The 222,111-nt window shown below is 63.2% G+C and carries 227 protein-coding genes, 2 tRNA genes and 1 pseudogene (1 of these 230 only partly in view); 126 read left to right on the plus strand and 104 right to left on the minus strand.

The annotated features are described in order from the left end of the window. Positions 1–98 precede the first annotated feature (98 nt). From rimM to IM737_RS12845, 4 genes are all read left to right on the plus strand, one after another. A complete protein-coding gene (gene rimM / locus IM737_RS12830) occupies positions 99–635 on the plus strand; it encodes a ribosome maturation factor RimM (RefSeq protein WP_236894327.1) in 537 nt (178 codons plus the stop codon). Continuing rightward, positions 632–1,315, plus strand: a complete 684-nt coding sequence (gene trmD / locus IM737_RS12835) for a tRNA (guanosine(37)-N1)-methyltransferase TrmD (RefSeq protein WP_236894328.1) — start codon at positions 632–634, stop codon at positions 1,313–1,315. Before rimM ends, trmD begins: the two co-directional genes overlap by 4 nt. A 312-nt stretch (positions 1,316–1,627) precedes the next feature. After that, entirely contained in the window at positions 1,628–2,188 is a 561-nt protein-coding gene (gene rplS / locus IM737_RS12840; RefSeq protein ID WP_236894329.1) for a 50S ribosomal protein L19, read from the plus strand. A gap of 209 nt (positions 2,189–2,397) precedes the next feature. Further along, a complete protein-coding gene (locus tag IM737_RS12845; protein WP_236894330.1) occupies positions 2,398–3,210 on the plus strand; it encodes an exodeoxyribonuclease III in 813 nt (270 codons plus the stop codon). A 151-nt stretch (positions 3,211–3,361) separates the two neighbouring features. Here IM737_RS12845 and IM737_RS12850 read toward each other — a convergent pair whose 3' ends face one another. From IM737_RS12850 to IM737_RS12860, 3 genes are all read right to left on the minus strand, one after another. Next, complete coding sequence (locus IM737_RS12850; protein ID WP_236894331.1) at positions 3,362–3,814, minus strand: Crp/Fnr family transcriptional regulator; 453 nt, start codon at positions 3,812–3,814, stop codon at positions 3,362–3,364. Between the two features lie 109 nt (positions 3,815–3,923). Further along, positions 3,924–4,607 carry a response regulator transcription factor gene (locus IM737_RS12855; RefSeq protein ID WP_236894332.1) on the minus strand — a complete coding sequence of 228 codons (684 nt, stop codon included), beginning with the start codon at positions 4,605–4,607 and terminating at the stop codon, positions 3,924–3,926. Between the two features lie 164 nt (positions 4,608–4,771). Then, positions 4,772–5,449, minus strand: a complete 678-nt coding sequence (locus tag IM737_RS12860) for a YggS family pyridoxal phosphate-dependent enzyme (RefSeq protein ID WP_236894333.1) — start codon at positions 5,447–5,449, stop codon at positions 4,772–4,774. Positions 5,450–5,579: 130 nt separating this feature from the next. Here IM737_RS12860 and leuS point away from each other — a divergent pair, with 130 nt between their 5' ends. Genes leuS through holA form a run of 3 tightly spaced genes read left to right on the plus strand, consistent with a single transcriptional unit; the run spans position 5,580 to position 9,713 of the window. After that, entirely contained in the window at positions 5,580–8,198 is a 2,619-nt protein-coding gene (leuS, locus tag IM737_RS12865) for a leucine--tRNA ligase (RefSeq protein ID WP_236894334.1), read from the plus strand. Further along, a complete protein-coding gene (locus IM737_RS12870; protein WP_236894335.1) occupies positions 8,185–8,691 on the plus strand; it encodes a hypothetical protein in 507 nt (168 codons plus the stop codon). Before leuS ends, IM737_RS12870 begins: the two co-directional genes overlap by 14 nt. Then, entirely contained in the window at positions 8,691–9,713 is a 1,023-nt protein-coding gene (holA, locus tag IM737_RS12875) for a DNA polymerase III subunit delta (protein ID WP_236894336.1), read from the plus strand. The genes IM737_RS12870 and holA overlap by 1 nt, the downstream gene beginning before the upstream one ends. Positions 9,714–9,741: 28 nt before the next feature. Here the strand turns inward: holA and IM737_RS12880 are convergent, their stop codons facing one another. From IM737_RS12880 to hemE, 8 genes are all read right to left on the minus strand, one after another. After that, a complete protein-coding gene (locus IM737_RS12880; protein ID WP_236894337.1) occupies positions 9,742–10,617 on the minus strand; it encodes a ParB/RepB/Spo0J family partition protein in 876 nt (291 codons plus the stop codon). A gap of 100 nt (positions 10,618–10,717) precedes the next feature. Beyond that, positions 10,718–11,518 carry a ParA family protein gene (locus IM737_RS12885; RefSeq protein WP_236894338.1) on the minus strand — a complete coding sequence of 267 codons (801 nt, stop codon included), beginning with the start codon at positions 11,516–11,518 and terminating at the stop codon, positions 10,718–10,720. Between the two features lie 24 nt (positions 11,519–11,542). Then, positions 11,543–12,190: a 16S rRNA (guanine(527)-N(7))-methyltransferase RsmG gene (gene rsmG / locus IM737_RS12890; RefSeq protein ID WP_236894339.1), complete on the minus strand. Its 648-nt coding sequence runs from the start codon at positions 12,188–12,190 to the stop codon at positions 11,543–11,545. Further along, positions 12,190–14,052, minus strand: a complete 1,863-nt coding sequence (gene mnmG, locus IM737_RS12895; protein ID WP_236894340.1) for a tRNA uridine-5-carboxymethylaminomethyl(34) synthesis enzyme MnmG — start codon at positions 14,050–14,052, stop codon at positions 12,190–12,192. Before mnmG ends, rsmG begins: the two co-directional genes overlap by 1 nt. A gap of 157 nt (positions 14,053–14,209) precedes the next feature. Further along, the gene (mnmE, locus tag IM737_RS12900) at positions 14,210–15,481 is read right to left on the minus strand and encodes a tRNA uridine-5-carboxymethylaminomethyl(34) synthesis GTPase MnmE (protein ID WP_442874128.1); all 1,272 of its coding nucleotides are present in this window, start codon (positions 15,479–15,481) and stop codon (positions 14,210–14,212) included. Between the two features lie 28 nt (positions 15,482–15,509). Beyond that, positions 15,510–16,775 carry a transcription termination factor Rho gene (rho, locus tag IM737_RS12905; RefSeq protein WP_236894343.1) on the minus strand — a complete coding sequence of 422 codons (1,266 nt, stop codon included), beginning with the start codon at positions 16,773–16,775 and terminating at the stop codon, positions 15,510–15,512. 191 nt (positions 16,776–16,966) lie between these two features. Further along, on the minus strand, positions 16,967–17,395 hold the full coding sequence (hemJ, locus tag IM737_RS12910; RefSeq protein WP_236894344.1) for a protoporphyrinogen oxidase HemJ: 429 nt from the start codon (positions 17,393–17,395) through the stop codon (positions 16,967–16,969). Between the two features lie 29 nt (positions 17,396–17,424). Then, positions 17,425–18,450: a uroporphyrinogen decarboxylase gene (gene hemE, locus IM737_RS12915; protein WP_236894346.1), complete on the minus strand. Its 1,026-nt coding sequence runs from the start codon at positions 18,448–18,450 to the stop codon at positions 17,425–17,427. Positions 18,451–18,882: 432 nt separating this feature from the next. On the opposite strand from hemE, the gene IM737_RS12920 reads away from it, so the two are divergent. From IM737_RS12920 to dnaQ, 4 genes are read left to right on the plus strand one after another with little or no spacing between them, the layout of a single operon-like run. Beyond that, positions 18,883–19,485: a Maf family protein gene (locus IM737_RS12920; RefSeq protein ID WP_236899917.1), complete on the plus strand. Its 603-nt coding sequence runs from the start codon at positions 18,883–18,885 to the stop codon at positions 19,483–19,485. Next, positions 19,482–20,312, plus strand: a complete 831-nt coding sequence (locus tag IM737_RS12925; protein WP_236894347.1) for a shikimate dehydrogenase — start codon at positions 19,482–19,484, stop codon at positions 20,310–20,312. The genes IM737_RS12920 and IM737_RS12925 overlap by 4 nt, the downstream gene beginning before the upstream one ends. A 2-nt stretch (positions 20,313–20,314) precedes the next feature. Then, complete coding sequence (gene coaE / locus IM737_RS12930; RefSeq protein ID WP_236894350.1) at positions 20,315–20,911, plus strand: dephospho-CoA kinase; 597 nt, start codon at positions 20,315–20,317, stop codon at positions 20,909–20,911. Between the two features lie 47 nt (positions 20,912–20,958). Next, on the plus strand, positions 20,959–21,636 hold the full coding sequence (dnaQ, locus tag IM737_RS12935) for a DNA polymerase III subunit epsilon (protein WP_236899918.1): 678 nt from the start codon (positions 20,959–20,961) through the stop codon (positions 21,634–21,636). A 48-nt stretch (positions 21,637–21,684) separates the two neighbouring features. Here dnaQ and secB read toward each other — a convergent pair whose 3' ends face one another. Further along, a complete protein-coding gene (secB, locus tag IM737_RS12940; protein WP_236894351.1) occupies positions 21,685–22,206 on the minus strand; it encodes a protein-export chaperone SecB in 522 nt (173 codons plus the stop codon). Between the two features lie 82 nt (positions 22,207–22,288). Further along, entirely contained in the window at positions 22,289–22,744 is a 456-nt protein-coding gene (locus IM737_RS12945; RefSeq protein WP_236894358.1) for an FxsA family protein, read from the minus strand. A 162-nt stretch (positions 22,745–22,906) separates the two neighbouring features. Here IM737_RS12945 and IM737_RS12950 point away from each other — a divergent pair, with 162 nt between their 5' ends. The 3 genes from IM737_RS12950 to IM737_RS12960 are packed head-to-tail and all read left to right on the plus strand — an operon-like array spanning position 22,907 to position 24,606. Next, entirely contained in the window at positions 22,907–23,620 is a 714-nt protein-coding gene (locus tag IM737_RS12950; protein ID WP_236894359.1) for a Tim44/TimA family putative adaptor protein, read from the plus strand. A 30-nt stretch (positions 23,621–23,650) separates the two neighbouring features. Continuing rightward, on the plus strand, positions 23,651–24,238 hold the full coding sequence (locus IM737_RS12955; protein ID WP_236894361.1) for a Smr/MutS family protein: 588 nt from the start codon (positions 23,651–23,653) through the stop codon (positions 24,236–24,238). Continuing rightward, entirely contained in the window at positions 24,235–24,606 is a 372-nt protein-coding gene (locus IM737_RS12960; protein WP_236894362.1) for a helix-turn-helix domain-containing protein, read from the plus strand. The genes IM737_RS12955 and IM737_RS12960 overlap by 4 nt, the downstream gene beginning before the upstream one ends. A 180-nt stretch (positions 24,607–24,786) precedes the next feature. On the opposite strand, the gene hslU is transcribed toward IM737_RS12960, so the two are convergent. Genes hslU through hslV form a run of 3 tightly spaced genes read right to left on the minus strand, consistent with a single transcriptional unit; the run spans position 24,787 to position 27,172 of the window. Continuing rightward, the gene (gene hslU / locus IM737_RS12965) at positions 24,787–26,097 is read right to left on the minus strand and encodes an ATP-dependent protease ATPase subunit HslU (RefSeq protein ID WP_236894364.1); all 1,311 of its coding nucleotides are present in this window, start codon (positions 26,095–26,097) and stop codon (positions 24,787–24,789) included. Continuing rightward, the gene (locus IM737_RS12970; protein ID WP_236894365.1) at positions 26,094–26,615 is read right to left on the minus strand and encodes a GNAT family N-acetyltransferase; all 522 of its coding nucleotides are present in this window, start codon (positions 26,613–26,615) and stop codon (positions 26,094–26,096) included. Before IM737_RS12970 ends, hslU begins: the two co-directional genes overlap by 4 nt. Next, positions 26,612–27,172: an ATP-dependent protease subunit HslV gene (hslV, locus tag IM737_RS12975; protein ID WP_236894367.1), complete on the minus strand. Its 561-nt coding sequence runs from the start codon at positions 27,170–27,172 to the stop codon at positions 26,612–26,614. Before hslV ends, IM737_RS12970 begins: the two co-directional genes overlap by 4 nt. A gap of 445 nt (positions 27,173–27,617) precedes the next feature. On the opposite strand from hslV, the gene hisB reads away from it, so the two are divergent. From hisB to coaA, 8 genes and pseudogenes are all read left to right on the plus strand, one after another. After that, positions 27,618–28,205 (plus strand): imidazoleglycerol-phosphate dehydratase HisB, encoded by a 588-nt coding sequence (gene hisB, locus IM737_RS12980; RefSeq protein WP_236894368.1) that lies wholly within the window; start codon positions 27,618–27,620, stop codon positions 28,203–28,205. Between the two features lie 208 nt (positions 28,206–28,413). Further along, on the plus strand, positions 28,414–28,761 hold the full coding sequence (locus IM737_RS12985) for a DUF2628 domain-containing protein (protein ID WP_236894370.1): 348 nt from the start codon (positions 28,414–28,416) through the stop codon (positions 28,759–28,761). Then, a pseudogene (hisH, locus tag IM737_RS12990) lies at positions 28,758–29,407 on the plus strand (imidazole glycerol phosphate synthase subunit HisH). The gene IM737_RS12985 and the pseudogene hisH overlap by 4 nt, the downstream one beginning before the upstream one ends. Then, positions 29,404–30,135, plus strand: a complete 732-nt coding sequence (gene hisA, locus IM737_RS12995; RefSeq protein ID WP_236894371.1) for a 1-(5-phosphoribosyl)-5-[(5-phosphoribosylamino)methylideneamino]imidazole-4-carboxamide isomerase — start codon at positions 29,404–29,406, stop codon at positions 30,133–30,135. The pseudogene hisH and the gene hisA overlap by 4 nt, the downstream one beginning before the upstream one ends. Next, complete coding sequence (locus IM737_RS13000; RefSeq protein WP_236894373.1) at positions 30,135–30,365, plus strand: hypothetical protein; 231 nt, start codon at positions 30,135–30,137, stop codon at positions 30,363–30,365. The genes hisA and IM737_RS13000 overlap by 1 nt, the downstream gene beginning before the upstream one ends. Next, on the plus strand, positions 30,362–31,159 hold the full coding sequence (hisF, locus tag IM737_RS13005; protein ID WP_236894375.1) for an imidazole glycerol phosphate synthase subunit HisF: 798 nt from the start codon (positions 30,362–30,364) through the stop codon (positions 31,157–31,159). The genes IM737_RS13000 and hisF overlap by 4 nt, the downstream gene beginning before the upstream one ends. A 99-nt stretch (positions 31,160–31,258) precedes the next feature. Beyond that, positions 31,259–31,576: a phosphoribosyl-ATP diphosphatase gene (locus IM737_RS13010; protein ID WP_236894376.1), complete on the plus strand. Its 318-nt coding sequence runs from the start codon at positions 31,259–31,261 to the stop codon at positions 31,574–31,576. Then, positions 31,576–32,526, plus strand: coding sequence for a type I pantothenate kinase (gene coaA / locus IM737_RS13015; RefSeq protein ID WP_236894378.1), 951 nt, complete (start codon positions 31,576–31,578; stop codon positions 32,524–32,526). The genes IM737_RS13010 and coaA overlap by 1 nt, the downstream gene beginning before the upstream one ends. Positions 32,527–32,663: 137 nt before the next feature. Here coaA and IM737_RS13020 read toward each other — a convergent pair whose 3' ends face one another. Further along, positions 32,664–33,014 carry a VOC family protein gene (locus IM737_RS13020; RefSeq protein WP_236894380.1) on the minus strand — a complete coding sequence of 117 codons (351 nt, stop codon included), beginning with the start codon at positions 33,012–33,014 and terminating at the stop codon, positions 32,664–32,666. 119 nt (positions 33,015–33,133) lie between these two features. Between IM737_RS13020 and dapB the strand changes: the two genes are divergently transcribed. Further along, positions 33,134–33,979, plus strand: coding sequence for a 4-hydroxy-tetrahydrodipicolinate reductase (gene dapB, locus IM737_RS13025; protein ID WP_236894381.1), 846 nt, complete (start codon positions 33,134–33,136; stop codon positions 33,977–33,979). Positions 33,980–33,987: 8 nt separating this feature from the next. Continuing rightward, positions 33,988–34,605, plus strand: a complete 618-nt coding sequence (locus tag IM737_RS13030; RefSeq protein WP_442874129.1) for a 2,3-bisphosphoglycerate-dependent phosphoglycerate mutase — start codon at positions 33,988–33,990, stop codon at positions 34,603–34,605. A 155-nt stretch (positions 34,606–34,760) separates the two neighbouring features. Here IM737_RS13030 and IM737_RS13035 read toward each other — a convergent pair whose 3' ends face one another. Then, positions 34,761–35,630 carry a bifunctional helix-turn-helix domain-containing protein/methylated-DNA--[protein]-cysteine S-methyltransferase gene (locus tag IM737_RS13035; RefSeq protein ID WP_236894385.1) on the minus strand — a complete coding sequence of 290 codons (870 nt, stop codon included), beginning with the start codon at positions 35,628–35,630 and terminating at the stop codon, positions 34,761–34,763. Between the two features lie 76 nt (positions 35,631–35,706). Next, the gene (locus tag IM737_RS13040) at positions 35,707–36,195 is read right to left on the minus strand and encodes a DUF2244 domain-containing protein (RefSeq protein WP_236894387.1); all 489 of its coding nucleotides are present in this window, start codon (positions 36,193–36,195) and stop codon (positions 35,707–35,709) included. Between the two features lie 48 nt (positions 36,196–36,243). Between IM737_RS13040 and nth the strand changes: the two genes are divergently transcribed. Then, complete coding sequence (gene nth, locus IM737_RS13045; RefSeq protein ID WP_236894388.1) at positions 36,244–36,918, plus strand: endonuclease III; 675 nt, start codon at positions 36,244–36,246, stop codon at positions 36,916–36,918. On the opposite strand, the gene IM737_RS13050 is transcribed toward nth, so the two are convergent. Next, positions 36,915–37,367, minus strand: a complete 453-nt coding sequence (locus tag IM737_RS13050) for a DUF2214 family protein (RefSeq protein ID WP_236894390.1) — start codon at positions 37,365–37,367, stop codon at positions 36,915–36,917. The two genes, nth and IM737_RS13050, sit on opposite strands and share 4 nt — an antisense overlap. Positions 37,368–37,426: 59 nt before the next feature. Here IM737_RS13050 and IM737_RS13055 point away from each other — a divergent pair, with 59 nt between their 5' ends. Further along, on the plus strand, positions 37,427–37,987 hold the full coding sequence (locus IM737_RS13055) for a TetR/AcrR family transcriptional regulator (protein WP_236894392.1): 561 nt from the start codon (positions 37,427–37,429) through the stop codon (positions 37,985–37,987). Here the strand turns inward: IM737_RS13055 and IM737_RS13060 are convergent. The 8 genes from IM737_RS13060 to dnaK form a co-directional block, all read right to left on the minus strand. Then, a complete protein-coding gene (locus IM737_RS13060; RefSeq protein ID WP_236894394.1) occupies positions 37,984–38,751 on the minus strand; it encodes a TIM barrel protein in 768 nt (255 codons plus the stop codon). The genes IM737_RS13055 and IM737_RS13060 overlap by 4 nt on opposite strands. After that, positions 38,748–39,446, minus strand: a complete 699-nt coding sequence (pyrF, locus tag IM737_RS13065; RefSeq protein WP_236894396.1) for an orotidine-5'-phosphate decarboxylase — start codon at positions 39,444–39,446, stop codon at positions 38,748–38,750. The genes IM737_RS13060 and pyrF overlap by 4 nt, the downstream gene beginning before the upstream one ends. 62 nt (positions 39,447–39,508) lie before the next feature. After that, positions 39,509–40,114 carry a histidine phosphatase family protein gene (locus IM737_RS13070; RefSeq protein WP_236894397.1) on the minus strand — a complete coding sequence of 202 codons (606 nt, stop codon included), beginning with the start codon at positions 40,112–40,114 and terminating at the stop codon, positions 39,509–39,511. A 5-nt stretch (positions 40,115–40,119) separates the two neighbouring features. Continuing rightward, the gene (locus IM737_RS13075) at positions 40,120–40,665 is read right to left on the minus strand and encodes an NADPH-dependent FMN reductase (protein WP_236894399.1); all 546 of its coding nucleotides are present in this window, start codon (positions 40,663–40,665) and stop codon (positions 40,120–40,122) included. A 275-nt stretch (positions 40,666–40,940) separates the two neighbouring features. Then, positions 40,941–42,074 (minus strand): molecular chaperone DnaJ, encoded by a 1,134-nt coding sequence (gene dnaJ, locus IM737_RS13080; RefSeq protein WP_236894400.1) that lies wholly within the window; start codon positions 42,072–42,074, stop codon positions 40,941–40,943. A gap of 172 nt (positions 42,075–42,246) precedes the next feature. Further along, the gene (locus tag IM737_RS13085) at positions 42,247–43,302 is read right to left on the minus strand and encodes an alpha/beta hydrolase (protein WP_236894401.1); all 1,056 of its coding nucleotides are present in this window, start codon (positions 43,300–43,302) and stop codon (positions 42,247–42,249) included. A gap of 247 nt (positions 43,303–43,549) precedes the next feature. Beyond that, complete coding sequence (locus tag IM737_RS13090) at positions 43,550–44,023, minus strand: hypothetical protein (protein ID WP_236894402.1); 474 nt, start codon at positions 44,021–44,023, stop codon at positions 43,550–43,552. Between the two features lie 249 nt (positions 44,024–44,272). Further along, positions 44,273–46,186 carry a molecular chaperone DnaK gene (gene dnaK, locus IM737_RS13095; protein ID WP_236894403.1) on the minus strand — a complete coding sequence of 638 codons (1,914 nt, stop codon included), beginning with the start codon at positions 46,184–46,186 and terminating at the stop codon, positions 44,273–44,275. Between the two features lie 306 nt (positions 46,187–46,492). Here dnaK and IM737_RS13100 point away from each other — a divergent pair, with 306 nt between their 5' ends. Continuing rightward, the gene (locus IM737_RS13100) at positions 46,493–47,188 is read left to right on the plus strand and encodes a TIGR02117 family protein (RefSeq protein WP_236894404.1); all 696 of its coding nucleotides are present in this window, start codon (positions 46,493–46,495) and stop codon (positions 47,186–47,188) included. A 23-nt stretch (positions 47,189–47,211) separates the two neighbouring features. Here IM737_RS13100 and IM737_RS13105 read toward each other — a convergent pair whose 3' ends face one another. Both IM737_RS13105 and IM737_RS13110 read right to left on the minus strand, forming a co-directional pair. Further along, a complete protein-coding gene (locus IM737_RS13105; RefSeq protein ID WP_236894405.1) occupies positions 47,212–47,544 on the minus strand; it encodes a hypothetical protein in 333 nt (110 codons plus the stop codon). 123 nt (positions 47,545–47,667) lie between these two features. Continuing rightward, positions 47,668–48,000 carry a hypothetical protein gene (locus tag IM737_RS13110; protein ID WP_236894406.1) on the minus strand — a complete coding sequence of 111 codons (333 nt, stop codon included), beginning with the start codon at positions 47,998–48,000 and terminating at the stop codon, positions 47,668–47,670. Positions 48,001–48,122: 122 nt separating this feature from the next. Here IM737_RS13110 and pabB point away from each other — a divergent pair, with 122 nt between their 5' ends. Together pabB and IM737_RS13120 are read left to right on the plus strand one after the other, a co-directional pair. Then, on the plus strand, positions 48,123–49,913 hold the full coding sequence (gene pabB, locus IM737_RS13115) for an aminodeoxychorismate synthase component I (RefSeq protein ID WP_236894407.1): 1,791 nt from the start codon (positions 48,123–48,125) through the stop codon (positions 49,911–49,913). Continuing rightward, the gene (locus IM737_RS13120; protein WP_236894408.1) at positions 49,910–50,545 is read left to right on the plus strand and encodes a nicotinamidase; all 636 of its coding nucleotides are present in this window, start codon (positions 49,910–49,912) and stop codon (positions 50,543–50,545) included. Before pabB ends, IM737_RS13120 begins: the two co-directional genes overlap by 4 nt. 174 nt (positions 50,546–50,719) lie before the next feature. Here the strand turns inward: IM737_RS13120 and IM737_RS13125 are convergent, their stop codons facing one another. The 3 genes from IM737_RS13125 to hrcA all read right to left on the minus strand — a co-directional run bounded on the left by IM737_RS13125 (position 50,720) and on the right by hrcA (position 53,248). After that, complete coding sequence (locus IM737_RS13125) at positions 50,720–51,466, minus strand: class I SAM-dependent methyltransferase (RefSeq protein ID WP_236894409.1); 747 nt, start codon at positions 51,464–51,466, stop codon at positions 50,720–50,722. 63 nt (positions 51,467–51,529) lie between these two features. Further along, on the minus strand, positions 51,530–52,111 hold the full coding sequence (grpE, locus tag IM737_RS13130) for a nucleotide exchange factor GrpE (RefSeq protein ID WP_442874130.1): 582 nt from the start codon (positions 52,109–52,111) through the stop codon (positions 51,530–51,532). Positions 52,112–52,174: 63 nt separating this feature from the next. Continuing rightward, complete coding sequence (gene hrcA / locus IM737_RS13135) at positions 52,175–53,248, minus strand: heat-inducible transcriptional repressor HrcA (protein ID WP_236894411.1); 1,074 nt, start codon at positions 53,246–53,248, stop codon at positions 52,175–52,177. A gap of 139 nt (positions 53,249–53,387) precedes the next feature. Here hrcA and rph point away from each other — a divergent pair, with 139 nt between their 5' ends. Genes rph through hemW form a run of 4 tightly spaced genes read left to right on the plus strand, consistent with a single transcriptional unit; the run spans position 53,388 to position 56,026 of the window. Further along, positions 53,388–54,104 carry a ribonuclease PH gene (gene rph, locus IM737_RS13140; protein ID WP_236894412.1) on the plus strand — a complete coding sequence of 239 codons (717 nt, stop codon included), beginning with the start codon at positions 53,388–53,390 and terminating at the stop codon, positions 54,102–54,104. Then, a complete protein-coding gene (locus IM737_RS13145; RefSeq protein WP_236894413.1) occupies positions 54,101–54,241 on the plus strand; it encodes a hypothetical protein in 141 nt (46 codons plus the stop codon). Before rph ends, IM737_RS13145 begins: the two co-directional genes overlap by 4 nt. After that, positions 54,238–54,879 (plus strand): non-canonical purine NTP pyrophosphatase, encoded by a 642-nt coding sequence (locus IM737_RS13150; protein ID WP_236894414.1) that lies wholly within the window; start codon positions 54,238–54,240, stop codon positions 54,877–54,879. The genes IM737_RS13145 and IM737_RS13150 overlap by 4 nt, the downstream gene beginning before the upstream one ends. Further along, entirely contained in the window at positions 54,869–56,026 is a 1,158-nt protein-coding gene (gene hemW, locus IM737_RS13155; RefSeq protein ID WP_442874131.1) for a radical SAM family heme chaperone HemW, read from the plus strand. The genes IM737_RS13150 and hemW overlap by 11 nt, the downstream gene beginning before the upstream one ends. Positions 56,027–56,035: 9 nt before the next feature. Here the strand turns inward: hemW and IM737_RS13160 are convergent, their stop codons facing one another. Next, positions 56,036–57,211: a penicillin-binding protein activator gene (locus tag IM737_RS13160; protein ID WP_236899920.1), complete on the minus strand. Its 1,176-nt coding sequence runs from the start codon at positions 57,209–57,211 to the stop codon at positions 56,036–56,038. Positions 57,212–57,344: 133 nt separating this feature from the next. On the opposite strand from IM737_RS13160, the gene rsmI reads away from it, so the two are divergent. Genes rsmI through IM737_RS13180 form a run of 4 tightly spaced genes read left to right on the plus strand, consistent with a single transcriptional unit; the run spans position 57,345 to position 59,917 of the window. Next, positions 57,345–58,232: a 16S rRNA (cytidine(1402)-2'-O)-methyltransferase gene (gene rsmI, locus IM737_RS13165; protein WP_236894415.1), complete on the plus strand. Its 888-nt coding sequence runs from the start codon at positions 57,345–57,347 to the stop codon at positions 58,230–58,232. Beyond that, positions 58,201–58,584 carry a YraN family protein gene (locus tag IM737_RS13170; protein WP_442874132.1) on the plus strand — a complete coding sequence of 128 codons (384 nt, stop codon included), beginning with the start codon at positions 58,201–58,203 and terminating at the stop codon, positions 58,582–58,584. Before rsmI ends, IM737_RS13170 begins: the two co-directional genes overlap by 32 nt. 8 nt (positions 58,585–58,592) lie before the next feature. Then, positions 58,593–59,537, plus strand: coding sequence for a glutathione synthase (gene gshB / locus IM737_RS13175; protein ID WP_236894417.1), 945 nt, complete (start codon positions 58,593–58,595; stop codon positions 59,535–59,537). Further along, on the plus strand, positions 59,537–59,917 hold the full coding sequence (locus IM737_RS13180; RefSeq protein WP_236894418.1) for an alkaline shock response membrane anchor protein AmaP: 381 nt from the start codon (positions 59,537–59,539) through the stop codon (positions 59,915–59,917). Before gshB ends, IM737_RS13180 begins: the two co-directional genes overlap by 1 nt. A 210-nt stretch (positions 59,918–60,127) precedes the next feature. Here the strand turns inward: IM737_RS13180 and IM737_RS13185 are convergent, their stop codons facing one another. Continuing rightward, complete coding sequence (locus IM737_RS13185) at positions 60,128–60,844, minus strand: HAD family hydrolase (protein ID WP_236894419.1); 717 nt, start codon at positions 60,842–60,844, stop codon at positions 60,128–60,130. Positions 60,845–60,955: 111 nt separating this feature from the next. Here IM737_RS13185 and IM737_RS13190 point away from each other — a divergent pair, with 111 nt between their 5' ends. Continuing rightward, complete coding sequence (locus tag IM737_RS13190) at positions 60,956–61,594, plus strand: MarC family protein (protein WP_236894420.1); 639 nt, start codon at positions 60,956–60,958, stop codon at positions 61,592–61,594. Positions 61,595–62,014: 420 nt separating this feature from the next. On the opposite strand, the gene IM737_RS20960 is transcribed toward IM737_RS13190, so the two are convergent. Together IM737_RS20960 and IM737_RS13195 are read right to left on the minus strand one after the other, a co-directional pair. Next, entirely contained in the window at positions 62,015–62,137 is a 123-nt protein-coding gene (locus IM737_RS20960) for a hypothetical protein (RefSeq protein WP_272906530.1), read from the minus strand. 104 nt (positions 62,138–62,241) lie between these two features. Beyond that, on the minus strand, positions 62,242–63,081 hold the full coding sequence (locus IM737_RS13195) for a glycoside hydrolase family 25 protein (RefSeq protein ID WP_236894421.1): 840 nt from the start codon (positions 63,079–63,081) through the stop codon (positions 62,242–62,244). Between the two features lie 170 nt (positions 63,082–63,251). Here IM737_RS13195 and IM737_RS13200 point away from each other — a divergent pair, with 170 nt between their 5' ends. Then, positions 63,252–64,775: a YifB family Mg chelatase-like AAA ATPase gene (locus tag IM737_RS13200; RefSeq protein ID WP_236894422.1), complete on the plus strand. Its 1,524-nt coding sequence runs from the start codon at positions 63,252–63,254 to the stop codon at positions 64,773–64,775. Here the strand turns inward: IM737_RS13200 and IM737_RS13205 are convergent. Next, entirely contained in the window at positions 64,772–65,641 is an 870-nt protein-coding gene (locus IM737_RS13205; RefSeq protein ID WP_236894423.1) for a class I SAM-dependent methyltransferase, read from the minus strand. The genes IM737_RS13200 and IM737_RS13205 overlap by 4 nt on opposite strands. Before the next feature lie 42 nt (positions 65,642–65,683). On the opposite strand from IM737_RS13205, the gene IM737_RS13210 reads away from it, so the two are divergent. Both IM737_RS13210 and IM737_RS13215 read left to right on the plus strand, forming a co-directional pair. Continuing rightward, the gene (locus tag IM737_RS13210; protein ID WP_236894424.1) at positions 65,684–66,136 is read left to right on the plus strand and encodes an NUDIX domain-containing protein; all 453 of its coding nucleotides are present in this window, start codon (positions 65,684–65,686) and stop codon (positions 66,134–66,136) included. Between the two features lie 210 nt (positions 66,137–66,346). Continuing rightward, positions 66,347–66,982 carry a DUF1294 domain-containing protein gene (locus tag IM737_RS13215; protein ID WP_236899921.1) on the plus strand — a complete coding sequence of 212 codons (636 nt, stop codon included), beginning with the start codon at positions 66,347–66,349 and terminating at the stop codon, positions 66,980–66,982. Here IM737_RS13215 and aceA read toward each other — a convergent pair. Next, a complete protein-coding gene (aceA, locus tag IM737_RS13220) occupies positions 66,979–68,262 on the minus strand; it encodes an isocitrate lyase (protein WP_236894425.1) in 1,284 nt (427 codons plus the stop codon). The genes IM737_RS13215 and aceA overlap by 4 nt on opposite strands. Before the next feature lie 255 nt (positions 68,263–68,517). Continuing rightward, on the minus strand, positions 68,518–68,745 hold the full coding sequence (locus IM737_RS13225; protein ID WP_236894426.1) for a hypothetical protein: 228 nt from the start codon (positions 68,743–68,745) through the stop codon (positions 68,518–68,520). Between the two features lie 153 nt (positions 68,746–68,898). Between IM737_RS13225 and IM737_RS13230 the strand changes: the two genes are divergently transcribed. Next, complete coding sequence (locus IM737_RS13230) at positions 68,899–70,308, plus strand: helix-turn-helix domain-containing protein (protein WP_236894427.1); 1,410 nt, start codon at positions 68,899–68,901, stop codon at positions 70,306–70,308. A 132-nt stretch (positions 70,309–70,440) separates the two neighbouring features. Here IM737_RS13230 and IM737_RS13235 read toward each other — a convergent pair whose 3' ends face one another. From IM737_RS13235 to IM737_RS13245, 3 genes are all read right to left on the minus strand, one after another. Then, positions 70,441–71,160 carry a helix-turn-helix transcriptional regulator gene (locus IM737_RS13235; RefSeq protein WP_236894428.1) on the minus strand — a complete coding sequence of 240 codons (720 nt, stop codon included), beginning with the start codon at positions 71,158–71,160 and terminating at the stop codon, positions 70,441–70,443. A gap of 63 nt (positions 71,161–71,223) precedes the next feature. After that, on the minus strand, positions 71,224–72,342 hold the full coding sequence (locus tag IM737_RS13240) for an epoxide hydrolase family protein (RefSeq protein WP_236894429.1): 1,119 nt from the start codon (positions 72,340–72,342) through the stop codon (positions 71,224–71,226). A gap of 319 nt (positions 72,343–72,661) precedes the next feature. Further along, positions 72,662–73,675, minus strand: coding sequence for an aldose epimerase family protein (locus tag IM737_RS13245; protein WP_236894430.1), 1,014 nt, complete (start codon positions 73,673–73,675; stop codon positions 72,662–72,664). Positions 73,676–73,809: 134 nt separating this feature from the next. Here IM737_RS13245 and IM737_RS13250 point away from each other — a divergent pair, with 134 nt between their 5' ends. The 11 genes from IM737_RS13250 (at position 73,810) to IM737_RS13300 (ending at position 90,320) form a co-directional block, all read left to right on the plus strand. Next, the gene (locus IM737_RS13250) at positions 73,810–74,838 is read left to right on the plus strand and encodes a LacI family DNA-binding transcriptional regulator (RefSeq protein WP_236894431.1); all 1,029 of its coding nucleotides are present in this window, start codon (positions 73,810–73,812) and stop codon (positions 74,836–74,838) included. Positions 74,839–74,931: 93 nt separating this feature from the next. Then, positions 74,932–76,395 (plus strand): xylulokinase, encoded by a 1,464-nt coding sequence (xylB, locus tag IM737_RS13255; protein WP_236894432.1) that lies wholly within the window; start codon positions 74,932–74,934, stop codon positions 76,393–76,395. Further along, a complete protein-coding gene (gene xylA / locus IM737_RS13260) occupies positions 76,392–77,699 on the plus strand; it encodes a xylose isomerase (RefSeq protein ID WP_236894433.1) in 1,308 nt (435 codons plus the stop codon). The genes xylB and xylA overlap by 4 nt, the downstream gene beginning before the upstream one ends. 171 nt (positions 77,700–77,870) lie before the next feature. Beyond that, positions 77,871–79,481, plus strand: a complete 1,611-nt coding sequence (locus IM737_RS13265; protein ID WP_236894434.1) for a glycoside hydrolase family 43 protein — start codon at positions 77,871–77,873, stop codon at positions 79,479–79,481. Positions 79,482–79,627: 146 nt separating this feature from the next. Then, complete coding sequence (locus IM737_RS13270; protein ID WP_236894435.1) at positions 79,628–80,443, plus strand: DUF2189 domain-containing protein; 816 nt, start codon at positions 79,628–79,630, stop codon at positions 80,441–80,443. Between the two features lie 219 nt (positions 80,444–80,662). Then, the gene (gene mutS, locus IM737_RS13275) at positions 80,663–83,356 is read left to right on the plus strand and encodes a DNA mismatch repair protein MutS (RefSeq protein ID WP_236894436.1); all 2,694 of its coding nucleotides are present in this window, start codon (positions 80,663–80,665) and stop codon (positions 83,354–83,356) included. After that, the gene (locus tag IM737_RS13280; RefSeq protein WP_236894437.1) at positions 83,337–86,126 is read left to right on the plus strand and encodes a [protein-PII] uridylyltransferase; all 2,790 of its coding nucleotides are present in this window, start codon (positions 83,337–83,339) and stop codon (positions 86,124–86,126) included. Before mutS ends, IM737_RS13280 begins: the two co-directional genes overlap by 20 nt. Before the next feature lie 141 nt (positions 86,127–86,267). Then, entirely contained in the window at positions 86,268–87,830 is a 1,563-nt protein-coding gene (gene murJ / locus IM737_RS13285; RefSeq protein ID WP_236894438.1) for a murein biosynthesis integral membrane protein MurJ, read from the plus strand. A 164-nt stretch (positions 87,831–87,994) separates the two neighbouring features. Beyond that, positions 87,995–89,026: a tryptophan--tRNA ligase gene (gene trpS, locus IM737_RS13290; RefSeq protein ID WP_236894439.1), complete on the plus strand. Its 1,032-nt coding sequence runs from the start codon at positions 87,995–87,997 to the stop codon at positions 89,024–89,026. Positions 89,027–89,039: 13 nt separating this feature from the next. Next, positions 89,040–89,510: a universal stress protein gene (locus IM737_RS13295; protein WP_236894440.1), complete on the plus strand. Its 471-nt coding sequence runs from the start codon at positions 89,040–89,042 to the stop codon at positions 89,508–89,510. 243 nt (positions 89,511–89,753) lie between these two features. After that, entirely contained in the window at positions 89,754–90,320 is a 567-nt protein-coding gene (locus IM737_RS13300) for a NifU family protein (protein ID WP_236894441.1), read from the plus strand. A gap of 359 nt (positions 90,321–90,679) precedes the next feature. On the opposite strand, the gene IM737_RS13305 is transcribed toward IM737_RS13300, so the two are convergent. Continuing rightward, positions 90,680–91,309 (minus strand): L,D-transpeptidase, encoded by a 630-nt coding sequence (locus IM737_RS13305; RefSeq protein WP_236899922.1) that lies wholly within the window; start codon positions 91,307–91,309, stop codon positions 90,680–90,682. A 290-nt stretch (positions 91,310–91,599) separates the two neighbouring features. On the opposite strand from IM737_RS13305, the gene IM737_RS13310 reads away from it, so the two are divergent. Beyond that, entirely contained in the window at positions 91,600–92,166 is a 567-nt protein-coding gene (locus tag IM737_RS13310; protein ID WP_236894442.1) for a hypothetical protein, read from the plus strand. Positions 92,167–92,458: 292 nt separating this feature from the next. On the opposite strand, the gene pnp is transcribed toward IM737_RS13310, so the two are convergent. The 4 genes from pnp to IM737_RS13330 form a co-directional block, all read right to left on the minus strand. Further along, the gene (gene pnp / locus IM737_RS13315) at positions 92,459–94,603 is read right to left on the minus strand and encodes a polyribonucleotide nucleotidyltransferase (RefSeq protein ID WP_236894443.1); all 2,145 of its coding nucleotides are present in this window, start codon (positions 94,601–94,603) and stop codon (positions 92,459–92,461) included. Positions 94,604–94,976: 373 nt separating this feature from the next. Further along, complete coding sequence (gene rpsO, locus IM737_RS13320) at positions 94,977–95,246, minus strand: 30S ribosomal protein S15 (protein ID WP_236894444.1); 270 nt, start codon at positions 95,244–95,246, stop codon at positions 94,977–94,979. Positions 95,247–95,378: 132 nt separating this feature from the next. Continuing rightward, a complete protein-coding gene (locus tag IM737_RS13325; protein ID WP_236894445.1) occupies positions 95,379–97,106 on the minus strand; it encodes a sensor histidine kinase in 1,728 nt (575 codons plus the stop codon). A gap of 135 nt (positions 97,107–97,241) precedes the next feature. Continuing rightward, a complete protein-coding gene (locus tag IM737_RS13330) occupies positions 97,242–97,439 on the minus strand; it encodes a hypothetical protein (protein WP_236894446.1) in 198 nt (65 codons plus the stop codon). Positions 97,440–97,612: 173 nt separating this feature from the next. On the opposite strand from IM737_RS13330, the gene miaB reads away from it, so the two are divergent. From miaB to IM737_RS13360, 6 genes are all read left to right on the plus strand, one after another. Continuing rightward, positions 97,613–99,010, plus strand: a complete 1,398-nt coding sequence (gene miaB / locus IM737_RS13335) for a tRNA (N6-isopentenyl adenosine(37)-C2)-methylthiotransferase MiaB (RefSeq protein ID WP_236894447.1) — start codon at positions 97,613–97,615, stop codon at positions 99,008–99,010. Between the two features lie 99 nt (positions 99,011–99,109). Beyond that, entirely contained in the window at positions 99,110–99,742 is a 633-nt protein-coding gene (locus IM737_RS13340) for a LysE family translocator (RefSeq protein ID WP_236894448.1), read from the plus strand. A gap of 259 nt (positions 99,743–100,001) precedes the next feature. Further along, the gene (locus IM737_RS13345) at positions 100,002–101,060 is read left to right on the plus strand and encodes a PhoH family protein (protein ID WP_236894449.1); all 1,059 of its coding nucleotides are present in this window, start codon (positions 100,002–100,004) and stop codon (positions 101,058–101,060) included. Between the two features lie 162 nt (positions 101,061–101,222). Next, positions 101,223–101,696: an rRNA maturation RNase YbeY gene (gene ybeY, locus IM737_RS13350; protein WP_236894450.1), complete on the plus strand. Its 474-nt coding sequence runs from the start codon at positions 101,223–101,225 to the stop codon at positions 101,694–101,696. Positions 101,697–101,771: 75 nt separating this feature from the next. Then, on the plus strand, positions 101,772–102,797 hold the full coding sequence (locus tag IM737_RS13355) for a hemolysin family protein (RefSeq protein WP_236894451.1): 1,026 nt from the start codon (positions 101,772–101,774) through the stop codon (positions 102,795–102,797). 11 nt (positions 102,798–102,808) lie between these two features. Next, positions 102,809–103,720, plus strand: a complete 912-nt coding sequence (locus tag IM737_RS13360) for an acetamidase/formamidase family protein (RefSeq protein ID WP_236894452.1) — start codon at positions 102,809–102,811, stop codon at positions 103,718–103,720. A gap of 131 nt (positions 103,721–103,851) precedes the next feature. On the opposite strand, the gene infB is transcribed toward IM737_RS13360, so the two are convergent. The 4 genes from infB to rimP are packed head-to-tail and all read right to left on the minus strand — an operon-like array spanning position 103,852 to position 109,668. Then, a complete protein-coding gene (infB, locus tag IM737_RS13365) occupies positions 103,852–106,734 on the minus strand; it encodes a translation initiation factor IF-2 (RefSeq protein ID WP_236894453.1) in 2,883 nt (960 codons plus the stop codon). Further along, positions 106,727–107,428 carry an RNA-binding protein gene (locus tag IM737_RS13370; RefSeq protein WP_336886204.1) on the minus strand — a complete coding sequence of 234 codons (702 nt, stop codon included), beginning with the start codon at positions 107,426–107,428 and terminating at the stop codon, positions 106,727–106,729. Before IM737_RS13370 ends, infB begins: the two co-directional genes overlap by 8 nt. A 23-nt stretch (positions 107,429–107,451) precedes the next feature. Further along, complete coding sequence (nusA, locus tag IM737_RS13375; RefSeq protein ID WP_236894454.1) at positions 107,452–109,053, minus strand: transcription termination factor NusA; 1,602 nt, start codon at positions 109,051–109,053, stop codon at positions 107,452–107,454. Further along, a complete protein-coding gene (gene rimP, locus IM737_RS13380; RefSeq protein ID WP_236894455.1) occupies positions 109,054–109,668 on the minus strand; it encodes a ribosome maturation factor RimP in 615 nt (204 codons plus the stop codon). Positions 109,669–110,188: 520 nt separating this feature from the next. On the opposite strand from rimP, the gene IM737_RS13385 reads away from it, so the two are divergent. Next, positions 110,189–110,473, plus strand: a complete 285-nt coding sequence (locus IM737_RS13385) for a hypothetical protein (protein WP_236894456.1) — start codon at positions 110,189–110,191, stop codon at positions 110,471–110,473. A 46-nt stretch (positions 110,474–110,519) separates the two neighbouring features. Here the strand turns inward: IM737_RS13385 and IM737_RS13390 are convergent, their stop codons facing one another. The 3 genes from IM737_RS13390 to metK all read right to left on the minus strand — a co-directional run bounded on the left by IM737_RS13390 (position 110,520) and on the right by metK (position 112,981). Beyond that, complete coding sequence (locus IM737_RS13390; protein ID WP_236894457.1) at positions 110,520–110,909, minus strand: winged helix-turn-helix transcriptional regulator; 390 nt, start codon at positions 110,907–110,909, stop codon at positions 110,520–110,522. 108 nt (positions 110,910–111,017) lie between these two features. Then, positions 111,018–111,719 carry a tRNA (guanosine(46)-N7)-methyltransferase TrmB gene (gene trmB, locus IM737_RS13395; RefSeq protein ID WP_236894458.1) on the minus strand — a complete coding sequence of 234 codons (702 nt, stop codon included), beginning with the start codon at positions 111,717–111,719 and terminating at the stop codon, positions 111,018–111,020. A 5-nt stretch (positions 111,720–111,724) separates the two neighbouring features. Beyond that, positions 111,725–112,981 (minus strand): methionine adenosyltransferase, encoded by a 1,257-nt coding sequence (gene metK, locus IM737_RS13400; RefSeq protein ID WP_236894459.1) that lies wholly within the window; start codon positions 112,979–112,981, stop codon positions 111,725–111,727. A gap of 298 nt (positions 112,982–113,279) precedes the next feature. Here metK and IM737_RS13405 point away from each other — a divergent pair, with 298 nt between their 5' ends. Further along, the gene (locus IM737_RS13405) at positions 113,280–114,338 is read left to right on the plus strand and encodes a sensor histidine kinase (protein WP_236894460.1); all 1,059 of its coding nucleotides are present in this window, start codon (positions 113,280–113,282) and stop codon (positions 114,336–114,338) included. Positions 114,339–114,413: 75 nt separating this feature from the next. On the opposite strand, the gene IM737_RS13410 is transcribed toward IM737_RS13405, so the two are convergent. Then, a tRNA-Leu gene (locus IM737_RS13410) sits at positions 114,414–114,498 on the minus strand. An 87-nt stretch (positions 114,499–114,585) separates the two neighbouring features. After that, on the minus strand, positions 114,586–114,948 hold the full coding sequence (locus IM737_RS13415) for a GFA family protein (protein WP_236894461.1): 363 nt from the start codon (positions 114,946–114,948) through the stop codon (positions 114,586–114,588). 143 nt (positions 114,949–115,091) lie between these two features. Between IM737_RS13415 and IM737_RS13420 the strand changes: the two genes are divergently transcribed. The 3 genes from IM737_RS13420 (at position 115,092) to IM737_RS13430 (ending at position 119,366) form a co-directional block, all read left to right on the plus strand. Beyond that, a complete protein-coding gene (locus tag IM737_RS13420; RefSeq protein WP_236894462.1) occupies positions 115,092–116,084 on the plus strand; it encodes a complex I NDUFA9 subunit family protein in 993 nt (330 codons plus the stop codon). A 324-nt stretch (positions 116,085–116,408) separates the two neighbouring features. Then, the gene (locus tag IM737_RS13425; RefSeq protein WP_236894463.1) at positions 116,409–117,155 is read left to right on the plus strand and encodes a PadR family transcriptional regulator; all 747 of its coding nucleotides are present in this window, start codon (positions 116,409–116,411) and stop codon (positions 117,153–117,155) included. 240 nt (positions 117,156–117,395) lie between these two features. Next, positions 117,396–119,366 (plus strand): NAD(P)-binding protein, encoded by a 1,971-nt coding sequence (locus IM737_RS13430; protein ID WP_236894464.1) that lies wholly within the window; start codon positions 117,396–117,398, stop codon positions 119,364–119,366. On the opposite strand, the gene IM737_RS13435 is transcribed toward IM737_RS13430, so the two are convergent. Beyond that, positions 119,363–119,764, minus strand: coding sequence for a DUF1761 domain-containing protein (locus tag IM737_RS13435; protein ID WP_236894465.1), 402 nt, complete (start codon positions 119,762–119,764; stop codon positions 119,363–119,365). The genes IM737_RS13430 and IM737_RS13435 overlap by 4 nt on opposite strands. A gap of 52 nt (positions 119,765–119,816) precedes the next feature. Continuing rightward, positions 119,817–120,743 (minus strand): DUF6597 domain-containing transcriptional factor, encoded by a 927-nt coding sequence (locus tag IM737_RS13440; protein ID WP_236894466.1) that lies wholly within the window; start codon positions 120,741–120,743, stop codon positions 119,817–119,819. Between IM737_RS13440 and IM737_RS13445 the strand changes: the two genes are divergently transcribed. From IM737_RS13445 to IM737_RS13460, 4 genes are all read left to right on the plus strand, one after another. Beyond that, a complete protein-coding gene (locus tag IM737_RS13445; RefSeq protein ID WP_236894467.1) occupies positions 120,735–123,659 on the plus strand; it encodes an FAD-binding and (Fe-S)-binding domain-containing protein in 2,925 nt (974 codons plus the stop codon). The two genes, IM737_RS13440 and IM737_RS13445, sit on opposite strands and share 9 nt — an antisense overlap. Positions 123,660–123,705: 46 nt before the next feature. After that, entirely contained in the window at positions 123,706–124,224 is a 519-nt protein-coding gene (locus IM737_RS13450; RefSeq protein ID WP_236894468.1) for a DUF4189 domain-containing protein, read from the plus strand. A 212-nt stretch (positions 124,225–124,436) separates the two neighbouring features. Next, positions 124,437–125,630: a class I SAM-dependent RNA methyltransferase gene (locus IM737_RS13455; RefSeq protein ID WP_236894469.1), complete on the plus strand. Its 1,194-nt coding sequence runs from the start codon at positions 124,437–124,439 to the stop codon at positions 125,628–125,630. A gap of 112 nt (positions 125,631–125,742) precedes the next feature. Then, positions 125,743–126,144, plus strand: a complete 402-nt coding sequence (locus tag IM737_RS13460; protein WP_236894470.1) for a hypothetical protein — start codon at positions 125,743–125,745, stop codon at positions 126,142–126,144. A 52-nt stretch (positions 126,145–126,196) separates the two neighbouring features. Here the strand turns inward: IM737_RS13460 and IM737_RS13465 are convergent, their stop codons facing one another. From IM737_RS13465 to IM737_RS13475, 3 genes are all read right to left on the minus strand, one after another. Continuing rightward, the gene (locus IM737_RS13465; protein ID WP_236894471.1) at positions 126,197–127,024 is read right to left on the minus strand and encodes a sugar phosphate isomerase/epimerase family protein; all 828 of its coding nucleotides are present in this window, start codon (positions 127,022–127,024) and stop codon (positions 126,197–126,199) included. Next, a complete protein-coding gene (locus tag IM737_RS13470; protein WP_236894472.1) occupies positions 127,021–128,190 on the minus strand; it encodes a dihydrodipicolinate synthase family protein in 1,170 nt (389 codons plus the stop codon). The genes IM737_RS13465 and IM737_RS13470 overlap by 4 nt, the downstream gene beginning before the upstream one ends. A gap of 155 nt (positions 128,191–128,345) precedes the next feature. Beyond that, entirely contained in the window at positions 128,346–129,497 is a 1,152-nt protein-coding gene (locus IM737_RS13475; RefSeq protein ID WP_236894473.1) for a Gfo/Idh/MocA family protein, read from the minus strand. A 194-nt stretch (positions 129,498–129,691) separates the two neighbouring features. On the opposite strand from IM737_RS13475, the gene IM737_RS13480 reads away from it, so the two are divergent. After that, on the plus strand, positions 129,692–130,354 hold the full coding sequence (locus IM737_RS13480) for a TetR/AcrR family transcriptional regulator (RefSeq protein ID WP_236894474.1): 663 nt from the start codon (positions 129,692–129,694) through the stop codon (positions 130,352–130,354). Between the two features lie 135 nt (positions 130,355–130,489). Here IM737_RS13480 and IM737_RS13485 read toward each other — a convergent pair whose 3' ends face one another. Then, a complete protein-coding gene (locus IM737_RS13485) occupies positions 130,490–131,413 on the minus strand; it encodes a LysR family transcriptional regulator (protein WP_236894475.1) in 924 nt (307 codons plus the stop codon). Positions 131,414–131,865: 452 nt separating this feature from the next. Here IM737_RS13485 and IM737_RS13490 point away from each other — a divergent pair, with 452 nt between their 5' ends. The 8 genes from IM737_RS13490 to IM737_RS13525 all read left to right on the plus strand — a co-directional run bounded on the left by IM737_RS13490 (position 131,866) and on the right by IM737_RS13525 (position 141,150). After that, positions 131,866–133,155: an ABC transporter substrate-binding protein gene (locus tag IM737_RS13490; RefSeq protein ID WP_236894476.1), complete on the plus strand. Its 1,290-nt coding sequence runs from the start codon at positions 131,866–131,868 to the stop codon at positions 133,153–133,155. Between the two features lie 4 nt (positions 133,156–133,159). Further along, on the plus strand, positions 133,160–134,107 hold the full coding sequence (locus IM737_RS13495) for a carbohydrate ABC transporter permease (RefSeq protein ID WP_236894477.1): 948 nt from the start codon (positions 133,160–133,162) through the stop codon (positions 134,105–134,107). A 106-nt stretch (positions 134,108–134,213) separates the two neighbouring features. Next, positions 134,214–134,987: a carbohydrate ABC transporter permease gene (locus tag IM737_RS13500; protein WP_236899924.1), complete on the plus strand. Its 774-nt coding sequence runs from the start codon at positions 134,214–134,216 to the stop codon at positions 134,985–134,987. A 4-nt stretch (positions 134,988–134,991) separates the two neighbouring features. Next, entirely contained in the window at positions 134,992–136,011 is a 1,020-nt protein-coding gene (locus tag IM737_RS13505) for a Gfo/Idh/MocA family protein (protein WP_236894478.1), read from the plus strand. Beyond that, positions 136,008–137,093 carry a Gfo/Idh/MocA family protein gene (locus tag IM737_RS13510; protein WP_236894479.1) on the plus strand — a complete coding sequence of 362 codons (1,086 nt, stop codon included), beginning with the start codon at positions 136,008–136,010 and terminating at the stop codon, positions 137,091–137,093. Before IM737_RS13505 ends, IM737_RS13510 begins: the two co-directional genes overlap by 4 nt. 9 nt (positions 137,094–137,102) lie before the next feature. Then, positions 137,103–138,155: an ABC transporter ATP-binding protein gene (locus IM737_RS13515; RefSeq protein WP_236894480.1), complete on the plus strand. Its 1,053-nt coding sequence runs from the start codon at positions 137,103–137,105 to the stop codon at positions 138,153–138,155. A 74-nt stretch (positions 138,156–138,229) separates the two neighbouring features. Next, positions 138,230–138,661, plus strand: coding sequence for an iron chaperone (locus IM737_RS13520; RefSeq protein WP_236894481.1), 432 nt, complete (start codon positions 138,230–138,232; stop codon positions 138,659–138,661). Between the two features lie 233 nt (positions 138,662–138,894). After that, positions 138,895–141,150 (plus strand): ATP-binding cassette domain-containing protein, encoded by a 2,256-nt coding sequence (locus tag IM737_RS13525; RefSeq protein WP_236894482.1) that lies wholly within the window; start codon positions 138,895–138,897, stop codon positions 141,148–141,150. Positions 141,151–141,208: 58 nt separating this feature from the next. Here IM737_RS13525 and IM737_RS13530 read toward each other — a convergent pair whose 3' ends face one another. Next, positions 141,209–141,460 (minus strand): DUF2188 domain-containing protein, encoded by a 252-nt coding sequence (locus IM737_RS13530; protein ID WP_236894483.1) that lies wholly within the window; start codon positions 141,458–141,460, stop codon positions 141,209–141,211. Positions 141,461–141,556: 96 nt separating this feature from the next. On the opposite strand from IM737_RS13530, the gene IM737_RS13535 reads away from it, so the two are divergent. Further along, a complete protein-coding gene (locus IM737_RS13535) occupies positions 141,557–142,669 on the plus strand; it encodes an NAD(P)-binding domain-containing protein (RefSeq protein ID WP_236894484.1) in 1,113 nt (370 codons plus the stop codon). Between the two features lie 65 nt (positions 142,670–142,734). Here the strand turns inward: IM737_RS13535 and IM737_RS13540 are convergent. Continuing rightward, positions 142,735–142,809 (minus strand) — tRNA-Gly (locus IM737_RS13540). Between the two features lie 203 nt (positions 142,810–143,012). On the opposite strand from IM737_RS13540, the gene IM737_RS13545 reads away from it, so the two are divergent. Genes IM737_RS13545 through IM737_RS13555 form a run of 3 tightly spaced genes read left to right on the plus strand, consistent with a single transcriptional unit; the run spans position 143,013 to position 144,874 of the window. After that, positions 143,013–143,963 (plus strand): thioredoxin family protein, encoded by a 951-nt coding sequence (locus IM737_RS13545; RefSeq protein WP_236894485.1) that lies wholly within the window; start codon positions 143,013–143,015, stop codon positions 143,961–143,963. A gap of 9 nt (positions 143,964–143,972) precedes the next feature. Next, on the plus strand, positions 143,973–144,638 hold the full coding sequence (locus IM737_RS13550; RefSeq protein ID WP_236894486.1) for an LON peptidase substrate-binding domain-containing protein: 666 nt from the start codon (positions 143,973–143,975) through the stop codon (positions 144,636–144,638). Continuing rightward, positions 144,638–144,874: a Trm112 family protein gene (locus tag IM737_RS13555; RefSeq protein WP_236894487.1), complete on the plus strand. Its 237-nt coding sequence runs from the start codon at positions 144,638–144,640 to the stop codon at positions 144,872–144,874. Before IM737_RS13550 ends, IM737_RS13555 begins: the two co-directional genes overlap by 1 nt. Here IM737_RS13555 and IM737_RS13560 read toward each other — a convergent pair. Further along, entirely contained in the window at positions 144,864–145,076 is a 213-nt protein-coding gene (locus IM737_RS13560) for a KTSC domain-containing protein (protein ID WP_236894488.1), read from the minus strand. The two genes, IM737_RS13555 and IM737_RS13560, sit on opposite strands and share 11 nt — an antisense overlap. 2 nt (positions 145,077–145,078) lie before the next feature. Continuing rightward, entirely contained in the window at positions 145,079–146,299 is a 1,221-nt protein-coding gene (locus IM737_RS13565) for an FAD-dependent monooxygenase (RefSeq protein ID WP_236894489.1), read from the minus strand. Between the two features lie 265 nt (positions 146,300–146,564). Between IM737_RS13565 and IM737_RS13570 the strand changes: the two genes are divergently transcribed. The 3 genes from IM737_RS13570 to IM737_RS13580 all read left to right on the plus strand — a co-directional run bounded on the left by IM737_RS13570 (position 146,565) and on the right by IM737_RS13580 (position 151,463). Then, positions 146,565–146,903 carry a P-II family nitrogen regulator gene (locus IM737_RS13570; RefSeq protein WP_046134535.1) on the plus strand — a complete coding sequence of 113 codons (339 nt, stop codon included), beginning with the start codon at positions 146,565–146,567 and terminating at the stop codon, positions 146,901–146,903. A 21-nt stretch (positions 146,904–146,924) separates the two neighbouring features. Beyond that, positions 146,925–148,295, plus strand: a complete 1,371-nt coding sequence (locus IM737_RS13575) for an ammonium transporter (protein ID WP_236894490.1) — start codon at positions 146,925–146,927, stop codon at positions 148,293–148,295. Positions 148,296–148,721: 426 nt separating this feature from the next. Next, positions 148,722–151,463, plus strand: coding sequence for a DNA translocase FtsK (locus tag IM737_RS13580; protein ID WP_236894491.1), 2,742 nt, complete (start codon positions 148,722–148,724; stop codon positions 151,461–151,463). Positions 151,464–151,528: 65 nt separating this feature from the next. Here IM737_RS13580 and IM737_RS13585 read toward each other — a convergent pair whose 3' ends face one another. After that, a complete protein-coding gene (locus IM737_RS13585; protein ID WP_236894492.1) occupies positions 151,529–151,810 on the minus strand; it encodes a hypothetical protein in 282 nt (93 codons plus the stop codon). Between the two features lie 156 nt (positions 151,811–151,966). Next, positions 151,967–152,425, minus strand: a complete 459-nt coding sequence (locus tag IM737_RS13590) for a hypothetical protein (RefSeq protein WP_236894493.1) — start codon at positions 152,423–152,425, stop codon at positions 151,967–151,969. A 347-nt stretch (positions 152,426–152,772) separates the two neighbouring features. On the opposite strand from IM737_RS13590, the gene IM737_RS13595 reads away from it, so the two are divergent. Further along, positions 152,773–153,399: a LolA family protein gene (locus IM737_RS13595; RefSeq protein WP_236894494.1), complete on the plus strand. Its 627-nt coding sequence runs from the start codon at positions 152,773–152,775 to the stop codon at positions 153,397–153,399. Here the strand turns inward: IM737_RS13595 and IM737_RS13600 are convergent, their stop codons facing one another. Further along, positions 153,400–154,212: an undecaprenyl-diphosphate phosphatase gene (locus IM737_RS13600; protein ID WP_236894495.1), complete on the minus strand. Its 813-nt coding sequence runs from the start codon at positions 154,210–154,212 to the stop codon at positions 153,400–153,402. Positions 154,213–154,325: 113 nt separating this feature from the next. On the opposite strand from IM737_RS13600, the gene IM737_RS13605 reads away from it, so the two are divergent. The 7 genes from IM737_RS13605 (at position 154,326) to IM737_RS13635 (ending at position 158,775) form a co-directional block, all read left to right on the plus strand. After that, entirely contained in the window at positions 154,326–155,003 is a 678-nt protein-coding gene (locus IM737_RS13605) for a glutathione S-transferase family protein (RefSeq protein WP_236894496.1), read from the plus strand. A gap of 35 nt (positions 155,004–155,038) precedes the next feature. Further along, on the plus strand, positions 155,039–155,323 hold the full coding sequence (locus IM737_RS13610) for a BrnT family toxin (RefSeq protein ID WP_236894497.1): 285 nt from the start codon (positions 155,039–155,041) through the stop codon (positions 155,321–155,323). Continuing rightward, positions 155,313–155,564 (plus strand): CopG family antitoxin, encoded by a 252-nt coding sequence (locus IM737_RS13615; protein ID WP_236894498.1) that lies wholly within the window; start codon positions 155,313–155,315, stop codon positions 155,562–155,564. Before IM737_RS13610 ends, IM737_RS13615 begins: the two co-directional genes overlap by 11 nt. Further along, on the plus strand, positions 155,561–156,700 hold the full coding sequence (gene queG, locus IM737_RS13620) for a tRNA epoxyqueuosine(34) reductase QueG (RefSeq protein ID WP_442874133.1): 1,140 nt from the start codon (positions 155,561–155,563) through the stop codon (positions 156,698–156,700). The genes IM737_RS13615 and queG overlap by 4 nt, the downstream gene beginning before the upstream one ends. Then, positions 156,697–157,569, plus strand: coding sequence for an NAD-dependent epimerase/dehydratase family protein (locus IM737_RS13625; protein WP_236894499.1), 873 nt, complete (start codon positions 156,697–156,699; stop codon positions 157,567–157,569). Before queG ends, IM737_RS13625 begins: the two co-directional genes overlap by 4 nt. Further along, the gene (locus tag IM737_RS13630) at positions 157,566–158,231 is read left to right on the plus strand and encodes a GNAT family N-acetyltransferase (RefSeq protein WP_236894500.1); all 666 of its coding nucleotides are present in this window, start codon (positions 157,566–157,568) and stop codon (positions 158,229–158,231) included. The genes IM737_RS13625 and IM737_RS13630 overlap by 4 nt, the downstream gene beginning before the upstream one ends. A gap of 112 nt (positions 158,232–158,343) precedes the next feature. Beyond that, positions 158,344–158,775, plus strand: coding sequence for a DUF6455 family protein (locus IM737_RS13635; protein WP_236894501.1), 432 nt, complete (start codon positions 158,344–158,346; stop codon positions 158,773–158,775). Positions 158,776–158,791: 16 nt separating this feature from the next. Here the strand turns inward: IM737_RS13635 and IM737_RS13640 are convergent, their stop codons facing one another. Next, a complete protein-coding gene (locus tag IM737_RS13640) occupies positions 158,792–159,565 on the minus strand; it encodes an alpha/beta hydrolase (RefSeq protein WP_236894502.1) in 774 nt (257 codons plus the stop codon). A 171-nt stretch (positions 159,566–159,736) separates the two neighbouring features. On the opposite strand from IM737_RS13640, the gene infC reads away from it, so the two are divergent. Then, positions 159,737–160,273, plus strand: a complete 537-nt coding sequence (gene infC / locus IM737_RS13645; RefSeq protein ID WP_236899926.1) for a translation initiation factor IF-3 — start codon at positions 159,737–159,739, stop codon at positions 160,271–160,273. 216 nt (positions 160,274–160,489) lie between these two features. Continuing rightward, positions 160,490–161,227: a M48 family metallopeptidase gene (locus tag IM737_RS13650; protein WP_236894503.1), complete on the plus strand. Its 738-nt coding sequence runs from the start codon at positions 160,490–160,492 to the stop codon at positions 161,225–161,227. Positions 161,228–161,360: 133 nt separating this feature from the next. Here IM737_RS13650 and IM737_RS13655 read toward each other — a convergent pair whose 3' ends face one another. Together IM737_RS13655 and IM737_RS13660 are read right to left on the minus strand one after the other, a co-directional pair. Further along, entirely contained in the window at positions 161,361–164,108 is a 2,748-nt protein-coding gene (locus tag IM737_RS13655) for a transglycosylase domain-containing protein (RefSeq protein WP_236894504.1), read from the minus strand. A 225-nt stretch (positions 164,109–164,333) separates the two neighbouring features. Further along, the gene (locus tag IM737_RS13660; RefSeq protein WP_236894505.1) at positions 164,334–164,654 is read right to left on the minus strand and encodes a hypothetical protein; all 321 of its coding nucleotides are present in this window, start codon (positions 164,652–164,654) and stop codon (positions 164,334–164,336) included. A gap of 63 nt (positions 164,655–164,717) precedes the next feature. Here IM737_RS13660 and IM737_RS13665 point away from each other — a divergent pair, with 63 nt between their 5' ends. Beyond that, on the plus strand, positions 164,718–165,263 hold the full coding sequence (locus tag IM737_RS13665; protein WP_236894506.1) for a hypothetical protein: 546 nt from the start codon (positions 164,718–164,720) through the stop codon (positions 165,261–165,263). 142 nt (positions 165,264–165,405) lie between these two features. Here the strand turns inward: IM737_RS13665 and IM737_RS13670 are convergent, their stop codons facing one another. The 6 genes from IM737_RS13670 to dnaN all read right to left on the minus strand — a co-directional run bounded on the left by IM737_RS13670 (position 165,406) and on the right by dnaN (position 172,129). Then, positions 165,406–166,428 (minus strand): LLM class flavin-dependent oxidoreductase, encoded by a 1,023-nt coding sequence (locus IM737_RS13670; RefSeq protein WP_236894507.1) that lies wholly within the window; start codon positions 166,426–166,428, stop codon positions 165,406–165,408. 125 nt (positions 166,429–166,553) lie between these two features. Next, positions 166,554–166,862: a type II toxin-antitoxin system RelE/ParE family toxin gene (locus tag IM737_RS13675; protein ID WP_236894508.1), complete on the minus strand. Its 309-nt coding sequence runs from the start codon at positions 166,860–166,862 to the stop codon at positions 166,554–166,556. Beyond that, a complete protein-coding gene (locus IM737_RS13680) occupies positions 166,862–167,122 on the minus strand; it encodes a CopG family ribbon-helix-helix protein (protein WP_236894509.1) in 261 nt (86 codons plus the stop codon). Before IM737_RS13680 ends, IM737_RS13675 begins: the two co-directional genes overlap by 1 nt. A gap of 68 nt (positions 167,123–167,190) precedes the next feature. After that, positions 167,191–169,644, minus strand: coding sequence for a DNA topoisomerase (ATP-hydrolyzing) subunit B (gene gyrB, locus IM737_RS13685; protein WP_236894510.1), 2,454 nt, complete (start codon positions 169,642–169,644; stop codon positions 167,191–167,193). Between the two features lie 103 nt (positions 169,645–169,747). After that, a complete protein-coding gene (recF, locus tag IM737_RS13690) occupies positions 169,748–170,860 on the minus strand; it encodes a DNA replication/repair protein RecF (RefSeq protein ID WP_236894511.1) in 1,113 nt (370 codons plus the stop codon). A 147-nt stretch (positions 170,861–171,007) separates the two neighbouring features. Further along, positions 171,008–172,129 (minus strand): DNA polymerase III subunit beta, encoded by a 1,122-nt coding sequence (gene dnaN / locus IM737_RS13695; protein ID WP_236894512.1) that lies wholly within the window; start codon positions 172,127–172,129, stop codon positions 171,008–171,010. Positions 172,130–172,330: 201 nt separating this feature from the next. Here dnaN and IM737_RS13700 point away from each other — a divergent pair, with 201 nt between their 5' ends. Continuing rightward, a complete protein-coding gene (locus IM737_RS13700) occupies positions 172,331–173,179 on the plus strand; it encodes an SDR family NAD(P)-dependent oxidoreductase (protein ID WP_236894513.1) in 849 nt (282 codons plus the stop codon). Positions 173,180–173,316: 137 nt separating this feature from the next. On the opposite strand, the gene dnaA is transcribed toward IM737_RS13700, so the two are convergent. The 3 genes from dnaA to mutM form a co-directional block, all read right to left on the minus strand. Further along, positions 173,317–174,768, minus strand: a complete 1,452-nt coding sequence (gene dnaA / locus IM737_RS13705; RefSeq protein ID WP_236894514.1) for a chromosomal replication initiator protein DnaA — start codon at positions 174,766–174,768, stop codon at positions 173,317–173,319. Positions 174,769–175,667: 899 nt separating this feature from the next. Next, complete coding sequence (rpsT, locus tag IM737_RS13710) at positions 175,668–175,934, minus strand: 30S ribosomal protein S20 (RefSeq protein WP_137150333.1); 267 nt, start codon at positions 175,932–175,934, stop codon at positions 175,668–175,670. A gap of 311 nt (positions 175,935–176,245) precedes the next feature. Beyond that, entirely contained in the window at positions 176,246–177,133 is an 888-nt protein-coding gene (mutM, locus tag IM737_RS13715; protein WP_236894515.1) for a bifunctional DNA-formamidopyrimidine glycosylase/DNA-(apurinic or apyrimidinic site) lyase, read from the minus strand. Positions 177,134–177,228: 95 nt separating this feature from the next. Here mutM and ubiE point away from each other — a divergent pair, with 95 nt between their 5' ends. The 6 genes from ubiE to IM737_RS13745 all read left to right on the plus strand — a co-directional run bounded on the left by ubiE (position 177,229) and on the right by IM737_RS13745 (position 182,088). Then, positions 177,229–177,993: a bifunctional demethylmenaquinone methyltransferase/2-methoxy-6-polyprenyl-1,4-benzoquinol methylase UbiE gene (ubiE, locus tag IM737_RS13720; protein WP_236894516.1), complete on the plus strand. Its 765-nt coding sequence runs from the start codon at positions 177,229–177,231 to the stop codon at positions 177,991–177,993. A gap of 4 nt (positions 177,994–177,997) precedes the next feature. Beyond that, on the plus strand, positions 177,998–179,548 hold the full coding sequence (ubiB, locus tag IM737_RS13725; RefSeq protein WP_236894517.1) for a 2-polyprenylphenol 6-hydroxylase: 1,551 nt from the start codon (positions 177,998–178,000) through the stop codon (positions 179,546–179,548). A gap of 61 nt (positions 179,549–179,609) precedes the next feature. After that, on the plus strand, positions 179,610–180,218 hold the full coding sequence (locus IM737_RS13730) for a hypothetical protein (RefSeq protein WP_236894518.1): 609 nt from the start codon (positions 179,610–179,612) through the stop codon (positions 180,216–180,218). Further along, complete coding sequence (gene dut, locus IM737_RS13735; protein ID WP_236894519.1) at positions 180,218–180,679, plus strand: dUTP diphosphatase; 462 nt, start codon at positions 180,218–180,220, stop codon at positions 180,677–180,679. The genes IM737_RS13730 and dut overlap by 1 nt, the downstream gene beginning before the upstream one ends. Further along, complete coding sequence (locus IM737_RS13740) at positions 180,660–181,376, plus strand: DUF2259 domain-containing protein (RefSeq protein ID WP_236894520.1); 717 nt, start codon at positions 180,660–180,662, stop codon at positions 181,374–181,376. Before dut ends, IM737_RS13740 begins: the two co-directional genes overlap by 20 nt. Continuing rightward, positions 181,366–182,088 (plus strand): HesA/MoeB/ThiF family protein, encoded by a 723-nt coding sequence (locus tag IM737_RS13745; protein WP_236894521.1) that lies wholly within the window; start codon positions 181,366–181,368, stop codon positions 182,086–182,088. The genes IM737_RS13740 and IM737_RS13745 overlap by 11 nt, the downstream gene beginning before the upstream one ends. Positions 182,089–182,225: 137 nt before the next feature. Here IM737_RS13745 and fabB read toward each other — a convergent pair whose 3' ends face one another. Both fabB and fabA read right to left on the minus strand, forming a co-directional pair. Beyond that, positions 182,226–183,452, minus strand: a complete 1,227-nt coding sequence (fabB, locus tag IM737_RS13750; RefSeq protein ID WP_236894522.1) for a beta-ketoacyl-ACP synthase I — start codon at positions 183,450–183,452, stop codon at positions 182,226–182,228. Positions 183,453–183,538: 86 nt separating this feature from the next. Next, a complete protein-coding gene (fabA, locus tag IM737_RS13755) occupies positions 183,539–184,069 on the minus strand; it encodes a 3-hydroxyacyl-[acyl-carrier-protein] dehydratase FabA (RefSeq protein WP_236894523.1) in 531 nt (176 codons plus the stop codon). Positions 184,070–184,324: 255 nt separating this feature from the next. On the opposite strand from fabA, the gene irrA reads away from it, so the two are divergent. Both irrA and IM737_RS13765 read left to right on the plus strand, forming a co-directional pair. Then, positions 184,325–184,702 (plus strand): iron response transcriptional regulator IrrA, encoded by a 378-nt coding sequence (gene irrA, locus IM737_RS13760; RefSeq protein ID WP_236899927.1) that lies wholly within the window; start codon positions 184,325–184,327, stop codon positions 184,700–184,702. Positions 184,703–184,797: 95 nt separating this feature from the next. Further along, complete coding sequence (locus IM737_RS13765) at positions 184,798–185,475, plus strand: methyltransferase (RefSeq protein ID WP_236894524.1); 678 nt, start codon at positions 184,798–184,800, stop codon at positions 185,473–185,475. Positions 185,476–185,480: 5 nt separating this feature from the next. Here IM737_RS13765 and IM737_RS13770 read toward each other — a convergent pair whose 3' ends face one another. Continuing rightward, entirely contained in the window at positions 185,481–185,996 is a 516-nt protein-coding gene (locus IM737_RS13770) for a hypothetical protein (RefSeq protein ID WP_236894525.1), read from the minus strand. Positions 185,997–186,096: 100 nt separating this feature from the next. Between IM737_RS13770 and IM737_RS13775 the strand changes: the two genes are divergently transcribed. From IM737_RS13775 to IM737_RS13790, 4 genes are read left to right on the plus strand one after another with little or no spacing between them, the layout of a single operon-like run. Continuing rightward, positions 186,097–186,936: an arylamine N-acetyltransferase family protein gene (locus IM737_RS13775; RefSeq protein ID WP_236894526.1), complete on the plus strand. Its 840-nt coding sequence runs from the start codon at positions 186,097–186,099 to the stop codon at positions 186,934–186,936. Between the two features lie 3 nt (positions 186,937–186,939). Further along, on the plus strand, positions 186,940–187,536 hold the full coding sequence (locus tag IM737_RS13780; RefSeq protein WP_236894527.1) for a YdeI/OmpD-associated family protein: 597 nt from the start codon (positions 186,940–186,942) through the stop codon (positions 187,534–187,536). After that, positions 187,536–188,075, plus strand: coding sequence for a DUF1697 domain-containing protein (locus IM737_RS13785; RefSeq protein WP_236894528.1), 540 nt, complete (start codon positions 187,536–187,538; stop codon positions 188,073–188,075). Before IM737_RS13780 ends, IM737_RS13785 begins: the two co-directional genes overlap by 1 nt. Then, on the plus strand, positions 188,072–188,965 hold the full coding sequence (locus IM737_RS13790; protein WP_236894529.1) for a ribokinase: 894 nt from the start codon (positions 188,072–188,074) through the stop codon (positions 188,963–188,965). Before IM737_RS13785 ends, IM737_RS13790 begins: the two co-directional genes overlap by 4 nt. A gap of 49 nt (positions 188,966–189,014) precedes the next feature. On the opposite strand, the gene IM737_RS13795 is transcribed toward IM737_RS13790, so the two are convergent. Both IM737_RS13795 and IM737_RS13800 read right to left on the minus strand, forming a co-directional pair. Further along, entirely contained in the window at positions 189,015–189,875 is an 861-nt protein-coding gene (locus tag IM737_RS13795; RefSeq protein WP_236894530.1) for a DUF2927 domain-containing protein, read from the minus strand. A gap of 174 nt (positions 189,876–190,049) precedes the next feature. Next, on the minus strand, positions 190,050–190,541 hold the full coding sequence (locus IM737_RS13800; protein ID WP_236894531.1) for a DUF2852 domain-containing protein: 492 nt from the start codon (positions 190,539–190,541) through the stop codon (positions 190,050–190,052). Positions 190,542–190,687: 146 nt separating this feature from the next. On the opposite strand from IM737_RS13800, the gene IM737_RS13805 reads away from it, so the two are divergent. Continuing rightward, positions 190,688–192,007 (plus strand): ActS/PrrB/RegB family redox-sensitive histidine kinase, encoded by a 1,320-nt coding sequence (locus IM737_RS13805; RefSeq protein WP_236894533.1) that lies wholly within the window; start codon positions 190,688–190,690, stop codon positions 192,005–192,007. 42 nt (positions 192,008–192,049) lie between these two features. Further along, a complete protein-coding gene (locus tag IM737_RS13810; protein ID WP_236894535.1) occupies positions 192,050–192,601 on the plus strand; it encodes an ActR/PrrA/RegA family redox response regulator transcription factor in 552 nt (183 codons plus the stop codon). Here the strand turns inward: IM737_RS13810 and IM737_RS13815 are convergent. Continuing rightward, the gene (locus IM737_RS13815; RefSeq protein WP_236894537.1) at positions 192,598–192,945 is read right to left on the minus strand and encodes a DUF1428 domain-containing protein; all 348 of its coding nucleotides are present in this window, start codon (positions 192,943–192,945) and stop codon (positions 192,598–192,600) included. The genes IM737_RS13810 and IM737_RS13815 overlap by 4 nt on opposite strands. Before the next feature lie 118 nt (positions 192,946–193,063). On the opposite strand from IM737_RS13815, the gene IM737_RS13820 reads away from it, so the two are divergent. After that, entirely contained in the window at positions 193,064–194,716 is a 1,653-nt protein-coding gene (locus IM737_RS13820; protein WP_236894540.1) for an MBL fold metallo-hydrolase RNA specificity domain-containing protein, read from the plus strand. 53 nt (positions 194,717–194,769) lie between these two features. Here the strand turns inward: IM737_RS13820 and IM737_RS13825 are convergent, their stop codons facing one another. The 7 genes from IM737_RS13825 to IM737_RS13855 form a co-directional block, all read right to left on the minus strand. Then, positions 194,770–195,915 carry an MFS transporter gene (locus IM737_RS13825; RefSeq protein WP_236894548.1) on the minus strand — a complete coding sequence of 382 codons (1,146 nt, stop codon included), beginning with the start codon at positions 195,913–195,915 and terminating at the stop codon, positions 194,770–194,772. A gap of 5 nt (positions 195,916–195,920) precedes the next feature. Continuing rightward, positions 195,921–196,382, minus strand: a complete 462-nt coding sequence (locus tag IM737_RS13830; protein WP_236894550.1) for an MmcB family DNA repair protein — start codon at positions 196,380–196,382, stop codon at positions 195,921–195,923. Next, positions 196,375–197,529, minus strand: a complete 1,155-nt coding sequence (locus IM737_RS13835; RefSeq protein WP_236894551.1) for an MFS transporter — start codon at positions 197,527–197,529, stop codon at positions 196,375–196,377. Before IM737_RS13835 ends, IM737_RS13830 begins: the two co-directional genes overlap by 8 nt. 68 nt (positions 197,530–197,597) lie before the next feature. Beyond that, entirely contained in the window at positions 197,598–198,788 is a 1,191-nt protein-coding gene (locus tag IM737_RS13840) for an MFS transporter (protein WP_236894553.1), read from the minus strand. Beyond that, the gene (locus IM737_RS13845; protein ID WP_236894561.1) at positions 198,785–199,960 is read right to left on the minus strand and encodes an MFS transporter; all 1,176 of its coding nucleotides are present in this window, start codon (positions 199,958–199,960) and stop codon (positions 198,785–198,787) included. Before IM737_RS13845 ends, IM737_RS13840 begins: the two co-directional genes overlap by 4 nt. Positions 199,961–200,127: 167 nt before the next feature. After that, positions 200,128–200,637 carry a hypothetical protein gene (locus tag IM737_RS13850; RefSeq protein ID WP_236894563.1) on the minus strand — a complete coding sequence of 170 codons (510 nt, stop codon included), beginning with the start codon at positions 200,635–200,637 and terminating at the stop codon, positions 200,128–200,130. A 156-nt stretch (positions 200,638–200,793) separates the two neighbouring features. Further along, on the minus strand, positions 200,794–201,663 hold the full coding sequence (locus IM737_RS13855) for a LysR family transcriptional regulator (RefSeq protein WP_236894565.1): 870 nt from the start codon (positions 201,661–201,663) through the stop codon (positions 200,794–200,796). Positions 201,664–201,838: 175 nt separating this feature from the next. Here IM737_RS13855 and IM737_RS13860 point away from each other — a divergent pair, with 175 nt between their 5' ends. Further along, positions 201,839–201,988 carry a DUF1127 domain-containing protein gene (locus IM737_RS13860; protein ID WP_236894567.1) on the plus strand — a complete coding sequence of 50 codons (150 nt, stop codon included), beginning with the start codon at positions 201,839–201,841 and terminating at the stop codon, positions 201,986–201,988. A gap of 10 nt (positions 201,989–201,998) precedes the next feature. After that, positions 201,999–202,997 (plus strand): aldo/keto reductase, encoded by a 999-nt coding sequence (locus tag IM737_RS13865; RefSeq protein WP_236894569.1) that lies wholly within the window; start codon positions 201,999–202,001, stop codon positions 202,995–202,997. A 52-nt stretch (positions 202,998–203,049) separates the two neighbouring features. Here the strand turns inward: IM737_RS13865 and IM737_RS13870 are convergent, their stop codons facing one another. Next, the gene (locus IM737_RS13870) at positions 203,050–203,403 is read right to left on the minus strand and encodes a septal ring lytic transglycosylase RlpA family protein (protein ID WP_236894571.1); all 354 of its coding nucleotides are present in this window, start codon (positions 203,401–203,403) and stop codon (positions 203,050–203,052) included. A 421-nt stretch (positions 203,404–203,824) separates the two neighbouring features. Between IM737_RS13870 and IM737_RS13875 the strand changes: the two genes are divergently transcribed. The 3 genes from IM737_RS13875 to IM737_RS13885 all read left to right on the plus strand — a co-directional run bounded on the left by IM737_RS13875 (position 203,825) and on the right by IM737_RS13885 (position 205,842). Next, on the plus strand, positions 203,825–204,196 hold the full coding sequence (locus IM737_RS13875; protein ID WP_236894573.1) for a DoxX family protein: 372 nt from the start codon (positions 203,825–203,827) through the stop codon (positions 204,194–204,196). A 67-nt stretch (positions 204,197–204,263) separates the two neighbouring features. Further along, positions 204,264–205,334 (plus strand): GGDEF domain-containing protein, encoded by a 1,071-nt coding sequence (locus IM737_RS13880; protein WP_236894576.1) that lies wholly within the window; start codon positions 204,264–204,266, stop codon positions 205,332–205,334. 97 nt (positions 205,335–205,431) lie between these two features. Continuing rightward, on the plus strand, positions 205,432–205,842 hold the full coding sequence (locus IM737_RS13885) for a DUF4260 family protein (protein WP_236894578.1): 411 nt from the start codon (positions 205,432–205,434) through the stop codon (positions 205,840–205,842). Between the two features lie 14 nt (positions 205,843–205,856). On the opposite strand, the gene IM737_RS13890 is transcribed toward IM737_RS13885, so the two are convergent. The 3 genes from IM737_RS13890 to IM737_RS13900 all read right to left on the minus strand — a co-directional run bounded on the left by IM737_RS13890 (position 205,857) and on the right by IM737_RS13900 (position 207,911). Then, positions 205,857–206,459 carry a dihydrofolate reductase family protein gene (locus IM737_RS13890; protein WP_236894580.1) on the minus strand — a complete coding sequence of 201 codons (603 nt, stop codon included), beginning with the start codon at positions 206,457–206,459 and terminating at the stop codon, positions 205,857–205,859. Between the two features lie 78 nt (positions 206,460–206,537). Then, positions 206,538–207,257, minus strand: coding sequence for a TetR family transcriptional regulator C-terminal domain-containing protein (locus tag IM737_RS13895; RefSeq protein ID WP_236894582.1), 720 nt, complete (start codon positions 207,255–207,257; stop codon positions 206,538–206,540). Between the two features lie 90 nt (positions 207,258–207,347). After that, positions 207,348–207,911 carry a cupin domain-containing protein gene (locus IM737_RS13900; RefSeq protein WP_236894591.1) on the minus strand — a complete coding sequence of 188 codons (564 nt, stop codon included), beginning with the start codon at positions 207,909–207,911 and terminating at the stop codon, positions 207,348–207,350. A gap of 116 nt (positions 207,912–208,027) precedes the next feature. Here IM737_RS13900 and IM737_RS13905 point away from each other — a divergent pair, with 116 nt between their 5' ends. From IM737_RS13905 to IM737_RS13940, 8 genes are all read left to right on the plus strand, one after another. After that, positions 208,028–209,350 (plus strand): aspartate aminotransferase family protein, encoded by a 1,323-nt coding sequence (locus IM737_RS13905; RefSeq protein WP_236894593.1) that lies wholly within the window; start codon positions 208,028–208,030, stop codon positions 209,348–209,350. Continuing rightward, positions 209,351–210,844, plus strand: a complete 1,494-nt coding sequence (locus tag IM737_RS13910) for a CoA-acylating methylmalonate-semialdehyde dehydrogenase (RefSeq protein WP_236894595.1) — start codon at positions 209,351–209,353, stop codon at positions 210,842–210,844. Positions 210,845–210,857: 13 nt separating this feature from the next. Further along, on the plus strand, positions 210,858–212,108 hold the full coding sequence (locus tag IM737_RS13915; RefSeq protein WP_236894597.1) for a Zn-dependent hydrolase: 1,251 nt from the start codon (positions 210,858–210,860) through the stop codon (positions 212,106–212,108). Positions 212,109–212,118: 10 nt separating this feature from the next. After that, on the plus strand, positions 212,119–213,573 hold the full coding sequence (gene hydA, locus IM737_RS13920; RefSeq protein WP_236894599.1) for a dihydropyrimidinase: 1,455 nt from the start codon (positions 212,119–212,121) through the stop codon (positions 213,571–213,573). Continuing rightward, positions 213,573–214,358, plus strand: coding sequence for an ABC transporter ATP-binding protein (locus tag IM737_RS13925; RefSeq protein ID WP_236894601.1), 786 nt, complete (start codon positions 213,573–213,575; stop codon positions 214,356–214,358). Before hydA ends, IM737_RS13925 begins: the two co-directional genes overlap by 1 nt. Continuing rightward, positions 214,358–215,254: an ABC transporter permease gene (locus IM737_RS13930; protein ID WP_236894603.1), complete on the plus strand. Its 897-nt coding sequence runs from the start codon at positions 214,358–214,360 to the stop codon at positions 215,252–215,254. Before IM737_RS13925 ends, IM737_RS13930 begins: the two co-directional genes overlap by 1 nt. Positions 215,255–215,499: 245 nt before the next feature. Then, positions 215,500–216,345, plus strand: a complete 846-nt coding sequence (locus IM737_RS13935; RefSeq protein ID WP_236899928.1) for an ABC transporter permease — start codon at positions 215,500–215,502, stop codon at positions 216,343–216,345. Positions 216,346–216,372: 27 nt separating this feature from the next. After that, positions 216,373–217,365 carry an ABC transporter substrate-binding protein gene (locus IM737_RS13940; protein WP_236894606.1) on the plus strand — a complete coding sequence of 331 codons (993 nt, stop codon included), beginning with the start codon at positions 216,373–216,375 and terminating at the stop codon, positions 217,363–217,365. Between the two features lie 47 nt (positions 217,366–217,412). On the opposite strand, the gene IM737_RS13945 is transcribed toward IM737_RS13940, so the two are convergent. Then, positions 217,413–218,015 (minus strand): hypothetical protein, encoded by a 603-nt coding sequence (locus IM737_RS13945; protein WP_236894608.1) that lies wholly within the window; start codon positions 218,013–218,015, stop codon positions 217,413–217,415. Between the two features lie 7 nt (positions 218,016–218,022). After that, a complete protein-coding gene (locus tag IM737_RS13950) occupies positions 218,023–219,177 on the minus strand; it encodes a hypothetical protein (protein WP_236894610.1) in 1,155 nt (384 codons plus the stop codon). Positions 219,178–219,465: 288 nt separating this feature from the next. Between IM737_RS13950 and IM737_RS13955 the strand changes: the two genes are divergently transcribed. Continuing rightward, a complete protein-coding gene (locus IM737_RS13955) occupies positions 219,466–220,359 on the plus strand; it encodes a hypothetical protein (RefSeq protein ID WP_236894613.1) in 894 nt (297 codons plus the stop codon). Positions 220,360–220,498: 139 nt separating this feature from the next. Here the strand turns inward: IM737_RS13955 and truB are convergent, their stop codons facing one another. The 3 genes in view from truB to IM737_RS13970 are tightly spaced (at most 31 nt apart) and all read right to left on the minus strand, a layout consistent with a single transcriptional unit that may run on beyond the window. Beyond that, complete coding sequence (gene truB / locus IM737_RS13960; protein ID WP_236894614.1) at positions 220,499–221,401, minus strand: tRNA pseudouridine(55) synthase TruB; 903 nt, start codon at positions 221,399–221,401, stop codon at positions 220,499–220,501. Then, the gene (rbfA, locus tag IM737_RS13965; RefSeq protein ID WP_236894617.1) at positions 221,398–221,808 is read right to left on the minus strand and encodes a 30S ribosome-binding factor RbfA; all 411 of its coding nucleotides are present in this window, start codon (positions 221,806–221,808) and stop codon (positions 221,398–221,400) included. The genes truB and rbfA overlap by 4 nt, the downstream gene beginning before the upstream one ends. A gap of 31 nt (positions 221,809–221,839) precedes the next feature. Further along, a protein-coding gene (locus IM737_RS13970) for a hypothetical protein (protein WP_236894619.1) crosses the window boundary here: on the minus strand, positions 221,840–222,111 show its 3' end. The gene runs 409 nt beyond the window's last position; only the last 272 of its 681 coding nucleotides appear in the window; its start codon lies beyond the right edge, outside the window; its stop codon occupies positions 221,840–221,842.

Consider the following 222,111-nt stretch of genomic DNA (forward strand, 5'->3'; position numbering starts at 1 on the left):
AATAGCACAGCTCATGGTTGGTTCCGCTCCAATTCCCAAGCCGCGCCGGGCCTGCTAAGAGCACCGGACCAGCGCCGGAGCCGCCAGGACAATTAGAGATGACCGCCAAGACCAACCGCATCCTGCTCGGCCAGATCGGGGCCGCCCATGGCATCAAGGGCGAGGTGCGCATCGCCACCCACACCCAGGATCCGCTGGCGATCGGCCGCTATGGTCCGCTCGATACCGACACACCCGGCGTGACCATCACGCTATCCAAGATGCGCGTTCAGAAGAATGTGGTCGTTGCTCACATCAAGGGCGTGACCGATCGCACCGCCGCCGAAAAGCTCAACGGCACCAACCTCTATCTCGATCGCAGCAAGCTGCCCGAAACCGACGACGAGGATGATTTCTACCACGCCGACCTGCTCGGGCTGGAGGCGCGGCTGGAATCCGGCGTTGTTCTTGGCACGGTCTCGGCGATTCCCAATTTCGGCGCCGGCGACCTGATCGAGATACGCGATCCGCAAAGCGGCGATACCTATCTCTATCCGTTCACCAAGGCCGTCGTGCCGCATGTGCATATCGCCGACGGCTTCCTGACCATCGTCGTGCCGCTCGATGTGGAAGAAGGGGACGAAGAGCCCAATTGAGCTTTTCCGCTGATATCATAACCCTCTTTCCCGAACTGTTCCCCGGCCCGCTGGGTGCATCCGTGCTGGGCCGCGGCATGGCCGATGGCCTGTGGTCGCTTGAGGCGACGCAGCTGCGCGACTTCGCCAGCGACCGCCATCGGACCGTCGATGATACGCCCTCGGGCGGCGGCGCCGGCATGGTGCTCAAGCCCGACATTCTGGCCAAGGCCATCGACGCTATCTCGCCCGTTGGTGATCCGCGCCCGCGTATCCTGATGTCACCGCGGGGCAGGCCGCTGACACAACAACGGGCCCATGAACTGGCCGAAGGCCCAGGTGCCGTAATCGTCTGCGGCCGCTTCGAAGGCATCGACCAGCGCGTCATAGACGCGCGCCAGCTTGAAGAGATTTCCATCGGCGACTATGTGCTGGCCGGCGGCGAAGTCGCCGCCATGGTGCTGCTGGAGGCGGTGGTGCGGCTCATCCCAGGCGTGCTGGGCAAGGCCGAAAGTCATGCCGATGAGAGCTTCGAGAACGGCCTGCTCGAATACCCGCAATATACCCGCCCGCAGACCTTTGAGGGCGTCGATATTCCAGCGGTACTGACTTCGGGTGACCACGGCAAGATCGCCAAGTGGCGGACTGAACAGAGCCAGACACTGACGGCGGCAAGGCGGCCGGATTTGCTGGGGAAGTAGCTGCCACGCCTCGTGGTTCGAGGGTCGCTACGCTCCCACCTCTCCATGAGGCTACTTGGACCTCGATACACGAACAGTCCTCATGGTGAGGTGCGAGCCCTTCGCGAGCCTCGAACCACGAGGGCGTGGCATAAACCCTAGACTCCCGGCCCGTTTTCCCCTATAGCCGCGCCACTACTCGCGTGGCCGGGCTAATCGGACCCGTCTCGCACCAATAAAAAGACGACAAACCTCCGTTACCAACCAAGACCGGGCGAAACGAGCCGAGAGGCCCGCCAACGCTCCTTTGAAAAGATTCAGAACGGAATCGACATGACCAATATCATCGAACAGATCGAGGCCGAGCAGGTTGCTGCTCTCGCCGCCAAGCGCGAACTTCCCGAATTCACCCATGGCGATACCATCAAGGTGTGGGTCAAGATCCGCGAAGGCGACAAGGAACGCCTGCAGGCCTATGAGGGCGTCGTGATCGCCGTCACCGGCGGTGGCATCACCTCTTCCTTCACCGTCCGCAAGATTTCCTACGGCGAAGGCGTGGAACGCGTGTTCCCGCTCTACTCCCCGAACGTGGCGTCCATCGAAGTCCTCAAGCGCGGCAAGGTCCGTCGCGCCAAGCTGTACTACCTGCGCGATCGTCGCGGTAAATCGGCCCGTATTTTCGAATCGACCAACTCGCGCACCAAGAAGATCGAAGCCGGCGAGCGCACTGCCGCCCAGGCTGCTCGCGAAGCCCGCGAAGCCGAGAAGATCGCCGCTGCCGAGGCCTTTGCCGCCGAACAGGCCGCCAAGGATGCTGAAGCCGCAGCTGCCGCAAAGGCGGCTGAGCTGGCTGCCGCCGCTGCTGCAAGCGAAGAAGCACCCAAGGCTGAGTAAGCCCTGGCGCACCGCTGAATTAAGAAACCCGGTCGCAAGGCCGGGTTTTTTGTTGCGCCGATTTACGTGAAACAGCGCACATTCCATTCGATGGAACGCCGCATATCGCGGCAATTGGCTGACATCTTGTTAGCGTGGCAGCGCCATTTCCGGCTTGTCCGACTCCCCGCCCTTGGCGATAAGAAGTGCCCTTCAGCCAAAGGCCAAAAATGCCCGTCTCGATTGTCACCTGGAACATCAATTCGATCCGCCTGCGCCTGCCGATGGTGCTCGATTTCATCGCGAACCATGCGCCCGACGTGATCATGTTCCAGGAGATCAAGTGCCTGGACGACCAGTTCCCGCGCAATGCCTTCCGCGATGCCGGCTATCCGCACATGGCTGTGCATGGGCAAAAGGGCTATCACGGCGTCGCCATTGTCTCGAAGTTCCCGCTGACCGACGTGTCGAGCCGCATGTTCTGCGAGATCCCCGAATCGCGGCACATCTCGGCCCTCACCGATTTCGGCCACGGCCCGGTGACGTTGCACGATTTCTACATTCCGGCCGGCGGCGACGAACCCGACCCCGAGATCAATCCCAAGTTCAAGCACAAGCTGGGCTTCCTCTCCGAACTCACCACCTGGTTCACCGATCCAATCTTCCAGCGCGGCCATCTGATTGCCGGCGATTTCAACATTGCGCCGCATGAAAACGACGTGTGGAGCCACAAGCAGCTGCTCAAGATCGTCAGCCATACCCCGGTCGAGACCGAGGCGCTCAACGCCATCCTCAATGGCGGCCATGGCTGGACGGACCTCGTGCGCAAGCATGTGCCGCACGACCAGAAGCTCTATTCCTGGTGGAGCTATCGCAGCGCCAACTGGGAGCTGGCCAACAAGGGCCGCCGCCTCGACCACATCTGGGCAACGTCAGATATAGCCGAACATTGCATCGGCACCGAAATCGCCAAAGCCTATCGCGGCTACGCCACCCAGCCGAGCGACCACGTACCGGTCATCGCCCGGTTCGCGGGGGTTTGAGCCTCGTGCCACGCCCTCGTGGTTCGAGGCGCTGAAAAAGCGCACCTCACCATGAGGGCTGTTGGTGCATCGCGTTCACAGTAGCCTCATGGTGAGGCGGGAGCGCAGCGACCCTCGAACCACGAGGCGTGGCGGGATGCGCAACTATCAACTAATCCGCCTTCATCTTGCGGCGCGCCGGCTCCAGCGCCCCGAGATAATTGCCCAGGTCACGCTCGACCTGCGCCACAGCACGCTGCGCCAGTTCGGGTGATTGCTGCACCAGTTTCATGAAAGCATGCCGCGGCACGAACAGCGCTTCGCAATCGGTAACAGCGGTGACGGTCAGCGGGCGCGGCTTGGCCAGGATCAGCGCCATGGCGGAGACGATGCTGCCGAGTTCGGAAATCGCATAGGGCTTGCCGTGCCCGTCGGGCTTGGCCTTGAGCGTGCCCGAGATCAGCACGAACGCCCCCTGGGGCACGTCGCCGGACTGGTAGAGCACGGCATCGGCATCAAAACGGCGGCGGTCGCTGGCAAAGGCAAGCATGCGCCTTTGCTCGTCGTCACAGATATCGAAGAATTCGGCCTGCGATAGCGCGTAAGCCGCATCGTCCCTGATCATATGCCCCAATCCGGATGCGCGTGCTGCCCCGCCGAAGCGGGGCCGCTCATCCTATAGGGCATTTTGCCTGCCTTTGTACCGGATTTTGTGCCGGTCCACCGCCTTTGCCCTATGGCACCAGGCGATAGCCGCCTTCTTCGGTGACAAGCAGCCGCGCATTGGACGGATCACGCTCGATCTTCTGGCGCAGGCGGTAGATATGCGTCTCCAGCGTATGGGTGGTGACGCGGTTGTTGTAGCCCCAGACTTCCTTGAGCAGCACGTCGCGCGTGATGGTCTTGGGGCCCTGCCGATAAAGATACTTCAGAATGGAAGTTTCCTTGTCGGTCAGCCGCACCTTGTTGCCGTCATTGGCTTCGAGAATCTTTGCCGACGGCTGGAAGCTGTACTGGCCGATGGTGAAGACCACGTCCTCGCTCTGGTCGTGCTGGCGCAGGGCCGCATTGATGCGGGCCAGCAGCACCGGGAAGCGGAAGGGCTTGGTCAGATAGTCATTAGCACCCGAATCGAGGCCACGGATCTGGTCTGCATCGGTATCGTGCCCGGTCAGCATCAGGATGGGGCTCTTGTAACCCTCGGCGCGCAGGACTTTGACCGCCTCGCGACCATCCATGTCTGGCAGGCCGACATCGAGAATCATCAAGTCGATATTGTTCTGCCGCGTCGCCTTGAGTGCGTCATTGGCCGTACCGGCCTGCAGAATATCGAAGTCTTTCTCGGTTTCGAGCTGCTCGACCAGCGTCTGCCGCAGATCCGCATCGTCGTCCACCAGCAGGATGCGTCGCTTGTTCATTGTTTTCTCCGGTCTTTTTTGCGTCGGCCCGCCCAAGGGTCACATTATTGCGACCGGTTTTGGACCAGCCAATCACAACGGCGTTATTGACAAGAGCAACGAAGAAGAACGGAGCAAAGTTGCAGTTTCCATCGATGCAGCCGGCGAATTCCTGTCATGTCGTTCTAGATGAGCGGCGGACGATGCCCGAAAAGCGCCGACCCCACCCGGACATGGGTGGCGCCCATGGCGATGCCGATCTCGAAATCGCCACTCATGCCCATGGAAAGACTGCCGACACCGGCGTCCCGCCCCAACGTCGCCAGATGGGCAAAATAGGGCCCGGGAGGCACGCCATCGGGCGGTATGCACATCAGGCCAACAATATTGAGCCCATGCACCGAGCGGCAGCGCTGAACGAATTCGACAGCTTCGGCAGGAGCAATCCCTGCCTTCTGGTCCTCAAGCCCGATATTGACCTGCACGAAGCACGGAAGCGTGCGACCGGCCCGCGCCATTTCGGCAGCAAGCACTCCAGCAAGCTTGTCGCGATCGACCGTTTCGATGACATCGAACAGCGCCACCGCCTCGCGCGCCTTGTTGGTCTGCAGCGGCCCTATCAGATGCAGCGTCACGTCAGGGTAGAGCTCACGGAACGCTGGCCACTTGTCCTTGGCCTCCTGCACCCGGTTCTCACCGAATACCCGCTGTCCGGCGGCCAGAAACGGCTCTATCGCCTCCGCGTCGAAGGTCTTGGACACGGCCACAAGTTCGACACGTTCGGGCGGCGCACCGAAGCGCGCATGCGCCCTGGCGATGCGCTCATTGATGGCGGCGAGATTGCTGGCGGCATCGGCGTCCATGCTTTCGCCCTGTTCCTGTTGACCTTGGTGGGGATTTCTGGTGATGGTCCGGTAGCCAAAATCCCCCATAAACGCAAGCTGGCCCGGTGATTTGCGCCGCTTGCCGATATTACTCCGAAGGACGAGATAAGTGAGCGGCGAACGCTACAATCCGCGCGAGATGGAACCGAAGTGGCAGAAGGTCTGGGACGATGCCCAGAGCTTTGTCGCCTCCAATGACGACACGCGCGAGCCCTACTACGTCCTCGAGATGTTCCCCTACCCGTCTGGCCGCATCCACATGGGCCACGTGCGCAACTATTCCATGGGCGACGTGGTGGCCCGCTACCACCGCGCCAAGGGCAAGAATGTGCTCCATCCCATGGGTTGGGACGCCTTCGGCCTGCCCGCCGAGAACGCGGCCATCGAGCGCGGCCTCAATCCGGGCACCTGGACCCGCCAGAACATCGCCTCGATGAAGGCCCAGCTCAAATCCATGGGCCTGGCCATCGACTGGACCCGCGAAATCGCCACCTGCGAGCCAGAATATTACCAGCATCAGCAGTCGATGTTCATCGACATGCTGGCGGCCGGCCTCATCACGCGCAAGAAGTCCAAGGTTAACTGGGACCCGGTCGACATGACCGTCTTGGCCAACGAACAGGTGATCGACGGCAAGGGCTGGCGCTCGGGCGCCGTCGTCGAGCAGCGCGAGCTGACGCAGTGGTTCTTCAAGATCTCCGACATGGCCGAGGAGCTGCTGCAGGGACTGGACGGACTGACCGACTGGCCGGAAAAAGTCCGCGTCATGCAGCGCAACTGGATCGGCAAGTCTGAAGGCCTGCGCCTGCGGTTCGAGCTGGTTCCGAGCGATGCCACCGCAGCGACCAGCGTGGAAGTGTTCACGACGCGGCCGGATACCATCTTTGGCGCGTCGTTCCTGGCGCTGTCGGCAGACCACCCGCTGATATCAGAACTGGCCGCGAACAACCCGGAACTGGCCGAATTCGTCGCCGAAAGCCGCCGCATCGGCACGTCGACCGAAGCCATCGAGACCGCGGAAAAGCGTGGCTATCGCACGGCGTTGACCGTGAAGCATCCCGCCATCGACAGTGCGGTGCTGCCGGTCTATGTCGCCAACTTCGTGCTGATGGACTACGGCACCGGCGCCATCTTCGGTTGCCCGGCGCATGATCAGCGCGACCTCGACTTCGCGCGCAAATATGACCTGCCGGTCAAGCCCGTCGTGTTGCCCACTGGCGGCGACGCCGCCAGCTTTGCCGTGGATGATGTTGCCTATACCGACGCTGGTTCGATCTACAATTCCGGCTTCCTTGATGGCCTCTCCATCGACGACGCCAAGAAGGCGGCCGCTGCCCATTTCGCCGCGCGGACGGTTGATGGCCAACCGCAGGGCAAGGTCGAGGTGAACTATCGCCTGCGCGATTGGGGCCTGTCCCGCCAGCGCTATTGGGGCGCGCCCATCCCGATCATCCACTGCGAGGTCTGCGGCACCATTCCAGTGCCCAAGAAGGACCTGCCGGTGGTGCTGCCCGACGATGTGAGCTTCGACAAACCCGGCAATGCGCTCGACCACCACCCGACCTGGAAGCATGTGAACTGCCCGCAATGCGGCGCTTCGGCGCGACGCGAGACGGACACCATGGACACCTTCGTCGATTCGTCGTGGTACTTCGCTCGCTTCACCGCACCCCATGCCGATACGCCGACCGTGCCCGAGATCGCCAATCGCTGGCTGCCGGTCGATCAGTATATCGGCGGCGTCGAGCACGCGATCCTGCATCTGCTCTATTCGCGCTACTTCACCCGCGCCATGAAGGCGACCGGCCATGTCGGGATGGATGAGCCCTTCAAGGGCCTGTTCACCCAGGGCATGGTGACCCACGAGACCTACAAGTCGCCCACTGGCGAATGGGTCGCGCCGGTCGACATCGTGGTCGAGACCTTCGGGGAAGGCCGCCGCGCCAAGCATCTGAAGTCGGGCGAACCTATAACAATTGGCTCGATCGAGAAGATGAGCAAGTCCAAGCGGAACGTGGTCGATCCCGACGAGATCGTCGCCACCTATGGCGCCGATACCGCGCGCTGGTTCATGCTGTCGGACTCGCCGCCGGAACGCGACGTGCAGTGGACCGAAGCCGGCGTTGAGGGCGCCAGCCGCTTCCAGCAGCGCGTTTGGCGCCTGGTTGGCGAAACGATCGATATTGTAAAACAATCTTCTGAGACTGTTCGAACTTCGGACGACGACGAAGCTCTGGGCCTGCGCAAGATCGCCCATCGAGCGGTCCACAATGTCGCCGGCGATATCGAGGGCCTGCGCTTCAATCGCGCTGTGGCGCAGATTTATGAGCTGACCAATGCGCTGGTGCGTTCGGCCGGTCTGGTTGCCGCCGCTCCGGCGGCGCGGATCGATGCGCTGGAGCAGGGCGTGAGCCACCTGATCCAGTTGATCGCCCCGATGATGCCGCATCTGGCCGAAACCTGCTGGGAAGCCATGGGCAAGACCGGGCTGGTGGCCGACGCGCCCTGGCCCGACGTCGATCCAGCGCTGCTGGTCGACGACACTGTGACCCTGCCGATCCAGGTCAACGGCAAGCGTCGCGGCGAAATAACGGTGGCCAAGGGGCTGCCCGCAGCGGAAGTGGAGAGCAAAGTCTTGTCTCTGGACGAGATTGTCCGCATTCTGGACGGCAAGGCACCCAAGAAGATCGTCATCGTCCCGGACAGGATCGTCAATGTCGTGGTCTAAGCCACTCCGCAGTATGGTGTTCGCCGGGCTCGCTCTGGGCCTGGCGACGTCGCTGGGCGCCTGCAGCTTCGCGCCGGTCTATACTGGTCCGCTGGCCAGCCAGCCGATGCTCAATCTGGCCTATGCCAAGCCCAATAGCCGCCTCGAACAGGTAGTCTACCAGGAACTCGCGCTTCGCTTCGGGTCTTCGGACGCGGCAACGGCGCCGCTGGCCACGGTCAGCGTATCGTCTTCGGCTGCCGATACCATGTTGTCGGCCACCGCCAACCCGTCGAAGGCTATCGAGGTAACCGTGACGGCCACGCTGACCATTACGGCACGTGATGGCAGCACGGCGCCGGCACAGAGCTTCACGCGCATGGCCACCGCCAGCTATACGCGCAATGGACAAGTGCTCGCTGACAATGCAGCCGCAACCGAGGCGGCCGAGCGCGCTGCCAAGGCGGCCGCCGAATCGCTCCGCCTGGCAGTCTTGGCTGGCCTCAGCCGCTGATGACGGCGCTCAAGGCCCATGAAGTGGCCCGTTTCCTGGCACGCCCGGACATTTCCGAGGGAATTTTCCTCGCTTATGGCCCCGATACAGGCCTCGTGCGCGAAACCGCCCAACGCCTGATTCGTGAGTTGAGCGGCGACGATCCGGAGGCAGCCAGCATTGTGACGCTGGATGGTGCTGAAGTCGACGCCGACCCATCGATCCTCGCGGTCGAGGCCAAGACCATGTCGCTGTTTGGCGGCAAGCGCATCGTGCGGGTGCGCGGCGCCGGCAAGAGCCTGGTGATGACGCTGACCGAGTTGCGCGACGACCCCGGCGGCGCGGCGATCGTGCTTGAGGCCGGCAACCTGCCACCCAAGGACGCCTTGCGCGCGCTGGTCGAGGCCGCTCGTAACGGCCGCGCCCTGCCCTGCTACCCTGATAGCGACGAGGCACTGCAGGCGCTGATTCGCGAGACGTTCAACCAACAAGGCATTCGCGTCGATGCCGACGTCATCACCACCTTGCGCGAAATCCTCGGCAATGACCGCGAAATTACGCGTCGGGAACTGGAAAAGCTCTGCCTCTACGCGGCCGCGAGCAAGGTTTTGACGCGCGACGACGTGCTGCTGCTGTGTGCCGACAATGGCATGCTGGTGATTGACGCCATTTTGGATGCGGCTGGCGGCGGCCACGCCGAGAAGCTGGAGCTTGCGCTCAATCGGGCGCTGTCATCGGCAGTCGACCCACAACGCCTGCTCGCAATGACCACCATTCATTTCGCCAACCTGCGCCGCTGGCGCAGCGAGGTCGATACGGGCAAGTCGCCCCGCCTGGTGCTGGAGAATCTACGTCCCAAGCCGCACTTCTCGCGGGTTTCCGCACTGGAGCAGCAGTTGCGCCTGTGGTCAGACACTGCCCTCAGCACGGCCAGCGAGCGCATCCTGCAGGCGACGTCTGACACCCGCCGCCGGCCGGGCATGGCCGAACCGACGCTGCGGCGCACTCTATTGGCCATCTGCATGATGGCCGCCGCCCACTAGCAACGCCGACGTTTCACGTGAAACGCTTCTAGTTGCGGTGGCCGGTCAGTTTGAGGCAGAGGCTGTCGAGCTGCTCCAGCGTCTTGTAGCGAATCTCGAGCTTGCCCCCACGCTCGCCATGCGCCAGCGACACCGACAGGCCCAGTGCGTCCGACAGGCGGCGTTCCAGCGCGACGGTGTCAGGATCCCGGTCGCCTGAGGCCTCGCTCGGCTTCTTCTTGCCTGATATCTCGCGCTGCTGGCTCAGGGCCTCGGCGTCACGCACCGAAAGTCCGCCGCTGACGATCTGCCGCGCCAGGGTGGCTGGATCTTCGGCAGTGATCAGCGTCCGCGCGTGACCAGCCGTCAATGTTCCGCTGGCCACCATTTCCCGCACATCTTCCGGCAGGCGCAGGAGGCGCAATGTATTGGCGACATGCGAGCGGCTCTTGCCGATCACCTGCGCCAGGTCTTGCTGGGTGTACTCGAACTGCTCGATTAGCTGGCCATAACCCATTGCTTCTTCAAGCGGATTAAGATCGGCACGCTGCACATTTTCGATGATGGCGAGTTCGAGCGCTTCCTTGTCGTTGACGTCGCGCACGATGACCGGGACGTCATGCAGGCCCGCCTTCTGCGCAGCGCGCCAGCGGCGCTCGCCGGCAATGATCTCGAAGACGTTCGGATCATCGCTGGGACGGACCAGCAGCGGCTGCATCACACCCTTTTCGCGAATCGAATTGGTCAGCTCTTCGAGCTGATCGCTGTTGAAGGTGCGGCGGGGATTGGCCCGGTTGGCAATGATGAACTCGACCGGCAGGCGCTTGACGCCACCCGACTCGGTGACGCGGACGCCCTCGACCGTGGCCATATCGCCGATCAGCGCCGCGAGGCCGCGACCAAGACGAGTGGGTTTGTCGTTCATATCGGGCTCTCCTGGAGTGTTTTCAGCAAAAGTGGACTCCACTTTTGCGGTTCGAAAACACGACAATGTAAAAACGCATAGATCACCTCCGCTTGGTGATCTATGCCGCGTTGAGCTGCCGCTCGCGGCGGATCACTTCGGTGGCCAACCGCAGATAGGCCTGGCTGCCGGCGCTCTTGAGATCATAGAGCAGCGCCGGCTTGCCGTAGGACGGCGCTTCCGCAAGCCGCACATTGCGCGGAATGACCGTGTCATAGACCAGGTCACCCATTTCGCTGCGCACATCCTGCAACACCTGTTCGCTTAGGCTGTTGCGCTTGTCGAACATGGTGATGACCACGCCCTGGATGGAAAGGCGCGGATTGAGCGTCGATCGAATTTGTTCAATAGTTTGAAGCAGTTGGCTGAGTCCTTCCAGTGCGAAGAACTCGCACTGCATCGGCACGAGCACCGCATCGGCGGCCACCAGCGCGTTAATGGTCAACAGGTTCAGCGACGGCGGGCAGTCGATCAGAATGTAGCTGACCGGCTTCTCGTTGATACTGAGCTCGCCCAGCCGCTTGAACGCATTGCGCAGCTTGAAGGCGCGGTCGGCCTGGCCAGCAATAGTCAGCTCGACGCCGAGCAGGTCCATCGTGGACGGCACGATCGCCACATTGGGCACTGACGTCATGATGGCCGACTGGGCCACGGTCGCCTCGCCCACCAGCAGGTCATAGGACGAGACCTCACGGTTGGTGCGCGTGATGCCGAGGCCGGTCGAGGCATTGCCCTGCGGGTCGAGGTCGACGATCAGCACACGCTCGCCAATCGCGGCCAGAGCCGTGGCAAGATTGATGGCAGTCGTGGTTTTACCCACGCCACCCTTTTGGTTGGCCAGTGTCAGGATACGGGGCGCCACAACAGGCCTCCAACTCGTTCGTCGCTAACTAACTGATTTCACGCTCAAATTCGTGAGTGTGAGCAGGACACCGCTTCGATCAGTATCGCTCTCAGTTATTACCACGTCATAGTGCCAACGCGTAACCGTTTCCGCCAGTTCATCAACATGTTCCCGCCCTTTATGCAGGATCGCCCGGGTTTGCGGCTTGAAAAACGGTGCCATCCAGCTGCACAGCTGCGGTAATGAGGCCAGAGCCCGCGACGTGATGACATCAGGCGTCGGTGTTTCACGTGAATCAATCTGGTCACTGCGCCGGCCCTCGACTGTGACGAGAAGCCCGAGTTCCCGGGCGACAGTGCGCAAGAAACTGACCTTGCGGCCATTGGGCTCAACCAGGGTGAAATGCCGATTGGACCCCTTGAGCGCAATAGCCAGTGGCAGCGCTGGCAATCCGCCGCCGCTACCAAGGTCAAGAAAGCTTTGATCCGTGGGCCTCAGTAGCGGAAGAACCTGCAGGCTGTCGGCAAAATGCCGTGTCCAAACCTCATCCAGTGTTTCACGTGAAACAAGATTCTGCACCGCCTGCCACTTGCGCAGCAATTGAGCATAGGATTCCAGGTCACTCGCCACCTGGTCGAGTGGCCGAACGAAATGCGGGGCGTAGGGCGAAATGACCGATGTATCGGTCATCAACTGGCCTTGCGCAGATCATGGCGACGGATAACGGCCAGGAGGAGGGTGATCGCTGCCGGCGTCATGCCATCCATGGCTTGGGCTTGGGCAATCGTCTGCGGGCGCACCAGTTGAAGCTTCTGTCGGATCTCAGCAGAAAGACCGGAAAGCCCCGCATAATCAAGGCTATCGGGGATGGCGCGCTGTTCGTCGCGGCGCACCGCGTCGATGTCGTTCCGCTGCCGGTCGAGATAGACCGCATATTGCGCATCGACCACAAGCTGCTCCACAACCGGCGCCGCAATGCTGGCGATTTCCGGCCAGAGCCGGATCACGTCAACAGGCGTCACATCGGGATAGGACAGAAGCTCGAAGGCCGAGCGTATCTTGCCGTCTTCATTCACGGCGATGCCGGCGCGACGGGCAACCGTGGGCGATGCAGTCAGCGTGTTCAGCAGATCACGCCCACGACCCATGGCGTCGGCCTTGCGGCTGTAGATCTCGCGGCGTTGCTCCCCAACGAGCCCCGTCTCCATCCCAAGCGGCGTCAAGCGCTGGTCGGCGTTATCGGCACGCAGGTGCAGCCGGAACTCCGCACGGGACGTAAACATGCGATAGGGCTCGCTGACGCCGCGCGTCACCAGGTCGTCGACCATGACACCCAGATAGCTCTCGGTACGCGACAGCACCATGGGTGCGCGCCCCGACGCGGCGAGCGCCGCATTGGCACCGGCCAGCAAGCCCTGTGCGCCGGCCTCCTCATAACCGGTCGTGCCGTTGATCTGGCCAGCGAGATAGAGGCCTGGCTGGCGCTTGACTTCCAGCGTCAGCCGCAGCTCGCGCGGATCGACATAGTCATATTCGATGGCATAGCCGGGACGGACGATGCGGACATTTTCGAGTCCGGGCATGGAGCGCAGGAATGCCTCCTGCACATCCGCCGGCAACGATGTCGACAATCCGTTTGGATAGATGGTTGGGTCGTCAAGTCCTTCCGGCTCAAGGAAAATCTGGTGGCTGTCGCGATCGGCGAAGCGGACCACCTTGTCTTCGATGGAGGGACAATAGCGCGGGCCGCGGCTCTGGATGCGGCCGGAATACATGGCTGAGCGATGCAGGTTGTCCGAGATAATCCGGTGCGTCTCTGTGGTGGTACGAGTGATATGGCAGCTGACCTGCGGCGTGGTGATTTCTGCGGTCAGCGCCGAGAAGGCCTCTGGCGGCGTGTCACCCGGCTGCTCTTCCAGCACGGAGAAGTCGATGCTGGTCGCGTCCAGACGAGCTGGTGTCCCGGTCTTGAGACGGCCGAGCTGCAGGCCAAGGGCTTCAAGGCGCGTTGATAGACCCAGGACAGGCTTTTCGCCAACACGACCGGCGGGCGTGGTTTCTTCGCCGCGATGGATGAGCCCGCGTAGGAAGGTCCCAGTGGTCAGCACGACCGCCTTGGTGCCGACACGACGTCCGTCCAGCAGCACGACGCCGCTCACCATGCCATTGGTGACTTCGATATCGTCGACTTCACCCTCGATAACATCGAGCTGGGGTTGGGCGCTGATGGAGGCCTGCATAGCCTGGCGGTAGAGCTTCCGATCGGCCTGGGCGCGCGGTCCGCGCACCGCGGGGCCCTTGCGGCGATTGAGCACGCGGAACTGGATGCCGGCCTGGTCGGCGACACGACCCATCAATCCATCCAGCGCATCGATCTCGCGCACCAGGTGTCCCTTGCCGAGGCCGCCGATAGCGGGATTGCAGCTCATTTCGCCGATGGTGGCGAAGCGATGCGTTACCAGGGCTGTGGGAACACCAAGCCGTGCCGAAGCGGCAGCGGCTTCACAGCCGGCGTGACCACCTCCAACGATGATGACGGCATAGTCGCTCATGGAAATTTCTCCGAAGCGCCTCAATAGGCCAATGTTTCACGTGAATCAATTCACGCCGGATCTGCTGCCATTCGAGCATAGCTCTCATGGCCTTCTCGCCTCAAATCCCTCCACTGGAGCGATTTGCCTTCTAGGACGGCTCGAAGTTTCACGTGAATCATTTCCCGATGCAGAAACTCGCAAAGAGGCGATCCAGCACGCGCTCCGCGTCGAGCCGTCCAAGCATTCGCTCCAGCGCCTGCGAGGCCAATCGAAGGCTCTCCGCGGCGAGTTCAGGCACCTCCAGCTGCCGACGGGACATGGTGAGAGCATCGACAGCTGATGCCAGGGCCAGGCGGTCGCGCTCATGGCTGAGGAGGGACGGCTCACCCCCGACAAGCTGCTGACCGAGCCTCTCGATTGCGGCCAACAATTCGACAAGGCCCTGCCCTGTTGCGGCTGATACGGCAATATCGACGTCACATGCAGTGGCAAGGTCGCTCTTGGTTCCAACTCGGATGTCGGCGGCGGAGCGCTGGGTGGGGTCTACGTCCGCTATCTCAGGGGCGCTCAGCCACAATACAATGTCCGCCTGCTCGATAGCCAAACGGGCGCGACGAACGCCCTCGGCCTCGGCCTTACTGTCTGTTGCCCTTAACCCGGCCAGGTCGAGCAAGATGTAGAGCTGGCCGTTAATGTCGAGCGGTACTTCCCGAACATCGCGGGTGGTTCCGGCCTCATCGGTGACGATGGCGATATCGGACCTGGCCAAGGCATTGAGCAGGCTAGATTTTCCGGCATTTGGCGCACCGGCAAGTGCAACGCGGATGCCCTCGCGAACGATGCGACCATGCTCAACCGAGGCCAGTGCAGCGGCAATATCGGCGCTCAAGTCAGCGAGCTGCGTACCAAAGCTCGCCGGCAAAGCATCGGCGACGTCGCCTTCGTCTGAAAAGTCGAGCCGCGCTTCAATTTCGGCGCGCAGATCGAGAAGTTGATCGCGCCAGGCGTCGATGCGTTGGCTGACGCCGCCCTCGAATCGGGCAAGGGCCTGGCGTCGTTGGTTTTCGGTTTCGGCCTCGAGCAGATCGCCAAGACCTTCGATCTCGACCAGATCCAGTTTGCCGTTCTCAAAGGCCCGGCGGGTGAATTCACCTGCTTCGGCCAGCCGGGCGCCTTTGCCGGTGATGAGCTTGAGAATGGCACGGACCCCGGCTGGCGAGCCATGAACCTGCAGTTCGGCGCAGTCCTCACCGGTAAAGCTATGTGGTGCCGGAAACCAGGCGACCAAGCCGCGATCGAGCACGGATTCGCGCCCGATGGGTCGCAGCGTCAGTCGCCGCGGCTCGGGTATGGTTCCTGCAATATCGTTGAGGATGGCCGCTGTGTCAGGTCCAGAGAGGCGAATGACCGCCACGCCGGATGGCGGTGCCCCGGAGGACAGCGCCACGATTGTATCGCCCGACCGCATGAGCGGCTTAGGTGTTCATCGAGTCGAAGAAGTCGGAATTGGTCTTGGTCTGGCGGACCTTGTCGACCAGGAATTCCATGGCGTCGATTGTGCCCATCGGATTGAGGATGCGGCGCAGGACATACATCTTCTTGAGGATGTCGGCCTCGACTAGCAGTTCTTCCTTGCGGGTGCCGGACTTGGTGATATCCAGCGCTGGGAAGATGCGCTTGTCGGCGACCTTGCGGTCAAGGATGATTTCCGAGTTACCGGTGCCCTTAAACTCTTCGAAGATCACTTCGTCCATGCGCGAACCGGTATCGATCAGTGCAGTGGAGATGATGGTGAGCGAGCCGCCATCCTCGATATTGCGGGCGGCGCCGAAGAAGCGCTTCGGGCGCTGCAGGGCATTGGCGTCCACACCACCGGTCAGCACCTTGCCAGAGCTCGGAACGACGGTGTTGTAGGCACGGCCGAGGCGGGTGATCGAATCGAGCAGGATCACCACGTCGCGCTTGTGTTCGACCAGGCGCTTGGCCTTCTCGATCACCATCTCGGCGACCTGGACGTGGCGCGAGGCCGGCTCGTCGAAGGTCGAGGAGATGACCTCGCCGCGCACCGAGCGCTGCATATCGGTCACTTCTTCGGGCCGCTCGTCGATCAGCAGCACGATCAGATAGCATTCGGGGTGGTTGGTGGCGATCGACTGTGCAATATTCTGCAACAATACGGTCTTACCAGTACGCGGCGGCGCAACAATCAATGCGCGCTGGCCCTTGCCGAGTGGCGCCACCAGATCGAGCAGGCGCGCCGAGCGATCCTTGACGGTAGGATCGGGCAGCTCCATGCGGAGCCGTTCTTCGGGGTAGAGCGGGGTGAGATTGTCGAAGTTGACCTTGTGGCGAACCGCCTCGGGATCTTCGAAATTGATGGTGTTGACCTTGAGCAGCGCAAAATAGCGCTCGCCATCCTTGGGAGACCGGATCTGGCCTTCGACCGTGTCGCCGGTGCGGAGACCGAAGCGGCGAATCTGGGATGGGCTGACATAGATGTCGTCAGGGCCCGGAAGATAGTTTGCGTCCGGGGAGCGCAGGAAACCAAAACCGTCAGGCAGGACTTCAACGACGCCTTCGCCGGTAATGTCCACTTCCTGGGCGGCCAGTTCCTTGAGGATGGCAAACATCAATTCCTGTTTGCGCATGGTCGAGGCGTTCTCGACCTCGTGTTCTTCAGCGAACACCAGGAGTTCGGCCGGTGATTTGGCCTTGAGCTCGCTGAGCTTCATATTCTGCATGTAGCGGGAGACCCTATTGGGAAACTGTAATCGTCGTCTGAGGCGATATATTTGGGAGGGGTAGGCACCGCGCAGCGACCGGGGAGGTCAGCTCTAGATTGGGATGCGTTACGAGGCATGTAGCGCGAACCGGCGTTAGTTTCAAGGACGAAACCACCGCCGACTGCGCAGATTCACGTGAAACAGCCCCGTCAGAACGGTTTCACGATCACCGCTATGACGATGATGATGGCGATCACAAACGGTATCTCGTTGATGGCACGATAAAAAGTGTGTGGCCTGGTATTCTGGTCGTTCTGGAATTTGCGCATCAGCCCGCCATACCAGCCGTGGACGCCTGATAGTGCCAGCACCATCGCCGCCTTGAGCCACATCCAGCCCATCGAGAAATCAACGATGCCGAAGCCGAAGGCCAGCCACAGGCCGAAGATCCAGGTCGCGACCATCGCTGGCGTGATGATGCCGCGATAGAGCTTGCGCTCCATCACCTTGAAGGTCTCGGACTTGTCCGACCCCAGCTCGGATTGGGCGTGATAGACGAAGAGACGCGGCAGATACATCATCCCGGCCATCCAGGCGATGACCGAGATGACATGCAGCGCCTTGACCCATTCATACACGTCTCGAACTCCTCAACAGTCCGTCGGCACTAGCCGTTCTTCACCCGGTTGACCAGGCGGGCAACATGCTCGATCGGGGTTTCTGGCACGATGCCATGGCCCAGATTGAAGATGTGGGGCCGGTCGGCAAAGCTGGCAATGATCGCGTCTATTCGCGCATCCATCTGTGCGCCACCGGCCACTAGACGTAACGGATCGAGATTACCTTGCACCGGCAGATGCGGGGACAAGGTCCGGGCGAAGTCGAGCGGCGTGGCATAATCGAGGCCCAGCGCGTTGACGCCAGTCTCGGCAGCATAGCGCGCCAGATTGCCGGCCGCGCCGCGGGGAAAGCCGATGATCGGCGCATCGGGAATGCGCGCCCGCACACCTTCGACAATCCGGCGATTGGGTTCGATGACGTGGCTGGTAAAGGCGTCGTCGTCGAGATTGAGCGCCCAGCTTTCGAACAGCTGCACCACATCGGCGCCAGCTTCAAGCTGCGCCACCAGATAGTTGACGCTGGTTTGGACCAGCACATCGATCAGCGCCGTAAAGGCTTCCTGGTGGCGCAGGGCAAACAACCGCGCCGCCGCCTGATCCGTCGAGCCCCGACCGCCGATCATATAGGTCGCCACGGTCCAGGGAGAGCCACAGAAGCCGATCAGCGTCTGTGCCGGGGCGATGGCCGCCCGCAATCGCCGTACGGTCTCCAGGACCGGCGCGAGATGCTCCAGCGGATCCTTCTCCTTCCCCAGCCCGGAGATGCTTGCAACGCTCACCGGATCAAGGATGGGCCCCTCGCCGGTTTCGAAGCGAACCGATTGGCCCAGGGCATCGGGAATGACCAGGATGTCGGAGAACAGGATAGCTGCATCCAGATCGAAACGGCGCAGCGGCTGCAGCGAGACTTCGACGGCGAGATCTGGCGTGTAGCAGAGCTCGAGGAAGTTCTTCGCCTTGGTGCGGGTCTCGCGATATTCAGGCAGATAGCGACCCGCCTGGCGCATGATCCAGATCGGCGGTCGCTCCTGACGTTCGCCGAGCACCGTCGCGAGCAGAGGCTTGTGGGTCACGTTACCCTTCCCTTCCAAACCCCAAAAGAGTCTTTCTGACTTGGTATTTGTATTATCATGGCGGTGTTTTGAGCCAATTCACGGCCGTCCACAATCGCCCTCATGGCGGCACAACGGCGCAGGCATATGGTAAATGGAGCGTTAACGGCAGTGGGGACAGTCTCCGCCACTGGGTCAATCTGAATGGTTAACGAAGCCTTAACGAGGCGACTCCGGAGTCAACGATTCGGACTCGGCTGTGCAAAACCGCTTGGCGATGTCGTTATCGTCGCGAATGGTTTTCCCCAGACCTATCCATCGCCTGCCGCCTCTCTCCCGGCGAGTCCGACTGTTAATGATTTGGTAACCAAGTCGAACAAGTTTGGCATTCGGCAAAAGTCATGAGTCATTGTCACAGCTTGGGCTTGAGCTGTGGATGACAGTGTGGAAAACATCTCAGTCATGCTGATCCTCGCATCCAAGAGCAACACCCGTAAAGCCTTGCTGCAGCAGGCCGGACTGGCCTTTACCGCCGAGCCGGCCAGCATAGACGAGCGCGCGCTGGAAATCGCCGCGATCGACGCCGGTGGCGATGGGCGCGACGTTGCCCTGCTGCTGGCACAACGGAAGGCTGCAGCCGTCGCCTTCGCATATCCTGGCGCAATCATTATCGGTGCCGACCAGACTTTGAGTCTGGGTACCGAGCTTTTGCACAAGCCGGCAGATCGGGCGGCAGCTGTGGTGCAGCTCGATCGCCTGCGCGGCAAGACCCATAGGCTCCATGCCGCGGTGACGCTGGTGCGGGACGATCTGATGCTGTGGTCCGATGTCCAGACTGCCGAGCTGACGATGCGCGACTTTTCCGATGCCGAGCGCGACGAGGTGCTGGCGCGCGAGGGCGATGCTATCCTCGAAGCTGTTGGCGGCTATAGGCTCGAAGGCCCGTCCATCCGTCTGTTCGAGACCGTCATCGGCGACTATTTCACTATTCTGGGCCTGCCGCTGTTGCCGCTCCTGGCGGCTTTGCGCGACATCGCCCCCGAGACGCTCACGTGACCACCAAAGCCTTCGTTATTGGCCACCCCATCAACCATTCCCGCTCGCCGCTGATCCACGGCACCTGGCTGGCCGAACACGGCATTGATGGCAGCTACGAAGCGATCGACGTGACGCCTGACGAGCTACCGGCCTTCTTTGCGCGGCTACGGACGGGCGAGTTTGCCGGTGGCAACGTGACCATTCCCCATAAGGAAGCCGTGTTCGCGCTCTGCGACGAGGTCGATCCGCTGGCCCGGACCATCGGTGCGGTCAACACGCTGGTGGTGCGCGACGGCCAGGTGCTGGGCACCAACACTGACTATCTCGGGTTTCTGGGCAACCTCGATGCCGGTGCGCCCGGTTGGTCCGATGGCCCCAACGATGCCTTGATCATCGGCGCCGGCGGTGCGGCGCGGGCCGTGCTGGTGGCGCTGCGGCGGCGCGACGGCGGCAAGGTGCATGTGCTCAACCGCACGCTCGCCAACGCCCAGGCGCTGGTCGACGATATCGATGGTCCATTCGAAGCGCATGGTTTTGATGCCTTCCCCGAACTGGCGCCGCGCATTGGCCTTGTGGTCAATACCAGCTCGATCGGCATGCATGGCAGCCGATTCGACTGGCTTGACCTGTCGCTATTGGACAAGGGAACACTGGTCACCGACATCGTCTATGCGCCGCTCGAAACGCCACTCTTGGCCGACGCCAAGGCCGCCGGCCTGCGCACGGTCGACGGCTTGGGTATGTTGCTGCATCAGGCTGTGCCGGGCTTTGAGGCCTGGTTCGGCGTAAGGCCAACCGTCACGGCGCAATTGCGGGCCTGCGTCGAAGCCACGCTGGGGCATTGAGCATGTGGCGCATCGGCATGACGGGCTCGATCGCGACAGGCAAGACCACCGTGCTCAAGGCCTTTGCCGACCTAGGGGTCCCGATCTTCTCGGCCGATGCGGCGGTGGCTGAACTCTATGCTGGCGAGGCCGTCGCGCCGGTCGAGGCCCTGTTTCCGGGCGTGGCCAGTGGCGGCGTCATCGACAAGGCGCTGCTGTCGCAGAAGCTCGCTGCCGACCCTGCCGGTTTCAAGCGCCTCGAGGCTGTCGTGCACCCGCTGGTGCGGGCCCGCATTGCCCGGTTCATGGATGAGGCCGAGGCCGCCGGGCATGCGCTGGCGGTGGTGGAAGTGCCGCTGCTGTTCGAAAGCGGCTATGACTATGGCTTCGATGCTATCGGCGTCACCTGGGTCGATGAGGCCATCCAGCGCCAGCGCGCCTTGGCTCGGCCGGGAATGAGCGGGGAAAAGCTTGATACCATCCTTGCCCGGCAGCTCCCGCAGGCGGAAAAGAAGGCTCGGGCCACCTATCTGTTCGATACCGGCATGCCACTGGCAAAGACGGTCGACATGGTCGCCGCGCTGGTCGCCAGCATCCGAGCCAAAGGGCCAAAGATTTGAATCGCGAGATCGTCCTCGATACCGAAACCACCGGCCTGTCGCCCGCCATGGGCGATCGGCTGGTTGAAATCGGCTGCGTGGAACTGATCAACCACATTCCATCCGGTCGCCACTACCACGTCTATATCAACCCGCAGCGCTCGATGCCCGAAGAAGCGTTCCGGGTGCACGGGCTGAGCGAAGACTTCCTCGCCGACAAGCCGCTGTTCAAGGCAGTGACTGCAGACTTTCTCGATTTCATCGGCGATGCGCCGCTGATCATCCACAATGCCGCCTTCGATATCGGCTTCCTCAATGCCGAACTGGAGCGCGCCGGGCATCGGCCGCTAGGCAACCCGGTCATCGATACAGTGATGCTGGCACGCGACAAGCATCCGGGCGCCCGCGTCAGCCTCGACGCCTTGTGCAAGCATTACGGCATCGACAATTCGCGCCGCACCCTGCACGGCGCTTTGCTCGACAGCGAGATCCTGGCCGAGGTCTATCTCGAGCTCATCGGCGGCAAGCAGGTGAGCCTGGCGCTGATCGCCGAGACGCGGGTGTCGGGGGCCGATGCCATCGCGACCCGCATCGTGGCGGCCCGCCGTCCGGTACCGCTGCCGTCGCGGCTCCTGGCCGATGAATTTGCTGCGCATGAAAAGCTGGTGGCGACCTTGGGTCCTGAATCGATCTGGGCCAAGTATGCCGACGTCATGGGCGGCGGGGATAACGTCGCCGCGCAATGAAAAAGCCCCGGCGCATGTCCGGGGCTTTGTCTTATCAGACCTACTAGATCAGTTCGGCTTGTCGCTGCCCTCGCCCGTAGGGGCGACCAGCGGAGCGCCGCCCTGTTGCGCGGCAAGCTTGGCCAGGTTCTGGCGATAGATCGCGGCGAAATCGACCGGTTCCATCATCAGCGGCGGGAAACCGCCTTGCTGGGTGACGCTGGCGAGCACCTGGCGCGCGAACGGGAAGATCAGCCGTGGGCACTCGATCATCAGCAGCGCGCTGAGCTGGGCTTCGGGCACGTTCTTGAGGCGGAAGACGCCGCCATAGACCAGCTCGACGTTGAACAGCACCACGGCTTCGCGGTTGGCCTTGGCGTTGAGCGTCAGCTCGACGGCATAGATGTCGTCAGCCTGCTTCTTGACGCCGACCGAGATCGAGACGTTGAAGGCCGGATTGCCACCGCCTGCCATGATCGAGCCCGGCGCGCCCGGATTCTCGAAGGAGAGGTCGCGGATATACTGGCCAACCATATTCATCGAGGGTGCAGTGGCCTGGGCGGCTGCGCCGCCCTGGGTCTCGTCAGACATATTCGGATCCTTTGCCGAAAAAAGCGTTGGCGCTGGCTAACATCTTTGCCCTGAAGCCACAAGCGCGGCCCCGGTGGGACGGTTACTGCGGGCGATAGTCGTCTTCGTCCAGATCGATGGTGCCGGGTCCACCGACGCGCGGATCGTCCGGAGACGCCTGGCGGCGGTAGCTTGTCGTATCCACGACGGTGACCCGACTGGCCAACGTTGAATAAATCCAGCTCCGCACCGGCGGCACCAGCAAGGCCAAGGCTACGATATCGCTAAGAAATCCCGGCAGGACCAGGAAGATCGAGGCCAGGCCGATCATCATCGCATCGGCAATGGTCTTGCCCGGCATGCGACCGGAATTGACGTTGCTGCGCAACTGCGTCAGGACCGACAGGCCCTGCTGCCGCAGCAGCAATCCGCCCAACACGGCAGCGCCGATCACCAGCCCCAGAGTGGGGAACAGGCCGATCGTCTGGCCCACTTTGATGAAGATTGCGATCTCGATAATCGGCAACAGTATGAGGCCGAAGGCAAAATATCGTGCCAAGGTCAGGTTTCCTTCTCGCGGCAGGCGCGGCAAAACGCGTCTCGCCCCAACGTGAACTGGTTTTGGGGTGAGGCTTTCCCTATATATAGGTCAAATCGAACGCTCAACGAGCGTCCCAGCGACATTTGTCGACTATTAGCCGACGGTAAGGTGCATTGCCCAATGGAAGACTTTTTCGATCTGCCGACCCTCATCGTGATTGCCGTAGCGGTTTTCGTGCTGTTTCGTCTGCGCGGCGTGCTGGGGACGAGGACCGGCAATGAGCGGCCACCGGTCGAACGGCGCAAGCCCGCCGAGGCGGCCCAGGCCGAAGATACGGTCGTGCCACTGCGTCCGCGCGGCGCCGGCAACCCCGAGCTGAGCGACGATCTGCGCAATCGCAAGCTCGAAGCCGAGATCGAGCAATTCTCCAAGGGCAACCCGGAGCTGGCTGCCGGCTTCAAGACCGTCGCCGAGGCTGATCCGGGCTTCTCCCCCAAGAGCTTCCTCGATGGCGCCAAGCAGGCCTATGAGATGATCGTCACGGCTTTTGCCGAGGGCGATCGCCAGACGCTCAAGAACCTGCTCGAAAAGGACGTGTTCGAAGGTTTCCAACGCGCTATCGCTGATCGCGAAGCGGCGGGCCAGAAGATAGATTTCACCTTTGTTGGCCTGCCCAAGATCGAATTCTCCGATGCCGAATACGACAAGAAGAACGTGCTGGTCACCGTGCGTTTCCACGCCGAGGTGGTTTCGGCCACCCGGGACAAGGATGGCAATCTGGTCGATGGCAATGCCGATCAGGTGCAGACTATCGCGGACGAGTGGACGTTTGCGCGCAATCCCAAGTCGCGCGATCCGAACTGGAAGGTCGTGACCACCAGCCAGCTCGACTGACCGGCAAAGGCAGGCCTTCGGCGCATCAGCATGTCCAAGCGCGATCCCAAACGCCTGCCGCACGACTTCCACCTGTGGACGGCCGTCGCATCGACGATCGATCCGTTGCGGCGCAAGGGCCTGCTCAAAATGGGCAATGTGCCCTTGCCGCTGCCGGTTGAGGAACCGCCGTCGGTGGCGGTCACCAAGGCCCCGCCCAAGCGCCAGGCGCCGCGCAAACCCTTCCTGCCGCCCTACCAGGCGCCCCTCCCCTCCGCCAACCTGCCCGAACGCGCCGTCGATCCGGCGATTCGCAAGAAGGTGGGCCGCGGGCGTATCGAGATCGATGGACGGATCGACCTGCATGGCATGACACAGAACGAGGCGCGTTCTGCCCTCCATGGCTTCATCCATGCCCGGTTCAATCGGGGTGACCGCACCGTACTGGTCATCACGGGCAAGGGACTCAAGACCGACAATGACTATATCGCGGCCATGACCGAGCGCGGCGTGCTGCGCACCATGCTGCCGATCTGGCTCAACGAGCCAAGCCTGTCGCCGATGGTCTCGGGCTGGAGCGTGGCGGCGCGCGGTCATGGTGGTGAGGGGGCGTGGTATGTGCGCCTGCGACGGCTATGACCCCGCTTGGTGCAAAAATCCGCGAACTGCGCGAGGCGCGCGGTATCTCGCTCAAGGAGATGGCGGCGGCGCTCAACGTGTCGAGCGCCTACCTCTCTGCCCTCGAACACGGCAAGCGCGGCAAACCCACCGGCTTCCTGCTGCACCGCATGATCGCCTTCTTCAACGTCATCTGGGACGAGGCGGAGGAGCTGCAGCGGCTGGCCGAGATGAGCGACCCCAAGGTGACGATCGATACTGGCGGCTTGGCGCCTGAGGCCACCGAACTCAGCAACCGGCTGGCGGCCGATATCGGCAAGCTCGATGCCGAAGACCTCAAATTCCTGCTCAACGAAGTGGTTCGTCGGTCGGGCAAGCCACGCGCCTAGCCGCTGGCTAAGACCGGACGTAATCAAACTCGGTGTCATCCCGGCCTTGAGCCGGGATCCATCCTGAGATTGTGCCACCGCCGTCAGGTGGTTCGCAGGCCCATTGATGCCGATCGAAGAAATTGCAGGATGGGCCCCGGCTCAAGGCCGGGGTGACACGGTGGGTGGGTTGGGCCTTGGCTAGAGCACAAACTTGCTCAGGTCCTGGTCAGCCGCCAATACCCCCACCTTCTCCGCGACAAACGCGGCATCGATGGTGATGGTCTGGCCCTGCTTGTCCGGGGCTTCGAAGCTGATGTCTTCCACCAGCCGCTCCATCACGGTCTGCAGGCGGCGGGCGCCGATGTTTTCGACTGAGTTGTTGACCTTGACCGCCGCGTCGGCGATGGCCTCGATCGCGTCCTGGGTGAAATCGAGGGTCACGCCCTCGGTCCCCATCAGGGCGACATACTGCTTGATCAGGCTCGCCTCGGTGTCGTTGAGGATGCGGATAAAATCCTCGCGGGTCAGCGCCTTGAGCTCGACCCGGATCGGGAGCCGGCCCTGCAGTTCGGGCAAGAGGTCGCTTGGCTTGCTGACGTGGAAGGCGCCCGAGGCGATGAACAGGATATGGTCGGTCTTGACCGGGCCATGCTTGGTCGAAACCGTCGTGCCTTCGATCAGCGGCAGGAGGTCTCGTTGCACGCCTTCGCGCGACGGACCGCCCTGGGCACCGCCATCGCGCTGGGCGACCTTGTCGATCTCGTCGATGAAGACGATGCCGTGGTTCTCCACCAGCTCGATGGCCTCGGTCTTGAGCTGTTCCTGGTCGAGCAGCTTGTCGGCTTCCTCGGCGATCAGCGGCTCGTAGGCGTCCTTGACCTTGATCTTGCGCTTGACGCCGCGGCCGCCCATCGCCGACTTGAACATGTCACTGAGGTTGATCATGCCGATGCCGCCATTGGGCATGCCGGGGATTTCAAAACCGCCGGTATTGGGCGAGGGCTGCATCTCGATTTCGATCTCGCTGTCGTCCAGTTCGTTGGCGCGCAGCTTCTTGCGGAAGGAATCACGGGTCGAGGGCGCGGCCGACTGGCCGACCAGCGCGTCGAGCACACGGTTTTCCGCATTCTGGTGCGCCTGGGCCTGCACATCGGCGCGGCGCTTGTCGCGCAGCAGGGCAATGCCGGCCTCCACCAGGTCGCGGATGATCTGTTCGACATCGCGGCCGACATAGCCCACTTCGGTGAATTTGGTGGCTTCCACCTTGATGAAGGGCGCTTGCGCCAGACGAGCAAGACGCCGGGCAATCTCGGTCTTGCCGACGCCGGTTGGCCCGATCATCAGGATATTCTTGGGCGTCACCTCGCGGCGCATTTCGGGGCCGAGCTGCTGGCGGCGCCAGCGATTGCGCAAAGCCACGGCCACAGCGCGCTTGGCGTCATGCTGGCCGACAATATTGCGGTCGAGCTCGGAAACGATCTCGCGCGGGGAAAAATTGGTCTCAGTCATCTTCTTGTCTTTCCTGGTGCCTCATCGAGGAAGCGCACCATCATGTGTTCGTCGATATATCGACCGTTCACGAGGAGGCAGCGGGGGTCGGTGCCATAGGTTTTGAACCCCGCCTTTTCGTAGAGCCGGATAGCCGGCGCATTGTGGGCACCGACCATCAGATGGACCTGGATCACATGCGCACGAGCATGTTCGGCAACCGCCTCGAGCAAGGCGAGGGCCGCGCCGGTACCGCGCAGAGCAGGCTTGAGATAGACCTGCATCACCCAACCGCGGTGCCGTTCCCGCTCGCCATCATCGATAGCGAAGGCGGCTATGCCAGCCAGATCGCCGCTATCGGTGATGACACCGAAATAGGTCAGGTTGGTCAACTGCGTGACCAGCGTCTCATCGGTTCGCGCCGAGAATGCCTCCGGGGAGGTGCCGTAGGATTCTGGGTGGTTGATCAGCGCCTCGAGGCGCGTGGCGCGATAGGCGTCGACGTCATTGCGGGTCAGCCGGCGGATCGAATAGCTCACGCGTCGAGCTCGATGGTTTCGAGCGTGACATTGCCATTGGTGTAGACGCAGATCTCTTCGGCGATCTTCATGGCGCGGCGGGCAATGTCCTCGGCGTCGAGCTCGGTCGCCTGATGCAGGGCCAAAGCCGCCGAATGGGCATAGTTGCCGCCCGAGCCGATGGCGATGACGCCATGGTCTGGCGTCAGCACGTCGCCGGTGCCGGTCAGCACCAGCGTGTCGGTCTTGTCGGCCACGATCATCATGGCTTCGAGCTTGCGCAGGTAGCGATCGGTGCGCCAGTCCTTGGCCAGCTCGACGGCGGCCCGCATCAGCTGGTCGGGATACTGTTCAAGTTTTGCTTCGAGGCGTTCGAAGAGGGTGAAGGCGTCGGCGGTCGAACCGGCAAAGCCGCCAATCACCTTGCCGCCCGCGAGGCGCCGAACCTTCTTGGCGGTGTGCTTCATCACGGTGGGGCCCATGGACACCTGGCCATCGCCGGCCACCACGACCTTGTTGCCCTTGCGCACGGAGACGATCGTCGTCCCGTGCCACAAGGGGAAATTGCTGTCACTCATTGGGGGAGATACTCCAGAACTGTTCGCTGATATTTAGGAGGCTCTTTCCGGAATGCAATGCGCGACGAAGCGCCGGACGGCCCGCCAGGCCTCCGGAGTGAACTGCTCGGATGGCGAGGCCATTGCCCCGGTGCGGGTCGTCCGCAAACAAAATGAGGCAAGGGCCTCGCCATCGCGCCGGCATTTTGGGCAGGTTCGGACCAGGTACGCTGTATCGCAAGCGCAGCTGCCGGGTTTCCCCTGCCGGATCGGACGACTCCGATCCCACCGGCATCCCCGCACACGACCGTTCGTCGCGACCGCGCAGTATTGTGCGGGAATGCAACGAGTATGGCGCAGGCCCTGGCGGGCGGGGATAAGTTTTTCGCGCCGCAGTGCCGCGCAACGCAATCTTCACGCGATCATGCCTATCTGCTACTGAGCCGCCGTATCTCCGGAGACCGCCATGCGTACCGCCACCATCGCCCGCAAGACCAACGAGACCGAGATTTCCGTCTCGATCAATCTCGACGGGTCAGGCGCGCACAGCATGAAATCGGGCGTCGGCTTCTTCGATCACATGCTGGATCAGCTCAGCCGCCATTCGCTCATCGACATGGACGTGACCTGCAAGGGCGACCTGCATATCGACTTCCACCACACGGTGGAGGATGTGGGTATCGCGCTGGGCCAGGCCATCAAGCAGGCTTTGGGGGACAAGAAGGGCATCCGCCGCTACGCCTCCTGCGACCTACCGATGGACGGCACGTTGACGCGGGCTGCGCTGGATGTGTCCGGCCGCGCGTTTCTTGTGTTCAAGGCGGAGTTCAGCCAGAACAAGATCGGCGAGATCGACACCGAGCTGTTCCGAGAATTCTTCCAGGCGCTGGCCATCAATGCCGGCATCACGCTGCATATCGAGAACTTCTACTTCGACAACAACCACCATCTGGCCGAGTCGATGTTCAAGGCGGTGGCGCGGGCTTTGCGCGAGGCCGTCGAGATCGATCCGCGTGTTGGTGATCGGGTGCCCAGCACCAAGGGTACGCTGTAGGTTTCGTGGCACGCCCTCGTGGTTCGAGGGTCGCTACGCTCCCACCTCACCATGAGGGCTGTTGAGACACCGAGCAAAGAGTAGCCCTCATGGTGAGGTGCGCTTCTTCAGCGCCTCGAACCACGAGGGCGTGGCACTGCCCTTCCACCCGCGCCAAAATTCCTCTAAGTCCTGCCTCAACTCGGTCCGCACCGGCAAGGAAGCCGCCATGACCCTCTACGCCATTTTTGATCCGAAGCCTGGCAGGCGCGATCTGCCGGCGGTTGTGCCGGAGAAATTCTCCGGCTTCGCCGCGTTGCTGCCGCCGCTGTTCCTGCTGCGACACGGGCTCTGGCTTGAATTGGTGGCGTGGTTGGTCAGCGTCGTGGCGCTAATGGTGCTGTCTGGCTATATCGGCGACGCGGCGACCTTTGCGCTTTACCTGCTCACCGCCATCTGGCTCGGCTTTGCCGCGCCCGGTCTCCGTCGCCATGCCTTGCAATGGCGCGGTTGGAGCCCGCGGGGCGATCGCGTTGCTGCCAGCGCCGATCTGGCGCAACTGGAGGCGCTGCGATGAGTCTGGTCACCATCATCGACTACGGCGCCGGCAATCTGCACTCGGCTGCGAAGGCCTTCGAGCGCATGGCCAATGGGCTGGGCGGTATTACCGTGGAAGTCACCGCCGATCCCGAGCGCGTGCGTATTGCCGACCGCATCATGCTGCCCGGCGTCGGCGCCTTTGCCGATTGCAAGGCCGGGCTCGATGCTGTGCCCGGCATGGTCGATGTGCTCGAAGAGCGCGTCATCCGTGGCGGCGTGCCCTTCCTCGGCGTCTGCGTCGGCATGCAGCTGATGGCGTCCGAGGGTCGCGAGAAGATCGTGACGCCGGGCCTGGGCTGGATCCCCGGCGCGGTGCAGAAAATCACCCCGTCCGATCCGGCGCTGAAAATTCCGCATATGGGCTGGAACACCATTTCAGTGACCAAGCCGCATCCGCTGTTCGAAGGCATCCCGGATGGTCCGGACGGGCTGCACGCTTATTTCGTGCATTCCTACCACCTAGTCACTGAGAGCGCAGATACGCTGCTGGCCACGACGGACTACGGTGGTTCGGTCACCGCCTGCGTTGGCCGCGACAACATGTTCGGCACCCAGTTCCACCCCGAAAAAGCCAGGCGCTGGGGCTGCGGCTGATCGATAATTTCCTGAGGTGGACGCCGTGATCCTGTTTCCCGCCATCGATCTCAAGGACGGCCAGTGCGTGCGGCTCAAGTTGGGCGACATGGATCAGGCCACCGTGTTCAACGACAACCCGGCGGCGCAGGCCAAGGCGTTCGAGGACCAGGGCTTTGAGTATCTGCATGTCGTCGACCTCAACGGCGCCTTTGCCGGCGAGAGCGTCAATGGCGCGGCCGTGGAAGCCATCCTCAAGACGGTGAAGTTTCCGGTGCAGCTGGGCGGTGGCATTCGCACGCTGGACCATATCGAGAGCTGGCTCGACAAGGGGCTGGCCCGTGTCATCCTCGGCACGGTGGCGGTGCGCGATCCGGCGCTGGTTAAGGAGGCCGCCAGGAAATGGCCGGGCCGGGTGGCTGTCGGCACCGATGCCCGCAAGGGCATGGTGGCGGTGGAGGGCTGGGCCGAGACGTCGCAGCTCTCGATCATCGAGCTGGCCAAGCGCTTCGAGGGCGCTGGCGTGGCGGCGATCATCTATACCGATATCGATCGTGATGGCGTGCTGGCTGGCATCAACTGGGATTCGACGCTGGAGCTGGCGCGCTCGACCACGATCCCGGTCATCGCCTCGGGTGGCCTCGCTTCAATGGCCGATATCGAGCGGCTGACACAGCCGGATGCGGCCGTGCTGGAAGGCGCAATTTCCGGTCGCGCGCTCTATGACGGCCGGATTGATTCACGTGAAGCACTCGCCATGCTGAAGGCGGCCGCCTGATGGCAGCTGCGCCGCGCCATGTGATGATCCGCCGAGTTGTCTGGTGGTGGTATCTGGTCCCCATTGTCCCCATCTTGGCTCTGGGCTATGCGGCGCTGACCAATATGCTCCCCTCCTGGGCGCTGCTGGTGGCGCTGTTCGCCTTTTTCATGTGGCTGATGTCGCTGGTTTTCACCGTCTTCCGGACGGTGATGCAGCGGTTCGGAGCCAATAAGGAACCTCGTCAATGACGCTCAAGACCCGCCTCATTCCCTGCCTCGACGTCATGGGCGGCCGTGTGGTCAAGGGCGTGCAGTTCGAAGCGCTGCGCGATGCTGGCGATCCGGTCGAGGCCGCGATGGCCTATGACGCAGCGGGCGCCGACGAGCTGACCTTCCTCGACATCACCGCCAGCCACGAGGGCCGCGACACCATCTTCGATGTGGTGGCGAGGACCGCAGAACATTGCTTCATGCCGGTGACGGTGGGTGGCGGCGTCAAGAGCATCGAGGATATCCGCAAGCTTCTGCTCGCCGGCGCCGACAAGGTGGCGATCAATTCGGCAGCGGTGAACGATCCGGACTTCATTTCGCGAGCGGCCGACAAGTTCGGCAATCAATGCATCGTCGTCTCGGTCGACGCAAAGCAGCGGCTCGACCGGCGCGTGGGTGGCGACAACCGAAGTGAATGGGAAATCTACACCCATGGCGGACGCCGGCCGACGGGTATCGATGCGGTGGAATTTGCCGTGCGGCTGGTCGAGCGCGGTGCCGGCGAATTGCTGGTGACCTCGATGGACCGCGACGGCACCAAATCCGGCTTCGATCTCAAGCTGACGCGTGCGATTGCCGACGCAGTGGAAGTGCCTGTTATCGCCTCGGGCGGCGTCGGTTCGCTGCAGGATCTGGTCGATGGCGTGGTGGAGGGCCATGCAAGTGCCGTGTTGGCGGCGTCGATCTTCCACTTCGGGACGTTCACCATTCCCCAGGCCAAGCAGTATCTGCGTGATCATGGCGTGCCGGTTCGGATGGACCGGGCGGCTTAGGTCGTAGTGACCCGCCGGACGTTTTCTGCTTTAAGCCTGCCCCAAACACCGATGTCACCCTTTCGCCGGAATGACCCCGTGGGTGTGGAAGGACCGCGCATGACCCTCGACGACCTCGAAACCCGCATCGCCACCCGCGCTGCCGCGTCGCCGGATGAGAGCTACACGGCCAAGCTGATTGCCCGCGGCATGGAGAAATGCGCGCAGAAGGTCGGTGAGGAAGCCACCGAGGCCGTCATCGCCGCGGTGACGGGCAACCGGCCCGAGCTGGTCAAGGAGAGCGCCGACCTGCTCTATCACCTGCTGGTCGTGTTGCGGGCTGCCGAGATACCGCTGGCCGAGGTGATGGCCGAGCTCGATGCGCGCACGGCCCAGTCGGGCCTGGCCGAAAAGGCATCGCGGACGGAGCAGACCTGATGGCCAAGCGTCCGCCCGTTCTCGCGCCCTATCATCGGTTCACCAAGAAGCAATGGAGCGCGCTGCGCGCCGACGAGCCGATGACGCTGACGCGCGAAGACGTGTCGCGCCTGCGCACGCTGAGCGATCCGATCTCGCTCGAAGAGGCGGAGGAAATCTACCTGCCGCTGACCCGCCTGCTCAGCTTCTATGTGGAAGCCATCCAGGGCCTGCACAATGTGTCGACGCGTTTCCTCGAAACACCCGACCAGAAGGTGCCCTTCATCATCGGCGTGGCTGGCTCGGTGGCGGTGGGTAAGTCGACGACGGCGCGTATCCTGCAGGCGCTGCTGCAGCGCTGGCCGTCGAGCCCCAAAGTCGATCTCGTCACCACCGACGGGTTCCTCTACCCCAATGCCGTGTTGGCCGAGCGCGGCATCATGGAGCGCAAGGGTTTCCCCGAGAGCTATGACCGCACCCGTTTCGTGCAGTTCCTGTCCGATATCAAATCGGGCAAGGGCGGCGTCAAAGTGCCGGTCTATTCGCACCTGGTCTATGACGTGGTCGAGGGCGGCGAGATCGTCATCGATCGGCCCGACATTCTGATCGTTGAGGGGCTCAACATCCTGCAGCCAGGCGAGCTGCCTAAGACCGGCAAGCCGATCCTCTTCGCCTCCGATTTCATCGACTTCTCGATCTATATCGACGCCGACAATGATGATCTCGAAGACTGGTTCATGGAGCGCTTTTTTCGCCTGCGCGAGACGGCGTTCAAGGACCCGACCTCGTTCTTCCGCCGCTTTGCCGAAATGAGCGAGGCCGAGGCAGGTGAGTTCGGCCGCATGGTGTGGCGGACGATCAACCTGCCCAACCTGCTCGACAATGTGCTGCCAACACGGGGACGAGCCGATCTGATCCTCAAGAAGGGCAAGAGCCATATGATCGAGGATGTGCAGCTGCGGCGGGTTTAGGTAGCACGCCCTCGTGGTTCGAGGCTCGCGAAGAGCTCGCACCTCACCATGAGGGCTACTGATACTCGATCCAACAACAGCCCTCATGGTGAGGTGCGCTTCTTCAGCGCCTCGAACCACGAGGGCGCAGCAGAGGACTAGTAAGTCCCGTGCTGCGGCTGGCTGAGTGTGATCGTGTTACCGTCCTGATCGCGAAACCGTGCCGTTTTGAAGAAGTCGCCCATGGATTTGGCGACCGGCATCAGACCGTGCAGGCTCAGCCGGCCGAGTTCCTCGGCGAGATCGTCGACGATGAGTGTCAGCGTGGAGGCCCCGGCGCGGTCGGCGTCGGTGGCGACATGCACCCAGCCGCCGCCGGGCAGCTTCCATTCGGCGACATCGTTGATCGGGCGTGCGTCGGGCTTGCGGCCGAACAGGCGCTCGTAGAAATCGATGGCATCGTTGATGTCGTCCACCGCGATGCCGGCCAGCGCGTTGGTGATGGTCAAATCGGCGTCCTTGGTTCTGCGCTTTGCGTGAGACCCTATCATGTTGACGGCAATGGGGCAGTGGTGTTGGCGTTTGCCAAAGGCGCTGCTATAGCCGGAACGAACGGGAGAGACGGGCGATGAGCGAACTCAAGGTCGTGGTGGCGGGTGCCGGCGGGCGCATGGGCGCTGCCAATATCCGCGCCGTCGCGGCGCTGTCCGGTCTTGCCTTGCATGGCGCCGTGGTCAATGCACGGACGCTCAAGCTCCACGCGGCGGTCGATCGTCCCGGCACGCCGGCCATCGGGCAGGATGCGGGTCTCTATGCCGGCATCGCCGCGCTGGGTGTCGTGATCTCCGACGATATGGATGCGGCGCTTGAGGGCGCCGATGCGGTGATCGATTTTACCGCGCCGGCAGCCAGCGTGGCCCTCGCCGCCAAGGCCGCGAGCCTGGGGCTGGTACATGTCATCGGCACGACCGGCTGCTCGGAGGCCGATGATGCGGCCATCGCGACCGCGGCCGGCAATGGCGCTATCGTCGTCAAGTCGGGCAACTTCTCGATGGGCGTCAACGTGCTGGCCAGCCTTGTCAGGAAGGCCGCTTCGGTGTTGGCTGAGTACGACATCGAAATCGTCGAGATGCATCACAACAAGAAGGTCGACGCGCCCAGTGGCACCGCTCTGCTACTCGGCGAGGCTGCCGCCGCCGGACGGCAGATTGCGTTGCGCGATCACTCTGTGCGGGTGCGCGATGGCCATACCGGGCCGCGCGAGGCCGGTACGATTGGCTTTGCCACCCTGCGCGGCGGTACGGTGGTCGGGGACCACCAGGTGATCCTGGCCGGCCCGTCCGAGCGGATCGAGCTCAATCACCGGGCCGAAGACCGCACCATCTTTGCCAACGGCGCCGCGCGCGCCGCCCTCTGGGCCGCCGACCAGGCGCCCGGGCTGTATTCGATGAACGACGTTCTCGGCCTCAACTAAAGGACCCAATGATGACCGGCACCCTGATCCTCGTGCGCCACGGCCAAAGCGAGTGGAACCTCAAGAACCTCTTCACCGGCTGGCGCAACCCCAACCTCACCGACCAGGGTATCGAAGAAGCCCGCGCCACCGGCAAGGCGCTCAAGACCGCCGGCATCGTGCCCGATCTCTACTACACCTCGGCCCTGCGCCGGGCCCAGCATACGCTCGACCTGATGCTGGAGGAGATGGGTATCCTCAACGTGACGATCACCAGGAACATCGCCCTCAACGAGCGCGACTATGGCGATCTCAGTGGCCTCAACAAGGACGACGCCCGCGCCAAATGGGGCGAGGAACAGGTGCTGATCTGGCGCCGGTCGTTCGACGTGCCCCCGCCGGGCGGTGAAAGCCTCAAGGACACGGCCGCGCGCACCCTGCCCTATTACGACGCCGAGATCGTGCCGCTGCTGCAGGCCGGCAAGACGGTGCTGGTGGCGGCGCATGGCAATTCGCTGCGCGCCATGGTGATGGCGATCGAGGGCCTGACGCCGGATGAAATACTGAAGCGCGAAATCGGGACCGGGCAGCCGACCGTGTACCGGATTGGCCCGGATGGGAAGCTGGTGGAGCGGGTGGAGCTTTAGGCTTCGGCGCTCGTTGCCCCACCCCCACCTATCCTCCCCCTGAAGGGGGAGGGACCGCGCGGTGGTCGTGGCACGATTATGCCAGATGCTCGATCAGTCCCTCCCCCTTCAGGGGGAGGTTAGGTGGGGGCGCTTGCCCACCGATTCACTTGAAACTAATGCGCTGCCGAGATGACCCCGGCTTCCCAGCCCAGGATGGCCCGCTTGCGTGGGACGCCCCAGTGGTAACCGGTCAGGGCGCCTGAGGTTCCCACGACGCGGTGGCAGGGCACGACGAAGCTGATCGGGTTCTTGCCCACGGCGGCGCCGACGGCGCGGGCGGCGGTGGGTTTGCCGATATGGTTGGCGACGCTTTGGTAAGTCGTGGCCTTGCCGCAGGGAATCTTCAGCAGCGTTTCCCATACCTTGACCTCGAAATCGGTACCGATCAGTACGACCCGCACCGGTCGATCCGGCGACCAGCGGCTGGGTTCGAAGGCCTCGGCCACCATCGGGGCGATGCGGGCGTCGTCACGGACAAACCGGGCATTGGGCCAGCGGTTGGCCAAATCCTCGAAGGCCTGCTCGATCGTGGTTTCCTCGTCGGCAAAGCCGAGGCCGGACATGCCATATTCGGTGGCGGTGACCACGGCCATGCCGAAGGGCGACGGCGCAGCACCCCAGATCATGTCGAGCCCTTCGCCACCGGCCCGAAATACGCCGGGCGGCATGGCTTCGTAGGTGACGAACAGGTCATGCAGCCGCGAGGTCGAGCTGAGGCCGACTTCATAGGTGGTGTCGAGCACGCTTTCCTTGGCGCGAAGCAGGCTCTTGGCATGGTCGAGCGCCACGGCCTGGGCGAAGCTTTTGGGGCTGAGGCCGCACCAGCGGCGGAAGAGATCGGTCAACTGCCGCTCGGTCAGGCCAAGCGAGCGCGCGAAGCGCGGCAGGTCCGATTCGTCGGGGCCGTTCTCGCTGAGATAGCGGATAGCCGCGCGGATCGTGTCGTAATCCGTCGCCGTGCTCATAGGGATCATCTGGTTCATCGCAACACCCGCCGCGTCATGCATCTGTTGGGTGTCTATCTATGAATTGGGTCGGGGCAAGGCGACCCGGTTTTGACTAGGCGGCACGGGCCTTGCGCAAGGCGGTCCCGAGGGCCTTGGCGAAGCTCGACTTGTCGTCGGCAGCGAGGAACGCGCCGACTTCGAGCTCGTCCTTGCCGTTGCGCAGGCGGATAGTAGTGGTCTTCTCGTCCGCGTCACGATCGAGCTGCAGGCGAACCGTCCTTGGGTCGAAGCGGCGCAGCACCTTGGTGCCCTTGGCATTGGTGGCTGTCCATTCGATCTGGTCGGACCAGACGGTGATCTGCTCGCGTCGCCGACCCGTCCGTAGCGACAGGAACAGCGTCAGGCCGATGGCGACGATATCGGCCAGCATCAGGCCGATGACAGGCAGCCAAGGCAGTTCGGCCACCACGGCCAGGCCGGGCAGAACGGCCAGGGATGTGCCAAGGCCGAACAACAGCATGCCACCGCGCTTGCCGAGCGAGCGGTGTGGCGTGAGTTGGGCCGAAAACAGCGGCGTCGTGGTTGTGGCTTGCATTGGCATGGCGAACTCTTCGACACTGACTATAGGCGCAGAATCAGGGTCGAGAGAATGGCTGTGGCGAAAAAAGTGAAGACCCTGCCCAAGGCGGATATCGAGGCGATCTTCGCCCGCTTCCACGAGATCGAACCGGAGCCCAAGGGCGAACTCGATTATGTCAACGCCTTTACGCTGCTGGTGGCGGTGGTGCTGTCGGCGCAGGCGACTGATGCCGGCGTCAACAAGGCGACCAAGCGTTTGTTCGAACTGGCGCCCTCCCCTCCGGCCATGGTGGCTCTGGGGGTCGAGCAGATCACCGACCTGATCAAGACGATCGGTCTCTATCGCGGCAAAGCCAGGAACGTGTTTGCCCTCAGCCAGATGCTGATCGACCTGCATGGCGGCGAGGTGCCCGAGGATCGCGAAGCGCTGGAGGCCCTGCCCGGTGTCGGCCGCAAGACGGCCAATGTGGTGCTGAACATCTGGTTCAAGCAACCGACGATTGCCGTCGACACGCATCTGTTCCGGGTCGGCAACCGCACGGGCATGGCGCCGGGTGCCAATCCGCTGGCAGTGGAACAGACGCTGCTCAAGGTGATCCCCCAGCCATATATGCTGCACGCCCATCACTGGCTGATCCTGCACGGGCGCTATGTCTGCAAGGCCCGGAAGCCTGAATGCTGGCGTTGCGCGATCGCAGAATGGTGCAGGTTCGAGCCGAAGACGCCGTTGCCGAAGGGGGTCTAGCTTCCATAGCCGCGCGCCATGGCGGCGGCGAAGATGGGGATGAAGAGCAGGATGGCGGCTTGCAGGTGGATGAAGCGTCGGTTCGTCGCGATTTCGGCGGCCGGGATTTCGTAACTGCCATCTGCAGCTGCCGCCTTGAGCCAGCGCCGGAACGCCAGGGTCGGTGGTACGGTGAGCAGGCCCATGATCAGGAAGGCGCCCATCTTGCCCCAGAACATGTGGTTGCCGACGTAATACTGCCAGCCGGCGGCGCCGAAGATGACGCGGACAATACCGACCACGATGACGAGGCCTGCCACCGCACCATAGGCAGCGTCGATTTGTGTCAGTTGCTTTATGCGTGGACCGGCAAGGCCGGGCCGCAACATGGCGAATTCGGCAGCGAACAGGCCCACCAGCGCGAAGACGGCCAGGTGGTGGGCCGAGGCGAGAATCAGGTCGATATCCATTTGGAACCCTCAACGCTCCATGTTATCAGTGCTTACATATATCGGACCATATGTGATCAATGTCAACATCGTCGAATTCCCCCTATCACCACGGTGACCTGCGTCGTGCGCTGCTCGAAGCGGCGCTGGTCATTCTGGAACGCGAGGGCGAGGCCGGGCTCGGCCTGCGCGACCTGGCGCGGGCGGTTGGTGTGTCGGCTGCGGCGCCGTATCGGCATTTCGACAGCCGGGCAGCCTTGCTCGAAGCGCTGGCTGTCACCGGATTTCAGCGCTTCACGGTGGCGATGGAGGCTGTGGCGGCAAGCGAACCGCCTGACGTGCTCTCCGCCATGGGCAAGACCTATGTGCTGTTCGCGCTCAATAATGCCGCCTTGTTCCGCCTGATGTTTTCCCCAGCGGTGCGGCGCGACAACCGGCCCGGACTGCGCATGGCCGCCGAGGTCGCCTTCCAGACGTTGAGGCATGTTTCGGGTGGCGACACCCGCACTGGTCGCATTGCAGCTCTGGCGGCCTGGGCTCGCGTTCATGGGTTGGCCGTGCTGCTGCTGGATGGTCAGATCGCCATCCAGGCCGGCGAAGATATCGAGGCGCTGATCAGCGAGATCATCGAGCGGCACTAATCCAGCGCCGCGCGGGTCTCTGCCAATGCCAGCACGGTCGCATCGGTCGGCCTGAATTCGAGCCCGGCATAGCCGGTATAGCCATTGGCCACGAGCCAATCGAGGCTGGCCTTGAGCGGCAGCTGGCCGGTGCCCGGCTGGTTGCGGCCGGGATGGTCGGCGATATGGATATGGGCGATGCGGTCGACACGGCCCTGCGTCACGGCAGGCACGCCCTCGCCCATGACCATGGAATGATAGAGGTCGTAGAGCAGTGCGATCTCAGGCCGGTTGACGGCGTCGATGATGTCGAGGCCTTCACTCGTCTGGTGCAGGTAATAGCCCTGGTGGTCGACCAGCGTGTTGAGCGGTTCCAGCGCCAGGCGCACGCCCGAGCCCTTGAGCACGTCGGCCGAGCGCGCCATGGCCTCCACCAATGCGTCATGCTGCTGCTGGCGGGGTATGCCCACGAGCTCCGGCCCGGCCTGGGCGATCATCACCTTGGTGCCGAGGCGCTGGGCGACCTCGAGGCTTTTGGCCAGGCCGTCGAGAAAGCGATCGTGATCAGTGATGCGGGTCAGTTCAGCGAAGGGCTCGGCGACGATGCCGGCCAGCGGCAAGCCGGTTTCGTTGAGCGCGTCCTCGATGGCGTTGAGATCCTTGTTGGACCAGAGCCAGAATTCCACCGCATCCATGCAGGCCGCCTTGGCGAGGCGGATGCGCTGCGCGACGTCAGCCGTCTCGCGCGTGAACAGCATGTCGATGCAGGCAGAATAGCGGGTCATGCGAACCTGGTTCCGGTGTTCATTTCGCTGAGGATGGCACGGGCGGCAGCGGCAGGGTCGGCCGCTTCGATGATCGGACGGGCAACCACAAGGTGGCTGGCGCCTGCAGCCAGCGCTTCGGCCGGGCCCATGATCCGCTTCTGGTCGCCGCTCGCGCTACCGGCTGGGCGGATGCCGGGCGTGACGATAGCCATATGTGAGCCGATGATGGTGCGCACCATTGTGGCCTCATGCGGCGAGCTGACCAGACCACCGATCCCGGCATCGCGCGCCTGCTGCGCCCGCAGGGCGACGAGGCCCGCCGTATCGCGGGCAAAGCCGGCTTCGGCCACGTCGGCATCGTCCATCGAGGTGAGGACCGATACGCCCAGCACGCAGAGTTCGGAGCCGGCGGCGCCGCGCACAGCGGCGCGCATGCATTGCGGATAGGCGTGGACGGTCAGCATGGTAGCGCCAGTCTCGGCGATGGCCGCGACGCCCTTTTCAACTGTGTTGTCGATGTCGAGCAGCTTGAGATCGAAGAACACCTTCTTGCCCGCCTTGAGCAATTCCTTGCCCAGCGCGAAGCCATCGGCGCCGTAGAAGCACTGGTAGCCGATCTTGAAGAAATCCACCTGCCCATCGAGTAAGGTCACGATCTCCTCGGCGCGAGCGCGTGACGAAACGTCGAGGCCCACGATTAACTGGCCAGCCATTGAGTCTTCCTCCGATGTCGATGTTGGGCTGGGACTAGAGCAATTTTGGCTGCGCCGCAACCTTAGCCAAACCAGCCCGGCGCGAATTGCTCCATCGCCGTCCACTCGCAGAGCAGCTTTCCGGCCGCCAGATCGAAGACGAAACAATTGCCGCCGCCGCGGTCGGCGTGGCGGCTTTGGTCTTCGCTGCGGGAGATTGGCCGGCCGGCGACATGGCATTTGAGCAGCGTTCCGACGGCGCCGTGGCCGCAGAATATGGCGGGTGTACCGTGCGGCACACTGGCCAGGGCGGTGGTCACGGTATCCACGATCCGCGCCTGTGCATCGACGGCGCGCTCCCAGCCATCGACGCTTTGCTCCGGTTCGGCGAAGAAGCGGTCTGCGGTGGCCTCGAACAATTCCGGCGGCAGGAAGCCGGTGGCGCTGCGATCGTTCTCGCCCATCAGGTGATCGGCCAGCACGAGCGTGCCGGTGACCTTGGCCAGGATGTCGGCCAGCTCCATGGCCTTGGTTTCGCGGCTGGAAAAGATCATCGCGCCCTTGGGTACGACGCCGGAGGCGGCGAAGGCCTCGGCGCGCTGACGACCGAGTTCGGTAAGACCCCAGAGCGGCACCGGTACGTTGGCGTCCATCCTGACTTGCGGGTGGGTCACGTACAGGGCGCGCATCGCGACTATCCCCGGGTGATATGAGTGAGGTCATGCACCATGGCGTCGACCTTGCGAATGATTGCCGGTTCGATGAAATCGCCCTTCTCGTCGAAGACTTCGGCATCGGGGCCGATGCCAAGCAATCCGGGAACGACGAGCCCGCCCACCTTGCTCAGCGATTCGCGCAGGTGGCTCAGGGCCCAGGTCGTGCCGTATTTTCCTGAGCTGACGCCGCCAATGCCGATAACAGGGTGACGGAAGGGGCTGGGCTTCTGCCGGCTGATCCAGGCCAGGGCGTTGACCAGCAGCGGCGGCAGGCCGCCATTATATTCGGGCGTGGCGATGAAGACGATATCATGCGTGCGCCACAGTTCGGCCAGCCGGCCGGCGGCCTCTGGCACGTTGTCCGGCTCAAGATCCTCGTTGAAGATCGGCATGGGGAAATCGCCGAGGTCGATGGCGTTTACTGTGACACCGGCCGCTTCGAGCTTGCGGCCCATATGGGCCTGCAGCATGCGATTGACGGAGCCTTTGCGGATGGAGCCGGAAAGCGTGAGGGCGGTGGGCATGGGAAGTCCTGTTGTTTCAACGGACTGTGCCCCGGTCGCACGACGTTCGCAAGACGCGGCTTAATTCGTTCCGGCAATCCGATACACACACTCGATCGTCACCCTCGGGCTCGACCCGAGGGCGTTGTACTTAACGGACGTCCTAAAAGTGTAGAGCCCTCGGGTCAGGCCCGAGGGTGACGGCTGGTGGGGTGCGGAGCGTTCGTGCCATTCGGGCGTAGCCCTTATGGCCTTGAGCGCTAAAATCGCTCCACTGGAGCGATTTTTCTACGCGCTCAAGCCTCGAACATCTTCTTGATCTTGTCGAAAAAGCCGTCCGATGTCGGGTTGGTCTCGCCCGTCGTGATGCGCTGGAACTCTTCCAGCAGCTCGCGCTGGCGGCGGCTCAGGGCCTGTGGCGTTTCGATGTCGAGCTGGACATAGAGATCGCCGACATCCTTGGAGCGCAGGACGGGCATGCCCTTGCCCTTGAGTCGGACACGCTGGCCCGGCTGGGTGCCGGCGGCGACCTTCACCTTGGCGCGGGCATTGTCGAGCGTCGGCACCTCGAACTCGCCGCCGAGCGCCGCTGTCGTCATGGCAATGGGCACGCGGGCATAGAGATCGGCGCCGTCGCGCTGGAACAGGTCGTGCGGCTTGATCGAGATGAAGATATAGAGATCGCCCGGCGGGCCACCGCGGAGGCCTGCCTCGCCTTCATTGGCGAGCCGAATACGGGTGCCGTCTTCGATGCCCTTGGGAATATCGACCGAGAGCTTGCGGTTTTCCTGGCGCCGACCCTGGCCACCGCAATCGGTGCAGGGCTGGTCCATCATCTGGCCGCGGCCCTGGCAGACCGGGCAGGTGCGCTCGATGGTGAAGAAGCCCTGGGCGGCGCGCACCTTGCCGTGTCCGTTGCACTGGCGGCAGGTATGGGTGCCGGTGCCGGGTTTGGCGCCCGCGCCATCGCAAGTCGTACAGCCGACCAAAGTCGGCACGTCGATCTCGACGGTGCGGCCCTCGAAGCTCTCTTCAAGACTGATTTCAAGATTGTAGCGCAGATCGGCGCCGCGCAGCTTGGCGGCACCGCCGCCGCCGCGACCACGGCCACCCATGAAATCGCCGAAAATGTCCTCGAAGATATCGGACATTGAGGAGTTGAAGTCATTGCCGAAGCCACCGGAACCAGGGCGACCCCCGCCATTCTCGAAGGCGGCATGGCCGAAACGGTCGTAGGCGGCGCGCTTCTGGCCGTCCTTGAGCGTTTCGTAGGCCTCGCTCAGTTCCTTGAACTTGTTCTCGGCCTCGGTGTTGCCGTGGTTACGGTCGGGATGGTGCTGCATGGCGAGCTTGCGATAAGCGCTCTTGAGCGCCGCATCGTCGGCGTCCTTTTGTACGCCGAGCACCTCGTAGAAATCGCGTTTCGCCAAAAGAAAGTCTCCAAATGCCGCGAGTCGCGTGTGGCGCGCCTCGCCAAAACCTAGCCCCTAGATGGCAATCGACCCCACGCCCCGCAAGGGGTCTGGGGTCGTAAGAACCGAAACCATTGGCCGCTCATGTAGCAAGAGCAGGCGTCAGCTTCAATATTGCTGTTGGCAGGGCTTAGCTGCGTCGGCTGGGTCCAAAGGATCGGGCCAGCGCTTCAGCGGCGTCTGATTGGGCAAACAGCGCCTTGGTGACCACCAGGCCCAGGCCGAAGAAGCCCTGCGTCACGCCTTCATAGCTCCAGCAATTGACGGGGACGCCGGCCTGTTCCAGCGCCTCGGCAAGGGCTTCGCCTTCCGATCGCAGCGGGTCGATATCGGCAAGGATAATGGTGGCCGGCGCCACCCCGGCAAGGTCGTCGCGATGCACCAGATCGAGACGCGGATCGGCCAGCGCTGCTTCGTCTTCGAGCAGATGCCGGAAGCGCCAGCGCATGGCCGGCATGCCCACCGGCTGCACGCGCAGGGTTTCGCCGTAGGAGGCGGTGGTCATGTCGGTGCCGGCCATGGGGTGGACCAGCAGCTGATGCACCGGTTGGGTGGTGTGCTCGTCACGGGCACGGAGCGCGATATAAGCGGCCAGGTTCGCCCCGGCATCCTCACCGGCCACGGCCAGCCGTCGCGGATCGCCGCCGAGATCACGCACCTGCCGGGTTAGCCACGTCCAGGCGGCCCAGGCATCCTCATGTGCGGCGGGGAATTTGTGCTCGGGCGCGAGGCGATAATCGACCGAGATGACGATAGCGCCGGTGCGCCGGGCCAGGGCGCGGGCCGAGGCGTCATGGGTATCGAGGCTGCCGGTGACGAAGCCGCCGCCGTGGAAATAGAGGATGACAGGATTGAGTCGGCTGAGCAGGCCAACCGGCCGGTAGATGCGGCTGGCAAGCGTCCCCTCGCCATTCTCGATATCGAGGTCCTCGGCGGCAACACCGTCATCGACAACCTCGCGGCCCTGACGGGCGAGGATCGCCGCCACCACATCGGCCGCCTTGGGCTGGCGTCGGGCCGCGATGGGCATCGAAATCTCCAGCGGTCGTGCGCCCAGTTCGCCCAGCGCATCGAGCACGTGCTTCATGTCGGCATCGATCCGGGCCATCGGATCACCGCTGATAAGCTCGGCAATACGGCCGATGGAATCGGTCTGGTCAGGTTGCTGGGTGGTGGAATCGGTCATGGCGGGCCCCCGCTGGATGAATGATCCACCCTTGGAGCCCCAAATCGGGCCGCCAGTTGGGCTCAATCAAGCCCATTTCGGGGCAAAGAAAAGGCCCTGGATCGCTCCAGAGCCGTCATGGATTCACGTGAAACTTCGAGCCGTCCGTTAGGAAAAATCGCTCCAGTGGAGCGATTTTAGGCGAGAAGGCCATGGGAGCTGTGCTCGAATGGCCAAGCAACACGCGCTGGACTCAAGGTAAAACGGCCTAAGCCGCCGCGGTCTCGCTCATCGAGACGCCATGGTCCATCATCTTCTTTCGGGCGGCATTGACCACGTCGACGCTGAAGCGCTCCTCGTGCCGCAGCACGATGGCCTCGGCGGTGAGATCGCTGCGGCCATGCGCCACCAGCTTCTCGAAACCGTCAGACAGGCCCTCTTCCATCATCTGGTCGGAGAGCACCCGCAGCGCGCCGACGCGGCGATGCTTGGAGCGGATTTTGACAAGGCGCGTCACGCGGCCATTGTCCGCCGTGCGGAATTCTTCGGCGGCGGCAAGGCCGGTCCAGAAGGCGAGCTCGATATCGTCCTTGAGCTCGGCATTGTGGGTGGCGCCCGCCAGTTCGGCGATACGCATCTGGCAACCGAAAGCGAGGTCGTTGTAGCCAAGGCGGACGGCATTGGCCATCAGCTTGCGCAGCTTTTCGGGGTCGGTGAAGGTCTGGGGGTCTGGAATGTTCATGGCGCACCCTACGGCATATGGCGCGCAATAGCGAATGCTAAGCGAATCAGTTGTCTTGCCTCAAACACCGGCCGTCACCCTCGGGCTTGACCCGAGGGCTCTTCACTTGCCGCGCGATTGGTAAGTGCAGTTTCCTCGGGTCAAGCCCGAGGATGACGGCCGGTGGGTGGGAGACCATGGCGGCCATCGCCACAAACAAAAAGGGCCCGGTGTTTCCACCGGACCCCTCAATCTCAAACCAGAAGTGGCTTAAGCCGACTTCTTGTCTTCGTCGTCCTTGACCTCTTCGAAGTCGGCGTCGACGACGTCGTCTTCGTCCTCATCGTCGGTGCCATTGGCCTTGGCTTCGGCTTCGGCCTGCGATGCCTTGTACATGGCCTCGCCCAGCTTCATCGCGGCCTGGGCCAGCGCATCGGTCCTTTCCTTGATCACGTCGCCATCTTCGCCATCGAGCACGGCGCGCAGGTCAGTGATCGCGGCTTCGATCGCGGTCTTGTCCTCGGCCGAAACCTTGTCGCCATATTCCTTGAGCGACTTTTCGGTCGAGTGGATCAGGCTCTCGCCCTGGTTCTTGGCTTCGACGGCTTCGCGCTTCTTCTTGTCCGATTCAGCGTTCTGCTCGGCTTCCTTGACCATCTTCTCGATGTCGGCATCCGAAAGGCCACCCGAGGCTTGGATGCGAATCTGCTGCTCCTTGCCGGTGCCTTTATCCTTGGCCGAAACCTGCACGATGCCGTTGGCATCGATGTCGAAGGTCACTTCGATCTGCGGCACGCCGCGCGGTGCGGGCGGAATGCCAGTCAGGTCGAAATTGCCGAGCAGCTTGTTGTTGGCGGCCATTTCGCGTTCGCCCTGGAACACGCGGATGGTCACGGCGCTCTGGCTGTCTTCGGCGGTCGAGAAGGTCTGGCTCTTCTTGGTCGGGATGGTCGTGTTGCGATCGATCAGGCGGGTGAAGACGCCACCCAGGGTTTCGATGCCCAGGCTCAGCGGGGTCACGTCGAGCAGCAGCACGTCCTTGACGTCGCCCTGCAGCACGCCGGCCTGGATGGCAGCGCCAAGCGCCACCACTTCGTCCGGATTGACGCCCTTGTGCGGCTCCTTGCCGAACAGTTGCTTGACCACTTCCTGCACCTTGGGCATGCGGCTCATGCCGCCGACCAGCACGACTTCATCGATCTGCGCGGCGGTGAGGCCGGCATCCTTGAGCGCCTGCTTGCAGGGATCGACCGTCTTCTGAATCAGGTCGTCGACCAGCGACTCGAACTTGGAGCGCGAGAGCTTGAGGGTCAGGTGCTTGGGGCCTGACGCGTCGGCGGTGATGAAGGGCAGGTTGATTTCGGTCTGCGTCGAGCTCGACAGTTCGATCTTGGCCTTTTCGGCAGCTTCCTTGAGGCGCTGCAGAGCCAGCTTGTCGTTGCGCAGGTCGATGCCCTGCTCTTTCTTGAACTCGTCGGCAAAGTAGTCGACGAGGCGCATGTCGAAGTCTTCGCCACCGAGGAACGTGTCGCCATTGGTCGACTTCACTTCGAAGACGCCATCGCCGATTTCGAGCACGGAAACGTCGAAGGTGCCGCCGCCAAGGTCATAGACCGCGATCGTGCCGGCGGCCTTCTTGTCGAGGCCATAGGCGAGCGCCGCAGCAGTCGGCTCGTTGATGATGCGCAGCACTTCAAGGCCGGCAATCTTGCCTGCATCCTTGGTGGCCTGGCGCTGGCTGTCGTTGAAGTAGGCCGGAACGGTGATAACGGCCTGGGTGACGGTCTCACCGAGATAGGACTCAGCGGTTTCCTTCATCTTCTGCAGGATCATCGCAGAAACCTGCGAAGGCGAATACTTTTCGCCCGAGGCTTCGACCCAGGCGTCGCCATTGTCGGCCTTGATGATCTTGAAGGGGACGAGGTTCTTGTCCTTGGACACGACCTGGTCGTCGAAACGACGGCCGATCAGGCGCTTGACTGCGAACAGCGTACCCTCAGGGTTGGTGACCGCCTGGCGCTTGGCCGGCTGGCCGACAAGACGCTCGCCGTCCTTGGAGAAGGCGACCATCGAGGGGGTGGTGCGCGCCCCTTCCGCGTTTTCGATAACCTTGGGGTTGGAGCCGTCCATAACCGCAACGCAGCTATTGGTGGTGCCCAGGTCGATACCGATGACTTTAGCCATTATACATGCCTCTCTTTCAGCAAACCCATGATGAGACCCCTCTCGCGAGGCAGTCCCGTGGCCGCAAGGGCCGGGTTCCTTGCAACTGGAATGCGCCCATTGCTGGGCTTGCTGGCTATATAGGGGGGTCGCCTTGTGGCTTCAAGCGCTCAAAGGGCAGATTTGCCGCGGGTTTGCGACATTGCCATCAATAGGCGTGCGGCGCCATTCGTCGGCTGACGGTATTGGCGTGCCATCAGGAGCCGATTGTGCTTTCTGAGTTGGCAGGCGCTCGAAAAGCGGCGCGATTCTGGGGCGGGTCTAGCGATGAAAACCATAAGGCGCGTGGTGCTCTGGTGCCTTGTGGTGATCGTTGTGCCGATCGTGCTCGCGATCTTTGGCACGCTGATCCCCAACCCCTGGGTTTTCTCCGATGAAGATAGAACGCCGACCAGGCACATTCTCGTCGTTTCCAACACACTGCACACCGATATCGCCATCCCGATCGACCCGGAATCGCTAACCGTGTTCGACTTTCTCGTTGATACGACGGTACCGATCACCCACCCCAATGCCCGGTGGCTGCTGATCGGCTGGGGTGGGCGCTCGTTCTACCTTGAGACGCCCAGCCTTTCCGATATCAAGCCGGGGCCAACATTCCGTGCCCTGACCATCGATAGTTCAGTCATGCATGTCGATGTGCTGGGCGAAATCGTCCCAGGCAGCCCTGACGTAACGGACATCGCCATCACCGAGGCCGCCTATGCCAACTTGCTATCGGAGATTTCTGCCAGCTTTGCCCGCCCGAACGGCTCAGTTCAGCCCATTGACGGTTTCGCTTTTGGTACCACCGACAAGTTCTTCGAGGGCGTTGGCAGCTTCAACGCGCTGCTGGGCTGCAACGTCTGGACGTCACGCATGCTCAGAAGCGCGGGGATGAGAACTGGCATTTGGAATCCTCTGCCCGGACTGCTGACATTTTCGCTTGGCGTCTACAATGGCGAGGCCGTCTCGCCCGGCTGAGGGACGACGACGGCCTAATGGGCTCAGTCGTAGATCGTATAGCTGCCCAGCTCGCAGATATCGATGCGGCTGACCACGGTCTCGCTGCCGTCTTCCATCACGAACTTGAAGTCGTAATTGCATTCGGTGGAATCGTCGGCAATCGTCACCGTGCCCTCGTAACCGGCGCGTAGCGTGTGGCCGCCCCGCAGCAGGTCGGGACCCCAGTAGTCTTCGATGGACGGCGCCGCATAGAAATAGTGCAGGTCCCGGCGGCTCTCGTTGATCAGGGTGAAGTAGACGTCTTCCGCGGCAACCGGCAGCACGGTGCCCGCAAGCACCAACGCCGCCATGCCGCTCTTGATGAGCAAATGCATGATGCGTCCCCAATTGTCTCGGCCAGGCTGGCCGGAAACCGATGAGTGGCATGCCGCAGATACCGCTCCAACCCCTGTTCAAGGGGGCGAAGGCCGGCGGTCCGCCGGCCCTCCCGAGGCGAATCAGTCGGTCAGCGTGTAGCTGCTGAGTGAGCAGATATCGACTTCCGGCACTTCGAGCAGATCGCCTTCGCCGCTCTCGAAGCGGAAATCGTAGAGACACTGGTCGGAGCCGTCGCCGATGGTCACGGTGCCCTGGTAACCGGGCTCCAGCGTGCCATCTGCACCCAGCAGATCTTCGCCCCAGCTGTCTTCATTGCTGGGCGTCGTATAGAAATAATGCAGCGATACCGAGCTGTTGTTGATCAGCGTGAACTCGACAGTCTGTGCGGCTGCTGGCAGCACGCCGGCCAGCAGCGCAAGGGCAGCAAAGCCGCCCTTGATATAGGTATTCATGGGAAGTCCCTCTTAAGCGCTCATGCGCCAAGCCATATTAGAGGCCACAGGGGAATTTATCCAAGGGGGTGCGCAGCGGGCGGGTGCTTTTATTTCACGCGCCAAGGCCCTAGAAGCGCGTCATGTTCGCTCCCGGCACCGTATTGTTGCATGACACGCTGAACCCTGGTGGGGACAACCTGCTCTTCGCTACGCCGCGCGCGATTCTGGTAGCCCATGACGCAGCCGCGGCCAGGTCGGCGCTGGCGCAACTCGAGGGGGCGCAAAGCCGTGGACTCTGGGCCGCAGGCTTTCTGGCCTATGAGCTCGGTTTTGTGTTCGAGGAGCGGCTGATCGATAGGCTGCCGCCGCCCGGCGAAACGCCCTTGCTGTGGCTCGGACTCTATGAGGCGCCGCAGCGCCTGACGACTGACGAGACGGAGCGATATCTCGCGGATAGCAGCGGGACCGGCACTGGTCGGGCCCTCGACATCGTGCCCAGTGTCGATCCTGAGCAGTATCGGCATGCCTTCGATCGGGTCGAACGTCTCATCGCCGCTGGCGACACCTACCAGGTCAACCTCACCTTCAGGGCGCGGTTCAGGCTGGAGGGCGATCCGGTCGCGCTGTATCGCGACCTCGTCCGCCAGCAGCCCGTGGCCTATGGCGCGCTGATCAATACTGGCACGCGGTGGATATTGTCGCGCTCGCCCGAGCTGTTCGTCGCCAGCCGCGACAATCTGCTGTCGGCGCGGCCGATGAAGGGCACGCTCAAGCGTGGGCGCACCCTGACCGAGGACCAGGCCGGTCGCGCGGCGCTGGCGGGTGATGAAAAGAACCGTGCCGAAAACCTGATGATCGTCGACCTGCTCCGCAACGACCTGGGTCGTATCGCCGAGATCGGCTCGGTCAAGGTGACGGACCTCTATACGGTTGAGACCTACCGGACGCTCCACACCATGACCTCGGGCATCACTGCCCGGCGGCGGCCCGACGTCACGACCACAGATCTGCTGGCCAACCTCTTCCCCTGCGGCTCGATCACCGGCGCGCCAAAACTGCGCGCCATGGAGATCATCCACGAGGTGGAGGGTGGCCCGCGCGGCGTCTATACCGGCTCGATCGGCTATTTCGCGCCCGGTGGCGATCTGATGCTCAACGTCGCCATCCGCACTGCGGTGATCGGCAATGATGGTCATGGCGAAATCGGCATTGGCGGCGGCATCGTCGCTGACAGCACCGCCGAGGACGAATATCGCGAGGCGCTGCTCAAGATGGCCTTCTTTGCTAACCCCGCCCGGAAAGTGACGCTGATCGAAACCATGCTGTGGGAACCGGCTTCCGGCTTTGCGCTGCTGGACCGGCATCTGAATCGCATGGCGGCCTCGGCGACCTATTTTGGGCTGACCTTCGACCGGGCGGCCGTAAGCGCCCTGCTCCATGCCCAAGCATTCCAGTCCGACCGCATGCGGGTTCGCCTGACGCTGGATGACAGCGGCCCGGCGGTCACATCAGTGCCGCTGCCGCCTAATCCGGCTGTGTTCCGCTTCGCCATCGCGCCGGAACGGCTTGATTCGCAAAGCCTTTGGCTCGTCCATAAGACGACCAATCGCGCCTTCTACGACGAGCCGCGCATCCGGGCTCATGACGCGCATGGCGTCGACGAGGTGGTGTTCCGCAACGAACGCGGCGAACTCACCGAGGGGTCGATCACCAATCTCTTCGTCGAGCGCAGCGGGGTGCTGCTGACGCCGCCGCTGTCGTCGGGCCTGCTGCCGGGCACAATGCGGGCCGAGCTGATCGCCACCGGCAAGGCTGTCGAGCAGGTTTTGACACTGGACGATCTCGAAGACGCCGAGGCAATCTGGCTGGGCAATTCGGTGCGAGGTTTGATCCGCGGCGAATGGGTCAAGTTTGAAGGAGACGGACGATGACGATCGAGATCACCACCAGGGATGTGCTGGTCGTCGTCGACATGCAGTATGATTTCCTGCCCGGCGGCAGCCTTGCCGTGACAGGCGGCGACGAGATTGTGCCGCTGATCAATACCCTGGCCAAGCGCTTCACCAACGTGATCTTCACCCAGGACTGGCACACGGCCGATCACATCTCCTTCGCCAGCCAGCACCCCGGCAAGGCGCCGTTCGAGACCGTCGAACTGCCCTATGGCACCCAGGTACTGTGGCCGGACCATTGCGTGTGGAATAGCCATGGCGCCGCCCTGTCCGCCGATCTCGACATCCCCCATGGCCAGCTGATCATCCGCAAGGGCTATAACCGCCTGATCGATAGCTATTCCGGCTTCCAGGAAGCCGATCGCGAAACCCTGACGGGGCTGGCGGGATATCTGGGCGAACGCGATGTTGGCCGGCTCTATGTGGTGGGTCTCGCGACCGATTTCTGCGTCGGTTGGACGGCCATCGATGGGGCGGCGGCTGGGTTCGATGTGACTGTCATCGAGGATGCGACGCGGGCGATCGACAATGCGGGGTCGTTGGAGCGGGCCTGGTCGGATATGGCGGAAGCGGGCGTTGAGCGGGTGATGAGCAAGGATATTTTGGGGTAGTTGCCGGCCTTGGCTTACCCACAGGGCGTCACCCTCGGGCCTGACCCGAGGGCTCTTCACTTGCCGCGCGTCCGATAAGTGCAGTGCCCTCGGGTCAAGCCCGAGGGTGACGATTCGCGAGCTTGGGGACTGCGAAGCTCCAAATGATCCTCTTGTGCGGATTCACGTGAAACGTCAGACCAGCGCACAAACACACACCTGCCGCATGCTGGTGGCGTCGAACGCACTGCGGTCAAATCCGCCAAAGCGCTCGACCAGCCGGAAGCCGCCGCGTTCGAGCAGCAGGGGCAGTTCCTGCGGATAGATCTGGCGCATGGTCAGCGGCGTATGCCGGAAGTCCGGATGTCCCGGCCGCGACCAGTACCAATCGGCGCGGCTGACCTGTCGGACTGGATCATAGGCAATAGTCTCTTCGATGGTGATCACGCCCAGTTCGGGATGCGAAAATTCGCCCATATGCTGCCGCTCGCCATGCGGCCGGCTGAGGAGCCACGCGCTGGGCACGAAGATGTCGAAGATCAATTGTCCATCAGGCTTGAGATGACGCTTCACCGCGGCCAGAAAGCGCAGGATGTCGGATGTCTCCGTCAGGTGCAGCAGCGAATTGGCGGCGATGGTCACCGCGTCGAAGCGCCGACCCAGATCGAAGTCCCGCATGTCGAGTGCGGCGAAGGTGATGGTTAGGCCCGCTGCATTTGCCCGCTGCCGGGCGCTTGCGAGCATGGTCTCGGACAGATCGCCGCCGGTGACAACAGCCCCGGAGCGCGCCAGCGGCAGGGTGAACCGCCCGGTGCCGCAGGCCAGATCGAGCACCTGGCGACCCGCACCACCGGCTGCCGCGACATAGAACTGCTCCATGTCGGGATCATCCGGCAGGACCAGATCATAGAGTTCGGGCTGGTCGTAGAGATCGTCTGCCATTCCATCCTCCCAAACAAAAAGGGCGCCATTGCTGGCGCCCTTCATACCGATATGCGTGCGGTATCAGACGCTCTTGTCGATGGCTTCGTCGGCTGGGGCGTGGCTTGGGCCGCCCTTGGCGACGCCGACCATGGCCGGGCGCAGCACGCGGTCGCCGATGGCAAAGCCCGCCTGGACTACCTGCACGACCGTGCCTTCCGGGCGCGAGGGATCGGGGACTTCGAACATGGCCTGGTGGCGATGCGGATCGAACTTCTGGCCTTCGGCCTCGATCGGCTTGACGCCATGTTTGGCCAGCAAGCGCTGCATTTCGCGCTCGGTCATCTCGATGCCTTCAATCAGGCTCTTGGTGGTCGCGTCGCCATTTTCGCGCGCTTCGGCCGGCAGCACCATCAGGGCGCGGCTCAGCGCATCGGTGGCCGACAGCATATCGCGGGCAAAGCCAGCAATGGCATAGCTGCGCGTGTCATTGACGTCGCGCTCGGTGCGCTTGCGCAGGTTTTCCATCTCGGCGATGGTCCGCAGCACGCGATCCTTGAGCTCGGCATTTTCGGCGCGCAAGGCCTCGACCGGATCGACCTCTTGGGTCTCCAGGATTTCGACTTCAGGCGTCTCGCCAGAGGCGGCGTTTTCGTCGCTCATCATTGTGTGTTCCGCAATTACTGAATTTGTCCCGCATATCGGCCAATCCAGCGGGATTTTCAACCCTTACCGCTTGCGCGCCATCATCGCCGTGATGACGTTGGCGGTATAATCCACCACCGGCACGATGCGGGCATAGTTGAGGCGCGTCGGGCCGATGACGCCCAATACCCCCACAACCTTGTCATTGGCATCCTTGTAGGGCGAGAGGATGACGGAGGACCCGGACAGCGAAAACAGCTTGTTCTCCGAGCCGATGAAGATGCGGACGCCCTGCGCTTTCTCGGCGTCGCCGAGCAGGTCGAGCAGGCCTTCCTTGCTTTCCAGCTCGTCAAACAGCTGGCGCATGCGCAGCAGGTCGTCGCTGGCCATGGCGTCGTTGAGCAGGTTGGCCCGGCCGCGCACGATGACGGTTGGCTGGCTGGTGGCCGAGGGCTGGCTGAGCGTGGCGATGCCGGCATCGACCAGCTTCTGCGTCAGCTCGTCGAGCTCGGCGCGTTGTTCGGCGCGTTGTTCGGCCAAAACCTTACGCGCTTCGGCAATGGTGCGGCCCACCACGTGATGGGCCAGATAATTGCCCGCCTGGGTCAGTGCCGATGCGGTGAGGCCGGGCGGGATATCCATGATGCGGTTTTCCACCTGCCCGTCCTGGCCCACCATGATGGCCATGGCGCGGGTCGAATCGAGCCGCACGAATTCGATATGGCGCAACACCATGTCGGCCTTGGTGGCGATGACCACGCCGGCGCCCTGGCTGAGGCCTGACAGCAGCTGGCTGGCTTCGGTGAGGACGTCTTCGACCTGCCCGCGATGTTGGCCCTCGATCTGCTTGGCGATCTGGCTGCGCTCGCTTTCGTTCACCGAGCCGACTTCGAGCATGGCGTCGACGAAAAATCTTAGGCCTTCCTGCGTCGGCGCCCGTCCCGCCGAGGTATGCGGCGCCGCGATCAGGCCCAAATCCTCGAGATCGGCCATCACATTGCGCACCGAGGCCGGCGACAGGCCGGTCTGCAGCATGCGGCTCAGGTCACGCGAACCGACCGGCGAGCCGGTGTCGAGATAGCGCTCGACGATCTTGCGAAAGATGTCCTGGCTGCGGGCGTTGAGCACACTCAAAAAGTCTTCGGGGGGCTTGCTCATCCGGTTCGATAAAATCGTCCGCTTTAACTGTGGTGCATCATTTAAGCGCAAAGCCGCCCTGCGCCAAGCCGCCGCCGCTTGTGAGCGCGTCCGCATAGGGTTAAGAGGCGGTTAATCGCAATTTTCTTTCGGATTCTTGATGCGCCCTTCCGGACGTGAGCCCAATCAGATGCGCGCCGTGACCATCGAGCGCAATGTCTCCCAGAAAGCGGAGGGCTCCTGCCTCGTTTCCTTCGGCAATACCAAAGTGCTCGTCACTGCCTCGGTCGAAACCAGCCTGCCCGGCTGGCTGCGCGGCAAGGGTCAGGGCTGGGTCACCGCCGAATACGGCATGCTGCCCCGCGCCACCGGCTCGCGCACCCGTCGCGAAGCCACGGCCGGCAAGCAGTCCGGTCGCACCCAGGAAATCCAGCGCCTGATCGGCCGTTCGCTGCGCGCGGTGGTCGATATGCAGCTGCTCGGTGAAAACCAGGTGACGCTCGATTGCGACGTGCTCGAAGCAGATGGCGGCACGCGGACCGCCTCGATTACCGGCGCCTATGTGGCATTGGCCGATGCCATTGCCTGGATGGACGAGCGCAAGCTGACCAAGGGCAAGGCCCTGCGTGATTCGGTCGGCGCGGTCTCCTGCGGCATCTATCGGGGTACGCCGGTGCTCGATCTCGATTATCTCGAAGATGTCGAAGCTCATACCGATGCCAATTTTGTCATGACCGGCTCGGGCAAGTTCGTCGAAATCCAGGGCACCGCCGAACAGGTGCCGTTCTCGCGCGATGAACTCAACGCGCTGATGGAGCTGGCGGAACAGGGCATTGGCGAATTGACGCTCCTCCAGCAGACGGCGCTTTCAGCATGATCGCCTGGTTGATGAAGAAAATCGCGCCCGCCCCCAAGCCGGTGCAAGCGCCGCGCAGCATGTCGCCCGAAAATTGTGCCCTGTGGCGCGACGTGGCGCGTGCCCTCGATGCCAAGCCCAAAGGCGTCATCAAATGAGTATCGCCCGGCTCCGCGAAGGTGATCGCCTGGTGCTGGCCACGCACAATGCGGGCAAGCTGAGGGAATTCCAGGAGCTGTTCGAGCCCTACGGTCTTGAGCTGGTGTCTGCCGGCGAACTTGGCCTACCCGAGCCGGAAGAAACCGGCACGACCTTTGCCGAAAATGCCCGCCTCAAGGCCCATGCGGCCGCGCAAGCTTCAGGAATGCTGGCGCTGAGCGATGATTCGGGCCTGTGCGTCGATGCGCTCAACGGCGATCCCGGCGTCTATACCGCCGACTGGGCCGGTGTGCCGCGTGACTTCAACCACGCCATGAAGCGGGTCGAAGATGCGCTGCAGGCGGCCAATGCCACCTCGCCCAGCCAGCGCAAGGCCAATTTCAATGCCACGTTGTGTCTTGCTCATCCTGACGGACGCGACGTGATCTATCACGGCCGGTGTTTCGGTACTTTGGTCTGGCCGCCGCGCGGCGACCGCGGTCATGGCTATGATCCGGTGTTCATGCCCGATGGCTACGACATCACTTTTGGCCAGATGCCGCCCGAGATGAAGCACTCCTGGTCACCCGGCCAGCAGGGCCTGTCCCATCGCGCGCGCTCGTTTGCGCTGTTCGTGGAGAACCAGATTGAGCAATAAGCCGAACGACATGTTTGGCGTCTATGTGCATTGGCCCTTCTGCGCGGCCAAGTGCCCCTATTGCGACTTCAATTCCCACGTCCATCGCGGCCCGTTCGACGAGATCGACTATGTCGCCGCCTATGAGCGCGAGATCGCCACGGCCGCCGAACTGGCGCCGGGCCGGGTAGTGCAGTCGGTGTTCTTTGGCGGAGGCACGCCGTCGCTGATGAACCCGCAATCCACCGGCCGCATTCTCGATGCGATCGCGAAACACTGGACCGTCGAGAAGAACGCCGAAATTACGCTCGAGGCTAATCCGACCAGCGTCGAGGTCGATCGCTTCAAGGGCTACCGCGCCGCTGGGGTGAACCGGGTGTCACTTGGTGTGCAGTCACTGCGCGAGGGTCCGCTGGCGGAACTCGGTCGTCGTCACACGGTGGATGAGGCCATCGCCGCCGTGCGTATCGCCCAATCGGTCTTCGAGCGTTCGAGCTTCGACCTGATCTATGGCCGCCCCAAGCAGACGCTCGAAGATTGGGAAGACGAACTCAAGGAAGCGCTCTGGATGGCGCGCGGCCATATCAGCCTCTACATGCTCACCATCGAGCAGGGCACACGCTATTTCGACCTGCACCAGGCCGGCAAGCTCAAGATGCCAAATGAGGATCTGGCGGCCGACTTCTATGAGCTGACTCAGGAGCTTACGGCCGAAGCTGGCCTGCCGGCCTATGAGATTTCCAACCATGCCCGCCCGGGCCAGGAGAGCACGCATAACATGCTCTACTGGCGCTATGGCGAATATGCCGGCATTGGGCCGGGGGCGCATGGCCGGCTGATGATCAACAATCAGCGCCACGCCACCGCCGCCGAAAAACTGCCCTTCGACTGGCAGAAGCTGGTGACGTCAAAGGGCCACGGCATGGTGGTGGACGATGTGCTGACCTGGGAAGAGCAGGGCGACGAGTTCCTCGTCATGGGCCTGCGCCTCAAGGAGGGCATCTCCCCTGCCCGCTTCACCGCCATTTCCGGCCGGCAGATCAGCAAGACGCAGATCGAGGCGCTCAAGGGCTATGGCTTCGTCGAGACGCTGCCGAACGGCAATCTGCGCGTGACCGATAAGGGTTTTCCGGTGCTGGATGCCGTCGTGGCGGACCTGGCGGCTTAGTGCAGTCGGCTACAACTTCGCGCCCCCGACCACCACCGCCCCGCCGGGCGCTATCTGCTTGAGCACCAATGAATATTCGGCGCGCCCATTGCTGAGGAACCGGAACACGCCGTCGCGACCGTTGAAGCCCGAGGGCGAGGTCATCAGGCCCGGATTATAGGGCGGGTTGGCCAGGGACAGGGTGTTAACGTTGGCCAGGATCGTTGCGGTATAGGCGATGGTGGCCAATGGATGCGGCTGGCTTTGAAACTGCGCCTGATAGTCGAGGCTGATGGTGGCGAGGCCGTTGCTGTCGACTGCGGGATAAATCGCGCCGACCAGCTGCGGCGCGGCGGCGATGGCTGGGTCGCCTTCCCAGTCGGCTGAGCCGACAATCTGCAGCGCACCCGGATTTATCCCGGCCTGGCCGAGTAGCGTGCCGAAGCTGGGCGCGGTGGCGCGGTCGGGCAGGAACAATGTGTCGATCGTGCCCTGCTGGATCAGCGGTTGCGCCTGGGAGACGATCTGCTGCGCCTCCTCTATCGAGGCGAAGGTGTAGATGGCTGACGGCGCAAAGCCGGCGGCGGCGGCCTGCTGGCGGAATGCGGTTTCCTGCGCCTGGCCGAATTCGGTGGCCGGAAATACTCCAGCAATGCCGCGCTTGCCCTGCGTCTTGAGGTAATTCAGCGAGCGCTTCATCTCCATGTCGGGCAAGACGCTGAGGAGATAGACGCCGGGACCGGCGGCAGTCGGGTTGTTCGAGAAGCCGATCAGTGGCACGCCGGACGAACGCGCCACGGCGCCGGCGCCGGTGACCTGATCGGCGCGCAGTGGCCCCAGGATCAACTTGGCGCCATCCTGCACGGCGGCGCTTGCCGCGGCGGTGGCGCCCTGAACCGTCGTGCCGGTATCGCGCAGGGTGATGGTGATGTTTTCACCGATATTGGGATTAGCCTCGATGAAGCTGATGGCCAGGCGGCTGGCATTGGCGAGCGAATTGCCGACGGTGGCCAGATTGTTATCCCCACTCAATGGCAGCAGCAAAGCCACCTTGACCGGGCCACGCCCGAAGCTCTGGCTGGGGCCAGATGGCAGGATGGGTTGGGCGGGGATAGATTGGGCCGGGGCATCGCCGCCGAAGTCGAGGGTGCGGGAGCCGAGCTGGAAACTACCGGGGCTGCAGGCGGAAAGGACGAGGATGGCCACGGCGCTCAAGGCGCGTCTCATGCCGTGACGTGACATTCGATGTGTCGCCACACTCCGCCCCGAAATGCTAGCAGTGTGTTAACACTTTGCCTTCCATTGCTTAACCAATTCTCAACCGGACGGATCGCGGCGCATGGCCGACTCGAATTCAGGCTATTTCATCGCCGGAAACACCTTCGTGGCGCCGCCTTTGGCGCCCGGCCTCTATGTCGTGGCGACGCCGATCGGCAATCTCCGCGACATCACCATCCGTGCGCTCGAGACGCTGGCGGCGGCCGAGGCGATCCTCTGCGAGGACACCCGCATGTCGGCGCGGCTGCTCGACCACTATGGCATCAAGGGGCGCCGGGTGGCCCTGCACGAGCATAACGAGCGGGCCAAGGCCGACGACATCGTCAACCGCATCGCCGGCGGTGCGGCGCTAGCGCTGATTTCCGATGCTGGTACGCCGCTGCTGTCTGACCCCGGATTTCCACTGATCCGGGCGCTGGCCGAGGCCAATCTGCCGGTGTTTGCCATTCCAGGGCCGTCGGCTTTGCTCTCGGCGCTGGTGGTGGCGGGCCTACCGACCGACGCCTTTGCCTTTCATGGTTTTTTGCCCCCGAAGGCTGGGGCAAGGGCCAATGCCCTCAAGGCCCTGAGCGATTCACGTGAAACGCTGGTGTTCTACGAAAGTCCGCGCCGGCTCGACGACACGCTGGCCGCCATGGCCGAAATCTGGGGCACCAGGCAGGCGGCAGTCGCGCTGGAGCTGACCAAGCGCTTCGAGCGCGTGCATCGCGGGACGTTGGCCGAACTGGCGGCGGAATTCGCCGAAGCTGAAACCAAGGGCGAGGCGGTGATCGTCGTTGCCGGTGCGGCCGAGGCGGCGGGGCCCGATGCAGCAGACTGGCAGGCAGCGTTGGTCGCAGCGATGGCAGATCAGCCTCTGCGGGCCGCCGTGGATGCGGTGACCGAGCAATATGGCCTCAAGCGCAAGGATGTCTACGATGCCGCCCTCGCCCTCAAAGCCGAAAAGTAAGGCACGCATCGCGGCCTATCGGGGTGGGCATCGCGGCGAGGCGCTGGCGGCGTGGTTCCTGCGGCTCAAGCTCTATCGCATTGTCGCCCGGCGCTACAAAACCCCGATGGGCGAAATCGACCTCGTCGCCGAGCGCTGGGGCACCACTGTCTTTGTCGAGGTCAAGGCGCGCAGCCGGGCCAGCGAAGAGGAGGCGATGCTGGCCGTCAACCGATCGCGCATCAGCCGCGCGGCGCAGTATTGGTTGGCGCGCCACCCCGGCAAGATGGGAACGGACTTCCGCTTCGACGTGATTCTCCTTGCGCCGCGCCGATGGCCGCGCCATGTGGTCAATGCGTTTGATGCCAGCTGAGAAATACCATGAAACTCAAAGTCGCGGTCCAGATGGACCATGTCGCAACCATCAATCCGCGCGGCGATTCCACCTTCGCCATGATGTTGGAGGCGCAGGCGCGCGGCCATGCGCTGCTGCACTATACGCCCGACACGCTGGCCCTCCGCGGCCATACGGTTTCGGCGCTGGCCCAGCCGATCGAGGTGTTCGACAAGCCCAAGGGCGAGCATTTTGCTTTGGGCGAGGCCGTGCGCGTCGATCTCAGCACGCAGGACGTGATCCATATGCGCCAGGATCCGCCCTTCGACATGAACTACATCACGCTGACACATCTGCTCGAGAAGCTGCATCCCAAGACGTTGGTGGTGAACCCGCCGGCCGCAGTGCGCAATGCGCCAGAGAAAATCCTCGTAACCGACTTCCCCGAGCTGATGCCGCCGACCCTGGTGACGCGTGACCGGACGATGATCCACGATTTCCGCAAGGAGCACGGCAACATCATCGTCAAGCCGCTCTACGGCAATGGCGGGGCCGGCGTGTTCTTTATCCAGGAGGGCGACCACAATCTGGCAAGCCTCTTGGAACTGTTCGAGAGCAACTACCGCGAACCCTTCATGATCCAGAAATACCTGCCGGACGTCCGCAAGGGCGACAAGCGCATCATCATCATCGATGGTGAGCCGGTGGCGGGGCTGAACCGCATTCCGGCCGATGGCGAAGCACGCAGCAACATGCATGTCGGCGGCCGTCCGGAACTCAGCGAACTCACCGCACGTGAACTCGAAATCTGCGCGACGATCGCGCCGGCACTCAAGGAGCGGGGCATGATCTTTGTTGGCATCGACGTCATCGGCGATTACCTGACCGAGATCAACGTCACTTCGCCGACAGGCATCCGCGAGATCAAGCGCTTCGGCGGCCCCGATATCGCTGTCATGATCTGGGACGCGATCGAAAAGCGCCGCGCCTAATGTGGTTGCTGATCGCGGCCGTACTAGGTGGCGTCGGATTTTTCGTCTTCCGGCGCTGGCGCAAGAGCCAGCCGGTTGATCAGCGCCTGACCATGCCCTACTGGCGCAATACTCTGTTTGTGCTCGGCATCTATCTGCTGTCGATCCTTGCCGGCGCCGGCATTACCCGCGTCATGGTCGGCTTCAACCGCCCCGGCTGGCCGGGCGTGTTGATGGCGTTGTTCTTCGTCTGCTGGGTGCTCTATGGCGCGGTCTGGCTGGTGCGATTCCTGCCAACGACCCGGCCGAAACCGGCATGGCTGGAGCGTGGACGCGGCTGGATCGATGGGGCGGCGTTGATTTTGCTGGCGGGGTTGGCGACCGGGGCACGGATGCTTTGAGGCGCTGAATTCCCAGTCGACTTCCCTCCCCCTTGCGGGGAGGGTCAGGGTGGGGGTGGCAACGAGCACTGAGTTCGTGGAGAGCTACCCCCTTCCTGCTCGATCACGGACTTAGCAAACGCTAAGTCCTATCTCGCTTCCCTCCCCACAAGGGGGAGGGTGGGCCCTGTGGGCGCTGCGAGATAGCGGATCATCACTCAGAGGGCTCGTTCAGGCTCCGCCAAACAACCCCGGCAAATCGGCAATGCTCTCCACGATGATATCGGCACGCGGCGCCAACTCTTCCCGCGTGCTGTTGCCTGACAGCACGCCGATGGCGAGGCCGGCGCCGGCGGCGTGGGCCATTTCGAGATCGTGGGTATTGTCGCCGACCATGGCGATGGCGCTGGCGGGGAGGCCCGTGCGCTCGGCGAAGAGGTGCAGCTGGTCGGGCCAGGGCTTTGGCCTGATGACCGAATCGTAGCCGATGATGGCGGCGAAGTAATCGGTGAGGGCAAGCGCCGTGGCGGTGGCGCGGGCTCCGGCTTCCGAATCATTGGTGGCGATGCCGAGCTGGAAGCCGCGCGCGACAAGCGTTTCGAGTGTGTGATCGAGACCGGCAATGCCGGCGGCGCGGCGGCTGCCTTCGTCGACGGCCACGTCGTTATAGCCGGCAATGCGGGCTGTGCGATCGGCGGCCGGCAGGTTGGGGTGCCAGAGATCGACCAGGTCAGCGACCGTACCGGCCGCGACCACCGAGCCGCCGACGAAACGCTGCTGCTGCCAGTCATAGCCGCCCTGCTCGGCCAGCGCGCGTGCCGCCGCCTCGTCATCATCGGCAATGCTGCGGGCCAGCGTCATGATGATGCCGAACCATGTCTGGTTGAAGTCGATCAGGGTGCCATCCTTGTCGAACAGGATGCCGCGGATGGCAGACGGATCGGGCATGCGACGGGCTCCTCGGTGGACCGAGCGAGCCTAGGTTGCGTATCGCGCGCTGGCAATTGGCCTCGGCGCGCAAATGCCGTAGTGGTGGTGGAAACCGGAGCCGCGCGTCACATGCCCACCACCACATTCCTCGTCGCTTTCGCGACCCTGTTTGCCACTGTGGGCGTGGCTGATATCGCCTTCATCTTCGCGGCGCTGACCAAGCGCAATACGGCCCAGCAGCGCTTTGCCTTCGCCACGCGCGGCGTGATCATCGCCGGGGTGATCCTGCTGCTGTTCGCCCTGCTGGGTAATCCGATTCTCGAAATCTTCGGCATCACCATTCCGGCCCTGCGCACGGCCGGTGGCTTGCTGCTGTTTTTGATCGCCATCGACATGGTGTTCGCCCGCCATTCCGGCGGCACCGACATTACCGATCAGGAAGAGGTTGAGGCGCGCTCGCGCGACGATATCGCGGTGTTTCCGCTGGCCATGCCGCTGTTGGCCGGTCCGGGCGCCATCAGCGCGGTGATCCTGCTGACGACGGGGACGCACAATCCGGCCGAATTCTGGGCCGTGCTGATCGCCATCGTGGTGATCCTGTTCCTGGCCTGGCTGACGCTGCTGGTCGCCATCCCGATCCAGCGGCTGCTCGGGGTGACCGGGCTGGCCGTGGTGTCACGCGTCGTGGGTATCCTGCTGGCGGCCCTGGCCGTGCAGTTCGTCTTCGACGGGGTCAAGGCCAGCGGGCTGTTGTCGGGCGCCGCCTGAGCCGTGAAAATTTCGTAAAATTGCTATGTTAATCAAATCTTAACGCTGGCATTGACCCTGCCGGCGCGGAGGCGCAAACACGCTGCAAGAGACCTCGTTCGAGGACGAAAGATGCGTGTAGCGGCGGTACTGACCCTGTTGATCCTTGCCATGCTGGCTGCCAGCTCCAGCAACGTTACAGTCGCGCGCTCGGAGACGTTGCTGCCCCTGTCTGCAGTGGCCAACTAGGCTAAGCCCTGGCCTGTCCCCATCCACCGAGTCATTCCCGCGAAGGCGGGAATCCACTCTTCTTCACGGCTGCCGAAAAGGATGGATTCCCGCTTTCGCGGGAATGACGCCGTGGTTAAGGGGAGCAGGAGCGTAAAATGAAATTGCCCGGTCGAGCCGGGCAATGACGAAGGCGCAACGGGATCGAGCAGCTTACTTCTTGGCGGAGTTGCCGGCGCTGCCCGAACCCAGGCCGGTGATCGGCTTGGCGGCGGCGAGCTTGTCCTTTTTCGGCTTCTTGGCTTCCTTGTTGCTCTTCATCTGACCTTTGGCCATGTCCTGTCCTCCTCGCTGCGGGCCTGATGGCCCGGATCAATGCTGGCGCGAGGCTAGACCTGCCGCCAAGGGCTGGCAAGTCCCCGGTTTGATTGACAAATAGCCTACTTGGCCGATTGGCAGCGACCGGTCGGGCCAAGCGAAGCAATGGCGCGCGGATCGCAGCCGGTGAGCAGGAAGGTGATCCAGTCATTCTGGCTGCCATAGAAGGCATTGCGGTCGACCTCGCCGCGCACGCCGCGCACGACGCCGGTCTGCGTCCACTGCCAGAAGGTCCAGGTGCGGTTGGAATAGCGCTCATGCGGCTCGGCAGCGGTGGAGCGCAGCCAGAAGGCATTGGGGAAATATTCGCCATTGAGGACGTCGCGGTGGAAGTTCATGTCGGTATAGATGATCGGCAGCTTGCCGGTATGCCGCTCCATGGCGTCGAGCATGTAGCGGATCTTTTCGAGCGCATCGGCGCGACTTGGCTTGGTCTTGCAGCTCGAATGGTTGTTCCATTCGAGATCGAGTACCGGTGGCAGCGCATCGGGATCGTTGGGCACATTGGCGATGAACCAGGCCGCCTGTTCGGAGGCCAGCGAGCACCAGGTCATGAAGTGATAGGCGCCGCGCGGCATGCCGGCATCGCGGGCGCGTTGCCAGTTCACGCGGAAATTGGGGTCGATGTAGTCGCGGCCCTCGGTGGCCTTCATGAACACGAAATGGATGCCCGAGGCGAAGGCCTGGCGGAAATCGATGTTTTCCTGGTAGCGCGCCACGTCGATGCCCTGGATGGGCAGGCCACGCGCCCGGTCGACGCCGGCATGCGGGCGATTATCGCCCTGGATGGGACCATAGAGCCCGCCGCCTGATGAACAGGCCACCAGCACCACGGCCAGCATGGCCGACAAAGTTCCCTTTGCGATCGCGGAAAACAAGGGAAACGGCCGGCTGAAACGCATCGGGCAGAACTCTACGCAAATACAAAATGAGCCTTTGATTCAACATGGGGCGGTTAATGGAGGATTAGGTTTACCTTTGTGGCAAACCGCGTGGTTAACAGGCCGTATTTTGTTCGCTTTACGTTCTCAATCCGGTTTGCTAATCTCGCCCCAGGCTTGGGGAATTGGGCATGGTCACCCGCGTTGCCACCGTGGCGTTTCAAGGCATCGAAGCGGTGCCGGTCGATGTGCAGGTGCAGATCGTGCCGGGCTATCCGGCCTTCGTGCTGGTCGGCCTGCCCGACAAGGCGGTCAAGGAATCGGGCGAGCGGGTGCGCGCCGCCCTCGTCGCCTCGGGGCTGGGCGTGCCGCCCAAGCGCATCACCGTCAACCTGGCGCCGGCCGATCTGCCCAAGGAGGGCAGCCATTACGATCTGCCCATCGCGCTGGGCATCATGGCCGCCATCGGGGCTATCCCGCAGGATGCGCTTGATGGCTATCTGGCGCTGGGCGAATTGGGGCTCGACGGGCGGCTGGCCCATGTCGGCGGCATCCTGCCGGCCGCCATCGCGGCGCAGGGGCGCGACCTGGGGCTGATCTGCCCGGCGTCTTCGGGGCCGGAAGCGGCCTGGGCGGGCGAACATCTCGATATCGTCGCGGCGGATAGTCTGCTGGCGCTGGTCAATCACCTGACCGGCCATCAGCTGGCGACGCGGCCGGCGCCGCGCAAGCACCTGCCCAATACAGGGCTGCCCGATCTCAGCGATGTCAGGGGGCAGCTCGTGGCCCGGCGGGCGCTCGAAGTGGCGGCGGCCGGTGGGCATAACCTGCTCATGATCGGTCCACCCGGCGCCGGAAAATCCATGCTGGCGGCGCGACTGCCGTCGATCCTGCCGCCGCTCAATCCGCGCGAGCTGCTCGATATCTCGATGATCCAGTCGATCGCCGGGGAACTGGCCGGCGGGGCGATTTCCGATCGGCGGCCATTCCGTGCGCCGCATCACTCGGCCTCGATGGCGGCGCTGGTCGGTGGTGGCCTGAGGGTGCGTCCGGGCGAAGTGAGCCTGGCGCATAATGGCGTGCTGTTTCTCGACGAGCTACCGGAGTTCCAGCCCAATGTGCTCGACAGCCTGCGCCAGCCGCTCGAAGCGGGCGAGACCGTGATCGCGCGGGCCAATGCGCGGGTGAGCTATCCCAGCCGCGTGCAGCTGATCGCGGCGATGAATCCGTGCAAATGCGGACTGGCCGGCACACCGGGCCACACTTGCCGTCGCGGCAAGGCTTGCGCCGACGACTACCAGAGCCGCGTCTCGGGGCCGTTCCTCGACCGCATCGATATTCGCATTGACGTCCCCGCGGTGACCGCCGCCGACATGATCGCGCCATCGGCAGCAGCGGAGAGCTCGGCCACCGTGGCCGAGCGGGTGGCTCTGGCCCGCGAACGCCAGCGCCAGCGCTATGCCGAACACGGCGCCGGCGATATCTTCACCAATGCCCAGGCCGGCTCGACGCTGATCGAGGCGGTGGTCAACCCGGACAAGGAGAGCCAGAGCCTGCTGCTGCAAGCCGCCGAGCGCTTCAACCTCTCGGCCCGCGCTTATCACCGTGTCCTCAAGGTGGCCCGCACGCTGGCCGACCTGGCAGGGGTCGATCGCGTGGCACGGCCGCATATTGCGGAAGCGCTGAGCTATCGAATCAATTTCGGGACGGCTTAGGAGATGGCAGACCGAATCGTGCCCCAGACCAGCCTGGTGCGCACCTGATAGGTCAGGCGTCCTTTGTCTGCATGAGGCTGCAGGATTGCCTCAAGCTCTCGGTCAAAGTCCGCAATGTTTGGGCCCAACCTCGATGAGGCGAAGGTATCGCGCGAGTGCTGGCAGCCGATGAAGTCGGCAACGCTTTGCTCGAACGCGTCCGAGATAAAATACTCGTCCCCAAGAATGTCGAGGCCGCTGCGATAGCTGTCCCAGATTGGTGTCTTTGTCGCGGGGTCGTACTGCTCGCCGGTAATCCTCGGCACCCAGCGTTGCAGGAAGGCGAGCCACTCGTCCCGCCAGGGTGGCTCGAAAGCATCGTCACCCGAAACAACCGCTATGATGTGGCCCGGCCGACCATGTTGTGCCAAGCGGGGGAAGAGCCGCTGGTGATCCATCCAGTGAATGCTTGCGGCCGCGACGGTCAGGTCGAAACGGCGCTCCCCTATCGGAAACTCCTCGGCGAAACCCTCGATCCACTCGATATTGGCGGCGTCGCCACCCGGCAGCGATCGGCCTAGCGCGATCATGTTGCTCGAAGGATCCACGGCGGTGACGCTGCCGAAAAGCCGGGTAAGGGGCCGCGCCACCTTGCCGGGTCCGCAACCGATATCCAGCGCTGCCACCCGGGCGGGGGATATCTCGGCAAGCCTGGCAAAGATGGCGTCGGGATACGGTGGACGGAACACGTAGTTCTCGACAACATCCGCCTCCTCGAAGGAGGCGCCGGCGCGTTCCGTCATGATGGTCCCGCCGGGATTGCGTGAAGGTGACTGGTCGAACATGGTGACAGTACCGCCGTAAGGCAACCGGCTCGGGAACGGCATTTGTGGTCACCAAGCAACCCATCTCAACACCAGGAGCCCCATATGCGCCATCGTATTTCAGCCGGCGTGCTGACCGTGCATGACGGCAAAATCCTGCTCGTGCGGCATTTTCGGGCCGGACTGCATGATTTCTGGGCGCCGCCGGGTGGGGGTGTCGAGGGTGGCGAAGAGCTGGCTGATGCGGCCGAGCGCGAGGCGCTGGAGGAGACCGGGCTGGTGATCGCGGCCGGACCGCTGGCCTATATCGATGAGCTGATCGACGACAGCGAGAGGATGATCAAGTTCTGGTTCCTCGCCCGCTATGTCTCGGGCGTGATCGATGTCGACAGCAATCCGGCCGAGGGCGAATCCATCATCGAGGCGGGCTGGTTTGCGCGGAATAGCCTGCCGGAGGGCTATGTGTTCCCCGACCCGCTGCATGACCGGTTCTGGCAGGATTTGGCGACGGGCTTCCCCGCGCCCATCAAGCTGCCCCTCAAGCGGGCATTGTTCTAGCCGCCGCGAATACTGATGCGGTGATCACGCCATCAGGGCTTCCGGCTGTGCATAAGCCTGTGGATAAGTGTTTCACGTGAATCCGTTCCGGCGGCGAATTCTAACCCGATTGGGCGCAACCGTATGGCGCCGCTCAGACCGCGTTAACGCTCGCCGCATAAATGTCATCGTCAGCGGTCAACACGTTGACCAGAGGCCAACAGATTGACGATGCAACGTTCGGGCGAACTCGTACAGTGGAACAATAAGGGCGGCTTCGGCTTCGTGCGCGACGAGGCTGGGCATGACTATTACGTCCATATTTCCAAGCTGGCGCCCGACCAGGGCCGGCCACGCCTCGGCGATACCCTGAACTTCGAGATTGCCAAGGGTCGCAATGGCCGACCCGCCGCTGTCAATGTGCGGGTCTCCGCATCGGCTCCGATCGCCGCGCCAACCATGCGCGATGTCAAGCGCATGCCGGACGGCGTCTCGCGCTTCAAGCTGGGGCTGCGCACCGGCGCGGCGACGATCATGACGCTGCTGATCCTGTGGGCGATCGGCACCGGGCAAGCGCCGGTCTGGCTGGGCGGCATCTATGCACTGATGGGCGCGGCCTCAGCTTTGCTCTATCGCTTCGACAAGCTCTACGCCCTGAACGGCAGCTGGCGGGTGAGCGAGACCAACCTGCATGTGGTCGACCTGTTCGGCGGCATTATCGGCGGGCTGTCGGCGCAGGAAGTCTATCGCCACAAGACGGTGAAGCCGCGGTTCGTGGCGATGACCTGGACGATTGCATTGCTGCATACGCTAGGGCTGGCGGCGCTGGCCTTCGGTTGGCTCGGCGCCGCCGTGCCCGGCTTCTAGTGGAACTGCGCGGTCTCGGTTGATTCCCCCATCGCCGTGGTCGCGCTCTTGCCGTCGCTGACAGCCATCGACACCGCGTCGAAATAGCTGGTGCCGACTTCCCGCTGATGCCGTACTGCAGAGAAGCCGTGCTTTTCGGCGGCGAATTCGGCCTGTTGCAGGCGGGAATAGCCGGCCATGCCATCGGCCTTGTAGGCGCGGGCCAGTTCGAACGTGGTGAGGCTCAGGTTGTGGAAGCCGGCCAGGGTGATGAACTGGTACTTGTAGCCCATGGCGGCAATTTCGCGCTGGAAACTGGCCATGGCGGCCTCGTCCATATGCTTGGCCCAGTTGAAGCTGGGTGAGCAATTGTAGGCCAGCATCTGCTCGGGATGCACCTTGCGCACCGCTTCGGCGAATTTCCGGGCCTCGGCTAGGTCGGGCTTTGACGTTTCGCACCAGATCAGGTCGGCATAGGGCGCATAGGCAATGCCGCGGGCGATGGCCGCGTCAATGCCGCCCTTGAGCTTGTAGAAGCCTTCAGGCGTGCGCTCGTCGGTGACGAAGGGGGCATCATAATCGTCGATATCGGAGGTGATGAGGCGGGCCGCTTCGGCATCGGTGCGGGCCATGATCAGCGTGGGCACGCCCATCACGTCGGCGGCCAGCCGCGCCGCATTGAGGGTGCGGATGAACTGGCTGGTCGGCACCAGCACCTTGCCCCCAAGGTGGCCGCATTTCTTCTCGCTGGCCAGCTGATCCTCAAAATGCACCGCCGCCGCGCCCGCTTCGATCATCGCCTTCATCAGCTCGAACACGTTGAGCGCGCCACCGAAACCGGCCTCGGCATCGGCAATGATGGGCACGAAGAAATCGAGATCGGTGGTGGCGATGCCGTCGGCCTGTTCCATGGTCTGGATCTGGTCGGCACGCTGCAGAGCCTTGTTTATGCGCTTGACCACCGAGGGAACGCTATCGACCGGGTAGAGACTCTGATCAGGATACATATTGCCCGAGGTATTGGCATCGGCAGCCACCTGCCAGCCGGAGAGGTAGATGGCCTTGAGGCCCGCCTTGACCTGTTGCACCGCCTGATTGCCGGTGAAGGTGCCCAGCGTCGGCACGAATTCCTCGGTGTGAAGGAGTTCCCACAGGCGCCGGGCGCCGTTCTCCGCCAAGGTATGGCGGATTGGCAGCGAGCCCGATAGGCGGGCGATATCGGCCTGCGAATAGGTGCGGGCAATATTGCGCCAGCGGTCGGGAGCATAGTCGGGCGTGGGGAATATTGGCTTGTCGAGCATGGTGTCTCCTCCTTGGAGCATGGCTTCGCCGGTCCGTTGGGACGGCTGATTCACGTGGAACAAAATTGCTTTGGCTTGGACGTTTCAGTCGACACCCTCCCCCTTGTGGGGAGGGATCAAGGGTGGGGTTGTTTGGCCCGGATATCGGGGCTCTCGCACCCCCACCCTGCTCGATTTACGGACTTAGCTGAAGCTAAGTCCTATCTCGCTTCCCTCCCCACAAGGGGGAGGGTGGACCCGGTGGGTTGACCAAAATCACCCCAAGACCTTCCGGCTGAACGTCGCGGCGATCATGCCGTTGCCGGAGAACAGATCCGTGCTGCCGTCGCCGCCGACCAGGCTGAACTGGTGCCGGCCGATCTTGCCGGCAATGGCGTAACCCTGCTTGTCCAGATGCCTGGCCTTGAACTGGGCCATGGCTTCACCGGCCGTGGGGGCGATGATGGTCAGGTACTCTTCGCGTTCACTGATGGCAGGGCTCATCCGAAAGTCTCCTCGTTTCGTTGGTGTAAACATTTGACAAAACGCTGAGACATGCAAGAACTAAGCGCAAATAGGCCAGTAAAGCTGTAAAGCAGTGGTCAAGTTTCGCTGACAGAACTGTAAAGTCTGTCAAGAAGTGTCGGAGGACACGCCATGAATGATGCTGCGGAGATGCAGATCGGCGGCCGTATCAAGCGGCTGCGGCGACTGCGTAAGCTGGCCCAGGCGGATCTGGCGACAGCGCTCGGGATCTCGGCCAGCTATCTCAACCTGATCGAGCACAACCGGCGCAAGGTCACGGTGCCACTGCTGTTTTCCATTGCCGGCTATTTCGGCGTCGAGCCGGGCGAGCTGGTCGATAGCGACGAGGGGCGTTTGCTCGGCGACCTGATGGAGGCGTTCGGCGACGACATCTTTGCCGATAGCGACGTGACCAACCTCGAAATCCGCGACCTGGCGCAATCCAACCCGGCGGCGGCGCGGGCCATCCTCAAGCTCTACGATCGCTACCGGCTGGTGGCCAAATCCGGTCCGGCACCGGCAATACCTGGCGAGGCCGAGCCGTTCCACCTGGCGACCGATGCCATCTCCGATTTCCTGCAGGAGAATGCCAACCACTTTCCGGCGCTGGAGGCGGCGGCCGAGCGCATTCGCGCCGATATCGACCATTCCGGCGACAACTTCGACTATGGGCTGCGCACCTATCTGTTCAACGTCTTCGGTGTCGAGGTGAAGCTGGCCTCCCTGCCCCATGGCATTGCGCGGCAACTCGACCAGCGGCGGCAGCACCTGCTGGTCTCCGATATCCTGCCGGCGGAATCGGCTCTGTTCCTTGTGGCCCATCAGCTGGGGCAGCTGGCGGTCGGCAACGAGATCGACGCCATCATAGCCGCGTCCTCGCTGCCCGAGGGCGATGCGCCGGGCCTGGCGCGCAATGTGCTCTCGGCCTATTTCGCTGCGGCTTTGGTGATGCCCTATGAGCCGTTCCTGCGCGCCTGTCGCGACTATCGCTATGATATCGAGCGGCTGGGACGGCGGTTCGGCGCCAGCTTCGAGCAGATCTGCCACCGCATGACGACCCTGCAGCGCAAGGGCGCCGCGGGCATTCCGCTGCATCTGGTGCGCACCGATATTGCCGGCAATATATCCAAGCGCTTCTCGCTGTCGGGCATCCATATCCCGCGCCATTCGGGTGCCTGTCCGCGCTGGAATGTCTATTCAGCTTTCCTTTCGCCCGAGCGGATCAATATCCAGCTCAGCCAGATGCCGGACGGCCAGCGCTATTTCTGCATCGCCCGCACCATCGCCAAGGGCGACCATCGCTACAACGCGCCACGCCGCTACATGTCGATCGGCCTGGGCTGCTCGATCCATCACGCCAAGGAGATGATCTATTCCGACGGTGTGGACCTGGGCGGCGAGAGCCAACTGGTGCCGATCGGGGTGGGATGCCGGATCTGCCCAAGGATGGAATGCGGCCAGCGGGCGCATCCGCCGGCCGATCATCGATTCAGGCTGGATGACAATGTGCGGCCGGAGAGTTTGTATGGGCGGATGGTTTAGGGGCACGCCCTCGTGGTTCGAGGCTCGTGAAGAACTCGCGCCTCACCATGAGGGCTACTCTTCGTTCGGTGTTTCAGCAGCCCTCATGGTGAGGTGCGCCTCTTCGGCGCCTCGAACCACGAGGGCGTGGCACTACCGATGGAAATCCGCCCCGCCGGCCCGGCGGTCCCACTCCCAAGTCTCCCGCCATTCCTTCTCAAGGATAGCGCGGCGCTTGCCGTAGCGGTCGTCGGTGGCGGTCAGGGCGACGATGCGGTCGGTGCGGAAATTGCGGAAGGCGGTGCGCAGGCAGCACCAGGCGGCGATGACCTGCTTGCCCTCGTAATAGGCAAGTTGCACCGGCCAGATGGTGCGCTCGGACGGGTTGCCCCCCTCGTCTTCGTAGGAAATGGTCAGCGCCCTTTCGGTGCGCATCGCCTGGCGCACCTGACCCAGTATCGGCATAGGCTGGCGCGAATTGGCGCTCCACACCGCGACGGGCCAGAGGCCGGTATCGTTGATGCGGTCGCGCAGATCTTCCGGTGAGGCGGTGGCGATCTTGGCGAGCGCGTTGCGGGCGGCCAGGCCCAGCCCATCGTCGGGCTGGGCGCCGACCCAGCGGGCGCCGAGCACCAGCGCTTCCAGCTCCTCGGGCGAGAACATCAGTGGCGGCAGGAAGAAGCCAGGCTTCAGCATGTAACCGACCCCCGCTTCGCCATCGATGGGCGCGCCGAGGCCAATGAGGGTCTGCACGTCGCGATAGAGCGTGCGCACGGAAACGCCCTGTTCCTCGGCAAGCGCGGCCGCTGTGACGGGGCGCCGATGCCGGCGCAGCGCATCCATGACCGCAAACAGCCGCTCGGTCTTGTCCATGCTTTGTTCTCCTCTGGGCGCCCTTGATGCCAGATTCCCGTGACCGGGCCAAGACCGGTGGTGCTACGAAATCTGGCCATGGAAGGCGCGGATGTCGTGGGCCATGGCCTCGGTTTCCTCGAGTGCCGGGAAGTGGCCGCCTGAACTCAGCTCGGTCCAGCGCACGATATTCCACAGATTGCGTTCGCCCCAGGCGCGCGGCGCCGGGTTGTCGGCGGGGAGCAGCAGGATGGCGTGCGGCACGCTGTGTTTCGGCGCCTTCCGGGAGAGTTCCGGGTCCGCAAACGCCTCTTTGTAGAGGCGGACCGAACTGCCGATGGTCTGGGTGAACCAATAGACGGAGAGGATCGTGCAGAGGTCATCGAGCTCGAAGGCATTGAGGATGTCGCCACCGGTATCGCCCGACTTGTGGAAGTGTTCGAGGGCCCAGCTGGCCAGTCCCGCAGGGGAATCGTTGAGTCCCACCGCCAGCGATGCCGGCTTGGTCATGTGGACCATAGCATAGGCGCCCTCGGCAAAGCCCCAATAGTCGACTTTGCCAAAATAGGCCTGCTCCTCCGGCGTCGGATCGGCAGGGCGCGGATAGCCGAAATAGACGTTGAGGTAATGCGCGCCGATGATGCGCTCGGGGTGGTCGCGCACCAAGGCCATCTCGGCGCCCGATCCCAAATCTGAGCCGGACACGAGGAACCTGTCGTGGTCGAGCCGGGTCATCAGCTCGGCCATGAGGGCGGCGACGCGGGTCAGGTTCATGCCGGGCCGGGTCGGCTGGCTGGAAAAGCCATAGCCGGGCAGTGAGGGAATGACGACGTCGAACGCAACGCCGTCCACCGGCTCGGTCAGGAGGGGTACCAGCGGCAGCAGTTCGACGAAGTTGGACGGCCAGCCATTGGTGAGCAGGATCGGAACATTGGTGGTTCCTCGCCCCTTCACCTGCACGAAATGCACAGTTTCGCCGTCGATCACCTCGGTAAACTGCGGGAAGGCATTGAGCCGGGCTTCCGCCGAGCGCCAGTCATAGTCCCTGCCCCAATAGTCTATGAAGCGGCGGAGGAAGCTGGCGTCGGTGCCATCGCCCCAGCCGACACCATCGATGGTCTTGGGGAAACGGGTGGCGGCGAGGCGGGACTTGAGGTCGGCGATGTCGGCGTCGGGGACGGCGATCGTGAAGGGCGTGGGCATGGGACTCTCCAGGTCTGTTGGAGAGACATGCAGCTAGGCGCTGACAGGCGATGGCAGGACGATTGCTGACAGGATTTGGCAGCGGGTTCTGCTGCCGAACTTTCAGCCGACACCCTCCCCCTTTGTGGGGAGGGATCAAGGGTGGGGTGGTTTGCCCAAATATCGGGGCTCCCTTACCCCCTCCCAGCCTCCCCCATCAAGGGGGAGGTGCCGTCCGGTGCAGCGGCGAGATCATACCATACGCCAAATGCGATAGCCCTCCCCACAAGGGGGAGGGTGGGCCGCGATGGGGGTGGCGGGAGGAGCGACTGAGAGCGCTCTAGGCGATCTCGAATTCGCACCAGTGACTGTATGGGCGATCCGGCGAGTGGATGACGTTGGGGAAATGCGGGTTGTGCACGGCGTCGGCGAAGGACTGGTCTTCTAGGCAGAAGCCGGCATGCTTCTTGTAGGTCTTGCCATTGAGGCCGGGCACCGGGATGTCGGTCCAGACGCCATTATAGACCTGCACGCCTGGGCGGTCGGTCCAGAGCTTGAGGGTCAGGGCCTTGTCGGGGCTGACCACGGTGGCGATCGGATCGGCGTGGTTGCGGCCGGTATCGAGGGTCATGCCGATATCGTAGTCGACCGGCTGGCCGGATGCGTCGCGCATGGTGCGCGGCTGGCGCAGGTCATAGATCGTGCCTGCCGATGGCAGGATGGCGCCGGTTGGGGCGAGGTCGTCGCCGAGCGCGGTATAGGCGGATGAATTGACCTGAATGGTGTGGTCAAGAACGGTGTCGCTACTGCCCAGGTTGAAATACTGGTGCTGCACTAGGCTGATCGGGGTTTTCTCATCAGTCGTGGCCGAGAGATCGAGGCGCAGGCGGTTGCCTGATAGCGTGTAGACAGCAGTTAGATTCAGGTTGCCGGGATAGCCCATGGCGCCCGCCGGGCTGAGATGGGTGAAAGTCACGCTATTGGCGGCGGTGTTGACAAAACCGTCCCAGACCTGGCGGCCGAGGCCCTCGTCGCCGCCGTGTAGTTGCAGCGTTCCGGCATTTGCAGGCAGCGTGTATGTTTTGCCATTGAGATCGAAGCTGGCGCCCTTGATGCGGTTGGCAACGCGGCCGGCGAGCGAACCGAAATGCGGGCTGTGCTGCACATAGGCGTCGAAATTGTCGAAGCCAAGCACAACCGAACGATCACCGCCACCGGCCACCGGCACACGCCAGTCGCGCACTGCGACACCATAGCCGATGATATCGACCGACACGCCGGTATCGCTGACGAGACGGAACTGATCGACGCGCTTGCCCTTGAAGTCGCCGAATGTCGATACCGCTATTGTCATACTTATCCCCTCAAAATGGCGGGCAAAGCTGTAGCCTGCTTTCTTGGACCACTGCAACGTCGCACTTGACCTTTTCTGGCACTCCGCCAAAGCTCGCCTCAAAACACGATGGGGGTCAGGTGAACGAGATCGGATTGAGGCGCCGGGCAACCGTGCATGACGTGGCGCGGGCGGCAGGGGTGTCGCTGGCGACGGTCGATCGCGTGCTCAATGGTCGCCCCGGCGTGCGTGCGGCCACGGTGGAGAAGGTCGAAGCTGCCATCGCCGAGATCGGCTTCCAGCGCGACCTCGGTGCTTCGCTGCTGGCCCGGGCCCGCGACCTCAACGTCACCTTCATCATCCCCGACAGCTCCAATGAGTTCATGGCGAGCCTCGCCGAGGCGGTGGATCACCGGGCCCGGCAGGCGCTGACCGACCGCATGCATATCGAGACCCTGCGCTTGCGCGCCCTCGATGCCGATGCCATCGCGCAAAGCCTCGATGCGCTCGATCCGCGCCACTGCGACTGCGCCATCATCGTGGCCAGCGAGGAGCCATCGGTGCTTGCGGCGGTCGATAGTGCCACGCGGCGCGGTGTGCTGGTGATGACGCTGGTGTCGGACCTTCCGGGCTCGCTGCGGCGGCACTTCATCGGCATCGACAATGTGGCGGCAGGACGAACGGCAGCCTCGCTGCTGGGGCGGTTCCTGCCACAGGGCGGTAAAGTGGCGGTCATCGCCGGCTCGCTGCATCTGCGCGATCACTCGGACCGGCTGGAGGGTTTCCGGGCTGCGTTGGGCGCCGAATTCGGCAGCATAGAACTGATCGGACCGGTGGAGGGTCACGACGAAAGCCGCGAGACAGAGGCCATCGTCGCCGACCTCCTAGCGCAGCATCCCGATCTGGGTGGGCTCTACAATCTGGGCGCCGGCAATGCCGGGCTGGTGGCAGCGCTCGAAGCGTCCGGCCGCTCCGGCGCCATCCGCGTAATCGCCCACGAGCTGACCGAGCCGACGCGGCGAGGGCTGAACTCAGGCGCCATCGACGTGGTGCTCGACCAGAATCCGGACGGCGAAATCCGGGCTGCGCTGGCGGCGGCGCGCGGCCTGGCTTTGGGCGGCAACGGCAAGGGCGTCAACGACCCCATTGAAATCGGGATTTTCCTGCGCGACAATCTGCGCTAAGAAGCACGCCATTCATCAAACCGGCGTGGCCCGAAAATCGGGCTGGGAGGACGTTCCGATGACTTGCATTCCCCGTCCTGAGGTACGTGCCTCATGACTTATCTCGGCATTGATATCGGCACGTCAGGCGTCAAGGCGCTGCTGATCGACGAGCATGGCCGCGCCCTGGGCGAGGCCTCGGCCGCCGCCGTCGAGCCGGTGCGTCCGCATCCGGGCTGGTCCGAACAGAACCCGGCCGACTGGTGGACGGCGACGCTATCAGCCGTCGATAAACTCAAGGCATCCCACCCGACCGAACTGGCTTCGGTGCGCGGTATTGGCCTTTCCGGCCACATGCACGGCGCGACATTGCTGGGCAAGAATGAAGAAGTGCTGCGGCCCTGCATCCTGTGGAATGACGGGCGCTCGGCGGCCGAATGCAAGGAAATGGAAGCGGCGCTTCCAACCCTGCGCCAGCTCGCCGGCAATATCGCCATGCCCGGCTTCACCGCCCCCAAGATCGCCTGGGTGCGCAAGCATGAGCCTGCCATCTACGAAAAGATCGAAAAGGTACTGCTGCCCAAGGCCTATGTAAGGTTACTGCTGACGGGCGAGCATGTCGAAGACATGTCCGATGCCGCCGGCACGCTGTGGCTCGATGTGGCCAAGCGCGACTGGTCTGACGAACTATTGGCCGTGACCGGCCTCAATCGCAGTCATATGCCGCGCCTCGTTGAAGGTTCGGCTGTATCCGGCCATCTCAAGCGCGAGCTGGCGCAGCGCTGGGGCATGGACGGCCTGGTTGTGATTGCTGGCGGGGCCGGCGACAATGCGGCTTCGGCCGCCGGTATCGGCGCCATCCGTCCCGGTGAGGGCTTCGTGTCGCTTGGCACGTCGGGCGTGATCTTTGTCTCCAACGACAAGTTCCGGCCCAATACCGAGGGTGCGGTGCATGCCTTCTGCCACGCCATTCCCGATACCTGGCACCAGATGGGCGTGATCCTGAGCGCCACCGACAGTCTCAACTGGCTGAGCAAGATCACCGGCCAGAAGCAGGCCGAACTGTCAGGCGCCGCCGAGGAGCAGTTCAGCGGGCCGGGCGAAGAAATCTTTCTGCCCTATCTCTCGGGCGAGCGCACGCCGCACAATAATGCCGGAGCGCGCGGGTCCTTCGTGGGCCTGAGCCACTCCACCGACACGGCCAAGCTGGCCCAGGCCGTGATGGAGGGCGTGACCTTCGCCTTCCGCGACAGCCAGCGCGTGCTGCATGACGCCGGCACGAAAATCGACCGCTTGCTCGCCGTCGGCGGTGGATCGAAATCTGCACTGTGGCTCAAGATGATCGCCACCAATCTCGATATGGAAATCGCCCTGCCCGAGGACGGCGATTTTGGCGGTGCGCTCGGCGCCGCCCGTCTAGGTCTCTGTGCTGCCGAAGGCGCAGCGCCGAAAGACGTGATGACCATGCCGCCGATCAAGACTGTCATCGCGCCCGACAGAAGCCTGTCTTCCGCCTATTCCGACCAATATGCGCGTTACCGCGCGCTCTACCCTGCCATCGAGGAGGCACGTTCGTGACTGATTTCTTCAAGGGGATTAACCCCGTCAAATTCGAGGGTGCAAACAGCACCAACCCGCTGGCCTACCGCCACTACAACAAGGACGAAATCGTCCTCGGCAAGCGGATGGAAGACCATATCCGCCCCGGCGTCGCCTACTGGCACACCTTTGCCTGGGAAGGCGGCGACCCGTTCGGCGGCCGCACCTTCGATCGTCCCTGGTACGACAAGGGCATGGAAGGCGCCCGCCTCAAGGCCGATGTGGCCTTCGAGCTGTTCGACCTGCTCGACATGCCCTTCTTCTGCTTCCATGACGCCGATATCGCCCCCGAAGGCGCGACGCTCAAGGAATCCAACCGGAACGTGCGCGAGATCGGCGAGATCTTTGCCCGCAAGATGGAAACCAGCCGCACCAAGCTGCTCTGGGGCACGGCGAACCTCTTCTCCAACCGCCGCTACATGTCGGGCGCCGCGACCAATCCGGATCCCGAAGTCTTCGCCTATGCCGCCGGCCAGGTGAAGAACGTGCTGGAGCTGACCCATGAACTGGGCGGCGCCAACTATGTGCTGTGGGGCGGCCGCGAGGGCTATGAGACGCTGCTCAACACCAAGATCGGCCAGGAACAGGACCAGATGGGCCGCTTCCTGCACCTGGTCGTCGAGCATGCTGAAAAGATCGGTTACAAGGGCCAGATCCTGATCGAGCCCAAGCCGCAGGAGCCGTCCAAGCACCAGTATGATTTCGACGTCGCCACGGTCTATGGCTTCCTCAAGAAGTATGGTCTCGAAACCAAGGTGAAGTGCAATATCGAGGTCGGCCACGCCTTCCTCGCCAACCACTCCTTCGAGCACGAACTGGCCTTGGCCGCTTCGCTGGGCATTCTCGGCTCGGTCGACGCCAACCGCAACGACCTGCAGTCCGGCTGGGATACCGACCAGTTCCCCAACAACGTGCCCGAAACGACGCTGGCCTTCTATCAGATCCTCAAGGCCGGTGGCCTTGGTTCGGGTGGTTGGAATTTTGACGCCAAGGTGCGCCGCCAGTCCATCGACCCGGCCGACCTGCTGCATGGTCACATCGGCGGCCTCGACGTGCTGGCCCGTTCGCTCAAGGCGGCGGCGGCCATCATCGAAGACGGCACCTACGACAAGATTGTCGACGAGCGCTATGCTGGCTGGCAGCAGAAGGGCGCGCAGGCCATGCTCAAGGGCGAACGCACGCTCGAAGAGATCGCTGCCTGGGTGGAAGCCGAGAATATCAACCCGCAGCCCAAGTCGGGCCAGCAGGAATATCTCGAAAACCTGATCAACCGCTTCGTGTGACCGAATGGGGGCGAGGCAGAACCTCGCCCCTACCACAGATCGTCACCCTCGGGCTTGACCCGAGGGCCCTTCACTTGCCGGGCCGCATCGCAAGTACAGAACCCTCGGGTCAGGCCCGAGGGTGACGCGCGGTGGCGATGGCTGAAATTATTGCTCCGTCCGGAGTCGACCATGCCCCAGATCACCAATCCCATTCTGCCCGGCTTCAATCCGGACCCGTCCATTCTCCGGGTCGGCGATGACTATTACATCGCCACCTCGACCTTCGAGTGGTTCCCGGGCGTGCAGATCCATCACAGCAGGGACCTGGCGAACTGGGAGCTGGTGACCCGCCCGCTGACGCGAAAAACCCAGCTCGATATGCGCGGCGATCCGGACAGCTGCGGCGTCTGGGCGCCCTGCCTCAGCCATGACGGCGAAAAATTCTGGCTGGTCTATACCGACGTCAAGCGCAAGGACGGCTCGTTCAAGGACGCGCATAACTACATCGTCTGGGCCGACAGGATCGAAGGGCCGTGGAGCGACCCGGTCTATACCAATTCGTCCGGCTTCGATCCCAGCCTGTTCCACGACGATGACGGCAAAAAATGGTTCGTCAACATGACCTGGGACCATCGCCGCCGTCCGCTGCTGTTTGCCGGCATTGCGCTGCAGGAATTCGATCCTGTCGCCGGCAAGCTGGTGGGACCGATCAAGAATATCTACCAGGGCACCGATCTCGAACTGGTCGAAGGCCCGCATCTCTACAAGCGCAACGGCTGGTATTACCTGCTGACCGCCGAAGGCGGCACGGCCTATAGCCATGCCTGCACCTTCGCCCGCTCGCGCACGATCGACGGGCCCTACGAAACCCATCCCGACCAGTACATCCTGACATCCAAGGATGCGCCGTTCGCGGCGATCCAGCGCGCTGGACACGGCGATCTCGTCGAAACCCCTGAGGGCAAGACCTATCTCGTCCATCTCGGCGGTCGGCCGACGACGCAGGAGCGGCGCTGCGTGCTGGGTCGTGAAACCTCGATCCAGGAAGCCCATTGGCGTGACGACGACTGGCTCTACGTCAAGAACGGACCGGTGCCATCGCTGCATGTCGACGTGCCCGGGACGCGCGACGAGGCCAAATACTGGGCCGAGCAGCGCTACAGCTTCGACGACGGCCTGCCCATCGATTTCCAGTGGCTGCGCACGCCGGAACCCGAGCGGATCTTTGCCCTGCAGGACAACAAACTGCGCTTGTTTGGCCGCGAATCGATCGGCTCGTGGTTCGAACAGTCATTGGTGGCGCGCCGCCAGACCCACTTCTCCTACGACGCCGAGACCACACTCGATTTCAAGGCGACTGACGAGCGGACCATGGCGGGCCTTACGGCCTATTACAGCCGCTACAACTTCTTCTATCTGGCGGTGACGGCTCATTCGGACGGGCAGCGCGAGCTGCTGATCATGAGCTCGGAGATGAGCTGGCCCGACGGCAAGATGACTTTCCCGGCCGCTCCCGTGCAGATCCCCAATGATGGCAAGGTCAGGCTGGCACTGACGATCCGGGGGCCCAAGCTGCGGTTTTTCTATGCGCTCGAAGGCCAGGACCTGCAGCCCATCGGGCCGGTGCTGGACGCTTCGCTGCTCTCGGATGAATGCGGTGGGCACCAGGCCCATGGCAGCTTCACCGGCGCCTTTGTCGGCGTCGCCGCGCATGACCTCAATGGCACGGCCAGCCCGGCGGATTTCGACTATTTCATCTATCGGCCAGTGCGGCACGAAAGCGATCGCTACGAAATCTGATGGCTTCACAATTTGCCGATGCGGGGGCGACAATCCGCCGCATCGGGTCTACACTTCTCCGTGCAGACTAGCGTTCGCCTTTGCGCCGCCTGTAACAATTGCGGCCTGTCCGGCGAATGTCTCTGCAGCGACAGCGGAGAACAGCCATGGCAAACTTCCACGTCATTTCAGGTACCGGCGAAAAGCTGGACTTGCCGATCCTTCGGTCTATTACGCTTGCCGATCTCTTTGATGCCTTGCGCCTGGGGGTCGAAGACTTCTGGGAAAAGCCCAGCCACTACGTGATGCTGACCATTATCTATCCCATTGTCGGCATCGTGCTGGCGGTGTGGATGTCGGGCTATCACACCTGGCCGCTGCTCTATCCGCTGGTCGGCGGCTTTGCCCTGGTCGGTCCTTTCGCCGCCATCGGGCTCTATGAGATTTCGCGGCGGCGCGAGGCCGGCGAGGACACGTCCTGGCGTCACGCATTCGGCGTTTTGCGCTCGCCCGCCATCGGGTCGATCGCCGCCGTGGGCGTCATGCTGCTGGTGGTGTTCACGCTGTGGCTGACCTCGGCGCAGGCGCTGTATGAAGGGCTGTTCGGTTCGTCGACGCCGCAGACGCTGACCGGGCTGCTGGGCCAGATATTCACCGAACCGGGCGGTATGACGCTGCTGATTGCCGGCACCATGCTGGGCGGGATTTTCGCGCTCTTCACTTTGTGCACCACGGTCATTGCCTTCCCGCTGCTGCTCGACCGCGACGTTGGCGCCTTCGTGGCGGTGGAAACCTCGTTCCGCGCGGTGATGAAGAACCCGGTGCCGATGCTGGCCTGGGGCATCATTGTGGGGAGCGGCCTGTTTGTCGGCGCCCTGCCGCTGTTTGTCGGGCTGGCGGTGATCATCCCGATCTTCGGGCACTCCACCTGGCATTTGTATCGCAAGCTGGTGGAACCGGCTTCGGCGATCCGGGGAATGTGAGGGCCGCTTTCCTTCTCCCTCCCCCTTGTGGGGAGGGTGGCCCCGAAGGGGTCGGGTGGGGGTTTCGCGAACGCGGTGCGCGCGACTCACCCCCACCCTTGATCCCTCCCCACAAGGGGAGGGAGACGACTGCACAAGCTGGGCAAAGTCGTCTCTGGCGATTGGATTTCCACCCCGAAACCCATAAGCTCCCGGCTTTCCCGCCGAGACCAGTACCTGATGGACCAAACGCCGATCCAACCTCAGCTGACGCCGATGATGGCGCAGTATTTCGAGATCAAGGCGGTCAATCCGGGCTATCTGCTGTTCTATCGCATGGGCGATTTCTACGAGCTGTTCTTCGAGGACGCCGAGATCGCCAGCGCCGCCTTGGGCATCGTATTGACCAAGCGCGGCAAACATCTGGGCGAAGACATCCAGATGTGCGGCGTACCGATCCATGCTGCCAACGACTATCTCAACAAGCTGATCCGGCTGGGCCATCGCGTGGCCCTGTGCGAGCAGGTGGAAGACCCTGCCGAGGCCAAGAAACGCGGCGCCAAATCCGTGGTCAAGCGCGATGTGGTGCGGCTGATCACGGCCGGCACGCTGACCGAGGACGATCATCTTGATGCACGGGCCAGCAATTTTCTCGCGGCTTTGTCGATGGTCCGCCATGGCGAGACCGATTTTGCGCTGGCCTGGGCCGATGTCTCGACCGGCGAGACGTTTACGGCTGACCTGAGTGCCGAGCAGCTGCAGGACGAGTTGGCGCGGATCGATCCAGCGGAGCTGCTGCTGGCCGGGGCGACGCAGGCGGCACTGGTGGAGCGGCATTTGTTTGCGCCGGCCTGGGTCGGGATCACCCACGCGGCGCCAGCGGAGAGTTTTGACAGCGAAGCGGCAACGCCAGCGCTACGGGCGGCCTTTCCGAGCGGGGATTTCGATCCGACGGCTCTCTCTCGCGCAGCGCGTGCGGCGCTTGGCGCCATCGTCGCCTATGTCAGCGAATCGCAGAAGGGCGTCGGTGTCGCCCTACGCGCCCCGGTGGCCGAGACGGCCACAAGGCATATGGCGATCGACCAGGCCACGCGGTCGAGCCTCGAACTGCACCAGACCCAGCGCGGCCAGGTCAGGGGGTCACTGCGGCAGGTCATCGACCTGACGGTGACGGCGCCCGGCTCGCGGCTGCTCTCGGCGCGGCTGGCGTCGCCGCTGGCCGATGCGGCTGGTATCAACGAGCGGCTCGATGCGGTGGGTGTGCTGGCCAATGACACCATGCTCAACGGGCGGCTGCGCGCCGACCTCAAGTCCGTGCCCGATCTGGCGCGAGCGCTGACCCGGTTGGCGCTGGATCGCGGCGGTCCGCGCGATCTGGCCGCCATCGGCAAGGCGGTGGCGGCCGCCGTCGCCCTGTCTCGACACTTCGCACAGCTCGAGGATGCGCCTTCTGTGCTCGCCCGTCTGGCATCAACGCTGGCCGCGGCACCCCTGCCGCTGGCCTCCGAGCTGGCTTTGGCGCTGGACGACGAACTGCCGCTGCTCAGCCGCGATGGCGGCTTCGTGCGCAAGGGCTATGACGCAACGCTCGACAATGAGCGGGCTTTGGCCAGCGAGACGCGGGCCGTGGTGGCGGCCCTGCAGGCGCGGCTGATCGACGAAACCGACGTGCGGTCCCTCAAGATCCGCCACAATGGCGTCCTTGGCTACTTCGTCGAAGTGCCGGCAGGGCATGGCACCAAGCTGCTCGAAGAGCCGCATCGGCAGACTTTCATCCATCGCCAGACGCTGGCCAATGCCATGCGCTTTACCACGACCGAACTGGCCGAACTCGAGGGCCGCATCGCCCGGGCGCATGAGGCGGCGCTGGAGATCGAGCTCAAGGTGTTCGCCAGCCTGCGCTATGACGCGCTGAGCCGCACAGCCGAGCTGCGCGAGCTCGCTGATGCGCTGGCGGAACTGGATGTGACGACGGCTTTGGCCCATCTCGCCGCGACGCGCAGCTATACAAGGCCCGAGATCGACACTTCGCTGGCCTTCGCAATTCATGGCGGTCGCCATCCCGTCGTCGAGGACATGGTCATGGCTGAAGGCCAGAGCTTCGTCGCCAACGACGCCAACCTCAGTGGCGACGACTCCATCGGCGGTGGCCGGCTCTGGCTGGTCACCGGGCCTAACATGGGCGGTAAATCGACCTTCCTGCGCCAGAACGCGCTGATATCGATTCTGGCGCAGATGGGCAGCTTCGTGCCAGCGACCTCAGCCCATATCGGGGTCATAGACCGCCTCTTCTCGCGCGTCGGGGCCAGCGACGATATCGCCCATGGTCGTTCCACCTTCATGGTGGAAATGGTCGAGACGGCGGCCATCCTCAATCGCGCCACGCGGCGCTCGCTGGTTGTCCTGGACGAGATCGGCCGCGGCACGGCGACCTTTGATGGCCTCTCCATCGCCTGGGCGGCCGTGGAAGCCCTGCACGAAACCACCGGTTGCCGGGCGCTGTTCGCCACTCACTTCCACGAGCTGACCAGTCTGGCCAAGACGCTGACCCGCGTTTCCAACGTCACCATGAAGGTGCGCGAATGGGAGGGCGAGGTGGTGTTCCTGCATGAGGTAGGGTCCGGCGCAGCCGACCGCTCTTACGGGATACAAGTTGCGCGGCTGGCCGGGCTGCCCGAACCTGTGCTGGCGCGGGCGCGCCAGGTGCTGACCGTATTGGAGCAACGCTCGGCCGGTACCGCCTCTTCCAGCCAGAAGGCCAGCGTGCTAGACGATCTGCCACTTTTCGCGCATCGGCCGCCTCCGCAGCCGGTGCGGCAGGATGCAGTACACATAGCGCTCGACGCGGTTCGCCCGGACGAGATGACCCCCAAGCAGGCGATCGAGGCGCTCTACGAGTTGAAGAAAATCCGCGATGACGCTCGCCGAAGCTGAGGCAAAGCCGCGAAAACCGCTATTCGCCCTGAAATCCGCCGAGACCATCTTCGGCGAACTCGATGCGGCAATCGGCGAAGAGGCCCCCAAATCCACGGCGGCGCGGGCCATCGTCCTGGCCCATGTGCGCAAGACCCTGGCCGAAGCGCGCAAGAGCGCCGAAGCCGAATTGGTCGCCTCGGGCAAGGGTACGCGCTGCGCGCAGAACCTGAGCAACGCCCAGGACGAGATCATCACGGCAGTGCATATGTTTGCCACCCGTCGGGTCTATCCGGTCGATAATCCGTCCGGCGCCGAAGCTATCGCACTCTCAGCCGTTGGGGGCTATGGCCGCGGCACGCTAGCGCCGGGCTCCGATATCGATCTGCTGTTCATCCTGCCCTACAAGCAGACGCCCTGGGGCGAACAGGTCACCGAATATATCCTCTATATGCTGTGGGATCTCGGCCAGAAGGTCGGCCATGCCGTGCGTTCGGTCGACGAATGCCTTCGTATGGCGCGGGCCGACATGACGGTGCGCACCGCGACGCTCGAAGCGCGGTTCCTGACCGGTGACAAGGGGCTGTTCGATAGCCTGGTGCATCGCTTCGAAACCGAGATCATGCCCCGGACCGGCCCCGAATTCATCGCCGCCAAGATGGCCGAGCGCGATGAACGGCACAAGCTGATGGGCAATACCCGTTACGTGGTCGAACCCAACATCAAGGACGGCAAGGGCGGGCTGCGCGACCTCAATACGCTGTTCTGGATCGGCAAGTATTTCTACCAGGTCAAGACCTCGCATGAGCTGGTCGGCAAGGGCGTGCTGTCAGCGTCGGAATATCGCCTTTTCTCGCGCGCCGAGGATTTTTTGTGGGCGGTGCGCTGCCACCTGCATTTCGTCACGCATCGTGCCGAGGAAAAGCTGACCTTCGACGTGCAGCCCGAACTGGCCGAGCGCATGGGCTATGCCCAGCGCGTCGGCATGCTGGGCGTCGAGCGCTTCATGAAGCGCTATTTCCTCGTCGCCAAGGATGTCGGCGACCTGACCCGCATCATCTGCGCTTCGCTCGAATTCAACCACGCCAAGGACATGGACATTGTCGGCCGCGTGCTGGCGCCGTTCCGCTCGGGCAAGTCCAAGATCAAGGGCGAGACCGATTTCGTCCTCGATACCGGTCGGCTCAATATCGCCAGCCCCGATGTGTTCGAGAAGGACCCGGTCAATCTCATCAAGATTTTCCTCGTCGCCGGGCGCGAACAACTGCTGTTCCACCCCGATGCCATCAAGGTCATCAGCCGTTCGCTTCGGCTGATTGACAACAAGCTGCGCAACGATTCCAAGGCCAACGAGCATTTTCTGACCATCCTGACGGCGCCGGTATCGGTCGAACGCATCCTGCGGCAGATGAACGAGAGCGGCGTGCTCGGCAGGTTCGTGCCCGATTTCGGCAAGATCGTCGCCCTGATGCAGTTCAACATGTACCACCACTATACGGTGGACGAGCACCTGATCCGCGCTGTCGGCGTCATGGCCGACATCGCCAATGGTGGACTGCGTGATCAGCTGCCGCTGACCCATGAATTGCTGCCGCAGCTCAACGATACCCGCCTGCTCTATGTCGCGCTGTTCCTGCACGACATCGCCAAGGGCCGGCCGGAGGATCACTCCATTGCCGGGGCGCGTATCGCCAAGAAGCTGTGCCCGCGCTTCGGGCTCAGCGCCGCCGAGACCGATACTGTTTCCTGGCTGATCGAATATCACCTGCTGATGAGCGAGATCGCCCAGGCCCGCGACATCCAGGACCCTGAAACCGCCAAGGCCTTTGCCGATGTGGTGCAATCGCCGCAACGGCTGGCGCTGCTGATGATCCTCACCGCCTGCGATATTCGCGCGGTGGGTCCGGGCGTGTGGACGGGCTGGAAAGGCTCGCTGCTGCGTGCCCTCTATTATGCCACTGAGCCGCTGCTCTCGGGCGGGCATAGCCAGGTCACGCAGTCCGACCGCATCTTCACCGCGCGGCGCGAGCTGACCCAAGCGCTCGAAGCTTGGCCGGTCACCGATGTCGAGGCCTATACGGCCCGCCACTACGACCATTACTGGCTGCGCGCCGAACCGGAACTGCAGGTGGAACATGCCCGCATGATCCGCCAGGCCGACATGGCGGACGAGGCCTTTGCCGGCTCGATCCGCGTCAAGGCCTTCGAGGGCATCACCGAAGTCAGCTTCTACACGCCCGACCATCCGCGGCTGCTGTCACTGATCGCCGGCGCCTGCACCATGCAGGATGCCTCCATCATCGGGGCACAGATATTCTCGACCCGCGACGGCCGCGCCATCGACACGTTCCGACTGCGCCGCAGCTTCACCTCGGACGAGGACGAGAAGGTCCGGGCCACCCGAATCATCGATACGGTCAAGCAGTTGCTGCAGGGCAAGCGCACCATCCTGATCGATGTCGGCAAGGAAAGCCGCCACAACAAGCGGCTCAAACCGTTCGCGCTGCCGGCGCAGGTTTCGGTGTCGAACGCTCTGTCGGAGAAGTTCACCGTCATCGAGGTCAGCGGCCTGGATCGCACCGGCCTTCTGCATGCGCTGACGCATCAGATTTCCGACCTGAACCTCACCATCGGCTCGGCCCATATCGGCACCTACGGCGAAAAGGCCGTGGACGTGTTCTACGTGACCGATCTGACTGGGCAGAAGATCATGGCCAAGCCGCGCCAGCGGAAGATTCATGACGCACTCATGGGCGTGTTCCAGCCGGTGCAGAAGGTGGCCAATGGGTAGCGCGCCCTGCCACGCCCTCGTGGTTCGAGGGTCGCAAGGGCTCCCACCTCACCATGAGGGCTACTGCAATACCGAGCCTAGAGTAGCCCTCATGGTGAGGTGCGAGTTCTTCACGAGCCTCGAACCACGAGGGCGTGGCACTTGAGCCTCTACCGCAATTTCCTCTCCGTCGGCGGCCTGACCCTGTTGTCCCGCATTGCCGGTTTTGCCCGCGATGCACTGATGGCCGCGGTGCTGGGTACAGGCCCGGCGGCGGACGCGTTCTTTGCCGCCTTCCGCTTTCCCAACCTGTTCCGGCGCCTCTTCGCCGAGGGCGCTTTCAACACCGCCTTCGTGCCGATGTTCTCTGGCGCACTCGAACAGGACGGGCCGGACGCGGCGCTCGATCTGGCTGCCCGCATCATGAGTTGGCTCGTCGCCATGCTGGTCGTGGTGACCATCCTCGCCGAAATCTTCATGCCGCAGCTGATGGTCGCCTTCGTGCCGGGCTTTGTCGATGACCAGGCAAAGTTCGATCTCACGGTGCTGCTGACGCGCATCATGTTCCCGTACCTGGCCTGCATGTCGCTGATGGCAGCCTATGGGGCGATCCTCAATTCGCTGGGCCGGTTCTTTGCGGCGGCCTTCGCGCCGGTCATCCTCAACCTCGTCAATATCGCGGCGATGATCCCGCTGGTGACCTTCTGGGTGCAGGACCCGGCCGGAGCCGCCATCTGGGTCGGCGTCGCCACCATGGTTGGCGGCCTGGCGCAGCTCTGGCTGGTCTGGTCGGCGATCAAGCGGGCCGATTTCGTGCCGGAATTCCGCCTGCCCCGGCTCGACGCCGAAGTGCGCCGCTTCTGGGTGCTGGCCATTCCGGCCATCCTCACCGGCGGCATCACCCAGATCAATATCTTCGTCGGCACCATCATCGCTTCGGGCGCCGACAATGCGATCTCGATCCTCAATTATGCCGACCGGCTCTATCAGCTGCCGCTGGGCATTATCGGCATCGCCATCGGCACCGTGCTGCTGCCTGAGCTCAGTCGCCATCTCAAGGGCAAACGCGAAACCGAGGCGCGGGCGACGCAGGACCAGTCGCTGCTGATCGCCATGCTGCTGTCTATGCCGGCCGCGACGGCGCTGATCGCCATGGCCGAGCCGATCGTGCGCGTGCTGTTCGAGCGCGGCGCCTTCGACGCGCTGGCGACCCAGCAGACGGCGCAGGCGCTGATCGCCTTTTCCACGGGCTTGCCCGCCTATGTGCTGATCCGCGTGCTCCAGCCGGGCTATTTCGCGCGCGAGGATACCGTGACGCCGACCATTTTCGCCGGCGTGTCCGTCGTCGCCAATATCGGCCTGTCGCTGCTGCTGTTCCCAAGCCTCGTGCACGTCGGCATCGCCATCGCCACCTCGGTGTCGAGCTGGCTCAATGCCGGGCTCTTGGCGCTATTCCTGGCGCGGCGCGGGCACTTTGCGCTGACCGGCCGCGAATGGATCAAGCATGGGCTGATCATCGTCATCAGCGGGGTGATGGGCGGCGCGCTCTATGTGCTGGCCCAGCGCGGCGCCGGCCACATGATGACCACGGCGCCGGTCTGGGAACAGGTCGGCGTGCTCGGCCTGCTGACGCTGTTCGGCATGGTGGTCTATTTCACGCTGGTGCATGTGAGCGGCGCCCAGCCGCTGGGCCAGCTGCTGCGGCGGTTGCGGCGCACCAAGTAGCTGCCTATCCCTGTGTCATTCCGGCGAATGCCGGAATCCATGTCCGTGGCTTGCCGCCACATCTGGCGCCGGGATGGTCCACCGCATGGATCCCGGCCTACGCCGGGATGACATGGTGGGTGAACAGCGATAAGTGTTCCCCAACACCGACTACGAGTTCCTCCATGACCTTCACCCCCCGCGTCTTTTCCGGCATCAAGCCTTCGGGCGATCTGCATCTGGGCAATTATCTCGGCGCTATCCGCCGCTTTGTGCCGCTGCAGGAAACGCATGAGACCATTTATTGCGTGGTCGACATGCATGCCATCACCGTGTGGCAGGAGCCGGAAGACCTCAAGCGCTGGACCTATGAGATCGCCGCCGCCTATATCGCGGCCGGGCTCGACCCCAAGCGCTCTGTTATCTTCAACCAGTCCCAGGTGATGGAACATGCCGAGCTGAGCTGGATCTTCAACTGCGTCGCCCGCATGGGCTGGATGGCGCGGATGACCCAGTTCAAGGACAAGGCCGGCGAGAATTCGGAGAATGTCTCGCTGGGGCTTTTTGCCTATCCTAGCCTGATGGCGGCCGACATCCTGCTCTACAAATCGACCGCAGTGCCTGTCGGCGAGGACCAGCGTCAGCATCTCGAACTGACGCGCGACATTGCCAAGAAGTTCAACCACGACTTCAAAAAGCAGATCAAGGCGCACGGCCACAAGGGCGACTTCTTCCCCATCACCGAGACGCTGGCCACCGGCCCGGCCATGCGGGTGAAGTCGCTCAAGGACGGCTCCAAGAAGATGAGCAAGTCGGATGCGTCGGATATGTCGACCATCTACATGATGGACGACGCCGATACGATCGCCAAAAAGATCAAGCGCGCCACCACCGATGCCGATGCGTTGCCGAGCGAAGCGGCGGGTCTTGAAGGCCGGCTTGAGGCCGAGAACCTGGTCGGCATCTATGCCGCTTTGTCAAATCGTTCTGTCGATGACGTTCTGGCCGAGTTCGGCGGTAAGGGCTGGGGCGCGTTCAAGCCAGCTCTGGGCGATCTGGCGGTTGCCGTGTTGTCGCCGATCGCCGAGGAGATGAAGCGCCTTGTGGCCGATCGCGGCGAGATGGACACCATCCTGCGCGATGGCGCCGCGCGGGCTCGGGCGATTGCGCAGCCCATTATGGAAGACGTCCGCAATATCGTCGGTTTCATCCGCTAGGAGCATCGCGCCAATGTATGACAGCGAATACAAGCGCAAATTCCTCGTCGTCATCGACGAGACCCCAGAATGCGAGCGGGCGCTGACCTTTGCCGCCTATCGGGTCAAGCGCACCGGCGGCACGGTGGTGCTGATGAGCGTGGTGGCAAAGCCCGAATTTATCGGCCTGGGCGTCGAGGATGTGCTGCGTGCCGAGGCGGTGGAAGAGGCCGAGCGCAATCTCGATACGCGCCTGGCCCGCATCCGCGATATTGGCGACGTGAAGGTGGAATCGGTCATTCGCGAGGGCGAGGCTGCCGAAGAAATCGAGCGCGTCATCGACCAGGACCGCGACATCGCCATTCTGGTCCTGGCGGCCTCGACCTCGGGCGAGGGTCCGGGACCGCTGGTGGTGCATTTCGCCAACCGCGCCAACGCCCTGCCCATCCCGCTGACCGTGGTGCCGGGGCGGATGAGCGACGAAGAGATCATTGCGATCTGCTGACTGAGAGGTCTCAGTCGTCTCCCTCCCCCTTGTGGGGAGGGATCAAGGGTGGGGGTAGGCTCCACCCACCGAACTCGCGGAGAGTACCCCCACCCGACCCCTTCGGGGCCACCCTCCCCACAAGGGGGAGGGAGTCGCGAACTGAGGGACGGACGCATACCTCACCACACGCCTTTGCCCTTGCATCCTGAGCGCAAAAGTCTATTTTAGAAGCGTTCTAATCGTATCCGTCAGGACTACCCGATGTTCATCCAGACCGAAGCCACGCCCAATCCCTCGACCCTCAAATTCCTGCCGGGGCGCGATGTGCTGGTCGGCGAGCCGCGCGATTTCCGCAGCCCGGAAGCCTCGGTCAATTCGCCGCTGGCCCAGGGCCTGTTCGGCATTTCGGGCGTCAACGGCGTGTTCCTCGGCTCCGACTTCATCTCAGTGACCAAGGACGACACCAACTGGGCCCATATCAAGCCGGCCATCCTCGGCGTGATCATGGATCACTTCCTGTCGGGCAAGCCCGTCATCGTCGAGGGCGGCGTCGACGTCGCCAATTTCGATGAGGTCGACGAGTTCTTCGAGGAAGAAGACAGCGAGACCGTCGAAGTCATCAAGGAACTGCTGGCCACCCGCGTGCGTCCGGCCGTGGCCATGGATGGCGGCGACATCACCTTCAAGGGCTTCAAGGAAGGTACGGTGTTCCTTCACATGCAGGGTGCATGTTCGGGTTGCCCCTCCTCTACCGCCACGCTCAAGAGCGGCATCGAGAACCTGCTCCGCCATTTCGTGCCGGGTGTTGAGTCCGTACAGCAGGTCTGAGCCAACAAGTTTAGCAGCAAGCCAGGGGCCCTGATGAGCGATCATCGGGGCCTCTTGTTTTGTGCGTCACTCATAGCGGGCGCGATGGCAAGCCACCCGCCGCACGTCACCCTCGGGCTTGCCCCGAGGGCTCTACACTTGCGGAGCGCTCGGTTAAGTACAGTGCCCTCGGGTCAAGCCCGAGGGTGACGACTGAGGGGGCAGTGCCCCCGGCAAAGACAAAGGCCCGGTGATCGCTCACCGGGCCTTTTTGTTTTTCTGCCCATCCGGGCCAGTGTCGCGACAGCAGCGAACTTCACTTCGGTGACTACGGATTCCGAAGCAAGGCTCCCCGCTGCCGCGGCATTGGCCCGGCGGCTTTATGCGTTGATCACCACGACCTTGGCGCCTACAGGCACGCGGGCATAGAGATCGATAATGTCCTGGTTCATCAGGCGGATGCAGCCGGACGACACGTTGGTGCCGATCGTGTAGGGCTCGGTCGTGCCATGCAGCCGGAACAGCGTGTCAGCGCCGTTCTTGTAGAGATAGAGCGCGCGCGGGCCGAGCGGATTGGTCGGGCCGCCCGGCAGGCCGCCGGCATAGGGGCCGTAGCGGTCGGGCTCGCGGGCGATCATCGACTTGGTCGGCGTCCAGCGCGGCCATTCAGCCTTGCGTCCAACAGTGGCGGTACCACGGAATACCAGGGCCTCGGTCTTGCCGACGCCGACGCCATAGCGCAGGGCGCGGCCGCCTTCGAGAACCAGATAGAGGAAGCGGTTGGGCGTATCGACAACCAGCGTACCGGGACGTTCGCTGGTCGGATACGGCACTTCCTGGCGCCAGTATTGCGGATCGACGCGGCGCAGATCCATCGCGGCCACCGGGAACGGCTCGCCGATCACATCGCCATACATGCGCTGATAATAAGGGTCGATCATCGGCTCCTGCACTACGGGCGTGCGGGTCGACGAACAAGCGGCGAGGGCGACGGCGGGCAGGCCGATCATGAAAAGGCGGCGAGAGAGCAAGGTAATTCCCTGAAACGCGGGTGACGCAAATAATGTGTGTGGTCAGTGGGTAAGCTCTGGGTGAGAGCTTCGCTAGTGCAGGAAAGCCTCACTCCCCCAACGGGCCGTTAAGGAGCGGGTTCCTCGCACAGATGTGATGAATATCACCTGTTGCATGAACGGCACATGAAGGCGGGCCAGCTGCTACCGGAGCAAAGACCCAGGGCCAACCTATCGACAAACCTCCGGTCTGCCCGCAACGATCGCCGGACCAACCATCACAGGCTCCAATGGAACAGACCACCGAAGTCCCGATCTACGTCCAGCTCATTTCCGGCACCATTCTGGGCGTGGCGCTCGCCAATCTGCTTGGCGGCGCTGCCAAGTTCATCCAGCAACCCAGCACGCACAAGTTCAATATCCTGCATGGCCTGTGGATCGTCTTCATCCTGGGCGCCATCCTGGTCTTCTGGTGGCAGGAGGGGCTGACCTTCGCCAATGTGCAATGGACGTTCCCGCTCTACCTGTTCCAGACCGTCTATTGTGCCACCTTCCTGTTCATGACGGCCATGCTGCTGCCCGAGAGCATCGACGGCTACGACACGCATTACGATTATCTGATTGGCCGCCGCGCCTGGTTCTACGGCGCGCTGATCCTGAGCTATGTGCTCGGCATCGGCAACGAGCTGGTCAAGGAGGGCTGGGACGACATCTTCGTCGACCCAACCTATATCGTGATGAACCTGATCATCGTCGCCATCCTGGCCTGCGGCATCGTCTTAAAACGCCGTTGGGTGCATATCGCCGTCGCCAGTATTCTGGTGCTGCTGGTGGTTGGGGCGATGCTGGTGGAATAACGTTGCCAGCAGAGCTTGCGGAGAGAACTCCCACCCTTGATCCAGCCATTCGAGCGCAGTTCTCATGGCCTTGGTCGCTCAAATCGCTCCACAGGAGCGATTTGTCCCTGTGGGACCGCTCGCAAGCCCCACAAGGGGGAGGGAGACAACTGAACCGTAAGCGCACAACCTGCGCCTCCCTCCCCTTGATGGGGAGGGAATGAGGGTGGGGTGACGGGAGCACGATAGTCATGACCCAATGACAAAAAGGCCCGGATCGCTCCGGGCCTTACTAATTCGTCAGCAGCTCCGATTACTCGGCGGCGGCTTCGGCGTCCTTGGCGACTTCCTTGCCGGTTGCCTGGTCGACAACCTTCATGGACAGGCGGACTTTGCCGCGCTCGTCGAAGCCCAGCAGCTTGACCCAGACCTTGTCGCCTTCCTTGACCACGTCGGTGGTCTTGGCGACGCGGGCTTCGGCCAGCTGGGAGATGTGCACGAGGCCATCCTTGGCGCCGAAGAAGTTCACGAACGCGCCGAAATCGGCGGTCTTGACGACGGTGCCCTGATAGATGGCGCCCACTTCGGCTTCGTCGGTAATCGAGCGGATCCACTTGATCGCGGCTTCGATCTGCGCGCCATCAGAGGAGGCGATCTTGATCGTGCCATCGTCCTCGATGTTGATCTTGGCGCCGGTCTTTTCGACGATCTCGCGGATCACCTTGCCGCCGGTGCCGATCACTTCACGGATCTTGTCGGTCGGGATCTTCATGGTCTCGATGCGCGGAGCGAACTCGCCCACTTCCGAACGGGACGCGGTGATGGCCTTGGCCATTTCGCCCAGGATGTGGATACGGCCGCCCTTTGCCTGCTCGAGAGCCTGCTTCATGATCTGCTCGGTGATCCCAGCGATCTTGATGTCCATCTGCAGCGAGGTGATGCCCACATCGGTGCCGGCCACCTTGAAGTCCATGTCGCCGAGGTGATCTTCGTCGCCGAGAATGTCGCTGAGAACAGCAAACTTCTCGCCTTCGAGGATCAGGCCCATGGCGATACCGGCCACCGGACGCGCCAGCGGCACGCCGGCATCCATCAGTGCGAGCGAGGTGCCGCACACGGTTGCCATCGAGGAGGAGCCGTTCGATTCGGTGATCTCGGACACGATACGGATCGTGTAGGGGAACTCTTCGACCGACGGACGGATCGGGTTGATGGCGCGCCAGGCGAGCTTGCCATGGCCGATTTCGCGACGGCCCGGGGACCCCATGCGGCCAGCTTCACCCACCGAGTAGGGAGGGAAGTTGTAATGCAGCAGGAAGTTCTGCTTCTGGGTGCCTTCGAGCGAGTCGATATACTGCTCGTCTTCGCCGGTGCCGAGCGTGGCAACGACCAGCGCCTGGGTCTCGCCGCGGGTGAACAGCGCCGAACCATGGGTACGGGGCAGCACGCCGACTTCCGAGACGATCGGACGGACGGTCGACAGGTCACGGCCATCGATACGCAGGCCGGTGTCGAGCACGTTCCAGCGCACGATCTTGGCCTGGAGGTTGTGGATGACTTCGCTCAGCGCTTCGCCCGAGACTTCACCAGCCTCGACCTTGGCGGCAAAGGCGGCCTTGACGGCCTTCTTGGCGGCGTCGACAGCGGCGTAGCGGTCAGCCTTGTCGGTGATCTTGTAGGCGGCGCGCAGATCGGCTTCGGCAACCTTGAGCACGTCCGCTTCGAGCGCCGAGTAATCGGGCGCCTGGAAGTCGCGGGGCTCCTTGGCAGCCAGCTCGGCCAGCTTGATGATCGCCTGGATCACCTTGCGGCTTTCGGCGTGGCCGAACATCACGGCGCCGAGCATGATCTCTTCGCTCAGTTCCTTGGCTTCGGACTCAACCATCAGCACGGCGTCTTCGGTGCCGGCCATGACGAGATCGAGCTTGGACTCGCTGCGACGATCAACCGGAAGGTTCAGCACATACTGGCCATCGACATAGCCGACGCGCGCTGCGCCGATCGGGCCCATGAAGGGCACGCCGGAGATGGTCAGGGCAGCCGAGGTCGCGACCATGGCCAGGATGTCAGGATTGTTTTCCATGTCGTGCTGGAGAACCGTGACGACCACCTGGGTCTCGTTGCGGTACCCATCGGGGAACAGCGGGCGGATCGGACGGTCGATCAGGCGAGACGTCAGGGTCTCGTTCTCGGTCGGACGGCCTTCGCGCTTGAAATAGCCACCCGGGATCTTGCCGGCGGCGAAGTATTTTTCCTGGTAGTTGACGGTCAGCGGGAAGAAGTCGATGCCGGCCTTGGCGGTCTTGGCGCTGACAACAGTGGCCAGCAGCACGGTCTCGCCCAGGGTGGCGAGCACGGCGCCATCGGCCTGGCGGGCCATCTTGCCGGTCTCGAGCGTCAGGGGCTGACCGCCCCAGTTGAGCTCGACCTTGTGGTAGTCAAAATTGATCGTGGACATGTAATCGTCTTTCCATTCTGCCGGTGAGCGGTAACGCAGGGGCGTAGGTCATCCCGCGAACTCATCCGGTGCGCCCGCACCCGCCACCACACCCCATGTGTGACGCGGGCTCAAAATCAGGCGCGGTTACCGTCTTTGGCGAAGACGAAACATGGGCAAGACAACAAGCAGCTCCCCGAACTGGGATGCCTCACGTGACCAAAACCAAGAGTTTGATTTTGCGAGCGTGAGGCGGAGGGAGCGGCCAATAATCCTGCCATGCTCCGGCATTCGCCGGTCTACGCTTAGAGACCTTTTCGGCCTCTGATCACCCGCCGAAGCGGATGAAGGCGAATGCGGAGATCACCCCGCATCCGCAAGTCAAACGGCGCGCTTAGCGGCGCAGGCCGAGCTTTTCGATCAAGGTCTTGTAACGGTTCTCGTCGACCTTCTTGACGTAGTCGAGAAGGCTGCGGCGGGTCGAAACCAGCTTGAGCAGGCCGCGGCGGGAATGGTTGTCCTTGCCGTGATCCTTAAAATGCTCGGTGAGGTTGGCAATGCGCTCGGACAGGATAGCCACCTGGACTTCCGGCGAACCGGTATCGTTCGGCTTGATGGCATATTCGGTGATGAGAGCGGTCTTGCGCTCGGCAGTGATCGACATCGGATGATCCCTTCAGAAGGAGGATTGGGTCGCCCCGGCCGGGATGTCGTCCAGGAGGGGCCATGAAAGCCGAAGGCCCAAGGGCCGACGGCTGGCGTCCCTATAGTGCAAAGGGGCCCATAATGCCAGAATTTATTCGTCCGCCGCCGCGGCAGCCGCAGTGGCCGGCACATGGTCCGGATCGAGCGCGGCCAGCGGGATGGCAAAGCGCCACTCGATGCCGTCGCTGTGGCACACGCGCTCGACCTCGGCACCCAGCGAATGGCCCACCATGGTCTTGAGCACCGTGGTGCCGAAGCCCACCCGGTCATTGGTCTCGAGCAGCTGGCGCACGGTTTCGCGCCAGGTGAGGTCGAGCCTGGCATCGACGATTTTCCATTGCACGAGCAGGGTGCCGTCATCGCCGGAAAAGGCGCCATATTTGGCGGCATTGGTCGCCAGCTCATGCGCCGCCATGCCCAGGATTTGTGCCGCCTGCACATTGAGACGGATCACCGGCCCGGTCAGCCTGACGCGCTTGCTGTCGGGCGGCGCAAAGGCTGCGATCTGGCTTTCCAGCAATTCGCCCAGCGCGACGCCGGCCCGACCGTGGGTCAGCAGCAGGTCGGTGGAGCGGGCCAGGCCCATAATGCGGCGCTCGAAACTGGCGACATAGCTGGGCACGTCGCTGGCGCCACGCGCCGTCTGCCGGGCCATGGCAGCAATGACGGTCATCTGGTTCTTGGAGCGATGCGCCACTTCGCGCATCAGGAAGCGCACGTCGTTGTCGGCGGCCTGCCGCTGCGCCGAAGCGTCGGCCAAGGCGCGGGACACTTCGGCTATCTCGGCCACGGGATAGGTCTTAGCCGCCAGGGCCTCGCCGCGCCCCAAGCGCCTGGCGTCGCGTCGCAGCCCACGCACTGACTGGCTGATGCGCTGGGCGATCAGAAAGGCGATGAGTGCCGCAGCAATGGCAATGATCGCGCCCCAGGCCGCCAACCAGAGCAGGGAATCGTCGAGCGGCCGGGCAATAGCCTCGCCCGAGGCCCAGGCGATGACGCGCCAGCCCGACAGGGCCGAGCGCCATTCGGCGGTCACCACTTCCTGGCCGTCGAAGCGCTCGCGCTGCCATTGGTCGGGCGCCGAATCCAGAGTCTGGCGCATCGGCAGCACGTCACCCGTAGCAAAGCCGGCATCCGGTGTTGCCGCGATCACCAGATTGCCGCCATCGACCAAGGCCGCGTGCCAGCCGCTAGGCAATTGCCGCGATTGTAAGGTACCGGCCAGGTTCTGCGCATTCTGGGTCAGCCCCAGCAACACCGCCCGGGCGTTGTCGGGCACTGGCAGCAGCACATTGAACACCCAGCGCTGGGCGGTTTGGCCGAAGAACAATCCGGATACGGTGGGGAGGCCCCGCTCCAACGCCTCGCTTGCAGTGGCGGGGTCGGAGGTGCGGCCCAGCGGCTCGCCATAGGCGACGCGGGTATTGAGCAACTGGCCGAAATCGGCATCGAGGGCCAGTAGGTAAGCCCCGCTCCCGGCCAGCGCGGTGACGGCGCGATTATGAAAGTGTTCAAAATTGTTGGCGACCAGCGATTCGCTGGTCGACAGCACACGCAAGGTGGTGATCATGCCAGCGATCTCGCGATCGACCGATTGGCCCATGGCTTGCACCGTGGCATTGGTCAGGCCGCGCACCACCTCTTCCTGCGCATGGTTGTTGCGGTTGAGCAGCACCAGCGACACGATGAGCGCTGGAATGAGGATCGCGAGGACCAGCGCAAAAAGATAGAGCGCAACCGGCTGCGACCGCGTCCATAGACGCCGCCGCTCCTGCCGGTCCTGGACCTCCGCCGCGCTGTCCTGGTCTGACGCCGCCATGCCGCACTTTCTGCGGCCGATTCTACCTCGCACGATGCCGCCGCCGGACCATAGCGGCCCTGGCGGTCGGCGCGAAGCGTTAGAAATCCCTAGCTGTTTAAATGATGAGCCAGGATTGCATTAATGCCACGACACTCAGTATTTGGCGCTGGAATCGCTGGCCGGAAAGCTTTCATCCACGGCCTCGTCCTGCTTATCCCAGTCCTTGGGCTTGTCGGCTTGCGCATCCTTGCCCGCAGGCCGAACCTGCACCGGTGAATCCTTGGGGCCTGGCTTCTTGCCATTCTTCATCGCGGCGGCGTCATCGGCCGTGCTCGTTGGTTTCTGGGTCATTGTCGTCTCCCGTTGTTGGAGAGACAACACTTCGGCGCACCAACCGGTTGCAGCCACTTTGAGCCTTGCCACGCCATCCGGGCGCAGCCCTACTGGCCTTCTCGGTTTGAAAGGCTTCACTGGAGCCTTTCAGCGGCTATGCCGCTTACCTCGAAGTCTGGTAAAGAGCCGGCATGACCGAGACGCGCGCCAATACCAAGAAGCTGTTCATCAAGACCTATGGTTGCCAGATGAACGTCTATGACAGCGACCGCATGATGGATGCGCTGGCGCCACACGGCTATGAGACGACGCTGGATATGACCCAGGCCGACCTCGTGCTGCTCAATACCTGCCACATCCGCGAAAAGGCTTCCGAGAAGGTGTTTTCCGAACTCGGCCGGCTCAAGGAATTGCAGACCGAGCGTCGTGCTTTGGGCGGCGACATGATGATCGGCGTGGCCGGTTGCGTGGCGCAGGCCGAGGGCGAAGAGATCGCCCGGCGGGCCCCTGTCGTCGACATGGTGTTCGGCCCGCAGGCCTATCACAAGCTGCCCAGCATGCTGGCCGAGGCCGAGGCCCAGCGGCACATGCATCCGAGCCTCAAACGCGCGGTCATCGACACCGATTTCCCCGAGGAAGACAAGTTCGAGCACCTGCCCGCCGCCCGCAAGGAAGTCACCATCAAGCGCGGCCTGACGGCGTTCCTTACTGTGCAGGAAGGCTGCGACAAGTTCTGCTCGTTCTGCGTAGTGCCATACACCCGCGGTGCCGAAGTCTCGCGACCGGTGGCACAGGTGATCGCCGAGGCACGCGGTCTGGTCGAAGCCGGTGTGAAGGAAATCACGCTGCTCGGGCAGAACGTCAACGCCTATCACGGGCTTGACGGTGCGGGTCGCTCAGTGGGGCTGGGCGAACTGGCCTATCTGCTGGCCGAAATCCCCGGCCTCGAACGCCTGCGCTATACCACCAGCCATCCGCGCGACATGGACGACGCGCTGATGGCGGCGCATCGCGACCTCGATATCCTGATGCCCTATCTGCACCTGCCGGTGCAGTCGGGTTCGGACAACATTTTGAAGGCGATGAACCGGCGCCACACGGCGGCCGAGTACCTTGACGTGATTGAGCGCATCAAGACGGCGCGGCCGGACATGGCGCTATCGGGCGATTTCATCGTCGGCTTTCCGGGTGAGACCGACCAGGATTTCGAGGACACGCTCAAGATCATCGCTGATGTCGGCTATGCCTCGGCCTATTCGTTCAAATACTCGACTCGACCGGGCACGCCGGGTGCAAACCTGGGCGACCAGATCGCCGAAGAGGTCAAGAACGAGCGCCTGTGGCGGCTGCAGGACTTGGTCAATGCCCAGACTACGGCATTTCACGCCAGCTGTGTCGGCAAGACGCTGCCCGTCTTGATCGAACGGCCCGGCCGCATGCCGGGTCAGGTGGGTGGGCGCTCGCCCTATCTGCAGGCGGTGCATCTGGAGGGAAGCACCGAGCTGATCGGGGCGATCCATCAGGTGGAGATCGTGGGAACGAGCACGAACTCGCTGGTGGGACGGCTGAAGGTGGCTGTGGCGGCTTAGTCGGGCATCGTAATTTTTGCGAAGAACGACACGGGGAATTGCTATTCGCCGCCGCAGTGATAGAGAGGAATTCCGGCTTCCATCCATGAGGTGATCATTATGCCGGACTTCTCCACGATCATCCTATTTGCCGCCGCTTCGCTGGTCCTTACCGCGACACCTGGTCCGGATATGCTACTGATTGCGTCGCGCAGCGTCAGCCAGGGCCGATCCGCCGGGTTCCTGACCTATGCCGGAATAGCGCTTGGCACCTACTGTCATGCTCTCGCCGCAGCGCTCGGCCTATCGCAAGTCTTCCTGACCGTTCCAATCGCCTACGAGATCGTGCGGTGGGCGGGTTGCGCCTACCTTCTCTACCTCGCCTACAAAACCGTTCGCGCAGAGGGGGCCGCCTTTTCACCGTCATCCACATTGAAGCGGCTGTCCAGAAGACGGATTTTTGCGGAGGGTCTTGCGACAAATCTCCTCAATCCGAAGATGGCGCTTTTCGTCCTGGCGCTCTTTCCGCAATTCGTCGCGCCCGAGGGCGGCTCGATGATTGTTCAGATGCTCGTTCTCGCCACTGTCCTGAACGGAATCGGTTTCGTTGTGAACGGTAGCGTCATTCTTCTTGGAAGCCATATTCGCGGCAGACTTCGCGGAGTCAGCCGTTTTCCGAAGCTGCCGCAATATCTTCTTGCAGCCGTGTTTACGGGGCTGGCATGCCGTTTGGCTCTGGGAACAAGGAGCTAGTCTGGGCACCAACGTCAGGGGAGAAGGTGGCGGTCGCAACCCACCCCCTTGTGCCCGCCCCAGCCATTCGAGCGCGGCTCTCATGGCCTCCTCGCCTAAAAACGCTCCACTGGAGCGTTCTTGCCGCCTTGCGGCCGGCGAGGAGCGTCACAATATTGCTACAGACAAGGCACCCAAATCATCCTAGCCTCGTTATTGTATTCGCGGCGCAAGCCCGCAGCCGCGCGCAGCGTGGAGCCACACCAGTTTGAGCAGGCACTTGTCACCGACCGCAGACAACGCACTCGCATCGCAACTCGAACTCGCTTTTGAAGACAATCGCCTCGCGGCCCAGCTGTATGGCGATTTCGACCAGAACCTGGCGCTGATCGAACAGCGGCTCAAGGTCTCGGCAACTCCCCGCGGCAATCACGTCCTGCTCAAAGGCGCGGCCTCTTCGGTCGACCAGGCCCGGCGTGTGCTCGAATCGCTCTATGGATCGCTGGAAGAAGGCCGCTCGGTCGATATCTCCGATGTCGACGGCGTCATCCGCATGATCCAGACCGAGGACAGCCAGCTCACGCTGCCGACGCTGGAGCGCAAGGGCAAGGTGCGCATGGCACAGATCGCCACGCGCAAATCCACCATCGTCGCCCGCACCCCGGCGCAGGACGCCTATATGCGCTCGATGGAGCGCAATGAGCTGGTCTTCGGTGTCGGCCCCGCCGGTACCGGCAAGACCTACTTGGCGGTCGCACACGCGGCGAGCCTGCTGGAACGCGGCGATATCAATCGCATCATCCTTTCCCGTCCGGCAGTCGAAGCCGGCGAGCGCCTGGGCTTCCTGCCCGGCGACATGAAGGAAAAGGTCGATCCCTATCTGCGTCCGCTCTATGACGCGCTCTACGACATGATGAAGCCCGAAAATGTCGAGCGGTGCATCACCTCGGGGATCATCGAAGTGGCGCCGCTCGCCTTCATGCGTGGCCGCACGCTGGCCAATGCCGTGGTCATTCTCGACGAGGCGCAGAACACCACATCGATGCAGATGAAGATGTTCCTTACCCGTCTGGGCGAGAATTCCAAAATGATCGTCACCGGCGATCCGACTCAGGTCGATCTGCCGCGCGGCGAGAAATCGGGGCTGGTCGAGGCGGTGAACCTGCTCGATGGCGTCGAAGGCGTGCATGTCAGCCGCTTCAACGACAAGGACGTGGTGCGCCACGCTCTTGTCGGCCGCATCGTCCGGGCTTACGAGGCGGATACTGCCAAGCGCCTTGCCGACAAGGAAAGCGAAGGGCTGGCCCGGACTTTGGCCGCTGCGCCGCCGCGGAGCTAGGACGCAAAGTCACGCCACGCCCTCGTGGTTCGAGGCTCGCGAAGGGCTCGCACCTCACCATGAGGGCTACTTTGAAATCGAACTCCCAGTAGCCTCAGGGTGAGGTGGGAGCGCAGCGACCCTCGATCCACGAGGCGTGGCAGCGAGCAGCGCATGGATCGAATGCCAACAGCACCCCTCGATATCGCCGTCATCATCAACGACGACGCCTGGCCCGAAAACCTCGACGCACGCGCCGAGGCGGCGGTGCTGGCTGCGCTCAAGCTGGCCAAGCCCAAGATCAAGGGCGCGGCCGAGTTGTCGATCCTGCTCACCAATGACGAGGAGCAGCATGAGCTCAACAAGCAGTGGCGCGGCAAGGACAGCTCGACCAATGTGCTGAGCTTCCCGCAGATCGAGCCGTTTGGTCCGGTGATCGGCATCCTGGGCGACATCACCCTGGCGCGCGAGACGCTGGAACGCGAGGCTGTTGAGCAGGGTGTGAGTTTTGAAGCCCATTTCACCCATCTGGTGGTGCATGGCTTCCTGCATATTCTGGGCTATGACCACCTTGATGATGAGGAAGCGAACCAGATGGAGAGCCTCGAAACATCGATATTGGCCACATTGGGGATAGACGACCCCTATGCCGATTAGCTCCTTGCCCCTATATTAGCCGCGCCGATTTCTCCTTAGAGGATTGAATGCCGCCCAGTTCCGGCGGCGCATAAGATGAACGACAGCGACAGTCTGGGCCCGACAGCGCCCACCAATCCCGAGCCTCCTTCTAGTCCCGCCTCCGTGCCAGCACGGGGGCCATCGATCTGGAACCGCATCAAGGCCCTGATGGCCATGCGGACCATGTCCTTGCGCGACGACCTGCAGGTCGCGCTCGAAGACCAGGGCAGCGCCGAGGCCGATTTCTCCGAAAGCGAACGCACGATCCTGGCCAACGTGCTCAAGCTCTCCAACGTGTCGGTTGCCGACGTGATGGTGGAGCGTTCCGATATCCAGGCCATCGAAGCCGATGTGAACCTTGGTACGCTGATCGCCAGGTTTCGTGAGGTCGGCCATTCGCGCCTGCCCGTCTATGATGACGGGCTCGACAACATTCTGGGCTTCATTCACGTCAAGGACGCGCTGAGCAAGATCACCGAGCCGGTGACCGACACCAGCAAGGACGTGCCGGTCAAGCTGGTCTCGACGGTGCTCAAGCACAAGATCATCCGGCTCGACCTGGTGCGCGACGCCATGTTCGTGCCCACCTTCATGCCGGTTGGCGATCTGCTGCAATCGATGCGTGCCTCCCGCGTGCATATGGCTATCGTGGTCGACGAATATGGCGGCACCGACGGGCTCGTCACCATCGAGGATCTGCTCGAGGCGGTGGTGGGCGAGATCGAGGACGAGCACGACGAAATGGCAGCGTCGCTGATCCGCAAGGTCGGCGTTGATACCTATATCGCCGATGCCCGCGCCGAGCTGAGCGATGTCCGCATCATGCTAGGCCCCGATTTCGACCCGGGCGACTATGCCGAGGATGTCGACACCATCGGTGGGCTGGTCTTCGATCTGGCGGGCCACGTACCCAAGCGGGGCGAGCGCGTTTCCAAGCTCGAGGGCTTCGAATTCGAAGTGCTCGCCGCCGACAGCCGCCGTATCAAGCGCCTGCGCATCCGTCGCAAGCGGGAAGAGCTGGGCGAGCCGCTGGCCATTACCGACCAGCGTAGCGAAGAACAGAAGGCTGCGGCCGAGTAGGAGCTTTGGTCATGACGACGCACCGGCTGGTTCCCACGGCCTGGCACAATGTGCTGGGCACCGTGCCACCGGCGCTGACCATTGCCGACGGCGACAGCGTCGTCACCGAAACGATCGATGCCGGTGGTGTCGACAAGGACGGGGTACAGCGCTGGCCCGGTCCCAATCCGATGAATGGACCAATCTTCGTTGACGGCGCCGAGCCGGGCGATGCGCTGCAGGTCGACATCATCAGGATGACGCCGGTGCGTGAGAACGGCTGGACCCGCGCCGTGTTGGCCGCCAATGTGGTCGATCCCGAACGGGTGCGCGACCTGCCGCCGCGCGATCGGGCCGATTGGATCATTGATGCCGACGCCGGCACGGTGCGGCTGGAACGGCCCGTGCCGGGCCTGGAACATCTGGTGCTGCCGCTCGAGCCGATGATCGGCTGCTTCGGTGTCGCGCCGGGCCTTAGTCAGGCCTTTTCGACCGCCACCAGCGCCGAGAACGGCGGCAATATGGATTATCGCGGCTTCGGACCGGGCTCTCGTGCCTGGTTCCCGATTGCCGTGCCTGGAGCACTGTTCTTCCTCGGCGATTGCCACGCCATCCAGGGCGATGGCGAGATCGTCGGCACCGGCGTCGAGACCGCGATGGAAGTCGAGATTCGGCTGAGCGTGGTCAAGAACCGCAGGCAGGTTTGGCCGCGCGGCGAGAATGCCGATGCGATCTTTACCGTGGGCAATGCGCGCCCGCTGGAGCAGGCGTTGCAGCATGCCACGACCGAAATGCTGGACTGGTTGATGGGTGACTATGGGCTGTCCGCGGTGGCGGCCAGCCATCTGCTGGGGCAGGTGGTGCGCTACGACGTCGGCAACGTATTCGACCCGGCCTATACGATGGTCTGCAAGGTCGAGAAGAAGTGGCTGCCGAAGCGGTAATAGTGCCACGCCCTCGTGGTGAGGTGCGCTTCTTCAGCGCCTCGAAACACGAGGGCGTGGCAGGGTGGCACCTAAATAAACAAGGGCGCGGTTTGCACCGCGCCCCTTTTTCATTTCCGATGGCGAAAACCTTACAGCGAGCGCTGTACGGTCTCGACGCGGAAGCATTCGATGACGTCGCCGGCGCGCATGTCTTCGTAGTTTTCGAAGGCCATGCCGCATTCCTGGCCGGTCTGCACTTCCTTGACTTCGTCCTTGAAGCGCTTGAGCGTCTTGAGCTTGCCTTCGTGGATAACGACGTTGTCGCGGATAAGACGCACGCCGGAGCCACGCTCGACCATTCCTTCGGTGATCCGGCAGCCGGCGACCTTGCCGACCTTGGTGATCGTGAAGACTTCGAGGATTTCCGCGTTGCCGATGAAGGTTTCGCGACGTTCGGGCTTGAGCAGACCGCTCATCGCATTCTTCACGTCATCCACGAGATCGTAGATGATGTTGTAATAGCGGATTTCGATGCCGTCGCGGGTGGCCAGGTCCGTTGCCTGCTTGTTGGCACGGACGTTGAAGCCGATGACGATGGCGTTCGAAGCCGAAGCCAGGGTCACGTCGGATTCGGTGATACCGCCCACCGCGCTCATCAGGATCTGCGCCGACACTTCGTCGGTCGAGAGCTTGTTGAGCGAGGCCACGATGGCTTCGACCGAACCCTGCACGTCGCCCTTGATGATCAGCGGGAACTTGGCAATGCCGGCCACCTTGAGCTGATTCATCATCTGCTCGAGGCTGGTGGCGCCGCCGCCGGCCGTCTTTTCACGGATAGCGCGCTGACGATATTCGGTGACTTCGCGGGCCCGCGCTTCGGTCTCCACGACCGAGAAGCGGTCGCCCGCCGATGGCACGCCGGTAAAGCCCAGCACTTCCACCGGAATGGACGGACCGGCTTCCTTGACCTGCTCGCCCTTGTCGTTGATCAGGGCACGCACGCGGGCAAACTCGGTGCCGGCGACGAGAATGTCGCCGATCGCCAAGGTACCGCGCTGCACCAGCACCGTTGCAACCGCACCGCGACCGCGATCGAGCTTGGCTTCGATCACGAGGCCTTCGGCGCGGCCATCACGGGCCACGCGCAGCTCGAGCACTTCGGCCTGCAGCAGGATGGTTTCGAGCAGCTTGTCGAGACCGGCCTGCGTCTTGGCAGACACTTCAACGTCCAGCACGTCGCCGCCCATCGATTCCACGAACACTTCGTGCTGCAAGAGCTCGGTGCGGACGCGGGTCGGGTTGGCTTCGGGCTTGTCCATCTTGTTGATGGCCACGATGATCGGAACACCAGCCGCCTTGGCATGCTTGATGGATTCGATCGTCTGCGGCATGACGCCGTCATCCGCCGCCACGACCAGCACCGCGATATCGGTGGCCTGGGCGCCGCGAGCACGCATGGCGGTGAACGCCTCGTGGCCCGGAGTGTCGAGGAAGGTGATTTTCGCACCGTTCTTTTCGACCTGGTAGGCGCCGATATGCTGGGTGATGCCACCGGCTTCACCACTGACGACATTGGCTTCGCGGATCGCGTCGAGCAGCGAGGTCTTGCCGTGGTCGACGTGACCCATGATGGTCACGACGGGCGCACGATCGGTCAGATCCTCGGCCTTGTCGTCCGCCGGGATGTCATAAAGGCCGGCTTCGACGTCCGCATCGCTGACGCGCTTGACCGTATGGCCCAGTTCAGCCGCGATGAGTTCGGCGGTGTCGGCATCCATCACATCGTTGATGGTGGCCATGGTGCCCTGCGCCATCAGCATCTTGATAACGGTGACAGACCGCTCGGCCATGCGGTTGGCCAGTTCGGCCACCGTAATGACTTCGGGGATGATCACCTCGCGCTGCAGCTTGGGCGCTTCCTGCTGGTTGCGGCCCATCTTCTTGTCGCGACGGCGACGCATGGCGGCGAGGGACGGGCCCTTGTCGCGATCGTTTTCCGTGGTCGCACTGGAAACGGTCAGGCGGCCACGAGCGCTGGCATCGTCACCGGCACGGCGCGTCGGCCGCTCCGGCGTCGCACGCGAAGCGCGGCGGGCATTTTCCAATTCGGCTTCTGTCGTGGGACGGGCCGAAGGAGAAGCGGTGCGAATCTTGCGGCCATCGGCCTCATTGGGGCCGGCGGGCGGCACATTGCCGATCGGAGCCATGCCTGCGCCGGCAGGACGACGCTCGCCCGGCGGCCGCGTGGCGGTACCCGAAGGTCGTGCGCCAGGAGCACCTGGGCGGGCACCCGGAGCGCCTGCGGCGCCCGGCTTGATAAAGGCATTGGCACCGCGTTCGCTTTCCGGGCGGGTATTGCTCGGTCGGTCGGTACGCATCGGGCGCGGCGGCTGGCCCGGACGGCCGGCAACCACACGCACGCTGGACGGACCGGCATTGCGCTGCGATGCGGGCGGCGCAACCGGTGCTTCCTCGGCAGCGGCAACAGCAGGAGCAGCCGAAGTGGCTTCTGCTGCAGGAGCGGCTGCGGCAGGGGCCTCGGCGGCTGGTGCTGGCGTTTCCGCAACTTCGGGTGCTGCGACCGCGGCTTCGCCGGCGGCGCGTTCACGCTCGGCCTGCTCGGCTTCTTCGCGGACCTGGCGGCGGCGCGCATCTTCCTCGACGCGACGGGCCTCGTCGGCCGCAAAGCGTTCCTGATCCTCGGCCGCACGAGCGCCGGCCAAGGCCAGAGCGCGCTGGCGGGCTTCGGCTTCCGCAGCCGACAGGCCCAGTGGCGCACGCTGCTGCTGGGCTGGCCGGCCCAGTGGTGGGCGGCTGCCTAAATTGCTTGGCGCGGCCGATTGCGGCCGCTGAGGCGCACCCATCGGAGCATTCGGCTTGGGCACCAGGCGGGTGCGCTTCTCAACAACCACCGTCGAGCGGGAAGGACCGCGCGACATGCCCGGACGGTTGCCCAGGCCTGGGCCACCCTTCAGTGTCAGCGTCTTCTTCGCGCTAGTGTCTTCGGTGCGATTGTCGTCGTTATCAGCCATGTATCTCGCGTCTTTCGTCGGTGGCCTCGGGCAAAAGGTCACCGTCAACCGCTGCGCGGCCGGTGTCCATTTCCGTTGGTTTGGCAGCATAAAGGGCCAGTTTGCGGGCCTTTTCCACTGCCGATTGGGCTGCTGCCCCTCTTGTGAGGGCAGCATGTATCACATTTTCAAGCCCGAGTGCCAAACCCATTTGCTCAGAGGTGAGCAATTCGAAATGGGGCACGCTAAAGCCGTCCATGCCTTCTTCTTCCGCCGCGTAATGCAGGGCCTTGAGCGGTCCTACCATCTTGCTGCGACCATCCTCGGCGGCGTCGGTCGCGGTGATCAGGGCGATCAGATCGCCCGTCCTTATCAATCCCTGCACCTTGGTGGCGCCGAAGATGATCTGGCCGGCCTTGCGAGCCATGCTCAGCGCGTTGAGATAGCGCTGTTCGAGCCGCAACTGCGTCAAGCCAGGCAGGTCGTCCGGCACGGTCACCTCGGTCTTGAGGCTGCGGGCAAACACCTTCTTCTTGACGGCTTCGGCGACCAGCTCGCGGTTGAGGCTGATCCAGACGCCACGGCCCTCGGCTTTCGCCTCGGTATCGGGCACCAATACGCCATCGGGGCCAAGCACGAAACGAATGAGCTCTGCCACGGGCTTTTCCGCCCGTGTCAGTGCGCACATCCGCGTCGTTTCTTCGCGCCGGGCCATCTGGTCCCTCGCTCCGAAACGGCCTAAGCCGTCGCCTCGTCAGCAGCCAGTTCTTCTTCCTGCAGCTGCGGCAGGTCTTCCTGGTTGATCCAGCCGGCCTTGATGCGGGCCTGCATGATCATGTCTTCGGCTTCTTCGCGCGACACCGGGAAATCCTTGAAGGTGCCTTCGAAGCGCTTGGTTTCGCCATCCTTGCGTTCGCTCCAGCCGATCAGATCGTCTGCAGCGCAGCCGGCAAAGTCTTCCACCGTCTTGATGTCTTCCTTGCCCAATGCGACCAGCATGGACGCGGTGAGGCCGGCGATCTCATAGAGTTCGTCCTCGACGCCGAGCTTCTTGCGCTCTTCGTCATGGGCCCGATCGATGGCCGCCAGGTATTCGGCGGCACGGTTCTGGATTTCGCCGGCAGTTTCTTCGTCGAAGCCATCGATCGACGCGATTTCGTTGGCGTCAATATAGGCCAGTTCCTCGACGGTGGAGAAACCTTCGGAAGCCAATAGCTGGGCAACCATCTCGTCAACGTCAAGGGCCGCCATGAACAGGCTCGAGCGCTCGGTGAATTCCTTCTGGCGGCGTTCGCTTTCTTCCTGCTCGGTCAGGATGTCGATATCCCAGCCGATCAGCTGCGAAGCGAGGCGCACATTCTGGCCGCGGCGGCCAATGGCCAGCGACAGCTGTTCATCGGGCACGACGACTTCGATGCGCTCGGCCTGCTCGTCGAGCACCACCTTGGCGACATCGGCCGGCTGCAAAGCCGAAACCACGAGGTCGGCAATGGTGTCGGTCCACGGGATGATGTCGATCTTCTCGCCCTGCAGTTCGGCGACCACGGCCTGGACGCGCGAACCGCGCATACCGACGCAGGCGCCGACGGGATCAATCGAAGAGTCCGACGAGGTCACGGCGATCTTGGCGCGAGAACCCGGATCGCGAGCGATCGAACGGATGGTGATGACGCCATCGTAGATTTCAGGCACTTCCTGCATGAACAGCTTGGCCATGAACTGCGGATGGGTGCGGCTGAGGAAAATCTGCGGGCCGCGCTGTTCGCGGCGCACGTCATAGACATAGGCGCGGACGCGATCGCCATAGCGGAACATTTCGCGTGGGATCAGCTCGTCGCGGCGGATGATGGCTTCGCCACGACCCAGGTCGACGATGACATTGCCATATTCGACGCGCTTGACGGTACCGTTGACGATCTCGCCGATGCGGTTGAAGTATTCGTCATACATGCGCTCGCGCTCGGCATCGCGCACCTTCTGCACGATGACCTGCTTGGCCGACTGCGCGGCGATACGGCCGAATTCCATCGGCGGCAGCGGCTCGGTCAGGAAGTCGCCGATCTTGGCTTCGGGCGACTTGAGCTGGGCGCGCTTGAGATCGATCTGGCGGCTGTTCTCTTCGATGACCTCGACGATTTCGAGCAGGCGCCACATGCGGGTTTCGCCCGAGCGCGGGTTGATCTCGACCTTGATCTCGGTCTCGGCGCCGTAGCGGCCCTTGGCGGCCTTCTCCATGGCGTCCTGCATTGCCTCGATCACGACCATGCGGTCGATCGACTTTTCACGGGCAACGGCATCTGCAATCTGCAGCAGCTCGAGGCGGTTCGCGCTCACAGCCATTTAATGGATCTCCTCGGAGTCATCAGTATCGTCGTATTCGACAGTTTCAGTATCGTCGTCGTCGATGGGGTTCGCTTCCTGGTCGAGGCGCGCCTTTTCCATCAGGGCATCGGTCATCACCAGCTTGGCTTCGGCAATGGTCGACAGCAGCAGGCGATGGTCAGGATCGGTCCCGGCCGGGGCGTCGGGCAGGGTGATCACCACCGCTTCGTCATCGGCAGACTTGATGAAGCCGCGGAAACGCTTGCGGCCATTGATCATGTCTGACAGTTCGATCTTGGCCTCGTGACCGACATAGGCGACGAAGTCACGGCGGCGCACCAGAGGCCGGTCGATGCCGGGGGAGCTGACCTCGAGGTGATATTCGCGATCAATCGGGTCTTCGACATCGAGCACCGGCGAGAGGTCTTTGCTCAGCGCTTCGCAGTTGACGATGGTGAAGCGCCCGTGCTCGTCCTCGGCCATGATCTGCAGCGTCATGCCGTTTTCCTGGGTGATCTTCACTCGGACCAGGGCAAAGCCGAGACCATTGGCCACCGGCTCGACAATGCGGGAAACCCGGGCTTCGAGGCCGGTTTCCTTGATAAAGCGCTTTTCGGAGAGATCGAAGCTCATCGGTCTTTCTGGGTAATAAAAAAGAGCGGGGCCGGGCGGCTCCCACTCTGCAAACTTGCTGAGATGTTGGCGCCTGTATAGCGCCGAAGGCCGGATGGCGCAAGGTGTCAGCAAAGTCGCGACTTACCGGCCCGCGCTGCCCGGTCGCCGCGTTGCACTTCCGGATTTGCGACACCGACCGAGCCGCAGCGAAGTTTTTTGCGATTCTTCGAAAAAATTCTGCGTAGCTCTTGTTTCCGTCGGGGTGATCAAATCTGGGGCGAGCGGGGTCTCGTGGCCGCCTCTTTGCCTATGCGAAAAGCGGTCCCGCACGGCGCAAAGCCCGGCGCGGCCGAGCGGCACATCAAGGGTACGTAGTTGCCTGGAAGAAACCTGGGTTCCTTGGAAACCCTTGATATCTTTGATAAAACTCTGGCGACGAAGATGCGAAGTTCAAGGGCAAGATTCATGGAAATCGTCACTTGAGGGTTTGCCGGGGCAGGATCATCTCCGGGGTGTTCAAACGAAAGGAACACCTGAAATGATCAAGAACATTGTACTCGCCGTCGTCGCCGTCGCTTCCGTTTCCGCCGTTGCCCTGCCGGCTTATGCCGGTACCGGCATCACCCCCGTCTTTGGTACGGGCGACAATGACGACCAGGACTGGGTTGCCAGCACCATCGTCGACCGTCTCAACGAACAGGGCGTCAATGCCACGTCGGTGGAAAACTGGGGCGGCCTGATCCGCGCCTATGTGACCCTCGAAGACGGCTCCGAAGTGATGCAGTTCTACACCCCCGGTTCGCTGAACCAGGTTTCGCTCTAAGCGTGCCGCACATGGCGCCGCCGGTTCGCCGACGGCGCCTGTTGTCTCACTCGGCGTGGATGAGCCGGATCACCGGCTCGCCACCCGAGGCGTCGAAGCGCTCGCGGGCGGCCAATACGCGCTTCCGATTGCGCTCGGCAAAGGTCCTGAGGCCGTCGGCCAGGTCCAGCAATTCCAGGCCGAGTTCGGTCAATTCGTAATCGACGCGCGGTGGAATGGTGGCGAACATGGTGCGGGTGATGAACCCGTCGCGTTCCAGCTCCCGCAGCGTCACCGTCAGCGTCTTCTGGGAAATGCCCGAGGCATGGCGCTTGAGTTCGTTGAAGCGCAGCGTTTCGCTCCGCAGCAGCGTGACGATGGTCAGTGTCCACTTGCCCGGCCGCGCCATCAGCACGTCCTCGTCATCGTGGTGAACGCGGCTGGATTGAACAGACATGGCAGGCCCCGACGCTGATAATCGAAGTCCGCATATGGGGCGCGATTGCGGCGGTTCCAGAGCGGCAGATCATTAAACTTTGACATGCCTGCCATGCCGGCGTGCCGCCTAAACTCGCGTGAAACTCAGGTAGAAGCTGATCATGCGGCCTTCGCGGCGGGCCTTCTGCTCGTAGCGGGTGGCTTCCCAGCCGGGATAGGGTTCATGCCAGCCGCCCGGCCTTTCCGGCGCAAAACGGAAGGCCGGCGCCCTTACGATATGGGCCAGGGTCCAGTTGGCATAATCCTCGATATCGGTGGCGAAGTGGAACACGCCGCCAGGCCGGATCACCCGCGCCAGCTCGGCCAGCGTGGTGGGCGATACGAACCGCCGCTTGTGATGACGCGTCTTTGGCCAGGGATCGGGATAGAGCAGGTAGACTTCGTCGAGCGAGGCGTCGGGCAGCTCGACCAGGAGTTTGAGCGCATCGTCGGTGAAGAGGCGAATATTGCGCAGCTCCTGGGCGGCGATGGCCTGCACCATCTTGCCGATACCGCCGGTGAATACCTCGCAGCCGATATAGCCGGTATCCGGATGCCTGCTGGCTTCGAGCGCCAGGTGTTCGCCGCCGCCATAGCCGATCTCGACGATGATCCTGTCCGCATCGGGAAACAGCTCCCGCGGGTCAAGATGTCCGCTGAGCTTGATTTCAAGGGCGGGCAGGGTGGCGTCAAACACCGCCTGCTGGCCGCCATGCAATTTCTTGCCGGAGCGGCGGCCGAAAAACGCGCGCGGCGCGCCGGAACGCGTTTTTGGCAGTTCGTGGGACAAGGCTGTTACTTCACCGCAGCCTTGAGGGCGCTGACCAGGTCGGTCTTTTCCCAGGAGAATGAGCCGTCACGGCCGGCCTTGCGGCCGAAATGCCCATAGGCAGATGTGCGGGCATAGATGGGTTTGTTGAGATCGAGATGGGTGCGGATGCCGCGCGGGGTGAGGTCCATCACCTTGGACAGCGCATTCTCGACCACCGCTTCGTCCACCTTGCCGGTGCCGTGCAGGTCGACATAGATCGAGAGTGGCTGCGCCACGCCGATGGCATAGCTGAGCTGGATCGTGGCACGATCGGCAAGGCCAGCCGCGACCACGTTCTTGGCGAGGTAGCGCGCGGCATAGGCCGCCGAACGATCGACCTTGGTCGGGTCCTTGCCCGAGAAGGCGCCGCCACCATGCGGGGCTGCGCCGCCATAGGTGTCGACGATGATCTTGCGACCGGTGAGGCCAGCATCGCCGTCGGGGCCGCCGACCACGAACTTGCCGGTCGGATTGACGTGCCAGACGGTGTCCTTGGTGATCCAGCCCTCGGGCAAAGCCGAGCGGATATAGGGCTCGACGATCTTGCGCACATCGGCCGAGCTCAGCGAGGCGTCCAGGTGCTGGGTCGACAGCACGATCTGGGTGACGCCGACCGGCTTGCCGTCTTCGTAGCGCACGGTCACCTGGCTCTTGGCATCGGGGCCGAGCACCTTGGCCGGGCCGGTGCCTTCCTTGCGGGCCAGGGTCAGCACTTCGAGGATCTTGTGGGCGTAGTAGATTGGCGCCGGCAGCAGTTCGGGCGTCTCGCGGCTGGCATAGCCAAACATGATGCCCTGGTCGCCGGCACCAACATCCTTGTTGTCCTTCTCGTCGACGCCCTGGGCGATATCGGCCGACTGGCCATGCAGCAGCACGTCGATCTTGGCGATCTTCCAGTGGAAGCCGGCCTGTTCGTAGCCGATGGCGCGGATGGCCTTGCGGGCGGTGGACTTGAACTTGGACGGGTTGACCACCGGGTGGCCGGCGGCATCGAGCAGCACCTTGCCGTCCTTGCCCTTCTTCAGCAGCGAATCGGGCACGCGCACCTCGCCGGCAATGACCACGCGATTGGTGGTGGCCAGCGTCTCGCAGGCGATGCGGACCTTTGAGGGGTCCATGCCGGTCTTCTTGGCCTCGCGGAACACCAGGTCGACGATTTCATCGCTGATCCGGTCGCAAACCTTGTCCGGATGGCCCTCGGAAACCGATTCCGAAGTGAAGAGATAAGAAGACCGTGCCAAGCGAGAATCCCCTGAACTTGCCGAAAATCGCTCAAAACGAGCTATTCTGAGGGGTTTGTGACATCCATAGCCATGCGGGTCAAGGCGGATATAAAGAAAGCTTGATATGTGGTGACCTAATTTCGGAGCAGGAATTGGCGCTGCTCGCGTGCGGCACCGGCCGGGTTGCTTTGCTGGCGACAAGGGCCCACAGTAATAATCGGTCGCAATGCGCCAGACATTCCTATTCATTGTAGCTGTTCATACCTGCCGGGTCTGGCTTTCGCACCGCGAGCCGCCGGCATGAGGGCCATTTTTCATGGCAAGCCTCCCGCCGTCTGCCGACGCGGCCTCGAGCCTCATGCTCGCGATCGTCATCACATCGAACACGCCAATCATCCTGCTGGATCGCGACCTCAGAGTCGTGGCGGCCAGTGCCTCATTCTGTTCCGCCTTTGGCCTCGACCCCGCCAGCGTGCCGGGAAGCCTGCTGGCCGAATTGGGGGGCGGTGAGTGGAACGTGGCTCAGCTCATGGCCGGGCTGGTATCGGCGATGTCTGGAAAATCTGCCATTAACGGCTACGAGATGGCCCTGAAGCGCACAGGTCAGGGCGACCGTGACCTGGTGCTGGAGGCTCATCGTCTTCACTACGGCAAGGATGAAGACATCCGCATCATGCTGTCAGTCGTGGACGTGACCACCGCCAAGGCGGCCGAGAAGCTGAAGGACAATCTGCTGCGCGAAAAGGCCATCCTGCTGCAGGAACTGCAGCATCGGGTGGCCAACAGCCTGCAGATCATCGCCAGCGTGCTGATGCAGAGTGCCAGTACCAGCGGGTCCGAGGAGGCTCGCGGTCAACTCAACGACGCGCATGACAGGGTCATGTCGGTCGCCAGTCTGCAGCGCCAGCTGGCAGCGTCGCGGCTGGGCGATGTCGATCTGCGCAGCTACTTCACCGACCTATGCCGCAGCATCGGCGCGTCGATGATCCGCGACCGCTCCAAGATCAGCATCGAGGTGACATGCGATGACAGCGTCGCGGTTTCCGAAGTGTCGGTCAGCCTGGGCCTGATCATCACCGAACTGGTGATCAATGGGCTCAAGCATGCCTTCCCGGCGAAACGAAAGGGCAAGATCGTCGTCGACTATCGCTCTGATGGAGCGGATTGGACCCTGACCGTTTGCGACGATGGCGTTGGCATGCCGACATCGCCCGGCAGCGCCAAGCCGGGACTGGGGACCAGCATCGTCGAAGCTCTGGCCAGGCAGCTGGGGGCCGCAATCGTCGTGACCAATGCCAGACCAGGCACCCATGTCGCTGTTGAACACCTGGATATCGTCGATCTGGCGCCAAGGCTGTCGCTCGCAGCTCACTAGACGTATACACGGCGCCACAAACCGGAAAAGCAAAAGCCCCGGTCGTGACATCTGTCACGACCGGGGCTTAAAACTTGGTGCCCAGAAAAGGACTCGAACCTTCACACCTTGCGGTACACGGACCTGAACCGTGCGCGTCTACCAATTCCGCCATCTGGGCAGGCGCGGTGTAACTAGGGGCAGCGCCGGACGATGTCAACCGGCTTTCGCAATGGCGTCACAATGCGTTGGCCGGAGACGCAAGCCGTTACCAGTTGGCCCCGTCCCAGTGCTTGATGCTGCTGCGGTCGACCAGGGGCATGTCGTCCAGGCAGTTGACGTTGATCATCACCAGCTCGTTGCCCTTGCCGTCGCTGCCGCGGGCGAAGGATTCGATGCCGCAGGTCTTGCAGAACAGATGGTCGATGGTTTCGGTATTGAAATGGAAGAGACTGAGATTGTCCTCACCGCTTTCGAGCGTGAAGTCGGCTGCCGGCACCGACTGCATCACCCAGCCCAGGCGCTTGCAGCGCGAGCAGTTGCAATCGCCCATCGAGGCGAGGTCGGTGGTGGCGGTGTAGCGGACGGCGCCACAGTGACAGTGGCCTTTGTAGGTCTTGCTTTCGGACATGGGGCATTCCTCACTCTGTGTAGAACGAAACAAGAACATATACCTGCGCGAGTCAAGCCGATTCCTGCCTCCGGCCCTCGACAGTGGCGCTCGCCTTGCGATAGAAGCGGCACCAGCAAGCCCTCGCTCCGGAGCCTTTGAAAATGGACAATCTCGACCGCAAACTCGTCACCGTCTTCGGTGGCTCGGGCTTTGTCGGCACGCAGATCGTGCAGCAGCTGGCCCAGCATGGTCATCGCGTGCGCGTCGCGGTGCGCCGGCCGGACCTGGCGGGGCACCTCAAGACGCTGGGCACGGTCGGGCAGATCGTGCCCGTACAGGCCAATATCCGCAACGCGAACTCGATCCAGCGCGCCGTTGCCGGCGCCGATATCGTCATCAACCTGACCGGCATCCGCAACGAGCGTGGCGCGCAGACCTTTCAAAGCGTGCATGTGGATGGCGCTGGCGCCATTGCGCAGGCGTCCAAGGCTGCCAAGGTCAAGGCGCTGGTGCATATGTCGGCGCTGGGTGTCGATAGCGCCGCCAGCGTCAGCGCCTATGCATCGTCCAAGCTCGATGGCGAAGCCGCCGTGTTCAAGGCCTTTCCGGAGGCAGTGGTGCTGCGCCCGTCGATCATCTTCGGCAAGGGCGACGGTTTTTTCAACCTGATGGGCGCGCTGGCCCGCTTCTTCCCGGTCCTGCCGTTGATCGGCGGCGCATCGCGCTTCCAGCCGGCCTATGTCACCGATGTAGCCGCCGCTTTCGTCGCCGCAGGCGAGGGCAAGGTCAAGACCGGTCGCGTCTATGAACTGGGCGGGCCGCAGGTCGAAACCCACAAGCAGCTGATCGAGCGCGTGCAGCGCGAGACGCAGCGCAACCGGCCGATGCTGCCGCTGCCGGCGGGCATTGCCAAGCTGCTGGCGCTGCCCTTCGCCATCCTGCCGTTCCCGCCGCTGCTGACAGCAGACCAGGTGGATTTGCTTGGCCAGGACAATGTCGTGTCCGAGGCCGCCATCAAGGACAAGCGGACCTTTGCGGCGTTCGGGATCACGCCGGTCGCTATGGATACGATCCTGCCGAGCTATCTCTACCGCTATCGCAAGCACGGCCAGTTCGACCGTGACGTGCCGGTGGTCGATAGCTCCGCCAGCTAGGCCCTATTCGGCAACGATGACCAGGGCCAGACCGCCCAGGATCGTCAGCAAGCCATAAAGCCAAAGCCCGACCGGCCCTTTTCGCCGTTCGGGCTTTTCGCTGTCTGCGGGCTTGGCTGGCTATTTGGTATTACGCATGATCTCCTCCGTCATGGAATAACCCGTATCGCTTAACGCACAAGTCGGCGCCAAGTTCCCTGATAACAGCGCAGTGCTGCCTAGACTTTGAGCGGCTCAAAAACAATCGTAAGATATATCTTGAAAATGCCGAAATCAGCACCGATCTTGGTTGTCAATGACATCAAGATATATCGGAGACTCATCATGAATGGATATTGGAGAAACGGCGAGCCCAACTGGCGCCGCATGGAAGCCATGGCGCGCCGCGGCTGGGGCCGCTTTTCGGCCGGCATGGAAGGCGGCGAGGGCTGGGGCAATATGGGCGGCAATTTCCGCATCGGTCGCATGCTGGCCTCGGGCGACCTGCGTCTGGTCGCGCTGTTCCTGATCGAGCAGCAGCCGCGCCACGGCTATGACCTGATCAGGGCCATCGAGGAAAAGTCGAACGGCTTCTATTCGCCCAGCCCCGGCATCGTCTATCCGGCGCTGACCTTCCTTGAGGAAGCGGGCTACGTTACCTCGCAGGTCGATGGCAACAAGAAGCTCTATACCATTACCGACGAAGGACGGACGCATCTGGCCGACAACCGCGAGGCGATCGAATCGACACTGGGCTTCCTGGCCAAGGCCGGCGAGCAGATGAACCGCTTCCGCGAATTCGCCAAGGCCGACTGGCCGTTCACCCGTGACGAGAACGGACCCGGCTTTGGTCCGCGTCGTGGCGGCTCTCATGGCTCACATGGCGGCCGCGACGAGAGCGGCTCGTTCGACCGCGCCGATCGCGACCTCAAGGATGTGGCGCCCGAGCTCAACGATGCCCGCAAGGCGGTCAAGGCCGCCATCAAGAAGGCCCGGTCCGGTTCGCATGAGCAGCATCTGAAAGCGGCCGAGATTCTGCAGCGGGCAGCTGCGGAGATCGAGGCTCTGGGCGAAGACGACGTCGACATCTGAGGACGGCTCACCCTCTCCCCTTGCGGGAGAGGGTGGTTCTTCCGCGTTCAGCGGAAGAACCGGGTGAGGGGTTCTGCCGTGAGCTAACTTGCGACGCCATACCCCTCATCCGCCCTTCGGGCGCCTTCTCCCGCAAGGGGAGAAGGCGAAGGACCAAACTCTCCTTGGCCCACATTGTCTTCCCCCCAGATTCCCGGCATGCTCGCCCCAACCAAGGTAACTCGTTGAGGGAGAAGCCGAATGAGCCTGTCAGAGCGCGACCGCCAACTGGGCATGGATCGCCCGATCACGAGGCGCGATTTTCTCAACGGCGTGGCTTTGGCCACGGCCGGGATCGCGGCTACGGCGCTGATGCCGGGCGCGGCGCATGCGCAGGGCAGCGCCTATCCACCCAAGATCGCCGGCCTGCGCGGGCATAGCGAAACCGCGATGAACATCATGCATGCGGTGCGCGACGGCACTTTCTGGGACTCGGCGCCCGCGGTGAGCGACACCGGCGAAAGCTACGATCTCGTGGTCGTCGGCGGCGGCATTTCGGGGCTGTCGGCGGCGCGGCTCTATCAGCGGCAGGCGCCGGGCGCCAAGATACTCATCCTCGAAAACAATGACGATTTCGGCGGCCATGCGCGGCGCAACGAATTCGTCGCCAGCAATGGCAAGACCATTCTGGGATATGGCGGCAGCCAGTCCTTGCAGACGCCGACCTATTTCTCGCCGCTGGTCAAGGATGTGCTCGCCGATATCGGCGTGCAGGTTGAGAAGTTCGAGGACTACTACGACGAGAGCTGGCACGAGGATCGTGAGCTGGGCGACGCCATCCTGTTCCGCAAGGAGGATTGGGGCACCGCGTCGGACACGCTGGTGGTGACGGCGGAGACAGCAGCGGAATGGGTGCCGAATACCCCGCTCAAAGACGCGGCCAAGGCCAATCTCATCGAATTGATCGACGCGCCACCCGACTACCTGCCGGGCAAGAGCCGCGAGGAGAAGCTGGAGCTGCTGTCGCAGACCACCTATGCCGCCTTCCTCACCGAGATCTGCGGCTACGACGCCGAGCTGGTGAAGTATTTCCAGCATTCCACCGAAGCCTATTTCGGCATGGGCATCGAGGGTACAACGGCGCTCGATGCCTGGGGCAACTGGAATCCAGGCTTTGACGGCATGGACCTGGGCGACATGCCCTACAAGACCATGAGCCCGTCCGGCCGCTTGGCGCTGACTGATCCGGACCCCTACATATATCACTTCCCCGACGGCAATGCCGGGGTGGCGCGCTCGCTGGTGCGGACGCTGATCCCTGACGCGCTGCCGGGTTCGACCATGGAAGACCTGGTGACGACGCCGGTCGACTACGCGCTGCTCGATGTGGCGGGCAATGATGTCAGGCTTCGGCTCAACGCGTCGGTGGTGCGGGTCAAGCATGACGGCGATCCGGCAAATGCCGAGAGCGTGACGCTGACCTATCTGGAGGGGGAAAGCCTCAAGACGGTGAAAGCCAACCAGGTGGTGCTGGCCTGCTGGCACCGGATCATCCCCTATCTCACTGACGAGCTGGGCGAGGCGCAGATCACCGCGCTGCAGGACCAGCATAAGGTGCCGCTGATCTATACCAATGTGCTGCTGCGCAACTGGGAGGCCTTGGACAAGGCCAAAATTGCCGGGATCAGCGACGTCACCGGCTTCTGGGGCGGCGCCGAAATCGATTTCCCGGTGTCGATGGGCGACTACAAGTTTGCCGACACGCCTTCCGACCCGATCATTCTTCATCTCTCGAAAATTCCATTGACCGGCGATCCGGCCATGTCGGCGCGCGAGCAGGCGCAGGCGGGGCGCTATGAGCTGACGGGCATTTCGTTCGAGGATATGGAGCGGGAAATCCGCGACATGCTGGATCGGGCGCTGGGATCGTTCGGCTTCGATGCGGCCACCGATATCGAGGCGATCACCTGCAACCGTTGGAGCCATGGCTATGCGCTCGAATATATGCGGCCCTGGGACAGCTATTGGCCCGACGGTCCGCTGCCGATCGAGACGGCGCGCCAGCCCTGGGGCCGCATCGCCATCGCCAATTCAGACTCCGGCGCCTATGCCTATGTCCATTCCGCCATCGACCAGGCGGCGCGGGCGGTGCATGACCTGCTCGGCGACAAGGCGACGCTAACCGACTACAGCAAATTCCCCGGCCCGCCGCGCGAGATGGTGGGGCTCTAGCGCCAGAGCCCCAGGATCAGGCCCATCACGGCAAAGCCGACAGTCAGATAGCCGCCGTTGATCAGGAAATAGCTCAGCGGCCGGCGCTCGAACAGGGTGAGCACACCGACGCTGAGCGCGGCCCAGCCGAAGCCGGCGGCAACGGCAGCGCCGATGGCAAAGCCGAGTGTCGTCTCGGGGCCGGCGATGAAGAAGGCGAGGTTTGCCGCCATGATCAGGGTGAGGATGAACGCCACCCCGAAGATCACCGCTGGACTGCCGCGCGCCACGTCCTGGTCGCTGAGATTGGCGGCGCGGCGCCAGGCCTTGTCGAACAGCAGGGGCGAATACCAGATGCCGCCGATGACGAACATCGACAGCGCCGCGGCGATCACCGCCAGCCAGTTGACGATAGGCATGCTTGAATATCCCCCGATTTGGTTGAGCCGATCATGCCGGGATGCCGCGGTCTTAGTCTTGTAAATTTCCGCAATCCGGCGCGACGACAATGGGCAGGAAATCGGTGAGCCCGGCATAACGGGCCGCGTAGGCGCCGGGCGTCATACCGGCAAAGGCTACGAATTCGTGGCTGAGATGGGATTGATCAAAGTAGCCTTGGGCGCCTGCAAGATCGGCCCAGTCGGGTTCCATGCCCGCGGTCAGGCCGCCAATGACGCGCTGGAAGCGGCGCATGCGGGCATAGTGCTTGAGGCTGGTGCCCAACCAGCGTCGGGTCAGCAGCTGGATGTGGCGCTCGGAGCGGCCGGTTTCTTCCACCAATGCCCGGATTGGCAGGCCACCCGTCTCGATGCGGCGGGTGAGGTGCACGATCAGCGGATCGCGCCTCGCCGCACCGCCGCTGCGCTCGAGCAGCCAGCTCTCCGCCAGGGCGAACATCGCCTGCGGATCACGCCCCGACAGCACGCGGTCGCGCAGGCTGGTGGCACTGCTGCCCAACACCGCATCGAGCCCGAACACGCTGTCGGTGAGCGCATCGGTCGGGGCGCCGATGAAGGGCATTGCGCCGCCGGGCGTGAAGGCGATGACCAGCATCTCCGCCATGGCCTGCGCCTCGATGACGATGGGCCTGCCATGCACGCCAGAAATCCACGCCTTACGGAAATCGTCGCCTGCAGTGGTGGTCTCGTCGCGGAACAGCCGCTTGGGGCGGTCGGTGAGATCGACCACGAGCTCCATCATGCCATCGGGCAACAGCTTCTCGCGCTGGAAATCGGGCATGAAGCCGGAAAAATGGATCATCGCCGCGACACAGTCGCTGAGATGCGGACCCGGACGGTGCACGGTCATTTCCATGATGGCAGCAAATCCCTGCGCCGGGCTGCTGACAAGACCCTTCGCAGTGATCGGCTGACATGTTAGCTCTTGGGCATGCAGCAAGCCGTCCTCTCCGCCCCACCCCTTCACCAGAAAACCCCCGACCGGCAGGCGGCCGGAGAGCGGGTTGCTGCGCGGCTCAAGGGCAAGGTGGGCGGCCGGATTCATACTGATCCGCTCATGACTTACGCCTGGAGCGGCGATGCCAGCTCGTACCGGCTGATCCCCGCCGTGGTGGTGTTCATCAATTCCGAGGACGAGGTGCGGGCGGTGATGGCCGCGGCGCGGGCGGAAAAGCTGCCGATTACCTTTCGGGCGGCCGGAACGTCGCTGTCCGGGCAGGCGGTGACCGATGGGGTGCTGGCGGTTTTGGGCGATGGCTGGCGCAAGCTCGATATCCATCCTGACGCCGAGCAGATCACACTGGGGCCGGCGATCATCGTGGCCAATGCCAACAAGGCGTTGAAACCGTTCAACAAAAAGATCGGCCCCGATCCGGCCAGCCAGGCCACCTGCAAGATCGGCGGCGTGGTCAACAACAACTCGTCGGGCATGTGCTGCGGGGTGGCGCAGAACACCTATCATACCATGGCGCGGCTGCGGATCGTGCTGACCGACGGGACGATGCTCGACAGTGGCGATGCGGCGAGCCGCGATGCGTTTCGCGCCAGTCATGCCAGCATGCTGGAGGGCTTGCACCGGCTGCATCACGAGGTGATGGCTGATCCGGACCTCGTGACGCTGATCCGCAAGAAATACCGCATCAAGAATACGGTCGGCTATTCGCTCAATGCGCTGGTCGACTATCACGACCCGCTCGATATTCTCATTCATCTGATGGTGGGGTCGGAGGGTACGCTCGGTTTCGTCTCCGAGGTAACCTACAACACGGTGCCCGAGCATCCGTTCAAGGCGACCGCTTTGGTGCCCTTTCCCGATCCGCAATCGGCGGGGCGGGCGATCATCGAGATGGCCAATGGCGGGGTGCAGGTGACGACAGGTGTCACGGCGGCCGAATATATTGAGCGGCGGGCGCTGGCGACGGTGGAGCATTTGCCACCGATGGCGCCGCTGCTGCCGTGGTTGACGGACAATTCTCCGGCCGTGTTGATCGACGTGACGGCGCCTGATGCGGCGACGCTGGCGGCTGAGACGGACAAAGCCTTAGCCCTGCTGCGCCGGCATGGCGCGACGCATGTCGATTTTTCGACCGATGAGGTCAGAAGCCACGCTTTGTGGGACATCCGCAAGGGCTTCTTTGCCACCGGCGGCGCGGCGCGGCCTAAGGGCACAGCGATGATGACCGAGGACGTGGCGGCGCCGATTGAGCGCCTGGCTGAGTTCGTCGTCGCCATGCGGGGACTGCTCGACGACCACGGCTACGAGGACGCGATCATCTTCGGCCATGCGCTGGCGGGAAATCTGCATTTCCAGATGAGCGACGACTTTTCCAAGCCGGGTTCGGCGGAAAAATTCGATATGTTCTCCAAGGCTTTGAGCGACCTCGTGTCGGTGCAGTATGGCGGCTCGCTCAAGGCCGAGCATGGCACCGGCCGGGCCATCGCACCCTTTGTCGAGGCCGAATGGGGCAGCAAGGCCTATGCGCTGATGTGGCGGATCAAGGCGCTGTTCGATCCCGAGGGGCTGCTCAATCCGGGCGTGCTGCTCAACGCCGACGACAAAGTGCATATCAAGCATCTCAAGGTCATGCCGCCGGCTGACGAGCTGGTCGATCTCTGCATCGAATGCGGGTTCTGCGAGCCTGCCTGTCCCAGCCACCAGATGACGCTGTCGCCGCGCCAGCGCATCGCCGTGACCCGCGAACGAGAACGGCTGCGGGCCAGCGGCGAGGATGATGCGCTGCTCAAGCGCATGGACGAGGATTTTCAGTATCCCGGCCTCGACACCTGTGCGGCCTGCAATCTGTGTTCAGTGCGCTGCCCTGTCGGCATCGAGACTGGGACCATGATCATCGGGCAGCGGGCGCAGCGGCGCGGCGGCACAGCAAGGTCGGTGGCGGGCTTTGCGGCCGATCATCGCGGCGCGGTCGAGAGCATGATGCGCGGTGGGGTGGGCCTGGCCGATGTCGCGCGCAAGGTGGTTCCGGCGTCTGCCGTGGAAGCCATCACCGACACGGCGCGGCGGTTGACCGGCAACCATGTGCCGCGCGTGTCGCGGGCCTTGCACCACGGACCCGGTGCGCCGAAGGTCGCGCCGAACCGACAGGATCCGCGCCAAACCGGTTTCCCGGTGCCCATCGCCCAGACCGGGCGGCAATCGATCGTCTATTTCCCCAGCTGTGCCACGCGCATGTTTGGCGCGCCCAAGACCGAGCATGACCTGCTCGATGCGCCTGATGCGATGCTGGCGCTGTTGGAGCGGGCGGGGTTTGACGTGATCGTGCCCGAGCATCTCAATGGCCAGTGCTGCGGCCAGCCGTTCCAGTCCAAGGGCTTTCCAGAACAGGCCGCCAGCGTTGGTGGCGAGCTGAAGCGCGAGCTGTCGGCTTTGTCGGATGCCGGGCGGCTGAGCGTGGTCACCGACGCTTCGACCTGCGCCAAGCATCTGCGCGAGTTTCCCGGCGATGCGCCGGTGCTGGATTCCGCGCAATTCCTGCTGGCTCAGGTGCTGCCCAGGCTAACCGTGACGCGCAAGCTGCCCACCGTGGCGGTGCATCACAATTGCTCGGCACAGCGACTGGCCGAGCAGCCAATGACCGAGGCCATTGCTGCCGCCTGCGCCGACAAGATTGCGGTGCTGAGTTCGGTGACATGCTGCGGCTATGCGGGCGACAAGGGATTGTTCTTCCCCGAGCTTAACGCGCATGCGACGCGCTTTGCCAAGGTCGATATCCCGGCTGGATGCACGCTGGGTGTGTCGACCGTGAGCACCTGTGCCTCGGGCCTCAGCGAGCATGCCGGTGTGCCTTTCGTGGGTCTGGCGAGCCTGCTCGAATGGGCCAGCCGACCGCTCGCCTAGTCCGTTTTTCTTGTGCTAGGCTCAGCGCGCGGCGTGGAGATGGGACATGCGAGCATTTTTGAGGACACTCCTGGCGGTAGCACTCCTACTGGCCAGCTACCCGGTTAGCGTGGCGCAGGCCGCGTTCTCGCCCAAGCAGATGGGCCCCGAATGCGTGGAGATTTATCGCGACTGGCTGACGCAGCCATCGCCTCGCGCCTTTGCGCTATCCACCAACAATGTCGACTGCGGCGCCGCCTGGGCGCATACGACAGTTGATGAGGCGCGCACCGACGCTCTCGACCGCTGCAACAGCACCGGCGCACCCGGTTGCGTCGTCGTTGCCGAAGATGCGACGCCGCTGCCCAGCGTCACGGTGGGCGACGCTGTGCTGATCGGCGACTGCACGGCCGACTACGCGGTCTGGCTGGAGCAGGCAGGACCCAAGTCGTTCTACGCGACGGAAGATGGCCGCAGCTGCGGTTCGGCCTGGAGCTACGACACGCTGCAGCAGACCCGCAAGGAAGCGCGACGGCTCTGTGTGCAATATGGCGACCCTTGCACGGAAATTTCGGTGGTGGAGTAGCGGTCGGCCTATGGCAGGTTGCCACGCCCTCGTGGTTCGAGGCTCGCGAAGGGCTCGCACCTCACCATGAGGACTACTGATACTCCGAACTAACAACAGCCTCATGGTGAGGTGCGCTTCTTCAGCGCCTCGAACCACGAGGGCGTGGCGCAAGGCGGGGTGACCTTTGGGTGCAAACCGGTTACTGAAGCCGCAGCAAGCCCCGGACACCAATGACCATCACTGCCACCATTACCAGCCTCGGCCATAAGGGCGAGGGTGTTGCCGAAATCGAGGGCCGCAAGGTCTTTGTGCCGCTGACGTTGCCCGAGGAAGTCGTTGAGATCGACGTCGAGGGCGAGCGCGGCACGCTGCGGGGCGTGGTGACGCCGGCGGCCAACCGCATCGAGCCCTTCTGCCCGCATTTTGGCGCCTGTGGCGGCTGCCAGCTGCAGCATATGAACCGACCAAGCTACGAGGCCTTCAAGATCGGCTTGGTGGAGACGCCGCTGCATTTCGCCGGCATCGACGAAAGAGTCAGCCGCTTCATCGATGCATCGGGCGATGGCAGGCGGCGGGCAACCTTGCATGCGCGGCGCGAAGGCGCTGGCTATATGCGGCTGCGCAGCCATGAGGTGGAAGACCTCGATACCTGCCCGATCCTGGTGGCTGGGCTGGCCAAGGCGCCCGATATCGCGCGGGCCGTGATGCAGGCGGTGGGTGAGGCCGATGTGAGCTTCGCCGCGACGCTATCAGGGCTCGACGTTGCTATTCGCAGCGAGAAAAAGCAGGCGCGGGCCGACCGGGTGGCGCCGCTGGTGCAGCGCTTCAAGCTGGCGCGACTGGCGCTCAATGGCGAGATGGTGCTGCAGGCGCAGCCACCGATCGTGCAAATGGGCAAGGCGCAGGTGGAACTGCCGATCGGCAGTTTCTTGCAGGCGACGGAAGCAGCCGAGCAGGTGCTGGCTGACTATGTGCTCGAGGCGGTGGGCAAGGCCAAGACCGTGGCCGACCTGTTCTGCGGCGTTGGTCCGTTTGCGCTGCGGCTGGCAGAGCAGCGGCCGGTGGCGGCCTTCGATAGCGACAAGCCCGGCATTGCCGCCCTCGAAAAGGCATGGCGCTTCACCAAGGGCATCCGTGAGGTGACGGCCAAGGCGCGCGACCTGTATCGCGAGCCGCTGACCCAGTTCGAACTGCCCTATGAAGCGGTGGTGCTTGACCCGCCGCGCGCCGGCGCCGAGGCGCAGGTCAGGGAATTGGCCAAGTCCAAGGTCAAGACGGTGGTGATGGTTGCCTGCGATGCGCGCACCTTTGCCCGCGATGCGGCCATTCTGGTTGGTGGCGGCTACAAAGTGGGCGGAATTGTCGCAGTCGACCAGTTCTCCCAGTCTACGCACATCGAGATTGCTGCCACATTTCGCCGCTAGGCAGGTATGCAGCGTCGTCAACGCAACCGATCTGACTCTGAGTGCGTTGGCCTACTGTCAATAACATCAATAGCGACTGCGTCGGGCGGGCGTTTTCGCTTGGAGTATACGTATGAACTTTCTCAAGACCACTCTTGCCACCGCCGTTCTTTGCGCTGCTGCTGCAATGCCCAGCTTTGCCCAGGACGCATCGGCCACACCTGACGGCTTGTTCGTCGACACCTACGGCACGTCGTTCGAATTCTCGCTGTGCGGCGAGTCCGGCACGGACCTTTGCGGTGTCCTGACCAACCTTGAGGGTGAGTCTGCGACACCTGAAAACCTGGCCTTTGTCGGCAAGCAGGTGATGCAGGCAGAGCAGGTTGCCCCAGGCCAGTGGAAGGGCGCCCTGACCGCCGGCGGCATCAGTGCCGAGGCCACCGTAACCCAGGTTGGCGCCAACACGATCGAGATCCAGGGCTGCCGCGCGGCAATCCTGTGCCAGACGCTGCCGTACAATCGCGCATCGTCGTAAGTCTTCAGCGCATACTGAAAAGCCCCGGACGCCGTCCGGGGCTTTTGCTTGTCTAGCAGACCGTCGCGACACGATCCTTGATCACGGATAGGACTTCATCGCCTGGGCGCTTCCACCAGTTGTCCTGGCTGAAGATTTCCACCTCCTGGGGGCCATGAAAGCCGGCATCTTCGATCATCTTGCGGATGCCCTTGAGGTCGATGACCCCGTCCCCCATCATGCCGCGATCGAGCAGCATGTCCTTGGTCGGTACCAGCCAGTCGCAGATGTGATGGGCAAAGATGCGCTTCATACGGCCGGCGCGGGCAATGGCCTGGGCCAGCCTCGGATCCCACCAGACATGATAGACATCGATGGCGACGCCCACGGTTTCGCCGAGGATCTCACAGGTATCGAGCGCCTGATCGATGGTGTTCACACAGGCCCGATCGGCCGCATACATGGGGTGCAGCGGCTCGATGGCGATCTTGATGCCGGACGCCTTGGCGTGCGGTAGCATGGCGGCGATGCCGTCGGTGACCATCTGGCGGGCGCCGGCAATGTCCTTGGAGGCGCCAGGCAATCCGCCCACAACCAGAACCAGGCAATCGGCATTGAGCGCGGCAGCTTCGTCGATGGCGCGGAGATTATCGTCGATATTGGCCTGACGACCAGCTGCCGTCTCGGCCGGGAACATGCCGCCGCGGCAAACGCCGGTTACCTGGATCTTGTTGGTCTTGACGATATTGGCGGCTTCGGCGAGGCCGATGGCTGATATCTGGTCGCGCCAGGGCGAGATGGCGGTGATGCCGGCGCGGAGGCAGCCGTCGACGGCGTCGGCAAAACCCCAGACCTGACGGGTGGTGGCGAGGTTCAGGGAAATGACGGTGTCGGCACTCATGCCGCCACCCCATGCACCGCGAGGACGGCGCGCATGCGCGATGCCGCCAGATCGGGATCGGCGAGAACCCGGGCCTTGTCGGCAAGGCGGAAGAGTTCAGACAGATGCTGGGCCGAGCGGGTCGATTGCTGGCCGCCGATCATGGCGAAATGGTCCTGCAATCCATTGAGATAGGCGAGGAACACCACGCCGGTTTTGTAGAACCGGGTCGGCGCCGCAAAGATATGGCGGCTGAGCGGCACGGTGGGTTCGAGCAGGTCGAAGAACTCGTTATTGTTGCCCTTGCCGAGCGCAGCGAGGCCGGCCGAGGCGGCCGGGGCGATGGCGTCGAAAATGCCGAGCAGGGCGTGGCTATAGCCCTGATCGTCGCCGGCGATAAGTTCGGCATAGTTGAAATCGTCGCCGGTATACATCTTGACCGAGGCGGGGAGCCGCCGGCGCATGGCGATCTCTTTCTCGGCCGAGAGCAGGGAAATCTTGATGCCGTCGACATTGTGGGCATTGGCGGCGATGACGTCGAGGCAGACATCCATGGCGGCGTCGTGGTCGACATTGCCCCAATAGCCCTGCAAAGCCGGATCGAACATCTCGCCCAGCCAATGCATGATGACGGGTTGTTTCACTTGGCTGAGGATGCGGCCATAGACGCGGGCATAGTCATCCGGCGACTTGGCGGCGGTGGCGAGGGCGCGTGACGCCATCAGGATGACGCGGCCGCCCTGGCCCTCGACGAAGCCGACCTGCTCTTCATAGGCGTCGATGATCTGGTCGATGGTGACATTGGGGCCGGGCATCAGGTGATCGGTGCCGGCGCCATAGGCGATGAGGCTATCATCGCGGCTGCGGGCTTCGGCCTGGGCGCGACGGATCAGCTCCTGTGCGTCGGTCCAGGTCAGGCCCATGCCGCGCTGCGCGGTATCCATGGCCTCGGCGACGCCGAGGCCGAGATCCCAGAGGCGATGGCGGAATTTGAGCGTCGTATCCCAGTCGATGGCAGGGGTGAGCCAGGGGTCGTTACTGGCCAGCGGGTCGGCGACGACATGCGCTGCGGCATAGGCGATGCGGGAAAAATCCGTGGCCTTGTGGCGGACGAAGGGGATGGGCTCGCCTGTCAGCGTGTAGCTGGTGATGGAGCGGTCGGCATTGGGCAGGTTGATGGTGGTCATGTTCGACTTCCTCAAAAGTCTCAACAAACTCGATGTCATCCCGGCGAAGGCCGGGATCCATGTCCGTGGTCCGCCGAGACGCCGAGCGTGCGGGGCGTTCACCGCATGGATTCCGGCCTTCGCCGGAATGACATCGTGGGTGGGGTGTCCGGTGGCTAGAACTCCAGCTTCGGCACATCGAGCCAGCGGCGTTCGGCCCAACTCTTGAGGCCCAATTCCGCTAGCTGCACGCCCTTGGCGCCAGCTTCGAGACCGTATTCCCATGGCGCGTCTTCGGCGACGTGCTTCAAAAACATTTCCCACTGCGCCTTGAAGCCGTTCTGGGCTGGCCAGTTGTCGGGGACTTCTTCCCAATCGCCGAAGAAGTTCATCGTCTGCGGCTGGTCGGGGTTCCACACTGGCTTGGGCGTGTTGACGCGGTGCTGGCTCCAGCATTTGTGGAGGCCGGCCACGGCCGAACCGTGCGTGCCGTCGACATGGAAGGTCACGAGGTCATCGCGGCGGACGCGGGTGGTCCAGGACGAGTTGATCTGGGCGACCACGCCGCCTTCGAGCTCGAAGGTCGCATAGGCGGCGTCATCGGTATCGGCCTTGTAGCGGTTGCCCTTTTCGTCGACGCGCTCGGGAATGTGGGTGGCGCCCAGGCACGAAACGGCCTGCACTTCGCCAAACAGGTTGTCGAGCACATAGCGCCAGTGGCACAGCATATCGAGGATGATGCCGCCGCCATCGGCCTTGCGGTAATTCCAGCTCGGGCGCTGCGCCGGTTGCCAGTCGCCCTCGAACACCCAGTAGCCGAACTCGCCGCGGACCGAGAGGATTTTGCCGAAGAACCCGCTGTCGCGCAACATCTTGAGCTTCATGAGGCCTGGCAGGAACAGCTTGTCCTGCACGACGCCATGCTTGAGGCCCGAGGCGCGGGCAGTCTTGGCAAGATTGACGGCAATCTCGAGCGAGTCCGAGGTCGGCTTTTCGCAATAGACATGCTTGCCGGCAGCAAGCGCCTTTTCGATGAGGCTGGCGCGCATCAGCGTGGTGCCGGCATCGAAGAACACAGTGTCTTCGGGATTGGCGAGGACGGCGTCGAGGTCGGAACTCCAGCGGGCGATGTTGTGCTTCTTGGCCAGGCGCTCGATCTTGTCGGCATCGCGACCGACGATGATCGGATCGACCACCAGGCGGTCGCCATTGCTGAGCGCCACGCCGCCCTGATCGCGGATGGCGAGGATGGAACGCACCAGATGCTGGTTATAGCCCATCCGTCCGGTGACGCCGTGCATGATGAGTCCGAGCCGTCTGTCCGCCATAAAATCCTCCGTGCCGTTTCAGGCGTGTAACTGATTAGTTACTTAGCTACACGCCACACAAGGGCGACGTCAAGCGTCGTTGTGGGCCTACGGCGAATGGTCAGTTCCGCCTCACCCTTTACCCCACCGGCCGGCGCTGTTATCTCAGGACCAGAACATGCCTGGGTAACCGACCCGTTCGCATGCGAGGGGATATGGACCAGCGGCTCGCGGACAAAGCAGCGCCTGTCAAACGCGCCAGGAACTCGGAAAAGACCAAGGCGGCGATCCTTGTCGCCGGTCGGGCCGAATTTGCCGAGCGGGGTTTTGAGGGCGCCCGGGTCGATGCCATCGCGGCCCTGGCCGGTGCCAACAAGCGGCTGCTCTACCATTACTTCGGCAACAAGGAAGATCTCTACCGGGCGGTGCTGCTCGACGCCTATCAGGAGATAAGGCGGGGCGAGCGGGCGCTGAGTCTCGACCAGTTCGGTCCGGTCGACGCCATGGACCGGCTGGTGCGCTTTACCTTTCGGCACTTCCTGGCCAATCCTTGGTTCCCGCGCCTGCTCGGCACGGAAAACATCGAGAATGCTCGGTTCTTGAAGACCCTGCCGGATATCCAGGCCCTGCATTCGCCGCTGGTGGGGCAAATCCGCACCATCGTCGAGCGCGGCGCCGATGCCGGCATTTTCCGCCGCGACGTCGATCCGGTGCAGCTCTACATCTCGATCGCCGCGCTGGGATTCTTCTACGTGTCCAATATGGCGACGCTGTCGGTGATCTTTTCGCGCGATTTGTCCGGTATCGACATGGTGCAGGAGCGCGAGGCCCAGGCGGTGCAGATGGTGGTGGACTATCTGCGGACGCGGTCGGGGTAGTGCCACGCCCTCGTGGTTCGAGGCTCGCGAAGGGCTCACACCTCACCATGAGGACTACGGGACACCGAACCAACAACAGCCCTCATGGTGAGGTGCGCTTCTTCAGCGCCTCGAACCACGAGGGCGTGGCACGGTCTACCCCAAGGCCGGCAGCGCCGCCCTTGCCGCAGCTTCTAGCCACGCAATCAAATCTGCCACCCTTGGTTCGTCGGCCCGCTCGTTCAGCACATAGATGCCGATCATGCTGCGGCGGGTGGGTTCGGTGACGGTGACGCGCTTGAGGCCGCGGCGCTCGAATTCGGCTTCCATCACGTCGGTGTGGTTGATCACCGCTTCGGTGCGGGCGACGAAATCGAGGCAGGCGGCCAGCGAGTTGGAGGCAAAGGCATATTTGCCCTGGTCGAAGGCGGCGCTGCTGCCGGTGGTGCGGCTCCAGGTTTCGAAGAAGCGCTGGTGCCGGGTTTCGGGCATGGAACTGGTGACGGCCGGATAGGCCTCGATCTCGGCGATGCTGCGGGGCGCCCGCAGCAACGGATGACCGGCGCGCACGAAATAGCCCTGACCGATCTCGGCCAACGGAATGAACCGCGCCCCAGTGCTGCGGTTGAGACCTTCAATTTCGTGGGCGACGAACAGCGAAATGTCGCCTGATAGCAACTGGTCCATGCAGCGCAGCTGGTTGCCCAGGCTCACATGGATGCGCGAATTGGGAAAGCTCTGCGAATACTCGACCACCATGTCGCGGATGAAGAAGGTCCACCAGGAATAGCCGGTGCCGATGCTGAGGCCCTGCTCGGTGCGGCCGCGCTGGTTTTCGATGGCCTTGAGCGTGTTGTCGTAGAGGCGGCGCATCAGCCGCGCGTTCTGGTAAAGCGTCTCGCCATAGGGCGTGAGTTCGACGCCGCGCGACGAGCGGGTCAGTAGCGGCACGCCCATCGTCTCTTCGAGCTTCTTCATATTGAAGGTCAGCGTCGGCTGCGTGACGAAGAGCGCCGTCGCCGCGCCGCTGATGGTGCCGGCCTCGGCCACTGCCAGGAATTGGTTGAGCAGCTTGTCCACCCTTACCCCATAGATAAACTCTATAGTGCGCAGGATATTTCGTATTTTTCTTTTGGTCCAGTCTGGTCCAAACTTTCATTCATACGTGAGGATCGCCGACCAACGGCGACGGAGGCGAGGTGCTGTCGGCCGGAGGTGTTGGCCGCAAAAGTATAAGCAAAGCAGGCAATTATCAGGGCGCGATAGGCGCCGGACGTTCGCATTCACGACTTCGGCAATCTTCCATACAAGTCGATTGCGCCGCGTCAAATCAGTGTGCTATGTCGTAACCAGCCGGTTATTTTGTGGATTTTGCGTGATGGCATTTCAGCAGAAGGCGCTTAGGCCCGCTCTTGACAGCTTAGTTGGGATGCGCGGGTATGTAACCGGTTAGTGATTTAGCGGCGGGGAGGTCGCTGCGTCATATCTGTTCCGCAGGCCGGAACGACCAAAAGTTCATGGGAGGAAACCTGATGACTATCTCTATCGATCGCCGCAAATTCCTGATGGGCAGCTCTGCCCTGGTGGCCGCCGGTGCGGCCGGCGTCATGCCGAGCTGGGCTCAGGCTTCGAACCTGCGCCTCACCTTCTGGGGCGGCCAGGCTCGTGCCGACCGTACCTATGTCGTGACCGACCTCTACACCGCTGCCAAGGGCACGACCGTCGAAGGCGAATTCCTCGCCTGGAACGACTACTGGCCCAAGCTGGCCACCCAGACTGCCGGCGGCAATGCCCCCGACGTGATCCAGATGGATTATCGCTACATCGTCGAATACGCCAAGCGTAACGCTATTGCGCCGCTGGATGAATTCGTTGGCGGCGTGCTTGATCTCTCCAGCTTCGATGCCGATCAGCTCGAAGGCGGCAAGGTCGATGGCAAGCTCTATGGTATTTCGCTGGGCGCCAACTCGGTCGCCACGCTGATCAATACCGCGGCTTTCGAGGAAGTTGGTATCGAACCGCCGACCAATGCCTGGTCCTATGACGACCTGATGACCATTGGCGAGGCCTTCAACTCAGCCAATGTCCGTGGTGGCATGAAGGCGATATCGGACGCGTCCTATACTGAACCCATGCTCGACAACTGGCTGCGCCAGCGCGGCAAGGCGCTCTATACTGCCGATGGCAAGCTCGGCTTTGACGAGGCCGATGCCGTCGAATGGTACCAGCTCTGGGCCAAGCTGCGGGAAGCCGGCGTCTGCGTTTCCGCCGAAGACCAGGCGCTCGATACCGGCGCCGTGGAATCGACCATGCTCGTGCTGGGCAAAGCTGCGCTCATGCCGTCCAACTCCAACCAGCTCGTAGGCTACCAGGCCGTCGTGCAGGACAAGCTGGGCATGATCGGCTATCCGCGCATCGCGCCCGGCGTTGGTGGTGGTCACTACCGCAAGCCGTCCATGTTCTTCTCGGTTGCCGGCTCGTCCGCCAACAAGGAGGCAGCGGCCGACTTCCTCAACTTCTTCATCTCCGATGCGGAAGCGGTCAAGGCACTGGGCGTCGAACGCGGTATCCCCTGTGTTGCCGCGTCCCGCGATTTGGTTGCACCGACCCTCGACGAGCAGAGCCAGATCGCCCTGAACTTCGTGGCCAACCTGGGCGACCTACTTGGCCCGCTGCCGCCGCCGCCGCCGGCTGCTGCCGGTGAAGTCGATTCGTCGCTGATCCGTACGCTGGGTCAGGAAGTCGGCTTCGGCGCCAAGACGCCGGAACAGGCTGGTGCCGAACTCGTCACCGGCGCAACCGACATCCTCAGCCGAGCATAATGATATGACCGCGCGCTCCCTTCAATCGGGCGCTCCCGCAAGGGAGCGCGCGGCCACCCCCTCCCTTTGGTCCCGGATCTGGCAAAACGATGCCCCCGGATACCTGTTCCTGCTGCCCTGGCTGATCGGCTTCCTTGGCCTGACCATCGGGCCGATCATCACCTCGCTCTATCTGAGCTTCACCGATTTCGACCTGCTGACCTCGCCCGACTGGGTCGGCGCCGACAACTATGTCCGCATGCTCACTGCCGATCCCAAATTCTGGACGTCGATGCGCGTGACCATGATGTTCGTCATCTTTTCGGTTCCGCTCAAGCTCGCCTTCGCGCTTGCTGTGGCCATGCTGCTCAATCGCGGCATGCGAGGTCTGCCGCTCTATCGCGCGCTGTTCTATCTACCGAGCCTTTTGGGCGCCTCGGTGGCCATCGCCATCCTGTGGCGGCAGATCTTTGCGCGCGACGGCCTGGTCAACGACTTCCTGTCCATCTTCGGCATTGTCGGTCCGAGCTGGATCTCGAACCCGAATTATTCGCTCTGGACCATCATTATCCTCGCGATATGGCAGTTCGGTTCGCCGATGATCATTTTCCTCGCTGGCCTCAGGCAAATCCCGACCGACATGTATGAGGCGGCGAGTCTCGATGGCGCCAGCAAGTGGCGCCAGTTCATCAAGATCACGCTGCCGCTGCTGACCCCGGTCGTGTTCTTCAACGCCATCATCCAGACCATCGAGGCGTTCAAGAGCTTTACGCCGGCCTTCATCATCTCGGGCGGCACCGGCAATCCGATCAATTCGACGCTGTTCTACACGCTCTATCTCTACCAGGAGGCCTTCGGCTTCTTCCGCATGGGCTATGCCTCGGCTCTGGCCTGGGTGCTGCTGGCGCTGGTGGGCGTATTCACCGCCTTTTCGTTCCTGACGTCAAAGTACTGGGTGCACTACGATGAGTGATATCGCCCCAAAACTCACCGTGGTCGGCGAGCGCCAGCTGACGCCGACCCAGCGCAAGATCGTCTCGGTCTTGACTCACGTCGCGCTGATCGCGGTGTCGATCCTGATGCTCTATCCGCTGCTCTGGCTGCTGGCGGCATCGTTTCGTCCGGAAAACGAAATCTTCACCTCGGCCAGCATCTGGCCGTCCAGTTGGAGCATTGACTCCTATATCCGCGGCTGGAACGGCTTGCGCACCAGCTTTTCCACCTTCTACATCAACAGCTTCATCATTTCGGGCCTGTCGGTCGTCGGCAATGTGCTGGCCTGCTCGATGGCGGCCTTTGCCTTTGCCCGGCTGAACTTCAAGTTCAAGAACTTCTGGTTCGCCATGATGCTGATGACGCTCATGCTGCCCTACCAGGTGACGCTGATCCCGCAATATGTGCTGTTCCGCCAGCTCGGCTGGGTCAACACGTTCCTGCCCCTCGTGGTGCCAAAATTCCTTGCCGCCGACGGCTTCTTCATCTTCCTGATGGTGCAGTTCTTCCGCGGCCTGCCCAAGGAACTGGACGAAGCGGCCCAGATGGACGGCTGCTCGCCCTGGCGCATCTATTGGAAGATCATCATTCCGCTGTCCATGCCGGTGCTGGCCACTGCCGCAATCTTCACCTTCATCTGGACCTGGGACGATTTCTTCGGGCCGCTGATCTATCTCAGCGAGATGAAGACCTACACTGTCATGCTGGGCCTGCGCACCTTCACCGACTCGACCGGCGAAAGCGACTATGGCGGACTGTTCGCCATGAGCGTGCTGTCGATCGTGCCGATTTTCCTGTTTTTCCTGTTCTTCCAGCGACTGCTCATCGAGGGCATCGCCACTACCGGTATGAAACGCTAGACCTATGACCGATATCAAGTTTGCCGCCATCGGCATCAATCACGCCCATATCTATGGGCAGGTGGACTGCCTCAAGGATGCGGGCGCCCAGTTCGTCGCCTTCCATGCTGTCGAGGACGATCTCGCGGCGGCCTTCGGCGCCAAATATCCCGAGGCTAGGCGGGTCGGCGATCCGCGCGCCATCCTCGAGGATGCATCGATTGCCGTCGTGCTGACCTCGGCCATTCCGGCCGACCGTGCGGCGATTTCGATCGCGGCGATGCAGCACGGCAAGGACGTGCTAACCGACAAGCCTGGCATGACGACGTTTGCCCAGCTCGACGAGATCAGGCGCGTGCAGAAGGAAACCGGTCGCATCTATAGCGTGCTCTATTCCGAACATTTCGAGGTGCGCGCTACGGTTGAAGCCGGCAACCTGATCGCGCAGGGCGCCATCGGCAAGGTCATCAACACCGTGGGCCTGGGGCCGCACTCGCTGCGCCTCAACAATCGCCCGGACTGGTTCTTTGAGCGTCAGCGCTATGGCGGTATCCTCTGCGATATCGCCAGCCACCAGTTCGAGCAGTTCCTGTTCTTCTCCAATGCCATGGACGGCGAGGTCGTCTCGGCCACCGTTGCCAATCGCGGCCATCCGGAAAAGCCGGGCCTGCAGGATGTGGGCGACGCCCATGTGCGCGCCGAGGGCACGTCGGGCTATATCCGGGTCGACTGGTTCACGCCGACGGGCCTGCCCACCTGGGGGGACGGCCGGCTGACCATCCTTGGCACCGAGGGCTATATCGAGCTGCGCAAATATATCGACATCGCGGGCAAGCCGGGCACCGACCACCTGTTCATCGTCAATCGGGATGGCCCGCGCCATATCGACTGCTCGCAGGTCGATCGGCCCTTCGGGCGGCAGTTCCTCAATGACGTGCGTGACCGGACGGAAACGGCTATGCCTCAGGAACGCGCATTCAACGCGATGAAAATGGCGCTGACGGCGCAGCAACTGGCCGAACGCGGCACGGAGTGGGCACAATGAGCAAGGTCTTCAACGTCGCGGTAATCGGCGTCGGCATCGGCCGCAGCCATATCGTCGAGGGCTATGTGCCCAATGCCGACAAGTTCAAGGTGATGGCGCTCTGCGATCTCAATGTGGAGCGCATGGCCGGCGTTGCCGACGAATTCGGCATCGAGCGCCGCATGACCAAGTTCGAAGACGTCCTTGCCATGGACGATATCGACATCATCGACATCTGCACACCGCCGGGCCTGCACTTCTCGATGGTCACCGATGCGCTCAAGGCCGGCAAGCACGTGATCTGCGAAAAGCCGCTGGTCGGCTCCTTGGCCCAGGTCGATCAGATCATCGCGCTCGAAGAGCAGAGCAAGGGCCTCTTGATGCCCGTGTTCCAGTATCGCTTCGGCGATGGCATCGAGCAGGCCAAGGCGATCATCGATGCCGGCATTGCCGGCAAGCCATTCATGGGCACGGTCGAAACGCTGTGGCGGCGCGATGCGCCCTATTATGCCGTGCCGTGGCGCGGCAAGTGGGCGACCGAGCTGGGTGGAGTGCTGATGGGCCATGCCATCCACCCGCATGACCTGTTTACGTATCTCATGGGCGACATCAGCAACGTGTTCGGTCGTGTCGCCACCCGCGTCAATCCGATCGAGGTCGAAGACACCATCTCGGCCTCGCTGGTGATGAAGTCGGGCGCGCTGGCCAGCCTCACCGCCACGCTCGGCTCGGCCGACGATATGACCCGCATTCGCCTGGCCTTCGAGAATGTCAGCTTCGAGAGCGACCACGCCGCCTATAATCCCGGCGACAAGCTGTGGAAGATCATGCCGCGCAATCCCGAGACGGCGGCCAAGATCGAGGCGCTGCTGGCAAACTGGAAGCACGTCCCGAGCCGCTTTCAGACCCAGATGGCGCGCTTCCACGACGCGCTGGTCGGCATCAGACCGCTGCCGGTGACCAGCAAGGATTCCCGCCGCTCGCTCGAATTGGTGACAGCCTTCTATCATTCCTCGACCACGCATGAAGACGTGGTCCTGCCGATCGGCCCCGGCCATCCGCTCTATGAGAGCTGGGTGCCCGCCCAGTTCCGCGCTGCCTAGGAGACATCAATGGCCACCGATATCGAGCTGCGCAAAATCGAAAAGGCCTATGGCGACGTCAAGGTCATCCACGGCATCGACCTGACGATCGAGCCGGGTGATTTCACCGTCTTCGTCGGCCCCTCAGGCTGCGGCAAGTCCACCCTGCTGCGCATGATTGCCGGGCTCGAGCCGATCACCGGGGGTGACCTCCTGATCGATGGCCAGCGCATGAACGAGATCCCGGCCAGTAAGCGCGGCATCGCCATGGTGTTCCAGAGCTACGCGCTCTATCCGCATATGGACGTCTATCAGAACCTGGCCTTCGGGCTGGAGACGGCCAAGATGCCCAAGGCGGAAATCGCCCAGCGCGTGGCGCGGGCCGCCGAAATCCTCAAGATCGAGCCGCTGCTCAAGCGCAAGCCCAAGCAGCTCAGCGGTGGCCAGCGCCAGCGCGTCGCCATCGGTCGCGCCATTGTGCGCGAACCCCGGATTTTCCTGTTCGACGAGCCGCTGTCGAACCTTGATGCCGAACTGCGCGTGCAGATGCGCGTCGAGATCGCCAAGCTGCACAACGACTTGGGTAACACCATGATCTATGTGACCCATGACCAGGTCGAGGCCATGACCATGGCCGACAAGATCGTGGTGCTGCGTTCGGGCGTGATCGAGCAGGCCGGCGCGCCGCTCGAGCTCTATAACAATCCGCGCAACCTGTTCGTCGCCGGCTTCATCGGCTCGCCCAAGATGAACTTCCTGACGGCAAGTGCCGATGGCGCGGGCCTCAAGATTGCCGGCAATAGCGTGACGCTGCCGCGCAACGTGGCCGGCGCCACCACACTGGGCGTTCGTCCGGAACACATCACGCTCACCGAAGGCAGCGGCATCAAGCTGGCCGATGTGCGGGTCGATCTGGTGGAAAATCTGGGCGGCCAGACGGTGGTCTATGCCACGACAGCTGATAACCAGACGATCAACATCGTGCTCGAAGGCCAGCGGCCGGTCGAACTGGGCTCGACGGTCTCGGTCCATATTGATCCGGCACGGCTGCATCTGTTCAATGCGGACGGTAACGCCATCTAGCCAGCCGCACCTGCCGCTTGCGCTTGCGGCCCATCTCGGATGAGGTGAGGCCCACACTCTGCGTGAGGGACATCATGGCGACAAAGCCCAAGTCGAGCAAAACCTTCTCCGACGCCGAACTGGACGCGATGCAGGCGGCCAAGTCGGAGCGCAAGAAAGGCAAGAAGGGCGATGGCGAAGCTGACCTGCTCGCCAAGGTCGCCGAAATGGGCGACAGCGACCGTGCTATCGCCGAACGCCTGCATGCCCTGGTCAAGGAGCATGCCCCGTCCCTGTCGCCCAAGACCTGGTACGGCATGCCGGCCTGGGCCAATGCCGATGGCAAGGTGGTGTGCTTCTTCACCGCCGCCGGCAAGTTCGACACCCGCTATGCCAGTTTCGGGTTTCAGGAGGCCGCCACGCTCGACGACGGCGCCATGTGGCCCACCTCTTTCGCGCTGACCAAGCTGACGCCAGCCGATGAGAAGGTCATTGCCGGACTGATCCGGAAGGCCGTTGGCGCCTGATCGCTTGAATTCTCGCCTGTTGCTGTCGAAACTCAGCCTGCTGGCACGTCATGTCAGCAGGCATGGACTATTGTGCCTCGTCCTCGTGGTTCGAGGCTCGTGAAGAACTCGCACCTCACCATGAGGACGACTGGGGCCAATTATTGCTGGCAAGCAGTAGCCCTCATGGTGAGGCGGGAGCGCAGCGACCCTCGAACCACGAGGGCGTGCCCCCAACCTATGAGGACCTGCCCTTGACCACTCCTGATTACGGCTCGATCATCATTCGCGGCGCGCGCGAGAACAATCTCAAGAATGTGTCGCTGGATATTCCCAAGCGCCAGATCACGGTGTTCACCGGCGTTTCCGGCTCGGGCAAGTCGTCGCTGGTCTTCGGCACCATCGCGGCGGAAAGTCAGCGGCTGATCAACGAGACCTACCCGGCCTTCGTGCAGCAGTTCATGCCGCGCTATGGCCAGCCCGATGCCGACCAGTTGGAGAATATCTCGGCGGCGATTATCGTCGACCAGCAGCGGCTGGGCGGCAATTCCCGCTCGACGGTGGCGACGGTGACCGATGCGGCGCAGATGCTGCGTGTGCTGTTTTCGCGGCTGGCCGAGCCCAAGCTGGGGCCACCGTCGCTCTATTCCTACAACGATCCGCGCGGCATGTGCCCTGATTGCGAGGGCATCGGACAGGTTGCGGCGATGGATATGTCGGCCGTGATCGACGAGTCCAAGTCGCTCAATGGTGGCGCGCTGCTGCCCAAGGATTTTGCCGTCGATAGCTGGTGGTGGGAAATCTACGCCAATTCAGGCCTGTTCGACCTGGACAAGCCGATCAGCAAATATTCCGAGGAGGAGCGGCAGAACCTGTTCCACCTCGATGATGGTCGCAAGATCAAGGTGGGCAAGATCGGCCTGACCTATGAGGGCGTGGTCGCCAAGCTCAAGAAGGGGCTGGGCTCCAAGGACCCCGAAAGCCTGCAGCCGCATGTATTGCGCGAATATGAGAAGATCTTCACCCGCGCCACCTGCCCTTCCTGCCAGGGGACGCGGCTCAATCAGAATGCACTCGGCAGCACGATCAACGGCAAGAACATTGCCGAGCTGTCGGCGATGCAGGTGAGCGAACTGGCCGAATTCGTCCGCAAGATCGACGCCCGGCAGGTCGGCCCGATGCTGGAGGCGCTAGCACTGCGGCTGGAAAATCTCGTGACCATCGGTCTGGGCTATCTCAGCCTTGATCGCGAAAGCTCGACGCTGTCTGGCGGCGAGAGCCAGCGCGTCAAGATGGTGCGGCATCTGGGGTCGTCGCTGACCGACATCACCTATGTTTTCGACGAGCCCTCGGTGGGCCTCCATCCGCACGATGTCGGACGGCTGGCCGGACTGATGCAGCAGCTGCGCGACAAGGGCAATACGGTGCTGATCGTGGAGCATAAGCCCGACATGATCGCCATTGCCGACCATGTCGTCGATATGGGTCCCTTCGCCGGCAGCAAGGGTGGCGAGGTGGTCTATGAAGGCGACTTCGCCGGATTGCTCAAGTCTGACACGCTGACCGGCAAGCACATCAAGAAGCACCAGCCGATCAAAGACAAGGTGCGCAAGCCGGATGGCGAACTCAGGATTGATCACGCCAAGCTCAACAACCTGAGGGATCTCTCGGTCTCGATCCCCAAGGGTGTGCTGACGGCGGTGTCGGGCGTTGCCGGTTCGGGCAAGTCCAGCCTGATCCAGGGCTGCCTGCCCAAGGCCTATCCAGATACCATCATCATCGACCAGAACCTGGCGCGCGGGTCACGGCGTTCTAATACGGCGACCTATACGGGCATTCTCGATGCAGTGCGCAAGGCTTTCGCCAAGGCCAATGGCGTCGATGCCGCCCTGTTCTCGGCCAATTCCAAGGGCGCCTGCCCGGACTGCAACGGTTTGGGCGTCATCTATACCGACCTCGCCCATCTCGATCCGATGATCACCACCTGCGAAACCTGCGAGGGCAAGCGCTTCACATCGGAGGTGTTGCAGCACCAGCTGCGCGGTAAATCGATCAGCGATGTCTACGAGATGAGCATCGACGATGCCGTGGACTTCTTCACCGAGGCGGCCATCGCCAAGATCCTTGGCGGGCTCGACGATGTCGGTCTGGGCTATTTGACGCTCGGGCAGCCGCTATCGACCCTGTCGGGCGGCGAGCGTCAGCGGCTCAAGCTAGCGGCCGAGCTGGGCAAGAAGGGCAATATCTATGTGCTCGACGAGCCGACGACCGGCCTCCACATGAACGACGTCGATACGCTGATCGGGCTGTTCGACCGGCTGGTCGATGCGGGGTCGTCGGTGATCGTCATCGAGCACAATCTCGATGTGATCTCGCGGGCGGACTGGGTCATCGATCTGGGGCCGGGGGCAGGGCAGGATGGCGGGAGCATCCAGTTCGAGGGCGTGCCAGCGGATCTGGCCAAGGCGAAGGGTTCGGTGACGGGCCAGCACTTGGCGGCGCGGGGATAGTTCGGCACCCCCACCCTCATTCCCTCCCCCTGTGGGGAGGGAGCCACGATGTCGCGTCCTAGTCCTTCAGATCGTCCTCAACATCCGCCTCAGGCCGATCGCCGCCATCAGCCTGCTCTTCATGCCAGGTTCCCTTGCTGTCTTGATACTCGATGGCTTCGTCCCGCCCGCCGACCTGTTGGCGGCGCGCCGCCGCATTGGCTGCATCATGGGCTGCCTGATGCGTTGGGAAGGTTTCGGAGAACACGTCTCCGACCTTGTAGGCAAAGCCGCCATCATGTTCGACGATATCGTAAGTCACATGTGCCATGTCTGATCTCCTGAGCGGATGAAACCCCTGGGGGATGCGGAGGTTGCTCCCGGCGCTGCGTCACCCTACATGGGAAGCGAGGCATCGGGGGCCAAGGTGGCAGATCAGGATCGTGGCGCGCGGGTCGCCCTCAAGCTCGACATCGTCGTAATCGGCGCCGGACAGGCCGGTCTGAGTTCGGCCTATCATCTCAAGCAACTCGGGCTCGTACCCGGCCGCGATTTTCTCGTGCTCGATCGTGCGCCGCAGCCGGGCGGAGCCTGGCAATATCGCTGGCCGTCGCTGACGCTATCCACTGTCAACCGGGTGCATGACCTGCCGGGCCTGAGTTTTGCCGATCTGGCCGGTGGCGATACCAGCGTGCAGGCGGCGGTGGCCGTGCCGCACTATTTCGCCGCCTATGAAGAGCGGTTCGGGCTGGAGGTGCTGCGCCCGGCGACGGTGAGCGTGGTTTGCGAGCGCGGCGATCGGCTACGCATCGAGAGCGATCGGGGGCTGTTCTCGGCGCGGGGTATCATCAATGCGTCAGGCACTTGGGAGAAGCCCTACATTCCGGATTATCCCGGACGCGAGACATTCGGCGGGCGCCAACTCCATACGCATGACTTCCGTCGGGCCGAAGATTTTGCCGGCCAGCACGTGCTTGTTGTCGGCGGCGGCATCTCGGCCATCCAATTGCTCGACCAGATTTCCACGGTGACGCGCACCAGCTGGGTCACCCGGACGCCGCCGCGCTTTCGCGAGGGGCCGTTCGACCAGGATGCCGGGCGAGAAGCGGTCAAGCTGGTGGAAGATCGGGTGCGGGCAGGCCTGCCGCCCAATTCGGTGGTATCGGTCACCGGCCTGCCGCTCAGTCCCGCCATCCTCGCCATGCGCGAGCGCGGCGTGCTGGAGCGGCAGGACATGTTCAGCGAGATAACGCCGACAGGCGTGCGCTGGGCCGATGGACGGACCCTCGATGTCGATGTGATCCTGTGGTGTACCGGCTTCCGCTCGGCGCTCGATCATCTGGCGCCGCTGCAACTGCGCGAGGCCTCCGGCGGCATCACCATGACCGGGCGGCTGGCCACGCAGGTGGCGCGCGATCCGCGTATCCATCTGGTCGGCTATGGCCCATCCGCGTCGACCATCGGCGCCAACAGGGCTGGCGCTGCGGCGGCGCGCGAACTGACATCCCATCTGGGTCTGGCGCAACCGGCGGATCGATGAGCCGCAAACGATCAAAGGGCCAGACTTGCGTCTGGCCCTTTGATCGTTTCTTCCGCTGGGAAGATTGGAGCGGGCGATGGGATTCGAACCCACGACCCTAACCTTGGCAAGGTTATGCTCTACCCCTGAGCTACACCCGCGCTCCGTTGTCTCCGACCTGCCTTGGCAGTCCGGCGACGCGCGCCTATATGCCCAATCACCTGCCTGAATGCAACCCACAATTTGGCCCGACCGTCATCTTAACGTCGCCTTGTGGATTGAGGGGCTTGTCACGTCACCGTTCGCGGGCGCAAAAAGAGCCCCGAACATAGAGATTTCGCTTCGCTGCAAGGGCCTTACTGCCATGTCCACTCCGTTCACCGGTGTTGCTCCAACTGCCCCCTCCGCTGTCCCTGCGGGCGCGCTAATCAAGGAATCGTCCGACCAGGCCTTCAAGGCCGACGTTATTGATGCGTCGCTCGAGCAGCCGGTGCTGGTCGATTTCTGGGCGCCCTGGTGCGGCCCCTGCCGCCAGCTCACCCCGACAATCGAGAAGGTGGTCAACGAAAAGGCCGGCGCCATCAAGCTGGTCAAGATCAATATCGACGAGCATCCCCAGATTGCCGGCCAGCTCGGCGTGCAGTCCATTCCGGCCGTGTTTGCCTTTGCCGGCGGCCGTCCAGTCGATGGCTTCATGGGTGCCATGCCCGAAGGCGAAGTGCGCCGCTTCGCCGACAAGGTGATTGCCGCCGGCCCGACACCGCAGCCGCAGGAAGGCTCGATGGAGGCGCAGATCGCCGAAGCGGTGACCGCGGCCGAGCAGGCGCTGACCGCAGGTGACCTGGGCCGCGCCGCGCAGATCTTCGGCATGGTGCTGCAGCACCAGCCCGAGCATGTGGCGTCGCTGATCGGACTCGCCAGGGTCTATCTGGCTGCCGGCGAAACTGAGCAGGCACAGGCCACGCTCGACCTGGTGCAGGAAGCCGAGCGCAAGGGCGAGGCCTATACTACCGTCGCCAATTCGATCCGCCTGCTGAGCGAGGCCGCTTCGCTGAGCGAAACCGATACGCTGGCCGCTGCAGTCGCTGCCAATCCGGACGATCACCAGGCCCGCTACGACCTGGCGCTGGCACTCAATGCCGAAGGCAAGAAGGTGGAAGCCGCCGAGGCGCTGGTCGCCATCTTCAAGCGCGACCGCACCTGGAACGAGGACGGTGCGCGCAAGAAACTGCTCGAATTCTTCGACGCCTGGGGTCCGCGCGACCCTGCGACCAACAAGGGCCGGCGCATGCTGTCGGCGGCCCTGTTCTCCTGAGGCAAACCCATGCTCAAGCGTCCGACTTCAGCGGCTGACCTGCCCAAATCCGTGCCGATCTTCCCGCTGACGGGCGCTTTGCTGCTGCCTTTCTCGCATAGGCCCCTCAACGTTTTTGAGCCGCGCTATATAGAGATGGTCGACGCGGCCCTGCGCGCCGACCGCCTGATCGGGCTGATCCAGCCCGAGGATACCAGCGAGGAAAGCCCGCGCGGCCGCAGCCCGCTGCAGGCCATCGGTTGCCTGGGCCGGCTGACCCATTTCGAGGAAAGCGGCGAGGGCCGCTACTTCATCATCCTTGAGGGAGTGACGCGCTTCCGGCTTGCCCACGAATTGACCGTAATGACGCCGTACCGGCAGGGCGTGATCGCCGCCGAGGAGTTTGCCACCGATTTCACCCGTGATTTCGGCGAAGACGCGGTCGACCGCGAGCGCTTCGTCAAGATGATGCGCGACTATGCCGAATTCGCCAATATCGACCTCAATTGGGAAGAGATTGAACAGACCGGCACGGCCGACCTCGTCAATTTCTGCTGCATGGTCTCGCCCTACGGCCCGGCCGAAAAGCAGGTGCTGCTCGAAGCCCAGACGCTGGAGCAGCGCGCCGAGACGCTGATCGCCATGACCGAATATGAAATGGCGCGCGGCGGCGCCGAACGGCCGCCGCTGAACTGATGACGACGCAAGCCGCCGCCAATCCGCGCCATGTCTTCGACGTCAAGACGCTCGAAATGCTGGTCTGCCCGCTGACCAAGACCCGGCTGACGCTGTCGGCCGACCGCAGCGAGCTGATCTCGGTGGCAGCACGGCTGGCTTTCCCCATCGTCAAGGGCGTGCCGCTGCTCAGTCTCGACGAGGCGCGCAATGTCGAGCCGGAGGCGCTGCGGCAACTGCCGGAACTCAAGGACTAGGCGGGATCGCCTCGTAGCGGTCGCGGATATGAGCGGCAAAGTAGCGGCCCTGCGAGTCGGCGTCGCACAGCTCGTCGAACACCGTCTCGGGCACGTCGCGATAGCCATAGGGCTTGTCGTCGCCGGTGAACCAGATCAGCAGCAGCCGATCGTCCGCATCGTACTCTGCTCGCCATATTGCGCTGGAGTCGAAGCGGACCATCGTCAGATCGGCAGGCCGCTCAGCAGCTTGGGGCCGTTGGCCGCGATGCCGGAGGCCGTCCGGATTAGTGCGGATTTGACCGGGCCGGCGCGGTCGACCAGGCCGAGACCGAAATCGCGCAGGGCGCGGACCGGGGCGATGTCGTTGGAAAACAGCCGGTTGAGCCCGTCGGTCATCGCCACCATGCTGGCCGTATCGAGCCGGCGCCAGCTCTGGTAGCGCTCCAAGACGTCGTCGCCGCCGTGATCAAGGCCGAGCCGGATCGAATCAATGATGGCTTCGGCCAGAGCCGCAACGTCCTTGAGGCCCAGATTGAGGCCCTGGCCGGCAATCGGATGCACGACATGGGCGGCATCACCCACCAGCGCCAGGCGCGGCGCGATGAAGTCGCGGGCGACCTGCAGGCGCAGGGGGAAGCCCATGAGCTTGTCCTCCACCGTCACCGCGCCGAGCGTGGATCCCATCGCCGCTTCAATTTCCGCAGCCAGTTCGACGTCGCCCATGGCGAGAAAGCGTGGCGATTCGGCGCTGGCTTCGGTCCAGACCAGCGACGACCGATTGCCCGGCAACGGTAGGCTGGCGAACGGCCCGGCTGGGCGGAAGTGCTCGTAGGCGGCACCATTGTGCGGGAGAGCGTGGGCGATGGTGGTGACGAGGCCGGTCTGGCCATAGTCATGTCCCATGACGCCGATACCGGCCATGCGGCGCAGGGCCGATTGTGCGCCATCGGCGGCCACCAGCAGCGGCGCGCTGAGAATGCGGCCATCTGATAGCACCAGGCGTGCCGCATCGGCCTCGGCCGTGTAGCCGGCGATATCGGCTGGCGCGATGGCGGTTACCGATTGGCCGAGCGCGTCGATCAGAGCCTGATGGCTGACGTGGTTGGGCACCATATGGGCGAACGCTTCGCCCGGGGCGACTTCACCATCGAAAGTCAGGAACAGTGGGCGGGAAATGTCGCCCGTGCCCGAATCGGTGATGCGCATCTGGGTGATGGGCTGCGCCTCGGCCAGCATGGCGGGCCAGACGCCGAGCGCCTCGAAGACGCGGCGGACGCCGGCAGCGATGGCCGAAGCGCGGTTGTCGCGCGGGACGCTCAGCGGCCGCCGATCGACCAGGCCGACGCGAATGCCGCGTGCCGACTGGACCAGAGCCAGCGCCAGCGTCAGGCCCACCGGACCGCCACCAACGATCAGCACGTCGAATTTCTGCGCCTGGGTCATGTCAGGTTCTCCTGATCCCCACTTTGCGCGTCTGCTGTAGCGCTGTGCAAGCGCACCTGATGTCGCGGCCTCTGCCGTAATTTTGTCCAAATTGATCAAGGTTTGCACAAATTTTGTGCAGCAAACTGCCTCACCGTCGTCGCTGCGGTTTTACAATTCAGTAACATGTTGAATTTGTGACGCTTTTTCGAGCGATAGCGAGTTGGCACGGCTCTTGAGTCTACTTGGCCATTCCAGACCAGCGCCAAGTCGCAAAGGGGCTCAAATGAAACTGGTGATTGCAATTATCAAGCCATCACGCCTCGAAGAGGTTCGCCAGGCTCTCAACTCACTCGACGTCCACGGCATGACCGTGACCGAGGTGAAGGGCTACGGCCGCCAAAAGGGGCATTCGGAAATCTACCGCGGCACTGAATATGCCGTGCACTTCCTGCCCAAGCTCAAGGTTGAGATCGCCGTTGACGACGCCCTTGCCGATGCCGTGTCCACGGCCATCCGCGACAGCGCCCAGACCGGTCGCATCGGCGACGGCAAGATTTTCGTGCTCGACCTGCTCGCCGTAACCCGCATTCGCACCGGCGAAACCGGCGCGGCAGCTCTCTAAGCGTCCTCGGGAGAAACACAAATGAAGACAGCAAAAATTCTCGGGAGCGCGACGATAGCCTCCCTCCTCCTGGCCGCAACGGCCTTCGCCCAGGACGCGGCGGCTCCGGTCGCTGAGGCTGTGGCCGAGGTCGTGCCGGTCGTCGACAAGGGCGATACCGCCTGGATGATGGTCTGCACTATGGTTGTCATCGTGATGACCATTCCGGGCCTGGCCCTGTTCTATGGCGGCCTCGTTCGGGCCAAGAACATCCTGTCGGTCCTCACCCAGGTCTTCCTCGGCTTCTCGCTGATTTCGATCCTCTGGGTGGCTTACGGTTACTCGCTGGCCTTTGCCGGCCCGACCGAAGGCGGTCTCTCGGCCTTTATCGGTGACTTCTCCAAGTTCTTCCTTTCGGGGGTGACACTTGATTCCACCGCGGCGACCTTCTCGGCCGGCTTCCAGCTGCCCGAAATGGTGTTCGTGGCCTTCCAGATGACCTTTGCGGCCATCACCTCGACCCTCATCGTCGGCGCTATCGCCGAGCGCATGAAGTTCGGGGCGCTGCTCACATTCCTGGCCATCTGGTTCACCTTCTCGTACCTGCCGATCGCCCACATGGTGTGGGCAGGCCCGGGCCTGCTGTTCGGCATGGGCGCCTATGACTTCGCCGGCGGTACCGTGGTTCACATCAACTCCGGTGTGGCCGCTCTCGTCGCCGCCATCGTGCTTGGCCCGCGTCTGGGCTACCTGAAGGAGCCGATCGCTCCCCACAACCTAGTCTGGACCTATGTCGGTGCCGGCTTGCTGTGGTTCGGCTGGTTCGGCTTCAACGCCGGCTCCAACCTTGAAGCCAACGCGCTGACGGCCGTCGCCCTGATCAACACCGTGCTGGCTCCGGCAGCTGCGGCTCTGGCCTGGGCCCTTGGCGAAAAGATCACCCGCGGCCATGCTTCGGCTCTGGGTGCGGTTTCGGGTGCCGTTGCCGGTCTCGTGGCGATCACCCCTGCTGCCGGCTTTGCTGGCATCGGTGGCGCCATCGTCCTGGGTGCGATTGCCGGTATCGTCTGCCTCTGGGCCGTCGTGAACCTCAAGCCGATGCTCAAGTATGACGACAGCCTCGACGTGTTCGGCATCCATGGCGTCGGCGGTATCGTCGGTGCCCTGGGCACGGCCATCGTCGCCAGCCCCGGCCTCGGCGGTTATCCGCTGGGCGTTGCCGAGGAATACTCGGTCGGCGGTCAGTTCATGATCCAGCTCACCGCAGTCGGTATCGCCGTCGTCTGGTCGGCTGTGGTCGCCCTGGTTGGCCTGCTCATCGTTCGCGTCATCTTCGGTGGCCTGCGTGTCCCCGAGTCGAGCGAAAGCGACGGTCTCGATCTGTCGAGCCACGGCGAGCGCGCCTACAACTAAGACTTCTCCGGGCGGCGTTCGCGCCGCCCGGTACCGGTTGATCGTGGCGTGCGGCTCGTGTCCCTCTTGGCCCGCCACAGAGGCTTCCCACTCGCAAACTGCACGGGCTGCACTCCACGATCAATCACTGCCCGCTGGCCGCCGCCCTCCCTCGCGACATCAGCGGTTATCTGGGCCCGCCCTTCACGGCGGGCCCTTTTTCTTTACCTCTCCCTCTGGGGGAGAGGTCGACCCTCTTGGGTCGGGTGAGGGGGCCTTTCAACAAGAGCCGCACCAAGAAAAGGCCCCCTCACCCGTCGCTTCGCTCCGACCTCTCCCCCAAAGGGAGAGGTGAAGAAACTCCATGGTTAGCCTTGGGTTAACCCGGTCCGGCTAGCATGGCGGCAATTGGGCCCGGCCTCACGCCGGGCAGTATTGAGTTTGCCCATGCCCAGCTCCCCCTCGCCCGTGCTCGATGAAATCCGCTCCGTGCCACAGCGCGGCAGCCGTGCTTCCGCCAAGCCGCTGCCCACGCCGCCACCGGCGCTGGCCATCCATATTCCGTTGCGCGTGGTCGGGCTGATTCTATTGGGTGTCGTGGCGATCTGCCTGGCCTCGCTGGCCTCATGGTCGGTCGACGACCCGAGCTTCTCCTATGCCACATCAAAGTCGCCGGCCAACTGGCTGGGCTTTCCCGGCGCTGTCATCGCTGACACGCTATTCCAGGTCTTTGGCCTCGCTGCTCTGGCTTTGCTGGTGCCACCGGCGCTGTGGGCGTGGGCCTTTGCCCGCCGTCGCATGATGCCGCATATGGGCATGCGGCTGCTCGGCTGGATCGGCGCTACGCTGCTGGTTTCGGGCGTCCTGGCCTTTGTCGCCATGCCGGCGAGCTGGCCGCTGCCGACCGGCCTGGGCGGCCTTGTCGGCTCGGGTTTCAGTGCCCTGGCTGCGATGGTCACCGGTGATCAGCCACAGGCGGTCACCTCCGTGCTGTTTGCCATCATCATCGCCATCCCGGCGCTAACCCTGTTCTGGATCGCCATGGGTCTGGGGACATCGGTCCCGACGCGCCCGCAGAAGGGCAAGCCCGCCGCCGCGACTGCCGCTGGCCGCAAGGGCGTCGCTGCTCCGGTCGAGGACGACGAGCGCGAAACCAACCCGGTGGTTGATATCGTGCTCGGCGCCATGGTCCATACCGGCTATTCGCTGCGCACAGCCTTCCGCCGCGCCCGAGCCAGCCATGCCGAACGTCGCGCTGCCGAGGCCGCGACCTGGCGGGATGATGAAGTCGAGCCGAGCCTGGATGGCCACGCACCCGTGGTCGACCGCCGCGAGCCATCGGCGACGCCGCGTCGCATCCATGCGCCGGTCGAGCCCGGCTTTGGCACAGAGCCGGCCTTCGATGCCGAGCCCGAAATCTCGCCGCGCATCAATGCCCGTCCGAGCTATGACGATACCGAACTCGACTACCCCGATGAGGCCGAGGACGACATTCCCTTCGTGCCCGACACGCCGGTCGCGCCGGTCGCCAATCATCAGCAGCGCGGCGATTCGCGCTTCCATCCGGTTGATCCGACCAAGCCGCGCGTTGCCGCGCCGGCGCCGCGCCCGGTCCAGGGCCAGCGCGTGATGCGTGAAGCCCAGCCGTCCTTCCTCGATGAGCCCGCCGGCTTCGAGCTGCCCTCGCTCTCGCTATTGGCTGAGCCCAAGCACAAGGGCCCGTCGCCCGAGCATGCGCCCGAAAAACTCGAAGCGATGGCTCGCCGTCTCGAAGAGGTGCTGAGCGATTTCGGCGTCAAGGGCGACATCATCAATGTTCGCCCTGGTCCGGTCGTCACCCTGTTCGAGCTCGAACCCGCGCCGGGTATCAAATCGTCCCGCGTGATCTCGCTGGCCGATGACATCGCCCGTTCGATGAGCGCCATCTCTGCTCGCGTCGCCGTGGTGCCGGGCCGCAATGCCATCGGCATCGAACTGCCTAACCAGCTGCGCGAAACCGTCTATTTCCGCGAAATGCTGGCTTCTTCCGATTTCGAGAAGATGAAGGGCAAACTGCCCATCTGCCTGGGCAAGACCATTGGCGGCGAACCCGTCATTGCTGACCTGGCCCGTATGCCGCATCTGCTCATCGCCGGCACCACCGGCTCGGGCAAGTCGGTGGGTATCAACACTTTCATCCTCAGCCTGCTCTACCAGATGACGCCCGAGCAGTGCCGCATGATCATGATCGATCCCAAGATGCTGGAACTGAGCATCTATGACGGCATTCCGCATCTGCTGACGCCCGTCGTCACCGACCCGCAAAAGGCGGTCGTGGCGCTGAAATGGGCGGTGCGCGAGATGGAAGATCGCTATCGCAAGATGAGCAAGATCGGCGTCCGCAACATCGACGGCTTCAACCAGCGCGTCAACGAGTCCAAGGCCGAGGGCCGGGTTATCACGCGCACCGTGCAGACCGGCTTCGATCGCGAAACCGGCGAGGCGATATTCGAGAGCGAGGAATTCAACCTCGAGCCGCTGCCCTATATCGTGGTCATCGTCGACGAAATGGCCGACCTGATGATGGTGGCCGGCAAGGATATCGAAGGCGCCATCCAGCGCCTGGCCCAGATGGCGCGTGCCGCCGGCATCCACATCATCACCGCCACCCAGCGCCCCTCGGTCGACGTTATCACCGGCACGATCAAGGCCAACTTCCCCACCCGTATCTCGTTCATGGTCACGTCCAAGATCGATTCGCGCACCATCCTGGGCGAGCAGGGCGCCGAGCAGCTGCTGGGCAATGGCGACATGCTCTATATGGCCTCCGGCGGTCGCACCAAGCGCCTGCACGGTCCCTTCGTGGCCGACAGCGAAGTCGAGGCCGTGGTGGCCCATCTCAAGAGCCAGGGCGCTCCGGACTATCTCGATTCCATCACGGAAGAAGATGACGAAGGCGGCAGCTTCGGCGAAGAGAGCTTTGGCGAGACCTCCAATGGCGGCTCTGGCGACGAGCTTTACGACAAGGCCGTCCATATCGTTCTGTCGGACAAGAAGGCTTCCACCTCCTATGTGCAGCGTCGCCTCGGCGTCGGCTACAACAAGGCGGCTACCCTGATCGAGCGCATGGAGCGGGAAGGCGTCATAAGCCAGGCCAACCATGCCGGTAAGCGCGAAATCCTCGTGGGCAACAACGCCGACGGATACTGAGGCGGGTCCCCCGACCCACCGCATCATTTCCGCCTGCGCGGGAATGATGCGATTGGAGCTTGCTGCTACTGGCAGGCCTTCTCGCCCACCACGACCTCGAACTCTCGTGGTCCGACCCAGCCCTCGCCATGGGGGTTGGGCAGGTCCTCGATCCGCACCTCGAGCACGCAGGCGCCGCTCCTGACGTGCCAGAGGTCCGTCCCGATTTCCTCGATCGTATCGATGGCGTCAAAGCCGAAAGCGTCGACTACCTCCGCAGTGTCGACAATGGCCCGCAACTCGGCTTGGCGCTGATACTGCGGCGGCAGCGCCGCCAGGGCCGGCAACGTGCCCGCCAAAACCATCAAGCCAACCCATCCTGCCCGCACCATCTCTCGTTCCTCCCGGTAAATAAGCACTTATCACTTCTTTGGAACGCCATCGACGCTGTAAACAATAAACGCGTGTCTAAACGGCGGCGCGCTACCGACTGGACGGTATTAAACGTCGATGCTCTCGTTCATTTATAAACCCGATACGTTGAATATTGTTGCTTCGCAGTATTGTTCACTGTCGCTGACTGCGATCATGAGTTCTTGAATGCGGAGTGATTGAGCGTCTCGCTTGAAGCTTGCCAACGTAGAGCCCGGGGGAGCAAACGGGTGACCTGGTCCCGCATTCCAAATTTCCGCCTCAAAATCTGGCAGGAAGTCCGGCGCCTGCCTCAAGGAAGCTTCCGAGACAACATCGCAAATTTCGCCAGTAACAATTGTTCCGCCCATTGCCTCGAAGTATTTTTCCATCAAATGGATAATTCTGATGGAAATTGGAATATTTTCGGAAGAATTTTCTTTGAACGACATCTGCCAAGTAAAGTAGACAAGCAGAACGGCGAACGCCAAAGCTGCCACTGCCGCGATCTTGATTGATAGTTTTGGCGAATTATTGGCACTTCGTGTTGTTTGAGGGCTACCGGTTTGCATTAGGCCTCTTCTTGGATTGAGACAGTCTACATTTGCTCGAAGTTGCGAGAGCTCCGACAACCCTGCCGACGGTCTGGCATGCTTGAATCACCGTCACGAACCGCCAAACATGAAGCTTTTTCATCCAGGACTATGAAGTGAAATTGCATAAGCCCCACCAACAGTCATGAAGCCCGGCTTCCTGAGGGAACTGTCGACCCTTCGAGCTTCTAGGCCAGACGTAGCGTGTAGCGTAACTCATTTAGAGCCCAGCGTTCCTTTACGCCACATGAATGGCGGGAACCACCTGTTGCCGCAATTGCTTTCTAGGGTAGCTTCGACAAACAACTCGCCACGGAACCAATTCCATGATTCGCCGCGATGCCCTGCTGCTTGGTCTCTCTGCTGCCTTTGCGCTGGCCACCACCAAAGCCTTCTCGCTTGACCGGGCTCTTTCCCCCGAAGAGCAGCAGCTCATCGCCGATATCGGCAACCATAATTCGGCCATCCGCAGCATGGCCGGGCGCTTCCTGCAGATCGACACCAATGGCGGACGGCAGGAGGGGACATTCTTCCTCGAACGCCCGGACAAAGTGGCGTTCCGCTACGCCCCGCCAAGCCGGGAGGAAATCGTCTCGGTGGGCCGCGGCTTCTACGTGCTCAACCGGCGCGACGAGACCTACTACGCCTATCCGCAGGACACCATTCCGCTGCGGCAGTTCCTGGGCGACCAGATCAACCTGCTCGACGCCAACGTGATCGATGTGACCAGTTCGGACGGCTATATGTCGATCACCGTCATCGACGAGACAGTGGCCGGCACCGTGCAGGTGTCGCTGACCTTTGGCACAGATACACTCGATCTGGTGCAGTGGAGCCTGGTGGAGCCCAGCGGGGCCGAACTGACCTTCTCGCTCTATGATGTGGAAAAAGACGTGCAGATTCCGCGCGCTTTCTTCTCCATCCCGGCCAACTACACAGCCACCGAGCAGTAATCAGCGGCCCAGCGCGTAGATGGCGACGAGGCCGGCAATGCCGACGGCGATGCGCCACCAGGCGAAGGGCGCGAAACCGTATTTGCTGACAAAGCCAAGCAGGTAGCGGACGACCAGTGCACCCACGATGAAGGCTGCGGCAAAGCCGATGGCGACATTGAGCGCGATCGACGTGTCGATCAGGTCGCGGCTCTTGTAGAGGTCGTAGCCAAAGGCGCCCACCATGATGGGCAGGGCGATGAAGAAGGTGAATTCGGCGGCAGCGCGCTTGCTGGCGCCGAACAGCATGGCGCCAACCACGGTCGCACCGGAGCGTGAGACGCCGGGCACTAGGCTGAGCATTTGGAACAGGCCCACCACCAGCGCAAGATGCCAGGGAAACTGGTAGATGTCGTCATATCGGGGCTTGAGAGGCAGGCGGTCGACGATCAAGAGGATCACGCCGCCGATCAGCAGCGTCCAACAGATCAGCGCGGCCGATTCCCAGAGGTCGCCCTGGATGAAATCGCGCAGCAGCACACCGGCCGCAACGGCCGGCAGGCAGGCCAGGATCACCGACAGCGCAAACTGCCAGGCATAGGCTTTGCCGGTCAGCGCATCGCGGATCAACAGGCCCAGTTTGGCGAAATAGACCGTGATCACGGCCAAGATCGCGCCGAGCTGGATCAGCACGATAAAGGTCGCCGGCTGGGTCAGTCCGAAGAAGTGGCCGGCCAGCAATAGGTGGCCGGTGGAGCTGACTGGAAGGAATTCGGTAAGCCCTTCAAGAATTCCAAGGATCAGCGGCACAAAAAGACCTTGATCGGCGTTCATTTGATCCCCTAATTCAGTCCAACGGCCCGCAAAGTCCGGAAAAGCTCTAGCGCTGTTCGCAGATAGCGCCAAGCAGCCCACAGCGGTAACCGCAAAAAGAGACGAGCATCCACATGCCGAGCCTGCTTCATCATCCTCTCGATCCGTCCTCGCGCCTCATCCGTCTGATGTGCGCCGAGTATGGCGTGCCGCTCGACATGGAGGAAATCAAGCCCTGGCTACGCACAGCTGAGTTGCTCGAAATCAATCCGGCCGCGACGCTGCCGATTTTTCTCGGTGAGGGCGACCAGCCCATTGTGGGTCTGCTGGCCAATATCCACACCATCGAAGATCTATATACCCCCAGCGTCGTCACCGGCCTGATCCCGCCCGATCCCGGGCCACGGGCTGAGATGTGGCGGATGATCGAATGGGTGATCTTCAAGCTCAATGACGAAGTGACGCGCTACGTGCTTGAGGAAAAGATCGTCAAGCGCGACCAGAAGGGCGCGACCCCCGATCCAGCGGTCCTGCGTGTGGCCAAGGCCAATCTCAACGAGCACATGCTCTACTTCAACTGGATCTTCGCCACCCGCTCCTGGCTGGGCGGCGATATGATGACGCTGGCCGATTTCGCCCTGGCGGCGCATCTGTCGACGCTCGACTATCTGGGAGATATCGACTGGGGCAAGGCCGGGGAAACCCGCGACTGGTATTCCCGCATCAAGTCCCGCCCGGCCTTCCGGACTTTGCTCAACGATCGCGTGGTCGCCATGCCGCCGCAGAAGGGCTATGCGGACCTGGATTTCTAGCGCAATTTGTATATACAAATGTGTAGTTGGATGCTATGAAGATTGACGGCTTCGAGTGGGACGCTGGCAATCATGACAAGTGTCAAAGCCATGGTGTTTCAATCGTCGACATTGAAGGCTTGTTCTCCCGGCCTCACCTTATCGCCCCAGACGTGAAGCATTCGCACGATGAGGAACGATACGTCGCCATAGGGCGAAGTGCTGGAGACCGGCCGTTGTTTGTCGTGTTTACGACGCGTGAGGAGGGTGACGCACTGTTGGTCCGCCACATAAGCGCCCGTTACATGCATGCCAAGGAGTTCAAGCGCTATGAGCGGTAGGAAAGTACCTCATTTCAAGTCAGACGAAGAAGCCGCTGCCTTTTTGGAACAGGATCTCTCTGATCTGGATTTTAGCCAGTTCAAGCCGTCCCCGTTCGAATTCACCCCCAAGGCCGCGCAGCTCAATATGCGGTTGCCCTCGTCATTGCTGGAAGCGCTGAAAAGTAAGGCGAAGGAACGCGGCATTCCCTATACGCGCTATATCCGACAGCTCCTTGAGCACGATATTGCCGGGCGTTGACGAGCCACTCCACACACTCGTCCGACAAACTCGTCGCCGAGCTGCGCGCTCGCGCGGCAGCGCTCGGCTTTGACAGTTTTGGCATTGCTGCCGCCGATGCGCGCCCTGATCTGCCGGAAAAACTGAACGCGGCCATTGCCGCCGGCTGGCATGGCGATATGGCGTGGATGGCCGAGACGGCCGAGCGTCGGGCCAGTCCGCAGGGCATGTGGCCGGAGGCGAAGTCGGTCATTCTGCTCGGCATCAATTATGGGCCCGAGACCGCCCCGCTGGCGATTCTCGGCGAGCGCGACCTCGGCTCGATCTCGGTCTATGCCCGCAATCGCGATTATCACGAGATCATCAAGGGCAAGCTCAAGGAGCTTGCGGGACTATTGGCCCGGCGTTCGGGTGCCGAGGTCAAGGTGTTTGTCGATACCGCGCCGCTGATGGAAAAGCCGCTGGCCGAGGCGGCGGGGCTGGGCTGGCAGGGCAAGCACACGGTTTTGGTCAGTCGCGAATTTGGGTCCTGGCTGTTTCTGGGCGCCATTCTAACTTCGGCGGAGCTGCCAGGGGATAAGTCCCATGAAGAGAGCTGCGGCACCTGCACGCGGTGCCTCGATGTCTGCCCGACCAATGCCTTTCCAGCGCCGTTCCAGCTCGATTCCCGGCGCTGCCTCGCCTATCTCAGCGTGGAACATAAGTCCCAGATTCCATTGGAGTTTCGGGCACCGATGGGCAACCGCATCTATGGCTGCGACGATTGCCTGGCGGTCTGCCCGTGGAACAAGTTCGCCTCGGTGAGCCGTGAGATCAGGCTGCGGGGGCGGGTGGAGCTGGAGCGGCCCAGGCTGGCCGATCTGGTGCAGCTCGACGATGCCGGTTTCCGGGCGCTGTTTGCCGGCTCGCCGGTCAAGCGTATTGGCATCGGTCGGTTCCTGCGTAATGTCTTGATCGCCATCGGCAATTCGGGTGACGCGACCATGGTGCCGATAGTGGAGGCTCGGCTTGGAGACGGCGATCCGCTGGTGCGGGGAGCGGCGATCTGGGCGCTACGACGGCTGGCGCCGGAAGGGGCCGATGCGTTGAGCCTTGCCTATCTGGCGCAGGAAAGCGATAGCTCGGTGGCCAGCGAATGGACCGTGGATATCTCATGAACGCCTTCTTTTTTGGCCTCGGATTTTCGTCCACCTGGGCCTCGATCAAAATGCGCTCATCGGGCCAATATGCGGACATTGGGGGTACCGTCAGGTCAGCAGAAAAGGCCATGCTGTTACGGGCAGAAGGTCTCAACGCGCATGTGTTCGACGGCGCCGCGCCGGGCCCAACCCTGGGCCCAGTCCTGCGTCGGGCCAGCCATGTGATCTTGTCAATCGCACCGGGCCCGGATGGCGATCCGGCGCTGCTGCACCATCGTGCCGATCTCGATGCCGCAACGGACCTGCAATGGCTCTGCTATTATTCCACGGTCGGGGTCTATGGGGATTTCGGCGGCGCCTGGATCGACGAATCGGCGCCGCTGGTACCGCGCAACGAGCGCAGCGATCGCCGCGTGCTGGCTGAGCAGACCTGGCGCGAATACGCGCGTGAGCGCGGCGTGAAGCTGACTATTCTACGGCTGGCCGGCATCTATGGGCCTGATCGTTCGACCTTCGACAAGCTGCGCGATGGCACGGCACGGCGAGTGATCAAGCCGGGCCAGGTGTTCAACCGCATCCATGTGGCTGACATCGGCCGGGTGACCGCTCTGGCGGCGGAGGCTCGGCTCCAGGGCACATTCAACCTCGGCGATGACGAGCCGGCGCCGCCGCAGGAGGTGATCGCCCATGCCGCCGCCATGCTGGGCATGGACCCGCCACCCGACCTACCTTTCGAGACCGCCCCGATGACGCCGATGCAGCGCAGTTTTTACGCCGACAACAAGCGCGTCTCCAACGCCGCAATCAAACGGGCGCTGGGGATCGAGCTGCTCTACCCGACCTATCGCGAGGGCCTGGCGTCAATTTTCGATAAGGAACAAGCATGAGCGCGCCCAAGCCTGCCAAATCCGCACCTCAGCGAGTCGTGCTCGAAGGCCGTTTCGTGCGGCTGGAGCCATTGGACAGTAAGCATGCCGCCGACCTGCATGACGTCTCGAACATGCCGGGTGGGGCCGAACGCTATCGCTGGCTGTTTTCGGATGCGCCGGAAAGCGTCGCGGAGATGGAAGCGCGGATCGAGCAGGGCAAGTCTCTGTCAGACCCGAGCTATGTCGCTGTCATCGACGTCAAGAGTGGCAAGGCCGTGGGCCAGCAGGGCTGGATGCGCATTCGGCCCGAGCATGGCTCGATCGAGATTGGCGGCATCTATTGGGGCCTGCCCATGGCCCGGACGCCGCTGGCGACCGAGGCGCTGTATCTCTTCGCCCGTCACGCCTTCGACGACCTTGGCTATCGCCGCTTCGAATGGAAATGCAACAATCGAAACGAGCCCAGCAAGGCCGCAGCGACACGTTTCGGCTTCCAGTTCGAGGGCGTGTTCCGGCAGGACATGATCCTCAAGGGCGAGAGCCGGGATACGGCTTGGTTCTCGATCATCGACAGCGAATGGCCGGCGATGCGGGCGGAGTATGAGCGGTGGCTGGCACCGGGCAACTTTGACGTGGATGGGGTGCAGAAGTCCAAGCTGGTGACGCGACCCCAGGTCTGAGCAGGAAAACGCGTCCGAACCGCCCCATGCGCTGCCGCATCGCGGACTTGACGTGGATCAAGGCGGACGACCCCGGCCCTGTGGCTTCATTGACCCAGCGCAGGAGGGTCACATGGGTGAGTCACAGCATCACGGGAATATTCTTGACGGACTGATCGAGGGCTGGCGCAGGCACCGCCGGGTGCAGCGGGATCGGGCGTTTCTGAGAAATTCTGCCGCCTTCGACATCGAGCGCCTCGCCGCCGATGTCGGTATGGGCGTCGATGAGCTGGCCGAGATCATCGCCCGGGGGGAGGGCGCTCCTGCGCTTTCGGCGCGCATGATGGCCGCCCATGGCCTGGACCGCGACGATCTGGCGGCGCGCAGCCCGTCGTCGCTGCGGGAGATCAGCTCGATGTGCAGCCGTTGTGATTACAAGCATCGCTGCGAAGTGGAACTCAATGCCGGTACCGCCGTCGCGCATGCGCCGGCATTCTGCCCAAATTCGCAGCTCTTGCAGGTACTGGCGCAGGATTTCGAAACTACCGGCGCCAGGACGGTCTGACCGCTGCTGGCGAGGTCTACCCGACCATCCGCAACACGGCATCGCGCAGCCGCACCAGGTCTTCATCGCGGCTCAGGCGGTGGTCGCCATCGGGGATCAGCGTCAGCGTCACCGGATCGTGCAGGATATGCGTGGTCAGCTTGATGGCATGGGCCTGCGGCACGTCGGGGTCCTTGCCGCCCTGCAGGATCGTCACCGGGCAGCCGGTTTCGATGACGCTGCCGAACAGCAGGTGCTGCTTGCCGTCTTCGATCAGCGCGCGGGTAATGCGGTAGGGCGTGTCCGAATATTGGCTGGGCTGGTCGACATAGCCGTGGTTGTGCAGCGATTCGTGCTCAGCCGGGGTGAAGTCGGGCAGCATCAGTTCGTGCGTCATGTCGGGGGCCGGGGCGATGAGCACCAGGCCATGGGCATGGCTGCCGCGGCGGAGCAGGGCTCGCGCCAGCAGCAAAGCCAGCCAGCCGCCCATCGACGAGCCGACGATGATCTGCGGTCCGCTGGTGGTGGCGAAGACGGCTTCGGCCTCCTCGAGCCAGCGGCTGATGGTGCCGTCGTTGAAATCGCCGCCGGACATACCATGGCCGGAATAGTCGAAGCGGGTGACAGCTAGACCGTTTTCCGCCCCCAGCGCGTCGAGCGCCATGGCCTTGCTTCCCATCATGTCGGAGCGAAATCCGCCCAGCCAGAACAGGCCCGGCGCCTTGCCGTAACGCTGTTCGACGGCAATATCGCGCGCCGCTGCGTCTTTGCCCACGGTGACACGGAAACTTTGTGGTAAGGATATCTGCAAGGCTCGGATTCCCGGAACAGTCGGCTAAGGCGGAACATCGCGCCGATCACGGCGTTTCAAAGGCGCAACAGCCCCCAAATTCTGGCGCTTTGCCAGTTGACTTATCGACCGCGTAACACGATTTTACGCTCGAATTCACCACTTGGCTTAACAACACAAGGATCGTTTGCCATTCGTCGTCCCATGAGACCAGTCGCGCCCCAGAAAGATGGGCCGCTCTCTAATGAAGATATCACCAGCGCCGATGTGCAACTCATCGATGCTGAAGGCGAGAACCGCGGGATCGTCAGTACCCGCGCGGCTCTTGCAGAAGCCCAGGAGCAAGGCCTGGACCTCGTGCTGATCTCTCCCAACGCCGTCCCGCCGGTCGCCAAGATGCTGGACCTCGGGCGCTTCAAGTATGCCGCGCAGAAAAAAGCTGCCGAGGCCCGCAAGAAGCAGAAGGTGATCGAGGTCAAGGAAGTCCAGCTGCGTCCCAATATCGACACGCATGACTACGAGACCAAGATGAAGGCCGTGCAGCGCTTTCTCGACGATGGCGACCGCGTCAAGGTGACGATGCGGTTCCGTGGCCGAGAAATGGCGCACCAGGAACTGGGCATGCAGCTTCTGATCAAGGTGAAGGACCAGACCGAGGCCATTGCCAAGGTCGAGAGTCAGCCGCGCTCGGAAGGCCGTCAGATGGTCATGGTGCTGGCGCCCAAGTAAGGGTCGCCGCACGTCAGACAATAAAGGGCAGGTCCGGTGGGCCTGCCCTTTATTGTTTTGGTCGCCCGCTCCCATGGAGCTCATCGGGTCATTCCGCGAAAGCGGGAACCCCCTGTTGGCGATGTCGAAAGAGAAAACGGAGGTTCCCGCTTTCGCGGGAATGACACCGTGGAAAGGGAAATGGGCTATCATGGGCCCGACTCACTTCGGACCCCGATGAACCTGTTCTTCCGCTCTAAACCCAAGATTCCGGCCGCAACCAGCGTCGACATCGACGGGCAGGCGGTTGTCGTCACCGTGCGCGTCAATGCGCGGGCGCGGAGCTATCGGCTGTCCATCCCCCATAGTGGCGGGCCGGTGCTGACCCTGCCGCCGCATGGCAAATGGGCCGAGGCCGAGGCCTTCCTGCTGCGGCACAACAACTGGCTGGCCGCCCGCATCAAGCGCGCGCCCGAAGCCACCAGTTTTGCCGATGGGGGCATCATCCCGCTGCGCGGGGTGGACCACCGCATCATCGGCACCGGCAAGGTGCGCGGACGGGTTGAGGTTGCCGACGATGATGGCGAGTCCGTGTTGCTGGTGCCCGGCGATGCCGCGCATCAGGCGCGGCGGCTGAGCGATTGGCTCAAGGACGAGGCGCAGGCCGACCTAGCCGAGCGTACCGCCATCCACGCGGCGCGGCTGGGGGTGACGGTCAAATCGGTCAAGATGCGCAGCCAGGCCAGCCGCTGGGGCTCCTGCTCGTCATCGGGCAATATCAACTACAACTGGCGCCTGGTGCTGGCGCCGCCCTTCGTGCTCGACTATGTCGCGGCTCATGAAGTGGCGCATCTGGTGGAGATGAACCACTCGGCAGCCTTCTGGGCCACGGTGAAGCGGACGCTGCCCGACATGGAGCGCGGCCGAGCCTGGCTCAAGGCGCATGGGCGGCAGTTGATGGCGCATGGCGGGTAGGCTGCCACCCTCTCACCAGAGGGAGGGGGACGACCTGACGCATTCAACGGAAGGTCCGGGAAACCCCTCATCCGCCCTTCGGGCACCTTCTCCCTCAAGGGGAGAGGCAAAGAGCCTCGGTCCGGCGTAAGCCTTAGTTCTGGTCGCCGCCGAAGATCAGGTCCATCAGCGTGCGCTGGCTGTTTTCATTCTCGATCGGGACGGGCTGACCGAGATTGGCCGGTGGCTGGATCTGCTGCTGTTGCGCCGGAGCGCTCGGCACCCAGACCTGCTGGCCGGTGGCCGGATCGATGACCAGCATCATGGGCAGGCCGGTATTGGGGTCGATCGGCGCCTGGCCGACGCCCGTGGTCTGGGCCTGCAGCGGGAAGCCGGTGACGGGGTCGATGGCCTGGCCGGGCTGGATCACCTGGTTGCCGCCGACCACCTGGCCGACCGGCATGCCGGTCGCCGGATCGATCTGCACGCCATTGGCATCCACCAGCATGCCGCCGGTATTGGCCACGGGCAGGCCCGTAGCCGGATCGATCTGCTGAATGGGCATGCCGGTGGCGGGGTCGATCTGGACGCCGTTGGCATCGACGATCACGCCGCCAGCTGGCAGTCCGGCATTGTCGACCATTTGGCCGGTCTGGATCGGCTGGTTTGCCGTCAGGGCATTGGCCGCAACATATTGCCCGGTCGTCGGATCGAGCTTCATCAGCTGGCCCGTTGCCGGATCGACCATGGTCTGGACAGGTTGACCGGTGCCGGCATCGACATATTGCGTCATCGGCTGGCCGGTGGCCGGATCGATGGCCGCCTGGCCTGTGGCGGGGTCGATCACCGGCTGGGCCACCAGCTGACCCTCGTAGGAGCCACCCGGGATCTGGGCGATCTGCTTGCCGGCATGCGCCTTGGTCATGAATTCGGACCAGATCGCCGCCGGCACGTTGCCGCCCGAAAGCGTGGTCTCGGTGGCATCGTCATTGCCCAGCCAGACGCCCGTGACCATCGCCGCGGTATAGCCGACGAACAAGGCGTCCTTGGCTTCCTGCGAGGTGCCGGTCTTGCCGCCGAACTGCCAGCCATTGAGGTTGGCGCCCTTGCCGGTGCCCACTTCCACGGCGGTTTCCAGCATGTCGTTCATCTCGGCCAGCACGTTCGGATCGATGACGCGGCCTGGGCCGGCATCGGAGGCCTGGTAGAGCACCGTGCCATCCTTGGCCTGGATAGAGGTGATGACATTGGGGATGACACCCATGCCGCCATTGGCGAACGGGGCATAGGCCGAGGTCAGCTCAAGCAGGTTCACTTCCTGCGTGCCCAGCGCGATCGACGGCACGGGCTGCAGTGGCGAGGAAATGCCCATGCGGGTGGCCACGTCGATGACCGCCTGCGGCGTGACGTCGATGGCGAGGCGCGCCGCGATGGTATTGAGCGAATAGGCGAGGCCCTGGCGCAGGGTCACCGTGCCGGCATATTTGCCCGAGGCATTGCCGGGGCTCCAGCCGTTATAGGTGAACTTGGCGTCTTCGGCCAAGGTATCGGGCGTATAGCCCTTTTCCATGGCGGCCATGTAGACGAAGGGCTTGAAGGTCGAGCCGGGCTGGCGCTTGGCCGTCACGGCGCGGTTATACTGGCTGGCCTGGTAGTCGACGCCGCCGACCATGGCGCGCACGGTGCCGTCGACATCCATGGCGACGAGAGCGCCCTGGTTGAAGCCGCGCTTTGGACCCTCGGAGGCCACCATCTCCTTGACGATGAACTCGGCATCCTTCTGCATCTTGAAGTCGATGGTGGTCTGCACCACCACGTCGGTCTTGATCTCACCCAGGTAGGCGGTCATCAGCGATTCGACCCAATCGGCCACATAGTCCTCCGAGCCGGCGACGCGGGTGCGCACGCTCTGGCTGGGGTCGATCTGGGCGGCAGCGGCTTCTTCCGCAGTGATATAGCCATCGCGCGCCATAGCATTGAGCGACAGGCGCTGGCGCTCGATGGCGCGTTCCGGATTGGACTTGGGATTATAGGCCGACGGCGCCGGCAGGATACCGGCCAGCATGGCGGCCTGGCCCAGCGACAGATTGCGGGCCGAAACACCGAAATAGGTCTGTGCGGCCGCTTCGATACCCGTTGCCCCGGCGCCAAAATAGACGCGGTTCATATAGAGTTCGAGGATTTCTTCCTTGGTGTAGTTCTGTTCCAGCCACACGGCCAGGATCGCTTCCTGCACCTTGCGGCCCAGAGTCTGGTCGGGGGTGAGGAACAGGTTTTTGGCCACCTGCTGGGTGATGGTCGAGGCGCCGCGCGTCACGTCGCCGGCCTGCACCGATTCGATGGCCACCGAGATCAGGCCCAGCGGATCGACGCCGAAATGGCTCATATAGCGGCGGTCTTCCGAGGCGATGATCGCCGCCGGAACATAATAGGGCAGCTCGCGATAGGTGATGGCTTCGCCGCCGGTCGCGCCGCGATTGGAGATCAGGCTGCCATCGGCGGCCAAGATGCGGATATTGGGCGGGCGGTCGGGAATAGCCCAGGTATTGGACGAGGGCAGCTGTGCGCCGTAATAGACGACGACGCCGATGACGGCGATACCGGCCCACAAGGCACCGACAAAGCCCCACCAGAGCAGGCCCATGAGAAAGCCACCGCGCCGTTTGGGCTTCTTGCCCCGGGCCGGCTGCGCCTTGCCGCGACGGGGCGGCTTGGGGGCCTTGCCTTTTGGGCCGCTGGGCGGTGGTGCGCCGCCGGAGCGCTCGTCATCGACGAACACACCCACCGAATGACCCATCGAGGGCTCGACGCGCTGGCCCTTGCCGCGGGCAGTCGCCTGCGGCTTGCCACCCTTATTGGGCTGGGCGCCAACACGGTCATCGGCGGAAATGCGGAAATCCATCAAGCAAACCTACGAGAAATTGCCTTTTGCCGCTTCTACTCCGTTCCGCGCCTTTGGGAAACAAGAGGTTAGCAGGAGGTTAAGGCCAATCCTGACCGACTCGCGACGCGCCATCCAACCGGATGCGTCTGTCACGCGGCCACGATACCGTTCTCCGGGCCAATTGTGGCCGGTTTATGTGGGTTTTTCCGAGTTGCGCCGAGGTGTTGCGACGGCGTCACAACCTCAGCAGTAGAGGTTGTGATAGGCGATCAGCGCCGGCTGCATGAAGAGGTCGGCGCCGCCGGTCCATTCGGTGACGACCTTTTCGGAATAGTCGCCAGTCTCGCAATCATAGACCAGGCGCGATTCTCCCACTTCCTTGCCTTCGACGATCAGGCTGAGCGCATGGGCGCGCGGATCGGTGGCGTCGCTGACATCGGCGAGGATGTCGTAGAAATAGGGGGCGTCGATATAGACCCGGATCAGCGGCGTGCCGGTTGCCTCCTGGGCCAGGGCGGGCGAAACGAGAGCTGCTATAACAGCGGTAGCAATGGCGATCTTCATAAAACGGCCTCCTCGATACGAGAACGGTTTGCCCGGCCGCTTCCGGCCAGCCTATGAGAGACAATGAACACAAAGCGACATGAATGGGCAATGAAGGCGGGTTTGGCGACGGCCCTGATGGCGGCACCGACGCTGGCCGACGATGCTGCCCTGCTCGACAGGGCCTTGACCCGGGCCACGGCGACGTTTGAGGCGGCCCTGCCGCAGCTGGGCGCAAGTGAATTCGGCGTCGATGTCGCGGCCTATCGCGATGCGCTGACGCTGGGGCAGTTCAGCTCGCGGCATTGGGGTGGCACGGTTTCGGTAGAGACAGCTATCCGCGATGAAGCGACCGGCTCCTGCGGCCGCTACGCGGCCTTCGTGCGCATTCCGCCGGAGAATGGCGTCGTGAGCCTCGTGCTCTGTCCGCAGTTTTTCACCGATGGCGCCGATGGATTGCGCGAGCTGACGATCCTGCACGAGATGGTGCATGTCGTCGCCGGCAGCGACGAATGCCAGGCCATGGCATTTGCGGCTCGCGTGCAGGAGGCGGTGACGGGTACGTTTACGCCGGTGAGCGCCTATTGGGAGGCCAATGGGTGTGCGGGGACGGGGTATAGCTTGCCGTGATTGCCCCGGCATGCGCTGAACTGGCTTCCCTCCCCCTTGTGGGGAGGGAATGAGGGTGGGGGTATTGAGGGCACTGAGCGTGGGGCCTACCCCCACCCTTGATCCCTCCCCACAAGGGGGAGGGAGACGACTGCGAGCTCTGCTATCGCCAGCCCAAAGCCGGGGCGACGTGTTTGAGAATGCTCTCGATCACATGCGCATTGTAGTCGACGCCGAGCTGGTTCGGCACGGTCAGCAGCAGCGTATCGGCTTCGGCGATCGCTTCGTCCTGGGCCAGATCGCGGATCAATTGATCCGGCTCGCCAGTATAGCCGCGACCGAACACGGCGCGTTTTTCCGGCTCGATATAGCCGAACTGGTCCTCTTCCGAGCGGCCGGTGCCGAAATAGGCGCGGTCCATGTCGTTGACCAGAGCGAAAATCGAGCGGCTGACTGAGACACGCGGCTCGCGCGTATGTCCCGCCTCTTTCCAGGCGGCACGATAGGCGCGGATCTGTTCGGCTTGCTGGATGTGGAAGGGCTTGCCGCTCTCGTCGAATTTCAGCGTCGAGCTTTGCAGGTTCATGCCCTTCTGCGCCGCCCAGATGGCGGTGGCGTCGCTGGCCGCACCCCACCAGATGCGCTCGCGCAAGCCCTCGGAATAGGGTTCGAGCCGCAGCAGGCCAGGCGGATTGGGGAACATGGGACGCGGATTGGGCTGGGCAAAGCCCTGACCTCTCAGCGCCTCGAGATAGATCTCGGCATTGATGCGGGCCATGTCGGCATCATCGTGCCCATCTTGCGGCGCCTGGCCGAAATAGCGCCAGCCATCGATCACCTGCTCTGGCGAGCCACGGCTGATGCCCAGCTGCAGGCGACCGCCTGAGATAAGATCGGCCGCGCCAGAATCCTCGGCCATGTAGAGCGGGTTTTCGTAGCGCATGTCGATCACGGCGGTGCCCAGCTCGATCTTGCTGGTTTTCGCGCCTGCCGCAGCCAGCAGCGGGAAGGGCGAGGCGAGCTGGCGGGCAAAGTGATGCACGCGGAAATAGGCGCCGTCGGCGCCCAGTTCTTCGGCGGCAACGGCCAAGTCGATGGACTGCAACAGCGCATCGCCCGCCGAGCGGGTGCCGGATTGGGGCGAGGGCGACCAATGGCCGAAGGAAAGGAAGCCGATCTTTTTCATGGGTGTTGGACCTAGCAATATCGGGGGCACGAGAGTGTCGTGTCATTTGATCCATAGATCGGTGATCACGCCCGGGAGCGCAAGCTGGTCAGGGGTGACAGACCGGATTGGATCGTTGAACGACCTCAGGCATCGTCGTCCGTGTCGTCTAGGTCCGGACTCGGTGTATTGACTGAGCTTCTGACGGCCAGGATGACCACCGCATCGTCGGTGACGTCGTAGTCAAAGTGGTATCCACGCAGCACCAGACGTCGGGCGCCAACCAGCGTTATGGCAGATTGTGTCAGGCCGCTGTCGGGATGACGCGCGAGGATTGCCCGAGCATCGAGCACGATTTCACGAAAGGCCGCCGCGCCCGAAGCGCTGCGGTCGCGCAAATATTGGGTTTCCTGCTTGATATAGGCCCTGGCGTTGCCCGACAGGGTAACCTTCATCAGGCCACCTTGCCGCGAATGATGGCATCGACTTCGTCAAGCACCGCATCAAAGTCATGCACCTCACCGGCAGCGACTTGCTCCCGGCCATGGAGCACGGCCAGAACCTCGGCGCCCTCGCCCGCCAAGTAGAGCTTGAGCGCGCGCACGATCACCCAGCTGCGGGTGCGATCGGACGCCACAGCAATCCGCTCAAGCTCGCCGAGCAACTCGACCGGCAGGCGCACAGGAACCGGATCCGACAAAACAGGCTTGCTCATCTCGATCTCCAGATTTGTACTACAACGTAATACAAATCGAGTTGGGGATCAAATCGGACTTTGTTGCCTCAAACGTCCAGGTTGCTCACGCTGAGCGCATTGTCCTGAATAAACTCGCGGCGTGGCTCGACCAGGTCGCCCATCAGGGCGGTGAAGATCTGGTCGGCTTCGTCGGTCTGGTCGACTTCGACCTTGAGCAGGGTGCGGGCATTAGGGTCGAGCGTCGTTTCCCAGAGCTGGGAGGCATTCATCTCGCCCAAGCCTTTGTAGCGCTGCAGGCTGACGCCCTTGCGGCCGGCATCGGTGACTGATTTGAACAGGGTCGACGGGCCGTAGATATTGATGGTCTCGCCCTTGCGGGTGAGCGTGGGGACGCCGCCATAAATCTCGTCCAGCCGCTCGGCCAGCTGCCGCAGCTTGCGGGCGTCGGCGCTTTGCAGCAGGGCCTTGTCGAGCAGGTGGCGCTCGGCAACGCCGCGCACGGTGCGCGAGAAGGCGAGTTCGTCGCCATCGGTGATTTCGCCGCTCCAGCCCTGTTCCCATTCGTCGGAAATGCGGTCGAGCCGGTTGCCGACGCGGGACATGACTTCGCCGATCTTGTCCGGATCGTTGAGGCCTTCGGGATCGAGTCCGCCAACGATGGCGGCCTGCTCGACGAGACTCCGGTTGTAGCGGGTGTTGAGGTTGTTGATGGCGGCGACGATCTGGCGCGCCTGCTGCACGATGCCCTGCAGGTCTGGGCCAGCATGCTGGTGGCCATCGCGCGTGGTGAAGACGGCGTCTTCGAGCCCGGCCTCGATCAGGTAGTCGTTGAGCGCGTCCTCGTTCTTGAGATACTGCTCGGACCGGCCGCGCGTGGCTTTGTAGAGCGGGGGCTGGGCTATGTAGATGTGGCCGCGTGCCAGCAGCTCGGGCGTCTGCCTGTAGAAGAAGGTCAGCAGCAGCGTGCGGATATGGGCGCCGTCCACGTCGGCGTCGGTCATGATGATGATCTTGTGGTAGCGCAGCTTGTCGGCGTTGAACTCTTCGCGGCCGATACCGGTGCCAAGTGCCGTGATCAGCGTGCCGACCTGCTCGGACGAGATCATGCGATCAAAGCGGGCGCGCTCGACGTTGAGGATCTTGCCACGCAGCGGCAACACCGCCTGGTTGGAGCGGTCGCGCCCCTGCTTGGCCGAGCCACCAGCCGAGTCACCCTCGACGATGAAAATCTCCGACTTGGCTGGATCGCGTTCCTGGCAATCGGCGAGCTTGCCGGGCAGGGACGAGATTTCGAGTGCGCCCTTGCGGCGGGTCAGTTCGCGCGCCTTGCGGGCGGCCTCGCGGGCGGCGGCGGCTTCCGCAACCTTGCCGACGATAATCTTGGCCTCGGCCGGGTGTTCCTCGAACCACTGGCCAAGCTTGTCGTTGACGATGTTTTCGACGACAGGGCGGACTTCGGACGAGACCAGCTTGTCCTTGGTCTGCGAGCTGAACTTGGGGTCAGGCACCTTTACGGACAGCACACATGTAAGACCCTCGCGGGTGTCGTCACCCGTCATGGTCACCTTTTCGCGCTTGGCGATGCCGGAGCTTTCGGCATAGCCGACCACCTGGCGCGTCAGCGCCCCACGCAGGCCGGCCAGATGGGTGCCACCATCGCGCTGCGGGATGTTGTTGGTGAAGCACAGCACGTTCTCGTGGTAGCTGTCGTTCCACTGCAAGGCGACTTCGACGGTGATGCCGTCCTTCTCCGATATCATGGTGATCGGGCGATCGACCACGGCGGTCTTGGACTTGTCGAGATACTGCACGAAGGCTTCCAGACCTCCCTCGTAGAACAGCTCGGTATTGACAGGCTCGGGATGCCTCAAGTCGTTGAGATGGATGCGCACGCCCGAATTGAGGAAAGCCAGCTCGCGCAGGCGGTGCTCCAGCGTCTTGAAGTCGAACTCCACCATGGTGAAGGTCTGGTCGGACGGGAAAAACGTGATGGCCGAGCCGCTGCGGCCGTCATAGGTGCCCGGCTGCTTGTCCTCGACATAGGTGCCGGTCTGCTTGAGCGGCGCATCAGCATCGCCGTGGGTGAAGCTCATTTCGTGGATTTCGCCATCGCGGCGGATCTTGAGCTTGAGCCAGGCCGAGAGCGCGTTGACCACGGACACGCCCACGCCGTGCAGGCCACCGGAAACCTTGTAGGAATTCTGGTCGAACTTACCGCCGGCATGCAGCTGGGTCATGATGACCTCGGCCGCCGAAATGCCCTCTTCCTTGTGGATGCCCGTCGGAATGCCGCGGCCATTGTCGATGACAGTCACCGAGCCGTCGGCATTGAGCGTCACCGTCACGAGGTCCGCATGCCCGGCCAGGGCCTCGTCGATGGCGTTGTCGACCACCTCATAGACCATGTGATGCAGTCCCGAACCGTCATCGGTATCGCCGATATACATGCCTGGGCGCTTGCGTACCGCGTCGAGCCCCTTGAGCACCTTGATGCTGTCAGCGCCGTATTCGTTCGGGTCAGGCATTTCGCTATCGGTCATGGGGTCCGAATCAGTAGTTTTCGTCAGGGTTTCGTTCTAGCGGAACGGGGGTGCAACCCCAAGCAAAATGGGCTTTTCTAGGCCTTTTGCCGGGGGTATCCGCCTAGTCCTTAGTGAGCCGTCCGTCACGGACGGTAATGGTCTGCGCCCGCTCGCCCAAAGCTTCGAACAGGACACGGTCCGTGCCGGTTAGGAAGCACTGCGTGCCCAGCCCGTCGAGGGCCGAAAACAGCGCCCGGCGGCGGTCCGGATCGAGATGGGCAGCGATTTCGTCGAGCAGCAGGAACGGCGTGATCGCCGTGCGCAGTTTGACGAGGCGGGCATGGGCCAAAATGAGCCCGATCAGGAGGGCTTTCTGTTCCCCGGTCGAGCCCAGAGCGGCCGGCATGCCCTTTTGGGCATAGGTCACTTCGAGATCGACGCGGTGTGGGCCTGATATGGTGCGTCCAGCGGCCCGATCAACCCCGCGCGAGGCCCGCCAGGTCTCGATGAGCGCGGTTTCGAGAGCCGCCGAGGAGGCAGGCTCCGTGCCATGCTCGAACAGCGGCGTCAGCGCCAGATGGGCGGCGGGAAAGCTGTGGTCGTCGAGGCTCTGTTCGATCAACGCCTGGAGGTGGTGGAGGCTATCGGTTCGCGCCAGGTGGATCGAGGCGCCCAGTTCGGCCATCTGGTTTTCGATGGCGGAGAGCCACGCGGTATCGCCATTGTCCTCGAGCAGCCGGTTGCGCTGCCGCATGGCCTTTTCGTAGTCGGACACCGAGGCAGAATGGCTGGGGATGAGAGTGGTTACCAGCCGGTCGAGAAAGCGCCTGCGCTCGCCCGCGGGGCCGGAGAACAGGCCATCCATTGATGGTGTCAGCCACAGCATGCGCAGATAGTCGCTCATCGCCTCGATGGAGCGGGCATTGGCGCCATTGATGCGCACCCGGCGGCCGCCTTCGGGAGATGCGCCGGTGCCGATATCGGAGGGGCCATCATCGGTCTCGACGGTCGCCGCGACCGCCCAGCCGGTATCGCTGCCATGGGATTGCAGGGTCTCGAAACTCGCGCCGCGCAGGCCGCGGCCGGGCGAGAGCACGGAAATGGCTTCGAGCAGGTTGGTTTTGCCCGAACCATTGGGGCCGGTGAGGACGACATGGCGGGAATCGAGGTCGAGCGCAGCCGCCGTGTAGTTGCGGAAGGCGGTGAGGCGGATGCGGGAGAGGTGGCGGGTCATGGTTTTGAGTTCGCCGCCCTCGTGGTTCGAGGCTCGCGAAGAGCTCGCACCTCACCATGAGGGCTCCTGATGGATGGTGTCCGAGTAGCCCTCATGGTGAGGCGGGAGCGAAGCGACCCTCGAACCACGAGGGCGTGCCCCTATACCTCAAACGCGCATCGGCATCAGCACATACAGCGCCCGCGTCTCGCCGTCGTCCTTGACCAAAGTCGGGGAACCCGCGTCGTTGAACATGAACACCGCGCTCTCGCTGCGGATCTGGCCGATAATGTCGAGCAGATAGCGGGCGTTGAAGCCGATCTCGAAGCCGTCGGTGTCGAACTCGACAGCCAGCTCTTCGCTGGCCGTGCCGTGGTCGGGATTGGTCACCGACAGTTCCAGCAACCCATCCTTGGCCTGGAGCTTGACGGCCTTGCCGCCGCGTTCCGAGGCAATAGTCGAGACGCGATCGACGGCGGTGGCGAAGCTGGCGCGGTCGACATTCATCTGCTTGTCGTTGTTCTTGGGCGTCACGCGGTCGTAATCGGGGAAGGTGCCTTCGATGAGCTTCGACAGCAGCACGACCGAGCCCACCGTGAAGCGGATCTTGGTGTCGGAGACTTCCACCGCGACGTCGCCCTCGGCGCCATCAAGCAGCTTCTGCACTTCGCCCACGGTCTTCTTGGGCACGATGATGCCGGGCATGCCCTTGGCACCAGCGGGAGCCTCGATCTCGGCGCGCGCCATGCGGTGGCCATCGGTGGCCACGGCGCGGAGGACCGTGCCCGTCCCCGTGATGTCGACGGTGTGGAAATAGATGCCGTTGAGGTAGTAGCGCGTCTCTTCGTTGGAGATGGCGAACTGGGTGCGCTCGATCAGTTCGCGCAGGGCCGAGGCCGGCATCGTGAATTCGTGGCCGAATGCGCCGGACTTCAAGTCGGGAAAGCTGTCGGGGCTCAGGCAGGCGAGGTTGAAGCGCGAACGACCGGAGGTGAGAACCATGTTCTCGCCGCCATCGGTTTCGAGGCGCACTTCGGCGCCATCGGAAAGCTTGCGGACGATTTCGTAGAGCGTATGGGCCGGCACCGTGGTGGTGCCCGCGGTCGACACCATGGCCGGTACGCTTTCGGTCACCTCGATATCGAGGTCAGTGGCGCGCAGCTCGACCTTGTCGTCGCTGGCCTTGAACAGCACGTTGGCCAAGATCGGATAGGTATTCCGCCGCTCCACAACCCGGTGCACATGGCTCAGCGACTTGAGCAGATGATTGCGTTCGAGCGTGACTTTCATGCGGCAACTTCCTGGCGGTACGCGACGGCAAAACCCCGGCATGCCGGGGGTTGGACATTTACAATTTGTGAACGGATTAGCAAGGGCACGCGGGCCCCGGCAGGGCGGAAATCCCCGATTTCAGTTGCTTGTGGCGTGATGTCGCCGTCGCCGGACTTGGGCTAGACTCGCAGCGACAGATTTGACTGAGGAGACTGCAGCATGGCCGAAAGTTTTGTCCCCGGCGGGATCGCCGTTATTACAGGTGGCGCTAGTGGTATCGGGCGCGCAGCGGCCCGCGAGGCGGCCGGTGCCGGGATGCGCATCGTGCTGCTCGATGTCAACGCGGCCAAGCTGGCCGCCACGACCGCCGAGCTGGCGGCGGTTGTCGGGGCGGACAATGTCTGGTCCGAAATCATCGATGTCGCCGATGCCGCAGCGATGACCGCCCTAGCGCAACAGGTGGGAGCCGCCTGGGGCAGTCCGACGCTGCTGATGAACAACGCCGCCTATTTCGTAGCGGGCGGCGCCGGCGGCATTCTCGACCCGATCGAGAACTGGCAGCGGACCATGGCCATCAATGTGCTCGGCCCGGTCAATGGCGTGCAGGCCTTCCTCCCCGGCATGCTGAAGGCCGAGCATGCGGGGGTCATCGTCAATACCGGCTCCAAGCAGGGTCTGACCAATCCGCCGGGCAATCCCGCCTACAATACCTCCAAGGCGGCACTCAACGCCTATACGCAGAACCTGGCGCGCGACCTGCGCGAGCGGGCGGGCGGAAAGGTTAGTGCGCATCTGCTGATCCCTGGATGGACCACGACGGGCGAGGCCGAACATCGTCCGGGAGCCTGGCTGCCCGAGCAGGTCGTGGATTTCATGGAACAGGCCATCGCCCACAATGGCTTTTTCATCCTCTGCCCGGATGACGAAACGCCCAATGAGATGGATCACAAGCGCATCCTGTGGAATGCGAAGGATATCATCGAGGACAGGCCGGCTTTGTCGCGCTGGCATCCGGAGTGGAAGGATAAGTTTGCGGAGTTTATGAAGGGCGAGCTGCCAAGTGGATAGCTCTGGGATCCCGACCTCGTGGTTCGAGGCTCGTAGGGACTCGCACCTCACCATGAGGTCTCAATAGGACCGGCGGTGGAGTAGCCCTCATGGTGAGGTGCGCTTTCTTCAGCGCCTCGAACCACGAGGGCGCGCCCCTATTCCTCTAGCATGCGCTTCAACAATTCGATTTCCTGCGCCAGTTCCACGTCGTCCTTGATCATCTGCTCGACCTTGCGGACCGAATGCAGGACCGTCGTGTGGTCGCGGCCGCCGAAGCGACGGCCGATTTCGGGCAGGGAGCGCGAGGTCAGGGCCTTGGCGAGGAACATGGCGATCTGGCGCGGGCGGACGACGTCGCGCGAGCGGCGGGCTGACAGCAGTTCGTTGCGCGGTACCTTGTAGTGGCGGCTGACGATCTTGAGGATATCCTCGATACGGACGCGACGGGCTTCGCGCGAGCGGATCAGGTCGCCGAGCGTTTTTTCGGCCAGCGGCACGGTGATCAGTTCGCCGGTCAGCTGGTTGGCGGCGACGAGGCGGTTGACGGCGCCATCGAGGTCGCGGCCATGGCTGATCACGGCGCGGGCGATATAGTCGATCACAGGCGCCGGGAAATGCATGCCGTAGCGGGCGGTGGAATAGTCGGCGCGGCGCTGTACGATCGCGCGGCGCAGCTCGAGGTCGAAGCCGGAGATCGGTACGACGAGGCCACCCGAGAGGCGCGAGCGCACGCGCTCGTCGAGCATTTCGAGATCGCGCGGCGGCGCATCGCCGGCCACCACGACCTGCTTGGCGCCGGTGAGCAGCGTGCCCAGCGTGTGACCGAATTCTGTGGCCGACTTGCCCTGCAGGAACTGCATGTCGTCGATGAGCAGCAGGTCGACGCGGCGCAGCCATTCCTTGAAGCCCAGCGCCGACTGGCGCTGCACGGCGGTGATGAAATGGTACATGAAGTGGTCTGCGGTCAGATAGACGATGTTCTTGCTGGCATCGGCCGACTGCACGGCATGGGCAATGGCATTGAGCAGGTGCGATTTGCCCAGGCCCACCGTCGAATGGATATAGACCGGATTGAAGGTCACGGTGTTGTTGGCGGCGGCATTGGCGATCTGCTTGGCGACGCCGAAGGCCATCTCATTGGCTTCGCCGGCCACGAAATTGTCGAAGGTCATGCGCGCATCGATGGCGCTGCCGGAAAGGGCATCGCCCTTGGTGGCGGTATTGTCGCGGATAAGGCGCGGCATGGCCGGCGCCTGGGGCGCAGCAGCGCTCGTAGAGGCTGGGGCTTCCGTAACGGGCTGAGCCGCAGCGGGCTGGGCAACGCGCGGGCGGGCCTGGCCATTGACGCGCAGGGTCACCTGCACCCGGCCGATGGTCTCGTCGTCCTGACGGAAGGCTTCAAGCAGGCGCTCGGCATAGTTGGACTGCACCCAGGAGCACAGGAAGCGGGTGGGCGCCGACAGATGCACCACGTCATCGACGATCTCTTCGAGTTCGAGGCTGGCGAACCACGAGGTGAACACATCCATGCCGACCGATGCCTTGATCCGGGCCCTCACCCTGGTCCAGAGCTCGCGCTGGCCTTCGGTGGAATCGGATGTGGTCATGACAGGAGTTTCGCCTTTGCTGATCGTGGTGGAGGACGGTTGATTGGTTCGAGCCCAATCATCCCTTCCGGCGGTCGCCTGTCGCATCATTGGTAGCCCCATTTCCATAGTCCGGTCGGCCCGCAAAGTCCGCCGGCATTTTGTTGCCTTGATTGCCATGGGCAGACCCTTCTGGTCCGGCTTGCATGGCTTCGCCCCTGCGCCCGCTTCCACGGGCACAACATTCCTGTCCGGTGGTTTGACCCACCAGCGTCGCACTCAACTCTGTCGTGAACCCGGCCTCGTCCGGCCGGCGTCTTACTAACTTGCGCCAGCCCTGCCCGGACCGACGGCTAACCCAACCTTCACCAACTCAAACTGCTCCAGCCAACGCTGGAACCAGCTAAAAAACGACGCCCCGAAAATGACCATGTCACCTCGTTTGAACGCTCGTCCATGGCGTCCTAATTCAAGCTGACGAGATCACTTTAGAGGGACGATTTTGGCCCCGCAACCGGCTTATCTTCAAAATGGGGGCTTGACTCCGAGGTTCTGATTTTTGACCCCGGTCCCCATCAAAAAGCCCTCAAACCAAGGCTCTGTGACTCAACGCAGATTCCCGTCACACAGGGTCGCCGAGAGGTAAAAAATATATTTCCTCGCGGTCCCAAATTTGCTGACATAACTGTCTTGATGACGCTTCGAAGAATGTCCGACTTTCCCGCAAGTGGTTGACGGAACTATCGAAACTGCCTTCAGGCAGTTTCAGTGCCACCCATTTGGGTTGTGTCACGTCGTTGACACATACGCATCAAATCGGAAAAACCTTGCGCGCCTACCATACAAACAAAATGGGCTCCTCGCGGAGCCCAGTTTCGTCTTGCCGCTGGCCGCCCGTCAAGGCGCCGCGACGGGGTCAATCAGGCGCTGAGCGCCTTGACACGGCTATTGAGGCGGCTGACCTTGCGGGCGGCCAGATTGGCATGAACGATGCCCTTGGTCGCAGCGCGGTTGATCTCGGGAGCGGCGACAGCCAGGGCTTCCATGGCAAGCTTGTGATCGCCGGCAACGATGGCCTCTTCAACCTTGCGGATGAAGGTGCGGACGCGCGAGCGGCGCGACTTGTTGACCGCGGTGCGGGCTTCGATCTTGCGGGTAGCCTTCTTGGCTGACGGCGTATTGGCCATAACGGTCCTCTTGGCGTCCAACCGGCCGAAAGCGCACTGATGGCACAGGCGACCGGGATGAAATGAAATCGGCGGCACATCGACTGCCGCCAAGTTGGGCGGTCTATAGGGGATGAGGGGGCGAGCGTCAACTGGAATCAGGGGGCAGTGGCTATGCGGCGTGCCTTCGGCCCATGCCTGCCCGCCCACCGGCCGTCACCCTCGGGCTTGACCCGAGGGCCCTGTACCTACCAAGCGCTCCGCAAGTGTAGAGCCCTCGGGTCAAGCCCGAGGGTGACGATCGCGTTTGTTGGCGCTACAGCGCACCCATCCTAAGGCGCCTTCTGACATACCGGGCAGAAGAACGTCGATCGCCCCGACTGTACGATGCGCTCCACTATCCCCGTGCACAGCGGCGTCGGGCAAGGCTCACCCTCCCGGTTATAGACGGCGAACCGATGCTGAAAATAGCCCGAGCCACCCTCGGCATTCCTGAAGTCGCGCAACGTCGACCCACCCACCTCGATCGCCTCCACCAGCACTTGCCGCACCGCATGCGCCAGGTCCTCCAGCGCAGCCTTGGGCTTGCCCTTTGCTGTGACCAGCGTGCCGGCCAGCACGGTCGGCAGGATATGCGATCGATGTAGAGCTTCGGCGACATAGATATTGCCCAGGCCTGCCACCACCCGCTGGTCGAGCAGGGCGGCCTTGATCGGCGCCTTCTTGCCCCCAAAGGCGGCAGCCATTTCGTCGGCATTGAAATCATTGCCCAGCGGCTCGGGGCCGAGGCCTTTGAGATACTCGCTGTCCGCCGGATCATCGAAGAGATCGACAAAGCCGAAGCGGCGCGGATCGGCATAGATCAGGTGGCTCTTGCCATGCGTGGGATGGAAGATGTCCCAGACCATGTGGTCATGCTTGGGCTCGGTGCCCGGCTCGTAGTAGCGCGGTGGCTTGTCGATGGAATGCTCCATGAAGCGCCAGGAGCCGGTCATGCCCAGATGGCTCAGCACCGTCTTGCCGTTGTCGAGCTTGATCAGCAGATATTTGGCCCGCCGCGCCACCGAAACGATGGTCGCGCCCTCGATCTCCTTGGCCAGGCCCTCGGGAAAGGGAAAGCGCAGGTCTTTCCGGTTGAGCGTAACCTTGTCGATCCGCGCCCCTTCCAGCCACGGTTCGAGCCCGCGGCGGACGGTTTCGACCTCTGGCAGTTCGGGCATGAAAGACCTCTTTACCTGTGCGGCTTTGCGCCATGGCAAAGCCAATATCGCTTCTATATGGTGCGCCGCAATCAGACAGTAGCAGGGCGTCCGCCATGACCAACGCGCAAGAAACCACCCATTTCGGCGAGCAGACCGTGGCGCTGGACGACAAGCAGGGCCTGGTCAATAAGGTCTTCCACGACGTTGCCGACCGCTACGACCTGATGAACGACCTGATGAGCGGCGGCATTCACCGCATCTGGAAGGATGCCATGGTGGCCGACCTGGCGCCGCCCAAGAACGGTTCGCGCGGCTACCGCGTGCTCGACATGGCTGGTGGCACCGGCGATGTCGCCGAGCGCATCGTCAACGCCTCGGTGGGCTATGCCGAGGTGGTCGTGTCCGACATCAATGCGGACATGCTGCGGGTGGGCGCCGAGCGGGCGAAGAGCTGGCGTTATCCGGCGCAGGCCAGCTTCGTCGAGGCCAATGCCGAGGAACTGCCCTTCGCCGATAACAGCTTTGACGCCTATACGATCGCCTTCGGCATCCGCAACGTGCCGCGCATCCAGCAGGCGCTGGGCGAGGCGCATCGCGTGCTCAAACGCGGCGGCCGTATCCTGGTGCTCGAATTCAGCCAGGTCGACGTGCCCGGTTTCGATTCCATCTATAAGGCCTTCTCGGACCGCGTGATCCCGCCCATGGGCAAGCTGGTCACCGGCGACGCCCAGCCCTATCAGTATCTGGTCGAATCCATCCGCAAGTTCCCCAGCCCGCCGCTGTTTCAGTCGATGCTTGCTCAGGCCGGCTTCAAGCGGGTGAAGCACACCCCGTTCAGCGGCAACATCGCGGCGTTGTTTTCGGGATGGAAGATTTAGCCGGATGCTGATCCCTGCCTATTTCCGCCTTGCCCGAGCCGGCTATGTCCTGGCCCGGGAAGGTGCGCTGTCCATCATCTCCGCCAAGGATTTGCCGCCGCCGCTCAAGCTCGGCATCTGGCTCGGGCGGTTGATCGAGCGGCCCAGTGTGCGCAAGACCGGACATGTCGAGCGCCTCAACAAGGCCCTGAACCGACTCGGGCCGACCTATGTCAAATTCGGCCAGACGCTGGCGACCCGTCCCGATGTGGTCGGCGCCGATATCGCCAATGACCTGGCGGGCCTGCAGGACAAGATGGAGCCGTTCGATCCGGCTTTAGTCCCGGCCATCTTGATCGAGGCGCTTGAAGGCAAGGCGGCAGAACTCACCGAGCTCAGCCCGCCCATTGCCGCAGCGTCTATCGCCCAGGTGCATCGGGCCAAGCTGCGTCCGGCCGATGGCTTGCCCAAGACCGTTGCGGTCAAGATACTCCGCCCTGGTGTGCAGCAGCGCTTCATGGCCGATATCGAGAGCTTCTATGCGGCAGCAAGGCTGGCCAATCGTCTTGTGCGCTCCACCAAGCGCCTCAAGCCGGTCGAGGTCGTTGAAACGCTCGATCGCTCCGCCCGGCTGGAGCTGGACCTTCGCCTCGAGGCGGCGGCCATTTCCGAGATGGCCGAGAATATCAAGGACGATACCGGCTTCGTCATCCCCACGGTGAGCTGGGATCATGTGGCGCAGAATGTGCTGACCACATCCTGGGTCGATGGCATCCCGATCCGCGACCATGCCGCGCTCGAAGCCGCCGGGGTGGATCGCAAGGCGCTGGCGGCGACGTTGCTGCAGAGCTTCCTCAAGCACGCCATCCGCGATGGCTTCTTCCATGCCGACATGCATCCGGGCAATCTCTTCGCCGATCCGCGAACGGGCGATGTGATCGCGGTCGACTTCGGCATCATGGGCCGCATCAACCGCAAGGAACGCCGCTTCCTTGCCGACATCCTCTATGGCTTCATCGTCAGGGATTATCGCCTGGTGGCCGAGCGGCATTTCGATATCGGCTATGTGCCCAAGGACCAGTCGGTCGACGACTTTGCCCTCGCCATCCGCTCCATCGGCGAGCCGCTGCATGGCCGCACGGCCACCGATATCTCGATGGCGCGAGTGCTGGGCCAGCTCTTTGTCATCACCGATCTGTTCAATATGCAGACCCGCCCTGAGCTGGTGCTGCTGCAGAAATCCATGGTGCTGGTGGAGGGCGTGGCGCGGGCGCTCGATCCGGCGCTCGACATCTGGACCGTGGCCGAGCCGGTGGTTGGCGACTGGCTGCGCAAGGAGGCGGGCCCTATGGGTCGCATCGCCGACCTCAAGGATCATGCCAAGACCATTGCCGAGGCGGCTGGTCGCGTGCCGGTGATTCTGGCGCAGGCCGAACTGGCTTTGGCCGATTATCATGCCAACAAGCATCGCCAGCACGACGGACTGATGCGCTGGGCGCTGCTGGGGCTGATTGGTGTCGTCGGCGCGACGTTCGTCGCCCTGCTCTGGCGGCTGATCACCATGCCGTCATGGTAGCCCGCTTGCCGCGTCAATGACTTAGCCCTAGATTGCCTCGCACTAGGTCGGGAGCGTCACCATGAACCTTATATCCATCGGCAAGCTCGCCGCGACGATGCTGCTGGCTGGCGCGCTGGCTGGCTGCATCGATGCCGAGGTCGATGTCGTGCTGACCAGCGAGACTACCGCCAGGGCGACGATGACCCAGGTGATGGGCGCCGACTTCTATTCCATGGTCAAGATGAGTGCGTCCGAGACCGAGGCCGACGCCCCCAAGGACGACGATTTTTGCGCCGATGGCGACCTTACCAAGAATGCCGATGGCACCGCCACCTGCGTGATCGTCGAGGAAGGCAAGTTTGCCAGGCTGACCTTCGGCAATGACGAGCCGACCATCACCTTTGCCAGCGCCGGGCCAGGACTGGTCCGGGTGTCGCTACCCACCGCCGAAATGCGGGACGAGGTCGGCGCCGACGAGGGCATAGACGAAGAAACCAAGGCAATGGTCGAAGCCTTCTTCAAGGGCCATGGCATCACCGTCCGCTTCTCCGGCGCCGAGGTCACCGAGACCAACATGACGCTGTCTGAGGACAAGACATCGGCGGAGTCGGAGATCCAGTTTCTCGACCTGATCAACGGTACGGCGGAACTGCCCGACGAACTCTATGCCGTGGTGCGGGCGCCCTGATGCCTGACAGCAGCGTTTCCGTCGAGCTGATCTGGTTGCCCCATGGACAGGGACTTCCCTTGCCACGGCAGCAGACATCCGGCGCGGCCGGTCTCGACCTGGCGGCCGCGATCGGCGCCGGCGAGGCCATCAGCATATTGCCCGGCGACTACGCCAAGATTCCCACCGGACTCGCCATTGCGCTGCCCGACGGTTTCGAAGCCCAGGTCAGACCGCGGTCCGGGCTTGCCGCCAGACATGGCGTGACGGTGCTCAACAGCCCCGGCACGGTCGACGCCGATTATCGCGGCGAAGTCATGGTTCTGTTGATCAACCATGGCAAGGAAGCCTTCGTAGTTCGCCGTGGCGAGCGTATCGCGCAGATGGTCGTGGCGCCGGTGAGCAAAGTGGTTCTGATCGAAGTCGCAAGTCTTGATGCAACTGACCGGGGAGATGGCGGGCATGGTTCGACTGGGCGCTAGTCTGTTTGCTATGCTGATAACCGTTACGTCTGCCTTTGCGGGCGATCGGGCGGTCATAGACTTTATCGGTTTTTCCGATGACAGCCGCTATTTCGCCTTCGAGGAATACGGCATCCAGGATGGCTCCGGCTTCGCCTATTCGAGCATCTATATCGTGGACCTCAGCAACGATACCTGGGTGGTCGGGACCCCCATCCGCATCCAGGCCGATGACGAGACGGTCAGCCTCAGCCAGATTCGCGCCGAAGTTCAGCTACAGGCCGCCGACGATATCGAGACGCTCGATATCAACGTGCCGGTCGAGATCGCGGCGCTGATCGGCGACGGTACGCCCGGTAGCGATGCGCAGACGCTACGCTTCGGGGTGCCTGCCTACACTCCAGGCGATGTCTCGGGCGATTACGAGCTGCAGCTCTCCAGTTTCGCCGCCAAGGCCGCTTCGCCCTGCCAGGAATGGTTCGGTATCGATCCGCTGGGCTATGAGCTCAGCATCAGCGACAACGGCAATGAGCGCCTGTTGCACCGCGACGCGACGCTGCCGCGCTCGCGCGGCTGCCCGATGGCCTATCGGCTCTATGGCGTGGTGCTGCCGTTCCAGGCCGGCTCGATGGGCGATGCCGTCGGTATCGTCTCGGTCTATCCAGGCGGTTTCGAGGGCCCCGACCGCCGCTTCATCGCGGTGCCGCTTGGCCTCTGACCCGCTTTCACCCGAGGAGACCCGTCGCTATTCGCGGCACCTGGTGCTCAAGGGCATAGGCGGCAGCGGCCAGCAGGCGCTGAAGGCTGCGCGGGTGCTGGTGGTCGGAGCCGGTGGCCTGGGCAGCCCTGCCATCGCCTATCTGGCTGGCGCGGGTGTCGGAACGCTAGGCGTGGTCGACAATGATCATGTGTCACTGTCCAACCTGCAGCGGCAGATGATCCACACCACCGATGGTATTGGCGACAGCAAGGTCGACAGCGCCGGCCGCTTTGTCCATGCGCTCAATCCGCATGTGGACGTAGTGCTGCACCGCGAACGGATTGGTGACGACAACGCCGAGACAATTGTCGCCGGCTACCACCTGGTGCTCGACGGCACCGACAATATCGCCACGCGACGCGCCGTCGCCTCGGCCGCCGAAACCGTGGGCCTGCCGCTGGTATCGGGTGCAGTGTCGATGTTCGACGGCCAGGTGACGGTCTTCGCGCCCGGCGGCCCGCGCTTTGGCGACCTCTATCCCGCCGAGGCCAATGACGAGGACCTGCCGAGTTGCGAGGCGACCGGGATACTGGGTCCGCTCACCGGCGTCATCGGCACGCTGATGGCCATGGAGGCGCTGAAACTGATCACGGGGATTGGTGAGCCGCTGATCGGGCGCGTGCTGACTTACGATGGTAAAGGCGGGCGGTTTTCAGAGTTCTCGTATTAGGCAAGTGCCACGCCCTCGTGGTTCGAGGCTCGCGAAGAGCTCGCACCTCACCATGAAGGCTACTCTGGATTTAGTGTTTCAGTAGCCCTCATGGTGAGGTGCGCTTCTTCAGCGCCTCGAACCACGAGGGCGTGCCACTACGCATCCGGATGCTTGAACACCAGCGCGGCATTGGTGCCGCCGAAGCCGAAAGAATTGGATAGCACGACGCCCAGGTCCACGTCGTCGCGCCGCTGCCGCACGATCGGCATATCCTCAAACGCCGGGTCGAGCGTCTCGATATTGGCGCTTTCGGCGATGAAGCGGTGTTTCATCATCAGGATCGAATAAATCGATTCATGCACGCCTGTGGCGCCCTGGCTGTGGCCGGTCAGCGACTTGGTCGCGGCGATGGGCGGGCACTTGTCCTCGTTGCCGAAGAGCGCGCGGATCGCTTCGATCTCGCGCAGGTCGCCCACTGGGGTCGAGGTGGCATGCGGGTTGATGTAGTCGACCTTCGGGCCAACATTCTTGAGCGCCATGCGCATGCAGCGCTCGGCGCCTTCGCCGGACGGGGCGACCATGTCGAGGCCATCCGAGGTTGCGCCATAGCCGATCAGCTCGGCCCAGATCCTGGCGCCGCGCGCCTTGGCATGCTCGTATTCTTCCAGCACCAGCACGCCGGCGCCGCCGGAAATTACGAAGCCGTCGCGCGCTGCGTCATAGCATCGGCTGGCCTTGGCCGGGGTTTCGTTGAAGTCCGAGCTCATGGCGCCCATGGCGTCAAACAGGTCAGACAGCGTCCAGTCGAGATCCTCGTGGCCACCGGCAAACACGATGTCCTGTTTGCCCATGATGATCTGTTCCATGGCATTGCCGATGCAATGCTTGGACGTCGCGCAGGCGGCGGTGATCGTATAGTTGATACCCTTGATGCCGAAGGGCGTGGCTAGCGTTGCCGAGGCCGTCGAGCCCATGGCCTTGGGCACGGCCAGCGGTCCGATGCGCTTGGGGCTGGTATTCTTGCGGGTGATATCAGCTGCTTCGACGATTGTGCGGGTCGATGCGCCACCCGAACCCATGACGATGCCGGTCATCGGGTTGGAAATGTCGGATTCCTGCAGGCCCGCATCGGCAATGGCCTGTTGCATGGCGAGGTAGTTCCAGGCCGCGCCCTTGCCCATGAAGCGGGTGACACGGCGATCGAGGATTTCGAACGGATCGAGATTGGGGTCGCCCTTGACCTGGCTGCGAAAGCCCAGCTCGGCATAATCTGGGGCGGCCACGATGCCTGGCTTGGCGGCACGCAGGCTTGCCGTGACCTCGTCCAGGCTATTGCCGATCGAGGAAATGATACCCATGCCGGTGACGACAACTCGTCTCATCTTGGCCTCGCTCCGTCGTCTTGTTTGGGCGCCTTTTGCGCAGGCGCCTCATTATATGGTTCAAAACCCAGCACAATGAAGGCCGGTCAGGCGACCTGTTCGGCTTTCATCTGGGCGTCGGTAAACAGGCCCACACGCAGGTTGGCCGCCTCGTAGATCACCTTGCCGTCAGCCTTGACCCAGCCATCGGCGATGCCCAGCGTCAGGCGGCCCTTCATCACGCGCTTGAGGTCGATACCGTATTCGACCAACTTGACGTCGTCAGTCACCTGGCCGGTGAACTTGATCTCGCCACCCAGGGCGCGACCCTTGCCGGGCTGGCCGATCCAGCTGAGGAAAAAGCCGGTCATCTGCCAGACGGCATCGAGGCCCAGGCAGCCCGGCATCACCGGATCGCCGATGAAGTGGCACTTGAAGAACCAGAGGTCCGGATTGACGTCGAGTTCGGCGCGCACCATGCCCTTGCCGTAGGCGCCGCCGGTCTCGTCGATCTGGGTAATGCGATCAAACATCAGCATGGGCGGAGCCGGCAGGCGGGCATCGCCCTGTCCCGGCAACTCGCCACGGCCATGGGCCAAAAGCTCTTCATACCCAAATGCGCTCTGCCGTTCGGCCATGCATGCAACCCCAATTAACCTTGCTTTGTCTCGTATAGGGGCGTGCTGGGAGGGTCAAGCCGAAGCCCCATGCACCATTGGGTGAAACGTTTACCTGCGGCGCCCGTGCCGCTTGTGTGAAAATTCCGCCATGACTATAAGGAACGCAGCACTTTCCGGCCCTTTGCTCGTATTTCCAAGGACCCAATGACTGATCGTACCCAGACCGCCCGGTCACTTCCGTCGCGCAAGCCCTGTCTGACCGCAGTGCTGCGCATGGCCGGTCTCCGTCCGACCCGCCAGCGCGTTGCCCTGGCCGAGCTGCTGTTCGGTGGCCCGCATCGCCATGTCAGCGCCGAGCAATTGCATGGCGAAGCCACCGAGGCCCGCGTCGGCGTGTCGCTGGCCACCATCTACAATACGCTGCACCAGTTCCACGAAGCGGGCCTGCTGCGCGAAGTGGCGGTCGATGCCTCGCGGTCCTATTTCGATACCGATACCTCCGACCACCACCACTTCTATGTCGAAGACGAGCAGCGGATGATCGATATCCCCGCCTCCTCGGTCGAGTTCCTGAGCCTGCCCGAAGCCCCCAAGGGCATGAAGGTGAGCCACGTCGACGTGGTCATCCGGGTGCGCAAGGCGCAGGCCTAAGACTTAGGCAGCCAATCTATTCGGGATCTGCAGGACCTTGGCTAGCCTATGCCCGATAATGTTACTATGTAAGTTACATTATCGGATTGCAGGTCATGAAACCCAATGCCTTCGGAACCCACGCCAACCCTTCCTATGCGGATGGCCCGCCGCGGCAGGTGCCTGGCTTTGCCGATCTGCACCGCATGGTGTCGATGCTGCTGGCCGAGCGCGTCCCGGCCGATGGTGGGGTCCTCGTCCTGGGTGCGGGTGGCGGACTTGAGCTGAAAGCACTGGCGGAGCAGCATCCTGGCTGGTCGTTCGATGGCGCCGACCCCTCTGCCGACATGCTGACTTTGGCCCGGGAGACGGTCGGATCAGCCATCGATCGCGTGCAGCTGCATCACGGCTATGTGGATGTCGCGCCGGACGGCCCGTTCGATGGCGCCGTGAGCCTGCTCACTTTCCATTTCATCCCGAGGAATGAACGTCTCGATACACTCAGGCAGCTCCGTCGCCGCCTCAAACCCGGTGCGCCGCTGGTGCTGGCCCATATCAGCTTCCCGCAGACCGAGCCGGAGCGGTCGCAATGGATCGCGCGGCATGTCCGATGGCCGGCGGCGCCGGGCACCAGCGAAGCACAGCTGGAGGCGGCGCAGCTGGCCATTGGCACGAGGCTGTCCATCCTGGCGCCGGACGAGGAGGAGGGCATGCTGCGCGAGGCCGGGTTTTCCGGCGTCAGCCTGTTCTACGCCGCGCTGAGCTTCAGGGGCTGGGTCGCTTATGCCGACTGACAGCGTTAGAGCTTCCCGAACGCCACGCCCTTCCAGCCCCAGCCGTTCTGCTGGGCTACCGCGACCAGTGGGTCTTTGATCTCGTTTGTCGCGAACTTGTATTGGTAGACTTTGCCGTAGCCGGAGAGGTCTTCCTTGAAGGCATAGGCGGTGCCGAAGCTGAATTCCGTCTTCTGGCCGCGGAAGGTTTCGACGCTGAGCGACAGGGTCGGCACGCCGGCGCGCCACTCCACAGTCCATTCTTGGTCGACGGCCCGAACCTCGCCCTTGGCCTCGTCGAGCTTCATCAGCACCTTGAACACCTTGGTGAGGCTGGCCTTGGCGAAGATCTCGTACCAGCGCGCATCGACGATCTTCCATTCGGCGACCAGGTCGCAGCCCTCGGGCGCACCGTCACGAATGAGGAAGGGAGCCGTGTCGCGGTTGCTGTCCAGCAGCGCCTGGCGCAGCGTTGCGGCGGGCCGTCTGGCGACTCCCGCCGGTGCTGATTTGGAGCCGGTGATCCAGTCGAAAAGGCCCATGTCCAGTCCCTCCGGGAGATGAAATCGCCCGCGGCCAAGGTGACAAGGCCGATGCGCATCGCCATATTGCGCCCGCGGGAAACAGCGGCAAGGGTGGTCGATGAGCCAAAAGGTTAATCTCAACGCCTATTTCGAGCGAATCGGCTTTGCGGGTTCGATCGCCCCGACCTTGAGCACCCTCGAACTCATCCACGCCTTGCATCCGGCGGTGATCGCCTTTGAGAATCTGTCCCCCCTGATGGGTGACACGGTGTCGCTGGAGCAGCCTGACCTCGAACGCAAGCTGCTTGCAGATCGGCGCGGTGGCTACTGTTTCGAGCACAACCTGCTGCTCATGCGCATGCTGCAGGACCTGGACTACAGCGTTCGACCGTTGCTGGCGCAAGGGCTGTGGACCAACCCGGACAATGTCAAACCAAGCCATCTGGTTCTGCTGGTGGACATCAGCGGGCAGAATTACCTCGCCGATGTCGGCCATGGCGGCCTGACCCTGACGACCCCGCTCCGCCTGCGCGCCGGTGCCGAGCAGGCGACCCCGCATGAAACATTCCGTCTGGTCGGTGGCGACCCCGAATGGGTGCTCGAAGTTCAGATCGACGAGGAGTGGCGACCCGTCTATGGCTTCAACCTCGATCCGATCGATCAGGACCGGATCGACGCGGTCAACCTGGCCATGGCGACCGGCCCAGCTTCGCCCATGGTCGGTGAACTGCGCGTTGCCCTGTCCCCGAGCGGCAGACGGATCAAGCTTCACAATACACGGCTGACGATCCAGCCTGTCGGTGGCGAGAAGCAGCAGCGCGAGATTATCGGGATCGACGCGCTCCAGACTGTACTCAAGGAAGAGTTCGGCCTGAGCCTGTCTCAGGATGAACGCTTGAACCGGGCGTTCGAGCGCATCCTGCAAGCCGCAGCCCCGCCCCCTCCGCAGGGGGGCTGAGCCTTGCCGCCAGTCCATGTCGATCCGGCAAAGGTCCGCGAATTCGCCACCAAGGACGCGTTCTACGATTGGCTGGCCCAGCACCATGCCAGCGAAGACGAGGTGTGGATCCGCATCTTCAAGAAGGCCAGCGGTATCGAGACGATCTCGGCAGTCGAAGCCATCGACGTCGTGCTGTGCTGGGGCTGGATCGACGCCATCCGCAAGAGCTGGGACGACGAGAGCTTCGTGCAGCGCTACACCCATCGCGGCAAGAAAAGCGCCTGGAGCGATGTCAACAAGACCAATGTTGCCAGGCTGGTCGACGAAGGCAAAATGACCGAACATGGCCTGAAGCATGTCGAACTCGCAAAGGTCGATGGGCGCTGGGACGCATCCTACCGGACGACCATGGACGCGCCGGATGACCTGCTGGCCGCGATCGAGGCCAGCCCGGCAGCCAGTGAATTCTACCGCACGCTGACCGCCCAGAACCGCTTCGCGCTGATCTATCGCACGATCGCCCTCAAGACCCCCGCGGCACGGGCCCGCAAGATCGCCGGCTTTGTGGAGATGCTGGAAAAGGGTGAGACCATCTATCCACAGAAGGCGAAGGCGTGATGGCGACCTGGTTTGCCTTTTTGCGCGGCATCAACCTGGGCAGGCGCCAGATCAAGATGGCCGAGCTCAAGACATGTCTCGAAGCCGTGGGCTTTGCCGATATCAAGACCGTGGTCGCCAGTGGCAATGTGCGCTTCAGTGGCGAGGGCAAGGGCGAGGCCATCAAGGCCAGGATGGAAGCGGCCATCGAGGCCCAGTTCGGTTTCGCGGTCGGCGTCGTGCTGCGCTCTGAGGCCGAGCTCAAGGCCATGCTCGACAGCCGGCCCTTTGCCAGTCTCGATCCCAAGGCCGATGCAACCCGGCATGTGCTGATGTCCGATGGGCCACTGCCAAAGGGCATCACGCTGCACGGCATGCCCGGCGATACCGAAATCTTTCGCATCGATACCCGCGACCTCTATGTCGTCGGATATCGCCGCCCCAATGGCCGCTATACCGAAGGCGTCGAGGATGCGCTCAAGCCGCTTTATGCCAGGCTGGGTAAAGACCACCTCGACACCATGCGCAACTGGAACACGATAGAGAAGATGCTCGCATGATCACCGTTTTCGGCTCCACCAACCTCGACCAGATCGGCACCGTCAGCCGCCTGCCCAAGCCGGGCGAGACGGTGGCCGGCGGCACCTTCTCGATGGCCGCCGGTGGCAAGGGCGCCAACCAGGCGCTGGCCGCCCGCCGTGCGGGTGCAGAGGTTCGCCACGTGTCGGGCGTCGGCAAGGATGCCTTTGCCGATCTGGCTTTAGCCCTGCTACGCGACGGCGGTGTCGACCTCTCGGCGATGAAGGTCGTCGATGGCGCAACCGGCATAGCCATGATCTTCGTGGACAGCCACGGCGAGAATGTCATCGCCATCCTGCCGGGCGCCAATGGCGCGATGACCGCTGATGATGCCGACAAGGCGCTGGCCGGTGTCCGCGGCGGCGTCATGCTGCTGCAACAGGAGATTCCTCAGGTAGCCACCGAACGGGCGCTCGATATCGGCAAAGCGCAGGGCATCACCACCATCCTCAACACCGCGCCCTTCCTCGATACGACCGCGCAACTGGCGCCCAAGGCCAGCATCCTCATCGCCAACGAGACCGAATTTGCCCTGCTGACCGGTCGCGGCGTGGCCGAACTCGACGCAGCCATGGCCGACTGGGCCAGCATGCACCACCAGACTGTCATCGTCACGCTGGGTGGCGATGGTGCGCGGGCAGTGACCGCGGAAGGCAGGGCCATCCAGGTGGCGGCTTTGCCGATAAAGCCGGTCGATACGGTCGGCGCTGGCGACACCTTCTGCGGCTATCTCGCCGCGGGGCTCGATGCGGGCTTGGACCTAGAGGCCGCAATGAAGCGCGCGGCAGTCGCCGCCAGCCTAGCCTGCCTCAAGCCGGGCGCGCAGCCGGCCATTCCGATGGCGCGTGAAGTCGCGGCGGCAATGGGCTAGTGCGCGGCACCGCTGAACGTCCGGCGACAGGAGCGGGCCCGTCTTCTCGTCAGGACTTGGCCTTGAGCCGGACCATCAGCCCCAGATTGGGCACGCCATCGGCGTAAAAGCCGAGCGCCTGCTGTTCGGTCGCAATGGCGGCGCTGGTATCGTCACCCACCACGCCATCGGCCCGGGCGATTTCATGGCCTCGCGCGATCAGGACCCGTTGCAGCGCTTCTATCTGGGATGGCGTGGGCGGCGCGGCCTCAGTGGCCAACACGCGCCGGAAGTCGGCGGGCAACATGCCATGGGCCACGTCGGCACAGTAGAGCGCGCGGATGACGCGCGTGTCGGATGCCGAATAGTCCTGGATGTCGGTCCAGGGACCATAGAAAATACTGTCGGACTGATCGTTCAGGTCATTGGCCATGCCCAGCGACTGGGTGATCTCCTCGCGAATGATGTGATCGGTCTCGGCGCGCGTCAGCCCGGTGGTCGAAATCAGCACCTGCGCATCATAGAGACCGCTGCGATCGAACATCAGCCAGAAGAAGCCGTAGTTGACCGGGACATAGTTGGGATTGAGTTTGGGGAAATCATCCACCGGCGCAAACTGCACCAGCATTTCCGGATCGCTTTCCACCAACCGGATGCGCGTTGGAGCGATCAGCAGGCTCAGTTCGGCAATGACGTGTTCCAGCGTGTCGCGATCCTGCTTCGACCAGTCGCCGGATAGCCCGACCGTGATCTCGTCGCGCCACTTGTTAATGCCGCCGCCGCCATCGCCATATTCGGAGCCGATGGCGATGGATGCGGCGCGCTCGATATCGGCGGGCGAAAGAGCCACATTGCAGGCGGCCCAGGCCGGCGCACCCATCAGCGCCAAGGCGAGGCCGGCAACCGAAACCAAGCGCGACAGTCGAGCCATAGTGTCTTCCCCCCAATAGCTGATGAAAGAGATATAGCCGGACGGACTGACTGTCCGAACAAAAATGGCGCCCATTGCGGGGCGCCAGTTCAGTCGTTGGGAACGACCGGCTTCAGGGAGGTGGGAGTCTGGTTGGCGAAGGATGCGCGCGGAGCGCGCACCTCGCGGGAGGGCTTAGCCGTTATTGTTGCCCCAGCCATTGTTGTTCTGATCGCCGTTATTCTGCTCCGGCTTGGGCTCGGTATAGCCCTGGCGGGTGCCGCGGCGCTCGTTCATGAAGCGATCGAACTCTTCGCGATCCTTGGCCTTGTTGAGGTTGGCCATGTATTCGTGGAAGGCATCGATCTCGGCGTCGAGGCGGGCGCGTTCTTCTTCGAGGCGCTTGAGCTGTTCGGCACGGTAGTCGTCAAAGGCTGCATTGCCGCTCGAGTTCATGCCGTAGCTCCTGTGGTTGTTCCAGCCGCGATGTGCATGCTTGTTGGAGCTGCACCAGGCTTTGCCCTTGTTGAAGTAGGCCTGGGCCTTTTCCGGCGAGCCGCCGAACTTTTCACCCCAGAGGATGTAGCCGAGGACGGCCAGGCCAATCGGCCAGAACAAGATAAAGCCCAGAACCATGAGGGCGATGGTCAGCGGGGACCATTGAGGTTTGATGATTGCTGTGGTCATTTCGGTTTCACTTTCCCAGTCACGATGACCCTTAGGTGGCCCGCCCCGGGGTGGGATCAATCCTGTGCCTATGATTTTTTGGGCCTTGAAATGAAACTTCGCTATTCCCATAGCGGTCGCGAAATCCGCCTCGAAAGGGCCCTTGCATGACCATGATTCAGGCCGATGGCCTGCCCCTGCCGAACACCTGGCGTCCCTTGCGTTTGCAAACGCTGGTGCTGCTCCGCTGGCTGGCGGTTGGCGGGCAGGCGGTGGGGGTGCTGTTCGTCTATTTCGGGCTCGGTTTTCCATTGCCGCTGGTCGAGTGTTTTTTGCTGATAGCGGTCTCGGCGGCAGTCAATCTGTGGCTGATCGTGCGGCTGGGGCCCAGCCATCGACCGAGCTCGCTGTTCGCCGCCAGCCAGATCGCCTTTGACCTGCTGCAACTGGGCGGGCTGCTGGCCCTGACCGGCGGCTTGCAGAACCCGTTCTCGCTGCTGCTGCTGGCGCCGGTGTCGGTCTCGGCGACGACGCTGCCGCAGCGGTCCGCCTATATCATTGCCCTGCTCGCCGCCGTCATCGCCTCGGTGCTGTCGGTCTGGCATCTGCCGCTGCCCTGGGATCCGCTGGAGCGGATCGTGTTCAACCGCATCTATGTCATCGGTATCTGGGTGTCGATCATCTGCGGCGTGGTCTTCATCTCCGCCTATACCAATCGCGTGGCGCATGATGCGCGCCAGATCGCCGATGCTCTGGCGGCCACTGAGCTGGCCTTGTCGCGCAAGGAGCAGCTCTCGGCGCTCGATGGCCTCGCCGCCGCGGCCGCCCACGAGTTGGGCACGCCATTATCGACCATCGCACTGGCCGCCAAGGAAATGCGGGCCGACGCCGAACCGGGCAGCGATCTCGCATCCGATGTGGAACTGATCATCGAGCAGGCGGCGCGGTGCCGCGCGATCCTCGCCAAACTGCGTAATCTTGGCAGCGATGGCGGCGATCCGTTCGCCGCCGTGCCGATCACCGATCTTCTGGCCGAAGTCGCCCGCCCGCACGAGGCGCATGGCAAGGCGATCCTGTTCTACTACGAGCGCTCAGCCGGGCCCGCGCCGGTTTTCGTGCGCAGCGTCGGCCTGCTCTATGGGCTGGGCAATCTCATTGAGAACGCTGCCGATTTCGCCCGTGCCACCGTCAAGATTGAAGCCGCTTGGGACCGCGAGGCGATCTCGGTGACCATTACCGACGATGGCCCAGGCTTTGCCCCGGAGCTGATCGCCAGGCTGGGCGAGCCCTACCTCACCAGCCGGCCCCGCGATCCGCAGGGGCCCGATGCCAGCAAGCCCGGCGGGCTGGGGCTGGGCGTCTTCATTGCCAAGACACTGTTGGAGCGCACGGGCGGACGGCTGGCCTTCCAGAATCTGGCGCCCAATGGCCATGCCCAGGTGCGTATCGTGTGGCCCCGCACCGCGATTGAGGCGGAGATCCAGTGAACCTGTTTTGACGTATCTATTGCAAAGCCCTATGTGAGTGCCATGAGCACGATTGAAGAACTCCTGGCCACCGATCCCAGCCTGCTGCTGGTCGACGACGACGTGGCCTTCCTGCAGCGCCTTGAGCGCGCCATGGCACGCCGTGGCTTCGATGTCCGAATTGCCGGCTCCGTCGCCGAGGGCCTGGCCGCCGTCGCCGAAAAGCCGCCCGCTTATGCGGTGGTCGACCTACGCCTTGAAGACGGCAACGGCCTCGAAGTGGTCTCGGCCTTGCACACCAAGCGCCCCGATGCGCGGGCGGTCGTGTTGACCGGTTATGGCAATATTGCTACGGCAGTGACCGCGGTGAAGCTGGGTGCCGTGGACTATCTGAGCAAGCCGGCCGACGCCGACGATGTGATCAATGCCCTGCTGGCCACGGGCGAAGCCAAGCCCGAGCCACCGGAAAATCCGATGTCGGCAGATCGGGTGCGCTGGGAGCATATCCAGCGCGTCTATGAACTTTGCGATCGCAACGTGTCGGAGACGGCGCGGCGGCTCAACATGCACCGCCGCACCCTGCAGCGTATTCTGGCCAAGCGCGCGCCGCGCTAAAGCACGAAGAGCGCTTCGAAGCTCCCATAGATCATGCGGGCGCCGTCGAAGGGCATCTTCATCGCCTGCATGCGCGGGTCGGTCATCATCTTCTGGCCGGCGGCATCGCGCGTCGCCTGGTCAGGATACTCGATCCATGAGAAGACGATGGCCTCATCAGGCTTGGCCGCAACCGCTTTCATGAAGTCGGTCTGCTTGCCGGGAGGCACCTCGTCGGCCCAGGTCTCGACGATGCGCGAAGCACCCCACTGCTTGAACAACTCCCCGGCCTCGCGGGCATGGTCGACATAGGCCTGCTTGTTGGCCTTGGGCACAGCGGCGACAAATCCATCGACATAAGTCATCGGTCTTCTCCTCGGGGTGTGTGAACTAACGCCACCGTCTACCTGCGGTTGCGACAGCTTCTCGACAATGACGCATTGCTGGGGTCAACTCCGACAAACACATCAAAAGGAGCCGCCTATGACCGTCACTCTTCACTTCCACGGCGCGGCGGGCACGGTGACCGGTTCCTGCTATCGCGTGGTGCATCCGAGCGGGCAATTCCTCGTCGATTGCGGCCTGTTCCAGGGCAACAAGAGTGTTCGTGATCTCAACCTCAAGCCGACACCCTTCGATGCCAGGGCCATCGACTTCCTGCTGCTGACCCATGCCCATATCGATCACGCCGGCCTCTTGCCCAAGCTCTACCGCGAGGGCTGGCGCGGCCCGATGTGGATGACCGAGCCGACCGCGGGCCTGCTCGAATACCTGCTGCCGGACAGTGCCGGTATTCAGGAGAGCGAAGCCGAGCGCGAGACCAAGAAGCACAACCGGCGTGGTGAGGAGCCGGCAAAGCCGCTCTACACTATGGAGGATGCGACCGAGGCCCTGGCGCATCGGCTGACCTGCCAGTATGGCGAGTGGATCGAGCCGGGAGCGGGTGTCCGGGCCCGCTACTGGAATGCCGGTCACATCATCGGCTCGGCCTCTATCGAGGTCGAGGTCAAGGACGGCGACAAGACCATTCGCCTGATGTTTTCGGGCGATATCGGTCCGGACGAGAAGGTGTTCTACAACGAGCCGGAAGGCCCGGCTGGTTTCGACTATATTCTCTCCGAATCCACCTATGGTGGCCGCGAGCGCGAGGACTATACGCTGGTGCAGCGCCGTGAGGCGCTCAAGACCGAGATCAATGCCGCCATGGCGCGCGGTGGTAATCTGGTGATCCCCGCCTTCGCCGTCGAGCGCAGCCAGGAGCTGCTGCACGACATTGGCACCCTGATCAAATCAGGCGAGATCGACCCCAAGCTGGTCTTCCTCGATAGCCCGCTCGCGTCCAAGGTCACGGGCGTCTATCGGAAATACGCCAAGATGTTCGACGACGTCGAGCTGGGCGCCGACGAGCTGTTCAACGATCCGCGCTTCCGCATCATCGAGGCGGTAGAGGAGTCCAAGGCCATCAACATGATCCGTGGCGGCGCCATCATCATGTCGGCCTCCGGCATGGCCGACGCCGGGCGCATCAAGCACCACCTGCGCAACAACCTGATCCGCGCCAATGCCACCGTGCTCTTTGTGGGCTACCAGGCGCCGGGCACGCTGGGCCATGTGATCCTCTCCGGCGCCAAGGAAGCCCGCATCCACGGCACACTGGTGCCTGTTCGAGCCACGATCCGCTCGATGGGCAACTACTCGGCCCACGCCGATCATTCCGAACTGATGGCCTGGATCAAGGAGCGCCTGCCGGCGCATGGCGCGATCTTCCTGACCCATGGCGAGGACGAGGAGCGCAAGGCCCTGCGCCAGGCCATCCTGGGGCTCGGTCTCTCCGGTGACCAGGTGATTACGCCACTGCTCGACGACTATTTTGAACTGACCGCCGTGGGCGTGCGGGCCAAGGTGCAGGCGACCAAGCCGCGCATCGACCCCGTGCAGGTGCATTCGGACTGGCACAATGCCTTTTCCGATTTCACCATCCGCTTGAGCCAGCGGCTGCAATCGGGCACCGATGCTGAAAAGCTGGCGGTGATGCGGGCGCTGCAGCAGGAGCTATCGGACCTGGGCGCTGCACCCTCACCGGCCCATGTGGCGACGCCGATCACACCGGTCGAGAACCAGAGCTTCGACGAATAAGCGGAAGAAGAGTCCTTCTTGGATACCCCGGCCTCCCCCCTTTCAGGGGGAGGCTAGGTGGGGGTACTCTTCGCCTTTGCCCCCAGCCGCCCTGCCATCAGCCAGGTCAGGATCAGCAACGGGATCAGCATCGCAAACGCCGACCTGATCCCAAAGCCCTGCGCCACCGCGCCGATCAGCCCCGGCGCGCCAAGATTGACCAGTTGGAAAATCAGCGTTGTCGCCGCCACGTTCTGGCTGGCGGGCCGGTCGCCGATGCGGGCGGCGGCCGAAACGGTCAGCGGGTAGAGCACGCAGATGCCCACGCCCACCAGGCCGAAGCCGGTCAGCGCCAGTACGGCATTGGGGGCGAGGACCACGAGCGTCATGCCGGCCACGGCGATGCTGGCCAGCACGCGCGCCACGACCACCGGCCCGAAACGCTCGATCCAGCGGTCGGCGACTAGTCGGCCAACGGCCATGGTCACCAGCAGGGCCGGCAGCGCCATTGATTCGATCCAGGCGGCGATCTCGAAACTGTCGCGTAGATAGATGATCGACCAGGCCCGCGCCGCGCCCTCGGTGAGCGCTGCGCCGAGCCCGAAGGCAACCAGTCCCATCGTCGCCAAAGTCGGCAGCGCAAAGCGCTTCTTGTTGTCGCCGGCATGCTCGCGTGCCGGAACGACCGGCATCGGCGCGACGATCAGCATGACCAGAAAGATCACCAGCGGTGCCAGCGTCCACAAGTGGACGGCGGGCGAAATGGCAAAGCCGCGCATGGCGGCGCCGAGCAGCGAGGTCAGCAGGAAGCCCACGCTCCAGGCGCCGTGGCAGGTGTTCATTACCCGCGAGCCAGTGGCAGCCTCGACCCTGTCGGCCTCGACATTGATCGCGACATTGGTCAGCGAAAAACCGACGCCGTTGAGGGCCATCAAGACGAACATCAGCGTGGCATTGGGAGCAACGGTGATCAGGGCTGCACCGATCGCCACCACCGGCATCAGCACCAGGATCAGTTTGCGCGGCCCGAAGCGCTCGATGACGAGGCTGGAGAACAGAAAGCTGGTCAACCCGCCGATGGGCTGGCCCATCAGCACGAGGCCGAGCTGGCCTTCGCTGAGGCCGAGGGCCAGCTGCAGGTCGGGAATGCGGGTATGGACCGCCCCCAGGGCGATGGCGTGAACGAAAAACAGCGCAATGATGCGCCAGCGTATTGGCATGTAACTCACTTCGGTCCGGGGTCCATCAACACGTGGATGCGGTCCGCGCCGAGCCGGGCCAGCTTGAGCATGAGTGCCTTGCGCCGGGCCGGGGCCATCGGCGTATGCGGGCTGTCGCGCAGGATGTGCCCGTCATGCCCGTCGGCGACGATGAGGCCTTCCGTCACCGGAAAGATATTGCCATCGAGCTCGGGCGGCTTGGCGAAGAAGAACCTGTCCGAGAACTCCCGGTATTCGTGCCACTTCTTGTCGACCTGGAAATCGATCAGGCTCGACTTGATCTCGACGATCCAGATTTCGCCCTTGGGCCCGACGCCGAGCACATCGGCGCGTCGGCCGCTGCGCAGGGTGACCTCGGCATAGCAGGCCATGTCATAGGTTTCGCGCAACAGCCGCATCACCCCGCGCTGCACGCGCAGGGCGGTGGCCGATTGGCGCAGGTCGACGATGGGGCCCAGGTCAGCCATGGGCGGGAGCGGGCTTGGCCCTGGCGGGCAGCGCCCGGATCACCAGCAGCGCCGCGATCAGCAATGGCACCACGACCCAGTAAGACATGCGGATGCCATAGGCCTCGGCGACGAAGCCAAGCAGTGGCGGTGCGAGGAAGAACACCACGAAGGTCATCTGCCCCAGCGAGGCGACATTGACCGAGGCCGGGCGGTCGGTGCGCTGGGCCGCTGCCGATACCGCCAGCGGATAGACAGCCGAGCAACCGATGCCGGTCAGGGCAAAACCAAGCAGCGCCACATATTCGTGCGGTGCGGTGGCCACGAGGACCAGCCCCGCAATGGCGATCAGCAGCAGCGTCGTTGCGACCACTCGCGGCGACAAACGATCGACCACGCCATCCATGGTCAGGCGGGCAATGGCCATGAACAGCGAGAAGACGGTAACGCTGAGGCCGCCAATGAAGGGCTCGACGTTGAACACGTCGCGCATATAGATCGCCGACCAGTCGATACCGGCGCCCTCTGCCAGCAGGGGCGCGGCGCCGATGATGCAGAGCGCGGCAAGGCCGATGGTCGGGAAGGCGATGCGCGGAGCGTCCCCGGAATGGGAATCAGGGCGCAGCGGCGCATTCTCGATGCCGCGGAACACGAACAACCCGGCTATCACCACGACGACGAACGCCACGACCAGGTGGATCTGCACCGGCACGCCAAGCTGCCGGATCCCCGCGCTGACCAGAGCGGTCACGAAAAATCCAAGGCTCCACATGCCGTGCGTGCGGCTCATGATGCCGTAGCCCAGTTGCGCCTCCAGCCGGTCGGCCTCGAGATTGACGATGATTTCGACCGCACCAGCGCAGATGCCGGCCAGGAACAGCAGCGGCACCACGAAGATGGCCGAGGGCATGAATGGCACCAGCGCATAGAGCGCCGAGGCGAGGAAGATCGTGACGAAGATACCCGTCCTGGCCGAATAGCGCGCGATCAGCGGACCGGAAAAGGTGAGGCCGACCAATGCGCCGCAGGACATGGCGATCAGCGTCAGCCCGAGCTGGCCTTCGCTCAGTTGGAACTGACGCTGCAGATCGGGCAGGCGCGACAGCATCGCGCCCATCGACAGCGCGAAAATGAAGAACACCCCGAAGATCCGGTAATGCGGACGCATGTCGATACTCCTTGCCCGGTTCTAGCGCTCAGCGGCGCCAGAACCTGTCAGCAATCATGTGTTAGCTGTCAGCCGAGCGGTGTCGGTTCGGGCGGCAAGCCATGCGGCGTCTCTACCTTACGATTGCCCAGGGCGAAACTCGATGCCCACAGGCCTGCCAGCAACAGCGGCAGGCAGATCAGGTAGGAATTGCGGATGCCCAGATACTCGGCGACGAAGCCGAGCAAGGGCGGCGCGAGGAAGAACACCACGAAGCTCACCTGGCCCAGCGCCGCCACGTTGACGGCCGCCGGACGGTCGGTGCGCTGCGCCGCTGCCGATACCGCCAGCGGATAGACTGCCGAACAGCCGATGCCCATCAGGGCAAATCCGGCCAGCGCAATCTCGGGCATGGGCGCGTAACCCACCATCAGCACACCGACACTGGCGAGACTCAGCAAGACCATGGCGACATTGCGCGGCCCGAAACGGGCGACGACCGGGTCGGCGGTCAGGCGCATCGCGGCCATGAAACCGGCGAACAGCGTCAGCCCCATGCCGCCGACAAACGGCTGCACCGCAAACACGTCGCGCATGTAGATGGCCGACCAGTCGATGCCGGCCCCTTCCACGAGAAAGGCCGCAAAACCGATGATGCAGAGCGGCACCAGCCCCAGATGCGGGAAGGCAATGCGATGGGTGTTCTCGCCGTGAGTGCGCTGCGGCGCAGGTGCGGGCTTGATACCCGCTATCATGTAGCCGCCGACCACGACGACGATCAGAGCCATCAGCCCCAGATGCGCCTCAACCGAAAGGCCGGACTGGCGGATCGCGGCGCCGAGCAGGGCAGTGACGAAGAAGCCAACGCTCCAGAAGCCGTGTGCGCGGTTCATGAACCGCTTGCCGGTCTGCATTTCGAGGCGGTCGATCTCGACATTGAGATTGATTTCGAGTGCGCCGGACAGGAGGCCAGTGACGAACAGCAGGCCAAACACGGCCGGGGCGGCGCCCATCCACGGGATCAGGGCGAAGAGGATCGCCGGGCCGAGCACGGTGAAGAAGGCAGTAGTCCGCACCCCGAGCCTCTCGATCACGGCGGCGCCGAAGGTCAGCGAGATCAGCGAGCCGATCGCCATGCCGATCATGGTGAGACCAAGCTGGCTTTCGGTGACGCCAAGCTGGGTCTGCACATCGGGCAGCCGCGACATCAGCGCGCCGGTCGTTAGGGCGAACAGGAAGAAACAGGCATAGAGCCGGTGCTGCGGGGCGATGAAACTCATTCGGCGGCAACCGGCTTGGCGCTATGCCGGGGCGAAAGCACATGGGCGGTGAACAAGCCGAGCAACACCAGCGGGAATCCAACACCGAAGGCCCAGCGGATGCCGAAATGCTCGGCGACATAACCCAGCAGCGGCGGTCCGAGCAGGAAGGCCGTGAACGAGAACTGCGCCAGTGCCGCCACGTTGATGGCAGCGGGCCGATCGGTCTGCTGCGCGGCCGCCGACATGGCCAGCGGGAACAGCGCACTCGAGCCGATGCCGATCAGCGCGAAGCCGAGATAGGCGGCAAAGGCCACGGGCGCGAAGAAAACCAGCACCACGCCGATGCCGAGTACGGTCAACAGCACCCGCGCCACCAGCACCGGGCTGTAGCGCTCCACGAACCCATCGGCGAAGAAGCGCGCGAAAGCCTGCGATCCGGCGACAAGAGCCACGGCAAAGCCGGCCCAGAACGGCTCGACCGCAAAGATGTCGCGCATATAGATGGCCGACCAGTCAATGCCGGCGCCTTCCATCAGCATGGCGGACAGGCACACACCCACCAGCAGCATGACGGCCATTGTCGGCTTGGCCAGGCGTGGCGTTTCTTCCGTGCTTGAGCCAGACCGATGCGGCGCCGCCTCGAAACGGCCAAGGATCAGGACGGTCAGAAGCAATGTCACGGGGATCATCAGCATCAGATGCCATTGTGGCGCCAGACCGGTCTGCGCGATGAAGGCGCCGACCATGCCGGCCGAGAAGAAGCCCAGACTCCAGAAGGCATGGGCGCGACTCATGATGCGCCGGCCGATGGCATGTTCGACCCGGTCCGCCTCGATATTGATGATGATCTCGATGGCGCCAATGGTGAGACCGACCGGCAGCAGCAGCAGGAACAGCGTCAGCGGGCTCTGCGCCCACATGGCCAGCGCATAGAGCACCGACAGCACGGGGATGGCGGTCAGCAGCACCCGGCGATAGCCGAAGGCTTCGATGAAGCGTCCGGCAAAGGTCAGCGAGATCAGCGTGCCCAGCGCCGAGCCGATCAGCGCCAGGCCCAACTGGCCCTCGGCCACGCCAAGCGCCCGCTGGATATCCGGCAGTCGTGGAAACATGCTGCCCATCGTGAATGAATATACAAAAAACGCCCCGAAGACCTTGATCTGGGGTGGCAGGTCGATGCCGAATTTCATGGCTGAAAAGACTCGTGAAGGCGAATGGCGAGCAAACTATGCGAAAACGCACGCCCGGGAAAGCAGGGTCGGAAAACGTTTTACATTCGCAATTGCAACGTTGCAAAGATGTGACGGAAAGTCGCTAGGCTGCGTGGCGCCGGCCAAGGGAGGCTAGCTCGTCGCGGTTACAGAAACGCCGACTCGGCTGGCTGCATGTAGAGGTCGTCGCGCACCACATTGACCCCGGTCAGCAGGTTGCGGACGATTTCGAGGCGGCGGAACTGGCCGCCGAGGCGGCTCTCGCCGGGGCGCCTGGGTCCGGTGACGCGGTCGCGCCGGTCGGGGCCGAAATAGCCTGATGTTTCGTAGTAGGTCAGGTTGGTGCCGATCTGCCGGCTTATCCGCTCCAGCACCCGGCTCCGGGTGAACGGCATGGTAATGACGTCGTCAAAGCCCATATTGATGCACCGGGTGATGGTGTCGAGTGACGGGCTTTCGGAGAAATACATCAGCGGCGAAAAGCGCACGCGGCGGCTGGGACAGAAGCGGATCGCCTCGGCAACACTACGCAAGGTGCCAACATCGGGCACCGCGGCGAAGAGGAAGAAGCAAACGGGTGTCTGGTTGACCTGCTGCTCGGCCTGCATGACGCCGGCATAAGGTTGCACGACGGCAAAGTCGAGCCGCTGCGCCATCTCCATCAATCCAGCGCCGGGCCCGTCCAAAGGCCCAACAATATAGGCGGCGGCCTTCATTGCCCTGCCATCCCCTTGCATTCCCACCGCGCATGCTAAGGGCACAATGCTAAGACGGGGCTAACGCCGCCGCCAGAAGGAGCAATACTTACCCACCTATGGGTTGGGTCGTTCACCACGGAACAGTGGCGCGTGTTGGCGCATCAGCGCCGCGATACGCTCGGCTACGGTGTGAACTGCCGGCTCGTGCCGTTCTTCGTGGTGGCTCACCAGCCATTGGTCGGTCTCGAGTTCGGCTATGGGCGGGGCCACGCGAACCAGCCGCTCGTCGCTATCGCCGACAAAGCAGGGCAGGACAGACAGGCCCGCGCCATTGGCCACCAGCTCGCGCACGCTGACCGCGTCATTGCCGCGCACCGCGATGCGATCGCCATGCCGTGCCTCGATCCAGCGCGCCGAATGGGTCTGGCCGCCATCGCCGGCAATGCCGACGAAATAGCCGGCCTTGATACCGTTGATCAGTTCGCGACCCGAATAGATCGCATAGGCCACCTTGCCGATCAGCCGGCCCGCCAGCCACTGCTCGGTCTGCCGCTGGTTGCGGATGCCGAGATCGGCATTGCGGCGGCCGATATCGACCTTCTGCATGGCGGTGACAAATTCGAGGCCGAAGCGGTCCTCGACGGTCCACACTTCGCCGATATTACCGGCGACGAACATCGAGGTCCATGACCCGGCGGACAGACGAACCACCCGCTCACCGATCGCGCCCTCCTTCCAGCGCTTGAGCGACAGCATGGCCGCTTCCACATCCTCGGCGCGGGCCAGCAGGTCTTCGCCGGCTTGGGTCAGGCGGTAGCCGGTCTGGCTGCGGTGGAATAGCGGCTCACCCAGCTGCCTTTCGAGCGCCGCGATGCGCCGACCCAGCGTGGCCGCACTCAGCCGTGTCGTCTCGGTCGCCGCACTGAGCCCACCGAGCCGGGCGACGTCTAGGAAGAGCCTCAGGTCGTCCCAGCTGAAGTCCATTTTTCATTTCTGCAAAGAACGTTGCGATGACGGTTGTAGCGCACGCGCCAACTTTTGCGCAATTGTTGTCTGGCCAGCGCAACGAACGCGCCGGATCGCAAGCCAGTACCGACAAGTCTGAAAAACCGAATCCGTTCGGAGACGGTCCTGCTTTGCCTGTTTTTGGAGACTGAGAATGTTCGAACCCCTGACCCGCAAATTCATCGATTGGCGCCAGCGCCGTATCGCCATTCGCCAGCTGCATAAGCTCGACGATCGCCTGCTCGCCGATCTCGGCACCAAGCGTGACGACATTGCCAGCTTTGTCGCAAGCACTGAATGCTAGGAGCCCAGCCATGGTCTTTTCAAAATTGCGACCGCTCGGCCGGTCCGGAATTGCCGCCAGTGCCGTCGGGCTCGGCTGCTGGGCCATTGGCGGCCATTTCATTCTCGATGGGCGTCCCGATGGCTGGGGCGATGTCGACGATGCCCAGTCCATCCGCGCCATCGAACTGGCCCTCGATCTGGGCGGCACCCTGTTCGATACCGCCGATGCCTATGGCACCGGCCATAGCGAGACTGTGCTCGGCACCGCCCTCAAGCGGCGGCGCGCCGATGCGGTGATCGCCACCAAGTTCGGCTTTACCTATGACGCAGCGGCGCGGGCACTGCTCGCCACCGATGTCAGCCCATCCTATGTTGACTGGGCCTGCACCCAGTCGCTGCAACGGCTGGGCACCGACTATATCGATCTCTACCAGATCCATGTCGGCGACCTGCCGGACGATGCCGCCGACGCAGCCGGCGAGGCACTGGAGCGGCTGGTCGATCAGGGCCGCATCCGCGCCTGGGGTTGGAGCACCGACGACGCCGCCAAGGCTGCGCGAATGCTGAAATTCCCGCATTTCAGCGCCGTGCAGCAGGAGCTCAGCGTCTTCAGGGACGGCCCCGAGATGCTCGAACTTTGCGCTGCCGAAAACCTCGCCAGCCTCAATCGATCGCCTCTGGCAATGGGCATGCTGACCGGCAAGTTTTCCAACGCCTCGCAGCTTCCTGGCAGCGATGTCCGGGCGGCCGGCCATTCCTGGGTGCGCTTCTTCAAGGACGGCAAGCCGCTGCCCGAGCTCGTGGCACGAGTGGAGGCCATTCGCGAGGTGCTGACGACGGGTAGCCGCACGCCGGCCCAGGGCGCACTCGGCTGGATTCTGGCCCGCTCGCCGCACACAATGCCCATTCCCGGGTTCAAGTCCGAGGCGCAGGTTCGCGACAATCTAGGCGCGCTCGACTTCGGTCCGCTCGCGCCAGACACCATGGCCGAGATCGATCGGCTGCTGGCGGGCTTCGACCCACTTTGACAACGAAAAAGGGCCGCCCCGCGGGACGGCCCCTTGATCAGGCTTGGCTCGATTACAGCGAGCTGATGCAGACCGATGTGGTGCCGCGATTGCGGAAACCCAGCTTGGTCGCTGCGGCCTTGCTGAGGTCGATGATGCGGCTGCCATGGAAGGGCCCGCGATCGTTGATGGTGACTTCGACCTGTTCGCCGGTGCGCTGGTCGGTGACCATGACCTTGGTGCCGAAAGGAAGGGAACGATGCGCCGCCGTCATGGCGTTTTCGTTAAAGATCTCACCTGATGCTGCCCGCTTGCCATTGAAGCCAGGACCATACCAGGAAGCGCCGCCGCATTGGGCATAGGCTGCAGTGGAAAGCGAGAGGAGAGCTGCAGCAAGTGCGGCGACGGAAACGGCTTTTCTGATCAAACTTCTGAACTCACATAGTTAAAGGTGAGTTGCTGGATAATGGACCCTCCCGGCCACAATGTGCCCGTGTTGGACACAACTGCCCCAGGACGTACGGGTGTTGCACGGTTGCCGCAGTATCGGTGGCTGTATTTTCGCCCGATGCATGAATAACCAGCCGAATCTGGAGGATATGAATCCGCGATTTGCCGCATCGAGAGTACCGAGACGCCTGGTTTTGGCAAAAGACGGGATTCATCTTGCTCGATGTGGCCGTGCTGCCACAGTTCCCGCCGAATTGGCCCAAAACGACGCTTTCGCGTGGGTTCCCCAAACAATTTCGGCGCGGCGGGGGCCGCGGCAATCCAATTGTGGCGCGATTGCGGCAGCTTTTACGGCGCCGGAATCATGCTAGGCACATTGCCGTTCACAGGGGGACATCGTGACAGCAACCGCCACGCTCATGCTGCTGGGCCGCATCATCTTCGGCCTGTTTTTCGTCATTGCCGCATTCCGCAATACGGTCGGCTTTCGCGATCGCATTCCATCGGCAACCAACTACGGCTGGAACATGCCGCCCGTCCTCGTCGGCGCGGGGTTCGCCATGCAATGGATTGGTGGGTTGTCACTTGTCCTGGGCCTGTTCACCGTCGTCGGCGCCCTGGTGCTGATCGTCTTCCTGGCGATCGCCACCGCCTGCTACCACAACCCGTTCCTGTTTCAGGGTAAAGCACGCGATCCGCACCTGTACCTTACGCTGGTCAACATCACCCTGGCTGGCGGTCTGCTGCTAGTGATAGCGGACACGCTCTAATTCACTGGCGACGCTAACACTTTGCCAATCACTGCTGGTGCAGACTGCCTGAGCTTAGGACGCAGGCATGATATTGCAATCTCTGACACGTCGCGGCGCCCCGCTTGCACGGGAGCGGCGCGGCGAACATCGTGGTATCAAGACCATCGGTCGCCTGGTGCTGCTGTGCGCCGTCGGCTTGGTCGTGTCCGCATTTCTGCTTGTCATGACGGCCCTGCAGGTCGTGCAGAGTCTGGATCGGGCCGACCTGGCCACCGAACGGCAGCGCGCCGCCAATGCGGTCGATATCATGACCGCGACGGGCGGCCCTCTGACACACGACCAGGTTATTATCCTTGGTCGCATCGCCGGATTGGACGACGCCCACCTGTCCTACGAGCTGACCAGCACGCCGCGCGTCGAGCAGATCCCGTTGCTGGCCGGCCAGGGGCCATCGGGCAGCTATCTGACCTGGACACGCTCGGGCATGGCCGAACAGGTCTTTCTGCAATACGCGCCCATCCGGTTGCCCATTATCGGCGGCATGCTGCTGCTGGTGCTGGGTGTCATGTTCAAGCTGCGCCAGGTGGTAGCCGACATCGAACGCCAACGCCGGCAGGCCTTCCAGCAGTCGCGCAGCGACGTCATGACCGGTCTTGCCAACAGGTTGGCCTTCGAAACGGCCCTGGCCGACCTGGTGGCCGACAAGACGCGATTCGCCATCCTTCTGTTCGACCTCGATCGCTTCAAGGAAATCAACGATCTCCATGGTCATGCGGCGGGCGACGGCGTGCTGCGCGCCATCGGCACACGGCTGTCACGCTTGCTGGAGGACGGGGACCTGTTGGCCCGATTGGGCGGAGATGAGTTCGTTGTGCTGAGCACTGGCCATTCTGACCGGGCAGCGCTGGCGGCCCTGGCCCAGCGGTGCATCGCTACGATCGAGCAGCCCATCCAATTGGAGAAGCAGGCGGTCCGCGTTGGCGTCAGCCTCGGCATCGTCCCGGCGGATGCCCTGGACCTGCCGCCAGACACCCTGATGGGCGCCGCCGATGCTGCACTCTATCGTGCCAAATCCAGTCCAGGCAGCAGCTTCCGCTTTGCCGGTGACGAGCCGGCTCCGCAAATGATCCACCAACAACTTCTGGCATCGGCCTGAGTGCTATTCAATAATGTATGGCGAGCCTGGAATTTCGGGTGAAAGCCAATCACAAGCGTTTTGGTATAGGCTTCTTTCAACAGCGAAAGGAACCACGATGACCGAACAGCCTGCTTCTTCGACGACCGAACCAGTAACCGGCAACGCCGTGCTTCTGCAGCGACTGGAAGGAGGCGCCATCGCTGTGCTGGGCCTTGTCGCGTATACCTGGCTGGGCCAGTCCTGGTGGGTATTCGCGCTGCTGCTTCTGCTGCCCGACCTATCCATGCTGGGCTATCTGCGTGGCGGGACAACGGGCATGCTCACCTACAACTTGGTCCATACCTATGTCGCGCCAGCCCTGTTGGCCTTGTTGGGTCTCGTCGTCGGTCCGATCGCTTTCGGCCTGGCCGCCATCTGGACCGTCCATATCGGGCTCGATCGTCTGCTCGGCTATGGCCTCAAGCATGCAGATGGCTTCGAGCACACTCATCTCGGTCTCATCGGCAAGGCACGCCGCGGACGATAAGCCGTGGCCGGCCTTCAGGCTTTGACGACCCGATAGTCCATATGCGTGGTGAAGCGTGTGGCTCGCGCACCGATAGGCTCAAGCGTCGCCGTCAGCCCGTCCCACAGTCGCTCACCCTTGCCCGCTATCATCGGCGCAATGTGCAGATGCAGCGTCTCGATCACGCCGGCATTGAGATAATGCCGCGTGGTGCTCACCCCACCGGCAATGGCCACGTCGCGTTCACCGGCTGCCTCTCGGGCGCGTGCCAGCGCCGCATCGGGCCCATCGGTCACGAAGTGAAACACCGTGCCGCCCTCCATCTCGATTGCGGGCCGGGCATAGTGGGTCAGCACGAAGACCGGCGCATGATAGGGCGGGTTGGGCCCCCACCAACCGGTCCATTCCTGCTCCCAGACATCGGGGCCGGGCGCGGCGAACATGTTTCGGCCCATGATGAAGGCGCCATAGTTGGTGATGGCGTCGATCTCGGCTCGGTTGTTCTCGGCATCCTCGAACATGAAGCGACCTAGCTGCCGCGGGTCGATGGTTCCGAACGGGCGGTCCCGTGATTGGTTGATCCCGGTGCCGAATCCGTCGAGCGACAGCATCATGTGGGCGCGAACCTGCTGGCTCATCGAAGGCTCCATAACTTAATTTCTAGCTTAAGCATTAAGTCGGTCAATATCGTTCGTCAAGCTGTGCCTTAAGTGTTCTTAAGGCTTCGGTCGTGGCGTTAGCCCGAACAGGAAAAGCTGTTCAAGATAGCGCGCCGCATCCTCGAAGCGCCCCTCGCCACCGCGGCCCGGCCCCAGCACGGCACGCACCTGCACGTCGAAATCGGCATAGTGCTGGGTCGTCGCCCAGATCGAGAAAATCAGGTGGTACGGGTCGGTGCGGGCCAGCTTGCCCTGGTCCATCCACGCGGTGAGTACCTTTGCCTTCTCGTCGACCAGGTTCTTGAGGTCGATCTCGATCATCTCGATAATGCGGGGCGCGCCCTGCAACATCTCGTTGGCGAAGAGCCGGCTTTCGCGCGGAAAGTCGCGCGCCATTTCGAGTTTGCGGCGGATATAGGAGCGGATTTCCGGGAACGGATCGCCATCGGCGTCCATGCTTTGCAGCGGTGCCAGCCAGGTTTCGAGCAAGGCGGCCATCAGCCGACGATGGATCTCTTCCTTGCGCGGGAAATAGTAGAGCAGGTTGGGTTTGCTCATCCCGGCCACCTCGGCGATCTGGTCGATCGTCGCGCCACGGAAGCCATGCAGCGAGAACACCTCAAGCGCGGCTTCCAGGATCACATCCTGCTTTTCGCGTTGGATGCGGGTCAGCGGCCGGGGCTTGGTGTGAGGATGCGCCGCGGCCTTTGCGTCAGCCTTGTGCTGGCGCTTGGCAGCGGCGGTCGGCTCGGCACTTTTCACCTTGGTCGGAGCCATTTCGGACGGACACCACAGTTGGCGGATACGACATTTATCCAGATGGTCAAAATTCGGGGATTTATCGCGCCAGTCAAGCGACTTGCTGGCCTAGAAGGTTGGCGGCGTGCAGGCCGACACCAGAACCAGCTCCCCAGCGCCGGTATTCTTGAACCAATGCGGCTTGCGGCTGTCGAAGAAATAGGCGTCGCCGGCGCGCAATTGATAGCGACGGCCCGCCACTTCGAGCAGCATCTCGCCCTTGATGATCAGCCCCGCTTCCTCACCGAGATGGGTGAGCATGGCCTGCCCGGATTCGGCCCCGGGCTGATAGCGCTCATGGATCATCTGCAGTGAGCGGCCAACCAGGTTCGAGCCGACTTGGCGATAGGACACCGCGCCGGCCCCGATTTCAGTCAGTTCGGCAGCGCGATAGACCACCTGCTCCTCATCGGGCTCATCGTCGGCAAAGAACTCTGCCAACCCGATCGGGATGCCGGACAGGATCTGCCGCAGGCCCGAAACGGACGGATTGGTTCGGCCAGCCTCGATCATCGAAATGGTCGCGTTGGACACACCGGCGCGGGTGGCGAGGGAGCGTTGCGAAAGGCCATGCTTGAGACGCAGCGCACGGAGGCGTACACCTATCTCGACGTCAAAGTTTTCTGCGTTCATGTGTTCAGAATAAAGAACACTCTTAACGTTGGCAAGCAATTGACCGCCAGTTCTGTCCCGTCCTACGTTCAGCAAACTGAGCGCATTAGCGCTTCAAGCCATAAGGTCTGATTGCCATGGACGCCGTCTCCCGCCCCAACGATCTGAGCGCCTTCTGGATGCCGTTCACGGCAAATCGGCAGTTCAAGAAGTCCCCGCGCATGTTCGTGGCCGCCAAGGATATGCACTACACCACATCAGATGGTCGCCAGGTGCTTGATGGCACGGCTGGCCTGTGGTGCTGCAATGCCGGCCACGCCCGCCCCAAGATCGTGGAGGCGATCGCCAAGCAGGCCGCAGAGCTCGACTATGCACCCGCCTTCCAGATGGGCCACCCCAAGGCTTTCGAGCTGGCCAACCGCATCGTCGATATCGCCCCTGAAGGCATGAACCACGTGCTGTTCACCAATTCCGGTTCGGAATCGGTCGAAACCGCCCTCAAGGTGGCGCTGGCCTATCATCGCGTGAAGGGCGACGGCGCCCGCTCCCGCCTGATCGGCCGAGAACGCGGCTATCACGGCGTCAATTTCGGCGGCATTTCGGTCGGCGGCATCGTCACCAACCGCAAGATGTTCGGCAGCCTGCTCGGCGGCGTCGATCACATGCCGCATACCCATAACCTGGCCAAGAACGCCTTCTCCAAGGGCCTGCCCGAGTATGGCGTGGAGCTGGCTGATGAACTCGAACGCATCGTCACCCTGCACGATGCGTCGACCATCGCCGCCGTCATCGTCGAACCCGTCGCTGGCTCCACTGGCGTGTTGATCCCGCCCGCCGGCTACCTCAAGCGGCTACGCGAGATCACCAAAAAGCATGGCATCCTGCTGATCTTCGACGAAGTCATCACCGGCTTCGGGCGCCTGGGCACCCCCTTCGGCGCTGACTATTTCGGCGTAACGCCAGATATTATGGTCACCGCCAAGGGCCTGACCAATGGCGTGATCCCCATGGGCGCGGTGCTCGTTTCGTCCGAAATCCACGACGCCTTCATGGGCGGCCCCGAACACGTCATCGAGTTCTTCCACGGCTATACCTATTCGGGAAACCCGATCGCCTCGGCGGCGGGTCTCGCCACGCTCGAGACCTACAAGGAAGAGGGACTGCTGACCCGCGGTGCCGCGCTTGCTCCCGTCTGGCAGGATGCGCTGCATTCGCTCAAGGGCGAGCCGCATGTCATCGATATCAGGAATATCGGCCTTGTCGGCGCTATCGAGCTCGAACCCATTGCCGGCTCGCCCACCAAGCGCGCCTTCTCAGCCTTCCTCAAATGCTTCGAAGACGGCTACCTGATCCGCACCACTGGCGATATCATCGCCATGTCCCCGCCGCTGATCGTCTCGGAAGCCCAGATCGGCGAACTGATCGACGGCGTGCGCAGCGCCCTGCGGAGTATCGAATAAATGAACGTCATCGAGAACGCCGTTGCCGGCAAACGCTATGTCTCATCAGGCCGTCGCGTCCCGGTGTTCAATCCCGCCACGGGCGAAGTCTCCGCTGAGCTACCGCTATCGACGCTTTCTGAGCTGAACGACGCCGTCGCCTCCGCCAAGAAGGCACAGGTTGCCTGGGGCAATACCCCGCCGATGAAGCGCGCCCGCGTCATGTTCAAGTTCAAGGCTTTGCTCGATCAGCATGCCGACGACCTGGCCCGCGAAATCTCGCGTGAACATGGCAAGGTGCATGACGACGCGTTGGGCGAAGTCGCCCGCGGCATCGACTGCGTCGATTTCGCCTGCGGCATTCCGCAACTGCTCAAGGGCGAATTTTCGCGCAACGTGGGCCCCAGCATCGACAGCTACTCCGATCGCCAGCCGCTCGGTGTTGTCGCCGGCATCACCCCGTTCAACTTCCCGGCCATGGTGCCGATGTGGATGTATCCGGCGGCCATCGCCTGCGGCAACGCCTTCATCCTCAAGCCCTCCGAACGCGATCCTAGCGCCTCGATGCTGGCCTGGAACCTGTTCATGGAAGCCGGCCTGCCCGAGGGCATCCTCAATGTCGTCCATGGCGACAAGGAAATGGTCGATGGCATCCTCGACCATCCCGATATCAAGGCCGTCTCCTTCGTCGGCTCGACGCCGATTGCCGAATATGTTTACCAGCGCGGCACCAAGGCCGGTAAGCGGGTGCAGGCCCTGGGCGGCGCCAAGAACCACATGGTCATCCTGCCCGATGCCGATCTCGACCAGGTCGCCGATGCCCTGATGGGCGCAGGCTACGGCTCGGCCGGCGAACGCTGCATGGCCATCTCGGTCGCCGTACCCGTCGGCAAGGAAACCGGCGATGCGCTGGTGGCCAAGCTCAAGCCGCGCGTCGAGAGCCTCAAGATCGGCCCCGCCACCGACAAGGACGCCGAAATGGGTCCCGTCGTCACCAAGATGCATCGCGACAAGATCGTCGGCTACATCGACTCGGGTGTGGAGCAGGGCGCCGACCTCGTCGTCGATGGCCGGGGCTTTACGCTCCAGGGCTATGAAGGCGGCTACTATGTCGGCGGCACGCTGTTCGACCACGTGACGCCTGACATGACCATCTACAAGGAAGAAATCTTCGGCCCGGTCCTGTCTGTGGTGCGCGCCGACGACTACGCCGCGGCGGTCAAGCTCATCAACGACCACGAATATGGCAACGGCACCGCCATCTTCACCCGCGACGGCGACGCCGCCCGCGAATTTGCCGACAAGATCGAAGTGGGTATGGTCGGCATCAACGTGCCGATCCCGGTGCCGGTCGCCTACCACTCCTTCGGCGGCTGGAAGCGGAGCCTGTTCGGCGATCACTCCATCTACGGCCCCGAGGGCGTCCATTTCTACACCCGCCTCAAGACCGTCACCACCCGCTGGCCCGCCGGCATCAAGGGCGGCGCCGAATTCTCGTTCCCGAGCGTCAAATAGGATCTGGCCCCATATGTCTGCCCCAGGAGAAAACCTTCGCATCAATGGTGATCGGCTCTGGGACAGTCTCATGGACATGGCCAAGATCGGTCCCGGCATCGCTGGCGGTAACAACCGTCAGACTCTGACCGACGAAGACGGCGAAGGCCGCCACCTGTTCAAGCGCTGGTGCGACGAGGCCGGGCTCACCATGGGCGTCGACCAGATGGGCACGATGTTCATGACCCGTCCGGGCACAGATCCGGACGCCCTGCCGGTTTATGTCGGCAGCCATCTCGATACCCAGCCCACCGGCGGCAAGTATGACGGCGTACTCGGGGTATTGGCGGGGCTCGAAGTCATCAGGTCGATGAACGACCTCGGCATCAAGACCAAACACCCCATCGTCGTCACCAACTGGGCCAACGAAGAGGGCGCCCGCTTCGCCCCGGCCATGCTGGCCTCCGGCGTCTTTGCCGGTGTTCACACTCAGGATTATGCCTATAGCCGCAAGGATCAGGCGGGCCTGACCTATGGCGACGAACTGGCCCGCATCGGCTGGCGCGGCGAAGAGACGGTCGGCGCCCGCAAGATGCATGCCTATTTCGAGTATCATATCGAGCAGGGCCCCATCCTCGAAGCCGAGAACAAGCAGATCGGCGTCGTCACCCACGGCCAGGGCCTGTGGTGGCTCGAATTCACCCTCACCGGCCGCGAAGCCCATACCGGCTCCACCCCGATGCTCATGCGGGTGAATGCTGGCCTCGCCATGGCGCGGATCCTGGAAATGGTGCAGGCCGTCGCCATGGATCACCAACCCGGCGCCGTCGGTGGCGTCGGCCAGATGAAGTTTGCGCCCAATTCTCGCAACGTGCTTCCTGGCACAGTGGTTTTCACCGTGGACATTCGCTCGCCGGAGCTGGCCAAGCTCAACTCCATGCGCAGCCAGATCGAAGCCAAGGCTCAGGCCATCTGCGCCGAGCTCGGTGTCGGCTATGCTATGGAAGCCGTCGGCCATTTCGACCCCGTGACCTTCGATCCAACCCTGGTCTCGCGCGTCCGCGCCGCCGCCGAAAAACTCGGCTACAGCCACATGGACATCATCTCGGGCGCCGGCCACGACGCCTGCTGGACCAACAAGGTCGCGCCATCGACCATGGTCATGTGCCCGTGTGTCGGCGGGTTGAGCCACAACGAGGCGGAAGACATCTCCAAGGAATGGGCAGCGGCCGGTGCCGATGTGCTGTTCCATGCGGTGGTTGAGACCGCCGAAATCGCGAACTGAGGATCAGAGCATGGCCAGCAAAGTCATCAAGAACGGCACCGTCGTTACCGCCGATCTCACCTACAAGGCCGACGTCAAGATCGAAGGCGAGACCATCGTCGAAATCGGGCCGAACCTCTCCGGCGACGAGGTTCTCGACGCCTCGGGCTGCTACATCATGCCCGGCGGCATCGACCCGCATACCCATCTCGAAATGCCTTTCATGGGCACTTACTCGGCCGATGATTTCGAATCCGGCACTCGCGCCGGCCTCTCGGGCGGCACCACCATGGTGGTCGATTTCTGTCTGCCCAGCCCCAACCAGTCGCTGCTCGAAGCGCTCAAGATGTGGGACAACAAGACCGGCAAGGCGTCTGCCGACTATAGCTTCCACATGGCCATCACCTGGTGGGGCGAGCAGGTGTTCAATGAAATGGCCGATGTCGTCGATCGCGGCATTACCAGCTTCAAGCATTTCATGGCCTATAAGGGCGCGCTGATGGTCAATGACGACGAGATGTTCTCGTCGTTCTCCCGTTGCGCCGACCTCGGCGCCCTGCCGCTCGTGCACGCCGAAAATGGCGACGTGGTCGCCGCGATGACAGCCAAGCTGCTCGCCGAAGGCAATAACGGCCCCGAGGCCCATGCCTATTCCCGCCCCCCCGAAGTCGAGGGCGAGGCGACCAATCGCGCCATCATGATCGCCGACATGGCCGGCGTGCCGCTCTATGTGGTGCATGTTAGCTCCGAACAGGCGCATGAAGCGATCCGCCGAGCCCGCCAGAAGGGCATGCGCGTCTATGGCGAGCCGCTGGTGCAGCATCTGACGCTGGACGAAAGCGAATATTTCAACCCCGACTGGGACCATGCCGCCCGCCGCGTCATGTCCCCGCCCTTCCGCAACAAGCTGCACCAGGATTCGCTTTGGGCGGGCCTCCAGTCCGGCTCACTGAGCTGCGTCGCCACCGACCATTGCGCCTTCACCACGGCGCAGAAGCGCAACGGCATCGGCAATTTCTCCAAGATCCCCAATGGGACCGGCGGGCTTGAGGATCGCCTACCGGTGCTGTGGACCGCCGGCGTCAATACCGGCCGCCTGACCATGAACGAATTCGTGGCCGTCACCTCGACCAACATCGCCAAGATTCTAGGGCTCTATCCCAAGAAGGGCGCGGTTCTCGTCGGCGCCGATGCTGACCTCGTGGTGTGGGACCCCAAGCGGTCCAAGACGATCAAGGCGGCAAACCAGCAATCATCCATCGACTACAACGTCTTCGAGGGCTTCGAAGTCACCGGCCTGCCGCGCTTCGTGTTGAGCCGCGGCAAAGTGTCGATCGTCGAGAACGAGATCAAGGCCGAGCCCGGCCACGGCAAGTTCGTCGGCCGCGAGGCCAAGAACCCGGTCAACCGGGCGCTGAGCCAGTGGAAAGAAATCGTCGCCCCGCGCAAGGTAGAGCGCACGGGCATTCCGGCGACGGGGGTTTGATGGCGCCGGTTGTTTCCGCCCAAAATCTTGGGCTTACCTTCAAGACCAATGACGGCGACGTCGTCGCTCTCAGCGATGTGAACCTCAGCATCGAGAAGGGCGAATTCGTCTCCTTCATCGGCCCATCCGGCTGCGGCAAGACGACATTCTTGCGCACCATCGCCGATCTGGAACAGCCGACCTCCGGCACGCTCACCATCAACGGCCAGACGGCGGAAAATGCGCGCAAGGATCGCTCCTATGGCTACGTCTTCCAGGCGCCGGCGCTCTATCCGTGGCGCACCATCGAGAAGAACATCGCCCTGCCGCTCGAGATCATGGGCTATTCGCAGAGCCAGCAGGCCGAGCGCATCAAGCGCACCATGGACCTGGTGAACCTGTCGGGCTTCGAGAAGAAATACCCCTGGCAACTGTCCGGCGGCATGCAGCAGCGCGCCTCCATCGCTCGCGCGCTGGCTTTCGATGCTGACCTGCTGCTGATGGACGAGCCCTTCGGCGCCTTGGACGAAATCGTCCGCGATCACCTCAATTCCGAACTGCTCAAGCTGTGGGAGCGCACGCAGAAGACCATCTGCTTCGTGACCCACTCCATCCCCGAGGCGGTGTATCTGTCGACCAAGATCGTGGTCATGTCGCCGCGGCCGGGTCGGGTGACGGATGTGATCGAGAGCAATCTCCCCAAGGAGCGCCCGCTCGATATCCGCGAGACGCCCGAATTCCTCGCCATCGCCGCGCGCGTGCGCGACGGACTACGGGCTGGCCATTCCTATGAGGAGACGGTGTGATGACCCGCACGGGTCCCATCATCGTGGTCCTCATCGCCATCGTCGCGATCTGGTACGCCGCCGCCATCGGCATGAATGCGCAGTGGCAGAATGACGTCTATCGCCGTGGCGATATCACAAATGTCCCGGCCAGCCAGTTCATTGTCGATACCTGGAACCAGGAAAAGCCGGTCCTCCCCACCGCCCACCAGGTGTTCGGCGAACTCTGGAATTCCACGGCCCTGGTCGCCCCCAACAAACCGCGCAGCCTGGTCTTCCATGCTTGGGTCACCTTCTCGGCCACTGCGCTGGGATTCCTTATGGGTTCCGTGCTCGGCATCGGGCTGGCAGTGCTGATCGTCCATAACGAGGCGATGAACCGCTCGCTGATGCCGTGGATCGTTGCCAGCCAGACCATTCCCATCCTGGCGCTGGCGCCGCTGATCGTGGTGATCGGTTTCAATATCTTTACCGGCACCATGGGCATCCCGACCGATCCGGCGCGGCTGATGTCCAAGGCCATCATCTCGGCCTATCTGAGCTTCTTCCCGGTCGCGGTCGGCATGGTCAAAGGCCTGCGCTCGCCCGAGGCGATCCAGCTCGACCTGATGCATACCTACAACGCCAGCGCCGGCCAGACCTTCTGGAAGCTGCGCTGGCCTGCCGCCATGCCGTTCCTCTTCGCCTCGCTCAAGGTCGGTGTCGCGGCGAGCCTAGTCGGCGCCATTGTCGGCGAATTGCCGACCGGCGCCGTGGCGGGTCTCGGTGCACGATTGCTGGCCGGTTCCTATTACAGCCAGACGGTGCAGATCTGGGCGGCCCTGTTCGCGGCTTCGATCCTTGCGGCGCTGCTGGTCATCGCCGTCGGCGTGGTCGAAAGGCTCGTCAACCGATCCATGGGGGCACGCCCCGCATGAGCCAGCTGCAATTCTTTCTTGCCCTCGTTGCCGGTGGACTTTCCGCTGCCGCCCTTGCGCTGGGCGTCGTCACGCCGGTCGAACAGGGCCTCTTGCTCAAGGCCTTCCTGGCGCTGGGCTTCCTGTCGCTCATCCGCTTCTTTGTACCGACGGGCCTCTGGCTCGATGGTGTCATCGCGGTTTTTGGCGCGGTGGCGCTGCTGTTGACGCTTGACGTCTTCACCCCGACACCGACCTTTTACTGGATGGCGCTGATTGCTGCCTGGCTCTTTGCCTGGCTCTTCGTCGAGCGCCTCAGCAAGACGCTGGCGCCGGGCCTTGGCGACAATGCCGGTCTCGGTCTGATCATTCCCGTCGCTTTCGGCCTGACGATCCTCGTTGCCTGGGAAGTCATCACCCGCGCCGGCAATGTGCCGCAGGTCATCCTGCCGCCGCCGTCGATGATCGGCGCCCGCATCGCTGCCAGCGTCCCGACGCTGCTCGCCGATTTCCAGCAGACCTTCCTCAAGGCCGTGCTGATTGGCTACGCGCTCGGCTGTGGCCTCGGCTTTGTGGTGGCCATCCTCATCGACCGCTCGCCCTTCCTCAAATCAGGCCTGCTGCCGCTCGGCAATTTCGTCTCGGCTTTGCCTATCGTCGGCGTCGCGCCCATCATGGTCATGTGGTTCGGCTTCGACTGGCCCAGTAAGGCAGCCGTCGTCGTCATCATGACCTTCTTCCCCATGCTGGTGAATACCGTGGCCGGCCTCAATGCCTCGTCCGCCATCGAGCGCGACCTGATGCGCACCTATGCCGCCGGCTATTGGCAAACCCTTATGAAGTTACGGCTTCCCGCTGCGGGCCCCTTCATATTCAACGCCCTCAAGATCAACTCGACTTTGGCCTTGATCGGCGCAATCGTAGCGGAATTCTTCGGGACGCCCATTGTGGGAATGGGTTTCCGGATTTCTACCGAAGTCGGCCGGATGAATGTCGACATGGTATGGGCCGAAATCGCGGTGGCGGCTGTCGCGGGCTCGGTCTTCTACGGGGTGATCGTTCTGATCGAACGGGGGGTCACCTTCTGGCATCCGTCTGTGCGTGGTGCATAGGCGATGCCGAATACAGGGAAAACGGCAATGAAGAAACTTCTGATCGGCGCCCTTGCAGGCGCAATGACGATGGCGGCAGTGGGCGGGGTCTGGGCCCAGGATACCGTAACGCTGCAGCTCAAGTGGGTCACCCAGGCTCAGTTCGCTGGCTACTACGTGGCCCAGGCAAAGGGCTTCTACGAAGAAGAAGGCCTCACCGTCGAAATCAAGCCGGGCGGTCCCGATATCGCGCCTGAGCAGGTGATTGCCGGCGGCGGCGCTGATGTCATCACCACCTGGATGGCCGCTGGTCTTGCCGCCCGCGAGCGCGGCGTGCCGCTGGTCAATATCGCCCAGCCGTTCAAGTCCTCAGGTCTGCTGCTGACCTGCCTCAAGGAAGCCGGCGTCGAAACCACTGCCGATTTCCCGGGCAAGACGCTGGGCGTCTGGTTCTTCGGCAACGAATATCCCTTCTACGCCTGGATGGCCAAGCTGGGCCTATCGACAGAGGGCGGCGCCGAGGGCGTCGAAGTGCTGAAGCAGGCCTTCAACGTCGATCCGCTGATCCAGAAGCAGGCCGCCTGCATCTCCACCATGACCTATAACGAATATGGTCAGGTGCTGAAGGCCGGCATCACGCCCGAAGAGCTGACGGTGTTCAACTATCGCGACGAAGGCGTCGGCATGCTCGAGGACGGCCTCTATGTGTTGGAAGAAAACCTGGCCGATCCGGCCTTTGTCGAGAAGATGACCAAGTTCGTCCGCGCCTCGATGAAGGGCTGGGCCTATGCCCGCGACAATGCCGAGGAAGCCGCCCAGATCGTTCTGGACAATGACTCGACCGGCGCGATGACCCTCGAAGACCAGCTCTACCAGATGACCGAGGTCAACAAGCTGACCGAAGGCTCGACCGGTGCGCTCGATGCTGCTGATTACCAGCAGACCGTCGATACGCTGCTCTCGGCCGTCTCGCCCGACAATCCGGCGATCACCAAGGCTCCGGAAGGCGCCTTCTCGACCGTGATCACCGACGGGCTCTAAGGCTAGGCAAATCTGAATGACGAGGCGGGGAGCGATCCCCGCCTTTTTCATTGCGGTAGCGGAGAGATCATCAGCTCGCTGAGCAGCATGCCCAGTTCACGCGTGTCGTCGTTGACGCCCATCGCCAAGGGCGAGATGCGGTCTGGAAAATCGAACTGTAACGTCACGCCCGTTGGGTCCAGGGCCGCCACGTCCCGGCTGACCGGGATAGCCGCGAAACCCTGCGTCGTCGGGTTGAACACCAGATCATCCAGCCGCTCGCCATTCACACGCACTTCGACGCGCTGCTCGCGGTGGTCCGTGCCGATATAGCCCTGCGCCACCAGCCCGATCAGCAGGCCTGTTTCAGGCACCGCGAAGGCAAACCGCAATCGCGCGCGATCGCCCACGCTCCAGCTGCCGGCCGAGAACGGCGCGATCCAGCCGCATTGCCGGTGGCGCACCGTGGCGCGGCCAACTGGATCGTCGCGAAACGATAGCGGCTGGCCCAACTGGTAGCGCCCGCTCACCGCCCGTGGCCAGCAATCAGAACTGCCGGTCACATAGTAGTCGCGGTAGTTGGCGCTGACCTGCGGGCTCAGCAACAGGCTTGCGGCCCAGAGTTCAAATCCGGCCAAGACGATAGTGCCGGCCCAAAGCAGTCGGTTCATGCCGCCCTCACATCAGGTAGTAGCTGGCCGCGATCCATTGCGGCAGCAGAGCAATGTCGGCAGCGATGAAGGCGAAGGCGGCGACCACGGTGAGCCAGCGCCATTTAGCCAGCAGGGTCATGGCCAGCATCATCAGCGGTGCGAGGCCGACCACAAAGCGCGTCATCGAGAAGATCTCGGTCATCAATGGCGTCAGCAGCGTCAGGGTGCAGAACAGCGCCATGGCCCATTGCCGCCGCCGCGCCAGCTCGGCGCACAGCCCGAAGCCCACCAACGCCATGATGGCCCAGGCCTGATTATAGCCGATCCACTGCCCAGGTCCGGGCGGTCGGGTGAGGCCGCCCCAGAGATAGCCCAGCGGATTGCCCAGCGCGCGTCCCCAGGAGCGCTGGATGTGCGAGAAGGCCAGCGCATCGCCCACGTGGTGATGCAGGAACACCATGAAGGCAAAGAGCCCCAGCGGTGCCAGCATGATGCCGAAAGCCACGTCGCCACGGCGCAACAGCCGGCCTGCGATCTGCCACCAGCTCCCGCCGCCCTTGCGCGCGTCGAGCAGCGCCTGCAGCCCGATCGCCAGCGACAAGAACACCCCACTCACCCGGGTCGCCGACAGCAGCGCGCCCGCCAACCCAGCGCCGACATACTCGCCGCGGCGCAGCGCCAGAAAGCCCAGCAAGGTCAGCGCCATGAACAGGCTCTCGGTGTAGAGCGTCGAGAAATGGAACGAGAAGGGTCCGATGAAGAGGAAAATGCAGAACAGCCCATAGGCGCGCGGCGCCGCGACCAGCCAGGGATAGGCGAACAGCGCGGTCGCCAGGGTCGCCAGCGTTGAGATCGCGAAGCCGGCAGCGAGCACATCACCACCGAGCAGCGGCGCCAGGCCCGCCACCAGCAGCGGCAGCAATGGAAAGAAGGCCCAGTTGGCGCCGTCACCCTTGTCGTGCCGTGCGGCCGTCAGGTCATAGCCACCGCGCACGATGCTCTCGTACCAGTCACAATCGAGCACGCAGATGGCGCGCAGATACTGTCCGAACCCAGCGCCGTTCTGCGTCGCCTCATAGAGCCCATAGCGCAGCAGCGTGCCGGCAGCCCAGGCCAGCACCGGAGGCAGCAGGATCGCCACCAGCTGAAAGCGTGTCGGCGTGGCCATGGCCAAAGTCATTGCGGATATCCCCGTTCAGGCTTTCAGCCTGGCAGGGTTTCGGCATGGCGCCATCGAACGAGTGTCCGAGAGGTCTGCCGCAATCTGCCCATAATTTGCGCAGGTGCCCGGAACGATTTCGTTCACGCACGGTTGAAGGCACACACGCGTCAACCAAGAAGGCATCACTCAAATGAACTCGATCATCTACATCGTCGGCCTCATCGTTATCGTCATGGCCATCCTGTCCTTCATCGGCCTTGCCTGATCCCTTTCGGCAAAAGCAACAACACTTCAGGAGCCGACACCATGACCATTGATGCGCCCGCAGGCGTCGTCGTTACCAACTCAGCCGCCGCCAACCGCGACCAGTCGTCTTATGTCGATTGGCCCGCGATCATTGCCGGCATCCTCCTGGCCTCGGCCATCAGCCTGGTGCTGATCAGCTTCGGCTCCGCCGTGGGCCTCAATTTCCTCAATTTCGGCTATGGCGACGGCCCCAATCCGATCTTCGTCGGCATTGCCGCCGCAACCTGGTTCCTCTGGGTCCAGATCTCTAGCTTCATGGCTGGTGGCTACCTGACCGGTCGCCTGCGTCGCCGCTATTTCGACGCCACTGAAGACGAGAGCGACCTGCGCGATGGTGCGCACGGTCTGCTCGTCTGGGCCGGCGCTGCCGTCCTCGGCACCATTATCGCCGTTGGTGGTATTGGCGCAGCCGCCAATGCCGTTGGCTCCGCCGCGGCAACTGCGACCACTGCCGCCTCCAACGTTGCCGAAGGTGCGGCCGATGCGGTCGACCCGAACGCCTACTTCATCGATACGCTGTTCCGCTCGAACCAGCCCGTCGATGCCGAGGCCGCTCGCGGCGAAGCGGGCCGCATCTTCGCCCAGGCCGCCCTGGGTGACGGCACGGTCTCGGAAGCCGACACGGCCTATCTGGCCAATGTCGTGGCCGCCAATACCGGCTTGACGCCGGAAGAGGCACAGGCTCGGGTGACCGAAGTTTCTGCCCAGGTCGAACAAGCCCGCCAGGATGCCATCGAAGCGGCGCGCATCGCCCGCAACACGGCCATCATCGGTGCCTTCCTGCTTGCAGCCTCGCTGCTGGTCTCGGCCATCGGCGCCTTCTGGGCCGCTCAAAAGGGCGGCAATCATCGCGACGAGAACACGGTCTTCGCCGGCATGTTCAAGCGCTTCTAACAGTCAGAAAAGGACAACATCATGTTTCGTGGAATTGGACTCTGGCTGCTCGGCGTGCCGATCTGGCTGATCATCATCATCGTGCTCTTCCTGCGCTAGGAAGAACCAAGGCGGGGAGCAATCCCCGCCTTTTCTTTGACTAATTGAACACCCGCCGGCACTTGAACTGGCCGAACTCCACCCAGCCGGTCGCCAGCACGTCGCCCTTGAAGCTGGCCCAGCATTCATCGAGCGATACCGGTGCGCCCGCGCCGGTCAGCAGCACGGCATTGCCGTGGCGGACCGAGGTCGCTTGGCTCGCGTCGAGCCGGATTTCCGGCAAGTCCGAAAACCCCGCCCAGACGGGCTTGAGCAGGGCATCGCGCTCGTCCTGCCCCAAGGCTTCAAGCTGGTCGATGGTCAGTGCATCCGCGTCGTGGAACGGTCCCACGGCGGCACGATGCAGCAGGCTAACATGCCCGCGCGTGCCTAGCGCCTCGGCGATGTCGCGGGCCAGCGAGCGGACATAGGTGCCCTTGCCGCAGGTGACTTCGAGGATGGACTGCTCAGTGCCATGTTCGACCAGTTCGATCGCATCGACGTCGATTTCTCGCGGTTGCAATTCGACGGTCTCGCCCGCCCGTGCCAGGTCATAAGCGCGCTCGCCATCGATCTTGAGCGCCGAATAGATTGGCGGCCGCTGCAGGATAGTGCCGGTGAACTGCGGCAGCACTGCCTCGAGCGCTGCCCTTTCCGGCCGAACATCGGAGGTCGCGACAACCGTGCCCTCAGCATCGTCGGTCGTGGTGGCGCTGCCCCATTTGATGGCGAAGCGATAGACCTTGGTGCCGTCCTGCACCTGCGGAACGGCCTTGGTCGCCTCGCCCAGCGCGATGGGGAGTATACCCGTGGCCAGCGGGTCGAGCGTACCGGCATGGCCGGCCTTGGCGGCGCCGAACAGCCAGCGCACCTTGCCCACCGCCTGGGTCGAGGTCATGTCATAGGGCTTGTCGAGCACCACCCAGCCCGAAATGGCGCGCTTGACGCGTTTGGGCGCGCTCAAGGTTCGGTGCCGTCCTCGTCTTCGTCGAGATCGCGCTGCACGTTTTCCGAACGCAGCAGGCTGTCGATGCGGCTGGCCTCCTCGAACGTGTCGTCGACATAGAAGCGCACTTCGGGTGCAAATTTCATGTTGATCTGCGGCGCCACGCGGCCGCGGATATATTTGGTGTGGCGGTTCAGCGCCGCCACGATTTCCTCGGCATGCAGCCCGCCCAGCGGCATGATGTAGGCATTGGCGATCTTGAGATCGGGCGTCATCCGCACTTCGGGCACGGTGATGACGGCGCCGCGTAAAGCGTCGTCTTCCACATCGCCCCGTGCAAACATGGCAGCCAGGGCGTGGCGCACGAGTTCGCCGACGCGCAGCATGCGCTGGCTGGGGCCAGCTGGTTCGTTGTCTTTGCTCATGGCAGCGAGTTATTCCCTCGCCGCGCCTACGTCAATCCGCCAGGACCAGCGCCGCTTCATCCTGCAATTGCTTGGCGCGGGCTTCGACCACGTCCGTCGCCACCGGCCAGGTTTCCGGCTTGGACGGATCGAACGCATCGCCGCGCCATTCCTGATAGACGATCGCGACACCCTTGGCCGACTTGCGGAAGCTCATGACCATGACTTCCCCTTCGCCGCGATAGGCCGTCAGCCGGTCGAGATAGGCGCCGCAGACAAAGCCCAGCGGGGCCAGGGTCTCGCCGTCATCCTCACCAAACTGGA

It is taken from the genome of Devosia sp. SL43, assembly GCF_021729885.1.
Lineage (GTDB): Bacteria > Pseudomonadota > Alphaproteobacteria > Rhizobiales > Devosiaceae > Devosia.

Excerpts from the sequence above, each read along its gene's own strand:
- IM737_RS13495 (WP_236894477.1), top strand. The coding sequence starts at position 133,160 with ATGACCGCGCGCTCCCTTCAATCGGGCGCTCCCGCAAGGGAGCGCGCG.
- IM737_RS13590 (WP_236894493.1), bottom strand. The coding sequence starts at position 152,425 with ATGCAAACCGGTAGCCCTCAAACAACACGAAGTGCCAATAATTCGCCA.
- ubiE (WP_236894516.1), top strand. The coding sequence starts at position 177,229 with ATGACCAACGCGCAAGAAACCACCCATTTCGGCGAGCAGACCGTGGCG.
- trpS (WP_236894439.1), top strand. The coding sequence starts at position 87,995 with ATGACCTTCACCCCCCGCGTCTTTTCCGGCATCAAGCCTTCGGGCGAT.
- IM737_RS13820 (WP_236894540.1), top strand. The coding sequence starts at position 193,064 with ATGACCGTCACTCTTCACTTCCACGGCGCGGCGGGCACGGTGACCGGT.
- IM737_RS13330 (WP_236894446.1), bottom strand. The coding sequence starts at position 97,439 with ATGACCCAGAAACCAACGAGCACGGCCGATGACGCCGCCGCGATGAAG.
- IM737_RS13890 (WP_236894580.1), bottom strand. The coding sequence starts at position 206,459 with ATGAGCCAGCAGGTTCGCGCCCACATGATGCTGTCGCTCGACGGATTC.
- IM737_RS13225 (WP_236894426.1), bottom strand. The coding sequence starts at position 68,745 with ATGAGCCCTGCCATCAGTGAACGCGAAGAGTACCTGACCATCATCGCC.
- IM737_RS13265 (WP_236894434.1), top strand. The coding sequence starts at position 77,871 with ATGCCCCAGATCACCAATCCCATTCTGCCCGGCTTCAATCCGGACCCG.
- IM737_RS12860 (WP_236894333.1), bottom strand. The coding sequence starts at position 5,449 with ATGGACGCCGATGCCGCCAGCAATCTCGCCGCCATCAATGAGCGCATC.
- IM737_RS13855 (WP_236894565.1), bottom strand. The coding sequence starts at position 201,663 with ATGGACTTCAGCTGGGACGACCTGAGGCTCTTCCTAGACGTCGCCCGG.
- dapB (WP_236894381.1), top strand. The coding sequence starts at position 33,134 with ATGAGCGAACTCAAGGTCGTGGTGGCGGGTGCCGGCGGGCGCATGGGC.
- IM737_RS13480 (WP_236894474.1), top strand. The coding sequence starts at position 129,692 with ATGGACCAGCGGCTCGCGGACAAAGCAGCGCCTGTCAAACGCGCCAGG.
- IM737_RS13895 (WP_236894582.1), bottom strand. The coding sequence starts at position 207,257 with ATGGCTCCGACCAAGGTGAAAAGTGCCGAGCCGACCGCCGCTGCCAAG.
- IM737_RS12960 (WP_236894362.1), top strand. The coding sequence starts at position 24,235 with ATGACCCCGCTTGGTGCAAAAATCCGCGAACTGCGCGAGGCGCGCGGT.
- secB (WP_236894351.1), bottom strand. The coding sequence starts at position 22,206 with ATGTCTGACGAGACCCAGGGCGGCGCAGCCGCCCAGGCCACTGCACCC.
- IM737_RS13700 (WP_236894513.1), top strand. The coding sequence starts at position 172,331 with ATGGCCGAAAGTTTTGTCCCCGGCGGGATCGCCGTTATTACAGGTGGC.
- IM737_RS13665 (WP_236894506.1), top strand. The coding sequence starts at position 164,718 with ATGAACACAAAGCGACATGAATGGGCAATGAAGGCGGGTTTGGCGACG.
- IM737_RS13465 (WP_236894471.1), bottom strand. The coding sequence starts at position 127,024 with ATGAGTGCCGACACCGTCATTTCCCTGAACCTCGCCACCACCCGTCAG.
- IM737_RS13405 (WP_236894460.1), top strand. The coding sequence starts at position 113,280 with ATGGCAAGCCTCCCGCCGTCTGCCGACGCGGCCTCGAGCCTCATGCTC.
- mnmG (WP_236894340.1), bottom strand. The coding sequence starts at position 14,052 with ATGAGCGACTATGCCGTCATCATCGTTGGAGGTGGTCACGCCGGCTGT.
- IM737_RS13055 (WP_236894392.1), top strand. The coding sequence starts at position 37,427 with ATGTCAACATCGTCGAATTCCCCCTATCACCACGGTGACCTGCGTCGT.
- IM737_RS13850 (WP_236894563.1), bottom strand. The coding sequence starts at position 200,637 with ATGGCGCAGCGGCTCGACTTTGCCGTCGTGCAACCTTATGCCGGCGTC.
- IM737_RS13770 (WP_236894525.1), bottom strand. The coding sequence starts at position 185,996 with ATGGGCCTTTTCGACTGGATCACCGGCTCCAAATCAGCACCGGCGGGA.
- IM737_RS13425 (WP_236894463.1), top strand. The coding sequence starts at position 116,409 with ATGAATGGATATTGGAGAAACGGCGAGCCCAACTGGCGCCGCATGGAA.
- IM737_RS13070 (WP_236894397.1), bottom strand. The coding sequence starts at position 40,114 with ATGCGCGCCCTGTACGTGACCCACCCGCAAGTCAGGATGGACGCCAAC.
- IM737_RS13385 (WP_236894456.1), top strand. The coding sequence starts at position 110,189 with ATGATCAAGAACATTGTACTCGCCGTCGTCGCCGTCGCTTCCGTTTCC.
- rplS (WP_236894329.1), top strand. The coding sequence starts at position 1,628 with ATGACCAATATCATCGAACAGATCGAGGCCGAGCAGGTTGCTGCTCTC.
- IM737_RS13935 (WP_236899928.1), top strand. The coding sequence starts at position 215,500 with ATGGCGCTGATTGCTGCCTGGCTCTTTGCCTGGCTCTTCGTCGAGCGC.
- IM737_RS13150 (WP_236894414.1), top strand. The coding sequence starts at position 54,238 with ATGAGTATCGCCCGGCTCCGCGAAGGTGATCGCCTGGTGCTGGCCACG.
- gyrB (WP_236894510.1), bottom strand. The coding sequence starts at position 169,644 with ATGACCGATAGCGAAATGCCTGACCCGAACGAATACGGCGCTGACAGC.
- IM737_RS13730 (WP_236894518.1), top strand. The coding sequence starts at position 179,610 with ATGAACCTTATATCCATCGGCAAGCTCGCCGCGACGATGCTGCTGGCT.
- IM737_RS13575 (WP_236894490.1), top strand. The coding sequence starts at position 146,925 with ATGAAGACAGCAAAAATTCTCGGGAGCGCGACGATAGCCTCCCTCCTC.
- IM737_RS13550 (WP_236894486.1), top strand. The coding sequence starts at position 143,973 with ATGCTCAAGCGTCCGACTTCAGCGGCTGACCTGCCCAAATCCGTGCCG.
- IM737_RS13795 (WP_236894530.1), bottom strand. The coding sequence starts at position 189,875 with ATGGCTCGACTGTCGCGCTTGGTTTCGGTTGCCGGCCTCGCCTTGGCG.
- IM737_RS13035 (WP_236894385.1), bottom strand. The coding sequence starts at position 35,630 with ATGAACCAGATGATCCCTATGAGCACGGCGACGGATTACGACACGATC.
- IM737_RS13670 (WP_236894507.1), bottom strand. The coding sequence starts at position 166,428 with ATGAAAAAGATCGGCTTCCTTTCCTTCGGCCATTGGTCGCCCTCGCCC.
- ubiB (WP_236894517.1), top strand. The coding sequence starts at position 177,998 with ATGCTGATCCCTGCCTATTTCCGCCTTGCCCGAGCCGGCTATGTCCTG.
- IM737_RS13145 (WP_236894413.1), top strand. The coding sequence starts at position 54,101 with ATGATCGCCTGGTTGATGAAGAAAATCGCGCCCGCCCCCAAGCCGGTG.
- IM737_RS13170 (WP_442874132.1), top strand. The coding sequence starts at position 58,201 with ATGCCGCCCTCGCCCTCAAAGCCGAAAAGTAAGGCACGCATCGCGGCC.
- IM737_RS13470 (WP_236894472.1), bottom strand. The coding sequence starts at position 128,190 with ATGACCACCATCAACCTGCCCAATGCCGACCGCTCCATCACCAGCTAC.
- IM737_RS13630 (WP_236894500.1), top strand. The coding sequence starts at position 157,566 with ATGAGCGCGCCCAAGCCTGCCAAATCCGCACCTCAGCGAGTCGTGCTC.
- IM737_RS13085 (WP_236894401.1), bottom strand. The coding sequence starts at position 43,302 with ATGACCGATTCCACCACCCAGCAACCTGACCAGACCGATTCCATCGGC.
- nth (WP_236894388.1), top strand. The coding sequence starts at position 36,244 with ATGGCTGTGGCGAAAAAAGTGAAGACCCTGCCCAAGGCGGATATCGAG.
- IM737_RS13430 (WP_236894464.1), top strand. The coding sequence starts at position 117,396 with ATGAGCCTGTCAGAGCGCGACCGCCAACTGGGCATGGATCGCCCGATC.
- IM737_RS13610 (WP_236894497.1), top strand. The coding sequence starts at position 155,039 with ATGAAGATTGACGGCTTCGAGTGGGACGCTGGCAATCATGACAAGTGT.
- hslV (WP_236894367.1), bottom strand. The coding sequence starts at position 27,172 with ATGAGTGACAGCAATTTCCCCTTGTGGCACGGGACGACGATCGTCTCC.
- mutS (WP_236894436.1), top strand. The coding sequence starts at position 80,663 with ATGGACCAAACGCCGATCCAACCTCAGCTGACGCCGATGATGGCGCAG.
- IM737_RS13030 (WP_442874129.1), top strand. The coding sequence starts at position 33,988 with ATGATGACCGGCACCCTGATCCTCGTGCGCCACGGCCAAAGCGAGTGG.
- IM737_RS13105 (WP_236894405.1), bottom strand. The coding sequence starts at position 47,544 with ATGCATTTGCTCATCAAGAGCGGCATGGCGGCGTTGGTGCTTGCGGGC.
- recF (WP_236894511.1), bottom strand. The coding sequence starts at position 170,860 with ATGACCCGCCACCTCTCCCGCATCCGCCTCACCGCCTTCCGCAACTAC.
- coaE (WP_236894350.1), top strand. The coding sequence starts at position 20,315 with ATGTGGCGCATCGGCATGACGGGCTCGATCGCGACAGGCAAGACCACC.
- hisF (WP_236894375.1), top strand. The coding sequence starts at position 30,362 with ATGACGCTCAAGACCCGCCTCATTCCCTGCCTCGACGTCATGGGCGGC.
- IM737_RS12950 (WP_236894359.1), top strand. The coding sequence starts at position 22,907 with ATGGAAGACTTTTTCGATCTGCCGACCCTCATCGTGATTGCCGTAGCG.
- rpsO (WP_236894444.1), bottom strand. The coding sequence starts at position 95,246 with ATGTCGATCACTGCCGAGCGCAAGACCGCTCTCATCACCGAATATGCC.
- IM737_RS13925 (WP_236894601.1), top strand. The coding sequence starts at position 213,573 with ATGGCGCCGGTTGTTTCCGCCCAAAATCTTGGGCTTACCTTCAAGACC.
- rsmI (WP_236894415.1), top strand. The coding sequence starts at position 57,345 with ATGGCCGACTCGAATTCAGGCTATTTCATCGCCGGAAACACCTTCGTG.
- IM737_RS20960 (WP_272906530.1), bottom strand. The coding sequence starts at position 62,137 with ATGGCCAAAGGTCAGATGAAGAGCAACAAGGAAGCCAAGAAGCCGAAA.
- dnaN (WP_236894512.1), bottom strand. The coding sequence starts at position 172,129 with ATGAAAGTCACGCTCGAACGCAATCATCTGCTCAAGTCGCTGAGCCAT.
- IM737_RS13560 (WP_236894488.1), bottom strand. The coding sequence starts at position 145,076 with ATGGTCCGCTTCGACTCCAGCGCAATATGGCGAGCAGAGTACGATGCG.
- IM737_RS13580 (WP_236894491.1), top strand. The coding sequence starts at position 148,722 with ATGCCCAGCTCCCCCTCGCCCGTGCTCGATGAAATCCGCTCCGTGCCA.
- IM737_RS13050 (WP_236894390.1), bottom strand. The coding sequence starts at position 37,367 with ATGGATATCGACCTGATTCTCGCCTCGGCCCACCACCTGGCCGTCTTC.
- IM737_RS13555 (WP_236894487.1), top strand. The coding sequence starts at position 144,638 with ATGACGACGCAAGCCGCCGCCAATCCGCGCCATGTCTTCGACGTCAAG.
- pnp (WP_236894443.1), bottom strand. The coding sequence starts at position 94,603 with ATGTCCACGATCAATTTTGACTACCACAAGGTCGAGCTCAACTGGGGC.
- IM737_RS13815 (WP_236894537.1), bottom strand. The coding sequence starts at position 192,945 with ATGACTTATGTCGATGGATTTGTCGCCGCTGTGCCCAAGGCCAACAAG.
- infB (WP_236894453.1), bottom strand. The coding sequence starts at position 106,734 with ATGGCTGATAACGACGACAATCGCACCGAAGACACTAGCGCGAAGAAG.
- IM737_RS13860 (WP_236894567.1), top strand. The coding sequence starts at position 201,839 with ATGTTCGAACCCCTGACCCGCAAATTCATCGATTGGCGCCAGCGCCGT.
- IM737_RS13775 (WP_236894526.1), top strand. The coding sequence starts at position 186,097 with ATGAGCCAAAAGGTTAATCTCAACGCCTATTTCGAGCGAATCGGCTTT.
- rimM (WP_236894327.1), top strand. The coding sequence starts at position 99 with ATGACCGCCAAGACCAACCGCATCCTGCTCGGCCAGATCGGGGCCGCC.
- IM737_RS13490 (WP_236894476.1), top strand. The coding sequence starts at position 131,866 with ATGACTATCTCTATCGATCGCCGCAAATTCCTGATGGGCAGCTCTGCC.
- rpsT (WP_137150333.1), bottom strand. The coding sequence starts at position 175,934 with ATGGCCAATACGCCGTCAGCCAAGAAGGCTACCCGCAAGATCGAAGCC.
- IM737_RS13310 (WP_236894442.1), top strand. The coding sequence starts at position 91,600 with ATGGAACAGACCACCGAAGTCCCGATCTACGTCCAGCTCATTTCCGGC.
- IM737_RS13325 (WP_236894445.1), bottom strand. The coding sequence starts at position 97,106 with ATGGCGGCGTCAGACCAGGACAGCGCGGCGGAGGTCCAGGACCGGCAG.
- IM737_RS13090 (WP_236894402.1), bottom strand. The coding sequence starts at position 44,023 with ATGAACATTCCAGACCCCCAGACCTTCACCGACCCCGAAAAGCTGCGC.
- miaB (WP_236894447.1), top strand. The coding sequence starts at position 97,613 with ATGACCGAGACGCGCGCCAATACCAAGAAGCTGTTCATCAAGACCTAT.
- IM737_RS13040 (WP_236894387.1), bottom strand. The coding sequence starts at position 36,195 with ATGCCAATGCAAGCCACAACCACGACGCCGCTGTTTTCGGCCCAACTC.
- IM737_RS13435 (WP_236894465.1), bottom strand. The coding sequence starts at position 119,764 with ATGCCTATCGTCAACTGGCTGGCGGTGATCGCCGCGGCGCTGTCGATG.
- IM737_RS13565 (WP_236894489.1), bottom strand. The coding sequence starts at position 146,299 with ATGACCCAGGCGCAGAAATTCGACGTGCTGATCGTTGGTGGCGGTCCG.
- fabB (WP_236894522.1), bottom strand. The coding sequence starts at position 183,452 with ATGAGACGAGTTGTCGTCACCGGCATGGGTATCATTTCCTCGATCGGC.
- IM737_RS13185 (WP_236894419.1), bottom strand. The coding sequence starts at position 60,844 with ATGCCCGATCCGTCTGCCATCCGCGGCATCCTGTTCGACAAGGATGGC.
- IM737_RS12955 (WP_236894361.1), top strand. The coding sequence starts at position 23,651 with ATGTCCAAGCGCGATCCCAAACGCCTGCCGCACGACTTCCACCTGTGG.
- mutM (WP_236894515.1), bottom strand. The coding sequence starts at position 177,133 with ATGCCCGAACTGCCAGAGGTCGAAACCGTCCGCCGCGGGCTCGAACCG.
- IM737_RS13300 (WP_236894441.1), top strand. The coding sequence starts at position 89,754 with ATGTTCATCCAGACCGAAGCCACGCCCAATCCCTCGACCCTCAAATTC.
- IM737_RS13245 (WP_236894430.1), bottom strand. The coding sequence starts at position 73,675 with ATGACAATAGCGGTATCGACATTCGGCGACTTCAAGGGCAAGCGCGTC.
- IM737_RS13340 (WP_236894448.1), top strand. The coding sequence starts at position 99,110 with ATGCCGGACTTCTCCACGATCATCCTATTTGCCGCCGCTTCGCTGGTC.
- nusA (WP_236894454.1), bottom strand. The coding sequence starts at position 109,053 with ATGGCTGTGAGCGCGAACCGCCTCGAGCTGCTGCAGATTGCAGATGCC.
- IM737_RS13455 (WP_236894469.1), top strand. The coding sequence starts at position 124,437 with ATGACCATCACTGCCACCATTACCAGCCTCGGCCATAAGGGCGAGGGT.
- IM737_RS12870 (WP_236894335.1), top strand. The coding sequence starts at position 8,185 with ATGTCGTGGTCTAAGCCACTCCGCAGTATGGTGTTCGCCGGGCTCGCT.
- dnaQ (WP_236899918.1), top strand. The coding sequence starts at position 20,959 with ATGGGCGATCGGCTGGTTGAAATCGGCTGCGTGGAACTGATCAACCAC.
- IM737_RS13305 (WP_236899922.1), bottom strand. The coding sequence starts at position 91,309 with ATGATCGGCCTGCCCGCCGTCGCCCTCGCCGCTTGTTCGTCGACCCGC.
- IM737_RS13785 (WP_236894528.1), top strand. The coding sequence starts at position 187,536 with ATGGCGACCTGGTTTGCCTTTTTGCGCGGCATCAACCTGGGCAGGCGC.
- dut (WP_236894519.1), top strand. The coding sequence starts at position 180,218 with ATGCCTGACAGCAGCGTTTCCGTCGAGCTGATCTGGTTGCCCCATGGA.
- IM737_RS13505 (WP_236894478.1), top strand. The coding sequence starts at position 134,992 with ATGACCGATATCAAGTTTGCCGCCATCGGCATCAATCACGCCCATATC.
- IM737_RS13680 (WP_236894509.1), bottom strand. The coding sequence starts at position 167,122 with ATGAGCAAGCCTGTTTTGTCGGATCCGGTTCCTGTGCGCCTGCCGGTC.
- IM737_RS13200 (WP_236894422.1), top strand. The coding sequence starts at position 63,252 with ATGGTCACCCGCGTTGCCACCGTGGCGTTTCAAGGCATCGAAGCGGTG.
- IM737_RS13885 (WP_236894578.1), top strand. The coding sequence starts at position 205,432 with ATGACCGAACAGCCTGCTTCTTCGACGACCGAACCAGTAACCGGCAAC.
- IM737_RS13940 (WP_236894606.1), top strand. The coding sequence starts at position 216,373 with ATGAAGAAACTTCTGATCGGCGCCCTTGCAGGCGCAATGACGATGGCG.
- IM737_RS13655 (WP_236894504.1), bottom strand. The coding sequence starts at position 164,108 with ATGGATTTCCGCATTTCCGCCGATGACCGTGTTGGCGCCCAGCCCAAT.
- IM737_RS13450 (WP_236894468.1), top strand. The coding sequence starts at position 123,706 with ATGCGAGCATTTTTGAGGACACTCCTGGCGGTAGCACTCCTACTGGCC.
- IM737_RS13825 (WP_236894548.1), bottom strand. The coding sequence starts at position 195,915 with ATGCCAATACGCTGGCGCATCATTGCGCTGTTTTTCGTTCACGCCATC.
- IM737_RS13845 (WP_236894561.1), bottom strand. The coding sequence starts at position 199,960 with ATGAAATTCGGCATCGACCTGCCACCCCAGATCAAGGTCTTCGGGGCG.
- hydA (WP_236894599.1), top strand. The coding sequence starts at position 212,119 with ATGGCCAGCAAAGTCATCAAGAACGGCACCGTCGTTACCGCCGATCTC.
- IM737_RS13240 (WP_236894429.1), bottom strand. The coding sequence starts at position 72,342 with ATGCCCACGCCCTTCACGATCGCCGTCCCCGACGCCGACATCGCCGAC.
- IM737_RS12850 (WP_236894331.1), bottom strand. The coding sequence starts at position 3,814 with ATGATCAGGGACGATGCGGCTTACGCGCTATCGCAGGCCGAATTCTTC.
- IM737_RS13615 (WP_236894498.1), top strand. The coding sequence starts at position 155,313 with ATGAGCGGTAGGAAAGTACCTCATTTCAAGTCAGACGAAGAAGCCGCT.
- IM737_RS13355 (WP_236894451.1), top strand. The coding sequence starts at position 101,772 with ATGAACGACAGCGACAGTCTGGGCCCGACAGCGCCCACCAATCCCGAG.
- rimP (WP_236894455.1), bottom strand. The coding sequence starts at position 109,668 with ATGAGCTTCGATCTCTCCGAAAAGCGCTTTATCAAGGAAACCGGCCTC.
- IM737_RS13520 (WP_236894481.1), top strand. The coding sequence starts at position 138,230 with ATGGCGACAAAGCCCAAGTCGAGCAAAACCTTCTCCGACGCCGAACTG.
- rho (WP_236894343.1), bottom strand. The coding sequence starts at position 16,775 with ATGCAGAATATGAAGCTCAGCGAGCTCAAGGCCAAATCACCGGCCGAA.
- IM737_RS13810 (WP_236894535.1), top strand. The coding sequence starts at position 192,050 with ATGAGCACGATTGAAGAACTCCTGGCCACCGATCCCAGCCTGCTGCTG.
- IM737_RS13625 (WP_236894499.1), top strand. The coding sequence starts at position 156,697 with ATGAACGCCTTCTTTTTTGGCCTCGGATTTTCGTCCACCTGGGCCTCG.
- IM737_RS13120 (WP_236894408.1), top strand. The coding sequence starts at position 49,910 with ATGACGATCGAGATCACCACCAGGGATGTGCTGGTCGTCGTCGACATG.
- IM737_RS13270 (WP_236894435.1), top strand. The coding sequence starts at position 79,628 with ATGGCAAACTTCCACGTCATTTCAGGTACCGGCGAAAAGCTGGACTTG.
- IM737_RS13460 (WP_236894470.1), top strand. The coding sequence starts at position 125,743 with ATGAACTTTCTCAAGACCACTCTTGCCACCGCCGTTCTTTGCGCTGCT.
- IM737_RS13740 (WP_236894520.1), top strand. The coding sequence starts at position 180,660 with ATGGTTCGACTGGGCGCTAGTCTGTTTGCTATGCTGATAACCGTTACG.
- IM737_RS13195 (WP_236894421.1), bottom strand. The coding sequence starts at position 63,081 with ATGCGTTTCAGCCGGCCGTTTCCCTTGTTTTCCGCGATCGCAAAGGGA.
- IM737_RS13445 (WP_236894467.1), top strand. The coding sequence starts at position 120,735 with ATGCAGCAAGCCGTCCTCTCCGCCCCACCCCTTCACCAGAAAACCCCC.
- IM737_RS13865 (WP_236894569.1), top strand. The coding sequence starts at position 201,999 with ATGGTCTTTTCAAAATTGCGACCGCTCGGCCGGTCCGGAATTGCCGCC.
- IM737_RS13900 (WP_236894591.1), bottom strand. The coding sequence starts at position 207,911 with ATGAACGCAGAAAACTTTGACGTCGAGATAGGTGTACGCCTCCGTGCG.
- holA (WP_236894336.1), top strand. The coding sequence starts at position 8,691 with ATGACGGCGCTCAAGGCCCATGAAGTGGCCCGTTTCCTGGCACGCCCG.
- IM737_RS13360 (WP_236894452.1), top strand. The coding sequence starts at position 102,809 with ATGACGACGCACCGGCTGGTTCCCACGGCCTGGCACAATGTGCTGGGC.
- IM737_RS13955 (WP_236894613.1), top strand. The coding sequence starts at position 219,466 with ATGACCATTGATGCGCCCGCAGGCGTCGTCGTTACCAACTCAGCCGCC.
- grpE (WP_442874130.1), bottom strand. The coding sequence starts at position 52,111 with ATGATGAGCGACGAAAACGCCGCCTCTGGCGAGACGCCTGAAGTCGAA.
- gshB (WP_236894417.1), top strand. The coding sequence starts at position 58,593 with ATGAAACTCAAAGTCGCGGTCCAGATGGACCATGTCGCAACCATCAAT.
- IM737_RS13835 (WP_236894551.1), bottom strand. The coding sequence starts at position 197,529 with ATGCGTCCGCATTACCGGATCTTCGGGGTGTTCTTCATTTTCGCGCTG.
- IM737_RS13675 (WP_236894508.1), bottom strand. The coding sequence starts at position 166,862 with ATGAAGGTTACCCTGTCGGGCAACGCCAGGGCCTATATCAAGCAGGAA.
- irrA (WP_236899927.1), top strand. The coding sequence starts at position 184,325 with ATGGCCGGTCTCCGTCCGACCCGCCAGCGCGTTGCCCTGGCCGAGCTG.
- fabA (WP_236894523.1), bottom strand. The coding sequence starts at position 184,069 with ATGGCCGAACGGCAGAGCGCATTTGGGTATGAAGAGCTTTTGGCCCAT.
- IM737_RS13100 (WP_236894404.1), top strand. The coding sequence starts at position 46,493 with ATGAAAACCATAAGGCGCGTGGTGCTCTGGTGCCTTGTGGTGATCGTT.
- IM737_RS13010 (WP_236894376.1), top strand. The coding sequence starts at position 31,259 with ATGACCCTCGACGACCTCGAAACCCGCATCGCCACCCGCGCTGCCGCG.
- IM737_RS13000 (WP_236894373.1), top strand. The coding sequence starts at position 30,135 with ATGGCAGCTGCGCCGCGCCATGTGATGATCCGCCGAGTTGTCTGGTGG.
- IM737_RS13910 (WP_236894595.1), top strand. The coding sequence starts at position 209,351 with ATGAACGTCATCGAGAACGCCGTTGCCGGCAAACGCTATGTCTCATCA.
- rsmG (WP_236894339.1), bottom strand. The coding sequence starts at position 12,190 with ATGACCGATACATCGGTCATTTCGCCCTACGCCCCGCATTTCGTTCGG.
- IM737_RS13230 (WP_236894427.1), top strand. The coding sequence starts at position 68,899 with ATGAATGATGCTGCGGAGATGCAGATCGGCGGCCGTATCAAGCGGCTG.
- IM737_RS13210 (WP_236894424.1), top strand. The coding sequence starts at position 65,684 with ATGCGCCATCGTATTTCAGCCGGCGTGCTGACCGTGCATGACGGCAAA.
- pyrF (WP_236894396.1), bottom strand. The coding sequence starts at position 39,446 with ATGGCTGGCCAGTTAATCGTGGGCCTCGACGTTTCGTCACGCGCTCGC.
- IM737_RS13570 (WP_046134535.1), top strand. The coding sequence starts at position 146,565 with ATGAAACTGGTGATTGCAATTATCAAGCCATCACGCCTCGAAGAGGTT.
- IM737_RS13500 (WP_236899924.1), top strand. The coding sequence starts at position 134,214 with ATGCTCTATCCGCTGCTCTGGCTGCTGGCGGCATCGTTTCGTCCGGAA.
- IM737_RS13660 (WP_236894505.1), bottom strand. The coding sequence starts at position 164,654 with ATGAAGATCGCCATTGCTACCGCTGTTATAGCAGCTCTCGTTTCGCCC.
- IM737_RS13765 (WP_236894524.1), top strand. The coding sequence starts at position 184,798 with ATGAAACCCAATGCCTTCGGAACCCACGCCAACCCTTCCTATGCGGAT.
- IM737_RS13295 (WP_236894440.1), top strand. The coding sequence starts at position 89,040 with ATGTATGACAGCGAATACAAGCGCAAATTCCTCGTCGTCATCGACGAG.
- IM737_RS13510 (WP_236894479.1), top strand. The coding sequence starts at position 136,008 with ATGAGCAAGGTCTTCAACGTCGCGGTAATCGGCGTCGGCATCGGCCGC.
- IM737_RS13545 (WP_236894485.1), top strand. The coding sequence starts at position 143,013 with ATGTCCACTCCGTTCACCGGTGTTGCTCCAACTGCCCCCTCCGCTGTC.
- IM737_RS13915 (WP_236894597.1), top strand. The coding sequence starts at position 210,858 with ATGTCTGCCCCAGGAGAAAACCTTCGCATCAATGGTGATCGGCTCTGG.
- IM737_RS13605 (WP_236894496.1), top strand. The coding sequence starts at position 154,326 with ATGCCGAGCCTGCTTCATCATCCTCTCGATCCGTCCTCGCGCCTCATC.
- IM737_RS13370 (WP_336886204.1), bottom strand. The coding sequence starts at position 107,428 with ATGGCCCGGCGCGAAGAAACGACGCGGATGTGCGCACTGACACGGGCG.
- IM737_RS13950 (WP_236894610.1), bottom strand. The coding sequence starts at position 219,177 with ATGACTTTGGCCATGGCCACGCCGACACGCTTTCAGCTGGTGGCGATC.
- rph (WP_236894412.1), top strand. The coding sequence starts at position 53,388 with ATGCGCCCTTCCGGACGTGAGCCCAATCAGATGCGCGCCGTGACCATC.
- IM737_RS12845 (WP_236894330.1), top strand. The coding sequence starts at position 2,398 with ATGCCCGTCTCGATTGTCACCTGGAACATCAATTCGATCCGCCTGCGC.
- IM737_RS13930 (WP_236894603.1), top strand. The coding sequence starts at position 214,358 with ATGACCCGCACGGGTCCCATCATCGTGGTCCTCATCGCCATCGTCGCG.
- IM737_RS13180 (WP_236894418.1), top strand. The coding sequence starts at position 59,537 with ATGTGGTTGCTGATCGCGGCCGTACTAGGTGGCGTCGGATTTTTCGTC.
- hslU (WP_236894364.1), bottom strand. The coding sequence starts at position 26,097 with ATGACTGAGACCAATTTTTCCCCGCGCGAGATCGTTTCCGAGCTCGAC.
- IM737_RS13415 (WP_236894461.1), bottom strand. The coding sequence starts at position 114,948 with ATGTCCGAAAGCAAGACCTACAAAGGCCACTGTCACTGTGGCGCCGTC.
- ybeY (WP_236894450.1), top strand. The coding sequence starts at position 101,223 with ATGCCAACAGCACCCCTCGATATCGCCGTCATCATCAACGACGACGCC.
- IM737_RS13600 (WP_236894495.1), bottom strand. The coding sequence starts at position 154,212 with ATGAACGCCGATCAAGGTCTTTTTGTGCCGCTGATCCTTGGAATTCTT.
- IM737_RS13840 (WP_236894553.1), bottom strand. The coding sequence starts at position 198,788 with ATGAGTTTCATCGCCCCGCAGCACCGGCTCTATGCCTGTTTCTTCCTG.
- IM737_RS13190 (WP_236894420.1), top strand. The coding sequence starts at position 60,956 with ATGCCCACCACCACATTCCTCGTCGCTTTCGCGACCCTGTTTGCCACT.
- aceA (WP_236894425.1), bottom strand. The coding sequence starts at position 68,262 with ATGCTCGACAAGCCAATATTCCCCACGCCCGACTATGCTCCCGACCGC.
- hisB (WP_236894368.1), top strand. The coding sequence starts at position 27,618 with ATGCGTACCGCCACCATCGCCCGCAAGACCAACGAGACCGAGATTTCC.
- IM737_RS13205 (WP_236894423.1), bottom strand. The coding sequence starts at position 65,641 with ATGCCGTTCCCGAGCCGGTTGCCTTACGGCGGTACTGTCACCATGTTC.
- coaA (WP_236894378.1), top strand. The coding sequence starts at position 31,576 with ATGGCCAAGCGTCCGCCCGTTCTCGCGCCCTATCATCGGTTCACCAAG.
- IM737_RS13635 (WP_236894501.1), top strand. The coding sequence starts at position 158,344 with ATGGGTGAGTCACAGCATCACGGGAATATTCTTGACGGACTGATCGAG.
- IM737_RS13905 (WP_236894593.1), top strand. The coding sequence starts at position 208,028 with ATGGACGCCGTCTCCCGCCCCAACGATCTGAGCGCCTTCTGGATGCCG.
- IM737_RS12855 (WP_236894332.1), bottom strand. The coding sequence starts at position 4,607 with ATGAACAAGCGACGCATCCTGCTGGTGGACGACGATGCGGATCTGCGG.
- hrcA (WP_236894411.1), bottom strand. The coding sequence starts at position 53,248 with ATGAGCAAGCCCCCCGAAGACTTTTTGAGTGTGCTCAACGCCCGCAGC.
- IM737_RS13945 (WP_236894608.1), bottom strand. The coding sequence starts at position 218,015 with ATGAACCGACTGCTTTGGGCCGGCACTATCGTCTTGGCCGGATTTGAA.
- IM737_RS13880 (WP_236894576.1), top strand. The coding sequence starts at position 204,264 with ATGATATTGCAATCTCTGACACGTCGCGGCGCCCCGCTTGCACGGGAG.
- IM737_RS13805 (WP_236894533.1), top strand. The coding sequence starts at position 190,688 with ATGACCATGATTCAGGCCGATGGCCTGCCCCTGCCGAACACCTGGCGT.
- IM737_RS13075 (WP_236894399.1), bottom strand. The coding sequence starts at position 40,665 with ATGCCCACCGCCCTCACGCTTTCCGGCTCCATCCGCAAAGGCTCCGTC.
- IM737_RS13390 (WP_236894457.1), bottom strand. The coding sequence starts at position 110,909 with ATGTCTGTTCAATCCAGCCGCGTTCACCACGATGACGAGGACGTGCTG.
- xylB (WP_236894432.1), top strand. The coding sequence starts at position 74,932 with ATGACTTATCTCGGCATTGATATCGGCACGTCAGGCGTCAAGGCGCTG.
- IM737_RS13515 (WP_236894480.1), top strand. The coding sequence starts at position 137,103 with ATGGCCACCGATATCGAGCTGCGCAAAATCGAAAAGGCCTATGGCGAC.
- IM737_RS13830 (WP_236894550.1), bottom strand. The coding sequence starts at position 196,382 with ATGGCTGACCTGGGCCCCATCGTCGACCTGCGCCAATCGGCCACCGCC.
- IM737_RS13060 (WP_236894394.1), bottom strand. The coding sequence starts at position 38,751 with ATGACCCGCTATTCTGCCTGCATCGACATGCTGTTCACGCGCGAGACG.
- IM737_RS12880 (WP_236894337.1), bottom strand. The coding sequence starts at position 10,617 with ATGAACGACAAACCCACTCGTCTTGGTCGCGGCCTCGCGGCGCTGATC.
- pabB (WP_236894407.1), top strand. The coding sequence starts at position 48,123 with ATGTTCGCTCCCGGCACCGTATTGTTGCATGACACGCTGAACCCTGGT.
- dnaA (WP_236894514.1), bottom strand. The coding sequence starts at position 174,768 with ATGACCACATCCGATTCCACCGAAGGCCAGCGCGAGCTCTGGACCAGG.
- IM737_RS12985 (WP_236894370.1), top strand. The coding sequence starts at position 28,414 with ATGACCCTCTACGCCATTTTTGATCCGAAGCCTGGCAGGCGCGATCTG.
- IM737_RS13235 (WP_236894428.1), bottom strand. The coding sequence starts at position 71,160 with ATGGACAAGACCGAGCGGCTGTTTGCGGTCATGGATGCGCTGCGCCGG.
- IM737_RS13650 (WP_236894503.1), top strand. The coding sequence starts at position 160,490 with ATGAACCTGTTCTTCCGCTCTAAACCCAAGATTCCGGCCGCAACCAGC.
- IM737_RS13420 (WP_236894462.1), top strand. The coding sequence starts at position 115,092 with ATGGACAATCTCGACCGCAAACTCGTCACCGTCTTCGGTGGCTCGGGC.
- IM737_RS13595 (WP_236894494.1), top strand. The coding sequence starts at position 152,773 with ATGATTCGCCGCGATGCCCTGCTGCTTGGTCTCTCTGCTGCCTTTGCG.
- IM737_RS13125 (WP_236894409.1), bottom strand. The coding sequence starts at position 51,466 with ATGGCAGACGATCTCTACGACCAGCCCGAACTCTATGATCTGGTCCTG.
- IM737_RS13475 (WP_236894473.1), bottom strand. The coding sequence starts at position 129,497 with ATGGCGGACAGACGGCTCGGACTCATCATGCACGGCGTCACCGGACGG.
- rbfA (WP_236894617.1), bottom strand. The coding sequence starts at position 221,808 with ATGAGCAAAGACAACGAACCAGCTGGCCCCAGCCAGCGCATGCTGCGC.
- dnaK (WP_236894403.1), bottom strand. The coding sequence starts at position 46,186 with ATGGCTAAAGTCATCGGTATCGACCTGGGCACCACCAATAGCTGCGTT.
- IM737_RS13800 (WP_236894531.1), bottom strand. The coding sequence starts at position 190,541 with ATGACCACAGCAATCATCAAACCTCAATGGTCCCCGCTGACCATCGCC.
- IM737_RS13110 (WP_236894406.1), bottom strand. The coding sequence starts at position 48,000 with ATGAATACCTATATCAAGGGCGGCTTTGCTGCCCTTGCGCTGCTGGCC.
- IM737_RS13215 (WP_236899921.1), top strand. The coding sequence starts at position 66,347 with ATGCAACGTTCGGGCGAACTCGTACAGTGGAACAATAAGGGCGGCTTC.
- IM737_RS13280 (WP_236894437.1), top strand. The coding sequence starts at position 83,337 with ATGACGCTCGCCGAAGCTGAGGCAAAGCCGCGAAAACCGCTATTCGCC.
- IM737_RS13790 (WP_236894529.1), top strand. The coding sequence starts at position 188,072 with ATGATCACCGTTTTCGGCTCCACCAACCTCGACCAGATCGGCACCGTC.
- IM737_RS13530 (WP_236894483.1), bottom strand. The coding sequence starts at position 141,460 with ATGGCACATGTGACTTACGATATCGTCGAACATGATGGCGGCTTTGCC.